The following is a 227885-nucleotide window of genomic DNA, read 5'->3' as shown; positions in this document are numbered from 1 at the left end:
AGCCGCATCGCGGCCAAGGTCGCCTCGGCCAGCGTCGCGGCGTTGCTGCTCATGAACGCCAGCGCGTCGCCCGCGACCACCGGTACCCGCGGGACGTGCCCGGTGAGCCAGTCGCGTTCGCCGGTGAGCGCCAGCGCCGTCTCGGCCAGCGGCGCCAGGTCGCCGGTGCCGATCGCACCGAGCCGGTGCACCAGCGGTAGCGCGCCGGTGCGGACGGCCTCGGCCAGCGCGCCGATCAGCTCGGGGCTGATCCCGGACCGCCCCGCGAGGAGCTGGTTGAGCCGGATCAGCATCATCCCGCGGACCTGGCCGGGCGGCATCGGGTCGCCGCTGCCGCCCGCGTGGCTGCGCAGCAGGCGCAGCCCGTGTTCCTTCGAGCTCGCGACCGTGTCGTCCTTGTTGGCCCCGACGCCGGTGGTCCGGCCGTAGACCACCCGCCGCGTGCTGAGCTCCTCGGCGAGCTTCCAGGCGTGCTCGGCGCCGCGCAGCGCGGCGATCGAGACGTCGATACCCAGCGGTCCCTCGGTGCGCGCCGCCGTCACGACGTCCGCGCACCGCAGGGTCCGACCGTCCACCCGGATCAAGGGCAGCCTCCTTTCGACTGACTGCCCTTCACTATGCGGCTAGGACGCCGGTGGCTGCCAGGGCGGCATCGGCCAGTCCCAGTGCGGGACGGGCTCGTGCAGGTTCGGCTCGGCGCCGGGCGCGGAGAAGATCACGGCCAGCCGGCTGCCCCACTCGAGGTAGCCGGCGAACGCGGCGCGGAACTCCGGGTCGCCCGGCAGGCCGGCCTCGTCGGCGGCGTCGAGCAGCAGCGTGACCCAGCGGCGGCGCTGCGGCTCGGTGATGCCGCGCCCGAGGTGGCGGCCGATCATGTGCGCGTGCCCGCCGTGGCCGGCCGAGTAGGCGGCCGGGCCGCCGAAGACCTCGCCGAGCCAGACCGCGACGTGCTCGGCGTGGTGCGGGTCCATCTGCCGGAACACGGGCTCGAGCAGCGGGTCTTCGAGGACGTGGCCGTAGAAGATCGTGAGGAGCTTCACGAGGGCTTCGTGGCCGCCCGCCCACTCGTAGAGGGTGGGCGTGGCGGGCGGGTTTTCTGGCACGATCACCCGGCAAGGCAACCAGCGGCGGTCCGGTCGGGCAACCACGTACTTTCCGGTGCGCAGGGGGAACGGGATGAAGCGCTACCACTGCGCGACGGAGCTGGCGGTCGATCTGATCGGCGGCAAATGGAAGCCGGTGATCCTCGCGCACCTCAAGGAGGGCGCCCACCGCTACGGCGAGCTGCGCCGCCGGATGCCCGGGGTGAGCGAGAAGATGCTGACCCAGCAGCTGCGCGAGCTGGCGGCCGACGGCATCGTCCGCCGCGAGGAACACGCCGGTCGCGTCCCGCACGTCGAGTACCACCTGACGGCGGTGGGGGAGGAGCTGCGCCCGGCGCTCACGGCGCTCTACGAGTGGGGCGAGCGCCGCGCGGCGGCCGCGGGCATCACGTTCGAGCCGCCGCCGGTGGACTAGGGCGTCTCGTCGAGACGCCGTTCCAGCGCGTCGAGGCGGTCCGTCCAGAAGCGACGGTAGGGAGCGAGCCAGGCGTCCACCTCGGCGAGCGGTTCCGGGCGCAGCGCGTAGCACCGGCGCTGGGCCGCGATCCGGACCGTCACGAGCCCCGCTTCGCGCAGGACCCGCAGGTGCTTGGACACCGCGGGCTGGCTGAGGGCCAGCTCCTCGACGAGCTCGCCGACCGAGCGTTCGCCGTCCCGGAGCAGGTCGAGGATGGTGCGCCGGCGGGGTTCGGCGAGGACGTCGAAGGTCTGCATCACCCCGGAAATGTGCCCCGGCAGGCATATGCCTGTCAAGGAATGCGCACCTACTCTCGTCGGGCAGCTGGTCTGAACCATTGACCTAGTGGTCTAGTCCACTTACGGTAAGTGTGGTCTCCACCACGTTGTCCCCATTGGTTGTCAGTAATTCTCCGAGGGAGAAGGCATGTCCCGTTTCCGCAGGAAGAGCTTCTCTGCGCTGCTGACCCTGGCGGCCGCCGCGGGTCTCATCGCGGCCGGCTCGGCGGTCCCCGCCGTCACCGCCACCGCGACGGCCGCGACCGAAGCCTCCGTCGGCAAGGTGGTCGGCTACTTCACCGAATGGGGGGTCTACGACCGCAACTACCACGTCAAGAACATCGAGACGTCGGGCTCGGCCAGCAAGCTGACGCACATCAACTACGCGTTCGGCAACGTCACCAACGGCGGCTGCGCGATCGGCGACGCCTACGCCGACTACCAGAAGACCTACGACGCCGCGGGCAGCGTCGACGGCGTCGCGGACACCTGGGACCAGCCCCTCGCCGGCAGCTTCAACCAGCTCAAGAAGCTCAAGGCCAAGCACCCCGGTCTCAAGGTGATCTGGTCGTTCGGCGGCTGGACCTGGTCGGGCGGCTTCGCGCAGGCCGCGAAGAACCCCGCGGCGTTCGCGAACTCCTGCTACAACCTGGTCAACGACCCGCGCTGGGCCGGTGTCTTCGACGGCATCGACATCGACTGGGAGTACCCCAACGCCTGCGGCCTGACCTGCGACACCAGCGGGGCCGCCGCGTACAAGAACGTGATGGCCGCGCTGCGCGCCAAGTTCGGCTCCTCGAAGCTCGTCACCGCGGCGATCACGGCCGACGGCACCAGCGGCGGCAAGATCGACGCCGCCGACTACGCGGGCGCCGCGCAGTACGTCGACTGGTACAACGTGATGACCTATGACTACTTCGGCGCCTGGGCCGCGCAGGGCCCGACGGCCCCGCACTCGCCGCTGAACAGCTACTCGGGCATCCCGACCGCCGGCTTCTACTCCGACGCCGCGATCCAGAAGCTCAAGAGCAAGGGCGTCGCGGCGGGCAAGCTGCTGCTGGGCATCGGGTTCTACGGCCGCGGCTGGACCGGCGTCAGCCAGGCCGCCCCGGGTGGCACCGCGACCGGCCCGGCGCCCGGCAAGTACGAGCAGGGCATCGAGGACTACAAGGTGCTGAAGACGTCCTGCCCGGCGACCGGCACCGTCGCGGGCACCGCGTACGCCAAGTGCGGCAGCAACTGGTGGAGCTACGACACCCCCTCGACCATCGCGGGCAAGGTGAGCTACGCCAAGACCCAGGGCCTCGGCGGCGCGATGTTCTGGGAGCTTTCGGGTGACACCACCAACGGCGAGCTGATCACGGCCGTCGCGAAGTAAGGGCCTTCGACAGCGGGGGGACCGGCGGGAAACCGTCGGTCCCCCCGATTATCGTTCCCGCCGTGACGTTCAGCGGATTCGGCGAGTACGCCGTCGACTTCTTCGACGGCCTCGTCGAGGACAACTCCAAGCCCTACTGGGACGACCACGTCGACGTCTACAAGGCCGACGTCCGGGCGCCGATGGAGGCCCTGCTCGACGAGCTCAAGGGCGAGTTCGGCGACGGCCTCGGCGAGCCCAAGGTGTTCCGCCCCTACCGGGACGTCCGGTTCGCCAAGGACAAGACGCCCTACAAGACCCACTGCGGCGGCGTGCTCGAACAGGGCCGCGGCGGCGGCGCCTACTACGTCGAGGTCGGGCCGGACGGCCTGCGCGTCGGCGGCGGGTGCTTCCACCTCGCGTCCGACCAGCTCGCCCGGTTCCGCCAGGCCGTCGACACGGACCTGCACGGCGAGGCGCTCCAGAAGATCATCAAGAAGCTCGAGCGCGCCGGCTGGACGGTCGCCGGCGACCGGCTGAAGTCGAAGCCGCGCGGCTTCGACGCCGAGCACCCGCGCCTCGACCTGCTGCGCTACCGCTCGGTGTACGCCGTGCGCACCTGGGAGCCGGACGACGTCCTGCACGAGCGGGGTGCTCTCGACCGGGTGCGGAAGTCGTGGCGGCAGCTGCGCGAGTTCAACGAATGGGCCCGTGACCGGGTCGGACCCAGTGAGCAGCCGCGCCGCTGACCCCCAGGGTTTCTGAACCGTTTCTCTGAACTTTTCGGGATCGGTACAGACGAACGCGCCGACAGGGTCTACGCTATGCGAACGTGAGCCGACGCGCGAAGATCGTTTGTACCCTGGGCCCCGCCACCGCCACCCCGGAGAAGATGCGGGCACTCGTGGACGCGGGCATGGACGTGGCGAGGATGAACTTCTCCCACGGCAGCCACGGCGACCACAAGCAGGTCTACGACCTGATCCGGGACGCCGCCGCCGCGAGCGGCCGGGCGGTCGGCATCCTCGCCGACCTGCAGGGTCCGAAGATCCGCCTCGGCACCTTCGCCGGCGGGCCGGTCGAGTGGCACACCGGCGACATCGTCCGGATCACCGTCGAGGACGTCGCCGGCACCCACGACCGGGTCTCCACGACCTACAAGGGCCTCGCCAAGGACGCCAAGCCCGGTGACCGCCTGCTGGTCGACGACGGCAAGGTCGGCCTGGTGGTCAAGGAGGTCGACGGCCAGGACGTGGTCTGTGAGGTCACCGAAGGCGGCCCGGTCAGCAACAACAAGGGCGTCTCGCTGCCCGGCATGGACGTCTCCGTCCCGGCCATGTCCGAGAAGGACATCGAGGACCTCGAGTTCGCGCTCGAGCTGGGCGTCGACTTCATCGCGCTGTCCTTCGTCCGCTCGCCGGCCGACATCGACCTGGTCCACCAGGTGATGGACCGCGTCGGCAAGGGCCGGCTGCCGGTCGTCGCGAAGATCGAGAAGCCCGAGGCCGTCTACAACCTCGAGGCCATCGTGCTGGCCTTCGACGCGGTGATGGTCGCCCGCGGCGACCTCGGCGTCGAGCTGCCGCTGGAGCAGGTCCCGCTGGTCCAGAAGCGCGCCATCCAGATCTGCCGCGAGAACGCGAAGCCGGTCATCGTCGCGACGCAGATGCTCGAGTCGATGATCAACAACTCCCGGCCGACCCGCGCCGAGGCCTCCGACGTCGCGAACGCCGTCCTCGACGGCGCCGACGCGCTGATGCTGTCCGGCGAGACCAGTGTCGGCCGGTACGCGATCGAGGTCGTCCAGACGATGGGCCGGATCATCGAGGCGGTCGAGACCGACTCGCCGGTCGTCCCGCCGCTGACGCACGTCCCGCGCACCAAGCGCGGCGTGATCTCCTACGCCGCCCGCGACATCGGCGAGCGGCTCAACGCGAAGGCCCTGGTCGCCTTCACGCAGTCCGGCGACACCGTGCGCCGCCTGGCCCGGCTGCACACGCGGCTGCCGCTGCTGGCGTTCACGCCCGAGGACTGCGTCCGCAGCCAGCTCTCGATGACCTGGGGCACCACCACCCAGATCGTGCCGCGGGTGGAGTCCACGGACCAGATGATCCAGCAGGTCGACCACTCGATGCTGGAGATGGGCAAGTACCAGAAGGGCGACCTGGTCGTCATCGTGGCCGGCTCCCCGCCGGGCACCGTCGGGTCGACCAACCTGATCCACGTCCACCGCCTTGGTGAAGACGACCACGCGTAAGGGACGTCGGGGACGTCGACCACATAGGGTCTGGCCATGACTGAAATGGCCAGAGCGGCCGCCACCGAGCTGGAGATCCCGGGTGGCGGCCAGCCGGTGCTGGACCGCTTGGTGGCGTTGCTCGACCTCGAGAAGCTCGAGGAGAACTTCTTCCGCGGCGTCTCGCCCGCCCACTCGCCGGTCCGCGTGTTCGGCGGGCAGGTGGCCGGGCAGGCGCTGGTCGCGGCCGGGCGCACGGTGCCCGACGAACGCCGGGTCCACTCGCTGCACGCGTACTTCATCCGCGGCGGCGACCCGAGCGTGCCGATCGTCTACGAGGTCGACCGGATCCGGGACGGCCGCTCGTTCACCACCCGCCGGGTCGTGGCGATCCAGCACGGCAAGGCGATCTTCTCGCTCTCGGCGTCCTTCCAGAAGGACGAATCGGGCATCGACCACGCCGAGGCGATGCCGGAGGGCGTGCCCGCGCCGGAGTCGCTGCCGACGCTGATGGAACGCGCCGAGGGCTACGCGATCGGCGCGCACAGCCGGCCGCGGCCGATCGACCTGCGCTACGTCAACGACCCGCCGTGGGTCACCCGCCAGACCGGCGAGCCGCCCGCCCGCAACCAGGTGTGGATGCGCGCCGACGGCAAGCTGGGCGACGACCAGCTGCTGCACGTGTGCGTGCTGACCTACGCCTCCGACATGACGCTGCTGGACTCGGTCCTCGCGCGCCACGGCGTCTACTGGGACACCGACAAGGTGCTCGGCGCGAGCCTCGACCACGCGCTCTGGTTCCACCGGCCCTTCCGCGCCGACGAGTGGTTCCTCTACGACAGCGCGTCACCGACCGCCTCCGGAGCGCGCGGTCTGGCCACCGGCCGGTTCTTCGGTGCGGACGGCACCCTCATCGCCACGGTCGTCCAAGAAGGACTCCTGCGCGTCCTCTGAACGCGGACGGGAAATCACCCTTACGGGCGACAAATAGTCGGCGTATTCATCGTCGGAATGGGGCAATCGGGGCGGGGAAGGGGGCCGGGACCGATCGGGGGACGGCCCCGGACCCCTTCTCCGAATGACCACGCGGCGGACCGCGAAGTCATCGTCTACGCTGCTCAACAGGCCGGACCGGGCCTGAGGGCCGAACGACCCGGGCCCGTGCCGCGTCCTGTCGCAGTGCAGAGTGCGAGGATACAAGAGCATTCTGCAAATTGCAGGTTCGACGCGCGCGACGGGTCGGGAATCGGTGCGGTGTTAATGCTCCACTGTCCTGGTTAGATACTGGGAGCAAGCGAACGGCTACGACGCCGTCGACATCCGGAGGTGCCGAATGGCCAGGGGACAGAGCCCCACGGTTCGCCGCCGGAGGCTCGCCGGCGAGCTGCGCCGGCTCCGCGAGGCCGCGGACCTCACCATCGACGAGGTCGGTGAGAAGCTCGAGTGCTCGGCGTCGAAGATCAGCCGGATCGAGACCGGCCACGTCGGGGTCACCCCGCGTGACGCGCGGGACATGCTGGCGCTCTACGGGATCATCGGCGACGAGCAGGAGGCGCTCGTCCAGCTGGCCCGCGAAGCCCGCAAGCGCGGCTGGTGGCACGCCTACAACGAGGTCTTCACCGGCACGTTCGTCGGGCTCGAAGCCGACGCGAGCTCGCTGCGCGCGTTCCAGGCCCTGCTCGTGCCGGGCCTGCTGCAGACCGAGCGGTACGCCCGCGCCGTGATCCGGGCCCTGCGCCCGGACGCCGAGGAAGCCGAGATCCGCCGCCGCATCGCCGCGCGGATGGCGCGGCAGGAGCTGCTGTCGGACACGCCGCCGCCGGAGTACTGGGCCGTCATCGACGAGGCCGTGCTGCACCGGGTCGTCGACACCCCCGAGGTGATGGCCGAGCAGCTCTACCGGATGGTCGCCGTCGCCGAGAAGCCGAACGTGACCATCCAGGTGGTGCCGTTCCACGCCGGCGCGCACCCCGGGATGGAAGGCCCGTTCCTGATCATGGGGTTCCCGGAGCAGGCCGACCCGGACGTCGTCTACGTCGACGACAGCACGTCCAGCGGCCTCTACCTGGAGGAACCCACAGACGTCCGGCGCTACGGGCTGATGTTCGACCATCTGCGCGCGGCCGCACTGAAACCGGACGACTCGGTGGAGCTGATCGCCGAGGCAGCCGGACGGTTCGCCGAACGGGCGGCCGTTCCGGCGGCAGTGCACCATCTGGATCCGAGGACACAGTGAGGGAGTTGGGGACCATGGAATCCGAGCTTTCCGGAGAGCTTTCCGGTGCGCGGTGGCGCAAGAGCAGCCACAGCGGCGGCGGCAACGACTGCGTCGAGGTCGCGTTCGTCGCCGGGGGTGCCGCGGTGCGCGACTCGAAAGACCCCGAAGGTGGTGCTTTCCGCCTGCCCGCGTCGGGTTGGCGGGGGCTGCTGGCCGCGGTGCGGCCGGACGGCCCCGTGCGCGACTGAGGCGGTTTCGAAGACTGAGGCGGTTTCGAAGACCCCTTACCCCCGCCGAGCTGGGCTCGGCCGGGAGTAAGGGGTCTTTGCGCGTCAGGGGTACGTGATCACCCGATGCCTGAGGGATCCCCTCAGGACGACTCTGAGTGCTACCAACCGGTGACCTCAGGAACAAGGTGAACACGATGCACAGCGATCTGCTTCTGGACGCGGTCCGGGCCGAAGCGGCCTACCGGGCCGAGGAACTCCACAAGGCCGGGCGCAGCGCCTGGGCCGCCCGCGCCCGCCGCGCCGTCCGCCACGTGCGGGCCGGGCGCAGCGTCGTCGACGTGCCGGCGCAGGAGCGCCGGGAGGTGTCGCGGGAGACCGCGGCCGTCGGCGAGACCGCCCGGTAAGGGGCGGGTGATGGTGTCCAAGGCGATAAGCGTGCGGAACTTGTCGGTGGGGTGAGCAACAATGCTGCTTGTGCCCCGACTCGGCTCCGGAATCCCGCTCGTCGCCCGTACCCACGAGATGCGGCGGCTCCGCGCCGCCTTCGCCCGGGCCGACCGGGGCGAAGCCGGCGCGGCGCTGCTCTCGGGGGACGCCGGGGTCGGCAAGACCCGGCTGCTGACCGCGCTCGCCGAGCACGTCGCCGCGTGCGGTGCGCTGGTGCTCACCGGCCGCTGCATCGACGTCCGCGAAGGCGGTCTTCCTTATCTTCCCTTCGCCGAAGCGCTCGCCCCGCTCGGCACCGCGACGGAACCGGCGATCGCCGCCGCCGTGCGGGCCCGGCCCGCGCTCGGCCGGTTGCTGCCGCAGGGCCAGGGCCTCGAGGAGCCCCGGGCGGCCGAGCACGCCCCGATGACCTCGAACGACCGCGAGACGATGGTGCGTCCCCGGCCGGAGCAGGATCTCGGTCAGCTGCAGTTGTTCGACGCGGTACTGGGGGTGCTGACCGAGATCGCCGAGTCCCGGCCGGTGGTGATCCTGCTGGAGGACCTCCACTGGGCCGACGCCTCGACCCGCAACCTGCTCTCGTTCCTGCTCAGCCGGCTGCGCGCGCAACGGCTCCTGGTCGTGGGCAGCTACCGCGAGGAGGACGTCCACCGGCGCCACCCGCTGCGCGGCCTCCTCTCTGAGCTGTTCCGGCTCGCCACCGTCGAGCGCGTGGACCTGCAGCCGTTCGGCACCGCCGACGCGCGCACGTTCGTCGAGGCGCTGGCCGACGAGCCGCTGCCGGCGGATGTCGTCGCCGACATCGTCAGCCGCTCCGAGGGCAACCCGTTCTTCGCCGAGGAGCTGCTCGCCACCAAGACCGAGTGCAACGACCTGCCCGCGGGCCTGGCCGAGGTGCTGCTCTCCCGGTTGGAGCGGCTCTCGCCGGACGCCCGTCGCGTCGTGCGCGTCGTATCGGTGGCGAACGAGCCGGTGATGCACGCGGCCCTCGCCGAGATCTCCGCGCTCGGCGAGCTGGAGCTGGACGAAGCGCTGCGCGAGGCCGTCCAGCACCACGTGCTGGTGGTGATGCCGGACGGCGCCTACTGGTTCCGGCACGCGTTGCTGCAGGAAGCGGTGTACGGCGACCTGCTGCCGGGGGAGCGCTCGCGCACGCACGCGGCCTACGCGACGCGGATCCGGTCGCGGCCGCAGGGTCGCGGGCACGACGCGAAGCTGGCCTACCACTCGATGCAGAGCAGCGACCTGGTCACCGCGCTGCCGGCGTTGCTGCGCGCGATGGACGAGGCCGAGAAGCTGGGCGCGCCCGGGTCGGCGCTGCGGCACGTCGAGCAGGCACTGTCCATCTGGGACGCCGTCCCGGCCGCCGACCGGCCCGAGGGGTTCGACGAGCTGCGGCTGCTGCACGAGGCGTCGTACTTCGCGGGCACGTCCGGCGAACCCGAGCGGGCCGCCGCGTTCGCCCGCTCGGCCACCCAGGCCCTGACCGCCGACAGCCCGGCCGACAGCGCGGCGAAGACGTGGCGGCGGCTGGCGGAAGCGCTGCTGGCGCTGGAAGGCACGCTCGACGAGGCCGTCGTGGCGATCGACCGCGCGTGGGACCTGGTCAAGGACACCGAACCGAGCGGCACCCGCGCGTGGGTGCTGGCCAGCCGGGCCGGGTTCCTGCGGCTGCTCGACCAGCCGGACGCGGCCCTGGACAGCGCGCTCACCGCGGTCGCCGACGCGCAGGAGGTCGACGCGGCCGGGGCGGAGGCGTCGGCGCTGGTCACCCTGGGCACGCTGGCCGACTCGGCGGGCGACGCCGCGGAGGCCCGCGAACGGTTGCGCCAGGCCGAGCGCAAGGCGCGTGACTCCGGGGCGCTGAACACCGAGATCCGCGCGACCTACTTCCTCGCGCTGAGCCACGACGACCAGGCCGAGTTCGCCGAGGCGCTCGGACACGCCTCACGCGGCTTCGCCCGGGCCGAGGAGTCCGGGCTCAGCTGGAGCGTCTACGGCCTGGAGCTGCGGGCGCGGCAGATGACCCTGCGGTACCTGATGGGCGACTGGCCCGACGAGAGCGCCGGGCGGGCCGGGCGCGGGGTGTCCGGCGCGGTCGCCGCGCGGATCCTCGCCATCTGGTCGCTGTTCGTCGTCGCCCGCGGCCGGTTCGACGAGGCCGCGAAGCTCGTCGCCGGGCTGCGGCAGCACTGGACGGCCGACATGCAGATCCCGCTGTCCGCCGGGGACGCCGGCATCGAGCTGGCCTACTGGCGTGGTGACCACCAAGCCGCGGTGAAGCAGGCGGAAGACCTCATCGGCTGGCTCGAACGGATCGAACCCGGTCTGCTGCCCGGCATCCGGGTGGCCGCGCTCGGCACGACCGCCGCGGCCGCGCTGGCCGCCGGGGCCCGGATCCGCGGCGACGCGGCGGCCGTCGACGCCGCGCTGGCGGCGGGGGAGCGGATGCTGGCGCACGGCCGGATGTGCGCGATCGTCGGGCAGCCGCGCTCGGGGACACTCGGGCCGGAAGGCCGGGCCTGGCTGGCCCGGCTGGAAGCGGCGGCGTCCGGCCTGAGCGGTAAGGGCGACCCGGAGAAGTGGGCGGCCGCGGCGGCCGCGTTCGGCTACGGCGCTGTCTACGAGCAGGCGATCTGCCGCCGGCACGAGGCGGAAGCCCTGCTGCTGGCCGACGACGTCGACCAGGCCCGGACCGCCCTGGAAGCGGCCCACGCCGTGGCGACCCGGCTGGGCGCGATCCCGCTGCGGGACGCCGTCCGCGACCTCGCGCACCGCGCGCGGGTGGACCTGCCGGGCGTGGAACCGGCGGCCCCGGCCCGCGCGGTCGTCGACCCGCTGACCGACCGCGAGCGCGACGTCCTCGAGCGCGTGGCCCTGGGCCGCACGAACCGCCAGGTCGGCGAAGAGCTGTACATCAGCGAGAAGACGGTCAGCGTCCACCTGTCCCGGGTGATGGCGAAACTCGGCGCGAGCCGCCGCGCGGAAGCGGTCGCGATCGCCTACGACCGAGGCCTGCTCACAGCCCCCACCGCACACGCGTGACCAGAGGGCCGACACGCGTGATTGGAGGGTCGACACGCGTGATTGAAGGGTCGACACGGCCGAGCACGCCGTGTCGACCCTTCAATCACGAGTGCTGACTCTCCAATCACGAGTGCTGACCCTTCAAACACACCGATCGGGTCAGCGGGGGAGGCGGCGGAGGGCCTTCAGGCCCAGCGTCATGCCGCGGGACCACAGCGAACCCGAGATTCCGCGCGGTGGGCGCAGGGCCAGGCCACGCTGTAGCGCGATCGACTGGGACTCCGTGTACTTCAGCAGGCCTTCGGCGCCGTTGCGGCGGCCGACGCCCGAGTCCTTCATGCCGCCCATCGGGACGCCGACGCTGCCGAACGTCGCCGCGTAGCCCTCGTTGACGTTGACCGTGCCCGCCTTGAGCCGGGCCGCGACCTCCCAGCCGGCGTGGCCGTTGCGCGACCAGACGCTGGCGTTGAGCCCGAACGGCGTGTCGTTGGCGCGGTCGATGGCCTCGGTGACGTCGGTGTAGCCGTAGATCGAGACGACCGGCCCGAACGTCTCCGCCGCGAACGGCACCATCTCCGCGGTGACGCCGGACAGCACGGTCGGCTCGTAGAACAGCGGGCCGAGGTCGGGCCGGGCGCGGCCGCCGGTGAGCACCGACGCGCCCTTCGCGCGGGCGTCCTCGACGTGTGCGGATACCGTCTCGAGCTGGTCTTCGGACGTCAGGGAGCCCATCTGGGCCTGGTAGTCCAGCGCGCCGCCGAGCTTCAACGCGGCCGTGCGGGCCACGAACGCGCGGGTGAACTCCTCGCGGATCGACTCGTGGACGTAGATCCGCTCGACCGACACGCACAGCTGCCCGGCCGAGGAGAAGCACGCGGTCACCGCGCCCGTCGCGGCCTTCGCGACGTCGGCGTCGGGCAGCACGATCATCGGGTTCTTGCCGCCGAGCTCGAGCGAGTACGACGTCAGCCGCTTCGCCACCTGCCCGGCCAGCTCCTTGCCGGTCGGCGTGGACCCGGTGAAGCACAGGTAGTCCGACTCCTCGACCAGCGCGGTGCCGATCTTCGAGCCGCGGCCGAGCACGATCTGCCAGGTCCCGGCCGGCAGCCCGGCCTCCTCGGCGAGCTCGTGCAGCCACAGCGCGGAAAGCGCGGTCTGGTTGTCCGGCTTCTGCACGACGGCGTTGCCCGCCGCGAGCGCCGGGAAGACGTCCATCGCGGTCAGCGCGAGCGGGTAGTTCCACGGCGAGATGACGCCGACGACGCCCTTGGGGTGCCGCAGCTCACCGGCGCGGGTCAGGCCGGGGATGACGCCGGCGACGCGGCGCGGGGCGAGGATCTTCGCGGCGTGCTTGCCGTAGTAGGCCGCGACCAGCGCGGTCGCGCTCACCTCGTCGAACGCGTCGAGCCGGGCCTTGCCCGCCTCGACCTGGACCAGGTCGAGGACCTCGTCCTGCTTGGCCAGCACCAGGTCGTGCAGCTTGGTCAGCACCCGGGCGCGCTCGGCGGGGGAGTGCTCCGCCCACGCCCGCTGTGCCGTCCGCGCGGCGGCGAACACGGCGCGCGCGTCGGCGTCGGTGGCCTGGGGCAGGGTCGTGATCGGCTGCCCGGTGAAGGGCGCGGTCATCCGGATCGGGGCCGAGTCCGCGCCGCCGGCCACCCGGGCGACGAGCTGGGCCGCCCGGGCCGCGGCCGGCGCACCGGCGACCCCGCCGACGGTCGGCGGGAGCGCGGTGTCGTGGACCGGGTTCGCGGGGGTCGTGCTGGTCATGACGTCTCCGTTCCGCGCGGCGACGCGCAGGGGTTACCGACGAGTACAGCATACCGTCGGTACGTCGGCTGTCCAGCTCGATGTGAATCTATTTCATGTTTTGGGCGGGTTCAGCGGCGGGAGCTGGTAGGTCGGCTCGGTCGTCGGCGCCGCCGGTGGCTCGTCCGGATGCGGCTGGGCCTGCGTCGCCTCGTAACCGTCGGCGGGCTGCTGCGACGACAAAGGCTGCGCCGGGAACGGCTGTGACGACGGGAACGGCTGTGCTGGAAACGGCTGGGACGGCGGGCCTTGTGTGGCGAACGGCTGGGACGGCGGCCCCTGCGCGGGGAACGGCTGTGACTGCGGGCTCTGACCGGGATACGCCTGCTGCTGCGGGCCGCCGTAGGGCTGCTGTCCCGGGTACGGCGACGAACCCGGGTAGCCGCCCGACTGCTGCGGCCCGACCGGGTACGGCCGCGACTGCTGCTGCGGGTAGCCCGGCCCGCCGTGCAGGTTCGCCGGTGGACCGGCGGGTGCTGTCGCGCGCCGGCCGGCCAGCAGGGCGAACGCCAGCACGACCACCGCGAGCGCCCCGCCGCCGAGCAGCAGCCAGAATCCGGTCCCGGTCGTGTAGTGCGACTTGATCGAGTCGTCGTCGGACTCGTAGCTCAGGGTCGCCGAGACGTCCATGCCGAGCATCCACACCGCCGCGGCCACGCCCGCGCCGCCGACGAGCAACGCCGTCCGCGCGCCCGTCCGCGTGCCGGGGCTCGCCGACCGGCGGACGCCGAGCAGCGCCAGCGCGGCGCCGGCCAGCAGCACCACCGCGCCGACGGAGAGCGGGATGCCGTAGTGCGCGACGTGGGTGCTCTCGTAGAACTTCTGCGCGTCGGGGCTGGGCTCGATGTCGAAGGACCGCGACCACGCGCTGATCGTCTGGCTGCTCTCGGTCTTGCCGCTGACGATCTGCTCGAACGTCGTCTGCGGCAGGAACGACCCGACCAGCACGAGTATCGCGGCGAGCGCGCCGAACAACCCGGCGATCAGCCGGAAGAGCGCGCCGGGATCGGCTGACGGCGACGCTGACGGCGGCCGCGGCGGCTGCATCTGTGGTGGGCCGTACGGGTACGGCTGCTGAGGGTGGGGCGGCGGCGCGCTGGGGGTCATCGATTCTCCCTCTTTCCGGCGATTGGACCACGAATCGGCCTGCGGGATAAGGGGTCAAGTGACACTGGTGCGCCGCGCTGGTCAGCTCGGCGCAGTGGTGGCGTCCTGGTAGAGCAGAACGGCGATCCGCTTCCACTCCTCCAGGAGCTGGCGGCGCCGTTTCGGGTCGCCGCCGAGCTCGGCGTCCAGCGCCAGCCCGCGGGTCAGGTTCACGGTGAGCCAGAACAGCATCTCCGCGCGTTCGGGCGGGAGCTCGCCGGCGACCTGGGTGACGTGCTCGAGCGTGGCGCGCCCGAGCGCGCGGTCGACCGGGCGGATGGCCGCACGCAGCTCGGGGTCGGTGCGGGCGGCGACCCACAGCTCGGTGACGGCGGTCGAGAGCGTGCCGGAGTAGCCGGTCCAGAGCAGGTCGATCGCGGCGGCGACGCCGGTGCCGCCGCTGGGCAGCCGGTCGAGCGACGCCGCGAGCTGGCTCCGCAGCCGGTTCGTGAGGTGTTCGACGGCGGCCGCCATCAGCTCGGCCTTCGCGGTGAAGTGGTGCTGCACCGCGCCCTTCGACACGCCCGCGCGGGCGCAGATCTCCTGGACCGACGTGCGCGCGTACCCGAGGTCCACCAGGCAGTCGATGGTGGCGTCGAGCAGCGCCGTGCGGGTCTGCTCCCGCCGCTGCGCCTGGGTGCGGTGACCCGTCTCGGTCACTCCGGCCTCCCCTGCTTTACCTACCGGCCTGAACGGATGTACATTCCGAAGAGAACTTACATGCTGACCGTCATGTTTTCCAGCACTCGTCCCGCAGGAGGGTCCCCGTGCCGCTGAAACTCCCGAAGAGCTCCTGGAGCACGACCGAGCTCGAAGACCTCCGCGAGCTCTCGCGGTCGTTCATGCAGAAGGAGCTCGTCCCGAACCAGGAGCGCTGGGCGGCGGAGAAGAAGGTCGACCGCGAGCTGTGGAACAAGGCGGGCGAGGTGGGCCTGCTCTGCCTGTCCATCCCCGAGGAGTACGGCGGTGGCGGCGGCACGTTCGCGCACGAGGCCGTGCTCTACGAGGAGCAGGCCCGCTCCGGCGACAGCGCGTGGGGCGTGACCGTCCACAACGGAATCGTCGCGCACTACCTGAGCGCGTACGGCTCCGAGGAGAAGAAGCGCGAGTGGCTGCCGAAGATGGCCAGTGGTGAGATGGTCGGCGCGATCGCGATGACCGAACCGGGCACCGGCTCGGACCTGCAGGGCATCAAGACCCGCGCGGTGCGCGACGGCGACCACTACGTCATCAACGGCGCGAAGACCTTCATCACCAACGGTTTCCACGCCGACCTCGTCGTCGTCGCGGTGAAGACCGACCCGGACGCGGGCGCCCAGGGCGTCTCGCTGATCGCCGTCGAGACCGACACCCCGGGCTTCCGGCGCGGCCGGGTGCTCGACAAGGTCGGGCTCAAGGGCCAGGACACCGCCGAGCTGTTCTTCGACGACGTCCGCGTGCCCGCGGCCAACCTGCTCGGCGACGCCGAGGGCCAGGGCTTCATCCAGCTGATGCTGCAGCTGCCGCAGGAACGGCTGATCATCGCCGTCACGGCGGTGGCCGGGCTGGAGGCGGCGGTCGACCTCACGCTCGAGTACACGAAGGAGCGCACGGCGTTCGGCCGGCCGATCTTCTCCTTCCAGAACACCAAGTTCAAGCTCGCCGAGGCCGCCACCGAGGCCGCTGTCGCGCGGGCGTTCCTCGACCAGTGCGTCGAACGCCACCTCAAGGGCGAGCTCGACGTCCAGGGCGCGGCGATGGCGAAGCTGTGGACCACCGAACGCGTCAACAAGGTGGTCGACGACTGCGTGCAGCTCTTCGGCGGCTACGGCTACATGTCCGAGTACCCGATCGCGCGCGCCTGGGCCGACGTCCGGATCTCCCGGATCTTCGGCGGCACCAGCGAGATCATGAAGGAAATCATCTCCCGCTCGCTCTGAGCCGCTCCGAAGGGAACCACGCCATGAAGGCAGGTCCGCTCAGCGGCCTGAAGGTGGTCGAACTGGCCGGGCTCGCGCCCGGGCCGTTCGCCACGATGATCCTCTCCGACCTCGGCGCCGACGTGGTCCGCGTCGATCGCGCGACGCCGGGGGAGGACGTGCTCGGCCTGCCGGTCGACCCGCTGGCCCGCGGCCGCCGGACGATCGGCGTCAACACCAAGACGCCCGAAGGCGTCGAGCTGGTGCTGAAGCTGTGCGACACCGCCGACGTCCTCATCGAGGGCTTCCGCCCGGGCGTCGCCGAGCGGATCGGGCTGGGCCCGGACGTCGTGCACGCCCGCAACCCGCGGCTGGTCTACGGCCGGATGACCGGCTGGGGCCAGGACGGCCCGCTGGCGACGGCGGCCGGCCACGACATCAACTACATCGGCATTTCCGGCGCGCTCGAACCGATCGGGCGCGCGGGGGAGCGGCCGGTGCCGCCGCTCAACCTCGTCGGCGACTTCGGCGGCGGCGGGCTGCTGCTCGCGATGGGCGTCCTCGCGGCGCTGTACGAGCGGAACACGTCCGGGAAGGGCCAGGTCGTCGACGCGTCCATGGTCGACGGCGCCGCCCTGCTCACCACCAGTCTCCACGGCATGGCCGCGGCCGGGCTCTGGGGCGGCGGCCGCGGCGACAACATGCTCGACGGCGGCGCCCCGTTCTACGACACCTACGAGACCGCGGACGGCAAGTACGTCGCCGTCGGCGCGATCGAGATGCGGTTCTGGGGCGACCTGGTGAAGGTCCTCGACCTCGACCCGGCCGAACTGCCGCTGCACGTGGACAAGACGCAGTGGCCGAAGCTGCGCGAGATCGTCGCCGAGGCGATCGGCAAGCACACGCGTGACGACCTCGTCGCCCGCGCGGACGGCACCGACGCCTGCCTGACGCCGGTGCTGTCGCCGCAGGAGGCGGCGAGCCACCCGCACAACGCGGCCCGCGGCACGTTCGTCGAGATCGGCGGCCTGGTCCAGCCGGCCCCGGCGCCGCGCTTCGGCCGGACCCCGCCGGAAACGCCGGAAGCCCCGCGCACCAAGGGATCCGACACCGAAGCGGTGCTGGCCGAGCTGGGCGTCACGGACCTCGGGGCGCTCCGGGAGGCCGGGGCGATCGCCTAGCGCCTAGTCCCGCGCGAGCTAGTCGCGTGCCAGATCGGAGCGGACGACCGAGTAGATGACGTTGTCGCGCCACCGGCCGTCTCGGAAGCCGTAGCCGCGAAGGACTCCTTCGCGCGTGAAGCCGGCCTTCTCGAGCGCCCGCTGTTCGGCGCGGTTGTCGACCTCGGTCGTCGCTTCGACGCGGTTGAGCTGCGTGTGCGCGAAGAGGTATTCGACGAGCAGGCGCTGGGCCTCCGTGCCGTGGCCGTGGCCGCGCGCCTCGGGGACCAGCACCAGCCCGATGCTCCAGCAGTACGACGTCGGCCCGCTGCGGCTGCGGTGCCAGGACACCAGGCCCAGCAGGCGTCCGCCGAGCGTGGGCACCAGCATGCCGGTCTCGACGCTCAGCATCCCGGTCTCGCGCCACCGGCGGCGCAGGTAACCCGGGTCGTGCCAGCCGAACCACTGGTGCGCGCCCGCCGCGACCGGGTCGTTGGTCAGCTGCTCGAGCCGGTCGAGGTCGGACTCCGCGACCGGCCGGAGCACGACTCTGCTGACGTCGTCGTCCATCCGCCGACCCTATCGGCCGATCGACCGGATTCGCCGTGACAGCCCGGGTTCCACCCGGTGGAGGCACGCCCGGTCACAGAGCGGGTAGCAGCTCAGCCGAAGCTGCCGTGGCGGCCCGCGCCGCCGCTGAACTTCGCCGCGCCGTCGACCGCCTCGGCCGCGAGGACGCCGGTGCCCATCGCGGCGCCGAACTCCGCGGCCACCGCGTCGTCTTCGGCCAGCCCCCACTGCCCGAGGGCCGCCGCGCGGTCGCCGCGCAGGCAGGCCTGCGGGAACCCGGCGAGCTGCCGGGCCAGCTCCTGCGCCGCCGGCACCGCCTCGCCCGCGGGGACCAGCCGGTTCGCCAGGCCGATGGCCAGCGCCTCGGTGGCGTCGACCGGCCGTCCGGTCAGGATCAGGTCCATCGCCCGGGACTGGCCGATCAGCCGCGGCAGCCGCACGGTGCCGCCGTCGATCAGCGGGACGCCCCAGCGGCGGCAGAAGACCCCGAACACCGCGGTGGCGTCCGCGACCCGCAGGTCGCACCACAGCGCCAGCTCCAGGCCGCCCGCGACGGCGTGCCCGTGGACGGCCGCGATCACCGGCTTGCCGAGCGTCATCCGGGTCGGGCCCATCGGGCCGTCCCCGTCCGGGTGGGTGCGGTTCATCCGATCGGTGCCGATGGCCTTGAGGTCGGCGCCGGCGCAGAACGCGCCGCCCGCGCCGGTCAGCACCGCGACGGCGGCCTCGGGATCGGCGTCGAACGCGCGGAAGGCGTCGGCCAGCCCGGCCGCGGTGGGGCCGTCGACGGCGTTGCGGGCGGCGGGCCGGTCGATGGTGATCGTCGTCACGGCGCCGTCCCGCTCGACCAGCACGTTCCGCGTCATCGGGGCTCCCTGGGGTTGATCGGGGTGTCTTCCGGGCAAGCCTCTCCTAGAGTAGGGACCCTGCCACTCCCGGACGGGTTGGCGAGCCGGGGAGGAAGCACATGTCGAGCGGCGTGAAGAAGATCCTCATCGTGGGTGTGGTCGCGCTCGTGCTGTTCTTCCTCATCACCCAGCCCACCCAGTCCGCCGACTTCGTCCACCGCGTGCTCGGGTGGCTGAAGGACGGCGCCGAAGCGATCGTCACCTTCTTCCGGACGCTTTTTTCCTGACCCTGGGCCAGTCCCGTGAAACGGCGCCGCAATCGGGTGCGCCGGTGGTCACCGCGCGTGTCTCCGGCCGGTAAATCACTCAGCGTCACGAATCCCAGATTTCGGGCTCTACGCTCGACCATCCGGGTGGATTGCGACTGAAAACGCGCAGGTCGGCGAATTCGTGCCTGCCGGGGTCTGGCGAAGGAGACCACCCCGGCCCTACGGTGCTCACATTGCGTGATCAGGTGGTTCTCCGAACCCCTCGGGAACCCCGGTACGCAGGCAGTTTCCACTCAGCAAGGTGCACTTGGTGCTTGCGGCGCAGCCGCGTGGGACAGGTGTCAGGACCTGTCCGTCGGGGACCTATGAGGAGGCAGGGATGACCGGAGATCCCGGAGTGGACGCGTTGATCCGGCAGTGGGCCGCCGAGCGCGAGCAGACCCCCGAGGAGCAGGAGGTCGACCGCATCGCTTCCGCGTGGCTGGCCGACGCCCCCGCGCAGGTCCCGGGCATCCCCGGCCAGCGTGCCCGGTCGGGTTCCGCCCGCTGGGCCCAGGTCGAAGCGGCCGACCCCGGTTACCTCGACGCGATGCGCCGCAGGTTGCCGGAAGTGCCCGAAGAGCTCCTCACCGCCGCCGCGGGCTGGTGGCAGATGGTCGGCGGCGTCGCCGAGGCCGAGGAGTGGTGGGACGCCGGCATCAGCCCGCTCGACCAGCGGGCCCTCGACTACCGCGCGGCGGGTCTCTCGCCGTCGGACCTCAGCCGTCGCCTCGGCCCGATGACCGTCCTGCAGCACCTGCGCCGCGGCAGTGCCCCGGCCTGGTGCGTGGCGCGGCTCGCGCGTCAGCAGAAGTCCGCCTGACCGTGATGTCCGCCTGACCGGGCGGACTTCACTCGGCCGGGTGAACCGGTGTGGTGAGACGATCTCGGCGACCCGCGTAACGCTAACCTGCGCGGGCTCGTTGACTGATCGTCGACAACCACACCGGAGGACCGGAGTTTCGTGCGCACGAGTACCGGAAAGACCGAGGACGACCCGATCGACTCCGTCGACGAGCCCGCCCCCGCTGCCCCGGCACCGCGCTCCGCGGGCGTCGCCGTCCTCACCCGGCTGATCGTGGTCTTCGTCGTGCTGGCCGTCGCCGGTGGCGGCGTCTGGCTCGTCACCCGCGCGTCGACGCCCGAGGCGAGCCCGACCACCACCGAGATCCCCGCCCTGCAGGTCAAGGCGGCCGACGTCCGCCCGGGGTCGGTCGTCCCGGCCGGCGGCGCCGTCGCGGGCGGGGCCGACCCGCAGACGCCGCCTCAGCAGCAGGCCCAGTCCCGCAGCGCCACCGGCCCGGCGACGCTCTCGCAGTGGGCGGGCCAGGTCGCCGCGGCCAGCGGCGTCCCGGCGCGGGCGCTGACCGCCTACGGCAACGCCGAGCTGGCGATGCGCGCGAACCAGCCGAACTGCAAGATCTCGTGGGCGACGCTCGCCGGCATCGGCCGGATCGAGTCGAACCACGGCCAGTACGCCGGCGCCGTGCTCGGCGCGGACGGCCGGCCGTCGAAGCCGATCATCGGCGTCCCGCTCGACGGCTCGTCCGGCGTCCAGGCGATCGGCGACACCGACGGCGGCCGCTACGACGGCGACGCGGGGGTCGACCGCGCGGTCGGGCCGATGCAGTTCATCCCCGGCACGTGGCGCAAGTGGGCGTCCGACGGCAACGGCGACGGCCTCGGCGACCCGCAGCAGATCGACGACGCCGCCCTCGCCGCGGCCCGCTACCTGTGCGCGGGCGGCCGTGACATGCAGAGCCCGTCGGGCTGGTGGGCGGGCATCCTGTCGTACAACAACTCGACCGAGTACGCGCAGAAGGTGTTCGGCCTGGCCGACGGCTACGCGAAGGCCGCCCAGTCGGTGCGCAAGCAAGGCTGAGCCCTAAACAACGCTGAGCCCCGGGCAACGCTGAGCCCACGGGCCGGTAAAGGGCCGCCGACCTGCGCTGAGAGCCCGGCCACCCCGGGCGCGGTCGATCGCCGCCCCTCAGCCGGCCAGTGCTAGCTTGGGCCTCGTGCCAGCATCCCCTCCGCCGGCGGGGTCCCCCTGGGGCCGCCGGCTCGCGATCGTCGCGACGTGCCTGGTGAGCCTGCTGATCTGCTGCGGACTCGCCTGGTGGCAGTGGGACCGGTTCACCTCGGCGAACGGCACCTTCCAGAACCTCGGTTACGTCCTGCAGTGGCCGCTGTTCGGGCTGTTCCCGGCCTTCATGTTCTGGCGGATCCGGCAGCTGCGGCAGAAGGCCGCGGCCGAACCGGCGCCGGAATCGGCCACAGCACCGGCCCCCGTCGCCGAAGTGCCCGCCCCTCGCTCTCGCCCCGATGTGCAGACGCCGGTGGACGACGAGGACGAGGAGCTGGCCGCGTACAACCGTTACCTGCGCGAGCTGAACGCCCGCGACCAGCAGGCCGCAGAGTGAGGCCGCAAAGTGAGGACGTCCCGATGACCACCCGCACCGACGGCGCCGCGCAGACCGCGGTCCCGCTCACCGGCCCCCTGGTCCGGTTCCGCACCGCCGCCTACGTCACCGGCGTCGGCCTGCTCGGCCTGTGCTTCGTGATGGTGCTGCGCTACGGCTTCGACAACCCGACGCCGTCCGCGGTGTACTCGCCGATCCACGGCGTGCTGTACATGATCTACCTGGTGCTGACCATCGACCTGGCCATCAAGGCCCGCTGGTCGATCAAGGGCACCGTGCTGGTGCTGCTGGCCGGCTGCGTCCCGTTCGTTTCGTTCCTCGTCGAGCGCAAGGTGACGCACAAGGTCAAGGCCGGCCGGAAGCTGTAACCGGCCGCGGACGGCCTGCGCGCGTGACGCAGGCCGCCCGGGACGTCGTCGAACAGCTCAGCGGCTCAGCTGCCGATGCCGGTCAGGGACCGGACTTCCATCTCGGCGTGCTTCTCCGCGTTCGCCTTCGGCTTGCCGACCAGCGTGCCGACGATGCCGCAGAGGAACGAGAACGGGATCGAGACCAGGCCCGGGTTCTTCAGCGGGAACCAGGCGAAGTCGACGCCCTTGAGGATCGAGTCGGGGGCGCCCGACACGACCGGGGAGAAGACCACCAGGAGCAGGCACGCGGTCAGGCCGCCGTAGATGCCCCACAGCGTGCCGGTGGTGTTGAACCGCTTCCAGAACAACGAGAACAGCAGCGTCGACAGGTTCGCCGACGCCGCGACGGCGAAGGCCAGGGCCACCAGGAACGCGATGTTCTGCCCGTTGGCCAGCACCCCGCCGACGATGGCCAGCGCGCCGACCACGATCGCGGTCAGCCGGGCCACCCGGACCTCGTCGGCCGGTTCGGCCTTGCCGCGCTTGAAGATGTTCGCGTAGACGTCGTGGGCGAACGAGGCCGACGCGGTGATCGTCAGCCCGGCGACCACGGCCAGGATCGTCGCGAACGCGACCGCGGCGATGATGCCGAGCAGCAGCGTCCCGCCGACGTGCAGGGCCAGCAGCGGCGCCGCCGAGTTCTCGCCGCCCGGGGCGCCCTTGATCTCGTCCGCGCCGACCAGCGCGGCCGCGCCGAAGCCGATCACCAGCGTGCACAGGTAGAACACGAACATGCACGCCGTCGCCCAGACGACCGAGCGGCGCGCCTCCCGCGAGTTCGGCACGGTGTAGAAGCGCATCAGCACGTGCGGCAGGGCCGCCGCGCCGAGCACCAGGGCCAGCGCCAGGGACACGAAGTCGAGCTTGGTGGTGCCGTTCTTGCCGTACGAGCCGCCCGGCTCGAGGAGCTTGTCGCCGAGCGGGCTGTTCTCGGCCGCCGAGGACAGCAGGTTCGAGAACCCGAAGCCGAACTTGCCGAACAGGAACACCGTCAGCAGCACGCCGCACATCAGCAGGATGGCCGCCTTGATGATCTGCACCCAGGTGGTGCCCTTCATCCCGCCGACCAGCACGTACAGCACCATGATCAGGCCGACGACGCCGATCACCAGCGCCTGGCCGAGCTTGGAGTGCACGTTGAGCAGCAGCGCCACCAGGCCGCCGGCGCCCGCCATCTGCGCCAGCATGTAGAAGAACGAGATGACCAGGGTCGACGTCGCCGCCGCGGCGCGGACCGGGCGCTGCTTCATCCGGAAGCTCAGCACGTCGCCCATCGTGAACCGGCCGGTGTTGCGCAGCAGCTCCGCGATGAGCAGCAGGTCCACCAGCCACGCGACGAGGAACCCGATCGAGTAGAGGAAGCCGTCGTAGCCGTGGATCGCGATGGCGCCGGCGATGCCGAGGAACGACGCTGCCGACAGGAAGTCGCCCGAGAGCGCGATGCCGTTCTGGCGGCCGGTGAACGCGCTGCCCGCGGCGTAGTAGTCCGACGTCGAGGAGTTCCGGGAGCTGGCCCGGTAGACGACGTACAGCGTGATCGCCACGAACAGGGCGAACACGGCGGTGTTGACGATCGGGTCGCTGGCGGGCACACCCGCGGCGAGCACGGTCACGGCCGTCGGCGCGGTCGGTGTCGTCATCGGGGCGTCCCTTCGGTCAGGCCCTCGCGGGCCCTCAGCTCGGCCACCCGCGGGTCGAGCTGGGTGCGGGCGTAGCGCAGGTAGAGCCAGGTGACGAGCGCGGTGCTGGCGAACTGGCCGATGCCGAGCAGGATGCCGACGTTGACCTGGCCGAACACCTTGGTGCTCATGAAGTCGTGCGCGTAGGCGGCCAGCAGCACGTAGGTCATGTACCAGGCGAAGAAGGCCAGGCTCATCGGGAAGACGAACCCGCGGAACCGCCGGCGCAGGGCGGTGAACTCGCGGCCGGCCTGGATCCCGGCGTAGTCGGGACCCGAGCGGGGACGGGGCTGGCGGTGCTGGCCGTGTCGGCCATCGGACGGGTGATCCCCGGTGAACAGGGCCGGCATCTGGCCGGTCTCTTCCAGGGCGTTGCCCGTCGCGGGGCGCGCGACGTCGTACATGGGTTGCCTCCGGCAGAAAGCCTTCCGTGGCGGCGGGGCTGCTGGCCCTGCGAGCAGGGCACCGGGCCGCCCTTGCGGACTGCGAAGCGCACATCGTAACTACGCCGTCCGGCTGCCCGAAAAGGCGCCGGGTCGTTTGCGGGTCACCGCGGCGCGGTATTCGTTTTCTTGTCGAAAATGTCGAAACCCGGACTTCGTCGAGTTCGCGGACGGGTTACCCACAATGAGGAAAGAATTGTGACGCCGCGCTGTCCTACTTAGCGGTAGCCGGGGCAAATGGGCTAACCGTGCTGGACAGTCGTCAAGACGTGTCACCTGGAGTAGTCGTGAGGGTCCGGGGTCGCCTCGGAGAGGGTCCCCCCGGTGCGGGCGTGGCGGAGGAGATCCACTGGTCAGCCGTGCTCCCGAATGGAATCACCAGGTCGAGCGACGATCGCCCGGAATGCCACAACATCGGGCACACATTGAGACTTGACCCACTCGATGGGGGTACGGAGTGTAGATCGTCCGAGGGAACTTGGTCGGCCAGGTGGGCTAATCGGGTGACGGCCGGACGCCCACGACGGCCGCGTCCGGTAACCGGAATTCCCTCTTCCGCCCCGGCCGTGCAGAATGAGTCCGCCCACTACCGGGCCGGAAAGTACTTTTCGCAGGTCAGGGCTCGAGTCGGGAACATAATTGACCGGCCGGGCCGCGGGGGTACGATTCTTTGGCCCAGCTGACCGCAGCGATCCGATTGGCACCGATTAAGTTGATCTCGACGACCGTGCAGACCGCAACTTGCGCCGTGCACGTGCAGAGTCCCGGGAACGGGACGCCGGGACGGTGCTCGCTGCGCGCGGCCGGAGGGGCAGCCGGGGACGTGCGAGGGGGCCCGGGGAGCGGCTGGGCGGTGGCGGCACGACCGCCCGCCGGAACGCCGCGAGCCGGGACGCCGTGCGGCCGACGCGGATCCATGACGCCGGACAGGGAGTCACTCACGTGACCGTTGCAGGAGAAGGTCAGGTGCCCGTCGGGGAACTGCTCGGCCGAGCACCCCGGCGGTCGAAGGGGAAGGCCGTCTTGCAGGCGCTCGTGCGCTGGCGCGACTGGAGCCTCCCCGTCAAGCTCTCGGCCGTCACCGTCGTGCCCATCGTCCTCGCGATGGTGCTCGGCATCACGACGATCGCCGGCCAGGTCGGCCGCTCGGACGACTACCAGCGGCTCGACCGGCTCGTCGCGCTCGGCGTCCAGGTGCGCGCGCTCACCAGCGCGCTGCAACAGGAACGCACGGTCACCGCGGCGATGCTGACCGACGGCACCGTCGGCGGCACGCCCGAGCTGGCGACGGCCCGCAAGGCGACCGACGCCGCGGTCGGCCCGTTCACCGACGCGCAGGCCCGCGGGTCCGCCATCGAGCCCGGCGTGGCCGGGGCGGCGGGCGCGGCCACCGCGCAGGTCAACAACCTCGACTTCCTCCGCCGTCAGGTCGACGGCGGCCAGCTCGACCCGGGCCAGGCCGTCACCGCGTACTCCGGGGTCACCGGCGCGCTGATCGGCCTCGACACCGCGGCCACCGCCGGCGCCGGCGACGGCACCCTCGGCGGCACGCCCGCCGGGCTGCACGAGCTGCTCGTCGCGGGCGAGCAGGTGTCGCTCAGCCAGGCGATGGTGTCCTACGGCATCAACCGCGGCGCGCTCTCGCCGAGCGAGCTGGCCACCCTCCGCGCCGCCGAGCTGCGGCTGGCCGACCGGCTCGTCGACTTCCGGGCCGCGGCGGGCGACGCGCTGCAGCGCGACTTCTCGGCGATCGCCGAGGGCACCGACGCGCAGAGCCGCGCCCGGATGGTCGAGTCCGTGCTCGGCGCGCAGCCCGACTCCGCGCGGGCCGCCTTCCGCGCCCTCTCCGCGACCGACTGGAACATCGCGTCCACGGCGATGCGGGCGCAGATCGCCCAGGTCGCCGACCGCCTCGGCACGCAGGCGTCGGACACGTCGTCGTCGATGGTCGAGGAGGCCAGCAGCGGCGCGGGCCTGCTCGCGGTGCTGCTGTTCGCCGCGCTGGTGCTCGCCGTCGCGGTCGTCTTCCTCATCACCCGCCAGCTGCTGCGCTCGCTGAAGGTGCTGCGCCGCAGCGCTCTCGACGTCGCCGAGACCGCGCTGCCCGAAGCCGTCCGCAACATCCAGGAGGGCCGCGCGCAGGGCACGGACGTCACGCCGGTGCCGATCCGCACCGACGACGAGGTCGGCGAAGTGGCGCGCGCCTTCGACAAGGTGCACCACCAGGCGCTGCGGCTGGCGACCGAGCAGGCCGCGATGCGCACCGGCTACGGCAGTGTGTTCGTCAACCTGTCCCGGCGCAGCCAGAGCCTGGTGCAGCGGCAGCTGCAGCTGATCGAGCAGCTCGAGCGCGACGAAGAGGACGCCGACCAGCTGGCGACGCTGTTCCAGCTCGACCACCTCGCCACCCGCATGCGGCGCAACAACGAGAACCTGATGGTCCTCTCCGGCGCCGAGCCGGGCCGCCGCTCCGGCAAGCCGGTCGGCACCACCGACATGCTCCGCGCCGCGGTGTCGGAGATCGAGCAGTACCAACGGGTCCAGGTGCAGCCGCCGCCCCCGGCGCGGATCGTCGGGTACGCCGCGAGCGACCTGATGCGCCTGGTCGCCGAGCTGCTGGACAACGCGACCGCGTTCTCCGCGCCGGAGACGTCGGTGACGGTGGCGTCGCGGCTGGGCGACGACGGCTCGCTCAACATCGACATCCTCGACAAGGGCATCGGCATGAACGAGGCCGAGGTCACCGAGGCGAACACCCGGCTGACCGAGGCCGGGTCGGTCGACCTGGCGACGTCCCGCCGGATGGGCCTGTTCGTGGTCGGCCGGCTGGCCAGCCGGCACCGGATCGGGGTGTCGCTGCACGGCGGCAAGGACATCGTCGGCGTCCGGGCCACCGTCGTCGTCCCGGCGGAGCTGGTGATGCCGGTGACCGACGGTCCGCTGACCGGCCAGATCGGCACGGTGCAGCAGTCGCCCCTGGGCTCGGCCGGCATGCTGCCGCGCCGTCAGGTCAACGGCAGCTCCCGCCCGCAGCCGGTCGTCCCGCAGCAGCCGCCGATGGGGGAGGAGCGGTGGCCGTCGGCCAGCGACCTCGCCGGGCTGGCCAACGGGCACGGCCCCGGCGCCGAGCGGCCGCCGACGGACCTGGAGATCTCGGGCACGGACCTGTTCGCCCCGATCCCGAAGGACGACCCGGCCCCGCCGCCGCGGCCGACCCTGCCGCCGGTGCCCGCGGTGCTGCCGGTGCCGCAGCCGCCGCGCCACGACGACCTGCCCTCGGGCAAGGACCTGTTCTCCGCCAACGAGACCACGCTCAGCGACTGGTGGCGGCACGCGACCGGGAAGCCGTCCCCGGCGGCCAAGCCCGCCCCGGCCCCGGCACCGGCGCTGGACCGCTCCGAGACGACGCCGATCTTCGACGAGATGCTGTCCGCGTGGTTCCGCGAGGACAAGCCCGCCGAGAAGCCGGCCACTGAGAAGCCGGCCGCCGAGAAGACCGCTACTGAGAAGACCGCCGGGAAGCCGGTGCCGGCCGCGGCGACACCGGTCGTCGACGAGGAGTCCGTCGCCGACGAGGAAGCGGCGCCCGAAGAGGAGCCGGCCGCGGAGCCGGAGGGCCGCAGCTGGGACTTCGCGAGCGACGAAGAGTTCCGCACGGTCCAGGCGGTCACGAAGGCCGAGCCGACGGCGTTCACCGACGCGGGCCTCCCGCGCCGCCGCCGCGGCGAGCAGCTCATGCCGGGCAGCGCGACCTCCAGCCCGGCGGCCTTCGCCTCACCGGCCCCGGCGGGTTCGGACCTCCCGGTCCGCGACCCGGCGGACGTCCGCGGCCGCTTGAGCAGCTTCCAGCAGGGCGTGACCCGAGGCCGCCAGGAAGCCCGCGAAGCCGCAGCGGCCCAGGGCGCGGAGACGGGCAGCGAGCAGCAGGACGCGCTGCAGCAGGCGGACGCCCAGCCCGACGCTCAGCCGGGCCGCCAGAACGGCTTGCCGCAGCCGGTCGAGAACGGGTTGTCGCAGGCGGGCGAGCAGAACGGGTTGTCGCAGGCGGAGCAGTGGTCGGGTCAGCCGGCCGGACTGCCGCAGGCCAGCGCGGACCAGCCGGACGGCCAGCTCGAGCCGGACGAGCAGCAGCCGGCCGAGTCGAACGGTCTGCCGCAGCAGGGGCAGCAGTGGTCGAGCCGGTCGAACGGGCAGCAGCAGTCCGGTCAGCAGAACGGCCTGCAGCAGCCGGGCCAGCAGCCGAACGGTCAGCAGCAGCCGAACGGCCTGCCGCAGTCTGGTCGGCAGAACGGTCTCTCGCAGCCAGGTCAGCAGCTGAACGGTCAGCAGCAGTCTGGTCAGCAGAACGGTCCGTCGCAGCCAGGCCAGCAGCCGAACGGCCTGCCGCAGCCGAACCACGTGAACGGCCTGCGACAGCCGGGTCAGCAACCGAGCCAGCAGCAGCCGGGCGGGCAGCAACCTGGCCAGCGGCAGCCGGGCGGGCAGCCCGATCCCCAGCAGCCGGGCCAGCCGTCCGCGGCGCGGCATTCCGGTGGGCCGCAGCCGATCCAGTCGTCGGGGTTCCACCAGTTCGGTGGGCAGCAGCCTGGTCAGCAGGCCGAGCAGCAGCAGTCCGACGAGTCGCAGTCCGACGAGTCGCAGTTCCCGCAGTCCGGTGGACCGCAGTTCCCGCAGCCCGGTGGGACCAAGTTCGCGCAGCCCGGTGGGACCAAGTTCGCGCAGTCTGATGGAACCCAGTTCCCGCCGTCCGACGGGTCGCAGTTCCCGCAGTCCGGTGGGCCGGAAGCGGGGCCCTACCCCGGTTCTCGGCCGTCGGCGCCGCAGCGGGCGGCCTTTCAGCCGCCCGATGGGCAGCCCGGTGACCCGTCCCGGCCGGGGGCTTACCAGCCCGGCGGGCAGCAGGCGTTCCGGCCGCCCTCGGCCTACCAGCAGCCCGGCGATCGGCAACCCCGGCCGTCGGGGCCGCACCAGCCTGGTGGGCCCCAGGCGTACCGGCAGCCCGGCTCCGGGCAGTTCTCCCTGCCTCGGCAGTTCGGCGGGCAGCCGCCGATGCCGCCACAGCCGGGGTCCGGCCGTCCGTTCCAGGAGCAGCCGCCGGGGGCCTACCGGCAGCCGTCGGCCTTCCCGCAGCCCGGACAACACCCGAGCCGGCCCGGACAGCAACAACCGGGCCAGCAGCAACCCAGTCAGCAACAACCGGGCCAGCAACCGGGGCAGCGGCCGGACCAGCAGGAGCTGCCCCAGCAGGGCGGACACCCCGCCTTCCAGGACCAGCCACCCCCGGCGCTGCCGACCCGGCGGCCCGGCTCGGCACCCGAGCCGGCCGAGCTGCCGGACGAGACTCCGACGCCCCGCCGGGAAGACGCCGCCCTGGAGGCGACGGCGGAGTGGAACTTCGGCTCGGACGAAGGCTGGCGGACCGTGCAAGCGGTGTCCCAGTCGGCGCCCGCCACGTTCACTTCGGCAGGATTGCCCCGGCGCCGCCGCGGGGAGCAGCTGCTCCCGGGCAGCGCCGCACCGCCCACCGGGGCCGCGGCCCCCCGACCACAACGCGACGCACACGACGTGCGCGGTCGCCTGCGCAGTTTCCAGCAGGGCATCGAGCGCGGACGCCACCGCAACGCTCGGGCGACCGAGACGAACCACGAGACACTGGAGGGTGAATGACCTCGCCGAGTAGCGCTCAGCCGACGCAGAATCAGTTCGGCTGGCTGGTCAACGACTTCGCCGAGCGAGTACCCGGCGTGGCGCACGCGGTGGTCGTCTCGGCGGACGGCCTGCTGCTGTCCGCGTCGAACCGGCTTCCGCTCGACCGGGCCGACCAGCTCGCCGCGGTCGCGTCGGGACTGGTCAGCCTGACTCAGGGCGCCGCACGGTGCTTCGAGGCCGGCGCGGTGAACGAGACGGTGGTGGAGATGGAGCTGGGGATCATGGTGCTGATGTCGATCAGCGACGGATCCTGCCTGGCCGTGCTCGCCGCCCCCAACTGCGACATCGGCCAGGTCGCGTACGAAATGACGATGCTCGTCGACCGGGTCGGCCAGATCCTGACCCCGGAGCTGCGCGCCCAGCTCCAGGGTTCGGGTGGGTCCCTGATCGGCGAACCGGTGGGATGATGGCGCGATGAGCACGGGGTCCGGATCTGCCGGCGAACCCCCGGAGGCGGAGGCCCCCGGTCATGGAGGCGACGGCACTTTTGCCGACGTCTTCAACGGGTTCTCCCTGGATTCCGGCCGTGCCCGCCGGAAGCGCAAGAAGGGCAAGGAGTCCCCGCCACCCCCGGCCGCTGGTGCGCACGCGGCCGCGGAACCGCCGGCGCCACCAGCGCCGTCGGCCGACCAAGGAGATCGAGTGACCTCTTTAGTCTCTCCACCCGGCAGTACCGACTCGGACGGCCCCCGACCAGGGGGTTTGTTCGATCCGGGCCCACCCAGCGGCGAGTTCGTGATGCCCGCGGTGTTCGAGCAGGCGCCCTCTCCCGAGGATCAGACGGCGATTGTCCGGCCCTACGCGTTGACCGGCGGACGCACTCGGGCAAACTACGCCCTGGAGCTGGAGACATTGGTCTCCGCGAGGGACTACGCTACCGGTGGCTTCCCCGAGGTTGCCGCGGAGCAGATCGAGTGCGTCTCGATCATGGAAGAGTGCCGGACCCCCCGTTCGGTCGCCGAGATCGTGTCGGTGATGCGGCTGCCTCTGGGCGTGGCCCGGGTGCTGATCAGCGACGCGGCGGACGCGGGGCTGGTCACGGTGCACAAGACGATAACGGGCAATGACGGCGCCGAGGCACATCTGGTGTTGATGGAAAGGGTTTTGAGTGGACTCCGTCGGCTTTAAGGCACCGCGGGAAACCGCGCCCCCGACCATGACATCCGCCAAGATCGTGGTGGCGGGCGGCTTCGGCGCGGGGAAGACGACGTTCGTCGGGTCGGTGTCGGAGATCGTTCCGCTCACCACCGAGGCGATGATGACCGACGCGAGCCGCGGCATCGACAACCTCGACCAGACGCCGAACAAGTCGACGACCACCGTCGCGATGGACTTCGGCCGGGTGTCGCTGGACGCGGACCTGATCCTCTACCTGTTCGGCACGCCCGGGCAGCAGCGGTTCTGGTTCATGTGGGACGACCTGGTCCGCGGCGCCATCGGCGCGGTGATCCTGGCCGACACCCGCAGGCTGGCGGACTCGTTCGCGCCGATCGACTTCTTCGAGGACCGCGGTCTGCCCTACATCGTCGGCGTGAACACGTTCGACGGCGTACTGGAGCACGACATCAACGACGTCCGCGAGGCGCTGTCGATCGACCCGAACATCCCGATCGTCCGCTGTGACGCCCGGGACCGGGAGTCGACGAAGCAGACGTTGATCACGCTGGTCGAGTACGCGATGCGGCAGTGGATCGCGCTGCGGGCGGCCAACGCGCGCTGACGCCGTCAGGGCCCGGGGGGAGTGCCCCGGGCCCGGCGTCGCGGCGCTGAAGCGCGCCCGCAACTCTCAGTATTCGTCGTGGCGGCGCCACCAGGAGCTGGGTGCGTCGTCGCCGTGGCTCTCCTCTTCCCAGGCCTCCTGCCGGCCGAGCGGGGTGACGTCGAGGTAGCGGTGCGACGCCAGGAACACCTCGCCGCCGCGGCCGGTCGTGAAGTACGTGCGGAAGACGTCGTCGCCCTCGCGCAGGAAGACGCTGACGCCGAAGCCCGCGCCGACCCCGCAGTCCTCGGTGAAGCTCGTGCCGTGTGCGGACACCCACGGCACGTCCCAGCCCATGCGCGTCCGGTACCGCTCGATCTCGGGCAGCGTCGCGGGCGCGACGACCTTGAACGTGACGTCGCGGGCGTGCAGGTGCGCCAGGTGCGGCAGGTTGTCGACCAGCAGCGAGCAGCCCGGGCAGCCCGCTTCGTCGCCCGGGTGCAGCATGAAGTGGTAGACGATCAGCTGGCGGCGGCCCTCGAAGAGGTCGAGCAGGCTGACCTTCCCCTCGGCGCCGTCGAAGGGGTAGGTCGCGTCGAAGCGGACCATCGGCAGGCGACGGCGTTCGGCGGCGAGCGCGTCGGCCGCCTTCATGTGCTCCTTCTCCTTGACCAGGAGCGCGTCGCGCGCGGCCTGCCATTCCTGCGGGGAGACGATCGCGGTCATCGGGTGTCCTCTCGTCGGGTGGGGAAGGAGCCGGCCAGGTCGGCGAAGCTGGAGGTCCAGCCGTCGTGGTGGCCGTCGCGTTCGCGGGTGTCGAGGGTGACGGCGCACCCGGTGAACCCGCTCGGGCCCAGCCGGCTCGCCAGGTGGTCCGGGTCGGTCCACGCCATGAACACGAGCTCGCGGGGCGCGTCGAACACGCGGGTGATGGTCAGCGCGGAGTCAGGCACCTTCGGCTCCTTTCCGCAGCTCCCGCAGGTGCTCGTCGAGGCGGTCGAAGCCGCCCTCCCAGAACCGGCGGTAGGCGGCCACCCAGTCGGCGACGTCCTCCAAGGGTTTCCCCTCCAGCCGGCAGGGCCGCCACTGGCGGGTGCGGCCGCGGGTGATCAGCCCGGCCTGTTCCAGCACCTTCAGGTGCCGGGACACCGCGGGCAGGCTCATCGGCAGCGGCCCGGCGAGCTCGTTGACCGTCGCCTCGCCGGCGGAAAGCCGGGCGAGGATGGCCCGCCGCGTCGGGTCGGCGAGCGCCGAGAACGTGCGGCTCAGGTGATCGGTGGCAGTCGTCATTTCAGCACCTTGTTAATTAACGGATCGGTTAAATATAGCTTCCAGCTGGCGGTTGTCAAGGTGCGCCCGAGCCGCCGTGAGACCCGCGTCACCAGCCGTCGGGTTTCCAATAGTAGGAAGTCAAAGTATTTTGGGGGGATGAGCAGTGAGCTGTACCGCCCCGCGCACCCCGTCCGGTTCGTCACGGCGTCGAGCCTGTTCGACGGCCACGACGCGTCGATCAACATCATGCGGCGGATCCTGCAGTCGCAGGGTGCGGAGGTCGTGCACCTCGGCCACAACCGGTCGGTCGACGAGGTGGCCACCGCGGCCATCGCCGAAGACGTCCAGGGGGTGGCCATCTCGGCCTACCAGGGCGGGCACGTCGAGTACTTCTCCTACCTGGTCGAGCTGCTGCGCGAGCGCGGCGCCGGCCACATCAAGGTCTTCGGCGGCGGGGGCGGGGTGATCGTGCGCGAGGAGATCGACCTGCTCCACTCGCGCGGCGTCGCCCGGATCTTCTCGCCCGAAGACGGCTACGAGATGGGCCTGCCGGGCATGATCAACATGATGATCAAGGCCTGCGACGTCGATCTGGCGGCCGACGGCCCGGCCCTCGACAAGGTGCTGTCCGGGGACGTCGCCGCGCTCTCCCGCGTCATCACGCAGCTGCAGGCCGAGCGCCTGTCCGGCGACGTGCTGAGCGGGATCGCCGAAGCCGCGGCCAAGCGGGAGGTGCCGGTCCTCGGCATCACCGGCACCGGCGGCTCGGGCAAGTCGTCGCTCACCGACGAGCTGATCCGGCGCTTCCGGCTGGACCAGGAGGACAAGCTGCGGATCGCGGTGCTCGCGGTCGACCCGTCGCGGCGCAAGGGCGGCGGCGCGCTGCTCGGCGACCGCATCCGGATGAACTGCCTCGACGGCTCCCCGGTGTACTTCCGCTCGCTGGCCACCCGGACGACGTCCGGCGAGATCCCGGCCGGCCTGAGCGAGTCCATCCTGGCGTGCAAGGCCGCCGGGTTCGACCTGGTGATCGTCGAGACGCCGGGCATCGGCCAGGGTGACGCCGGGATCGTCGACTTCGTGGACCAGTCGCTGTACGTGATGACGCCGGAGTTCGGCGCCGCGTCGCAGCTGGAGAAGATCGACATGCTCGACTTCGCCGACGTCGTCGCGATCAACAAGTTCGAGCGCCGCGGCGCCGAGGACGCCCGCCGCGACGTCGCCCGCCAGCTGGTGCGCAACCGCGAGGCGTTCGAGTCCGGCCCGGACGACATGCCGGTGTACGGCACGAGCGCGGCGAAGTTCAACGACGACGGCGTCACCGCGCTGTACCAGCAGCTGCGCGGCCTGCTCGCCGAGCGCGGCCTGACCGTCTCGGCCGGGACGTTGCCGCAGGTCGAGGGCAAGGTGTCGACGGACGCGAGCACGGTCATCCCGGGCACCAGGGCCCGCTACCTGGCCGACATCGCCGAGACCGTCCGCGGGTACCACGCGACGACGGAGAAGCAGGTCGCGGCGATCCGCAAGCACGAAGCGCTGACGACCGCCCGCGACGAACTGGCCAAGGTGGACGCCTCGACCGACGCCCTCGACGGGCTGCTCGCCACCGCGAAGTCCGATGTGGACGGCGAAGCGACCCAGCTGCTCGAACGCTTCCGCGCGCTGGCCGAGGACTACCGCCAGGACGAGCTGGTCGTGAAGATCCGCGACAAGGAGCTGCGCACCCAGCTGTGGCGCGACACGCTGTCCGGCAACCGCATCCCGCGTGTCGCCCTGCCGCGGTACGCCGAGTCGGGCGAGCTGCTGTCGTTCCTGCGCCGCGAGAACCTTCCTGGTTACTTCCCTTACACCGCCGGTGTTTTCCCGTTCAAGCGTGACGGCGAGGACCCGGCCCGGATGTTCGCCGGCGAGGGTGACGCGTTCCGCACCAACCGCCGGTTCAAGATGCTCTCGGCCGACTCCGAGGCCAAGCGCCTCTCGACCGCGTTCGACTCGGTGACGCTCTACGGCCACGACCCGCACACCCGCCCCGACATCTACGGCAAGGTCGGCACCTCGGGGGTGTCCATCGCGACGCTCGAGGACATGAAGGTCCTCTACGACGGCTTCGACCTGACCGCGCCGAACACGTCGGTGTCGATGACGATCAACGGCCCGGCGCCGACGATCCTGGCCTACTTCCTCAACACCGCGATCGACCAGCGCGTCGAGGCGTTCAAGGCCGAGCACGGGCGCGACCCGTCCGAGGACGAGGCCGCCGAGCTGCGCGAGTGGGCGTTGAAGAACGTGCGCGGCACAGTGCAGGCCGACATCCTCAAGGAGGACCAGGGCCAGAACACCTGCATCTTCTCCACCGAGTTCAGCCTCCGGATGATGGCCGACATCCAGGAGTGGTTCATCGGACACGGCGTCCGCAACTTCTACTCGGTGTCGATCTCCGGCTACCACATCGCCGAAGCCGGGGCGAACCCGATCTCGCAGCTGGCGTTCACGCTGTCCAACGGCTTCACCTACGTCGAGTCGTACCTGGCGCGCGGCATGGACATCAACGACTTCGCGCCGAACCTGTCGTTCTTCTTCTCCAACGGCATGGACGCGGAGTACACGGTGCTCGGCCGGGTGGCGCGGCGGATCTGGGCCGTGGCCATGAAGGAGCGTTACGGCGCGAACGAGCGGTCGCAGAAGCTCAAGTACCACGTGCAGACGTCCGGGCGGTCGCTGCACGCGCAGGAGATGAGCTTCAACGACATCCGCACCACACTGCAGGCGCTGTGCGCGCTCTACGACAACGCGAACTCCCTGCACACCAACGCGTTCGACGAGGCGGTCACCACGCCGTCGGAGTCGTCGGTGCGCCGCGCGATGGCCATCCAGATGATCATCAACAAGGAGTGGGGCCTGTCGAAGAACGAGAACCCGCTGCAGGGTTCGTTCGTCGTCGACGAGCTGACCGACCTGGTCGAGGAAGCGGTGCTGGTCGAGTTCGACCGCATCTCCGAGCGCGGCGGCGTGCTCGGCGCGATGGAGACCGGCTACCAGCGCGGCAAGATCCAGGACGAGTCGATCCTGTACGAGCGCAAGAAGCACGACGGCTCGCTGCCGATCATCGGCGTCAACACCTTCCGCAACCCGCGCGCGGGCGAGGACGACATCGAGGTCGAGCTGGCCCGCGCGACCGAGGACGAGAAGAAGTCCCAGCTGGACCGCCTGTCGGACTTCCAGCACCGCCACAAGGAAGACGCCCAGCAGGCCCTCAAGGCCCTGCGCGAGGCGGCCACCCGCGGCGGCAACCTGTTCGGCGTCCTGATGGACGCGGCCCGGGTCTGTTCACTGGGCCAGATCACCGAAGCGTTCTTCGAGGTCGGCGGCCAGTACCGCCGCAACGTCTAGCGCGCCACGCCCGGCCGCCGGAGAACCGGCGGCCGGGCATGGCGTCGGTCACCCGGCCGAACGCACCGCCGTCAGCTGCCAGACCGGTACCAGCACGCGCCCGTTCGCGTCGGTGTCCAGGGCGGCCAGTGCGGACGTGTCGGCCGAGGGGTCGAGGAACGCCTGGACGCTGGCCTGCAGCTCCTGCGCGTCGAACGCGGTCGTGTAGACGGCGGGTTCGAGCCGCTCGATCGTCCAGTCCTTGCCGACGGTCTCGCGCAGGTTGGCCTCGCTGATCAGGTACGGCGCCGGGAACGCGTTCGGCACCTCCTGCGAGAAGCAGAAGAGGTGCAGCCGTGCGCCCGGCCGGGTCGCGCGGGTCAGCGCGGCCAGGTACTCGCGCCGCGCGTCCTCGTTCAGGCAGTGGTAGAGCGCGCTGTCGAGCACCGTGTCGAAGCGGCCTTCGTAACCTTCGAGCTTCGTCGCGTCGGCCACGGCGAAGGTGACTCCCGGGGCGCGGGTGCGGGCCTGCTCGACGGCCGACGGTGCGCCATCCAATCCGGTGACGCTCAGCCCGCGCGAGGCGAGGAACCCGGAGTTGTCGCCGAGCCCGCAGCCGATGTCGAGCACCTCGCCGGTGAACCCGCCGGCGTCGGCCAGCGTGACCACCAGCGGCTGCGGCGCGCCGAGGTCCCACGGCATCTTCCGGCCGATCGGGGTCGCGCCGCGGTAGGCCTGCTCGAAGTCGAGGTCTTCGGCGCTCGTGCCCGGATTCGTCATCCTTGCCCCCTTATTCAACGTATGATGAGATAACTCCATCGTGCGACGGTCGGTGGCCGGCTGTCAACCCGGGGAATACGGCGGCGGAGCGAGGGGTAGTCGTTGGTATGAAATTCGGGATCTCGACGTTCGTGACCGACGAGGGCATCCGGCCGGACGTGCTGGGCGCCGCGCTGGAGGAACGCGGGTTCGACTCGCTGTTCCTGGCCGAGCACTCGCACATCCCCGTGAGCCGCGACAGCGCGTACCCGGGCGGTGGCGACCTGCCGGAGAAGTACAAGCGCACGCTCGACCCGTTCGTGGCGCTCACCGCGGCCGCGACCACGACGTCGGAGCTGCTGCTCGGCACCGGCATCGCGCTGCTGATCCAGCGTGACGTGATCCACACCGCCAAGGAGGTCGCCTCGCTCGACCTGATCTCCGACGGCCGCGCGCTGTTCGGCGTCGGCGTCGGCTGGAACCGCGAGGAGATGGCCAACCACGGCACCGACCCGACGACCCGCGGCGCGCTGATCGACGAGCAGCTGGCCGCGCTCAAGGAGATCTGGACGAAGGACGAGGCCGAGTTCCACGGCGAGCACGTCGGCTTCGACCCGATCTACGCCTGGCCGAAGCCGGTTCACAAGCCGCACCCCCCGATCTACATCGGCGGCGAGAGCGAGGCCGCGATCAAGCGGCTGATCAAGTACGGCGACGGCTGGCTGCTGCGCGGGAACCTGCACTTCGACGAGGCCAAGAAGGTTCGCGACCGGCTCGACGCCGAAGGCCGTGAAGACGTCCAGTTCGCCGTCTTCGGCGGCGACACGAAGGCCAAGGTGATCGACGGCTTCCGCGACGCGGGCGTCGAGCGCTACACGTTCATGCTGGAGACCCTGCCGGAGGCCGAGACGCTCAAGGCGCTCGACGAGCTCGCCGAGGTGGCGGCGGCGCACCGGTGATCGTGGTTCGATGGCGGGAGAGGATCAAGATGAAGGAGCAGGACGCGTGAGTGAAGTGCAAATCGGTCTCGCCGCGGCGCTGGAGCAGTTCTCGCCGCGGGAGTCGATCCGGCTGGCGAAGCTGGCCGAGGAGCAGGGGTTCTCCGGCCAGATGGCCGCCGACCACTTCCAGCCGTGGGTGCCCCAGCAGGGTGAGGCCTCGTTCGTGTGGAGCGTGCTGGCGTCGCTGGCCGAGAACACGACCGGTGACCTCGGCCCGGGCGTGACGTGCCCGTCGTTCCGGCTGCACCCGGCGATGGTCGCGCAGGCCGCGGCCACCCTCGAGGCGACCTACCCGGGCCGGACCTGGCTGGGCATCGGTTCCGGCGAGGCCCTCAACGAGCACATCGTCGGCGGCTACTGGCCGGAGGCCCCGGAGCGGGTCCGGCGGATGTTCGAGGCCCTCGAGATCATCCGGAAGCTGTTCACCGGCAAGGACGTCAAGCACTCGGGCGAGTTCTTCAAGCTGCACAACACGCGCTTGTGGACGCTGCCCGACGGCCCGCCGCCGCCCGTCTACATCGCCTCCGCGGGCCCGTACACCTCCCGCAAGACCGGTGAGCTGGCCGACGGCCTGATCACGCCCGGCGCGTCCATCGACAAGCTGGCCGGCATCGTGGACAACTTCAACCAGGGTGCGAAGAAGGCCGGCAAGGACCCGGACTCGATGCCGAAGCTGCTGCAGGTGCACCTGTCGTGGGCCGAGGACGACGAGACGGCCTGGGCCAACGCCCTGGACCAGTGGCCCAACGGCGGCATGAAGTTCCCGAAGGCCGACGTCCGCTCGCCGTTCGACTTCGCGCAGATGGCGAAGCTGGTGCGGCGTGAGGACTTCGAGGGCCGCATGGTCGTCTCGAGCGACCCGGACGTGCACCGCGCGGCGCTGCAGAAGTACGTCGACGCCGGCTTCAACCGGATCTACATCCACAACGTGGGCCGCAACCAAGACGAGTTCCTGAGCACCTTCGGCAAGGAAGTCCTGCCGAAGCTCAGCGCTTAGCGGCTCAGCGGGCGTCCCCGCTCCGGGGGCGCCCGCCCGGCCACGGGCCCAGCTCCGGCAGGTCGCCGGTGAGGCCGTCACCGGTGTCCCTTCCGGACAGCCACGCGGCGAGCGCGCGCGGCGGCCCGGTGACGATCGCGTCGTGCGGCAGGCGCTCCTTGAGGAAGTCCACGGCGTGTTCGCAGAAGTCGCCCGGCCAGTCGGCCGAGGTCGCGGCTCCGACGTCGACGGCGTGGATCCAGACCTCGCGCCAGCGCGCGAACACCGTGCTGGACAGCTTCCCGTCGCGGTAGTTCACCGGCTGGTCCCAGTCGGCGACCCGGCTCCACGCGACTTCCAGCCGCTCGGAGTGCTCGCGCAGGGCGCTCCGGTGTTCGTCGGCGGTCCGGTCCGCGGTGGCCTCGATGATGCCGTCGCGGTCGTGCGTCGCCGGGTCGTAGAGAGGGATCAGCACCCCGCGCCCGGCGTGCTCCACCAGGTCCGCGAGCGCGCGCCCGGCATCCGTGACGTGGGCCAGGACGTGCCCGCGCGTCCACCCGGGCAACGTCGTGGGGGCGCCGACGTCGGCGTCGGTCAGGCCGCCAAGGGCGCGGAGGAGGTGGCGGTGCGCGTCGGCGACCCCCGCCGTCGGGATCACTTGTCGAGCAGCAGGTGGACCGACAGTTCGAGGCGGTTCGCGACGTCGGCGGCCGACGCGCGGCGAGTCACCCACGCCACCAGGTTCGCCATCCAGACGTCCGCGACGACGTGGAAGATGTCGCGGTCGGCCTCGGTCGGGTCGGTGATGCCCATCGCCTGGGCGAACATGTTCTCCATCAGCAGGCCGACCTGCTCCACCTCGGCCGCGGCGGACGTGTCGGCGAACATGAACGCGCGCACCATCGCCTCGGTGAGGTGCGGGTCGCGCTGCATCAGCCGCGTGTTGCGGCCCAGCACGAACATCAGCCGCTCGGCCGGCGTCTCACCCGGGATCGCTTGGCGCTCCAGCTTTTCCTGCGCCCGCTCGAACTCGCGCGCCAGCCCGGAGACCAGCAGGTGGATCTTCGACGGGAAGTACCGGTAGAGCGTGCCGAGGGCGACGTCCGCCTTCTCCGCGACGGCTCGCATCTGGACGGCGTCGTAGCCGCCCTTCGAGGCCAGGGCGAGGGTCGCGTCGATGATCCGGCGACGGCGGTCGCGCTGGGCGGCCGAACCGAGCTCGTCGGCGCCGATCGCGCTCAGCCCGTTACCACGCGCCTTGGTCGGTGCCTTGGCTTTGCCGGGCATCGGCTTCCCCCGTCCTTCGGAACTTGTTCCAGTTCACGACGTAGAGTACCTGTCCTGGCGAAACGTTCAACAAATGACCCACTGGGCGAAAAACTGTAACACGTTCTACACTCGCGAGTAGTGTCCCGTAACCGCGAGGAGACCCGATGCCGGTCGCGCTCACCGACGAACAGGCCGCGCTGGCCGCGGCGATCCACGCCTGGTCCGCCGCCCATCGGCCGCGCGACGCGGTCCGGGCGGCGGAAACCGGGCCCCCGGCGGGGATTCCCGCCGGGTTCGCCGACCTCGGCCTGTTCGGCGTCGCGCTGCCGGCCGCCGCGGGCGGGGCCGACGGCAGCGTCGCCGATCTCGCCGCCGGGCTGGCCGCAGCGGCCGAGGAACTGGTGCCGGGCCCCGTCCTGAGCACGGCCCTGGGTGGGCTCTTGCTCGCTTCGGTGGCCGAGGCCAAGGAGCTGCTGACGGCGTTGGCCGAAGGAACGGCCACGATCGCGGTGCTGCTGGACGAGCCCGCCGACGACGTCCTCGTGCCCGGCGCGCACCCCGACGCCTGGCTGCTGGTGCCCTCCGGCGACGGCCACGTGCTGCTCGCGCCCGGCACCCCCGGCGTCACGATCGAGCCCGTGGCGCCGTTCGACTTCTCCCGGCCGCTGGGGCGCGTGCGGGTCGCCGACGTCTCCGGTGACGTTCTCACGCTGCCGCCGGTAACCGAGCTGGCCGCGACCCTGGCCGCCGCCGAGGCCGCCGGGGTGGCGCGGCGGACGCTGACCATCGCCGTCGAGTACGCCAAGGTCCGCGAGCAGTTCGGTCAGCCGATCGGGGGATTCCAGGCGATCAAGCACCTGTGCGCCGAGATGCTCTGCCGCGCCGAAGCGGCCGAAGCGCTGGCCTGGGACGCGGCCGCCGGGCAGCACCCGCTCTCGGTGGCGAGCGCGGCCGTCGTCGCCCTCGACGCGGCCGTCGCCAACGCCGAGGACTGCGTCCAGGTGCTCGGCGGGATCGGCTTCACCTGGGAGCACGACGCCCACCTCTACCTGCGCCGGGCCGTCGCGCTGCGGCAGTGGCTCGGCGGCTCCGGACCGTGGCGGCGGCGGGCGGCGGCCCTCGCGCTCGCCGGGACCGAGCGCACCCTCGGCGTCGACGTCGGTGACGATCCTTCGCTGCGTGACGAGGTCGCGCGGATCGCCGCGCTGCCCGAAGGCGAGCAGCGGGTCGCGCTGGCCGACGCGGGGTTGCTGACGCCGCACTGGCCGGTGCCGTTCGGGCGCGGTGCCGATGCCGCTGCCCAGCTGCGGATCGACGGTGCGCTGGCCGCCGCCGGCGTTCGGCGTCCCGACCTGGTCATCGGCGCGTGGGCGGTACCGACGATCCTCGAGCACGGCAGCGACGAGCAGCGCGAGCGGTTCGCCCGGCCCACCCTGCGGGGCGAGCTGACGTGGTGCCAGCTGTTCAGCGAGCCCGGCGCCGGCTCCGACCTGGCCGCGCTGCGGACGGCGGCCCGGCGCGTCGACGGCGGCTGGCGGCTGAGCGGGCAGAAGGTGTGGACGTCGCTGGCCCGCGAAGCCGGCTGGGGGATCTGCCTGGCCCGCACCGACCCGGCCGCGCCCAAGCACAAGGGCATCACGTACTTCCTGGTCGACATGCGCGCCGAAGGCATCACCACGCGGCCGCTGCGCGAGATCACCGGCGAGGCCGTGTTCAACGAGGTGTTCCTCGACGACGTCTTCGTGCCCGACGCCGACGTCGTCGGCGAGCCGAACGGCGGCTGGCGGCTGGCGCGCACGACCCTGGCGAACGAGCGCGTGGCCATCGGCGGCGGTTCGGCGGTCGGCGAGAGCGTGCAGCAGCTGGTGTCCACAGTGGACGCCGCGGCGCTGGACGACGTCGCCCGCGACCGCCTCGGCGAGCTGGTCGCCCAGGGTGTCGCGGGCTCGGTGCTGGACCTGCGGGCGGCCCTGCGCCGGCTAGGCGGCCAGGACCCGGGCGCGGAGTCGAGCGTCCGCAAGCTGCTCGGGGTGCAGCACCGCCAGGACGTCGCGGAGTTCGCCCTGACCCTGGCCGGCACGGCCACCCTGGCCGCGACCGGCCCCGCGGCGGCCGCGCAACACGAGTTCCTGATGACCCGCTGCCTCTCGATCGCCGGCGGCACCACCCAAGTCCTCCGGTCCCTGACGGCAGAACGCCTGCTGGGCCTACCCCGCTAGCCGAGTCCCGCCCCCAATCACGCGAGTCACGCCCCCAGTCACGCGAGTCCCGGCCCGGATCACGCGAGTCGTCCCTCCAATCACGTGAGTTGACCCTCCAATCACGGGAGTTGACCGTCCAGGCACGCGAACCGACTCTCCAGGCACGCGAACCGACTCTCCAGGTACGCGGGCCGACCGTCCGGGTACGACGTTTCGGCGTGTGAGTTGCATGGCGAGACGGTGCGAACGGCCCGTTCGTGCCGCCGGACCCGAAACTGTCGGACCGGTCATCTAGCGTTGCGGGCGTGGAGTTCAGCGCACAGACCCAGGCCACCTACCTTCCCTCGGATCCGCCGAGGGAAGGCGTGCTGGCGCTGTGGGGCGGCGACGTGGCCGGCGGGACCACGATCGAGCTGGTGCTGCCCCGGGGCGGGAAGTTCGCGCGGACGAAGGTGGACGCCGAGCTCGTCCCGCTCGAACGCGCGCTGCCGCGGCTGCTGACCGTGGGGGAGGAGGCGAGCCCGGCCGTCGCGGCGTGGTCGGCGGCCGTCAACGCGGGGGTGAACCTTGTCGCGCGGGGGCGGCTGCGCCCGGCCGTCACGCCGAGCGGGGTCGGCTCCTGGCGGATCGGGCCGCTGGACGCCGCGGACGAGGAGCTGTTGCGCGGGCTCGCCGGGGCGTTGCCGCCGGAGGCGTACGCGCTGCCGTTGACCGGGCTGAAACGCATCCGGCTGCACTCGCCGGACTCGCTGGTGCGCGCGTTGTGGGACGCGACGGCCGACCTGCTGGTGCGCAGCCCGGCGGCGCCGGTCGGGGCGGGCGACCCGGCGTTCGCGGCGCGGGAACCGGCGCTGCTCGGCCCGGACGGCGCGGCCTGGCTGGCCGAGCTGGCGGAGCGCGAGCCGCGGGGCGCCCAGCTGATCCTGCGGGTCGAGGCGCGCGGCGAGGACGCGTTCGCCGGGGTGCTCGCGGTGCGCAGCACGGCCGAGGCGAGCCTGGTGGTGGAGGCGGCGACACTCTGGGACGCGCCGGAGGCGGTGCTGAGCCGCCTCGGCGACCAGGTGGAGACGCAGGTGCTGCTCGGCCTGCGGCGTGGCGCGCGGGCGTGGCCGCCGTTGGGCCGGGTGCTGGCCGAGTCCGCGCCCGCCGAGCTGCCGCTGTCGGACGACGAGGTCGTCGACCTGCTCACCGACGGCAGCCGTGACCTGGGCGGCGCCGGGATCGAGGTGCTCTGGTCGAAGGGCATGTTCGCGGGCGAGGTCAAGGCGAAGGCGAGCGCGACGCAGGCGCCGGCGAGCGTCACCGGCCCGGACTTCGCGCTGCGCAGCATGCTGGAGTTCCGCTGGCAGCTCAGCCTGGGCGGCGAGCAGCTGACCGAGGCCGAGGTCACGGCGCTGGCCGAGGCGAAGCGGCCGCTGGTCCGGCTGCGGGGGCAGTGGGTCCGCGTCGACCCGCAGCTGCTGGCCAAGGTCCGCGGCCGCAGCCGCAAGCTCGGCGCGGGCGAGGCGCTGGCGGCGGCGCTCACTGGCGAGCTGGAACTGGACGGCGAACGGGTCGAGTTCGCGGCCCCCTCGGTCCTCGGCGGCTTGGTGGAACGCCTCCGCGACCGCCCGGGCGACCTGGCGGCCCCGCCACCGGGCCTGCAGGCGACGCTGAGGCCGTACCAGCAGGCGGGGCTGGCCTGGCTGGCGACGATGACCGGCCTGGGCCTAGGCGCGTGCCTGGCCGACGACATGGGCCTGGGCAAGACGATCCAGCTGATCGCCCTGCACCTGCACCGCCGCGCGCTCACGGACCCGACGGCGCTCACTGACTCGGCGGCGCTCACTGGCTCGGCGGCGCTCACGGACCCGACGGAGCCCATGGGCTCGGCAGCGCCCGCTGACTCGATGGCGCTCACGGGCTCGCCGGCACCCACGGACTCGGCGGTGCCCGCTGACTCGATGGCGCTCACGGGCTCGCCGGCACCCACGGACTCGGCGGTGCCCGCTGACTCGATGGCGCTCACGGGCTCGCCGGCACCCACGGACTCGGCGGTGCCCGCTGACTCGGCGGCACCCGCTGGCGCCGTTCCCCCGGAGACCGCCGACGGCATCCCACCGGGCGACCAGCCGAAGCCCGGCGGGCCGACCCTCGTGCTCTGCCCGACCTCCCTGCTCGGCAACTGGGAACGCGAGTTCGCCCGCTTCGCGCCCCACATCCCCGTCCGCCGGTTCCACGGTGGCAGCCGGCACCTCGACGACCTCGCGCCCGACGAAGTCGTCCTGGCCACCTACGGTGTGCTGCGCCGCGACCGCGCGACACTGTCCGAAGTGGACTGGGGGCTGGTCGCCGCGGACGAGGCGCAGCACGTGAAGAACCCGCTGTCGGCCACGGCCAAGGAGCTGCGCAAGGTCCCCGCGCGGGCCAGGGTGGCGCTCACCGGCACCCCGGTGGAGAACCGGCTCACCGAACTGTGGTCCATTGTGGACTGGACGACGCCCGGGCTGCTCGGCCCGCTCGACCGCTTCCGCCGCACCGTGGCGCGGCCCATCGAGCGCGACCGGGACAAAGCCGTGACCGAGCGGCTCGCCACTACCGTGCGGCCGTTCCTGCTGCGGCGCCGCAAGAGCGACCCCGACATCGCCCCGGAGCTGCCGCCCAAGACCGAGACCGACCGGTTCGTCCCGCTGACCGCCGAGCAGACCACGCTGTACGAGGCCGTGGTGCGGGAGAACCTCGCCGAGATCAAGGCGACGCAGGGCATCCAGCGGCGCGGGCAGGTGCTGCAGCTGCTCACCGAGCTCAAGCAGATCTGCAACCACCCGGCGCAGTTCCTCAAGGAACCGCACGGCGCGCTCACCGGCCGCTCGGGCAAGCTCGCCGCGTTCGAGGAACTGCTGGACGTGATCCTCGACGAGGGCGAGAGCGTGCTCGTGTTCAGCCAGTACGTCCAGCTGTGCAAGCTGCTCCGGCGCCGGCTGGAGGAACGCGGGCTGCCCACCGAGCTGCTCTCCGGCGAGAGCTCGCCGGGGCAGCGCCAGGACATGGTCGACCGGTTCCAGGCCGGGGAGATCCCCGTGTTCCTGCTCTCGCTCAAGGCCGGCGGCGTCGGGCTCAACCTGACCAAGGCCACCCACGTGATCCACTACGACCGCTGGTGGAACCCGGCGGTCGAGGACCAGGCCACCGACCGCGCCTACCGGATCGGCCAGGACCGGCCGGTGCAGGTGCACCGGCTGATCGCCGAAGGCACCCTGGAGGAGCGGATCGCTGTCGTGCTCGAGAAGAAGCGCGGGCTCGCCGAGTCGATCGTCGGCGCGGGGGAAGACTGGATCACCGAACTGTCCGACGACGAGCTGGCCGACCTGGTGCGGCTCGGGAGCGGGTGATGCCGCCGCGGCGGAACTTCGGCACGACGTGGTGGGGCCGGGCCTGGGTCGACGCGCTGGAGCAGCGCGCGAAGCTCGACCCGAACCGGCTGCCGCGCGGGCGGACCTACGCGCGGAAGGACACGGTCAGCGAGCTGAGCGTCGGTGCCGGGGCGGTGAGCGCCCGGGTGCGCGGCAGCCGGCCGCAGCCCTACCGGGTGACGATCACGATGCGCACCTTCACCGACGGCGAGTGGGACACCCTGCTGGGTGTGGTCGGCACCCAGCTCGGGCACGCGGCGGCGCTGCTCGACGGCGAACTGCCGGGCGCGCTCGCCGAGCAGGCCCGCGAGGCGGGCGCCGACCTGCTGCCGGGGCCGGGTGATCTGCGGCCGCGGTGCTCGTGCCCGGACTCGGCGAACCCGTGCAAGCACGTCGCCGCGGTGTACTACCTGGTCGCCGACGAGGTGGACCGCGACCCGTTCGTGCTGTTCCTGTTGCGCGGCCGGCCGCGGGCGGACGTCCTGGCCGAGCTGCGGGCCCGCCGGGCGCCGGCGCGCGGCGAGCGGCCGAAGCTGCCCAAGCCCGAGGACCACGGGCTCTCGCCGAAGGCCGCCTACGCCCGGCGGCCGGGCGCGATCCCGGCGCTGCCGCCCCCGCCGCGCACCGCGGGACGACCGGCCGTGCTGGACCTGGACCCGCCGGCCGGCACCGGCTGGACGGCGGCGGCGCTGTCCGCGCTGGCCGCGGACGCGGCGTCCCTGGCGCGGGACATCCTGATCGGCGGCGCGACGGCCGCGGAGCTGACGTTCGAAGAGGACCTCACCCGCCGCGCAGCCGGCCGGTCCGCCCCCGAAGTCGCCGCGCTGGCCGAGGCGGCCGAGGTGCCGCCACACGACCTGGCCCGCTGGGCGGCGGCCTGGCGTGAAGCCGGCCGCGGCGGCCTGACCGCGCTGCGCGAGACCTGGCAGCCCGGCCCCGGCCCGCTCGCCGAAGCCCAGGCGATCCTGGCCGACGCGGGCTTCCCGGGCACCCCGCGAATCTGGCGCAACCGGCTCACCCAGGGCGACCGGCAGCTCCGCTACGGCCGTGACGCCCGCTGGTACCGCTTCGTGCGGTCGGGCGCGGAGTGGCGCCTCGACGGTCCGCCCTCGGCGAGCCCGGTGGACTTGGCCTACTGAGCGGCCTTCCACTGCAGGTACGTGTGGTCCAGGAACCGGGCGACCCCGCGGACCACGTGCGCGCTGCGAACCGAGGTGAACACGTCGAACGCGTGCTGCGCGCCCGCCAGTTCCGCGTACGCCACCGGGTTCGGAGACTTCTCCCGCAGCCGCCGGACGAACTCGCGTGCTTCCCGGACCGGCACGAGTGAATCGTCACGGCCATGGATCACGAAGAACGGCGGTGCCTCCGAGGAAACCCGGTCGAACGGCGACGCCGCGATGTAGTCGTCCAGGTGTTTCACCGGGTCGCGGTCGGCCGCGAACACCCGCCGCGCCAGCAGGCCCTCCAGGCGGTACTTGCTCGCGGGGGAGCCGGACGTCGCCGCGAAGTCGTAGACGCCGTAGTGCGGCGCGCACGCCTGGACGCTCGTGTCGACGTCCTCGAAGCCCGGCTGCAACGCCGGATCGTTCTGCGTCAACGCCAGCAGCGACGACAGGTGCCCGCCCGCCGAACCGCCGGTCACCGCGACGAAGTCCGGGTCGCCGCCGTAAGCGGCGATCTCCGAGCGGATCCACGCCAGCGACCGCTTCGCCGCGACGATGTGCGCCGGCCAGCGGTGGGTGGGGGAGAGCGGGTAGTTGATCGCGACGCACACCCAGCCGCGACGCGCCAGGTAGCGCATCAGCGGCCGGCCCTGCTCCTCCTTGTTGCCGATCACCCACGCGCCGCCGTGGACCTGCAGCAGCACGGGCGCGCCGGTCACCGGTTCCAGCGGGCGGTAGACGTCGAGCAGGAACCGCTTGCCGCCCGGGGCGTAGGCGATGTTGCGGTCCACGTGGACGTCCGGCGCGCCCATCCGGAACGGCAGCGCCAGCTCGCCCCACGGCAGGCCCAGGTCGGAGCGGCCCAGCTCCTCCGCGTAGTCGTCGCCGAGGGCTTCCCGAAGCGCGCGCTCGATCTCGTCGCGGGCGCCGTGGCCCGTGCGGATCGACGCGCCGAGCCCGACGGCCGTGGCCGCGGCGAGCGCGAGGCCGACCCGAGTGGACCGGTCACGAGCACCGTGCCGCGCCAGGTGGACCGCCGTGTCGGCGGCCGTCAACGCCAGGAACTGGGGCGCCAGCTCGCTCGTCAGCCAGCCGGCGAAGAACGCCGGAATAGACGTCGAACGCGCTCGCAGCGGGCGGAGGGCGTTCGCGGCGAGGCCGAGCTGGACCGCGCGGCGGATCAGGAAGTTCGGCTGCACCCCAGTCATGGTACCGACGAGTAGGGTGACGCGCCGCTCACGGGAAGTGGCTTAGGCTGGCGCCATGCAGAGACTGAGCGGCCTCGACGCGAGCTTCCTGTACCTGGAGACGTCGTCGCAGGTGCTGCACGTCTGCGGGCTGCTCACCCTCGACGGCTCGACCGTCCCCGGCGGCTACACCTTCGCGAAGCTCAAGCAGCGCCTGGAAGAACGCGTCCGGGTGATCCCGGCATTCCGCCGCAAACTGCACAATCCACTCTGGAACCTCAGTCACCCCGTGTGGGTCGAGGACGAGGACTTCGACCTCGACCACCACGTGCACCGCATCGGCGTGCCCGCTCCCGGCGACCGCGTCGAGCTGGCCGAGCTCTGCGCGCACATCGCCGGGCAGCAGCTCGACCGCGCCTACCCGCTGTGGCAGCTCTACGTCATCGAAGGCCTGGCCGACGGCGAGATCGCCGTGCTGCTGAAGATGCACCACGCGAGCGTCGACGGCGTGAGCGGCGCCAGCCTGATCACCTACCTCGCCGGCCTCGAACCCGACGCGCCGGCGCCCGAGGTCACCGAGCGGGCCAACTCCGGCGTCCCGGCCGCGTTCGACATCCTGCGTTCCAGCGTCTTCAACGTCGTGAAGGGACCGCTGGAGGTCGCCCGGCTGCTGCCGGACCTGCTGGAGCTCGTCCCGCGGTGGCTCGGGAAAGCGTTGCGCGGCAAGGGGATGCCGATCCCGTTCACCGCGCCGAGGACGTCGCTCAACGGCACGATCACCGGCCACCGCAGCGTCGCGTTCGCCCAGCTCGAGCTCGACGACGTCAAGGCGGTCAAGAACGCCTTCGGCGTCACGGTCAACGACGTCGTGCTCGCGCTCGTCGCCGGGGCGCTGCGGGAGTTCCTCGACGCGCGCGGCGAGCTGCCGGAGGACCCGCTGGTCGCGACCGTCCCGGTGTCGGTGCACGACCGGACCGAACGCGACCACGGCAGCAACAAGGTCTCGGCGTTCTTCGCCTCCCTGCCGACGCACCTGGCCGACCCGGCCGCACGCGTGTTCTTCCTCGCCGAGGCCAACCGGCTGTCGAAGGACCACCACCACGACATCGACGCCGACATGCTGCAGGACTGGGCGCAGTTCTCCGCGGCGACGGCGTTCGGCATGGCCGTGCGCGCCTACTCGGCGTTGCGGCTGGCCGAAAAGCACCCGGTGGTGCACAACCTGGTCGTCTCGAACGTGCCCGGCCCGCCGATGCCGCTGTACCTGCTCGGCGCGCGGATCACCGGGCTCTACCCGCTCGGGCCGGTCTTCCACGGCGCCGGGCTGAACGTCACCGTGTTGTCCAACGCGGGCAAGGTGCACATCGGCCTGATCGGCGCGCGCGAGCTGGTCAAGGACCTGTGGCCGCTGGCCGACGCGCTCCCGGAGGCCCTCGCGGACCTGCTGAAGGCCGGGCCTACCGCGGGCTGAGCACCACGACCGGGATCTCCCGCTCGGTCCAGGCCTGGTACTTCGCGAAGTCGGCGTACAGCTCGACCAGCCGCGGCCAGAGGTCCGCGCGCTCCGCCGGCCCGGCGACCCGCGCCGTGACGGCGACGTCGCGACGGCCCTTGAGGTGGATGCGGGTTTCGGGGTGTGCGACCAGGTTGAAGTACCACTGCGGGTGCTTCGGCAGCCCGCCCTGGGAGCCGACGAGGACGACGTCGTCGCCGGAGCGCAGGTACAGCAACGGGGTGGTGAACAGCCGGCCGGACTTGCGCCCGCGGTGCTCCAGCAGCAGCGTCGGCACCGGTTTGCGGAAGCCGGCGCCGACCCGCCAGGTGCTGCCGACGCGCCCGCCGGTCAGCCGGAAGACCGCCACCTGGGCCTTCGCCCCGTACTTCATGACCTTGGCCGTCACCGGCGAGTCCAGGCCGCCGGGGGCCTCGTCGGGCAGGCTGAAGCGTCCCATGTGAACTCCTTAGCGAGCGTGCACGGACGTGACCGCCGCGAGCAGCGCGGGCACGAACTTGGCGGCGGCCAGCACGCAGGCCGCGTGCCCCGCCGGGACTTCGTAGGTCGCCGCGTCCGGGATCCGGCGCGCGAGCGACCGCTGGTGGTCCGGGGCGATGAACCGGTCCCGGGTGGTCACGACGACCGCGGTGGGCAGCCGCAGCGTGTGCAGCCACGGAGTCGAGTCGAACCGGCCGATCTCGTCGAGGGCGACCGCGATCTCCCACGGCGTGGTCGAGCGGAACTCCCGCAGCGCCCACCGGTGGTCTTCGAGCCGGGCCAGCTGCTCACGCCGCGGCTCGCCGGGGATCGTGCCGAGCCGGATGCGTTCGCGCAGCCGCGTCAGCGTCCGGCCGAAGACGTCGAGGGCGACGCGCTGACGTAGGCCGCGGCGGAAGTTGCCCGCCGTCGAGCACAGCACCAATCCGGTAACACGTTCTGGTTCCGCGTGGGCCACGAGCTGCCCGACCATCCCGCCCATCGAGTAGCCGCCGACGGCGAACCGGCCGATGCCCAGCGCGTCGGCGACGGCGGTGACGTCGGCGGCGCAGTCGGCGAGCCGGAACTCGGGCGAACGGCTGCCCTGGCCGTGCCACCGCTGGTCGAACACGACGACGCGGTAGTGCTGCGCCAGCCGGTCGAGGGCCGGGTACCAGGTGAGCAAGCCGGTGCAGGCCACCGAGTGCAGCAGCAGGAGCGCGGGCGCGTGCCGCGGGCCGACGTCGGTGACGACCGTCCTGCCGCGGCCGGGCAGGTCGAGGGGGACGGGGTCGGGCACCCCGGCGGTCGGCGGCACGGTGACCAGCCGCCGGGTCGCGCGCCAGCCCGCGCCGCCCGGTTCGATCACCGGCATTCCGCTCCTCCAAGGGGTTGCCGTCCAGGACGTTTACGGCTAAGACTAGAACAGGTTTCAGTATTGCGCCGATCCGGAGGACAGGCGTGGACTTCACTCTTGACGATACGCAGACGGAGATCGGCGCACTCGCCGCGAAGGTGCTGAGCGCCGACGACCCGTGGCGCTCGCTCGCCGACGCGGGCCTGCTCGCCCTCGCGTTGCCCCCCGACCTGGAGGGCGACGGCCTGGGCGTGGCCGAAGTCGCGCAGGTGCTCACCGAGGTCGGCCGCGCCGCTGTGCCCGTGCCCGCTTGCGCCGCGCTCGCCCTGGGGGTGCTGCCGGTGGCGGCGCTCGGCACGCCCGGGCAGCGCGCGGAGCTGTTGCCCCAGGTCGCGGCGGGGGAGACGCTGCTCACCGCGGCGCTGCACGAGCCGTCCGCGCCACTCGTGAAGCAGCCGGCGACGACCACCCGGGCGGCTGACGGCCACTGGCTGCTCAGCGGCCTGAAGACCGCCGTCCCGTACGCCGGCGAGGCCGTCCGGATCCTGACGCCCGTGACGACCCCGAGCGGCACCGCCGTCTTCCTGGTCGACCCGCGCGCCGACGGCGTCACGCTGGTCCCGACGCGCACCTCCGCCGGGCCGCCGGAATACACCGTGCGCCTGGACGACGTCGTCGTCGAGGAGTCCGACCTGCTCGCCGACCGGGGCGCGATCGCGACGCTGCACCGGTTCGCGCTGGCCGGCGCACTGTCCCTGGGTGACGGCCTGCTGGCCGGCGCGCTCGCGCTGACCGTGAAACACGTCAGCGAGCGGGTCCAGTTCGGCCGTCCACTCGCGACGTTCCAGGCGGTGGCCGGCCAGATCGCGGACGTCTACGTCGCCGCGCGGACCGTGCACCTGGCCGTGACGTCGGCGGTGTGGCGGCTGGCCTCGGGTCTCGACTCCGGCGCCGAACTGGACGTCGCCGCCTACTGGCTCGCCGAACAGGCGCCGGTCGCGCTGGCGACCTGCCACCACCTGCACGGCGGCGTCGGCGTCGACGAAACCTATCCGCTGCACCGGTATTCGTCGCAGGTGAAGGACCTCGGCCGGGCGCTCGGCGGCGCCGCGCACCGGCTCGGCAGGCTCAGCGAACGAGTGGCGGGGTGAGTGGGATGCACGTCGAACTGACCGCGGCGCAACGGGAACTGCGCACCGAGCTGCGCGAGTACTTCGCCGGGCTGATCAGCCCGGCGGAACGTCAGGCGATGCGCCGCGAACGGCACGGGCCGGTGTTCCGCGAGATCGTCCGCCGGATGGGCCGCGACGGCCGGCTCGGCGTCGGCTGGCCGGTGGAGTACGGCGGGCAGGGTTTCGGCGGGATCGAGCAGCACCTGTTCGTCGACGAGGCCTCGCGCGCCGACGTCCAGCTGCCGTCGGTGACGCTGCAGACGGTCGGGCCGACGCTGCAGCAGTACGGCACGGACGAGCAGAAGTCCTTCTTCCTGCCCAAGATCCTGGCCGGGGAGATCCACTTCGCCATCGGCTACACCGAACCCGAGGCCGGCACCGACCTCGCCGCGCTGCGGACGACGGCGGTGCGCGACGGCGACGAGTACGTCGTCAACGGCCAGAAGATCTTCACCACCGGCGGCCACGACGCCGACTACCTCTGGCTCGCCGTGCGGACCGCGCCGGACGCGCCGCGGCACAAGGGCATCTCGATCCTCATCATGGACACGAGCGACCCCGGTTACTCGTGGACGCCGATCATCACCTGCGACGGCGCCCACCACGTCAACGCGACGTACTACTCGGACGTCCGCGTGCCGGTGAACCGCTTGGTGGGCAAGGAGAACGAGGGCTGGCGGCTGATCACGACGCAGCTCAACCACGAGCGTGTCATGCTCGGCCCGGCCGGGCGGATCGGCGGCCTGTACGACCGGGTGCGGACCTGGGCCGCCGCGCACGCGCTGCTGGACCTGCCGGACGTCCGGGCCGTGCTGGCCGACGCCTTCGCCGTGACGCGGGTCAACGAGCTGCTGAACTGGCAGGTCGCCGCGTCCGCCGCGAGCGCTCCGGTCGTCGTCGCCGACGCGTCCGCGACCAAGGTGTTCAGCTCCGAGGTCATCCAGCGCATCGGCCGGTCGATGGAGGAGCTGATCGGGCGGCACGGCGACCTGGCCGACCCGGACACCGCGGAGCTGGCGGAATGGCTGGACCTGCAGGCCAAACGCAACATCGTGCTGACGTTCGGCGGTGGGGTGAGCGAGATCCAACGGGAGCTGATCTCCTCGATCGGCCTGGGACTGCCGAGGGTGCCACGATGACCGACATCAAGGAAGCCGCAGCCGAGATCGCCGCTCGTGGCGAGTGCGCGCCGCGCCTCGCGCGCGACCCCGTCAACCAGGCGATGGTCAACAACTGGACCGAGGCCATCGGTGACGACAACCCGGTGTACGTCGACCCGGAGTTCGCCGCGAAGAGCGTCCACAAGGGACTCGTCGCCCCGCCGGCGATGGCCCAGGTGTGGACGATGGGCCGCCTGAACTCGCTGCGCGGCAGCGACGACCCGCTCGGCCTGATGATGGAGCTGCTCGACGAGGCCGGGTTCACCTCCGTCGTCGCGACCAACTCCGAGCAGACCTACCACCGCTACCTGCGTCACGGCGAACAGGTCGAAGCGCGGACGGCGCTGGAAAGCGTGGTCGGCCCCAAGAAGACCGCGCTCGGCGAAGGCTGGTTCGTCACCACGCGCGTGACCTGGTACGTCGAGGGCGAAGCTGTGGCGGAGATGATGTTCCGGGTGCTCAAGTTCCGGCCGCCCGCGCCGAAACCACCGCCGGCTCCGGTGCTGCGGCCGGTGATCAGCAAGGACACCGAGTTCTTCTGGGACGGCCTCAAGGCGGGGGAGCTGCGGATCCAGCGCTGGGGCGAGACGCTGCGCCACCCGCCGGGCCCGATGCCGCCGGACGGCGATCTCGACGCCAAGCCGGACTACGTCGTGGCCAGCGGCCGTGGCACGGTGTTCAGCTACGTCGTGCACCACCACCCGCCGGTGCCGGGCAAGGACCTCCCGTTCGTCGTGGCCCTCGTGGAGCTGGAGGAGGGTGTGCGCGTGATGGCCGAACTGCTGGACGCGGCGCCGGACGACGTCCACATCGGACTCCCCGTCGAAGCCGCCTTCGTCACCGTGGACGACGACCTGACCCTGCCCGCCTGGAAGGTGGCCCGATGACCGTCACCGAGGGAACCGAACTGCCGCCGCTGACGATCGAGGCGACCCCGACGTTCGTGGTCAGCACGGCGCTCGCCACCCGCGACTTCCAGGACGTCCACCACGACCGCGACGCCGCCGTGCGGCGCGGCTCGAAGGACATCTTCCTCAACATCCTCACCGACACCGGTCTGGTGCAGCGGTTCGTGTCGGAGTGGGCCGGGCCGGAGGCGCTGATCCGGTCGATCAAGATCCGGCTCGGCGTGCCGTGTTACGCCTACGAAACGCTGACGTTCACCGGCCGCGTGGTCTCGTGCGAAGGCCGGGACGCCGTGGTCGCGGTGTCCGGTGTGGACAGTCTCGGCGAGCACGTCGCCGGGACCGTGGAGGTGACGCTGCCGTGACGCTCTCGGGCAAGGCGGCCATCGCCGGCATCGGCGCGACGGAGTTCTCGAAGGACTCGGGACGCACCGAGCTGCGGCTGGCCGCGGAATGCGTGTCGCACGCACTGGCCGACGCCGGGATCGCGCCGTCCGAAGTGGACGGGCTCGTGTCCTTCACCATGGACGGCAACGCGGAGATCGCGCTGGCGCGTGAGCTGGGCATCCCCGAACTCGAGTTCTTCAGCCGCATCCACTACGGGGGTGGCGCGGCGGCGGCGACCGTGCAGCAGGCCGCGATGGCGGTGGCGACCGGCGTCGCCGACGTCGTTGTCGCCTACCGCGCGTTCAACGAACGCTCGGGGATGCGCTTCGGCCAGGTGTCCTCGGCCGCGGCCGGCCAGGTCAACTCGTCCGGGGTGGACAACGCCTTCCACTACCCGATGGGCATCGCGACCCCGGCGGCCACGGTCGCCATGGTCGCGCAGCGGTACCTGCACGACTACGGCGCGACGAGCGCGGACTTCGGCCGGATCGCGGTGCTCGACCGCAAGCACGCGGCGACCAACCCGAACGCCTGGTTCCACGGCCGGCCGATCACCCTGGCCGAGCACCAGGGGTCGCGCTGGGTCGCCGAGCCGCTGCACCTGCTCGACTGCTGCCAGGAGAGCGACGGCGGGGTCGCGCTGGTCGTCACCAGCGTCGAGCGCGCCCGCGACCTGGCCCGGCCGCCGGCGGTCGTCGCCGCGGCCGCGCAGGGGAGCGGGCCGGACCAGTACGTGATGACCAGCTATTACCGCGACGACCTGGCCGCGCTGCCGGAGATGGGCGTCGTGGGCCGGCAGCTGTGGGCTCAGTCCGGCCTCCGACCGTCCGATGTGGATGTCGCCGTGCTGTACGACCACTTCACGCCGTACGTCCTGATGCAGCTGGAGGAGCTGGGGTTCTGCGGCCGCGGTGAAGCGAAGGACTTCATCGCCGACGGCGCGCTGGAGCTCGACGGCGCGCTGCCGCTGAACCCGCACGGCGGCCAGCTCGGCGAGGCCTACATCCACGGCATGAACGGCATCGCCGAGGGCGTCCGGCAGATCCGCGGGGACGCCGTCAACCAGGTGCCCGGCGCGTCCCGGGTGCTGGTCACGGCGGGCACCGGCGTGCCGACGAGCGGGCTCGTCCTCACGAGTGACTGACGGTCCCCCTTGTGGGTCAACGGGTGTCACCTCTTTGACGGCTGGTGCGGGTCCGCGCCGGATGTCACGGTGGAGGGACTGTCCGCGACGCAGAGTGAGGCCGTCATGCGCGAACCCGCCGAGCCGCCGGCCGTCCCGTAGTGGCCGGCGTGGACTGGGCGCTCACCGCGGTCTTCGCCGCGATGGTGCTGCCCTGCGTGCTGCGGCTCGTCCGGCTCGACTACGTCCGCCTCGGCCACGGCGTCCGCAACGGCGACCTGGCCGAGCTGCTGCTGGTCGTGGCGATGGTGGCGATGCTCTCGCCGGTCGGCGGCCCGATCCCGGCGGCCGGCTGGCAGGCGGTGCTGGTGCTGACGGCGGGCTGGTTCGCCGTCAGCTGGTGGCGCGGCCGCCGGTCCGGCTGCGCGCACCACGCGCTGTCCGCGGCGGCGATGCTCTACATGGTCACGGCGATGCCCCACGACGGGATGGCGCACGGGCCGTGGCTGACGATGTCCACAATGTCCACAATGGACGCCCGGCTGGCGGTGCCGCTGGTCGCGGTGGCCGCCGCGGCCTACTTCGTCGTCGACGCGGCGCGCACGGGCGTGCTGATGGTGCGCGGTCCCGCGGTGTCGGTGTCCGGGCACGCCTCGCGCGCGGCCTGCCGGGTGGTGATGGGCGCCGGGATGGGCTACATGCTCCTCGCGGCGGCCCTGTGACCTATTCGGGGATGTGCCGGACCTCGCCGAGCGGGCTGTCGCCGGGTTCGGGCAGCGCGGCGGCGGGGTGGCCGGCGGTCCACTGCGTCGCGACGGCGATGTCGTTCTTGAGCGCGGTGACGAGGTCCTCGGCGGAGGCGTAGGCCTGCTGGTCCCGCAGGTGGGCGCCGAGCCAGACGACGAGGGTCTCGTCGTAGAGGTCGCCGGTGAAGTCCAGCAGGTGCGCTTCGAGCAGCCGGTAGCCGTCGGCCCCGTAGTAGGTCGGCCGCCGGCCGACGGACACGGCCGCGGCGATGCGCGTGCCGTCCCCGCGCTGCACCCAGCCCGCCCACACACCGTCGCCGACGGACCCGTCCTGGTCACGGAGAGCGACGTTGGCGGTGGGGAAGCCCAGCTCCCGGCCGCGCTCGTCGCCGTGCTCGACGGTGCCCCGCACCACGAAGTATTCCGGCATCGTGTTCCGTCCTCCCGAGGTCGCTCCCGTCCACGTTAGCGCGCGCACGACGGGTCGATCACCACTTGGACGCGAGTGACGCGAACCACGCCCCGGCCGTCGTGAGTGGTTAGGGCGGTTAGAACCGCCCTAACCACTCACGACAAGCCGCGGCAGACCCGCTAGGCGAACGTCAGGACCGTGTCCGCCAGTACCGGGGCGTCGTCGCGCTCGACGGCCGATGTCGTCACCAGCAGGCGGTCGTCCTCGCGCCAGACCCGGGTCCGGAGGGTCTCGCCCGGGAACACCACGCCGGCGAACTTCGTCGCGAACGACGCCACCCGCGAGGGGTCGCCGTCGAGGAACTCGTCGATCAGGACCCGGGCGACCACGCCATAAGTGCACAAACCGTGCAGGATCGGACGCGGGAAGCCGGCCGCCTCCGCGAACGCCGGGTCCGCGTGCAGCGGGTTGCGGTCGCCGCACAGGCGGTACAGCAGCGCCTGCTGCGGCAGCGTCGGGGTTTCGAGCACCGCGTCCGGCTCGCGCGTGGGCCACTCGATGCGGTCCGACGGCCCGCGTGACCCGCCGAAACCGCCTTCGCCGCGGGCGAAGATGCTCGACCGGGCCGTCCACAGAGGACTGCCGTCCGACGACGTGACGTCGACCTCCTGGATGATCACGGCCGCCTTGCCCTTGTCGTAGACGTCCGCGACCCGCGAGCGGGCCACCGCCTTGCCTTCGACCGGGATCGGCCCGTGCAGGGTGATCTCCTGCTTGCCGTGCAGCACCTTCGCCAGGTCGATCTCGACCCCCGGGAACGACACCGCCGGCGGCTCGAACACGCGCAGGTTGGCCGCGACCGTGGCGAACGTCGGGACGACCACCAGGTCACGCTCGTAGGTGTAGCGCAGCTCGTCCGGGCCCGCGCCCAGCGCCAGGTGGTAGAGCAGCACGTCCGACGACGTCCAGGCGAAGCTCACTTCCCCGATTTCGGCGCCGATCGCGACGGCGGGATCGATGGGCACGCGGTGCTCCTATTCGTAGCTGATCGAGACGTCGTCGGTGACCGGCAGCGACTGGCAGGCGAGCACGATGCCGTCCGCCATGTCCTCGGCGTCGAGGACCTCGTTGTGCAGCATCTTCACCTCGCCCGATTCGATCCGGCACGCGCACGCACTGCATTGTCCCTCGCGGCACGAATACGGCGCGTCGAGGCCCGCCTCCAGCAAGTGGTCCAGGAGCTTGCGGCGGCGCGGCCACGCCATCGACCGCGTCTCGCCGTCGAGCGTCACGGTCAGCGACGCGGGTGCCTCGTCCGACTCCGGCTCCGGCTCGACGACCGGCTCCTCGACGGAGTCGAACGGGTTCCCGGACAATGACGAGAACTTCTCGACGTGCAACCGGTTCCGCGGCACGCCGAGCTGCCCGAGCGCCTCCCGCACGGCCGCCATGAACGGCGCCGGACCACAGAGGAACGCCTCGTGCGCCGGGTACGCGGAAGCCAGGCCGCGCAGCTGCGGCACGTCCGGCAGCCCCTGGACGCTCTCCAGCCAGTGGACGACGACCAGCCGGTCGCCGTAGCGTTTCGCCAGCGACGTCAGCTCGCCGGCGAAGATCACCGACGCCTCGTCGCGGTTCGCGTAGACCAGCACGACCCGGCCGGAGCCCTGCTCCAGCGCCGTCTTCAGGATCGCCATCACCGGCGTGATCCCGCTGCCCGCGGCGAAGAGCAGGAAGTCTTCGTCCACTGAGGACGGTGTGAACACGCCGGCCGGCGCCAGCACGTCCAGGGTCATCCCGGCCCGCAGCTCGTCGCAGATCCAGCTCGACCCGTACCCGCCGTCGGTGCGCTTGACCGTCACCTGGACGCGGTTCTCGTGCGGTGCGCTGGACAGCGAGTAGCACCGCGCCACCGAACCGGTGCGCTCGCTGGGGATCCGCAGCGTCAGGAACTGCCCGGCCGCATACTGGAACGCCGACGCGTGCTCGCCGGGGATCTCGAACACCACCGAACGCGCGTCCGGCGTCTCGACGACGACGTCGGCGACCGTCAGGGTGTAGACCCGCTCAGCCATCCGCGACCGCCAGTGTGCCTTCGCGCACCGCGTCGTCGATGCTGTCCGACAGCTTCGGGCAGGTGTCGAGCAACGCGGTCGGGCGGTCGGCGTCGGCGAAGACCGGGCAGCTCTCGGCCGCGTTCGTGGTCCACTGGATGCTGGTGTGGCTGATGCTGTTCTTCTTCACCAGCACGCAGGTCCCGCAGGCGCGGCACTCGTGCGGCCGCAGCCCGCCGGTCAGGAACTCGACGGTCTCCGACGTGGTCACACCTCGGCCTCCGCCTTCTGCCTGGCCAGGTTCTCCGCCACCTCGGCCGACCACGCCTCGTTCGCCTTCGACGTGTCCACTTCGAACTCGAAGCGCCGGGTCATGTCCTCGGTGACGTCGGCGGCGTCGACGTAGAACTGCTGGTACCAGCGGCGAAGCTGGTAGACCGGACCGTCCTCTTCGCACAGCAGCGGGTTCTCGATCTGCGTCTTGTGCTTCCAGATCTCGACGTCCTGCAGGAAGCCGGCGCCGATGCCCTTCGCCAGCTTCGAAGCGATCTTGTCGGCGTGCTCGTCCGAAAGCCCGTCCTGCTTCTTGACCTTCATGCCGTACTGCAGCACGAACGATGTCGGCGACACGGGGTAGTGGCAGTTGATCAGCACGCTCTGGATCTCGTACCCCTGGAAGGAGTTCACCAGGTCGTTGATCATGTACGACGGCCCGAAGTACGACGCCTCCGACCGCAGCAGGTTGTCCTCGCCGCCGTAGTTGGACGCCATGCCCATGTCCGGGCGGCCCTTGGTGTTGAGGTACTGCGTCGCGATGTGGCCTTCGAAGATGTTCTTGAAGTACGTCGGGTAGGCGTAGTGGATGTAGAAGAAGTGCGCCATGTCCACGACGTTGTCGATGATCTCACGGCAGTTGGACCCGTCGATGAAGATCGAGTCCCACGTCCAGTTGCTCCACTCGGAGCTGTAGGCCGCCTCGATCCGCGGGATCGCCAGCTCGGCCGGCGGCGGATTGCCTTCCGGGTCGTGCCACACGAACAGCTGGCCGTTCTGCTCCAGCGTCTGCCACGAGCGCGTTCGCGCGCGCAGCGGAACCCGCTTGCCGTAGGGGATCGCGACGCACTTGCCGCTGCCGTTCCAGCGCCAGTCGTGGAACGGGCAGGCGATCTCGTCGCCCTTGACCGTGCCCTGGGTGAGGTCGCCGCCCATGTGCCGGCAGTAGCCGTCGAGTACGTGCAGGTCGCTCTTCGAGTCCGCGAACACCACCAGCTTGGTGCCGAACGCCGTGATGGCGTGCGGTTTCCCGTCGCGGAGGCGCTCGGCCAGCCCCAGGCAGTGCCAGCCCCGGGCGAACCGCGTCGGTGGCTCACCGGCGTAGATGGTGCGTACCGATTCCTGCGTCATCGCTGCCCTCCCGTGGTCCTCTGATCTTCGTTCGCCAGCCGCGTCGCCGCAAGGTAGCCGAACACCATGGCGGGGCCGATGGTCGCGCCGGGCCCGGCGTACGTGCGGCCCATCACGGCCGCGCTGACGTTGCCCGCGGCGAACAGGCCCGGCACGACCGAGCCGTCCTCGCGCAGGACCTGTGCGTGTTCGTCGGTCCGCAGCCCGCCCTTGGTGCCGAGGTCGCCGGGCACGATCTTCACCGCGTAGTACGGCGCCTTGTCGAGCGGGCCGAGGCTGGGGTTGGGTTTGTTGCGCGGGTCGCCGTAGTAGTGGTCGTACGTGCTGAGCCCGCGCTGGAAGTCCTCGTCGACGCCGGTGCGCGCGAAGCCGTTGAAGCGCTCGATCGTGGCTTCCAGCGCATCCGCCGGGACGTCGATCTTCCCGGCCAGCCCGGCCAGCGACGACGACTTGACCGCGATCCCGGCCTTGAACCAGCGGCCGGGCAGCGGCTGGCGCGGCCCGACGCCGGTGAACATGTAGCGGTCCTTGTAACGCTGGTCGAACACCAGCCAGGTCGGGATGTGCTCGCCCGGGCCGTCGCCCTCGCCGTACATCGCGTGCACAGCCTCGACGTAGGGCGCTGACTCGTTGACGAACCGCTGCCCGCGCGCGTCGACCATGACGCAACGCGGGCGCGAGCGCTCGGCCAGCGCGAACCACGGCCCGCCGGTGAGCGGCAGGGTCGGGCCCCACCAGGCGTCGTCCATCAGGTCGAGGGCCGCGCCGAGCTTGAGCCCGGCGGTGATGCCGTCGCCGGTGTTCGCCTCCGCGCCGACGGTCCAGTCGGTGCCGATCGGGGAGCGCTGGTACTTCTCGCGCATCTCGAGGTTCTGTTCGAAGCCGCCGCTGGCGAGGATCACGCCGCGGCGGGCCGCGATGACTCCTTGCGCGGTGACCACCCCGGTGACCCGGTCGCCTTCGACCTGCAGGTCCACCAGTGCCGTGTTGAGCCGGACCTCGACGTTCGCCCTGGTCAGGCCGATCCGCAGGCCGGCCGCAAGCGCTTGCCCCATGGCCAGCAGGTGCTGCCGCCGGATCCGGCCGGCCAGCCACTGCGTGCCGAGCGACAGCAGCCGGACAACGCCGCGGGGGTGCCGCAGGAGCAGGCTCAGCCAGCGGTAGTCGGCCTGGGTGATCGGCACGCCGAGCGGGGGAGCGCTGTAGGGCGGTTCGAGGTGGGCCAGCTCGTCGCCGAGCAGGTGGCCGTCGAGGGCGACGGGCTCGACGGACCGGCCGCCGGTCCGCCCGCCGGGCGCTTCGGGGTGGTAGTCGCTGTAGTCGCGGACCCAGCGGAACTTCAGCGGCGTGTGGTCGCAGACGAACCGCAGCACCTCGGGCCCGTGGGCGAGGAACGTGTCGCGCCGGACGGCCGGGACGACGTCCCCGACGATCGAGGCGAGGTACTCGCGTGCCCGCTCGGGCGGGTCGTCGATCCCGGCGGCGCGCAACGCGTGGTTGCCCGGCAGCCAGACCCCGCCGCCGGAGCGCGCGGTCGAGCCGCCGAAACAGGCCGCTTTCTCCAGGAGTACGACGCTCAGGCCGCCGTTAGCCGCGGCCAGCGCGGCGGTCATCCCGGCAGCGCCGCTGCCGACCACGACGACGTCGAACTGCTCCGTCATGCCACCTCACCTATAACGTGTTCCACAAGACAAGTATCCAGTTGAGGGTCGCTTTCGGCCACCATAGACGAGAACGTGTTTCAGTTCTAGGGTAGCGAACCATGGACGAACTCGTCGCGGACGTGGTCATCGTGGGGTTCGGTGCGGCCGGCGCGTGCGCCGCCCTCGAAGCCGCCGACGCCGGTGCGGACGTCGTCATCGTCGAGCGCTTCGCCGGCGGTGGCGCCAGTGCGGTCAGCGGTGGCGTGGTCTACGCGGGCGGCGGCACCCGCCAGCAGCAGGACGCGGGGGTCGACGACACGGTCGACGCGATGTACGAATACCTGCGCCTCGAAGCCGGGGACGTCGTCTCCGGCAAGACGCTCCGGCGGTTCTGCGAGGACAGCCGCGAGATGGTCACCTGGCTGGAGGGCAACGGCGTCCCGTTCGAAGGCAGCCTCTGCCCGTACAAGACGTCGTACCCGAGTGACGAGTTTTACCTGTACTACTCCGGCAGCGAGGCCGCCGGCGGGTTCCGCGACGCGGCGAAACCGGCCCCGCGCGGCCATCGCGTCAAAGGCCCCGGCACGTCCGGGAAGATGCTGATGACGCGCTTGGCCGAAGCCGTGCGACGCCGGGAGATCCGGGTGCTGCCGCAGACGCGGGTGCGCTCGCTGATCCACGACGACCAGGGTGGCATCACCGGGGTCGTCGCGGACAGCCTGCGGGACGCGCCGGCGTCGGTGAAGGCCCGGCACCGGCGGCTCGCGTCGTACTCCGCCAAGCCCGGCATCTACGTCCCGGCGCTGCGGAAACCCCTGCACCGCCGGGTCGAACGGCTCGAACGCGCGCACGCCCGCGAGCTGCGGATCACCGCGCGGCGCGGGGTGGTCCTCGCCGCCGGCGGGTTCATCGCCAACCGCGCGATGGTGCGCGAGCACGCGCCCGCCTACCGCGGCGGCCTGCCGCTGGGCACCGCCGCCGACGACGGCTCGGGCATCCGGCTGGGTGTCGGGGCCGGGGGCGCGACCGCGGAACTGGGCCGGATCTCGGCGTGGCGGTTCGTGACGCCGCCGAGCGCGTTCCTCGGCGGGATCATCGTCGACGCCGGTGGCCGCCGGATCATCGACGAGTCGCGTTACGGCGCCGCCGTCGGCGAGCGGCTGATCGAGCGGCACGACAGCAAGGGCTGGCTGCTGGTCGACGCGCCGATCGTCGCCGAGGCCCGGCGTGACGGCACCAAGCAGAGCCAGTGGTTTCAGGGCCTCCAGCTGCGGTACCTCCTGCGGCGCGGGCGGGTCGTCGGCTCGACGGTCGAAGAAGCAGCACGCAAGGCCGGCGTCGACCCCCAGGGCCTGCGCGCGAGCGTCGAGGCCTACCACGGTGCCGAAGACCCGATGGGCAAGCCCGCCGAGTTCGCCCGGCGCCTGGACAACCCGCCGTTCTCGCTCATCGACGTCTCCGTGCGGCCCAACCTCGGCTACCCGACGCCGATGCTGACGCTCGGCGGCCTGGTCGTGGACGAGGACACCGGCGCGGTCCGGGACGCCGGAGGTGTGCCGATCAAGGGGCTGTACGCGGCCGGGCGCACCGCGGTGGGAATCTGTTCCAGGTCCTACGTCAGCGGTCTCTCGCTGGCCGACTGCGTGTTTTCCGGCCGCAGGGCGGGGATCAACTCCGCCTTGGCGCAGGGTGTTCTCGACAAAAACGAGAACGTGTTCTAGTCTTGCGGGAGTGAACGCGAGAGAGGAACGCGCATGAGCGAGCAGGTGATCGCCGGGGTCCGGGACCTCCTGCCGGTCCTGCGGGAACGGGCCCAGGACACCGAGGACGCGCGACGCGTCCCCGAAGAGTCCGTCAAGGCCCTGCAGGAGACCGGGTTCTTCAAGATGCTGCAACCGAAGCCGTACGGCGGTTTCGAGTCGGACCCGGTGAGCTTCTACACCGCGGTGAAGCTGATCGCGAGCGCGTGCGGGTCCACCGGCTGGGTCGCCTCCATCCTCGGCGTCCACCCGTGGCACGTGGCGTTGTTCGACGCTCAGGCGCAGGAAGAGGTGTGGGGCGGCGACGAGGACGTCCGGATCTCCTCGTCGTACGCCCCCATGGGCAAGGCCGAGGTCGTCGAAGGCGGCTACCGGCTCTCCGGCCGGTGGAGCTTCTCGTCCGGCTGCGACCACTGCACGTGGGTGCTGCTCGGCGGGCCTGCCTTCAAGGACGGCAAGCCGGTCGACTTCTGCACCTATCTGCTGCCGATCGCGGACTACTCCATTGTGGACGTCTGGGACACGGTCGGGCTGCGGGGCACCGGGTCGAACGACATCGTCGTCGAAGACGTCTTCATCCCGCAGCACCGGGCGCTGAGCTTCATCGCGACGTCGAAGTGCAAGGTGCCGGGCCAGGCCGTCAACCCCGGGCCGCTGTACCGGCTGCCGTACGGGTCGGTGCACCCGTCCACGATCACCGCGCCGATCATCGGCATGGCCCAGGGCGCCTACGACGCGCACGTCGAGCACCAGGGCAAGCGGGTGCGCGCCGCGTACGCCGGTGAACAGTCCAAAGAGGACCCGTTCGCCAAGGTCCGGATCGCCGAGGCGGCCAGCGAGATCGACGCCGCGTGGCTGCAGCTGACCCGCAACATCGACGAGCTGTACCAGCTGGCCAAGCGCGAAGAGCGGCTGCCCGTGGACCTGCGGCTGCGCGTCCGGCGCGACCAGGTGCGCGGCACCGAACGCGCGATCGGCGCGATCGACCGGCTCTTCGAGAACTCCGGCGGCCGGGCCATCCAGCGCGGCACGCCGATCCAGCGCTTCTGGCGCGACGCGCACGCCGGCCGGGTGCACGCGGCCAACGACGCCGAGCGCGCCTACGTCATGTACGGCACCGGCGCCTTCGGGCTCCCCGTCGAGAACGCGATGTACTGATGGCCGCGCCGGAAGGGAAGTACGCCGAGGTCGCAGGGGGTCTGAAGCTGCACTACCACGAGGCCGGCGCCGAGCACGCCGAGACGGTGATCCTGCTGCACGGCGGCGGGCCCGGCGCGTCGGCGTGGAGCAACTTCGGGCGCAACCTGCCGGAGTTCGCCAAGCACTACCGGACGATCGCCGTCGACCAGCCCGGTTTCGGCCGGTCGGACAAGCCGACCGCGCACCCGCAGTACTTCCGCCACAGCGCGGACGCCGTCGCGGGCCTGATGGACGCGCTCGGCGTCGAAACCGCGCACTTCATCGGCAACTCGCTCGGTGGTGGCGCGGCTGTGCGGCTGGCGCTGAACCACGGCAAGCGCGCCGGGCGGCTCGTGCTGATGGGGCCGGGCGGGCTGAGCGTCAACCTGTTCGCGCCCGACCCGACCGAAGGCGTCAAGAACCTCGGGAAGTTCGGGGCGAAACCCAGCCGCGAGCGCATGGAAGCCTTCCTGCGCATCATGGTCCACGATCAGGCGCTCATCACCGACGAGCTGATCGACGACCGGTTCGCCGCGGCGAACACCCCGGAGTCGCTCGCCGCGATGCGGGCCATGGGGATGTCGTTCGCCCAGCCCGAAACCTACGAAGAGGGCATGCTCTGGCGTGAGGCCCACCGGCTGCGCCAGCGGGTGCTGCTGATCTGGGGCCGCGAAGACCGCGTCAACCCGCTCGACGGCGCGTTGGTCGCGCTGAAGACCATCCCGCGCGCGCAGCTGCACGTGTTCGGCGGCTGCGGACACTGGGCCCAGCTGGAGAAGTTCGACGAATTCAACCGGCTGGCCCTCGACTTCCTCGGGAGTTCCTGATGGGCATCCGGTCACTGGGCTACCTCCGCGTCGAAGCCACCGACATGGCCGCGTGGCGCGAATACGGGCTCAAGGTGCTCGGCATGGTCGAGGGCAAGGGGGAGAACCCCGACGCGCTCTACCTGCGCATGGACGACTTCCCGGCGCGTCTCGTGATCTCGCCCGGCGACGCGGACCGGCTGACGACCGCCGGCTGGGAGGCCGCGAACGCCGGCGAGCTGGCCGAGATCCGGTCCCGGTTGGACAGTGCTTCGGTGCCCTACAAGGAGGGCACGCCCGAGGAGCTGGCCGACCGCCGCGTCGACGAGCTGATCAGCTTCGACGACCCGTCCGGCAACACCCAGGAGGTGTTCCACGGCGTCGCGCTGCAGCACCGGCGCGTGGTCAGCCCGTACGGGCACCGGTTCGTCACCGGCGAGCAGGGCCTCGGCCACGTCGTCCTGTCCACAAAGGACGACGAGGCGTCGCTGCGGTTCTACCGTGACGTCCTCGGGTTCCGGCTGCGCGACTCGATGCGCCTGCCGCCGCAGATGGTCGGCCGGCCCGCCGACGGCGCGCCCGCGTGGCTGCGGTTCTTCGGCTGCAACCCGCGCCACCACAGCCTGGCGTTCCTGCCGATGCCGACCCCGAGCGGGATCGTGCACCTGATGGTCGAGGTCGAGCAGACCGACGACGTCGGGTTGTGCCTCGACCGCGCGATCCGGCGGAAGGTGCCGATGTCGGCGACGCTCGGCCGGCACGTCAACGACCTGATGCTGTCGTTCTACATGAAGACCCCCGGCGGGTTCGACATCGAGTTCGGCTGTGAAGGCCGGCAGGTCGACGACGAGAACTGGATCGCCCGCGAGAGCACCGCGGTTTCCCTGTGGGGCCACGACTTCTCGGTCGGCGCCCGGCCGCCCGGCGCGCCGTGACGGCGATGGCGGTCGAGGAGACCGCGTTCCGCAGCGTCCTCGGGCACTTCTGCACGGGCGTCACCGTCGTCACCGGCCGCGACGGCGACACGCTGGCCGGGTTCGCCTGCCAGTCGTTCGCCGCGCTGTCGCTCGACCCGCCGCTCGTGCTGTTCTGCCCGGCGAAGACGTCCCGCACCTGGCAGGTCCTGGCCGCGGCCGGCCGGTTCGCGATCAACGTCCTGGCCGAGAACCAGCAGGAAGTCAGCGCGGTGTTCGGCGCCCGCGGTGAGGACAAGTTCGCCCGCTTCGGCTGGACGCCCGCGCCGTCCGGGGCGCCGCTGCTCGAAGGCGCGCTGACGTGGATCGACTGCGAGCTGGAAGCGGTGCACGAAGCCGGCGACCACTACGTCGTGATCGGGCGCGTCACGGCGCTGGGCGCGCCGTCGGACGCGCGGCCGTTGCTGTTCCACCGGGGGCAGTACTCGGTCACCGAGCCGGCGCGGGACGCGCTCGCCGCGCTGATGCCGTGGCCCCGCCCGGACGACTGGCTCTGACCCCGCGTCACCGCGGGCGGAGGCCGTCGACGATCACCGCCACGATCTTGGGCACCCGCGTGTCCCACTCGGCTTCGGGCACCCGCGACAGCGCGCCCAGGAGCAGGATGACGTCCGCCGCGTCGACCTCTTCGCGTACCTGACCGACGGCTTTTCCCCGCTGGAGCAGCGTTTCGAGTGCTTCGTCGAGCCGGTGGTGCTGGCCCGCGTAGAGGTCCTGCCACGCCGAGGCCTCGATCGCCGCCATCACCCCGCGCTTGACCCGCGCGTACTCGACCAACCGATCGAGCCAGGCGGTCAGGGCCTCGAGCGGCGGGTGCCCGGCCAGCAGCGGCGCCACGGCGTCGACGAGCTGCGTCAGCTCGTACCGGTACACCTCCGCGAGCAGGTGCTCGCGGGTCGGGAAGTGCCGGTAGAGGGTGCCCTGCCCGACGTCGGCAGCCTTGGCGACCCGGTGCAGCTTCAGGTCGGCGGCCGCGCCGTTGGACTCGCTCAGCTCGGCCCGCGCGGCCTCGACGATCCGGTCGCGGTTGGCGACCGCGTCCGACCGGCGCTCACGACCCGGCACGACGGCACCGCCCTTTCCCGCGAAGTAACCGGACAGTTGTCAGCTTAACCCGGGGGAGCGGTGCCGGGCAGTCCGCCCGGCGCGGCCGAGCGGTAACAACGGCCGTCGAGAAGGCGACTTCACAGGGTCGTCGCCGCCCGAGGAGGAGTTCGTGCAGCTGTCCGGTTTCCCGGCCGCGGAGGTCGGGTTCGACCGCGCTGGTGGGCTCGCCGGCGACCGGGGCGCGGCCGTGCGGGAGCTGGCCGCCGACCGCGCGACCACCGACCTCGTCGTGCTGAGCCACGGCTGGGACGACGACCCCGTCACGGCTAGGCACCTGTACGCCGATCTCGCGTCCTCGCTGCGCTCGGTCTGCGACGGACCCCTCGCCTTCGCCTGCGTGCTGTGGCCGTCGCGCAAGTTCGCCGAGTCCGCCGGTCTGGAGGAGCGGCTCGACCTGCTGCGGGAGCTCGTGCCCGAGCACCGGCGCACCATCGACGCGGCGGCCGAGCTCGTCCCGGCGCTCGCGGCCCGCTCGACCGCGCGGACCGCGTTCGCCGCCGCGCTGCTGTCGGTCGCCGCCCCCGCCGCGCAGGACCGCGAAGACGCGTCGACGGAGCTGCTGACCCTGCCCGGCGGCACCGTGATGGACCGGCTCGCGAAACCGGCGTCCGGGTTCGTCGAGGCCGCGCGGCAGCTGCTCGACTACCTGACCTACTACGAGATGAAGGCGCGCGCGGGCGAGGTGGGGGAGCACGGCCTGGCGCCGCTGCTCGGCGCGGTCGCCCGGCCCGGCCTGCGCGTTCACCTGGTCGGGCACGGCTTCGGCGGCCGCCTGGTGACCGCGGCCGCGCTGGCCCGGCCGGCCGGGACGCTGGGCACGCTCACCCTGCTGCAGGCGACGTTGTCGCACCACGCCTTCGCCGAGTCGGGGGTGTTCCGCGGCGTGCTCGACGCGCACGTCGTGACCGGACCGATCCTCGTCACGCACACCGCGTACGACCTGGTCGCCGGGGTCGCGTTCGAGATCGCGTCGCGCGTCACCGGGCTGGGTTACGGCAGCATCGGGCGGGACGGCGCTCAGGGGACCGCCGAAGCCGTGCCGGGCGAGCTGCTGCCGGTCGGCGGGCGCTACGCGTGGCGCCCGGGCGTGCCGCACAACCTGCGGGCCGACGGGTTCGTGCGCGGGCACACCGACGTCCACGGGCCGGAAATCGCTCACGCGCTGTGGTCGGCGATCGCGGCCGGTTAGCTCGGGCGGGTGGTTGTGCAGGGGTTCACAGGTGGGCCGCGTCCCATTCACGAGAGAAAGCCGACACTGCGCGCGCACACTGAGGGTGCAGAGTCTGTTCCCGGGGAGGAGTGTGCCGCGCATGCAGGGTCGGATCGCCCGGTTCCGGCGCCGGTTGTTCCCCGGCGGCAACCCGCTCGCCCGGTTCGGTGACCGCGTCGAAGCCGCGTTGCTGCTCCTGCTGGTGGCCGGCGCGCTGCTGACGCTGCCGTTCGCCGCCGCGGTCGGCTCCGACACCTACGCCGCGCAGACCGCCCGCGCCGAGCAGGAGCGCACCACGCGTCATCCCGCGACGGCGACCTCGCTGGCCGCGGCCGCCACGCAGACCTACAGCACCGACGGCGCCGGCGCGCCCGCCGACCAGACGACCGTCCCGGCGGTCTGGTTCGACGCCCGCGGCGCCCGGCACACCGGCGACCTCCTCGCCGACTCCGGCAGCCCGAAGGGCACGCACGTATCTGTGTGGCTGGACCAGCGCGGCGAGCTGACGACCGAGCCGCTCTCGCCGGCCACTTCGGCGGCCGACGGCGTGTTCGCGGCGATCCTGCTCTGGGTCGCCGTCACCGGCGCACTGGCCGCGCTCTACGGCCTCGCCCGGTTCGTCCTGGGCCGCCTCCGCGCCGCGGCGTGGGACCGGGCCTGGGCGCAAGCCCGCCACGACAGCCGGTTCTGAGCGTCACTTCTGGGCGTCACTTCCAGCGGAAGTGCACGAAGACCCGGCCGAAGTTGTCCTTGTCCTTCTCGATCCGGTGGTAGAGCGCCTTGATGTCCTTGCGCTCCAGGAACCGCAGGACGTGCTTCTTCAGCTGCCCGGAGCCCTTGCCGGGGATGATCTCGACGAGCGGCGCCTTCTTGGCGACGGCCTCGTCGATGATCCCCTGCAGGGCCTTGTCGATCTCGCCGCCGCGGTTGTAGATGTCGTGGAGGTCCAACTTCAGCTTCACAGGGCCTGCCACCAGCCGTCGACCGCCGGCGGCTCGCCGACGTCCACGCGCTCACCCGGACGGGGGATCGCCAGCGGGATGTCCGCCGCCTTCGCCTCGGTCCAGACGCGGTCCGCCGGCTCACCCCACGGGTGCATCGCCAGCGAGAACGTCGCCCAGTGGACCGGGACCAGCAGCTTCGCCCGGACGTCGAGGCCCGCCGCTACACCTTCCTCCGGCGTCATGTGGATGTCCGGCCACTGCGGGGCGTACGCGCCGATCTGGACCAGGGCGACGTCGAAGGGGCCGTGCTCCGCGCCGATGCTCGCGAAGCCGTCGAAGTAGCCCGTGTCGCCGGTGTAGAAGACCCGGTGCTCCGGGCCGAGCAGGGCCCAGGACGTCCACAGCGTGTCGTCGTTCGTGATGCCGCGACCGGAGAAGTGCTGGGCCGGCGTCGAGATGAACCGGACGCCGGCCACCGTCGCCTCTTCGTGCCAGTCCAGCTCGATGATGCGCTCGGCCGGAACGTGCCAGCGCTCCAGGTGCGCGCCGACGCCCAGCGGCACCAGGAACGGCGCCGCGGTCGACGTCACCAGCGAGCGGATCGTCGCCAGGTCGAGGTGGTCGTAGTGGTCGTGCGAGATGACGACGGCGTCCACCCGGCCGACCCCGGACAGCGGCACCGGCGGCTCGTGCAGCCGCCGCGGGCCGGCGAACGTCGCGGGCGAGACGCGGTCGCTCCACACCGGGTCGAGCAGCACGCGGGCGCCGTCCAGCTCCACCAGCGTCGAGGCGTGGCCGTACCAGGTCAGGTGCAGGCCCTCGGCCGTCTCGACCGGCGCGGCCTTCACCAAGGGGATCGCACTGGCGGGTTTGCGCAGCTCACGGTCGGTGCCGAAGAACATCTCGCGGAAGATGGTGCTCATCGACGCCGCGGTCATCGGGTGCCGCGGCGCCACGTTGCGGAACACCTTGCCGTCGAACTGCGGCGAGCGGCGGACCCGCTCGGCACGGGCGCCGGCGGCCTTCGCGCCGAACGCCGCCGGCAGGTCACGCAGTGCAGCGATCGTCTTCCTCATGCCCTGAGTCTACGAACGGTTCCTGAGAGGCGCCCCAGCTTCATGCAGGTGGGTGAGCGCCTGCCGGTAGGACTCGACCAGGCTCGTCTGCAGGTACGGGATGCCCAGCTCGGCGCAGTACCCCTGGACGATCGGCTGCGCCTGCCGCAGGTGCCGCGACGGCATGCTCGGGAACAGGTGGTGCTCGATCTGGTAGTTGAGGCCGCCGAGGGCGACGTCGACGACCGCGCCGCCGCGGACGTTGCGGGAGGTCAGCACCTGCTTGCGCAGGAAGTCCAGCTCCGGGCGCCCGGTCAGCGTGGGCATGCCCTTGTGGTTGGGCGCGAAGATCGATCCCATGTAGACACCCCACAGTCCTTGGTGGACGGCGAAGAACAGCAACGCTATGCCCGGCGACAGCACCGTGATCAGCGCGCTGAAGTAGACGGCGAAGTGCAGGGCGAGCAACGCGGCCTCGACGCCTCGGCGGCGCAGACCCGGCTTGCGCACCGCGCGGATGCCGGACCAGTGCAGGTTCAGGCCTTCGAGGGTGAGCAGCGGGAAGAACAGGAACGCCTGGTAGCGCCCGATGAACCGCGGGACACCGCGGCTGGCGCGGGCCTGGTCCTTCGACCACACCAGGATGTCCGGGTCGACGTCGGGGTCCAGCTCCTCGTGGTTCGGGTTGGCGTGGTGGCGGGTGTGCTTGTCCATCCACCAGCCGTAGCTCATGCCGACGCCGAGGTTGCCCGCGATCATCCCGGCGACCTCGGTCGGCCGCCGGCGCCGGAACACCTGCTTGTGCGCGAGGTCGTGGGAGAGCAGCGCGATCTGGCCGAACAGCACGGCTTGGAACGCGGCCACGGCCAGCTGCCACCACGAGTTCCCGAGGAAGGCGAAGGCGACCCAGCCGGCGGCGAACAACGTGGTCACGACGGCGATCCGGGCGGTGTAGTAACCGGGCCGGCGCCTCATCAGGCCGGCGGCGGAGATGCGGTGGCTCAGCCGGGCGAAGTCGCTGCCGGTGTGCACGAGGTTGTCTGTGGTCACGTCCCCGAGTCTTCGCGCGGACGCCACCGGCCGGAATCCTGCGCGCCGGTGCGCACTTCGGGGGGCCAGCCCTACCGGAGTGCCTGGTATGCGCCCGGCCCGTCGTGAGTGGTAATGAGGGTCCTAACCCGCATTACCACTCACGACCGGACGCGCGGCAGGTGGTGGTGCGGCGCGCCGAACAGCAGGGACGACGAGTGCGCGCGCTTGAAGTAGCGGTGCGCCGGGTGTTCCCAGGTGATCGCGATGCCGCCGTGCAGCTGGATCATCTCCGCCGCGACCTCGGACAGCACCTCGGAGCAGTGCACCTTGGCGACCGCCGGCAGGTCCGCGTAGGCGGCCGAGCGGGCCGTCTCGACCAGGACGTGCAGGTCCGCCATGCGGTGCTTGAGCGCCTGGAAGCTCCCGATCGGGCGGCCGAACTGATGGCGTTGCTGGGTGTACTCGACGGTCAGCTCGAGGGCCCGGGCCGCCGCGCCGGTCTGCTCGGCGGCGAGGACCAGGCACGCGAAGTCCCGAAGCGGGCCGGGATCCAGGGGACCGAGGCGGCGCGCGGGCGCGTGGTCGAACGTCACGGTGGCGAAGTGCCGGGTCTCGTCGAGCGACGGGACGTGCTCGCGGACGGCGTCGGCTGGGCCCACTTCGTACAGTCCGTCTCCGGTGACGGCCAGCAGGATCGACGCCGTGTCGCCGTCCAGGACGTAGTGCGCGCGTCCGTCCACAGTCGACAAATCGCCCCGGCAGGCCGCGGCGTCCCAGCGGCCGTCCTCGCCGGTCCAGGCCAGCGCGGCGACGGCGCCCTCGGCGAGCCGGGGGAGCAGCCGCTCGTCTCCCGTCGCGAGCACGGCCTGCGTGGCGACGGCCGAGCCGAGGAACGGGACGTCGGCCAGGACGCGGCCGAGCTCTTCGGCGACGATCCGGAGTTCGGTGAGCCCGGCGCCGAGCCCGCCGTGCTCCTCGGGGATGGCGAGCGCGGGGACGCCGATGTCGACGAGGGCCGGCCACGGCGTGGTCTCGCGCTCCAGGAGTTTCCGGACGGTGGCGCGGAGTTCGTCCTGTTCCGGCGTCATCCGACGGCCGCCAGGATGCGCCGCCGGTGCACCGCGCCGGTGCCCCACGCCGTCGTCAGGGCGCGGACCCGCAGCAGCCGCCTACCCAGTGGGTGCTCGGCGGTGTAGCCGATCGCGCCGTGCACCTGCAGTCCGGTGCGGGCCGCGAGCAACGCCGCGTCGCCGCACGCCACCTTCGCCGCCGAGACGTCGGCGGGGGCGAGGGTCACGGCCGCGCCGTACAGCAGCGGCCGGGCCAGCTCCAGCGCCGTGACGACGTCGGCGAGCAGGTGCTTGACCGCCTGGTACTTGCCGATCTCGCGGCCGTACTGGCGGCGTTGCCCGGCGTAGCCGACCGACGTCGAGAGCAGCCAGTTCCCGGCGCCGAGCAGCTGGGCCGCCGTCGCGAGGACGCCGAGGTCGAACGCGCGCGCCGGGTCCAGGGCCGGGCCGAGGTCGTCACCGGGGACGGCCTCGAACAGCCGCCGGGACGGGTCCACCGAAGCCAGCTCGCGGCCGGGGGTGAAGGTCTTCAGGCGCGTGCCGTCCACCAGGACGCGCAGGTCCGCGGTGTCGGCGTCGAGCGCGTAGGGCACGTGCGGTGCGAAGACCACCGACGCCCGCGTCTCGCCGGAGGCCACCGACGCGAGCACCGGGTCGTCGAGCAACGCGGGCAGCACGGCCACCGTGTCGGTCCACGACCCCGCGACGCCGTGGTGGCCCAGCGCTTCGAACGCGACGACGAGGTCGACCGGGGAGGCGTCGAGGCCGTCGTGCTTCTCGGGGATGCCGAGCGCCGTGACGCCCAGCTCGGCGAGCTTCGGCCAGTCGTCCGTGGTCGAAAGCAGGTCGTGCAGAGACGCGGCGAACGCCGTCTGCTCGGCGGTCAACCCGAACCTCATCGGTCCTCCCGGGGCAGGCCGAGCAGGCGTTCGGCGACGATCGTGCGCTGGATCTGGTCGGTGCCGCCGTAGATCGGGCCGGCCAGCGAGAACAGCCAGCCGTCGCTCCAGGGGCCGCGCAGCTCGGCGTCCGGGCCCAGCAGGTCGAGCGCCGTCTCGTGCAGCTCGACGTCCAGGTGCGACCAGAAGAGCTTGTTGACGCTCGACTCCGGCCCGAGCTGGCCGCCCTCGGCGAGCTTGGTGACCGTGCCGAACGTGTAGAGCTGGTAGGCGCGGGCGCCGATCCAGGCGTCGGCGACCCGGTCCGCGGTGGCTTCGGGACGGCCCGCGCCGGACCACAGCGCCGTCAGCCGATCGGCCGCCGCGAGGAACCGGCCGGGGCTGCGCAGCGACAGGCCGCGTTCGTTGTTGGCCGTGGTCATCGCGACCTTCCAGCCCGCGCCGGGCTCGCCGATGACGTCGGCGTCCGGCACGAAGACGTCGTCGAAGAAGATCTCGGCGAAACCCGGCTCGCCGTCCAGCTGCGGGATCGGGCGCACCGTGACGCCGTCGGCGCGCAGGTCCGCCATCAGGTAGGTCAGGCCGCGGTGGCGTTCGGCTTCGGGGTCGCTGCGGAACAGGCCGAACGCGCGATCGGCGTAGGCTGCCCGGGAGCTCCACGTCTTCTGTCCGTTGAGGACCCAGCCACCGTCCACACGCGACGCTGTGCTGCGCAGCGCGGCGATGTCGCTGCCCGCCTCCGGCTCGGACCAGGCCTGCGCCCAGACCTCTTCGGAGCGCGCCATCTTCGGCAGGATCCGGGCCAGCTGCTCGTCGGTGCCGTGCGAGAAGAGCGTCGGCGCCAGCATGAAGATGCCGTTTTGGTTGACGCGCAGGGGCGCGCCGGCCGCGTAGTACTCCTCCTCGAACAGCACCCACTCCAGGAGGCTCGCGTCGCGGCCGCCGTACTCCGCCGGCCAGGAGACGACCGACCAGCGCGCGTCGGCCAGCCCGGCCTCCCACTCGCGGTGGGCGGCGAAGCCCTCCGGCGTGTCGAACGAGGGGAGCGGCTCGACGGGGACGTGCGTGGCCAGCCATTCGCGGGCTTCGTCGCGGAACGCTTCGACGCCGGGGGAAAGGTCGAGGTCCATCAGCGATCCCGCATGGACCGGGCGTCCAGCCCGGCCAGGGAGTCGCCGGCGGTCTCGGCGTTGTGCGCGTGCGCGAAGTGGTGCAACCCGAACACACTGTCCATTCCGGACCGCAAGCCCATCTGGTCCTCGGCCTGATTCACGGCCTTCTTGGCCAGTGCGAGGCCGAACCGCGGCATCTCGGCGATCTTCGTGGCCAGCGCCATCGTCTCGGTTTCGAGGTCGGCGCGCGGGACGACCCGGTTGAGCATGCCCCAGTCGAGGGCCTGCTGGGCCGTGAAGCGCTCGCCGGTGAACAGGACCTCCTTGGCCCGGCGCGGCCCGAGCACCCACGGGTGCGCGAAGTACTCGACGCCGGGAATCCCCATGCGCACCACGGGATCGGCGAAGAACGCGTCGTCGGAGGCGACGATCAGGTCGCACACCCAGGCCAGCATCAACGCCCCGGCGATGCACGCGCCCTGGACGGACGCGATCGTCGGCTTCGGGATCTCCCGCCAGCGGCGGCACATCCCCAAGTACACTTCGGACTCCCGCGCGAACCGCTGGTCACCACCCGCGGCGTCGACGTGGTCCCACCACATCACGGCCTTGCGCTCGAACGAGACGTCCGCGTCGCGGCCCGGCGAGCCGATGTCGTGCCCGGCGGAGAAGTGCTTGCCCGCCCCCGCCAGGACGATCACCTTCACCTCGGCGTCGTCGACGGCCCGGGTGAACGCGGCGTCCAGCGCGTAGGTCATCGCCGAGTTCTGCGCGTTGCGGTACTCGGGCCGGTTCAGGGTGACGACCGCGACCGGTCCGCGCACCTCGTACGTGACCTCCTCGCCGATGTCGCTCATGCTTCCTCCCGCAGAACTCGTTTGAGCACCTTGCCCGACGGCGTGCGCGGCAGCTCGTCCCGGAACTCGACGTGCCGGGGCCGCTTGTAGTTCGCCAGGTTGGCCTTGCAGTGGTCGATGACGTCCTCTGTGGACAGTGTGACGCCCGGCCGGAGCCGGACGTAGGCCTTGCCGACCTCGCCGTAGACCGGGTCCGGCACGCCGACGACGACGGCCTCGGCCACGCCGTCGAGCCAGCCCAGCGCCTGCTCGACCTCGGCCGGGTAGACGTTGAAGCCGCCGCAGATGTACATGTCCTTGATCCGGTCGACGATCCGCAGGTGCCCGGACCCGGTGAGCACGCCGACGTCGCCGGTGTGCAGCCAGCCGCCGTCGTCGATCGCCTCGGCGGTGGCGGCCGGGTCGTCGAGGTACCCGAGCATCACGTTCGGCCCGCGCAGCAGCACCTCGTCACGCTCGCCGAGGCGGACCTCGAACCCGGCGGCAGGCCGGCCGACGGTCCGCGCGATCAGGTCGGGTGGGTCGGTGCGCAGTGACATCGTGGCCACGACGGCCTCGGTCAGGCCGTACGCGGTGAGGACCAGGTCGAAGCCGAGTTCCGCCTGCATGCGTTCGACGAGCGCCACCGGGACGGTCGCGGCGCCGGTGACCGCCAGCCGGAGCGTCGACAGGTCGTACGACGGCCGGTCGGGCGCGTCGAGGAGGACCTGGAAGATCGTCGGCGCGCCCGGCAGCACGGAGATCCGCTCGTCCTGGATCAGCCGGAGGGTCTCGGCGACGGCGAAGGTGCGCTGCGGCACGAGCGTCGTGCCGTGCAGCGTCGCGGCGAGGATCCCGGCCTTGTAACCGAAGCTGTGGAAGAACGGGTTGATCACGAGGTAGCGGTCGTGCTCGCTCAGCTCGCCGCACTCGGCCCACGCGGCGGCGACGCCGAGGGCCTGCCGGTGCGACGACATCGCGCCCTTGCTGCGGCCGGTCGTCCCCGACGTGAAGAGGATGTCGCTGACGTCGTCCGGCCGCGCGGGGCTGGTGAAGGTGTCGTCGAAGCTGTCGAGCGCGGCCCACTCGGTGACGCCGTCGACCGGGTCTTCCGGGCCCTCGACCGGGATCCGCAGCACCGTGGGTGGACGTTCGGTCAGGTCCGCGAGCCGGTCGGCGCCGAGGAACGTCCCGGTGATGGCGAGCGCGGACACGCGTCCGCGGGTCAGGATGTCCGTGGTTTCCCGCGCGGTGAACCGGGTGCTGATCGGCACCAGCGTCGCGCCGGCGTAGTGCGCGCCGAGGGCCGCGACCGGCCAGTGCCACGTGTTGGGCGCGCAGACCGCGACGCGGTCACCCGGCCCGATCCCCGCGGCGGCGTAGAAGTTCGCGCACTGCCGCACCCGGGAAGCCAGCTCCGGCCAGGTCAGCCGGACGTCGCCGTCCACCAGTGCTTCACGCGCGGGGAACCGCTCCGCCGCGGCGTCGAGCGCCGCCGGGACGGTCTCCGGCATCACGGCCTCCCTAGCAAGTGCTTGGTAGGGTAGCCTACGCAGGAGCCCCGGTTTTGGCCAGAGGAGGTGACGGTGCCCGACCAAGACTTCCGTGACGAAGTAAGGACCTGGCTGGCCGAACACCTGCGCGGCGACTTCGCGAAGCTGCGCGGCCGCGGCGGTCCCGGCCGTGAGCACGAGGCGTTCGAAGAGCGCCTGGCGTGGGAGCGGGAACTGGCCACCGGCGGCTGGAACTGCGTCGGCTGGCCCGTCGAGCACGGCGGCCGCGGCGCCACCCTCGAGCAGCAGGTCGTCTTCCACGAGGAGTACGCCCTCTCCGACGCCCCGGCCAAGGTCGGGCACTTCGGCCAGGAACTCCTGGGCCCGACGCTCATCGCGTTCGGCACCCCGGAACAGCAGCGCCGGTTCCTGCCGCCGATCGTCGCCGCCGAAGAACTGTGGTGCCAGGGTTACTCCGAACCCGGCGCGGGCTCCGACCTCGCCGCCGTCTCGACGTCGGCCCGGCTCGACGGCGACGAGTGGGTGGTCACCGGGCAGAAGGTCTGGACGTCGCTGGCGCAGCACGCCGACTGGTGCTTTGTCGTCGCGCGCACCGAACCCGGCTCGAAACGCCACAAGGGACTGTCCTACCTGCTCGTCCCGATGCGACAGTCCGGAGTGGACGTTCGCCCGATCGTCCAGCTGACCGGCACGGCGGAGTTCAACGAGGTCTTCTTCGACGGCGCCCGCACCGCGCGTGACCTGGCGGTGGGGGAGCCGGGTGACGGCTGGCGCGTCGCGATGGGCACCCTGGCCTTCGAACGCGGCGTCGCCACCCTCGGCCAGCAGGTCGGGTTCCGGCGCGAGCTGACGGCGGTGACCGACCTGGCCCGGAGCACCGGCGCGCTCGATGACCCGGTGCTCGCCGAGCGCGTCGACCGGGCCTGGCTCGGCCTGGAAGTCATGCGTGCGCACGCGATCCGCACGCTCGGCGACACCGGCCCCGGCACGGCGTCGGTCGCGAAGCTCGTCTGGGCGAACTGGCACCGGACGCTCGGGGAGCTGGCCATGGCGATCCGCGGCGCGGCCGGGCTGCTCGCCCCCGGCGGGCTCGACGACTGGCAGCGGCTCTACCTGTTCACCCGCGCCGACACGATCTACGGCGGCTCCAACGAGATCCAGCGGAACATCATCGCCGAGCGCGTGCTCGGCCTGCCCCGGGAGGCGCGCCCGTGATCACCGTCCCGAAGTACCCCGAGGGCGCGAACCTGCTGCGGGACAAGGTGGTCGTGGTGACGGCCGCGGCCGGCACCGGGATCGGCTCGGCCACGGCGAAACGCGCGCTCGAAGAGGGCGCGAAGGTCGTCGTCAGCGACTGGCACGAACGCCGTCTCGGCGAGAAGGCCGCGGAGCTGGCGGACCTCGGCGACGTCCACGCGATCCCGTGCGACGTCACCAACGAAGAACAGGTACAGGCGCTGATCGACGGCAGTGTCGAGCGGTTCGGCCGGATCGACGTCGTCGTCAACAACGCCGGGCTCGGCGGCACCAAGTCCCTGGTGGACATGACCGACGAGGAGTGGACGCGGGTCCTCGACGTCACCCTCAACGGCACCTTCCGCGCCACCCGCGCGGCCCTGCGCCGGTTCGCCGCGCAGGGGGACGGCGGCGCGATCGTCAACAACGCGTCCGTGCTCGGCTGGCGCGCCCAGGGCGGGCAGGCGCACTACGCGGCGGCCAAGGCGGGCGTGATGGCCCTGACGCGGTGTGCCGCCGTCGACGCCGCGCCGCTGGGCGTCCGGATCAACGCCGTCGCCCCCAGCCTGGCGATGCACCCCTTCCTGGCCAAGGTGACCAGCGACGAGCTGCTCGAAGAACTCACCGCCCGCGAGGTTTCGGGGAGGGCGGCGGAACCGTGGGAAGTGGCGAATGTGATCGTGTTCCTGGCCAGTGAGTACTCCTCCTACCTCACCGGCGAGGTCGTGTCCGTGAGTTCGCAACGTGCGTGAGGTGCCCCGATGAGTCCCGTGAAGAACAGTCGCCGTGCGGAGCTGCTGGACCTGGCCGCGCGGCTGTTCGCCGAGCGTGGGTACGTGTCCACCACCGTGCGCGACATCGCCGACGCCGCGGGCATCCTCTCGGGCAGCCTCTACCACCACTTCGACTCCAAGGAGTCGATGGCCGACGAGATCCTCACCGGCTTCCTCGACGAGCTGTTCGGCTCCTACGCCGAGATCGTCGCCCAGGGGCTCGGCCCGCGCGAGACGCTCGAAGCGGTCGTCGTGGCGTCGTTCGACTCGATCCACCGGCGCCCGGCGCAGGTCGCGATCTACCAGAACGAGGCCAAGCACCTCATGCAGCTGCCGCGGTTCGCCTACCTCAACGACCGCAACGCCGAGTTCCGCAAGCTGTGGAACGGCATCCTCACCGACGGCGTGGCGGACGGCGTCTTCCGCGCGGACCTCGACGTCGAGCTGACCTACCGCTTCATCCGCGACACGGTGTGGGTGGCCGTGCGCTGGTACAACCCCGACGGCGCGCTCACCGCGCAGGACGTCGCGGAGCAGTACCTCGGGATCCTGCTCGACGGCATCGGAACGAACAAGCGGAGGCGGCGTGGCTGAAGCGTATGTCCTGGACGCGGTGCGGACGCCGGTCGGCAAGCGCGGCGGAGCGCTGAGCGCGGTCCACCCGGCCGACCTCGGCGCGCACGTGATCCGCGCGGTCGTCGAGCGCACCGGCGTCGACCCGGAACTGGTGGAAGACGTCATCTTCGGCTGCGTCGACACCCTGGGCCCGCAGGCCGGCAACGTCGCGCGGACGTCGTGGCTGGCGGCCGGGTACCCGCAGCACGTGCCGGGGGTGACCGTCGACCGGCAGTGCGGCTCGAGCCAGCAGGCGGTGCACTTCGCGGCGCAGGCGGTGCTGAGCGGCACGGCGGACCTGGTGCTGGCCGGCGGCGTGCAGAACATGAGTGCGATCCCGATCGGCGCGGCGATGCTCGCCGGGCGCGAATACGGGTTCGACGATCCGTTTTCCGGCTCGAAAGGCTGGCAGGAACGCTTCGGCGCGAATGAGGTGTCGCAGTTCCGCAGCGCGGACATGATCGCCGGGCACTGGGACATTTCCCGCGTCGCGATGGAGGAATTCGCCCTGCGGAGTCACCAGCTCGCGGCGGCGGCGTCCGACGGCGGATTGTTCGACGACGAAATAGCGCCCTACGGAGAATTCGGCAAGGACGAAGGACCGCGCCGCGACACTTCCCTGGAACGGATGGCGGGCTTGAAACCGCTGTCCCCGGAATCGCGTATCACGGCGGCGGTGGCGAGCCAGATCTCGGACGGCGCGAGCGCGACGCTCATCGCGTCCGAGTCATTCGTGCGCGACCACGGGTGTGCGCCGATGGCCCGCATCCACCACCTGTCGGTCCGCGCGGCGGACCCGGTCTGGATGCTCACCGGCCCGATCCCGGCGACCGCGCACGCGTTGCGTCGCACCGGGTTGACGATCGGTGACATCGATCTTTTCGAAGTGAACGAGGCGTTCGCGAGCGTGGTCCTCGCATGGCTCGACGAGACGGGCGCCGACCCGTCCCGGGTGAACGTCAACGGCGGCGCGATCGCGCTCGGGCACCCGATCGGCGCGTCGGGCACGAAGCTGTTCGCGACGCTGGTCCACGAGCTGAAGCGCCGCGGCGGCCGCTACGGGCTGCAGACGATGTGCGAAGGAGGCGGCACGGCCAACGTGACCATCGTCGAAAACCTGACCTGACGGGGCACAGCGAAGGCCGGTTCGAAGGTTCCCGTTCCCTCGAACCGGCCCTGGCCGGTGCAACCCCGATTGTGCACTCAGTCCCCGTGAAGACCTTCCCGCCGGCATACCCTTCCGGCGGGAAGGCCTTCACGAGGCACACGCCCCGGCGGCGGACCGCCGTGGCGCACGACCCCGGACCCCCGTCCGGCGAGCCGGAAGAAGGCCATCTCGAGGGGTGTCGGGTTCCCTCGGGATGGCCCTCTCCTGGCCCGCCGGACGCTCGGCCCGAGTCCGGGCGCGAGGCGGGCAGGGGGACGCTGTTGTGGGGGCCGGTCACCACGCCACCCAGCCGCGGAGGGTGTGTGGTGACCGGCCGAGGGACGAGGGCCGCCGCGCGCAGCCTCGCCCCCGTCTTCTACCTCCCCATCGGGATGGCCATCGTCGGCAGCGCTTCCGCCGGCAGCGACTGCGCGGCGAACGCCGTCGTGGGGGGTGCGGGCAGGGACTGCGCGGCGAACGCGGTGGTCGGGATGTTGTTCGCGAACTCGCTCTCGAACTCGCGCTCGAAGGCCTGGGCGTCGAAGCCGCTCTCGAACTCCGGCGGCACCTCGGCCGCCAAAGCCGCGATCGACGGTTCGACCGCCGGGACCTCGGCCGCCGCGGGAGCGGGCTCCGGCTCCGGGACGAAGTCCGGGGCGGGCAGGCGGCGGTCCAGCTCGGCCATCCAGTCGAGCATGGCCCGCGGCTTGTCCCACGAGGAGACGCCGACGAGCCGGCCGTCGCGGATGAAGCCGGTGATGCCATCGGCCAGCGTCACGGTGTCTTCGGCCAGCGAAGGCATGCCGCACATCTGCAGCCGCGTGTCGTACAGCGTCGACCACGCCCGGGGGAGCGGGGTGAACGGCTTGGCGCTCGACTGGCCCAGCAGCAGGTTGTCCGCCGCGTGCCGGGCCGACTCGACGGCGTTGATCCAGTGCTCGACCCGCCGCGGGGTCTCGTCGAAGCGCAGGTTCGGCCAGCGCGCGATGTCACCGGCGATGACGACGTCGGACGCGCCCTCGGCGAACAGCTTCGAGTCGCACAGCACGCCGTCGCTGATGTCGAGGCCGGAGCCGCGCATCCAGTCGACCGACGGGACACTGCCGATGGCGAGCACGACGACGCTGGCGACCAGCAGCTGGTTGTTCGTCAGGTGCAGCCCGACGGTGTCCTTCGTGCTGATCCAGTGCCGCACTTCGCTCTTCATCGACAGTTTCGCGCGGTGCTCGTGGTGCGCCTCGACGACGCCGCTCGAGACGCGGTCGCCGAAGCGGTGCAGCGGCGCCTTCGCGTGGCCGATCAGCGTGACGTCCCGGCCGATGTGCCGCATGCTCGCGGCGAACTCGTTGCCGATCAGGCCGGCGCCGATCACGACGGCCGGCTTCTTGCTGGCGTTGAGGCAGCGCCGCACCGCCATCGAGTCCTCGACCGTGCGCAGGATCCGCACGCGCGGGTCGTGCCGCGGCGACCCGGGCAGGTGCCGCGGGTAGACGCCGGTCGCGGCGATCAGGCCGTCGTACCAGAGGGATTCGCCGCCGGGCAGGTGCACGACCCGCTCGGTGGTGTCGAGGTGCGTGACGCGCGCGCCGAGGCGCCAGTGCACGTCCAGGTCCGGCAGGTAGTGCGAAAGGCCCACGTCGCTGGGCCGTTCGGTGCCCATCACCAAGGCCTTGGAGACCATCGGCCGGTGGTAGGGGCGCCGGGCCTCGTCGCCGATGAGCACGATCTCACCGTCGAAGTTCTGTTCCCGCAGTCGTTCCGCGGCGCGCAACCCCGCGACACCCGCACCGACGATGACGATCCGGTCGCCGTCAGCCATCGAGGTCCCCTCTCATCACGACCGCCTGCATCGGGCAGCAGCGAGCGGCCATCTTCGCCTGTTCCATGGTGGTTTCGTCCAGCAGCCGCGTGCGGAAGCGCAGCCGGCCGTCCTGGCCGAGGTCGAACACGTCCGGCGCCTCCATGGCGCAGATGCCGTAGAGCTCGCAGCGATCGTTGTCGACGCTGATCCGGGGCCCGCCACCGGGCAAACGGAGCGGCATGTCAAGCCACCTGCTCTTCCACGAGTCCGATGCGTTCGAGGGTGCGGGCCGGCATGAACCGCAGCAGTGACAGCGTCGCGGCCGGGATGAGCAGCGTGATGCCGCCCAGCCAGACGACCGCGAGGTGGCCGTTGGCGATCGAGCCGAACCAGGCGTGCAACGCGGTCAGCGCGACGGCCGGGTACGCGCAGCGGTGCAGCCACAGCCAGCGGCGGTAGGAGGTGAACCGCTGCAGGCCGGCGGTGAGCGCGATGGCCACCATGACCTCGAAACCGACGATGCCGATGCTGTGCCGGACCTCCTGGCCGGACAGGAACGGGAGGAACAGGTACTGCAGGCTGTAGGGCTGGATGGTCAGGTAGAAGAAGCCCAGCGCGTGGATGCCGCCGAAGATCAGCGTGCCGGTCGCGAGGACCATGTGCGAGCTGCGCAGCGCCTTGCGGCCGGTGACCGAACGCACCCAGCCCGTGGCGGTGAGCACGCCCCAGGTGAGGGTCAGCATCATCGCCGCGTAGGACGCCCGGGCCGCGAAGGCCGCGAGGCCGCGCGCCGCCGGGTCGGTCTTCGGCTGGAACTGCTGGGTGATCAGGATCGTCGCGTCGTGCCAGGTCTCAACCATGACTGCCCCCGGTTCTCACTCCGGCGGGCCGGGACGAGGTCCGGGTGCGGCCGCGGTTGCGGTTGCCCTTGATCTGGCGCAGCACGTAGAACAGGCCGCCACCGACCAGCAGGAACAGGGCCGCCACCACGGCGATCTGGGACGTGTCGAGGCCGAGGGGAGCCCCGGCGGGTGCCGCGGTGGTGGACACCGCGGGCTCGGGCAGGGCGGTGTAGTCGACCATCCCGGTGCTCTCGAGCATCGTCATGTGCCGCATCACGGCCTGGTTGCCGACGGTCGCGAACGCCCGCACGTCGTCGTTGCGGGTGCCGGCCCGCAGCTGCGCGAGGATGGCGAACACCTGGCCGTGCGCCGCGCGCAGCCGGTTGGCGAAGACGCGGTCGAACGCCGGGCCGGGGGCCGCGTTCATCTCTTCGAGCAGCCAGCCGCGCTGTTCGTCGGAGGGCTGGTCGGGCACCGGCGAGTTCAGCTTCGCCGACAGCGCGCGGGTCGCGACGTCGAGCCGGCCGTGATCCATCATGATCGCGAAGCCGACTTCCTTGACCAGCGGGCTGCCCTTCTGCATGGCCATCATGCCGGAGGGCATCTCCCACAGACCGGCTTGGCGGACCTTGGTCAGCAGCACCGAGTCGGTGGGGGAGACGGCCGTGGTCTGGGCCGTCGAGGCCGAGCCCGGCGCGAGCAGCGCCAGCACCGCGACCACCACGAACAGGATCCGGACCAGCGGCCGGGAGCGTTCGAGGTGCGACGGCGGGTCGAGCTCCAGCGCGGCGAACTCAGAGGCCGAACGCATTTTGCCTCCACTCGTCCTGGGTGAGCGTGATCTTCTTGCCGTCCGGCGCGATGGGGTACCACGCCTGCTCGGCGCCCTGGCCGGAGGTGTCGGCGGGTTCGCTGTCGCCGGTGAAGTGGTAGAGCGGCCAGCCGGCGAGCGTGAGCTGCTGGCTGCCGTCGTCGCGGGTGAGCTGCCCGATCAGGGACGGGTCGACGTCGATCGGCGCGGGGCCGCCGACGTTGACCGGGATCCACTTGGTCGCGCAGGCGCCGGTGCAGTTCGACCGGGACGGGTCGGACGAGTCCCGGTCGTAGCGGTAGATCGTGTAGCCGGTTCCGTCGACGAGCATGAGCCCGAGGTCGAAGGTCTTGGCGGCGCGGATCTGGCTCTTCGCGGGGTCGTTCGGGTTGGCCGTGATCGGCTGCGGCATGGCGAGGGTCATCGGGGCCTGCTGGCCGGGCATCTGCATGCCGGCGCCCCCACCTGCGGCGTAGCCGCCGGAAGTGGTCGCGGCGCCGGCGGTGCAGGCGGTGAGCAGAGCGAGTGCGGTGAGGCACACGGCGGCGGGGACCACCGGTCGGGGAATGCGGATCACTGCTCCTCCGTGGGGCATGACTACGCGCTGTTGCCGGGGGTGCAACGAAAAAGCGCGCGGAAGATCCACTGTGGACGACTGGTCCGGGGTGGATGCGGAGCGTTGCGGGGGACAACGCTTGTCGGGGGTCTTCGGTAGGGGATACGGACACGGTCCGGAAACGGTTCAAAAAACTTTCGGGCTCATTTGGTACTGGACGCCGGGCCTCCGGCACACCAGGATGTCCCGCGTGGGACGGCACACTCGAGCGCTGAGACCCGTCGAAGATCAAGAAGGCGTCGTTGTCGAGCCGAACGACGCCTCCGATGATCTGGCGAAGGCGCTCTACCAGGAGTTCGGTGGGTCCCTCATGGCGTTCGCGCTCCGGCTGACCGGCCACGACCGGCAGTGGGCCGAAGACGTCGTGCAGGAGACCCTGATCAAGGCGTGGCGGAACGCGGACAAGCTGGACCGCCGGCCGGAGATGCTGCGCGCGTGGTTGTTCACGGTGGCCCGGCGGACCGTCATCGACGGCTGGCGCAGCCGCAGCGTCCGTCCCCAGGAGCTCGAAGAGATCGAATCGGACGCGATCACGGTGTCCGACGAGTCGGACCGCACGCTCGCCGCGATGATCGTCTACGAGGCGCTGCAGGGGCTTTCGCCCGAGCAGCGGGAGGCCATCCAGCAGACCTACCTGCGCGATCGGACCGTGAACGAGGTGGCGGCGACCCTCGGCGTGCCCCCCGGCACCATCAAGTCCCGCATCCACCACGCCGTCCGCGCCCTGCGCCGAGCGTTGCGCGAGCGGGGGTGAGCTGAGGTGGCCGGGTCCGCACACACCGACGTCGCCGCGTACGTGCTCGGCGTCCTCAGCGAGGCCGAGAACAACCAGTTCGAAGCCCACCTGATGAACTGCCCCAACTGCCAGCTCGACCTGATCGAGCTCTACCAGCTGCCGGACGTGCTCGACCTCGTCAAGCGCAGCTGGCCCGAGCCCCCGATGCCCGCCCCAGGCCCGCGCACCCTCGCCCCCGGGCCCCGCGTGCTGCGCGGCCTGATGGAAGAGGCGTCCGTGAAGCGCCGGCGCCGGCGCCGGGCCGGCATCATCGCCGGCACCGCGGCCGCCGCGCTCGTCATCGCCGGCCCGCTCGTGACGCTCGCCGTCCGGCCCGCCGACGCCGTCCCGCCCGCCTCCCTGTCGGCGCCGAGCGGCAAGCCGGCGTCCGCGGTGACGAGCGTCCCCGCGACGTCCACACCACCGCCGTCCGCCGCGTCGACGAGCCGGCCGCCCGGCGGCGGCCAGACCTACGGCCGCGGCAGCGGCGGGTCGGCCGTCAACGCCCTCGTCACCGTGCTGCCCGTCGAGTGGGGCAGCCGGGTCGAGCTCGAGCTGCGCGGGATCGTCGGGCCGCTCAACTGCCAGCTGGTCGCGATCTCCGCCGCGGGCGAGGAGCGCGTCGTCACCGGCTGGTCGGTGCCGCCCAAGGGCTTCGGCATTCCCGGCTCACCCGAACCGCTGCGGCTGCAGGGGTCCACGTCGATGACGATGGACCAGATCGGCCGGTTCGAGGTCCGTGGCGAGGACGGCACCGTCCTCGTCATGGTGCAGCGTTAAATCATTTTTCCCGCCGATCCCCGGTGACCTGGGTGAATGCTGTCCGGTTGCGCGGCGTTAGATAACGAAAAGATAACGGGCCGGTCGCTTTTGAACCTCACGCCACCAGCGTCCGTATCCCCCAATGCATCCCCCGATGCACCCGATAGCCCCCGAGCCGGAACCGAGTGGCACCGGGCAGCGACGCCGGAACGCACGGCGGCAGGCCCCGGTCAGCACTTCCCCCGGGTTCCGCACCAATCACGACCTCAATTATCGGTAGTTCTTGCCCGGGCTGCCGCGCTGTTCGGCGCGCCCGGAATAACGAACGAGGTGAACTAGTCCATGCCCCGGAATTCTCGGTCCCCCGTGACGGGCAAGCATCGTGTTGCCCGTCGAACCAAGATCGCGATGGGCGCGCTCGGCCTGGCGATCGCCGTCGGCGCACTCGCCGTCGCGGTCTCGACGGGCCGCACGGGCGAGGCCAGCGCGGACCCCGCAGACCCGTCGTTCTTCATCGACATCAACAAGGTTCCCGCCGGCAACAACGTCAACGCGGCCTTGAAGAAGAAGGGTGCGCAGGGCTCCTTCACCGTCGACTGTGGAACGAACGCCGACGGCGCCCACCACAACCCGGACAACTTCATCGCCCAGCCCGGGATCAAGAACGGTGCGCAGCACCTGCACGACTACGTCGGCAACGTGACCACCGACGCCGACTCGAGCCTCAAGAGCCTGCTCGCCGGTGACACCACCTGCAAGAACGGCGACCAGTCCGCCTACTTCTGGCCGGTCATCCGGATCGACCGCGAGGACAACGCGGCGAACGAGAGCGAGAACCAGAAGGCCGATCAGGAGCAGCAGGGCAAGACCGGCGACGTCCAGCAGGACCAGAGCGCGGCGGACGCCCAGGCGGCCGACGCTGCCGGACAGGGCCAGGACGCGCAGGACCAGGCGGCGGCGGACCCGAACGCGGACCCCAACGCCGCCGACCCGAACGCGGACCCCAACGCTCAGGACCAGAACGCTCAGGACCAGAACGGTCAGCAGAAGAAAAAGAACACCGGTGGCGGCGCGACGCGCGGTGACCAGAACGCCCAGCAGCAGGACGGTCAGAACCAGCAGCAGGGCCAGGACCGCCGGCGCGGCGGCCAGAACGGCGGCCAGAACAACGGCGGCCAGAACAACAATGGCGGCGGCAAGAACCAGGGCGGCCAGAACGGTGGCCAGAACAACGGCGGCCAGAACGGCAACCAGAGCAGCACCGTCGCGGCACCGCCGGCCGACGGCGAGCTCGGTGGCCCCGAGGGTGCGAACGAAGAGGTCGGCGACAACGACGGCGAGATCGTCGAACCGGAGTCCGCGACCCTGAAGTTCATCGGCGGTGGCGCGAGGAACGTCGTCGCGATGCCGCTCGGCCTGAAGATCCTCTACGGTGACGCCAAGCAGAGCACCAACGGCCCGGCCAACGCCCGGCCCAGCTGGACCTGCACCGGGTTCGAGGACCGGCTGACCGACCTCTACCCGATCTGCCCGGCGGGCAGCAAGGTGGAGCGGATCCACGCCTTCCCGAACTGCTGGGACGGCAAGAACACCGACAGCGCGAACCACCGCACCCACGTGGTGTTCGCCGACCAGCAGGGCAAGTGCCCGCAGGGGTTCAAGAACATCCCGCAGCTGCAGGTGACGCTGGTCTACGACGTCCCGCAGGACGTCCAGCAGAACGGCCAGTACAAAGTGGACGCGTTCGCGCAAGAGAAGCACAACCCGCGCTCCGACCACGACGACTTCGGCAACGTGATGAGCAAGAAGATCATGAACCGCCTCGTCAACTGCGTCAACTCGGGCAAGGCCTGCGCGGAATAACGCTCCACTGTCTCCACTGGTCATCGCTCCAGGAAGGGTGAACGTCATGAACCGTGCTCGCCCGGTCGCTGCCGCTCTGCTCGCCGTCGCCGGCCTCGCGCTGGTCACGGCCTGCGGGACCAATCCGTACGCCACGTCCGGCACCAACGTGCAGCCGGCGGCACTCGGTCTCCAGCAGCAGCAACCGGCGAGCACGGTTCCGGCCGGTGCCGGCCAGGTCCAGCTCGTCGCGTCCACAGTGGAGGGTCTCGGCACGGTCCTGGCCGACGCCGAAGGTCACACGCTCTACCGGTACGCGAAGGACAGCGCCAAGCCCCCGAAGACCGTCTGCGACGGCGCTTGCGCGGAAACGTGGCCCCCGCTGGTCTCCGACGCCCCGGCGCTCGCCGCCGGCGTGGACGCGCAGCTCGTCGGCGAGGTCACCAGACCCGGCGGGCAGCGGCAGGTGACCGTCGGCGGCTGGCCGGTCTACCGGTACGCCAAGGACACCGGCCGGGGCATCGCGCTCGGCCAGAACGTCAGCGCGGACTGGGCGGCGATCACCCCGACCGGCGGGAAGGCGGCCGGCCAGAGCGGCGCCCCGGCCACCGAACCCGCCAAGCCGACGACGATCGGCACCACCGACGTCGGCGGCCTCGGCCCGGTGCTCACCGACCAGGCCGGCGACACGCTCTACCTGTTCACCAAGGACGGCAAGGACTCCGGCGAGTCCACTTGCGACGGTGCCTGCGCGAAGACGTGGCCGCCGGTGCGGGTGGACGGCCGGATCACCGTCGCCGAGAGCGTCGACACCGGCCTCATCGGCCAGATCCGGCGCCCGGACGGCACCATGCAGGTGACCGTCGGCGGCTGGCCGGTCTACACCTACAGCAAGGACGGCGCGCCCGGCGAAGCCAGCGGGCACGGCGTCGGGAACACCTGGTACGCCGTGGAACCCAGCGGCTGCAAGGTCGACCCGGCCCGCAGACCCGACGCCCAGCAGGTTGCGGCAGCGTCATCTGGCGGGTACTGACCCGCCCCACGATCCCCGGCCCGGCGAACACTTCCCTCCACCTCACCCCCCCCCCGTTCGCCGGGCCGGTAGCAGTACCCGGGACCACGGTCCCGGTCGTGAGTTCCGGCCCGGTGGGTGTTTCCCCTCCACCTCACCCCCTTGCCCACCAGGCCGGTGCGGTAACGCGAGACCCGGTCCGGCGGACGCTTCCTCCACCTCACCCCCCAAAGTCCGCCGGGCCGGGTCCGCACCACCCCCGAAATACGCGGGACCCCGGTCCCGCCCCCCGAGCCCCGGCCGGGTGGACGTCTTCCCTCCACCTCACCCCCCCACGTCCGCCGGTCCGGGATTCCTTCCCCCACAACGATCCCCACGGATCAGACAAAGGAGGAAACGGCGGGTGCAGACCCCGCCCCTCAGGTCCCGGCCCGGCAGGCGACTTCCCTCCACCTCACCCCCCAACCTGCCGGCCCGGACCCCCCCAACCCGACCCCCCAATCACGCGAGTCGACCCCCCAATCACGCGTGATGCCTCTTCAATCACGCGAGATGCCCTTCCAGACACACGAGATCCCCCTCTGGACACGCGACTTACGTCTTCCATCACGCGAGTCACGTCCCCAGACACGCGAGATCCGCTTCCGGTCACGCGCATCCGGCGTCGGAACTTCCACGCTCCGCCCGGATCCGGCTCCGGCGACCGCCCCCTCGGTCGCCGGCCCCGAAATCCCCGGTCCGGTGGATGCTTCCCTCCACCTCACCCCCCATCCTCCGGACCGGCTCAGCTGCGGTCCCCGTGCTCCGGCACGGGGACCGCGGCCCAGAAGTCCAGCGGGACGCGGCCGATGCCCCGGCCGGTGGAGTCGAGCAGCCGGCCCATCAGCTTGACGCTCCGGAGCGTGACGGCCCGCCCGGCGATCTCCAGCCACGGCAGCTTCGCGGCCATCAGGCTCTCCAGCGCCACCGTGTCGTGCTGCGTCGGCAGCCACACCACCAGCATCAGGTTCGCCTCGCCGGACACCGCCGCGCACATCCGGACCTCCGGCAGCATCGCCAGCGACCGGGCCGTCGTCTCCAGCTTGTCCGGCGGGACCCGCAGCCACAGCGTCACGGTCACGGGCGCAGGCGACGCCGACCGCGCGATCTCGCACCGGACGCGGATCGCGCCCCGGGCCAGCAGCGCGTCCAGCCGGCGCCGCACGGTCGTCGCCCCGACGCCGAGCTCGGCCGCCAGCGCCGCCGCCGACACCCGCGCGTCGACGCCGAGCGCCAGGATCAGCGCCCGGTCGGCGTCGTCGAAGCGCAGCGGGGCGCGGTGGCGCACCGGCTTCGGCGTCAGCGCTTCCCGTTGCCCGGGCGAGATCGCCCGCACCCGCCACCGGCTGCCCTCGGTGAACATCCGCGGCGACAGCACCGTCCGCACGCGCGTCACGCCCGGCACCGCCGTCACCCGGTCCAGCACGTGCGCGCCCAGCTCCCGCAACGTCGGCGCGACGACGTGGGCGAGCAGGTCGAACGGCCCCGCGAGGTACTCGACGGTGACGACGTGCACGTCGGCGGCCAGCGCGTCGGCGACGCGCAGGGCCGCGCCGGGCGCGCAGTCGATCTCGACGAACGCCAGCGCGAGCTGCGCGGTGAGCTCCCCGCCCGCGTACGCGGTGAGCCACGCGTCCCCGCGTTCGACGAGGCCGTCCCAGCGCCGGGCGGCGGTCACCGCGCCCAGCCCGAGCGCGTTCCCGAGCGTCGACCAGGACGCCCGCGGCGCCGCCTGCAGCGCGTCGACCAGTTTGAGGTCCTGCTCGTCCAACATGGCGGATTCTTCGCTCATCAGCCCTCGAAACGGTGGTTTTGAGGATTTTCTCCCGCCATTGTGCTCGACTCTCGCATGATCGGCGGATGACCCTGCGCTCCGACGCCGCCGTCCTGCTCGACGATCTGGTCGCTCTGCGCCGTGACCTGCACCGCATCCCCGAGATCGGCCTGCACCTGCCGCGCACGCAGGAGCGCGTCCTCGCCGCCCTCGACGGCCTCGACCTCGAACTGAGCGTCGGCAAGAACCTCTCGTCGATCACCGGAGTCCTGCGCGGCGGCAAGCCCGGCGGGACCGTCCTGCTGCGCGGGGACATGGACGCGCTCCCGGTGACCGAGGCGACCGGCGAGGAGTTCAGCTCGACGCTCGACGGCGCCATGCACGCCTGCGGCCACGACCTCCACACCGCGGGCCTGGTCGGCGCGGCCCGGCTGCTCTGCGCCCGCAAAGCCGACCTGCCCGGCGACGTCGTGTTCATGTTCCAGCCCGGCGAAGAGGGCTGGGACGGCGCCGGCCACATGATCGAGGAAGGCGTCCTGACGGCGTCCGGCAAGCACGTCGACGCCGCGTACGGCCTGCACGTCTCGGCCGCGAGCTACGCGAAGGGCCAGTTCACCGCCCGCCCTGGCACGCTCATGGCGGCTTCCGGCGCGCTCGCCGTCCGGGTGCGGGGCGAGGGCGGCCACGGCTCGTCCCCGCACGACGCGCGCGACCCGATCCCGGCCGCCTGCGAGATGGTGACCGCGCTGCAGACGATGGTGACGCGGGCCTTCGACGTCTTCGACCCCGTCGTCGTCACCGTCGGGACGTTCCACGCCGGCACCCGGCGCAACATCATCCCGGACGACGCGGTGTTCGAGGCGACGCTGCGGTCGTTCTCGCCGGAGACGGCGGCGCGCGTCGGCGACCGCGCCGTCCAGGTCTGCCGCGGCATCGCCGCCGCGCACGGCCTCGACATCGACGTCACGTTCGAGCCCGAGTACCCGGCCACGGTCAACGACGCGGGCGCGTACGACTTCGTCGCGGCCACCATCCGCGACGTCTTCGGCGCGGAGCGGTTCACCGAGATGGCCGAACCGATCACCGGGTCGGAGGACTTCTCCCGCGTCCTCGAGCGCGTGCCCGGCGCGTACCTGTTCCTCGGCGCGTGCCCGACGGACCCGGCGACCGCGCCGGACAACCACTCGCCGCGCGCGCGGTTCGACGACAGCGTGCTCGGCGACGGCGCCGCGCTGCTGGCCGAGCTCGCGATCCGCCGGCTCGCGCTCCTGGCCGGGTGACGCCGTGCGCCGCTACCACTGGCCGCCGTTGCTCCCGGTGCTCGCGCTGGTCCTGATGCCGTTCCTGCCGTTCGTCAACACGACCGGGCTGTGGCTCGGGCTGCCGCGGATGGTCGTGTGGGGCGCGTTCTGGTGCCTGATGTTCACCCCGGCGCTGCTGCTGTCGGAACGGCTGCTGCGCGCGGCGGGGGAGGAGGACGACGCGTGATCCTCACCTTCACCCTGGTGGGCATCGTCCTGATCGGCGTGCTCGGCTTCGTCGGCCGCCGCAAGCCCGTCGCCGACCTGGCGGAGTGGACCGTCGGCGGCCGCCGCTTCGGCGCCATTACCATGTGGTTCCTGCAGGCGGGGGAGGTGTTCACCACCTTCACCTTCCTCGGCATGGCCGGGCTCGCGTTCTCCGGCGGCGTCGCCGCGATGTACGCGCTGCCGTACGTGCCGATCGCCTACGTCGTGCTGTTCTTCCTGGCCAAACGGCTGTGGACGATGGGGAAGGACCGCGGCTACCTCACCCAGGGCGACTTCCTCGAGGACCGCTACTCCAGCCGGGCGCTCGGCACGCTGTCGGCGGTGCTCGGCGTCGTGTTCGTGCTGCCTTACCTGCAGCTGCAGATCACCGGGCTCGGCCTGATCGTCCGGCTGGTCACCGGCGACAACGCGTCCGGCACGCTCAGCATGGTGACCGGCAGCGTGCTGATCGTCGCGTTCGTGCTGTGGGCCGGGCTGCGCGGCGTCGCGGCGACGTCCTACTTCAAGGACGGCATCATGCTGGTCGCGCTGGTGGTGCTCATCATCGCCGTGCCGACGCACTTCGCGGGCGGAATCCCGGCGGTGTTCCACAAGATCGAGCAGCTGCACCCCGAGAAGCTGATCGTCCACAGTGGAGCGAACGACCACGTCTGGTTCATCACGAGCATGCTGGTCAGCGCCATCGGCGTCGGCCTGATGACGCTGCCGCACTCGTGGCCGGCGTTGATGTCGGCGCGCGACCCGAAGGTGCTGCGGCGCAACTACGCCTGGATGCCGGTGTACGAGCTGTGCCTGCTGCTGCCGATGGTCATCGGGTTCGCCGCGATCCTCGTGGTGCCCAAAGGGAGTGACCCGAACGGCGTACTGCTGACGCTGTCGAAGGACGCGCTGCCGGGCTGGGTGACGGGCATCGTCGTGGTCGCCGCGACGGCCACCGCGATGGTCCCGGCGGCCGGGATCCTGATCGGCATCTCGTCGCTGGTGGCGCGCAACATAGTCCGTGTCCGCAGTGGCCGCAAGCAGTTCTGGATCAACCACGGCACGGTTGTGGTCGCGAGTACTCTTGCCCTCGTGCTCGGCATCTTCCGGCCGGATCTGCTGGCCAACCTGCTGCTGCTCACTTATTCGGGGTCGGTCCAGCTGGCCCCGGCCAACCTGCTGGGCTTCTTCCGGCGCGTGCCGGTCGGCAAGGGCCCGGTGCTCGCCGGGCTGATCGCCGGCGAGCTCGTCGTCAGCTGGCTGACCTTTGTGGACACTCACCTGGTCGGCACCGTCAACGTGGGCTTGGTCGGGCTCGGCGCGAACGTCGTCGTCCTCGCCCTGGCCGCTCTGGTCCAACGACAGGCTTCTCCCCAGGAGGCGGCGTGACTCGCACGGTGTTCACCGGCGGTTCGGTGTTCGACGGCACCGGCTCGGACCCGGCGGCGGCCGACGTCGCCGTCGAGCACGGCCGGATCGTCGAAGTCGGGACGGACCTGGACGGCGACGAGGGCGTCGACTGCGCCGGCGCGGTGCTGCTGCCGGGGCTGTTCGACTGCCACGTGCACGTCACGGTGTCGGACATCGGGCTGCTGGCGCGGGTGCAGAAACCGTTTTCCTACCAGTTCTACGAGGCCGCGCGGAACCTGTGGGCGACGCTCGGGCTGGGCATCACGACGGTCCGCGACGCCTCCGGCGCGGACCTCGGCATCAAGCAGGCGGTGGACGACGGCCTGATCCCAGGGCCGCGGCTGCAGATCTCGATCGGGCTGATCAGCCAGACCGGCGGCCACGGCGACGCGTGGAGCCCGTCCGGGATGTGCGTCCCGCTGCTGGTGCCGCACCCGGGCCGCCCGGACGCGACGGCCGACGGCCCCGACGAGATGCGCCGCGTCGCCCGCACCCTGCTGCGCGCGGGCGCGGACGTGCTGAAGGTGTGCACGACCGGCGGGGTGCTCTCACCGCGTGACGACCCGCGGCACTCGCAGTTCACGCCGGAGGAGCTGGAGATCCTGGTCGCCGAGGCGGCGATGCAGGGCCGGCCGGTGATGGCGCACGCCCAGGGTTCGGCGGGCATCAAGAACGCGGTCCGCGCGGGCGTCCGCTCGATCGAGCACGGCATCTACCTGGACGACGAGGCGATCGAGCTGATGCTCGGCCACGGCACGTGGCTGGTCCCGACGCTGATCGCCCCGGTGAACGTGGTCCGCGCGGCCGACGCGGGCGTCGACCTGCCCGCGTCGGTCGTCGCGAAGGCCCGCGAGGTGGTGGAGGCCCACCGCGATTCGGTGCGCCGCGCGTACGCGGCGGGCGTCCGCATCGCGATGGGCACCGACAGCGGCGTCGGCCCGCACGGCACGAACCTGGAGGAACTGGCCCTGATGGCGGCGTGCGGCATGACCCCGGGCGACGTCCTGGAGGCAACGACGTCCTCGGCGGCGCGGCTCATGGGCCTGGACGGCGAGCTCGGCCGCATCGAGACAGGGCTGCGGGCGGACCTGGTGGTGGTATCGGGGGACCCGTACGACTTCCCGGGGCTGGCTTCGAACATCCGCGAGGTCTGGAAGGACGGCACCCGGGTGGTCTGACGCCGTGTCGTCCCCCTGATCACGCGTGTCGTCCGTCTGGTCACGTGTGTCGTCTGTACAAGCACGCGTGTCGTCCGTCTGGTCACGTGTGTCGTCTGTACAAGCACGCGTGTCGTCCGTCTGGTCACGTGTGTCGTCTGTACAAGCACGCGTGTCGTCCGTCTGGTCACGCGTGTCGTCTGTACAAGCACGCGTGTGGTCCGTCTGGGCACGGCCGATGCTCGGTCGCCGTGCGGCGTCGTCCACAGGCCGGGGCAGATGTGGACAACTCCGGCCGTGGAGGCCACGCGCGGCCGGATTGTCGTGCTCCGCCGATAGACTGGACCTGGGGACGCCCCCCAAGGGAAGGGCGGGGGGCTGCCGAGGTCAGGCTTCGGGAAAAGCAGATCCCGCCATGCGGCCGCGAACGTGCCTGGATGGTCGGCTCGCGTGCCCGGACGGTCGGCTCGCGTACCCGGAGGGTCGGCTGGCGTGCCCGGATGGTCGGCTCATGTGATCAGGGCGCCGGCTCGCGTGATCGGGGCGCCGGCTCGCGTGATTGACGCGACGACACGGCGCGAGAGTCAGGCCGCGTCCGGGGTCAGCAGGTCCCGCAACGCCGCCGCGAACTTCGCCGGGTTTCGCTGTGGTGCCAGGTGTGCTCCCGGCGTCTCCGTGAACGGCAAGCCCAGTTCCAGCGCCAGGATCTTCGCCGGCTGGTAGTGGTACCGGCCGCGACTGCCTTCGCCCGCCACCGGGAGGATCTCCGTGCTCGCCCGGCGCAGGGCGCGCAGGTCCGGCAGGTAGTCGAAGAACGGCGTCAGCTCGCGGTCGAACAGCCGGATCCAGTCGGCCTCGTGGGGCAGGCGGATGTTGGGCAGGTTCGGCAGCGCCGCCCCGGCGATCGCGTCCGCGAACCGGGTCACCGCGCCGATCAGGTCACCCGAACGGGCCAACCGGACCTGCTCGGCCGCCGCGTCGAGCCAGCCGCTCGCGTCCGGCATCAGGTGGACCGCCGGGGGCTCGTGCGCGACCAGCGTCGTGACGCTGTCCGGGTGGCGAGCCACCAGGTCGAGGCCGATCAGCGCGCCCGCGCTCGAGCCGAACACCTGGGCCGGCGCGCCCGTCACGTGATTCAGCACCGCCAGCGCGTCGTCGGCCTGCAGCGACACCGGGACCGGGCCCGTCGTGGTGTCCGTGCTGGCGAAGTGGCCGCGCCGGTCGTACGTGACGACCGTGAAGTGCTCGTACAGGTGCTTCGCCAGCGCCCGGTAGGCGTCACCCGATCCGGTACCGCCCGCGATCAGCAGCAGCACCGGCCCCTCGCCGCCGCGGCGGACCTGGAGCTCACCGTCCTCCACCGGGCAACGGCTTTCCGAGATCATGCCGGAAAGTCAAGCACACAGCCCGCGCAGGATTCCTTCGGCGTCGGCCACGATCCGTTCGATCAGGTCACCCACCCGGGGGAGATCCGCGAGCAGCCCGACGACCTGCCCGGACGCCAGCACGCCGGCCCCGAGGTCGCCGTCGACGAGCCCCGCGCGCAGCAGCATCGGCGTGTTCGCGGCCATCAGCACCTGCGCCCACGTCCGCTGCCCGCTTCGCGTCATCCGGACGCCCTCGCGCAGCAGCGACGTCCACGAGAGCCCGCTCAGCCGCCGGAACCGGACGGCGTTCGCCGCGGCCCGGCCGAGCCCGCCGAGCGTCCCGGACGCCTCCAGCCCGTCGACCAGCCCCGTTCGCAACACACGGTGAGGGAGGCCGTCGACCTTCCGGGTGACGACGGTGCCGTTCAGGTCCCGCGTCAGGTAGGCCTGCTTGACGGCGTCCGGCACGGTGCTCTCCCGCGTCAGCAGGAACCGCGTGCCCATGCCGATCCCGGCCGCGCCGTACGCCAGCGCCGCGGCCAGCCCGCGGCCGTCGAAGAACCCGCCCGCCGCGACCACCGGGATGTCGACGGCGTCCAGCACCGACGGCAGCAGCAGCGTCGTGGCCACCCCGCCGGTGTGCCCGCCGCCCTCGCCGCCCTGGACGACGACGGCGTCCGCGCCCCAAGACGCCACCTTCTCGGCGTGCCGCGCCGCGCCCACCGAAGGCACGACGACGACGCCGTGGTCCTTCAGCTTCGCGATCATGTCCTTCTTGGGCGCCAAGGCGAACGACGCGACCCGGACGTTCTCGCGGATCAGCAGGTCGACGCGGCGGCCGGCGTCGTCGGCGTCCGCACGCAGGTTGACCCCGAACGGCGCGGACGTCCGGCTCTTCACCTCCTTGACGGCGGCTTCGAGCTCGTCGAACGTCATCGTCGCGGAGCCGAGGATGCCGAGCCCGCCGCCCTCCGCGGTCGCCGACACCAGCCGCGGCCCGGCCACCCAGCCCATCCCCGTCTGGACGACCGGGTGCCGGACGCCGGTCAGCTCGGTCAGCCGCGTCTTCATTCGGGGACTTCCTTCTCCCGCAACGACTTCGGGTCCAGCTGGGCGATCAGCTCCAGCTCCTCGCCGGTCGGCTCCCTCGACACCGCGATGCCCTCGGTGACCAGCGGGAACCCGGTCGCCGCGATGACCTCCTCGACCGTGACGCCGGGGTGCGTCGACACCAGCCGCGCCGCGTGGTCCGGCCCGCCGAAGTCGAGGACGCCGAGGTTCGTCACCACCCGGTGGACGTCGTGGTAGCGCAACCCCGCCGCACGCGCCCGCACGTAACCGACACCGGACACGACATCGACGTCTTCGACGAACACCCGGGTGCTGTGCCGCGGCACCCAGTAGCTGGTGCGGTGGTTGGCCGTGTTGCCGGGCCCGCCGCGCACGCCGAGCAGCTGCTTCTTCGGCTTCTCGTGGTCGCCGATGGCGGAGATGTTCTGGTTGCCGTGCCGGTCGACCTGGTTGGCGCCCATCACGACGTGCCGCTTCCCGTGCGGCACCACGGTGTCCAGGACCTTCCGGAACGGCTGCCAGCCCTCGATCACCGGCTCGCCGACGGGGCTTTCGAGCAGGTAGGCCTCGCCGTCCGAGAGCAGCAGATCCGGCTCGAACGTCAGCCGCGCGAGCCGCGCGCCGAGCGCCGGGACGTAGCCCATCGGGCTGATCAGGATCTCGCCGTCGCCGCGGAACAGCTCCGCGCACGCGACGACCGCGACGTCCGCGCGCGTCATGCCGCCTCCTCCGCGAACCGCGTGACGGCCCGCTGGTAGTCCGTCTCGTCGCCGGCCAGGAACCGGTCCGCGAACGCCGGCCAGGCGCCCGGATCCTTCGCCGCGGCCGCGTAGTGCCGCTGGAACCGTTCGTCGCGGCCGTAATCCGGTGCGGCGGACGTGAAGTGCGCGCCGCGCGGGGTTTCGACGACACCGTGCACGCTCGCGCGGTTGAGCAGCAGGCTCTGCACGGGTGCCGTCGCCGTCAACTCGTGGGTGGGGACGACTTTTTCCGTTGACACGTAACACTTGTCGGCGGCGAGCGCGAACAGCTCGTCGAAGTACGGGTCCGGGCCGAGGTACTGCGCGTTGCCGCGGGCGTCCGCGCGGTTGAGGTGCACGAGCGCCGCGTCGAGGCGCAGCGCGGGCACGGCCAGCAGCTCCTCGCCGTCCTCGTACGGTGAGCGGACGGTCTTCAGCGACGGCGAGAACGTCATGACGTCGGAGCCGGGCCCGGCGCGCGTCGGCAGGAACGGAAGCCGTTGCGCAGCCGCGGAAAGCCCGGTGCCGAGGATGCCTTCGTCGTACTCGGTGACCTCGATCGACCCGGCTTCGCGGACCCGGTTGAACCACGGGTCGAACGGCACGGAATCGAGCGTCACGAACCCGAAGACCAGCCTGCGCAGCTTGCCCGCCGAAGCCAGGAGGCCGACGTCCGGGCCGCCGTACGAGACGACCGTCAGGTCCTTCAGCGGCGACCGCAGGATGGCCCGGATCAGCGCCATCGGCTTGCGCCGCGACCCCCAGCCGCCGATGCCGAGCGTCATGCCGTCGCGCAGTTCGCCGACGACGTCGTCGACGCTCATCCGCTTGTCGCTCAAGGCTTTCCCTTCTCCAAGAACTCCTGACGCGCCCCGTCCGAGACACCGGCGAGGTTGAGCTGGAACGTGAATCCCTGCTCGAACCGGTAGCTGCGGTGCACGGGCTGGACGTCGATGCCGTTGATGGCCTGCTTCGCCGCGCGGATCACGCGCGTGTCCTTCGCGGCGATCTGCCGGGCGACGCCGAGCGCGGTTGCGTCGAGTTCTTCGCGCGGCACCACCGCGTACACCGAACCGTGGTGGTGCAGCTGCTGCGCGCTGATCTTCGACGCCGTGTAGTACAGGGCGCGCATGAGGTGCTGCGGCACGAGCCGCGCCAGGTGCGTCGCCGCGCCGAGCGCGCCGCGGTCCACTTCGGGCAGTCCGAACTCGGCGTCTTCGCTGGCCACGACGATGTCCGCGTTGCCGACCAGCCCGACACCGCCGCCGAGGCAGAACCCTTGCACCGCGACGATCACCGGCACGAGGCAGTCGTACACCGCCGAGAACGCCGCCGCGCAGCCCTCGTTCGCGCCGATCAGCGCGTCGTACCCCGGGTCGCGCTGGATCTCCTTGATGTCGACGCCGGCGTTGAACCCGCGGCCCTCCGCGCGCAGCACGACGACGTGCACGGCCGGGTCGCGGCCCGCCTTTTCGATGGCCTCGGCGAGGTCGAACCAGCCGCGCACGGTCAGCGCGTTCACCGGGGGAGCGGCCACGGTGACCACGGCGATCCCGGGCTCCGGGGTGTGCGTCGAAACCGTCATCGGCACCTCTCGCGGTTAACAACCTAGCACTTGCTTGGTACGTTAGCATCGGGACGACAAAAGCGGGAGGTCGCCGGTGACACTCGAACTCGGCCTGGACGGCGCGGTCGTCCTGGTGACCGGGGGCGTCCGCGGGGTCGGCCTCGGCATCTCATACGCCTTCGAACAGGCGGGCGCGCGGGTCGTGACCTGCGCCCGCCGCACGCCGGAGTCGTCGCCGGGGGAGGTGTTCTTCCCTTGTGACATCCGGGATCCGGACGCCGTCGACGCCCTGGTCGCGGAGATCGTGGCGCGCTTCGGGCGGCTGGACGTCCTGGTGAACAACGCGGGCGGCGCGCCCTTCGCGGACACGTCGACGGCGTCGCCGCGCTTCCACGAGAAGGTCGTCGGGCTGAACCTCCTGGCGCCGCTGATCGTCTCGCGGGCCGCGAACGCCGTGATGCAGGGCCAGGACCGGGGCGGCTCGATCGTCAACATCAGCAGCGTGAGCGCGCTGCGGCCATCGCCGGGGACCGCGTCCTACGGCGCGGCGAAGGCGGGGCTCGACAACCTGACCAGCACCCTCGCCGTCGAATGGGCGCCGAAGGTGCGGGTCAACGCGCTCGACGTCGGCATGGTGCGCACGGACGGCGGGTACGGCGACCCCGCGGCGCTCGGCGCGACCGTGCCGCTCGGCCGGCTCGCCGAACCGGCGGAAGTCGGCGCGTGCGCGGTGTTCCTGGCTTCACCGCTGGCGTCCTACGTCAGCGGCGCGCGGCTCGTGGTGCACGGCGGCGGCGAGCGTCCGGCATTTCTCGGTGCGATGGAGGAGAAGGAATGAAGCTGGTCGAAGGACGCGTAGTGGTCGTCACCGGCGCCGGGCGCGGGATCGGCCGGGCGCACGCGCTCGCGTTCGCCGCCGAGGGCGCGCGGGTGGTCGTCAACGATCTGGGCGCGGCGCTGGACGGCCGCGGCGGCGAAGCGGGCCCGGCGCAGCAGGTGGTCGACGAGATCCGCGCGGCGGGCGGGGAAGCGGTGGCGAACACCGACGACGTCGCTTCCTGGGACGGCGCGGCTTCGCTGATTCGGGAGGCTTTGGACGCCTTCGGGGGCCTCGACGTCCTGGTCAACAACGCGGGCTTCCTGCGTGACCGGATGCTGGTCAACCTCGCCGAGGAGGAGTGGGACGCGGTCGTCCGCGTGCACCTCAAAGGCCATTTCGCGCCCCTGCGGCACGCGGCGGAGTACTGGCGAGCCGAGGCGAAGGCGGGCCGCACGCGGGCCGCGCGGGTGATCAACACGAGTTCCGGCGCGGGCCTGCTCGGCAGCGTCGGCCAGGGCAACTACTCGGCGGCGAAGGCGGGCATCCTCGGGCTGACCACGGTCGCGGCCGCGGAGTTCGGCCGCTACGGCGTCACGGTCAACGCGATCGCTCCGGCCGCCCGGACCCGGATGACCGAGACGACGTTCGACATGGCCGCGCCCGACGACGGCTTCGACGCGATGGCCCCGGAGAACGTCTCCCCGCTGGTGGTCTGGCTGGGCAGCACGGAATCTTCGTCGGTGACGGGCCGGGTTTTCGAGGTGGACGGCGGCCGCGTCGGCCTCGCGGACGGCTGGCGCCCCGGCCCGCAACGCGACAAAGGCGCGCGCTGGGCCCCCGTGGAGCTGGGCCCGGTGGTGGCCGAACTGCTGGCGGAGTCGACGGACCCGGAACCGGTCTACGGCGCCGGATAATTCGGTTGGCGCGGGCCGCTAACGTGCGCGTATGGCGCGTCAAACCATTCTCAGCGGCTCCACCTTCGAGGAGCAGATCGGCTACGCCCGCGCGGTCGTCGACGGCGGCCGCGTGTACGTCTCCGGCACCACCGGCTTCGACTACTCGACCATGACGATCTCCGACGACGTCGTCGAGCAGGCCGCCCAGTGCCTTCGCAACATCGAAGCGGCCTTGACCGAGGCCGGCTGCACCTTCGCCGACGTCGTCCGGGTGCGGTACGTGCTGCCGTCGCGGGCGGACTTCGAGCCGTGCTGGCCGGTGCTGCGCAAGGCGTTCGCCGAGGTCCGCCCGGCCGCGACGATGCTGGAGGCCGGTCTGGCCGACCCGCGCATGAAGATCGAGATCGAGGTCGACGCGCACCTGCCCGGTTAGCGCGTCAGCCAGAGGTCCAGGTTGAGCGCGAAGTCGATGCCCGCGCGTGTCGCCCGGTCGGTCTCCGGGCGTGCCAGGCGCTCGCTCAGCCGCGCCGGGTCGAGGTAGGTCCACGCGGGCGCGTTCGGCGTGGCCAGCAGATCCGCGGCCTGCGCGCGGATCGCGACGTCGTAGCCGGGATCGTGCGTCGCCGGGTAGGGCGCCTTGACCCGCTCGGTGACGCTGCGCGGGAGCAGATCGGCCACCGCCGCCCGCAGCAGCGACTTCTCCCGGCCGTCGAAAGTGTGGTGCGACCACGGCGTGTTGAAGGCGTACTCGACGAGCCGGTGGTCGCAGAACGGCACCCGGACCTCCAGGCCGACGGCCATGCTGAGCCGATCCTTGCGGTCGAGCAGGTCCGGCAGCCAGCGCGTCAGGTGCAGGTGGACGACCTCACGCATCCGGCGCTGCTCGGCCGTTTCCCCCGGCAGCACCGGAACTTCGGCGAGCGCCTGCCGGTAGTGCGCCTCGCGATGGGCGCCGACGGCGAGTTCCGCGGCGACGTCGTCGCGCAGCAGCGCGAGGTACGTCCCGCTGCGGCCGGTGAAGTAACGCCACGGATAGCCGTGGGCGAGCGGCTGGTGGAACCACGGGTAGCCGCCGAAGACCTCGTCGGCGCTCTCCCCGGACAGCGCCACCGTCGAATGCTCGCGGACCGCCTTGAACAGCAGGAACAGCGACGTGTCCATGTCGCCGGTCGCGGGCGCGTCCCGCGCGTGGACGACGGCCCGGCGCACCGCCGGATCGGCCAGCGCCGCCGACCCGAGCACCAGGTCGCGGTGGTCGAGCCCGCAGTGCGCGACGACGTCCCGCACGTAGGGCGCGTCCGGCGTGGCGCGGAGGGCGTCGGGCACGAACTCGCCGGCGAAGCCGACGGAGAATGTGCGCAGCGGCGCGGTCGTGAACCGCCGGCCCAGCGCGGCGAGCGCGCTCGAATCGAGGCCGCCCGACAGCAGCGCGCCGAGCGGGACGTCGGCCCGGACGTGCCGTTCGGTGATGTCTTCGAGGAGTTCGCGGATCCGCTCGACGGTCGTGGCGAGGTCGTCTTCGTGCGGCTGCGCGTCCAGTGACCAGTAGCGGCGCTCGCGGACGCCGTCGGCGTCGACCAGCAGCATCGTGCCCGGCCGGACCTCGTGAACGCCCTGGTGGAGCGTCATCCCCGGGGTGCGGACCGAGGCCAGGAAGTCGCGCAGGCCGCCGTCGTCGACGGCCGGCGCGACCAGGCCGGACGCGAACAGCGCCTTGGGCTCGGAGGCGAACAGGACGCCATCGCCGTGCCGCGCGTAGCAGAGCGGCTTGACGCCGAGCCGGTCGCGGACCAGCAGCAACCGGCGGCGCGAGGCGTCCCAGACGGCGAAGGCGAACATGCCGTCGAGCCGCCGCGGGGCGTCGGTGCCCCACTCCAGGAAGGCGTGCAGCACGACTTCCGTGTCGGTGCGCGTACGGAACTTGTGCCCCAGCAGCTCCAGCTCGACGCGCAGCTCGCGGTGGTTGAACACCTCGCCGCTGTAGGACAGGACGGTCGTGGCCTCGTCCTGGTCGTCGTAGGCGACCATCGGCTGCCGGCCGTTCGCGGGGTCGAGCACGGCGAGCCGGCGGTGCCCGAACGCGACGTGCGCGGCCGCCCAGACGCCGGAGTCGTCCGGCCCGCGGGCGGCGAGGGTCTCGGTCATCCGGTGCACGGTCATGCCGCCGTCCGGGAGCGGGCAGCTGGGGTCGGCCCAGCCCGCGATGCCACACATAACGGGGATTCCTCCGGGGAAGGGGAGATCGCCGAGGCGATCACCCGGGCGGCCTGAATGATCACATAGGGTGTGCGCGGCCGCGGGAACCCGCGCTGCCACGGACGGGTGAATCCGCCGTCCACAGTGGACATATTTGGGAGAACGATGAACGAGCCGATCGCGATCGTCGGCATGAGCTGCCGGTTCCCCGGCGCGGCCGGCCCGGACGCGCTCTGGGAGCTGCTCGACACGCGCGTCGACGCGGTCGTCGGCGCCGCACCGGGCGGCCGGTTCGACGCGGCGGAGCTGTACGACCCGGTGCCCCGCCGTCGCGGCCGGCTCGTCAGCCTGGCGGGCGGTTTCGTCGGCTCCGAAGAGTTCGACCCGGGGTTCTTCGGCGTGAGCGAACGGGAAGCGGCGGTGCTCGACCCGCAGCACCGCGTCCTCCTGACGACCACGCGCGACGCACTGGCCGACGCCGGGCTCGACGGCGTCGAGGGCCGCGAGATCGGCGTCTTCATGGGGCAGAGCACGGGCGAGCACTGGGACGGTCTTCAAGGGACGGCCGACATGTACGCGATCGCGGGCGCGGCGGCGCGGAGCATGGCGTCCGGGCGGATCAGCTACGCGTGGGACCTGCGCGGCCCGTGCGCCACGGTCGACGCGGCGTGTTCGTCGGGCACGCTGGCCGTGCACCTCGCGTGCCAGAGCCTGCGCACGGGGGAGTGCGACACGGCGGTGGCGGGCGGTGTCAGCCTGGTCCTAGGCACCGACCACACGCTCGGCTACTCGGCGGCGGGGATGCTGTCGCCGACCGGACGTTGCCGTTTCGGCGACGAGGACGCGGACGGTTTCGTCCGCAGCGACGGTGCGGGCGTCGTCGTCCTCAAGCGCCTGGGCCAGGCCCTGGCCGACGGCGACCGCGTCCACGCGCTGATCCTGGGCAGCGCCCAGGCGAGCAAGGGCCGCACGGCCAAGGCGATCATCGCGCCGTCTGTGGAGGGCTACCTGCAGGTGATCGCCCGGGCGTGCGCGCAGGCCGGGGTCGCGCCCGCGGAGCTCGGTTACGTGGAGGCGCACGGCAACGCGGCCCCGGCGGGCGACGTCATCGAGCTGCGGGCGATCAGCGAGGCGATCGGCGCCGGGCGGCCGCCGGGACAGCCGTGCCTGGTGGGTTCGGTGAAGTCGAACATCGGCCACCCGGAGGCGGCGGGTGGCCTGGCGGGCTTGATCAAGACGGCGATGGTGGTCCGCGAACGGCGGATTCCGGCCACCCTGCACTGCCCACGTCCGACATCGGCGGTCGACTGGGCGGGTCTGGAACTCGCGTCGTCACCAGCCGAATGGCCCCACCCGGGGCGGGCGCTGGCCGGGGTGAGCACCTACGGGCTGTCCGGGACGTTCGTTCACCTGGTCGTGGGTGGGCTCTGAAACTGTCGGTGGTGGGTGGGACGCTGCTGGGCATGACGAGTTGGCAGGAGTTCTCGGCGCAGTCACCTTCGCTGGCGACGCGGGTGCACGCGCGCTTCACGGCGGAGAAGTCGCACGTACTGGCCACATTGCGCCGCGACGGCGCACCACGGGTGAGCGGCTCCGAGGTGGACTTCCGCGGCGCGGAGGCCTACATCGGATCGATGCTGGACGCAATGAAGGCCCGCGATCTGCGGCGGGACAACAGGTTCGCGATCCACGCGTACCCGGGCATGGAAGAGGGCGGCGACGCGAAGCTGGCGGGCGTGGTGGCGGAGCTGACGGACAAGGCGGAGATCGCGGCACTGCAAGGAAACGACGAGCCGTGCCACCTGTTCCGGCTGGACCTCAGGGAGGTCGTGCTGACGTGGGTGGCCGAGGACACGCTCTTCGTGGAGAGCTGGAGGGAGGGGCGGGGAACGGTGAAGTTCGCCAGGCCGGGCAACGGTCCCGCGGAGGTGGTGGAGTAACGGAGGACGGGTGCCGGGGGAAGGGGATGCGTTTGACGACAAGGCAAAGCTGAACTGATGACGACGTGCGGTCACCTCGGCCGCACGGGCATCGCCGACTCGACTACCGGAACGGCCAGCTTGGCGACTGGAGCTGCCACCCCGCCAGCGGTAGCGGCCAACTCGGTGCCTGGCCGCCGCAGCGGGTCAGAGGCGTTCGATGATCGTCGCCGTCGCCAACGCGCCCCCGGCGCACATCGTCACCAGCGCCGTCGACGCGTCCCGGCGCTCCAGCTCGTGCAGCGCCGTCGTCAGCAGGCGCGCTCCCGTGCTGCCCACCGGGTGGCCCAGGGCGATCGCGCCGCCGTTGACGTTGACTCGGGACTCGTCCGGCGAGAGCGTTCGCTGCCACGACAGCGGCACCGAAGCGAACGCTTCGTTGACCTCGAACAGGTCCGGGTCGGCGATCGTCATGCCCGCGCGCGTCAGCACCCGCTCCGTCGCGCGGATCGGGCCGTCCAGGTGGTAGTACGGCTCCGCGCCGACCAGTGCCTGCGCGATGATCCGGGCTCGCGGGCGCAGGCCCAGGGCCGCGGCGCGCGTGGAGTCCATCAGCAGCAGGGCCGCCGCGCCGTCGGAGATCTGGGATGACGTGCCCGCCGTGTGGATGCCGTCCTCGACCACCGGCTTGAGGCGGGCCAGGCCCTCGGCCGTCGTCTCGCGCAGGCCCTGGTCCCGGGTGATCAGCCGGGTTTCGCCGGTCGGTTCGCCCGACGCGTCGAGGACCGGGGCCTTCACCGGCGCCACCTCGCGGTCGAAGTGGCCGGCCTCCCACGCGGCCGCCGCTTTCTGCTGGGACGCCGCGCCGAACGCGTCGACGTCGGCGCGCGTCAAGCCCCGGCGCACCGCGATGCGCTCCGCCGCGCCGTACTGGTTCGGGAGGTCGATCGACCACGACGCCGGCCGGGGGGAGCCGCCCGCTCGGTTCGTCCCCAGGGGGACGCGGCTCATCGCCTCGACCCCGCAGGCGACGCCGACGTCGATGGCGTCCGCCGCGATCAGGCCGGCGATCAGGTGCGTGGCCTGCTGCGCCGAGCCGCACTGGGCGTCGATCGTCGTCGCGCCCGCCGTCTCCGGCAGGCCCGCGTGCAGCCACGCGGTGCGCGTGACGTTGCTCGACTGCTCGCCGGCCTGCGTGACGCAGCCGCCGATCAGCTGCTCGACCAGCGCCGGGTCGATCCCGGCGCGGTCCAGCAGGGCCAGCTGCGCGGCCCCCAGCAGCTCGGCCGCGTGCAGGCCGGCCAGCAGGCCGCCCCGCTTGCCGATCGGGGTCCGCACGGCTTCGACGATGACCGGCACGCCCATCTGGTCCCCTTCGTCGGGAAGTTCATCGGGAAGACTGTTCAGTAGCCCAAAAACTAGAACAAGTTATCGTTCGATGCAAGGCGCCGCAGCGCGGGCGTGATCTCGATCTTGGCCGAGTGAGCGCTCGTTCACCTGGCCTCATCGGTCAAGTTAACAGGTTTCACTGAACGCCCTTCCGCTTGTTAACACCGTATGCTTAAATCCGCTTAGAACGTGTTTCACAAGGCGAACCGTGGGAGGCAACGTGGCCGCTCCGCTCATCCCCGCCGGTTTCGACTTCACGGACCCGGACCTCTACGCCCATCGGCTGCCCCTGGCCGAGTTCGCCGAGCTCCGGCGGACCGCCCCCGTGTGGTGGAACCCCCAGAAGAACAACACCGCGGGCTTCGGTGACGACGGCTATTGGGTCGTCTCGCGGCACGCGGACGTCAAGGAGGTCTCCCGCGACAGCACGCTCTACTCGTCGAGCGAGAAGACCGCGATCATCCGCTTCGACGAGAGCATGACCGAGGACCGCCTCAACGCGAACCGCCTGGTCCTGCTCAACATGGACGCGCCCCAGCACACCAAGCTGCGGCGGATCGTGTCGAAGGGCTTCACCCCGCGCTCGATCGCCAAGCTCGAGGACACGCTGCGGGACCGCGCCGCGAAGATCGTGTTCGAGGCGAAGAAGAAGGGCACGGGCGACTTCGTCACCGACGTCGCCTGCGAGCTGCCGCTGCAGGCGATCGCCGAACTGATCGGCGTCCCGCAGGAGGACCGGCTCAAGATCTTCGACTGGTCCAACCAGATGGTCGCCTACGACGATCCCGAGTACCAGCTCGAGCCGCTCGAGGCGTCGACCCAGCTCATCGGCTACGCCTGGAACATGGCCGAGGACCGTCGCAAGTGCCCGATGGACGACATCGTCACCAAGCTGATCGAGGCCGACGTCGACGGCGAGGCGCTGGGCTCCGACGAGTTCGGCTTCTTCGTCATCCTGCTCGCGGTGGCCGGCAACGAGACCACGCGCAACGCGATCACGCACGGCATGAAGGCGTTCCTGGACCACCCGGCCCAGTGGGAGCTGTTCAAGGAGCAGCGCCCGAAGACCGCGCCCGACGAGATCGTCCGCTGGGCCACCCCGGTGGTCGCCTTCCAGCGCACCGCCACCCGCGACACCGAGCTGGGCGGTGCGCAGATCAAGCGGGGCGACCGCGTCGGGATGTTCTACAGCTCCGCCAACTTCGACCCCGACGTGTTCGAAGACGCGGAGAAGTTCGACATCATGCGGGAGGACAACCCGCACGTCGGCTTCGGCGGCACCGGTTCGCACTACTGCATCGGCGCCAACCTCGCCCGGCTGGAGATCGACCTGATCTTCAACGCCATCGCCGACGTGATGCCGGACATCACCGAAGCGGAACCCCCGGTGCGCCTGCGCTCCAGCTGGCTCAACGGCATCAAGCACTACCCGGTCCGCTACGCCTGAGGCAGCGTCCGGAGGAAGCCGAGCACCCGCTGCCAGGTGAGAGCGGACGCGGCTTCGTCGTGGTCGGGACCCTCGGCGTCGGTGTAGAAGTGGCCGGCGCCGGGGTAGGTGAACACCTCGGCCGTGGGGTTGACCGCTCGCCAGGCGGCGACCTCGGCTGGCGGTGCGATCGGGTCCGGATCGGCGACGTGCACCTGCACCGGCAGGCCGGTGCGCGCCGACGCCGGAATGGCCCCCAACGCGTGCAGCAGCAGGACTCCCGCCGCGGCGGGACGGTCCGGGAGGACGCCCTGGACGACGCCGCAGCCCATCGACACCCCCAGCAGCACGGTGGCGGGCGGCAGGTCGCGCACCGCGTCGGACGCGCGACCGCTGATCGTCGTCCAGCCGACGTGGTCCATCAGGGCGAAGCCCTCCTCGAGCGTGGGCGCGGTCGAGCCGGCGTAGAGGTCGGGCGTGACGACGTCGTGCCCGGCCGCCCGCAGCCGTTCGGCCGCGCCGAGCTCGACCGGCCGGAGCCCCAGCACCGAATGGAAGACCACGATGTTCACCACGGGGTGATGGTCGCACGCGGCCCGGCTGTCATCATGGCGCGATGGCCCCGCGAGCGAGTGTCGACGTCGAGTTCACCATCCGTGTCACCGAACCCGGCCGGGCGGCGATCTCGATCGCGGCGGCGAACGCCGACACCGAGGACCTGACCGTCTCCTGGGACGGCGGGAGCGAAGCCGTCCTGTTCGAGCACGGTACCCGCGCCGACGTCTTCGACCTGCCGCTCGGGGAGCACCGCGTCACCTACCACGCCGAGCGCGACCTGGCCGCGGCCGAACCCGAGCCCGTCACCCTCGCCGACATCGCCGTGTTCACCCGGCCGAGCCGGTACTGCCCGTCCGACCGGATCGGCGGCCTGGCGACGCCGGAGATGTACGGCCGCCCCGACGCGCGGTCCACTGTGGACGCGATCGTCCGGAACGTCAACGACCGGCTCCTCTACACCGTCGGCGCCACCCGGCCGACCGACGACGCCATCGACACCCTCCTGGCCGGCGAAGGCGTCTGCCGCGACTTCGCGCACGTGTGCGTCACCTTCTGCCGGTTCTTCGACATCCCAGCCCGCTACGTCGGCGTCTACGCGCCCGGGCTGTCGCCGATGGACTTCCACGCCGTGTTCGAGGCCGCGATCGACGGCCACTGGTACGTCTTCGACGCCACGCACCTCGCGCCGCGCCAGACGATGCTCCGCATCTCCACCGGCCGCGACGCCGCGGACACGTCGTTCCTGGCCACCCTCGGCTGCAGCCTGGACTTCCTGGGCAGCTCGGTGTTCGCGACGACGGACGCCGAGCTGCCCCAGGACGACTGGTCCGAGCTGGTCGCGCTCAGCTGACGCCCCTGGCCGAGGTCACTCCGAGGCCCCCGCACGTCCGGCGAGCGGGTGATGGGGTGTCAAGAGTGCGTGTTGTGTGCGCGAGGAGGGTCCCGGCTGGGTAAACAGTGTCCGTGAAGAGTTCCCCCAAGGCCCCGAGCCCCTGGGCGCGGGCCCGTGCCCGGTACCGGTGGCTGGACCACATCGCCCGCGCGACCAACCGCTACGTCGACACCGGCGGCTACCACTACGTCGCGTCGATCACCTACTTCAGCCTGCTGTCGCTGGTGCCGCTGCTGATGGTGGCGTCGTCGGTGGCCGGGTTCGTGCTGGCCAGCCAGCCGCACCTGCTCGACACGATGGTGCGCGCGATCGTCAGCACGCTGCCGGGCGGGCTGGGGGACAAGGCCACCGACCTGCTCACCGGCTTCGTCGACCAGCGGACGAGCGTCGGCGCGTTCGGCCTGGTGATCGGCCTCTACTCGGGCTGGAACTGGATGAACGCGCTGCGGGACTCGCTCACCGCGCTGTGGGGGCAGAACCGGTCGGACCAGTCGCTGCCGCGGCTGATCGCCGTCGACCTGCTCGCGTTGCTCGGCCTGACGGCGGCGCTGCTGGTGTCGTTCACGATCACCATCTCCGGCACCGCGCTCGGCAGCTACCTGCTCCGGCTGGCCGGCCTCGACGACACGAGCTGGGGGCACCAGCTCGTCTCCGCGTCCTCGGTGCCGCTCTCGCTGGCCGCCGACTGGCTGGTGTTCCTCTGGGTGCTGACCCGGCTGCCGCGTCAGCCCGTGGGCGTGCGCAGCGCGGTGCGCGGCGCGATCGCCCTGGCCCTCGGGTTCGAGGCGCTCAAGCTGGCCGGTGGCTTCTACCTGCGGCTGATCGGCAGCTCGCCGACGGGGATCGCGTTCGGCTCGGTGATCGGCCTGATCTTCTTCATCTCGCTGATCGCGCGGATGCTCGTCTACGTCACGGCCTGGACGGCCACCGGTTCGGACGCGCCGCCGAAGCCGGTGCAGCCGCCGGCGCCGGTGGAGCTGAAGCCGGTGATCGTGGTGGACCCGCCGGTCGCGGTGCCGGCCGCGGTCGGCGTCGTGACCGGGGTGCTCGGGACGCTGCTGGCACTCAAGTGGCGACGTTCGAGAGACTGAAGAGCCGGCCGAGCTGGTGGTCGATCAGTGCGAACACGGCCTCGGGGGTGCGCTGGCCCAGGATAATGCTGGTCTGCAGGCCGTCGACGCTCGAGAGGAGCAGCTCGGCCTCCGGCATCAGCTCGAGGTCCGGCGGCACCTCACCGCGTTGCTGCCCCCAGGCCAGCAGGTCCGCGGTCAGCCGTTCCAGCTCCGGCGGCGCCGCGCTGAACGCCGTCGCGAGGTCGGGGTCGGTCAGCGAGCGGACGAAGTAGGCCAGGTGCACGAGGTAACGCGTGCGGCGCTCGTCGTCCAGCGGGAGCATCCCGACCAGCATCGTGCGCAGGACCTGGCGCGGCGTCGCGTCCGCCTCCGGCCCGACCTCGGCGCGGGTGTGTTCCTCGGCGACCTTGTTGAGGATCTCGAGCGCGCCCAGCAGCAGGTCGTTGCGTGTGCCGAAGTAGTACTGGACGAGCCGCAGCGAGACGCCGGCCTCGGCCGCGACCTTGCGCAGCGACACGTCTTCCAGCCCGCGCGCGCTGGCGATCCGCCAGACGGCTTCGGCGATCTGGCGACGGCGTTGTTCGTGGTCCGCGAGTCTCGGCATGGTGGGTCGAGCGTATCAACGCGGCTTGGCGGCGCCGACCACCCACATCGAGAAGTACTGCGACCCGCCGCCGTAGGCGTGCCCGAGGGCGACGCGCGCGCCGTCCACCTGGTAGTCCCCGGCGCGGCCCATGACCTGCTTCGCGGCTTCGGAGAAGCGAAGCATGCCGGACGCGCCGATCGGGTTGGACGAGAGCACCCCGCCGGACGGGTTGACCGGTAGCCGCCCGCCGATCGCCGTCTCACCGGCCTCGGTGACCTTCCAGCCCTCGCCTTCCGCGGCGAACCCGAGGTTCTCCAGCCACATCGGCTCGAACCACGAGAACGGCACGTAGATCTCGGCGACGTCCACTTCGGACATCGGGTCCTTGATGCCCGCCTCGGCCCACAACGCGGCCGCGGCGTCGCGCCCGGCCTGCGGGTTGACCTGGTCGCGGCCGGCGAACGTGGTGGGCTCGGTGCGCATCGCCGTCGCGTGGATCCAGGCGGCGCCGCCTTCGACGGCGTCCCCGGCGGCCTCGTCGCCGAGCACCATCGCGCACGCGCCGTCCGAAGACGGGCAGGTCTCGTCGTAACGGATCGGGTCCCACAGCATCTGCGACGCCTGCACCGACTCGACGGTGATGTCCGCCTGACGCAGGTGCGCGAACGGGTTCAACGCGCCGTTGCGGCGGTCCTTCGCCGCGACGATCGCGCCGATGTGCTCGGGCGCGCCGGAGCGGCGGATGTAGGACCGGACGTGCGGCGCGAAGTAGCCGCCCGCGCCGGCGCCGACCGGCATCTGGAACGGCGGCAGGATCGACAGGCCCCACATCGCGTTCGACTCGGACTGCTTCTCGAACGCCACCGTGAGCACCCGGCGGTGCACGCCGGACTGCACGAGCGACGCCGCGACCAGCGCCGTCGACCCGCCGACCGAGCCCGCGGTGTGCACGCGCAGCAACGGTTTCCCGTTCGCGCCCAGCGCGTCGGCGAGGAACAGCTCGGGCATCATGACGCCTTCGAACAGGTCCGGCGCCTTGCCGAGCACGACGGCGTCGATGTCGGCCCACCCGACCTGGGCGTCGATCATCGCGCGGTCGATCGCCTCGCGCAGCAGGCCCGGCATCGAGACGTCGGTGCGCTTGGCGCGGTGGTGCGTCTGGCCGGTGCCGAGCACGGCCGTGAGCTGCTTGGTCATCGTGCCTCCAGCACGGCCAGGAGGTTCTGCTGCAGGGCGGGGCCGCTCGTCGCGTGCGCCACGGCCTTGCGGGACTCTCCACTGTGGATCCGCCGCGCCGCCTCGCCGATGCGGGCGAGCCCGGCGGAGAACATCGGGTTCGCGGCCAGCGCGCCGCCCGAGGGGTTGATGGTCACGTTGTCCTTGAGGCCGAGGGCGGTGCGCAGGATGATCTCCTGGTGCGTGAACGGCGCGTGCAGCTCGGCGAGGTCGACGCCGTCGAGGTCGAGGGCCTTCGCCGCGATCTCGGTCGACGGCGACCGCGTCAGGTCGCGGGCGCCGAGCACGGGGGAGTCGACCCGGTGCTCGATCCCGGCGATCACCGCCGGGTGCTCGACGATGTCCTTCGCCCGTTCCACTGTGGACAGGACGATCACGGCGGCGCCGTCGGTGATCGGCGCGATGTCGTGCGCGCGCAACGGGTCCGCGACGTACGGCGTGTCCAGCAGCTCGGCGGCGTCGAGGTCGCGGTTGCGCGCGGCGACCTCGGCGAGGTCCTTTTCGGACCACAGGCCGGCGTCGAGACCCATCCGGGCTTGGATGCCGGCGATCGAGATCGAGTCCGGCCACAGTGGAGTGACGACGTACGGGTCCATTTGCAGGGCGAGCACCCGGCGCAGCTGCCCGGCGCTGGACTTGCCGAAGCCGTAGACGAGCGCCGTCTCGACCTCGCCCATCCGGATCTTCAGCCAGGCCTCGTAGAGCGCCCAGGCGGCGTCCATCTCGACGTGCGACTCGTGGATCGGCGGGAACGCGCCGATCGCGTCGACCGCGGCGATGAACGAGAACGCGCGCCCGGCCAGGTAGTCCGAGGAGCCGGAGCACCAGAACCCGATGTCCTGCTTGGACAGTCCGGTCTGCGCGAAGACCTCGGCGAAGATGGGGACGAGCATCTCCACGCCGTTGGTGGTGCCCGCGGTCTCGCGGACGTTCGGCGCGTGGGCGAAGCCCGCGATCGCGACGTCTGGCATCAGGACCTCACAGGTGGTGGGCGAAGGTTTCGTAAGCCGCGTCCGGCTCGCCGGTCGGCTCGAAGTGGTCGATGTTCTCCAGCGACGTCCACCACTCGTCGCGGGGTTTCCACGCGGCGCGCACGCGCAGGCCCATCCGGACGTCCTTGGCGTCGCAGCCGAGCACGAGGTGCAGGAACGCGATGTCGGCGCCGTCCAGGAGGATGTACGCGGCGACGTAGGGCGGCTTGATCCGCTGGCCCAGGAACGGGACGTTGACGATGCAGAACGTCGTCACGATGCCGGTGTCGGGGAGCTCGACCTCGTCGGTGGTCGGCACGCCGTCGGTCGGGCAGGAGCCGCGCGGCGGGATGTAGACCTTCTGGCACGCGGGGCAGCGCTGGCCGATCAGTTTGCCTTCGGCCAGGCCGCGCAGGTAACGGCTCTCCTCGGGCGACGCGGAGTGCTGGTAGCGCAGGTGCACCGGCGTGATGACGATGCTGACCGGCGCGCCCTCTTCGCGTTCGGCGACCGGGGGAGCGGGCTCGGTCGGTGTCGTGTCCGCGGCGTCGGCGGGGAGGAAGTAGGCGATGTCGCGGATGTGCCCGACGGTGTCGTCGGCCCAGCGGACGCGGACGCGCTGTCCACTGTGGATGTTCGCGGGCGAGCCGGCGTCGACGGCGTGCAGCATCGCGGTGTCGGCGCCGTCGAGCTTGACCAGCGCCCAGGCGAACGGACGGCTCAGCGGCTGGCCTTCCAGGGGGCGCGGGCACCACGACCAGGAGACGACGGTGCCTTCTTCGGCGACCGGGACGAACTCGCTGAGCGGGTCGGCCGTCACCGGGTCGTACTCCACCGGCGGGACGTGCACCCGGCCGTCGCTGCCGCGGATGCCCTCGATGCGGCGCTCACGCAGCGCGTTCACGAACCGGCCGAGCACCGGCCCGGTCGAGCGGGTGTAGTCGAAGCCGACGTTCAGAGGTGCCGCAAGCGGTGTCTCGGTCACGGCTTGAGTGAAACACGTTCTCGATTCGTCGGCAAGATTCACCGCCGGACGGTTGCCTGTAGGTGGAACGCGTTCTAGATTTGCGGTATGACGACGACTGCCGCGAAGACGCTGGGCCTGTGGAACATCGCCGCGGAAGAGCCCGAGAAGACGGCTCTGGTCGACCCGGACGGCCGCGGCGTGTCCTACGGCGAGCTGGCCGCGAAGGCCAACCGGTACTCCCGGGGGCTGCAGGAGCTGGGCCTCGACGTCGGCGACGTCGTCGTGCTGCTCCAGCCGAACGGCGACGAACTGGTGGCGGCCTACTTCGCCGCGATCCAGGCCGGGCTGTACGTCGTGGTCGTCAACTGGCACCTGATCGGCCCGGAGGTCGCGTACATCATCGGCGACAGCGGCGCGAAGGCGTTCCTCGCGCACGAGCGCTTCGCCGACGTCGCCATCGCCGCGGCCGACGAAGCCGGGTTGCCCGCTTCGGCGCGCTTCGCGGTCGGGAACGTTCCCGGCTTCCGCCGGATCGAGGAGCTGGGCGCCGGCGAAGGCGACGGACGTCCCGCACGGCGTACGGCGGGCTCGCCGATGCTGTACACGTCCGGCACGACGGGCCGTCCGAAAGGCGTCCGGCGGCCGCTGACGGGCACCGACCCGGACGAGGTACCGGCGGCGTCGACGTGGTTCTTCGGCGTCTTCGGCCTCGGCCCGCACGACGACCACGTGCACCTGTGCGGCTCGCCGCTGTACCACACGGCGGTGCTGAACTTCGTGGCGATTTCGCTGCAGCTGGGGCATTCCGCGGTGCTGATGGACCGCTGGGACGCCGAGGACATGCTGCGCCTGATCGAGCGGCACCGGGTCACGCACAGCCACATGGTGCCAACCCAGTTCCGCCGCCTGCTGGGTCTCCCTGACGCGGTGCGTTCCCAGTACGACCTTTCGTCGCTGCGGGTGATGATCCACGGCGCGGCGCCGTGCCCGCTGGAGGTCAAGCGTCAGATGCTGGCGTGGTGGGGCCCGGTGGTCACGGAGTACTACGCGGCCACGGAGGGCGGCGGCACGGTGATCTCGGGCGAGGACTGGCTGCGCAAGCCGGGCTCGGTGGGGTTGCCCTGGCCGGGCTCGACGATCAAGGTCCTCGACGACGCGGGGCTCGAGCTGCCGCCCGGGGAGACGGGCACGGTGTACATGCAGATGGGCTCATCGGAGTTCTCGTACCACAACGACCCGGACAAGACGGCCGCCGCACGCGTCGGCAAGCTGTTCACCCTGGGCGACATGGGTCACCTGGACTCCGACGGGTACTTGTTCCTCCACGACCGCAAGGCGGACCTGATCATCTCGGGCGGGGTGAACATCTACCCGGCGGAGATCGAGGGCGAGCTGGTGATGCACCCATCGGTCGCGGACGTCGCGGTCTTCGGTCTCCCGCACGAGGACTGGGGCGAGGAGATCAAGGCCGTAGTCCAGCCGGCTCCCGGAGTCACGCCGTCCGACGCTCTCACGGCCGAGTTGCTGGCTTATGCGGCGACGCGGCTGGCGAAGTTCAAGCTGCCGAAGTCGATCGACTACCTCGACGAGCTGCCGCGAGACCCGAACGGGAAGCTGTACAAGCGCCACCTGCGAGCCAAGTACGTGTCGTAATCGGGCTCCGGAGCCCGGGCGCGCCCCCACCACACCCTGGGGGGCGTGCCCTGGTCCAGTCTATCGGTGGCCTCCGACCGAACCGGCCGGAAAGCCGCCGGGCGACCGGCTTGTCCACATCACGGTGGTGCTGTGGACAAGCCGGCTCGTCCGATCCGATCACGGCGTCAGCGGCCGCGGAACTCCGGCTTCCGCTTCTCCGCGAAGGCCCGTGGCCCTTCCTTCGCGTCTTCCGAAGCGAAAACCTCGATCCCGTACTGCGAGTCCAGCTTGAAGGCCTCCTCCTCGTGGAGTCCTTCGGTGTCCCGGATTGTCCGGAGGATCGCCCGCACCGCGACCGGGCCGTTCGCGTTCACCAGGGCGGCCAGCTCGAGGGCGCGGGTCAAAGCCTCGCCGTCCGGCACCACGTGACCGATCAAGCCGATCGCCAGGGCTTCCGCGGCGGACAGGTGGCGGCCGGTCAGCAGGATGTCCGCCGCCACCGTGTACGGGATCTGGCGTGGCAGCCGGACCGCCGAGCCGCCCATCGGGAACAGGCCCCAGCGCGCCTCCGACACCCCGAAGCGGGCCGACGTGCCCGCCACCCGGATGTCCGTTCCCTGCAAGATCTCCGTGCCGCCGGCGATCGCCGGGCCTTCGACCGCCGCGATCAGCGGCTTCGTCAGGCGACGGCCCTTCAAGAGCCCCGGGATGTGGGCGGGGTCGAACTTGCCCGAGGCGAACGACTCGGACGGCGAGTTCCGCGACATCGACTTCAGGTCCGCGCCGGCGCAGAACGCGCCGCCGGCGCCGGTCAGGACGCAGCTGCGGATCGTGTCGTCCGCGTCGACCCGGTCCCAGGCGTCGACCATGATCGACATCATCTCGCCCGTGATCGCGTTGCGGGCCTCCGGGCGGTTCATCGTGACGATCAGCGTCGGCCCGTCCTGCGAAACCAGCGCGTGCGGTTCACCCACCGAAACCTCCTCGAACAACGCGGTGCCATTGCCCAGAACGATAACATGTTCTACTTTGAGGGCGTGGCACTCAACATCGCGGATCTTCTGGAGCACGCCGTCGACGCCGTGCCGGAGCGCGTCGCGGTCGTGTGCGGCGACCGGCGAGTCACCTTCGCCGAACTGGAGGCGCGGGCCAACCGGCTCGCCCACCACCTCGCCGCGCACGGCGTGGGACGCGGATCCCACATCGGGGTCTACTCCCGCAACTCGATCGAGGCCCTCGAGGCGATGATCGCCGCGTACAAGCTGCGCGCGATCGCCGTCAACGTCAACTACCGCTACGTGCACGGCGAGCTCGCGTACCTCTTCACGGACGCCGATCTCGTCGCGCTCGTGCACGAGAGAAGCTACTCCGACAAGGTCAGGGCCGTCCTGCCCGAGGCGCCGAAACTGAAACACGTTGTCGTCGTCGAAGACGGCAGCGACGGTGACTTCGGGAGTTACGGCGGCGTCGAGTACGAAGCAGCTCTGAAGGAACAGTCGCCCGAGCGCGACTTCGAAGAGCGCAGCAACGACGACCTCTACATCCTCTACACCGGCGGCACCACCGGCTACCCGAAGGGCGTCCTCTGGCGCCACGAGGACATCTGGCGCGCACTCGGCGGCGGCATCAACTTCGTCACCGGCGAGTACGTCCCCGACGAGTGGACGCTCGCAGAGCAGGGCAAGTCCGGCAGCCTGACGCGCCTGCCCGCCGCGCCGCTGATCCACGGCGCCGCGCAGTGGGCCGCGTTCGGCGCGTTGTTCACCGGCAGCCCGGTGGTGTTCGTGCCGCGCTTCGACGCGCACGAGGTGTGGAAAGCCGTGCAGGAGCACAAGGTCCAGGTGCTCACGATCGTCGGCGACGCCATGGCGCGCCCGCTCATCGAGGCCTTCCGCGAGGGTGACTACGACGCGTCGTCGCTCGTCGCCGTGTCCAGCCACGCCGCGCTGTTCTCGCAGTCGGTCAAGCAGGAGTTCGTCGCGCTCGTGCCGAACGCCGTGATCACCGACGCGATCGGCTCGTCCGAAAGCGGTTTCACCGGGATCGGCATGGTGGGCAAGGACTCCGACCACAGCGCCGGCCCGCGCGTCAGCTTCGGCAAGGACGCCATCCTGCTCGACGACGACGGCCACCTGGTCGAGCCGAAGGCGGGCGCGATCGGGCTGATCGGCCGCCGCGGGCACGTCCCGCTCGGCTACTACGGCGACCCCGAGAAGAGCAAGACGATCTTCGTCGACATCGGCGACGTCCGGTACGTCGTGCCCGGCGACTACGCGCGCTACGAAGAGGACGGCACGGTCACGCTGCTCGGCCGCGGCTCGCAGTGCGTCAACACCGGCGGCGAGAAGGTCTACCCCGAAGAGGTCGAAGGGGCGCTGAAGTCCCATCCCGACGTCTTCGACGCGCTCGTCATCGGCATCCCGGACGAGCGGACCGGCCAGCGCGTCGCTGCCGTCATCCAGCTCCGGGAAGGCGCCGAGCCGGACCTCGCCGGGATCGACGAGCACGTCCGCCACGAGGTCGCCGGCTACAAGGTGCCGCGCACCGTGTGGCTGACGGCCGAGATCGGCCGCTCGCCGAGCGGCAAACCGGACTACCCGTGGGCCCAGCGCTACGCGGCCGAGCACGACCCGGCCACGGCCCAGCCCGTCTGAGGAGGAACACGAGTGCGGACATCGCTGTGCGACCGGCTCGGCATCGACCTGCCGATCGTCGGGTTCACGCCCTCGGAGCACGTCGCCGCGGCGCTGAGCCGGGCCGGCGGGCTCGGGGTGCTCGGCTGCGTGCGGTTCAACGACGCGGCCGAGCTCGACCGGGTGCTCACCTGGATGGACGAGAACACCGGCGGCAAGCCCTACGGCGTCGACATCGTGATGCCGGCGAAGATCCCCGCCGAGGGCACGCAGGTCGACCTGTCGAAGATGATCCCGGACGGCCACCGCGAGTTCGTCGACCGCGTGCTGCGCGACCTCGCGGTGCCGCCGCTGCCGGACGACACCGACGAACGCGCGGGCGTGCTGGGCTGGCTGCACTCGGTCGCCCGGTCGCACGTCGAGGTCGCGCTCAACCACCCGATCAAGCTGATCGCGAACGCGCTGGGCTCGCCGCCGCCCGACGTCATCGCCCAGTGCCACGATCGCGGCATCCCGGTCGCCGCGCTCGCCGGGAAGGCCCAGCACGCGGTCCGGCACGTCGAGAACGGCGTCGACTTCGTGGTGGCGCAGGGTTACGAAGCCGGCGGGCACACCGGCGAGATCGCGTCGATGGTGCTGGTACCGGAGATCGTCGACGCCGTCGACGTGCCGGTGCTCGCCGCCGGCGGGATCGGGTCCGGCCGCCAGGTCGCCGCGGCGCTCGCGCTCGGCGCGTCCGGCGTCTGGATGGGCTCGTACTGGCTCGCCACCGAGGAGTACCTGCAGACGATGGGCGAGTCGGCGGCGATGCAGCAAGCGCTGGTCGCGGCGACGTCGTCGGACACGGTCCGCACGCGGATCTACACCGGCAAGCCGGCGCGGCTGCTGAAGACGCGCTGGACGGAGGCGTGGGCCGCGGCGGACGCGCCCGAGCCGTTGCCGATGCCGTTGCAGAACCTGCTGGTTTCCCACGCGCACAACCGGATCCACGCGGCGAGCGACCCGACGGTGGTCTCGATGCCGGTCGGCCAGATCGTCGGCCGGATGAACGGCGTCCGCCCGGTCGCCGACGTCGTCGCCGACCTGGTGACGGGCTACGAAGCCGCACTGTCCCGTTTGGACAAGACCCGCTGAAAGCCGTGAAGGCCTCCTTCCCGGCCATAAGAGCCGGTAAGGAGGCCTTCACGGCTTTGGGCTACAGCGAAGCGGCGGCCGCGGCGATCTTCGACGCGAACGTGCTCACCTCGGTGTAGACGCCGGGGGCGTGCGGCCGGGCGCAGCCGTCACCCCAGCTGACGATGCCGACCTGGATCCAGGCGTTGTTGTTGTCCCGGCGGAACATCGGGCCGCCGGAGTCGCCCTGGCAGGTGTCGACGCCGCCCGCGCTCAGGTTGCCCGCGCAGATCTCCGCGCTCGGGATCAGGTCGGGGTAGCTGCCGCCCTGGGCGGCGCAGGTGCTGTCGGCCACGAACGGGACGGTCGCCTTCAGCAGGTAACGCTGCTGCGCGCCACCCTCGGTCGCCGCGCCCCAGCCGGCCACGGTGAACGTGCCGGTGTTGTAGGTCGACGTCGACGCGATCGGCAGCGTCGAGAGGCCGGTGACCGGGCTGGCGAGCTTGATCAGCGCCCAGTCGCCGCCGGTCGAGCTGCCGTAGGTGGGGGACTGGTAGACGTAGGTCGACTTGATCTTCTTGGCGCTCGTGCTGTTGAGGTCGACCACGCCGACCGTCGCGGTGATCGACGTGTTCGAGCCGGTGCGGCTGACGCAGTGTGCGGCCGTCAGCACGATCTGGTTGGTGTAGAGCGCGCCGCCGCAGCCCATGGAAAGCCGCACCATGAACGGGAATTCGCCCTGGGCGGCCCGGGTCCCGCCGACGACGTCGGTGGACGGCGGCTGGGCGGCGGTGGCGATCGCCGGGGTGGCGAACGACGCGGCCGCGGCGACGGCCGCTACGGCGGTGGTGACGTTTCTGAGCAGGGTGAACCAGCGCTTGGGAGCCAAGGGGATCAGTCCTTCCAGTGTCCACAAAGGAAGCGGTTGCCGACGGCGGCCCCACGACTACACCAGGTGTCCGCACACCCGGACAACCGACTTTCTTCGGATGTTTCGGGCGGTTGGGTGATTTCTCACCGGCGCATCCGGCGAACGCCGTAGGCCGACGCGCCCAGCACCAGCACGCCACCGCCGATCAGCACCGATGTCCAGGGCAGGCTGAAGGCCAGCACCACGCATCCCACCAGACCGAGCACGGCGACCCAGCGTGACGACCGCAGCGTCAGCGCCGCCGCGTTCGCGACCGCGTAGTAACTCAGGACGGCGAAGGACGAGAAGCCGATCGCGGCGCGCAGGTCGAGCGTCGCCGCGAGCACGGCGACGACCAGCCCGACGGCCAGTTCGGCCCGGTGCGGCACGCCGTAGCGCGGGTGCACCGCGGCGAGGAACCGGGGGAGGTGGCCGTCGCGGCTCATCGCCAGGGTCGTGCGCGAGACGCCGAGGACGAGCGCGAGCAGCGAACCGAGCGCCGCCAGCGCCGCGCCGACGCGGACGACCGGCGCGAACCAGCCCGGGACGGCGGCCGCGATCGGGTCCGGGCTCGCGGCGAGCGCGGCCGGCCCGAGCCGGACGAGCAGCAGCACCGCGAGCGCGGCGTAGACGACCAGGGTGACGCCCAGGGCGATCGGGATGGCGCGCGGAATGGTGCGAGCCGGGTCGCGGACTTCCTCACCGAGCGTCGCGAGCCGCGCGTAGCCCGCGAAGGCGAAGAAGAGCAGTCCGGCCGCTTCGAGGATCCCGCCGGTGCCGGGCCAGGCGACGAGCGGCCCGGCCGCGTGCGGACCGAGGCTCATGGTGACCGCCGCGACGGTGAGCACGAGCAGTGTGCCCGTCACGATCACCCGCGTCGCCAGCGCCGAGCGGTGGACGCCGAAGTAGTTGACGCCGGTGAGCGCGGCGACCACCGCGACGGCGAGGAGGCTTCGCCACGGCGACCCGAGCCCGGGTGCGGCGTACGCGACGACGGTCAGCGCCATCGCCGCGCAACTCGCCGTCTTGCCGGTGACGAATCCCCAGCCAGCGAGGTAGCCCCAGAATTCACCGAGCCTTTCCCGGCCGTATACGTAGGTTCCGCCGGATTCCGGATGAATCGCCGCGAGCCGTGCCGAAGACGTCGCATTGCAGTACGCGACGACGGCCGCGACGACCAGCGCGGGCAGCAGCCCGGCCCCCGCGGCGTGCGCCGCCGGGGCGAACGCGGCGAACACGCCGGCGCCGATCATCGAGCCCAGGCCCAGGAAAACGGCGTCGGCGAGGCCGAGCCGGCGAGTCAGCGGTGCCGAGCGCATCCGGGTGATCCTCCGTGTGTCGGCCGTGTTACGCGCCACAGCCAACCACGGCGTCGGCGTAAGGCAATAGGGTCGATTCCGTGCCTGCCCCTTCGCGTTATTCCCGCCTGTCCGCCGACGGTCCCGTGCTCGACGGGATTCCCGAGCACGGCCGTGTCCCGCGTTACTACGCGGTCAAAGTCGAACTGCTGGCGGTGATCGCGGAACTCGGCGAAGGCTCGGTGCTGCCCACGGAACGGGAACTGTGTGAGCGGTTCGAGGTGTCGCGGGCGACGGTGCGGCAGGCGGTCAGCGAGCTGGTTCTCGAGGGCAAGCTCAGCCGACGGCAGGGGAGCGGCACGTACGTCGCCGGCCCGAAGCTCATCCAGCCGCTGGCCCTGGTCAGCTACACCGAGGGCCTGCGGCGCCAGGGCATCCGCCCCGGCCGCAACGTGGTGACGCTGGAGCGGCGCGTCGCCGGCAGCGCGCTGGCGGCCGACCTGCAGGTCACGTCGGACGCCGAGGTGATCCACATCGAGCGCGTCCTGCTGGCCGACGAGGAGCGCGTCGGCCTGGAGTCGACATATCTCCTCGCGTCCCGGTTTCCGACGCTGATGGACGTCTTCGACCCGGAGCAGTCCCTGTACGCGTGCTTGAGCCAGCGGCTCGGCGTGGTCTTCGACGGCGCCGAAGAGCGCGTCGAGACGGTGCTCGCGACCCCGCGCGAGGCGCTGCTGATCGGGACGAACCCGGCCCTGCCGATGCTGCTGATGCACCGCGTGTCATGGGGCCCGGACGGCGCCCCGTTCGAGCGCGTCCGCTCGCTGTACCGCGGCGACCGGCTGAGCTTCATGACCCGCCTGGGCCGCGTGGACTGACCTGCCGCGTGGAGTGACCTGCTGCGTCGCTCGGGCGGCTGTCCTGCGCGGAGGTCCACCGATCGACGTCGGCCGCACCCACGCGAGTTCGCAGCAGCCGTGCCCCCCTAGAACGTCCCCCACCCTCTCCGGGGGGCGTCCCCAGTCCATCGTATCGGGGGCCTCCGACGAGAAGCCGGAAATGTGCGCTGCGAAGCCTCGCTGTCCACATCACGGCATGCCTGTGGACAACCGGCTTGAGCGATGTTCTTTCCGGTGAGCCTGACGCGAGTGCTCGACATCTTCCGGCGCTCGCTGGGCTCGCCAGTGTTGAGATAACAGAACGGTAACTCATCCGGTCCAATATTCGGTGGCGCTTCACGCTGTGTTCGCCGTCGGGACAGGCGCCGTTGGCGCGTGGCCGCGAGCGTGTGCGGCGTGCGAATCCTCATCGTGGGCGGTGGCGTGCTCGGCACGCTGCACGCCTGGCAGGCCGTCGAACGCGGCCACGACGTCGTCCAGCTCGAACGTGAACCCGAGGCCCGGGGCGCGTCCGTGCGCAACTTCGGCCTGGTCTGGGTCGGGGGCCGGGCCACCGGCGCCGAACTGGGCACCGCGCTGCGGGCGCGGGCGCTGTGGGAGCGGATCGGCGAGCGCGTCCCGGGGCTCGGCTTCCGGGCGAACGGCTCGCTGACCGTCGTCCGGACCGCGGCCGAACTCGCCGTGGCGCAGGAGGTGGCCGCGGGTGCGGAAGCCGCCGATCGCGGGTACAAGCTCCTCGACGCCGCCGAAGCCCAAGACCTGAATCCGGCGCTGCGCGGGGACTTCCTCGGCGCGCTCTGGTGCGATCGAGACGCCGCCGTCGAACCCCGCGTCGCCCAGCCCGCCCTGCGTGCCGAACTCGCGCGCAGTGGCCGCTACACCTGGCGGCCCGGCCGGGAGGTCCGGCACCTGACCGCCACCGGCGTCGTCGACGACCGGGGGGAGCGGCACGACGGTGACGTCGTCGTCTTCTGCACCGGCGCGTGGACCGGCGGGCTCGTGCGCGAACTCGCCGGCGAGCCGCCGGTGCGCAAGGTGCGGCTGCAGATGGCGCAGACCGAGCCGCTCGGCGAGGAGCTGACCACCAGCGTCGCCGACGGTGACAGCTTCCGCTACTACCCCGCCTACCGCGGCCCGGCCCTCGACACGCTGGCGGGGACGCAGCCGCAGGGGGCCGTCGCGGCGGAACACCGCATGCAGCTGCTGCTCGTCCAGCGGCTCGACGGCTCCCTCACCATCGGCGACACCCACGAGTACGACGAGCCGTTCGCCTTCGACGTCGCCGAAGACCCGTACGAGCACCTCGCCGACGTCGCGTCGGCGCTGCTCGGGCGGCCGCTGCCGCGCGTCCGGCACCGCTGGGCCGGCGTCTACGCGCAGACCACCGACACCGGGCGGATCGCGCACCGGGAGCGCGTCGCGGGCAACGCCTGGCTCGTCACCGGCCCGGGCGGCCGCGGCATGACCTGCGCCCCCGCCATCGCCGAGGACACCGCCGAGGAGCTGAACCTGTGACCACCGAACTCGTCGTCCTGGACATGGCCGGCACGACCGTCGCGGACGACGGCCTCGTCGTGCGCGCCTTCACCGAAGCGATCCGCGCCATCGGCGTGCCCGACGAGCGCTACCCGGACATGCTCGAGTACGTCGTCGACACCATGGGCCAGTCGAAGATCACCGTCTTCCGCGCCCTGCTCGACGACGAAACCCTTGCACAGCAAGCCAATGCGGCGTTCGAAGGCGCGTACGGCGACCTCGTGCGCGGCGGCGCGTGCACCCCGATCGACGGCGCCGAAGACGTCGTCCGCGGCCTGCGCGAGGACGGCGTCAAGGTCGCCTTCACCACCGGCTTCGCCCCGGTGACCCAGCTGGCCATCCTCGACGCGCTCGGCTGGCGCGACCTCGCCGACCTCGCGCTCGCCCCCGGCGACGGCGTGCGCGGCCGCCCGTTCCCCGACCTCGTCCTCACCGCCGCGCTGCGGCTCGAAGTCACCGACGTACGCCACGTCGCCGTCGTCGGCGACACCGCGTCCGACGTCCTCTGCGGCCGCCGCGCGGGCGCGTCGGTCGTCGCCGGCGTCCTCACGGGCGCGGGCCGCCGCGAAGACCTCCTCGAAGCCACCCACGTCCTCGATTCCGTTCGCGAACTTCCCGCCGTGCTAGGAGAAAACCGATGAGAAAGACCATCGCCGTGCTCGCCGTGGCGCTGACCGGCCTGCTCGCCGCCTGCGGCGGCACCGGCGCCGCGTCCGCCGGCGGCAAGACCGTCACCGTGTACACAGTGGACGGACTGGAAGACTGGTACACCGCCCGGTTCGCCGAGTTCAAGCAGCAGACCGGCATCACCGTGGAGGCCGTGACGGCCGGCTCCGGCGAGGTCGCCTCGCGTGTCGAGAAGGAGAAGGCCAACACCAAGGCCGACGTCCTCGTCACGCTGCCGCCGTTCATCCAGCGCGTCGCCGGTCTCCTGCAGCCGTACACCCCGGCGGGCGGCGACAAGGTGGCGGACAAGGACCCGCAGGGCCGTTACTTCGCGATGATGAACAACTACCTCAGCTTCATCCGCAACCCGGGCGCCACCCCGAAGACCTGGGACGACCTGCTCGACCCGAAGCTCAAGGGCAAGGTCCAGTACTCGACGCCCGGTGAGGCCGGCGACGGCACCGCGGTCCTGCTGCAGCTCCAGCACGTGCTGGGGGCGCAGGGCGCGCTCGGCTACCTCGGCAAGCTGGAGGCGAACAACGCCGGGCCGTCGTCGTCCACCGGCAAGCTGCAGCCGAAGGTGGCGAAGGGCGAGCTGCTGGTGGCCAACGGCGACGTCCAGATGAACCTCGCCGAGATCGCCAAGAGCGGCGGCTTCGACGTCTTCTTCCCGGCCGACGCCCAGGGCAAGCGCTCGACGTTCGCGCTGCCCTACTACGCCGGGCTCGTCACGAACGCGCCGCACGCGGACGAGGCGAAGAAGCTGCTCGACTTCCTGCTCTCGCCCGCGGTCCAGGCCAAGACCGCCGACGCGTTCGGCATCCCCGCCCGCGCCGACGTCGCGGCGACCGGCGCCAACGCCGACAAGATCAAAGCTGCGCTGCAGGGCGTCGACATCTGGCAGCCGGACTGGACCACCGTGCTCGGCAAGCTCGACGCCGACATCGCCGCGTACAAGAAGGCCGTCGGCCGATGACCCCGGCGGTCGAGTTCCGCGACGTCTCCGTCCACTTCGGACGGACGACGGCGCTGGACTCGCTGAACCTCGCCGTGGCCCGCGGCGAGACGCTGGCCCTGCTCGGGCCGTCCGGCTCGGGCAAGTCGACGGCGCTCAAGGCGCTGGCCGGGTTCGTGCGGCCCAGTTCGGGCCGGGTGTTCCTGGCCGGACACGACGTCACCGACCTGCCGCCGCACCGGCGCGGCCTCGGCGTCGTCGTGCAGAGTTACGCACTGTTCCCCCACATGCGCGTCGCCGCGAACGTCGCTTTCGGACTCGACGCGCGCCGGGCCCCGCGCGCCGAGGTCGCCGCCCGCGTCGCCGAAGTCCTCGACCTCGTCGGCATGGGCGCCTACGCCCGGCGGTACCCGCGCGAGCTGTCGGGCGGGCAGCAGCAGCGGGTCGCGCTCGCCAGGGCCCTCGCCATCCGGCCGGACGTCCTGCTGCTCGACGAGCCACTGTCCGCGTTGGACGCCGCGCTGCGCGAGGACATGATCGCGGAGCTGCTGCGGCTGCGCGCCGAACTGCCGGACACGACGCTGGTCTACGTCACCCACGACCAGGGCGAGGCCCTCGCGCTGGCCGACCGGATCGCCGTCATGCGCGACTCCCGGCTGGTCGAGACCGGCCCGTGCGAACAGCTCTACCGGCGCCCGGCCGACGGGTTCACCGCGAGCTTCCTCGGCGCGGCCAACCTCATCCCGGTCGAGGTGATCCACGCCGGGACGCCGTCGACCGTCCGGCTCGGCGAGCGCGTGCTCACCGCCGAGCCGACCGGCGCGCTGAGCCCCGGGCAGCCGGTGGCGCTCGGGGTGCGCCCGCACCGCGTCGGCGTCGGCGAACCCGGCGCGGACACGCTCCCGGCGCTGGTCCGTGCGGTCCAGTGGCGCGGCACCGGCTACCGCTTGGACCTGGAACTGGCGGCGACGGGCGGCACGATCCGCGCGGAGGTCCCGGACGTCGCCGGGCTGGCGGTGGGCACCCCGGTGGGAGTGTCCATTCCGGACGGCTGCCCGCTGGTCGGAGTCGGCGCATGACCGGCGTCGCGCTGGCGGTCGTGAGTGGGAAACAGTGTTCTGACACTGTTTCCCGCTCACGACGGGGCCTGTGGCTGCTGCCGCCGCTGGTGGTCGTGGCCGTGTTCTTCGGGTACCCGCTGGTGCTCGTGGCCGGGCAGTCGCTCACCACTGACGACGGCGTTGGCCTGGCGAAGTGGGCCGAGGTGCTCGGCTCGGCGGAGTTCCGGGACGCGGCGTGGCAGACCGTGCTGCTGGCGCTGGGCGCGACCACCGGCTGCGTGCTGCTCGGCACGTTCTTCGCGCTGGTCGTCGCGTTCGTCCCGTTCCCCGGGGCGCGGACGCTGTCGCGGCTGGTCGACACCGTGCTGGCGTTCCCGTCGTTCCTCATCGCGCTGGCGTTCACGTTCCTCTACGGCAGCGCGGGCGTCTTCGGCGCCGGCGGGTTCCTGTACTCGCCGTGGGGGGTGCTGCTGGCCGAGATCACCTTCTACACGCCGTTCGTGATGCGGCCGGCGCTCGCGGCGTTCAGCCAGGTCCCGGGCGTGCAGCTGGACGTCGCGGCGGCGCTGGGCGCGCGTCCCGGCCGGGTGCTGTGGCGGGTGGTGCTGCCCGCGGCGCTGCCGTCGCTGGCCTCGGGCGCGTGCCTGACACTGCTGCTGGCGCTGAACGAGTTCGGGATCGTGCTGTTCCTCGGCGCGAAGGGCGTCACGACGTTGCCGATGCTGGTGTACGGCAAGGGGATCGTCACGTTCGACTTCCCGGCGGCGAGCGTCGTCGCGCTGGTCGACGTCGCGATCTCCCTGCTGCTGTACGGGAGTTACCGAGTGCTGGGAAGGAGTCGCGGTGCTGCTGTGGACGCGGCGTAGCAAAGCGCTGCTGTGGCTGGTGTTCGGCGTGCTGTTCGCGGTGGTCGTCGCGGCGCCGCTGGTGATGATCGTGCTCGCGTCGGTCGCGGGGCACTGGACCGGCGTGCTGCCGGGCGGGTTCACCCTCGGCCACTACACGGAGGCGTTGTCGGGGGAGACGTTCGCGAGCCTGGCGGTGAGCGTCCAGACGGGCGTGCTCGCGGGCGCGGCGGCGGTGCTGCTCGGCACGTGGGCCGCGCTGGCGGCGGAGACCGCGCCGCGACGGCTGCGGCGGCTCACCGACACGGTGTTCCACCTGCCGATCGCCGTGCCGTCGGTGGTGCTCGGCCTGGCGCTGCTGGTCGCGTTCAGCCGGCCGCCGCTGGCGTTCAACGGGACGCGGTGGATCGTGCTGCTCGGGCACCTGCTGATCCTGCTGCCGTTCGCCTACAGCACGGTCTCCGCGGCGCTCGCCCGCGTCGACCCGCAGCTCGCGCAGGCCGCGGCGTCGCTCGGCGCGTCGCCGGTGCGGGTGCTGCTGCGGGTGCGCGTCCCGGTGCTGCTACCGGCGATGACGGCGTCGGCGAGCCTCGCGCTGGCGATGTCGATGGGGGAGCTGGGCGCGACGATGATGCTGTACCCGCCGGACTGGCGCACGCTCCCGGCGAGCATCTTCGCGCTCACCGACCGCGGCCAGGTGTTCCTGGCTTCGGCGGCGACGGTGCTGCTGCTGGTGGTGACGCTGGCCGGGGTGAGCCTGCTCGGCCTGGTCCGGGGACGAGCCGCCCATCGGTGACGTTCCGGGCCGTTTGGGAGGCGCCGTGCAACCAGACAACCCCGCGTTCCGTCCTGGACGTATGCGCAACGCGGTGAAACTGCTGGGGACGGGCCTGCTGCTGGTCACGATGACGGCGTGCGGTGCTTCTTCGACCGGGGCCGGGGCTCCCTCGGCCTCTTCGGCCACTCCGCCGCCGGTCAGCAGTACCGGGCCGGAGACGCCGACGACGGCACCGACCGTGCCGGGCACTGTGACGCCGACGTTCGACCCGCCGCCCCCGGGCACGGTCGGCCGCCCGACGCAGGGCATCGCCCCGGGTGACGACGTCATCGCCGAGACGCAGGTCGACGCGCGGGGGCTGCCGGAGGGCTACCCCCGCACGCTGACCCGCAGCCTGGACGGCAAGACGGTGCTGCTGGGCGCCGAGGAGGGCGGCTGCCGCCGTGTCTCGGCCCGGGTCGGCGAGCAGAGCGCGGCGCAGGTGGTCGTGCTGATCACGGTGACGTCCGGGACGAAGGGCCAGATGTGCCCGGACTACATCAAGGAGATCAGCATCCCGCTGGCGCTGGCCGCGCCCCTCGGCACCCGCACGGTCGTCCTCCGCCAAGGCTGACGCCCCCGCGCACTCGGAATGGCCGTGAAGGCCTCCTTACCGGCCATAAGAGCCGGGAAGGAGGCCTTCACGGCTTTCAGCGAGCGGCCGCCGCGGCCATGATCGGGTGCCAGCGGGTGGCGTCGAAGATCAGCGTGATCGACTCGATCCGGCCGTCCTGGAGGCGGAAGTGCTCCGCCGTGCGTTGTGTGCCCACCGGCGTCGCGGTGTGGACGTCGTAGACGAGCGTGGCCTCCGATTCGCCGTACAGCTCGCTGATCATCTCCACGCCCGAGACCACCTGGAGGAAGCCGGCGAGCCCGGCCAGGTGACCGTCGGCGTCGGCGCTGAGCAGCGGGCTCTCGAAGGTGAACGCGTCGGCCAGGCGCGCGGCCGCGGCGGGCACGTCGCCGGCGAACCTCGCCCGGTGGTAGGCCTGAACAGTCTCGCGGGTCGTCATTTCCGTTCCTCCAGGTAGCGGGCCAAGTGGTGCTGGTTTTCCACGACACGCAGGCACAAGTGCCGCAGCAGCGCGGTTTCACCGGGGGTGAAGCCGCGGAAGACGGCCGCCATGGCCGCCTGGGACGGGCGCCGGAAATCCTCCAGCCACGTCCGCCCGGCCGGGGTGATCCGGGCGAGCACGGACCGCCGGTCCGCCGGGGCGGGGACGCGCTCGGCGAGCCCGCCCCGCTCGAGCGTGTCGACCAGGCCGGTCACGTTCCGCGAGCTCACCCCGGCGGCGCCGGCCAGGTCCTTGATGCTGATCCCGGCCTCGCTCCCGCCGATCCGGATCAGGACGTCGAGGGCGCCCGGGCTCAGCCCGCGGCTGTCGGTCCCGTGCGAGCGCAGCCAGTCCAGGCCGCGCGCGGCCGTCCGGACGGCCGCGGCCGCTTCCAGCGGGCCGAGGTCGTCGTCGACGGCGAAGTCGCCGAGCGCGGCCCGGACCCGAGGGTCGAACAGCCGGTCTTCAGGGTCACGAGCGAAATCTACGTCCTTCATGATGAAGCACTACATTAGTACGTACTTCTACATTTGTCATCGATCTTCGTGCAACCCCGTGCGGCACCCGTTCCGTCCTGGACGCATGAGGTACTCAGCGAAGGTGGTCGGGACAGGCGCACTCCTCTTCATGGTGACGGCCTGCGCCGGCCAGGACATGCCCATCAGCCAGCCCGCTTCCGGCGGCGACTCGGCAGCCCCCTCCGGCAGCGTTTCGACGTCGCCGAGCGAGTCGGTGCTGCCGACGGCGCCCTCGGCGAACCCGCCGGGCAAACCCCGGCTCACCGTGCCCGAAGGCAGTACCCCGGTGCCGCCGAACAAGGTCGACGCGGCGGCGCTGCCGGCCAGCTACCCGCACGAGGTGTGGACGGCGAACGGCGGCACGATCCTCAACATCCGCGCCCAGGAGGGCGGCTGCGGCCACGCCCTCGGCGAGGCGACCGAGCAGGCCGGCGACCGCGTCGTCGTCAACCTGAGCGAGACGAAGGCGCAGACCGGCCAGATGTGCACGATGGACATCCGGTTCCCGGTGATCTCCGTCGCGCTGGCCGCGCCGCTGGACCAGCGCACCGTCGTACTCAAGACGACCAAATGATCTAGGCTCGGGTGATGGGAAGCCGCCAGGTCTCACGCACCACGATCGTCGCCACGACCCCGGAGAAGATCTTCGGGCTCCTGGCCGATCCGGCCCAGCACCCGCTCATCGACGGATCGGGCACGGTCCGGGCGCCCCAGGCGGGGGGCCCGGACCGACTCGCGCTCGGCACGAAGTTCGGCATGGACATGAAGATGGGCGCGTCCTACAAGGTCCTCAACACCGTGGTCGAGTACGAAGAGGGCCGCCTGATCGCGTGGCGCCACTTCAACGGCCACCGCTGGCGCTGGCGCCTCGAGCCCCTCGACGGCGGCCGCACCGAGGTCACCGAGACGTTCGACTGGTCGACGGCGAAGTTCCCGCTCGCGATCAGCCTCAGCCCGTTCCCGCGCAAGAACGCCCAGGGCATCGAGAAGACGCTGGCCCGGCTCACGGAGCTGTTCCCGGCCTGACCGGGTGGTCCGCGTCACCCGGGCCGGCCGGTAATTAGTTGTACAGTGCTTAATATTGCCACTTGCAACTAGTTTGGGGGCGTAGTGCCTCAGCCGGTCCGGCGGCGGGTGGTCCTCGCCGTCTGCTGCATGAGCCTGTTCATCGTCGGGCTCGACAACACGATCGTGAACCTCGCGCTGCCGTCGATCCGGCGCGAACTGGGCGCGTCGGTGTCCAGTCTGCAGTGGACGATCGACGCCTACACGCTCGTGCTGGCCAGCCTGCTCATGCTCTCGGGCTCGACGGCGGACCGCATCGGCCGCCGCCGGACGTTCCAGACCGGCCTCGCCCTGTTCAGCCTCGGCTCGCTGCTGTGCGGGATCGCGCCGAACATCGGCTCGCTCGTCGCGTTCCGCGCGCTGCAGGCGATCGGCGGCTCGATGCTCAACCCGGTCGCGCTGTCCATCGTCACCAACATCTTCACCGAACCCCGCGAACGCGCCCGCGCGATCGGCGTCTGGGCCGGGGTCGTCGGGCTGAGCATGGCCGTCGGGCCGGTGCTGGGCGGCGCGCTCGTCGACTGGGCGGGCTGGCGCTCGATCTTCTGGATCAACGTCCCGGTCGGGGTGGCCGCGATCGTGCTCACGGCGGTGTTCGTCCCCGAGTCGCGGTCCCCGTACCCCCGCCGGCTCGACCCGGTGGGGCAGTTGCTGGTCATCGTCCTGCTGGCGTCGGTCACCTACGGGATCATCGAAGGGCGCGGCGCCGGCTGGGGCTCGCCGGAGATCATCGGCTGTTTCGTGCTCGCCGCGGTGGCGCTGGCCGTGCTGCTGCCCTACGAACGCCGTCGCCGGGATCCGTTGCTGGACCTGAAGTTCTTCCGCAGCGTGCCGTTCTCCGGCGCGACGCTGACCGCCGTCACGGGGCTCGCGGCGCTGTCGGGGTTCCTGTTCCTCAACTCGCTCTACCTGCAGGACGCCCGCGGGCTGTCCGCGCTGGACGCGGGCCTGCTGACGCTGCCGATGGCGGCGGTGACGGCCGTGTTCGCGCCGCTGTCCGGCCGGCTGGTCGGCGCGCGCGGGCCACGGCTGCCGCTGCTCGTCGCCGGCGCGGGGATCGCGGCGTCGGGGGTCGTGCTCTCCGGGATCAGCCCGACCACCCCGATTCCCGTGCTGATGCTGGGTTACGTGTGCTTCGGCGCCGGGTTCGGCATGCTCAACGCGCCGATCACGAACGCCGCGGTGTCCGGCATGCCGCGGGAGCGCGCCGGGCTCGCCGCGGCCGTCGCCTCGACCAGCCGCCAGATCGGGATCTCCCTCGGCGTGGCCGTGATCGGCGTGGTCGTCGCCTCGAGCGACGGGCTGCCGCCGGGGACGGGCCGCACCGGCTGGGTGATCATCGCCGGCTGCGGGGTGGTGGTGTTCGCGCTGGGGCTGATCACCACCGGCCGGTGGGCGCGGGCGACCGCCGCGCGCGTCAGTGGTCCGGACCACCTCGGCGAGCCCGTGACCTCGGCTTCGGGAAACTAGGGCGAAAAAGTCCCGCATCTCGGTGAACCACCTTCGTTACCGGGCCGTATTCCCGGATGAGGTGGTGATCAGAGAGGAACGGAACATGCCCCGGTTGAGTAGTGGTCGGCACCGCAAGCGAGCGACCATCGGACTGGCCGCGCTGCTGGGCGTTTCCGGCGTCACGGCGGCCGCGATCGCGCTGAGCAGCCCCGCGAGCAACGCGGCCGAGGCACCCAAGGAGAACTGCGGGGGACTCGACACCGCGCTGCAGAACAACCTGAACTTCATCGCCGGCCAGCAGGCGAACCCGGACGCGCAGTCGGCCGCGAGGATCGCCAACCGCCAGGCGGTGGTGGACCTCATCCAGCAACGGCGGGTGGTCGCGGAGTGCACCGCGAACGTCGTCGCGAACAACGGCCAGGCGGCCCCGGCGCAACAGGCTCCGGCCCAGCAGGCGCCCGTGCAACAGGCCCCGGCCCAGCAGGCGCCCGCACAGCAGGCTCCGGCGCAGCAGCAGAACCAGAACGGTGCCGCGACGGGCGACGTGGTGTGCGCCGGCTCGACCGTGACGCTCTCGGGCGAGGCCGGTGCGCCGGCGGCGTCGAGCAACCAGTTCCCCGCGGGGACCAAGCTGAAGGTGACGAACCTCGACAACTCGAAGTCCACCACCGTGACGGTGACGTCGGTGTCGGGCAGCTGCGCGCTGCTCAACAACGCGGCCTTCGAGCAGGTTCGGGAACCCGGAAAGTTCCTCATCCGGCGCGCGCGGATCGAGCGCGTCGGCTGAGGGAGCAGGGAAGGAGGGGAGCACTGGCGGCGGGCTGGTGCTCCCTTCCCCGCCCTGATCACGCGACGAAGCCCCTCCGGCCACTGTGGACGGCCGGAGGGGCTTCGCGTGCGTTGCGGGTGTTACCGGGTCAGCGGAAGCTGATCTGCAGCACCGGATCGCCGGTGCTGGCGAAGAAGTCGTTGCCCTTGTCGTCGATCACGATGAACGCGGGGAAGTCCTCGACCTCGATCTTCCAGACGGCTTCCATGCCGAGCTCGGCGTACTCGAGGACGTCGACCTTCTTGATGCAGTCCTGCGCCAGCCGCGCGGCCGGGCCGCCGATCGAACCGAGGTAGAAACCGCCGTGCTCTTCGCACGCCGACGTCACCTGCTTCGAGCGGTTTCCCTTGGCCAGCATGACGAGTGAGCCGCCCGCGGCCTGGAACTGCGCGACGTAGGAGTCCATCCGCCCGGCCGTCGTCGGCCCGAACGAGCCGGACGCGTAGCCCTCCGGCGTCTTCGCCGGGCCCGCGTAGTACACCGGGTGGTTCTTGAGGTACTCCGGCATCTCCTCGCCGGCGTCGAGGCGCTCGGCGATCTTCGCGTGCGCGATGTCGCGGGCGACGACCAGCGGCCCGGACAGCGACAGCCGCGTCTTCACCGGCAGCTGCGAGAGCTGCGCGCGGATCTCGGCCATCGGCCGGTTGAGGTCGACCGACACGACGTCGTCGGAGAGGTCCTCCTCGGTGACCTCGGGCAGGAAGCGCGCCGGGTCGCGTTCGAGCTGCTCGATGAACACGCCGTCGGCGGTGATCTTGGCCTTGGCCTGCCGGTCGGCCGAGCAGGAGACGGCGATGCCGACCGGGCACGAGGCGCCGTGGCGGGGGAGCCGGATGACGCGGACGTCGTGGCAGAAGTACTTCCCGCCGAACTGCGCGCCGATGCCGAACTGGCGCGTCATCTCCAGGACCTGCTGCTCGAGGCTCGGGTCGCGGAAGGCGTGGCCGAGCTCGGAGCCCTCCTGCGGGAGGGTGTCGAGGTAGCGCGCGGAGGCGAGCTTCGCGACCTTCAGGTTGAACTCGGCGGACATGCCGCCGACGACGATCGCGAGGTGGTACGGCGGGCAGGCCGCGGTGCCGAGGCTGCGCAGCTTCTCGTCGAGGAACCGGGCGAGCCGCTTCGGGTTCAGGACGGCTTTCGTTTCCTGGTAGAGGAACGTCTTGTTGGCGCTGCCGCCGCCCTTGGCCATGAAGAGGAACTCGTAGGCCGGGTCGTCCTGGCCGTCCTTGTGGTAGAGCTCGACCTGCGCCGGCAGGTTCGTGCCGGTGTTGCGCTCGTCCCAGAAGTTGACCGGCGCCATCTGCGAGTACCGCAGGTTGAGCTGCTGGTAGGCGTCGAAGATGCCCCGCGAGAGCGCGCGCTCGTCGTCACCGCCGGTGAGGACGCCTTCGCCGCGCTTGCCGATGACGATCGCGGTGCCGGTGTCCTGGCACATGGGCAGCACCCCACCGGCCGAGATGGCGGCGTTGCGGAGCAGGTCCATGGCGACGAAGCGGTCGTTGCCGCTCGCCTCGGGGTCGTCGACGATCGCGCGCAGCTGCGTCAGGTGTGACGTGCGCAACAGGTGCTGGATGTCGGTGATGGCCGTGCGCGCCAGGGTGGTCAGCACCGCGGGGTCGACCTTCAGGAACTTCCGCCCGGCGGCTTCGAAGGTCTCGACGCCCTCGGCGGTGACCAGCCGGTACTCGGTGGTGGTGTCCTTGCCCAGCGGGAGGACTTCGGTGTGCTGAAAAGTGGTGGTGGACGGCACTGCCAGGCTCCTTTGCCAGCTCCGGGATCGGTCCACCCTACGCAGGTGCGACGGCCACGCCCCAGAGGCATCCGGCCACTGTGGGCCACCCCACGGCCCGCAATCGCGCCCCCACCCTCCCTGGGGGGCGTGCCCTTGTCCAGTTTATCGGGGGCGCTCGGCGAAACCCGGGGAAAGCGGCAACCGGGGCCTGGTTGTCCACATCACGGCAGGGCTGTGGAAAGCCCGGTCCGGCGCGGAGGGAGCCGACCGGCCGAGCAGGCGAGCCGACTGCCTGGGTACGTGAGCCGACGGTCTGAGTGCGCGAGCCGACTGCCTGGGTACGCGAGGCGACCGTCTGGGAGCTGGGCGACGCCGGCGCCTGAGGTTTGGGTCGGGAGGCCGGGTCCACCCCGACGGACCCGACCTCCCGGGGAAAGCGCCCGGATGCGTGCACATCCAGTCGCGAGGCTTGTCGCCGTACCCCACCGGCCTTCACCCGACAGTGGCGTGACGTAGGTCATAAGTCAATCCGGCCGAACGGGTGTTGCGAAGGTTTGCTACCCACGTCATGTGGGGCCGAAACCTCAGTTTGGTGGCTTATTTTCCGATCGCGCCCGTGAACTGCGGGAACAATCGCGGGTTCGGGCACGAAAACGGGGCGGGCACGCACAGTGTGCGCGGCCCGCCCCGTCCGAGGTGGATCACCGTAAGTGGATCAACTGGCGTAGGCGCGGAGCCGGTCCGCGCGCTCGCCCTGGCGGAGCTTGGACATGACCTCGCGCTCGATCTGGCGGACGCGCTCGCGGGAGAGCCCGAAGTGCTTGCCGATCTGGTCGAGCGTGCGGGGCTGGCCGTCGTCCAGGCCGTAGCGCAGCCGGATGACGTGCTGCTCGCGGTCGTCCAGCGTCGCGAGCACGCGGCGCAGGTCGTCCTGCAGCAGGCCGGAGATCACGGCGCTCTCGGCGTCGGTCGCCTCGGAGTCCTCGATGAAGTCACCGAGCGGGGCGTCCTCTTCCGCGCCGACCGGCATGTCCAGGCTTACCGGGTCACGCGAGTGGTCGAGCAGGTCGGAGATCTTGTGGGCCGGGATGCCGGACTCCGCGGCCAGCTCTTCGTGCGTCGCGTCCCGCCCGAGCTGCTGGTGCAGGTCGCGCTTGATGCGGGCGAGCTTGTTGACCTGTTCCACCAGGTGGACCGGGAGGCGGATGGTGCGGCCCTGGTCGGCCATGCCCCGGGTGATGGCCTGCCGGATCCACCAGGTGGCGTAGGTCGAGAACTTGAACCCCTTGGAGTAGTCGAACTTCTCCACCGCGCGGATCAGGCCCAGGTTCCCCTCCTGGATCAGGTCCAGCAGCGGCATCCCCCGGCCGGTGTACCGCTTGGCCAGCGAGACGACCAGGCGCAGGTTGGCCTCGAGCAGGTGGTTCTTCGCCACGTGCCCGTCGCGCACCAAGGCGGACATCTCCGTGCGGCGCTTGGTCGTGAGGTTTTCCCCGGTGTCCAGCATGTGCTGGGCGAAAACGCCGGCTTCGATGCGCTTCGCGAGCTCCACCTCGTCGGCGGCCGACAGCAGCGCCGTCTTGCCGATACCGTTGAGGTAGACGCGGACCAGGTCGGCGGCCGGGCTCGGGGCGTCGAGGTCGCCGTCGGCGAGCGCCCCCGCGCTCGGCGGCTCCTCGGAGAACTGGCTCGGAATACGTTCGCGAATCCCGCGCGACTCGCGTTCGAGAGTCTGGACTGACATTCTGCCTCCCCGGTCACGGGCTGAACGTGCTGCGGTGGGTCACGCCGGGTGCGTACCCGCGGACCGAGGCCTGTGGAACCCGGTACGCCGGTCCGGCCGGCTTGGCTGGACATCTGGCACAACGCTCCGGGTTCCCAAAACGTTCCCGGCTCGCTGATAAGGAGACGGCTGCCGGAGCGCTCCGGTTGCTCCACCAATGCTGAGCTTTTCCTGAGAAGGATCAGGGTCCGGGAAACCTGAGAAGACCTTGAGAATTCGGTCAGGAAGTGAACCGCTCCGGAGTGGTCTAGACCTCTACGAGAACGGTGAACGGACCGTCGTTCACGCTCGAGACTGCCATCATCGCCCCGAAACGCCCCGTTTCGACGTGCGCGCCGCGCTCGCGCAGGTCAGCGACCACGGCGTCCACCAACGGCTCGGCGACCTCGGGCCGGGCGGCCTGCGTCCACGACGGCCGGCGCCCTTTCTTCGTGTCGCCGTAGAGCGTGAACTGGCTCACCACGAGCAACGGCGCATTCACCGTGGCGCATGATTCCTCGTCACGCAGGATGCGCAACTCGTGCAATTTGCGCGCCATCGTCGCGGCCTTCGCCGCGTCGTCGCCGACGTGGATTCCCAGCAGTACAAGCAAACCCGGTTCGGTGATGGCGCCGACCACCGCGCCATCGACCGTCACGTCCGCCCGGGTGACGCGGGCCGCGACCGCCCTCATCGCCCCGCCGGCACGAGCATCCCGTGCCGCACGAGCTCCCGGACGACGGGCAGCGCGGCGGCGGCCAGCTCGTCCGCTTCGAGGCCCTGGGCGGCCGCGAGCAGCTCGATGAGGTCCTCCAGCGGCAGCGCGCCGCGGCAGCCCGCGAGCAGCCGTGCGGCCAGGTCGTCGACCTCGTGCTGCCAGCCGGGGCCGTCGGTGCGGTGCAGCCGCCGGATCGACGTCGTCCAGCCCTCGTCGCCCGGTTCTTCGACGCTTTCCAGCAAAACGGTGTCGGGTACGACAAATCGGACATCAAGCAGGGAACCGGAATTGCGCAGCCATTCGACGCGGTCCAGCCAGCCCGCCGCTTCCGGGCCCAGCGGGTCGTCGTAAGCCTGCCGCAGGTCCTCGCACACCACGGTCGGTGTGCGCCCGGCCGCACGCCGCAGCGTCACGAAGCCGAAGCCGATGCCCCGGACGTCGTTGGCCGCGAACCAGTCGAGCCACGCCGCCGCCTTCACCCGGCCTTCGGGCGAGCGCGGGTCGATGCCCGCGTCCCGCAGCCACGTGCCGACGTAGAGCGCCGGGTCGGCGACGTCGCGCTGGACGAACCAGGCGTCGGTCTCGGCGGGCAGCCAGCGGCTCACCCGGTCGGCCCAGTCCTCGGTGCCGGTGTGCAGCCAGGACGCCAGCAGCTGGCCGACGCCGTCGTCGTTCAGGAACCCCGGCAGCTGCCGGATGACGAGCGCGCTCGCGTCGTCGCCCGCCAGCCCGGAGTCGCGGTAGGTGTAGTCGACGCGCGCCGGCCCGACCACGAACGGCGGGTTGCAGACGACCTGGTCGAACTTCCGCCGCGCGACCGGCGCGAACCACTCGCCGCGCACCAGCTCGACGTCCAGCTCGTTGAGCCGGAACGTCGCCGCGGCCAGCGCGAGGGCCCGCGCGGAGACGTCGGTGGCGGTGACGCGCCGGGCGTGCCGGGTCGCGTGCAGCGCCTGGACGCCGTTGCCGGTGCCCAGGTCGAGCAGGGTGCCGACCGGCCGGCGGGTGGTCGCGCGGATCAGCGACAGCGACGCGTGCCCGACGCCGAGCACGTGGTCCTCGGGCACGGTCGCGCCGAGGACGTCGGCGTCGAGGTCGGAGACGACCCACCAGGAGCCCTCCTCGTCGCCGTGCGGGCGGACGTCGAGGGCGGCGCGGTAGCCGCCGGCGACGGCGTCGAGCAGGCCGGCCGCGACGGCGTCTTCCGGAGTCAGCGGCGCGAACGCGGCCTTGACGGCGGTCTCCGGTTCCGTCCCGCCCAGCAGGAACAGCCGGATCAGCGTGCCGAGGTCACCCGCGTCCCGGCTCGCCCGGTCCGCCGGTTCCGGCTCGCCGCGGCCCAGCGCCGCGTGTGCGGCGCCGCCGAGGGCGGCCACCACGCCGTCGGCGTCGTAGGAGGTGCGCCGGAAGGCCTCGCGCAGCCGCGCGCAGACGTCGTCGGACAGGTCGGGCAGTACGCTTCGCGTGCTCACGGTGGGTAATGCTGCCACGATGGCTCCTGTGACCCTCGAAGACGTCCTCACCCCGCTCGACGCGGCGCTGCCCGAACTCGAAGCGCTGTACATCGACCTCCACCGCCACCCCGAGCTCTCCTTCGCCGAGACGCGCACGGCCGCGGAGCTGGCCCGGCGGCTGGAGCGCGACGGCTACGAGGTGCACACCGGCATCGCCGGCACCGGGGTGCTGGGTGTGCTGCGCAACGGCGAGGGCCCCACGGTGCAGTTGCGCGCCGACATCGACGCGCTGCCGGTCGAGGAGAAGACCGGGCTGTCGTACGCGAGCACCGAGCGCGGCACCGACGAGCACGGCACCGACGTCCCGGTCATGCACGCCTGCGGGCACGACATGCACGCCACCTGGCTGTCCGGGGCCGCGACGCTGCTCGCGCGCGGGCGCGACGCCTGGTCCGGCACGCTGCTCGTGGTGTTCCAGCCGGGGGAGGAGAGCGCGGGCGGCGCGTCGGCGATGGTCCGCGACGGCCTGTTCGACATCGCCGGGAAGCCCGACGTCGTGTTCGGCCAGCACCTCGTGCCCGGCCCGGCGGGCTGGGTGCTCACCCGCCCCGGCGTGATCATGGCGGCCACCGACACGCTGCGGATCACCCTGCACGGCCGCGGCGGCCACGGCTCGCGCCCCGAGACGACCGTCGACCCGGCCGTGCTGGCCGCGTCCGTCGTGCTCAAGCTGCAGACGATCGTCTCGCGCGAGATCGCCGCGACCGACTCGGCCGTGGTCACCGTCGGCTCGCTGCACGTGGGCACCGCGAGCAACGTGATCGCCGACGACGCCGTCCTGGAGGTCAACGTCCGGTCGTTCGACCAGGCGGTCCGCGAGCGCGTGCTGGCCGCGGTCGAACGGATCGTCAACGGCGAAGCCGCCACGGCCGGTGCGCCGAAGCCGCCCGAGATCGTCCGGTTCGGCTCCTACCCGATCACGGAGAACGACGAAGCGGCCAACAACGCGCTCGCCGAGGTCTTCCTCGCCCACTTCGGCCCCGAGGTGACCATGCCGGCGCCGCTGATCACCGGCAGTGAGGACTTCAGCGAGTTCGGCCGGGCGGCCGGCGCGCCGTCGGTGTTCTGGCTGGTCGGCGGGTTCGACCCGGAGACGGTGATCACGGCGATGACCGAAGGCCGCTTCGAACGCGACATCCCGTCCAACCACTCGCCGCGGTTCGCCCCGGTGCTGCACCCGACCCTGCGCACCGGCATCGAGACGCTCGTCTCGGCCGCGTTGAGCCGGTTGGCCCACCCCGGTGTCGCCTGAGCCGCACCGGTGAGACGATGGACGGCGGAGGTGGTGCAGTGACCATGCCCGCCAACGACTCGGACCCGGTGCTGATCACCGGGGCGGCCCCGTCGTACGAAGAGCAGTTCAGGGCTCGCAAGCGCAAGTACGTCATCATGATGGCGTGCCGCATCCCGTGTCTGATCCTCGCCGGGCTGACCTACCACGTGTGGTGGCTGGCGCTCGGGTTCCTCGCGATCTCGGTGCCGCTGCCGTGGATCGCGGTGCTGATCGCCAACGACAGCCCGCCGCGCAAGACCGAGAAGGTCAACCGCTTCCAGGCCGAGCCGACGGCGATCGAGCACACCACCCACCGCGTCATCGACGGCTGAGCCACGTCCCGGCTCGTGAGTGGTAATGAGGGTTCTAACCCGAATTACCACTCACGACGGCTGCGGGCCCACCTTCCCGACGGCCAGCGCGCCCAGCCGCACGCCGTGGCGCAGGATGTCCACAGTGGACTCCCCGGCCAGCCAGCCGGTGAGCACGCCCGCGTCGAACGCGTCGCCCGCGCCCGTCGAGTCGACGCAGTCGGCCTCGATCGCGGGCACGCTCGTGACGCCGCCGCCGTCGACCCAGCTCGCGCCGTTCAGGCCGGCGGTGACCACCACCGCGCCGACCGCGCCGAGCAGCTCCTTCGCCGACGCGGGGTCCGCTGAGCCGGTCAGCGCGACCAGCTCCTCGGTGTTCGGCATCAGCAGGTCGACGCCGCGGACGTCGTCGAGGAACGCCGCCGGGTCGGTGATGTGCGCCGCCGCCTGCGGGTCCACCGACGTCGTCAGGCCCAGCTCCCGGGCGAGCGCCAGCGACGCGAGACCCGCGGCCCGCGACGGCGGGTCGAGCAGCACGTAACCGGACAGGTGCAGGTGCCCCGCCCCGGCCAGCGCCTCCGGCGTGACGTCCTCGGGCGCGAAGCGCTGGTTGGCGCCGCGGTCGGCGAGCATGCTCCGCTGCCCGGTGGCGTCGACCATCACCACGACGCAGCACGTCGGCGCCTCGGCGTCGACGGCGAACGCGCAGCGCACGCCCGCGGCCTCCAGCTCGGCCTTGATCAGCCGGCCGCCAGGGTCGTCGCCGATGCGCGCGAGCAGCGTCGTGTCCGCGTCCAGCGAACGCAGCCACAGCGCCGTGTTGGCGCCCGAGCCGCCACCGGTGAACCGGATCTTCGCGCGGGCGTCGCCGCCGTGCGGCAACGGCTTGTCGTGCCGGGCGATCACGTCGAGGGCCGCGTCGCCGACCACCACGATGCCGGTCATGCGCACACCTCGCTGACGCTCGGTGCGGCCTGACCGGCCGGCGCAGTGTTGATTGATTCACTCGCAAGCTCGATCATGCCAGCGCCACCGCGACGTCGGTCGCCAGCTTCGCGTTGTTCAGCACCAGCGCCTCGTTCGCGTCGATGCTCACCCCGCCGCTCGCGGTGTGGAAGTGCTCCAGCAGCACCGGCGTGACCTCGGCGCCGTGCACGCCCCGCTCGGCCACCAGCGCCAGGCCCTCGGCGAGCAGCCGGTCGTGCAGCTCTTTGTCCATTTCGGACGCTTCCGGGATCGGGTTCGCCAGCAGAACACCGGAATCCGCGTACGCGCGGTGCGCGGCGACCACCGCGGCGGCCTGCTTCGCGTCGTCCACCCGCCAGCCCACGGCGTGCCCGGACGAGCGCAGGTAGAACGCCGGGAAGTCGTCGGTGCGGTACCCCAGCACCGGCACCGAGTTCGTCTCGAGGACTTCGAGGGTCGCCGGGATGTCGAGCACCGACTTCACGCCGGAGCAGACGACCACGGTCGGCACCTTCGCGAGCACGCCGAGGTCCGCCGAGACGTCCCAGGACTGCGCGGCGCCGACGTGCACCCCGCCCAGGCCGCCGGTGGCGAACATCCCGATGCCGGCCGCGGCGGCCAGCGCCGACGTGCTCGCGACGGTCGTCGCGCCCGAGCGGCCGAGGCCGACGGCCGGGCCGAGGTCGCGCAGCGACAGCTTGTCCAGCCCGGCGTCCGGCGCGCAGACGCGCTCCAGCTCGGCGGGGGAGAGGCCGACGACGACGCGGCCGTCGAGCACCGCGATGGTGGCCGGGACGGCGCCGCCGTCGCGCACCACGCGCTCGAGGCGCCGGGCGACGTCGAGGTTGCGGCCCGGCGGCAGGCCGTGGGACAGGATGGTGCTCTCCAGCGCGACGACGGGGTGCCCGTCACGCAGCGCGGAAGCGACCTCTTCGTGCAGGTTGAGTGGGGTGGTCACGAGGAACCATCATCGGTGATCGGGTCGGTCCCGGCGCCAGCGGGTCAGCTCGGCCGTCAGGTTCTTTTCCGCGGCGGTCGCCCAGCGTGCCCGCGCGGCTTCGCTGCGGTAGAGCGTCCGCGACAGCATGCCTTCGAGGACGGCGATGCGCCCTTCGCGCCAGACGTCGTCGGGGTACTTCGCGTACTCCTGGCGCACGGCTTCGGCGTACCCCGCGTACTGCGCTTCGGGCGCGCCCAGGATGGCGAGGTCGGCGTCGAGCAGCGCGGTGGCGAGGTGGTCGCCGGCCGGGGCGTCGTGCTTGATCGTGGCCAGGATCAGGCCTTCGACGCGCTCGACCTGCGCTTCGGCGACCCCGGTCAGCGCTTCCCGGGCCCAGGCCGCGCTCGCGCGCTCGTCTTCGCCGGGCTTCGCGTCGTAGACGACGTCGTGCGTCCACGCGGCGACGGCGACGACGGCCCGGTCGGTCTCCCCGAGACCGCCGGCCAGCCAGGCGGAGTCACGCGCGACGGCGGCCGCGTGGGTGAGCGTGTGGTAACGGCGATGGGGCTCTCCGTAACGGCTTTCGAGCCGGGGCCAGGCATCCGGCGTGCCGCCGAGCGCGGCGATCGCTTCGGCCCACTTCACGGGAACGTCCAGCGCGTCGGGGTGTTCGTGAAGTCCTTCTCCCGCAACCCGATCACCTTCTCCGGCCGCAGCCGCATCGACGCGTTGGCGGCCGGTTCGAGGAAGTCTTCCTCGTACGACGTCCGGTACTTGGCGTTCATCGCGTCCAGGAACTCCCGCAGCGCCGCCGGATCGGTGACGACCTCGGCGGTGCCCTCGACGACGACCGGCTCGTACGGGTCGTCCGTCGCGATCGACACCGCCGAGCCCGCGGCGACGTTGCGGGCCTTCACCGACCGCAGCGACGACGAAAACCACATCACCTCGCCGGTCCACACCGCCCACACCGGCATCAGGTGCGGGCGCCCCGCCGGGGTCACCGTGGCGAGCCAGAAGTCGTGGGACGCGCGCAGCCGCTCGTCGGCCCACGACCAGGGCAGCAGGCCCTGGCCGGCGGGCGCGATCCCGTACCCGGGCATGTACGGACGGTGCGTCTCCACGGCTAGTCGAAGATCCCGCGCGGCCGCGCCACCTGGTCGAACCAGTCGTCGAGCTGCTTCTCCCAGTTCACGTCCGGCTTCATCGTGAACAGGCCCAGGAACTCCTGGCCGCGGCCGCCGAAGCCGCCGGTCTTGCTCACCCGGACCCGCTTGGTGACCTCCAGGACGACGTCGGCGCGCTCCGACGACGTCAGGAACGTGACCGCGACCTGGGAAAAGACGCTCGCGAAGCGCGGTGAAGGCGCGAAGCGGATCTCTTGGAAGAAGGCGAGCTGCTGGTTCGCGCCGTTGATCCGGCCCTGCTCCAGGATCGCCTCGTGGTAGACGAAACCGATCCGGCCGAGTGCGTCGAGGACCCGCTTCTGTGCCGGGAGCGGCTCGATCGCGACGGCGTCGGCGTCGAACGGGTCGGACACGGCGGCCGCGAGGTCCAGCTCGGCGCGCACGCCGACCGCTGTCCCCACCAGGGGCTTGCCGAAGACGCTCGTGACCGGCGTCTCCCAGGGCAGCGGGATCTCGAACGGCACGCGCACCTGCTGGCCGGCGCGGATGGTCTCGCGGCCGACGAGCTGCTGCGCACCGAACGGGAGGTCTTCGGTCTTGTCCTCGCCGGGGACCTGGACGCGGGCCAGCAGCGTCACGCCCAGCGCGTTGATCTCCTGGTCGACCTCGCCGCCGAGCAGCAGGACCTCGCCGTGCAACGGGCGGCCGGGGGCGGCCGTGCGGTCGAGCAGGCGGGCGTCGATCTTCGCTCCGCCCGAGCCGAACGTCGCGAGCACCTTCTGGAACATGCCGCCGATCCTGCCAGGCCGAGGGGCTTTCGTACGAGCTTCGGGGGGACTGGGGCACAATGGCCGGGTGAGCACCGAGACGCTGACGAAGCCGGAAACCACGCCCGAGGGCACGGAGACCACCGACGACGACACACCGAAGATGTTCCACTACGTGAAGAAGGCCAAGATCGCCGAGAGCGCGGTCATGGGCAATCACGTGGTGGCGCTGTGCGGTGAGGTCTTCCCGGTGACGAAGTCGCCGAAGCCCGGTTCGCCGGTCTGCCCGGCCTGCAAGGAGATCTTCGACGGGCTGCGCAAGGGGGAGTGACCCCGTGCCCGGAACCCCGGCTGACGTCGTCCGCCGGGGTTCAATCCTGTCCGGAAAGGGACAGATCTCCGGGATAAACGTGAAAACCCTTCATTAGACGGGTGCGCGACGCCCGGGAGTGCTGGTAGATCCGGTGCGCCAGGTTTCCCACTCCCACCGGAGGCGTCATGCGCAGAACCGGGATCATCGTCGCCGTAGCCGCCCTGCTCACCGTGTTCGCGCCCGCGCTGGCGCAGGCCGTCACCGGCTGGACCGAGGTCGGCAAGGACCAGGCCCGCGCCCTCGACGAAAGCCAGGGGCTCGCGACGATCGTGCGGCCGTCGGGCACCACCATCCGCTACACCGGGCTCAGCACCATCCCGGCCGACCTGAACTCCCAGGGCTGGAACCACATCGGCGACCCCGGGTCGGCGCAGGGCTGGTACGTCGAGCCCTACCAGCGCGACGACCGGGGCGGGAAGCTCTACCGCGTCCAGGCGCCGGACGGCTCGTGGGCGAACTACAAGCACAGCCTCGAGTCGTGGGAGGCGAATAACAACTCGTTCGCCGCCGTCTCGCCCGACGCGCGCTGGCTGGTCGAGGGCGAGTACGGCACCATGGACCGGCTCCTGGTCCACCCGATGCCCGGCGCGGTGTTCACGACCCCCGCGCAGAACCTGCCGCTGGCGGGGACGATCCGGCTCGACCACCCGGTCCGCGACGTCCAGGGCTGCGACTTCCAGACCGCGACCCGGCTGCTCTGCTCGTCCGACGACCCGGACGGCAGCCTCTTCGGCACGACGAAGCCGCTGCTGCAGGTGGACCTCGCCGGCGGCCTCAACGGCTCGGACGTCGCCGGCCACGTCACCTCGCTCGGCCAGCTGCCACTGCGCAGCGGCTGCAGCGGGACCTTCGAGGTCGAAGGCCTCGACTTCGACGAGCGGGACAACACCCTGCGGGTCATCGTGATGTCGCCGAGCATCTGCATCCTCTTCGACAGCATGACCTACCGCTTCAAGCAGTAGCCGCCACTCGAGCCGTGCTGGAAGGGCCGACACGCGTGATTGAGAAGCCGACACGCGTGATTGAGAAGCCGACACGCGTGGTTGAAGGGGCGACACGCCGGGTGAACACCGAAGGCCCGGCACTTTCACGTGAAAGTGCCGGGCCTTCGTCAAACGGTCAGGCGGTGGGGGCGGGGTCCAAGGACTCCGACTCCGGGGCCTCGACCGGGTGCCGGCGGGCTTCGCGGCGCGCGTGGCGGCGTTCCTTGCGGGTCTCGACCATCGTGTAGAGGGTCGGGACCAGCACCAGCGTCAGCAGCGTCGAGCTGACCAGGCCACCGATCACCACGATCGCCAGTGGCTGGCCGATGAAGCCGCCCTGGCCGGTGATGCCCAGCGCCATCGGGACGAGCGCGAAGATCGTCGCCGCCGCGGTCATCAGGATCGGCCGCAGCCGGCGCCGGCCGCCTTCGGTGACGGCGTCGGCGACGCTCATCCCCTCGGCGCGGTACTGGTTGATCAGGTCGATCAGCACGATCGCGTTGGTCACGACGATGCCGACGAGCATCAGCATCCCGATCAGCGACGGCAGGCCGAGCGCGGTGCCGGTGGCCAGCAGCAGCCCGATCGCGCCGGTCGCCGCGAACGGGATCGACACCAGCAGGATCAGCGGCTGGATCAGGCTGCGGAACGTCGCCACCATGATCAGGAACACGATCGCGATGGCCGCGAGCAGCGCCAGGAAGAGGTTCGAGAACGCCTCCTGCTGATCCTGGCTGACACCGCCGAGCGAGTACGACGCGCCGCCGGCGAACGTGATGCCGTCCAGCTTGGACTGGATGTCCGCGGTCGTCTTGCTCAGGTTGTCACCGGTGTTCTTGGCCGTGACGGTGGTGCTGAGGTCGCCGCCGGTGCGGTGCACCGACGCCGGGCCGTCCACAGTGGACACCTTCGCGACCTCGTCCAGCCGGACGACGCCGGCCGGGCCGGGGATCGGCAGGCCCTTGACCTGGTCCACGGACACCGGCGCGGTGCCGGCGCGGAGCACGACGTCCGTGCGCTGCCCGTCGACCGGGAGCTGTGTCACCGTGCGCCCGGCGATCGCCTGGTTGGCGACCTGGCCGATGGTGCTCGCCGACAGCCCGCGCGCGGCGGCCGCGGCGTCGTCCACCTCGACCTGCACCCGCGGCGAGCCGACGGACAGGTCGCTGGTCACCTCGGTCAGCCCGGAAACCCCTTGCAGCGCCTGCTGCACCTGGTCGGACGCGGGCTTCAGCGCCGCTTCCGACGGCGCGGTCACGGTGACCGAGACCTGGTCGGAGTTGAACCCGGAGGCGTCGGCGCCGATCTTGATCTCGCCCAGCTCGGGCCGGGACGTCAGCTCGTCGCGCAGCCGGCTCGACAGCGCGTCGAGGTCGGTGTCCTTCGCGACGGTGACGGAGATGCTGGTCGACGTGCCGCCGCCGCCGAAGCCGCCGAAAGCGCCACCCCCGCCGACGCTGACCTGGTAGGTCTGCACGGACTTCTCGGCCGCCAGTGCCTGCTCGACCGCCGTGGCGGCCTTCTCCTTGGCCTCGACGCTGGTGCCCGCGGGCAGCTTCTGCGTCATGTTCAGCGTGGTGCCGCCGGACTGGTCGAGGAAGTTGGTGTTCAGCCGGGTCGCGAGGCCGACGGTGCCGGCGAAGATCAGCAGCGCCAGCAGGACGACGGTGAGCCGCCGCTTGGTGGCGAACCGGATCACCGGCAGGTAGGCGCGCTGCAGCAGGCCGCGGCGCTCCTTCTCGACGGCGGCTTCGCGCGCCCGCTCGGCCTCGATGGCGTCCGCGGGCACCTTCGGCTGCTTGAGGAACCAGTACGCGAGCACCGGGACCACGGTCAGCGACACGAGCAGCGACGCCAGCAGCGCCACCGTCACGGTGATCGCGAACGGCGAGAACAGCTCCCCGACGAACCCGCCGACGAACGCGATCGGCAGGAACACCGCGACGGTCGTCAGCGTGGACGAGGTGACCGCGCCGGCCACCTCGCGGACGCCGTCGAGCACCGCCCGCTGCTTCTCCTCGCCGTACGCGAGGTGGCGTTTGATGTTCTCCAGCACCACGATCGAGTCGTCGACCACCCGGCCGATCGCGATGGTGAGCGCGCCGAGGGTGAGCAGGTTGAGCGACAGGTCGCCGGTCCACAGCGCCAGCAGCGCGACGATCACCGACAGTGGGATCGAGACCGCGGTCACCAGCGTCGAGCGCACCGACAGCAGGAACAGCAGGATGACGATGACGGCGAACGCCAGGCCCAGCAGGCCTTCGGTGGTCAGGCCGCTGATCGCGTCCTTCACCGGCGTGCCCTGGTCGAACACGACGCTCATCTCGGAGCCGGTCTTCTTCGCCAGGTCGGGCAGCTTGTCGCGGACCGCGTCGGAGATCGCGACGGCGTTCCCGTTGTCCACCATGGTGATCGAGAGGCCGAGGCTCGGCTTGCCGTTGGTGCGCGTGATCGACGTCGGCGGGGCGAACCCGGTCTGGACGTCGGCGACGTCACCGAGCTTCACCGGCCCGCGCGCCGGAGCGCCCGCGCGGGAAGCCCCGGCCGCGGCGCTCGGCGTGAGGTAGAGGTTGCGGATCGTGTCCACAGTGGTCTGCGCGCCGCCGACCTGGACCGACAGCGTCTTGCCGCCTTCGGTGAGCGTCCCGGCCGGCACGGCCGCGCCCGCCGTCTGCAGCGCGGTGGCGATCGACGTCGGGTCGACGCCCGCGGCGGCCAGCTTCGCGTAGTCGAGGGTGATCGTGACCCGCGGCTGCTGCACGCCGGTGACGGTGACCGTGCGGACGCCGTCGATCTTGCGCAGCTCCGGCGCGACCTGGTCGGTCAGCGCGGGGGCGAGCTGCTGCGGGTCCCCGGCGGTGCCGGCGGCGACCAGCACGACCGGCAGGTCGTCGGTGCTGCCCGCGGACACGGCAGGCTCGGAGTTCTGCGGCAGCCGGGTCCGGACCTGGTTCACCGCCTGCTGGATCTGGGAGACGGCGGCGTCGATGTCGGTCCCGAACTCGAACTGCGCGACGACCCGCGACACCCCGTCGGAAGACGTCGAATTCAGCTCCTCGAGGCCCTTGAGCCCCTGGAGGCCGCCTTCGAGCGGCTCGGTGACCTGCTTGTCGACCGCGTCCGGGGACGCGCCCGCGTACGCGGTGACGATCTGCGCCTGCGGGAACTGCAGCGACGGGAACAGCTGCTGCTTGATCTGCGGCAGCGCGAAGGCACCGAAGCCGACGATGACGAGCGCGAGCAGGCCGATCAGGCTTCGGTTGCGCAGGCTCAATCTGGCCAGCACGGACATGACTTGGGAACCCCCTCGGGAACGACGCGGCGACCGACGCCTGCGTCAGTGACCCGCTGAGCGTGCCATGTCCGAACTGAGGAGCGACTCAGCCTGTGGGTGGATTCCGGGTGGTCCCTTCGGATGAGCCCCCACCCTGAGCAGCGCTGGGTGCCGGTTCCGGCGCGCTGGGTGACGACGATCCGTCCTCATCGGACGGTGTCTCGCCGCCGGGCGCCTCCGCGGCGCCGTTCACGTCCTCGGCGCGGGGGCGGCGCAGCGGCATCGTCGAGCGCTCCCACAGCTTGCGCCCGTCCTCGGTGCGCAGCCGCTCGGAGGCGCGTTCCATCTCCAGCCGGCGCCACTTGCGGCGCTGGCGCCGGGTCGCCTTCGCCGGCCACAGCTCCTGGAGCGCGCTGTTGAAGTACGCCCCGCCGACCACGGCCAGCCCGATGAAGAACATCAGCAGCAGGAACGCGATCGGCGCGGCCAGCGCGCCGTAGGTGTAGCCCGTCTTGGTGATCCAGTTCAGGTAGACGCGCAGGCCGACCGAGGAGAGCAGGAACACGACCATGGCGAGCACCGCCCCCGGCAGCCCGCGGTGCCACGGCAGCTTCCGCGGCAGCGCGAGCTTGTACAACGTCGTCAGCGCGAGGGTGATCATCGCGCCGAGCGCCGGGAAGTAGAGCGCGCTCACCCACGAGGACACGGTCGGGCGCCAGTCCGAGGGGAAGAACTCGGGCAGCAGGTCCGGGCCGATGGCCAGCAGCGGCAGGCCGACCACCAGGACCACCAGGCCGCACAGGTAGAGCAGCAGCGCGAAGATCCGCTGCCAGACGTCGTTGCGGACGCCGTACTGGTCGTGCGCGACGGTGATCGCGTCCACGAACGACGACATCGCCGACGAGCCGGCCCACAGCGAGATGAGGAAGCCGATCGAGACGATCTCGCCCTTGCCGACTGTGAGGATGCTGTTCACCGTCGGTTCGATGATGTCCTGGACGGCGTTGGCGCTGAAGACGGTGCGGCAGAAGCCGATGATCCGGTCGTGCACCTGCGCGACGACGTCCTGGCCGAACCACTCGCCGACGAAACCCAGGCTGCCGAGCAGGCCCAGCAGCAGCGGCGGCAGCGAGAGCGTCTGCCAGAAGGCCGCTTCCGCGGCCTCCGAGAAGATGTTGCCCTCCCAGGCCTTGCCGAGCGTGCGCGTGAGGAGGCGCCACGGCCCCTTGCGGGCCACCTTCGTCGCTGCGGACGGCTGCACCTCACCCATGACGGTGTCCAGCATGGTCCATCCGTGGAGATTTGGCTCGTCACCACCCCTGCACCCGGGCGTGTCGGGGGACATCACCCGTGCCGGTGCCCGGAACTGTCGGACCCGGCCGGTAGACTCGCTCCAGTGCCCTCACCGCTGCGACTGACGCCGAAGTCGGTACCACAGTGAGGGTTTTCGCACGTCAAAGCACTTGAGCGGCAGTTGAGCGAGGGGGGACCGGCATGACGGGGACGCAGCTCGGGGCGCCTCCCGCGGAGAAGGACTCGACCGCGCGCCCGCTGCGGGCGTGGCAGCGGCGGGCACTGACCAAGTACCTGACGAAGCGGCCCAAGGACTTCCTCGCGGTGGCGACGCCCGGCGCCGGCAAGACCGTGTTCGGCCTGCGGATCGCGGCCGAACTGCTGTCGGACCGCACGATCGAGGCCGTCACCATCGTCACCCCGACCGAGCACCTGAAGCACCAGTGGGCGTCGGCGGCGGCCGTGGCCGGCATCCAGATCGACTCGAACTTCCGCAACACCACCGGTGTCACCTCGTCGGACTACAACGGCGTCGCGCTGACGTACGCGCAGGTCGCCGCGCACCCGACGTTGCACCGGGTGCGCACGGAGAACCGCAAGACGCTGGTCATCCTCGACGAGATCCACCACGGCGGTGACGCGAAGTCCTGGGGCGACGCGATCCGCGAGGCCTTCACCCCGGCCGTGCGGCGGCTCTCGCTGACCGGGACGCCGTTCCGGTCCGACGACTCGGCCATCCCGTTCGTCACCTACGAGCCGGACGCCGGCGGCTTCCAGCGCAGCAAGGCAGACCACTCGTACGGCTACGCCGACGCGCTGGCCGACGGCGTGGTCCGGCCGGTCGTCTTCCTCGCCTATTCGGGTGAAGCCTCCTGGCGCACCAGCGCGGGGGAGGAGTTCACCGCCCGGCTCGGCGAGCCGCTGACCGCGGAGCAGAACGCCCGCGCGTGGCGCACAGCGCTCGACCCGGCGGGCGAGTGGATGCCGGCGGTGCTGCACGCCGCCGACACGCGGTTGTCGCAGGTGCGCCAGAGCGTGCCGGACGCGGGCGGCCTGGTCATCGCCACCGACCAGGAGTCGGCGCGCGCGTACGCGAAGATCCTGGAGCGGCTCTCGGGCCAGACGCCGACGCTGGTGCTCTCGGACGATCCGAAGGCCTCGGGCCGGATCAAGGAGTTCTCCGAGACGAACGAACGCTGGATCGTGGCCGTCCGGATGGTGTCGGAAGGCGTCGACGTCCCGCGGCTGGCCGTCGGCGTGTACGCCACGAGCGCGTCGACCCCGCTGTTCTTCGCCCAGGCGATCGGCCGGTACGTGCGAGCCCGGAAGAAGGGCGAGACGGCGAGCGTCTTCCTGCCGTCGGTGCCGGTGCTGCTGGAGCTGGCGAGCGAGCTGGAGGCGCAGCGCGACCACGTGCTGGGCAAGCCCCACCGCGAGCAGGAGGGCTGGGAGGACGAGTTGCTCGCCCAGGCCAACCGCACCGAGGACGAGCCGGGCGAGGAGGAGAAGGCGTTCACCTCGCTGGGCGCCTCGGCCGAGCTGGACCAGGTCATCTACGACGGCAACTCCTTCGGCACGGCGGTCTTCTCGGGCTCCGACGAGGAGCAGGAGTACCTCGGCCTGCCGGGGCTGCTGGAGCCGGACCAGGTCCGCGCACTGCTGCGCAAGCGGCAGGAAGAGCAGGTAGCGGACGAGAAGCGCCGCAAGCCGAAGGCCGAGGAGCAGGCCCCGGCGCCGGCCCGCTCGGCCTCGGTGAGCGAGCGGCTGGGCACGCTGCGCAAGGAGCTGAACGCCCTGGTGGGCATGTACCACCACCGCACGAAGAAGCCCCACGGCGCGATCCACAACGAGCTACGCCGAGTCTGCGGCGGCCCGCCGACCGCGATGGCGACGATGGAACAGCTGGAAGAACGGATAGTCACCCTCCGCTCCTGGTGACGCTGTGGTGTCTCGGTGCGGGGTGGTGCTGAGGTCTGGTCCCGGTGCCTTGGTGCGGTCGGCCAGGTCCTGGTGGCCGGGTCGGGCGTGCGGTCTGATCCCGGTGGCCGGTTCGAGCTGCGCACGGTCGCGGGGGCGGCCAGGCGCGGGTCCGGCTGCTCGCGCGGCCCGCGGCCCGGTCGGATGCCCTCGAGTGTCGCCGGTCGTGAGTGAGGAGAAGGGTTAGAACACTGTTATCCACTCACGACCCTGCCGATCAGCCCCGGCGGCTCCGCCGCCGGTCTGCCCCACCGCCCTCGCAGCTCCAGTCGGGGGTCCGCTGGCCGCTCTCGTCGCCTCAGTCGCGGGTCCGCCAGCGGCCCCTCGTCGCCGCCGGTCTGCCTGCTGCCTTCGCCACCGCGGCGGCGCCCTCGCTCTAGCCAGACGAGTCGCCGCGGGTCTGCTCACCCGCCCTCGTCGCCCCGGTCGCGGGTCCGCTGGCCGCCCCTCACCGCCCCGGTCGCAGGTCCGCCTACTGCCCTCGCCGCCTCCGAGTCGCTGCCCTCCGCCGCCCGGGTCGTGGGTCCGCCGACCGCCCTCGTCACCCTTGTCGCAGGTCAGCCGATCGGCCCCGGCCGCAGCCGGCTTCGGACCACCCCCGTCACTCCATCGTGAGCTGCCGGAGCCTCTCCCGTGTCGCCCGAGAGGCTGAAGTTCGTCGTCACCGTCCGTTCTCGGGGTGCTCGGTCGGTCGCTGTGACGCTGTGTGCCCGGCTGTCACCACCACCCTGCCCGTCCGTTCCCACGCGGACGACACTTCGGGCAGTCCGGGCGAAAGGTTTCGCAAGTCGGCGACCAGGAACGGGAGTGGTCGGTGGGATCACCACGGCTTCGCCGGCGCCCACGCTCGGTGTCCGGGACTCCGGCGGCGGGGCTACCTTCACGCCGTCAAGAAACCTGGATGTAACACACGGTGAGTAGTGGCGATCACATCGTCAGCGGATCTACTCTTTCCGGGCGACGGTCAGCCTGTGTTGCCGAACCGTGTCCAATTGGTGTCATTTAATCGATCCAGCTATCTTCCCCGCAGCCGCTCAGCGGCATATGTTGTCGCCCACAACATATGCGCGTCGGTGCGCCGGGGGCTCCTCCGGATCACCGCCCCGCAAGGCCCGGGACAGCAGTCGTGGGCCGAATCGACACAATGCTTGGATCCGGAAGGAACGAGGATGCGCAGCAGAACCCTTACCCTCCTCGCCGCCACGGTGAGCACCGGCTTGGTGCTCTCCGCGTGTGGTGCAAACAGTTCGGACAGCGGGGGCGCGGGGAGCAGCTCCGCCTCGTCGTCCGCTCCGGCCGCCGCGGGCGGCGCCAGCGGCAAGGTCGGTGTCATCCTGCCGGAGACCGCCAGCTCGGCCCGCTGGGAAGCTTTCGACAAGCCGATGCTGCAGGCCGCTCTCACGGCGCAGGGCTTCGAAGCCGACATCCAGAACGCCCAGGGTGACGCCCAGAAGTTCACCACCCTGGCCGACGGCTTCATCAGCTCCGGCGTCAAGGCCCTGATCATCGCCCCGTCCGACCCGGCCGTCGGTGCCGCTGTCGAGGCGAAGGCGAAGGGCGCCGGCATCCCGGTCATCGACTACGACCGGCCGAGCCTCGGCGGTTCCGCCGACTACTACGTCTCGTTCGACAACGAGAAGGTCGGCCAGCTGCAGGGCCAGGGCCTCGCGGACAAGCTGAAGGACAAGCCGGGCGCGCAGGTCATCCAGATCGAGGGTGCCCCGACCGACAACAACGCGACGCTGTTCACCAAGGGCCAGGACTCCGTCCTCGCGCCCCTGTTCGCCAGCAACGCGCTGAAGCTGGTCCAGAAGCAGCCGATCAACGACTGGGACAACCAGCTCGGCGGCACGACCTTCGAGCAGATCCTGCAGGGCAACGGCGGCAAGGTCGACGGCGTCGTGGCTGCGAACGACGGCCTGGCCGGCGCGGTCATCACGATCCTCAAGAAGAACGGCCTCAACGGCAAGGTCCCGGTCACGGGCCAGGACGCCACCGCGGACGGCCTCATGGCCATCATGCGCGGCGACCAGTACCTGACCATCTTCAAGCCGATCAAGGAAGAGGCCGAGGCCACGGCCAAGCTGGCCGCTGCCCTGGTCAAGGGTGACACCGCCGGTGCGGACGCGATCGCGACGGGCAAGCTCCACGACCCGAAGAACAACCGCGACATCAAGTCCGTGCTGCTCACGCCGACCCTGATCCTGGAGAAGGACATCAAGACCGTCGTGACCCAGGGCTACGTGAAGGCGACCGAGATCTGCGGTGGCGACCTCGCCGCCAAGTGCACCTCGCTCGGCATCTCCTGAGCCGTAGGCAGTAGTACCCATGAACAGCCGGGCCGGGACGCGCACCCCGACGGCGCGCCCCGGCCCGGTCCCCACTCCTCGCTTGCCGATCGGCGGAGCGGCGGCACAGGGCATAAGAAATTCGGAGAAATGCCATCCATGAGTGAGCCCATCCTCGAGATCAAGGGCCTGAACAAGAGCTTCGGCCCCGTCCACGTCCTCCACGACGTGGACTTCGACGTGCGTGCGGGCGAAGTGACCGCCCTGGTCGGCGACAACGGCGCCGGCAAGTCGACCCTCGTCAAGTGCATCGCCGGCATCCACCCGTACGACTCGGGGGCCGTGCGGTTCAACGGCGAGGACGCCCACATCCGCGGCCCGCGCGACGCGGCGGACCTCGGCATCGAGATCGTCTACCAGGACCTCGCCCTCGCCGACAACCTCGACATCGTCCAGAACATGTTCCTCGGCCGTGAGCGCGGGAACAGCTGGAAGCTGGACGAGGCCAGCATGGAGAAGGCCGCTCGCGAGACGCTGGCCTCCCTGTCGGTGCGGACCGTGAAGTCGGTCCGGACGCCGGTCTCCTCGCTTTCCGGTGGTCAGCGCCAGACCGTGGCCATCGCCAAGTCGGTGCTGTGGAACAGCAAGGTCGTCGTGCTGGACGAGCCGACCGCCGCCCTCGGCGTCGCGCAGACCCGGCAGGTGCTGGACCTGGTCCGCCGGCTGGCCGAGCAGGGTCTCGGCGTCGTGCTGATCAGCCACAACATGGCCGACGTGTTCGAGGTCGCCGACCGCATCTCGGTGCTGTACCTCGGCCGCCTCGTCGCCGAGGTGCACACGAAGGACGTCAGCCACGGCCAGATCGTGGAACTGATCACCGCGGGTCGCTCCGGTGACCTCGGCCTGGCCCGGCCCGAAGCCGTGGTCCTGTGAGCGGGAAGAAAGAACCGGACATGACTGAAACCCCTGCCAAGCCCGAAGTCGGCTCACCCGCCGACGCGCTCGCGCAGACCCAGAACCCCACCGCGGCGATCACCGACTTCGGCATCGACACGACATCGATGTCAACCGGTGAAGCGCTTCGCGACTACTTCGCCCGCATCCGGGCCGGCGAGCTCGGCTCGCTGCCGTCGCTGTTCGGCCTGCTCGTGCTGGTCATCCTGTTCAGCGCGCTGTCGGACAACTTCTTCACGCTGGCCAACATCGCCAACGTGTTCCCGCAGGGCGCGGGCGTGATCATCATCGCGATGGGCATCGTCTTCGTGCTGCTGCTCGGCGAGATCGACCTCGCCGCCGGTGTGGCCTCCGGCACCGCCGCGTCGGTGATGGCCCTGCACTACGTGCACGCCGGAAACCTGCTGGGCACCTTGGGCTCCGGCGTGTTCATCACGTTCATCGCGGTCCTCGCCGTGGCCATGCTGCTGTCGGCCTACCAGCGGATCTGGGCCGGTGCCGCGCTTTCGCTGATCGGCCTGCTGCTCGTCGCGGTCGGCGTCCCGGCCAACGCCTGGCTCGAGATCCTGCTGGCCATCTGCGTCGGCACCGCGATCGGCTGCATCACCGGCTTCCTCGTCTCGAAGATCGGCATGCCGTCCTTCGTCGTGACGCTGGCGCTGTTCATCGTGTGGCAGGGCGTCCTGCTGCAGTTCATCGGTGAAGGCGGCACGATCGGCATCACCAACTCGGACACCCTGTACAAGATCGCCAACGGCAACCTGAACATCCTCGGCAGCTGGATCTTCTTCCTCGTCGCCGCGGGCGGGTTCGCCGTGATCACGCTGATCAGCCACTTCAAGCGGCTCCAGCGCGGCCTGGTCGTGCAGCCGACGGCGCTGGTGCTGGTCAAGGTCGGCGCGCTCGTCGTGCTGTCGGCGGTGGGCACCTGGCTGCTGACGATCAACCGCTCGCCGAACAAGGCCGTCGTCACGATCGAGGGCGTCCCGTACGTCATCCCGATCATGCTGGTGCTGCTGGTGGCCGGGACCTACGTGCTCAACCGCACCAAGTACGGCCGGTACGTCTACGCGGTCGGCGGCAACAAGGAAGCCGCCCGTCGCGCCGGTATCGACGTGCCGAAGATCCGGGCGAGCGTGTTCATCATCGGCTCGGCGGTCGCGGCCATCGGCGGCATCGTCGCCGCGTCGAAGGTCGGTTCGGTCAGCCCGCAGTCCGGTGGCCTCAACACGCTGCTGTACTCGGTCGGCGCGGCCGTCATCGGCGGCACGTCGCTGTTCGGCGGCAAGGGCCGGGTGGCCGACGCCGTCGTCGGTGGCCTGGTCATCGCGGTGGTCATCAACGGCCTGGGCCTGCTCAAGCAGCCGGCCGCGGTGGTCAACATCATCACCGGCCTGGTCCTCCTGCTCGCCGCCACGGTCGACGCGCTGTCGCGGCGCCGCGCGGCTGCGTCGACGCGCTGAACCAGCATGGGATGATCAAGCCCGTGTCCAGCTCACCCGTCGCGCGACCGGACGAGGTGCGCCGGCACAACCGCACGACCCTGCTCCGCCTGCTGCACGTCGGCGGGCCGAGCACCCGGGCGACCCTGGCCGCCGAGCTGGGGCTCAACCGGAGCACGATCAAGACCCTCGTCGACGGGCTGGCGGAAGCCGGTGTCGTCGAGGAGAAGGTGCCGAGGCCGGGACGAGGGGCGGGCCGCCCCTCGCTCCTGGTCCTGCCCCAGCCGCACGCGGCGGTCGTGCTCGCGGTCGACCTGCAGGTCGAGCACGTCGCGATCGCGCTCGTGGGGCTGGGCGGCCAGATCCTGGGCCGCAACAGCTGGAACCTGCGGGGCCGGATGAACCGGCCCGAAGAGGTCATCACCCACGTCATCGAGTCGGCGACCGTCCTGGCCGGCGACCTCGACGTGAGCCCGGTGGCGGTCGGGGTGTCGGTACCGGGCGTCGTCCGGCGCGCGGACGGGTACGTGCACGAAGCACCCAACCTGCGCTGGACCGACGTCGCGCTCGGCGAGCGGCTGGGCGGTGTCCTGCAGATCCCGATCCTGGTCGGGAACGACGCCGAGCTCGGCGCGGTCGCCGAGCACCTGCGCGGAGCGGCCCGCGGGTCCTCCGACATGGTGTACATCTCGGCGGACGTCGGGGTCGGCGGCGGGGTCATCGCCGAAGGCGCGGCCCTGCGGGGCGGCGCCGGGTACGTCGGCGAGATCGGGCACATGGTGATCCGGCCCGGCGGGCGCCCCTGCTACTGCGGCAGCAGCGGCTGCTGGGAGACCGAGGTCGGCGAGGCCGCGTTGTGCCGGGCGCTCGGGCTGGCCGAGGACACCCCGCGCGGCGCGATCCTGTTCGAGCTGCGCGAGCTCGGCCGGGACTCCGAAGCGGCGATGACGCGGCTCGCGGAGTTCGGCGAGTGGCTGACCCTCGGGCTGATCAACGTCGTCAACCTGCTCGGGCCGCAGCTGGTGATCCTCGGCGACCTGCTGACGGTGCTGCCGGAGGCGGTCCTGCGGCACGTCGGCGCGGAGGTCCGCCGGCGCAGCCTGGTGAGCCGGGCGGTCGGCGGCACGCGGATCATCAGCTCGGCACTGGGCGCCGACGTGAAGCTGCTGGGCGCCGCCGAAGTCGCGTTCGAAGTCGTGCTGGATTCTGTCTGACTTCTTGTCCGGTTTCGTGTCCGGAATCACGGCATTCCGAGGCCTGTCCGTGATTTCCGGCGCGGCAATCGGCAACTTGCAGTTGTGCCGGTCGACTGTGCCGGCCAGAGAAATACGAAGGCGGCCAGTGCCTGTGCGCACTGACCGCCTTCGCTTGTGTCTAGGTCGTTACCGCTGGATGTCGGCGGACAGTTCCTTGAGCTTGGCCTCGTGCTCGCGGGCGTGGTGCCCGCAGAAGAGAAGCTCGCCGCCCTTGAGGACGGCGCGTACCTGAGCTGCGGCCCCGCACCGGTCACAGCGGTCGAGGGCGGTCAGTTCGGGGCGGGTGAGCGTCGGCGTTGTCATGGGGGTCTCCCTCCGTCCCGGCACCGGTTGCCCGGTGCCATCGATCCAGCTACGCCCACTTCGGACTGATGTCGGCTACGGCGATCGTCTCCGGCTCCGCGGTGTTCGTGCTTCCACTCTTCCAGACGTTTCGCGGCCCGCAAGTGTTCCCGCGCCGGTGGGACCCGAGTCACGTCGATTTACCCCGGATGTCGTAGCGGGATCCCGCAATGCAGGAGTGGATTACCCGGAGAGTCACATTTTCCGTGGTCAGGCACCATGGAGTCGTGAGTTCCTTGACGCCGGTCCGGAAGGTTTCCGCGGTACCCGCCCCGCTGTTGTTCGTTCTCAGCGGAATTTCCATGTACGCCGGAGCGGCCATCGCGGTCGATCTTTTCGGCCACGCGACGCCGGCCGGGGTGGCCTGGCTGCGGTGCCTGGGCGCGGCGGTGGTGCTGCTGGCCTGGCGGCGGCCGCCGCGCGCGGCCTGGCGGGGCCGGCGGCTGCTGCTGGCGTGCGTCTTCGGGATCGTGACCGCGGGCATGAACGTGCTGTTCTACGAGGCGATCGCCCGGCTCCCGCTGGGCACGGTCGTCGCGCTGGAGTTCGCCGGGCCCGTGGTGGTGGCCGCCGCGGGCTCCCGCACCCGCCGCGACGTGCTGGCCTTGCTGCTGGTGGTCGCCGGGGTGGTGGCGATCGCCGACGTCCGGCTCTCCGGCAGCGCCCTGGGCGTGCTGTTCGCCCTGGCCGCGGCGGCGGCGTGGGCGGGCTACATCCTGATCGGCAAGCGGGTGGCGACCGACGGCGACGGCATCGACAGCCTCGCGATCGGCTTCGCCGCGGCGACGGTCGTGCTCTCGCCCCTGGCGTTCGGCACGGGAGAAGTGTGGTCTTCGCCACGCATGCTCCTGCTGGGCGTCGGCGTGGGCGTGCTGTCGACGGTGGTGCCGTACGCGCTCGACCAGGTGGTCCTGCGCCGCCTGGGCCAGGCCCGCTTCGCGGTGCTGCTGGCCCTGCTCCCGGTGACGGCGGGCGTGACGGGCTTCCTGCTGCTGCACCAGGTGCCGACCCTGCCGGAGGCACTGGGGACCCTGGCGGTGGTGGCCGGCGTGGCCCTGCGGCGACGTGAGGCCCCTTCCCGGCCATCCCCGGAGCCGCCGGGCTAGGCGCTGCCGGGGCTAGTCACGCTCGGCGGGCGAACCTCGCGGCCGAGAGTCGGTTTCAAACGGGCGCGTCCTCGGCGGCGAGGTCGACGAGGACGGCGACTGGCACAGGGTGCTGGTGCAGGTAGGCAGCTCGGCCGATGGGCGCCGGATCGTGATGGCCGTCGTCGGCGCAGACCGGGGATACTCGTGTCCGGCGGCAGGAGGCTACTGAGGGGATCGATGTCTTCGGGGATCGACGGCGGGCAGCTCGACCTGTCCGGGGTGCGGTGGCTGCCGGGCGGGGCCCGGCTGGCCGCGGTCGCCCAGGCGGAGCTGCCGCAGAAGGACGGGCTGGCGGCGGCGTTCTGCGGTCTCGCGGCGCTGCGGGCGGCCGGGGTCGACGTGCTCGACCAGGACGCCGTCGCGGCGGCCGCTGGCACCGTTCGCGGGCCGGCGGTGCGTCCTCCGGGCGAGCCGGGGCGGACCGGCTTCCGGTTGCCGCCGAGGGTCGTCGGTGATCCGCTCGCTGCGGGCACGCGCGTGTCCGCGCTGGCGACGGCCGTGGCGGCGTTGTCCGGCGGCGCGCTGACCGCGGTGCCCGCGGCGGGGGAGTGGACCACCGAGTCGCTGTTCGCTCTGCTGGCCGGGCTGTGGGACCTGCCGCGCGTGGCGGTGATCGCCCGGATCGACGGTGCTGAGCTCGGCGCCGACGACACCCCCGAACGCGCGCTGCTCGACTACCTCGACACCGGCGTCCCGCCACTGTGGACATCGCGCTGGCGGCCGCCGGGTGGTCACTTCGTGCTCCTGGCGGGCGTCCGGATCGGCGCCGAGGGGACGCTGGTGTCCGTTGTGGACACCTACGCTTCCTTGGGACACCACGGGATCCACGACCAGCCGCTCGAATGGCTCACGGCGGCGCTGGCCGGGCTGGGGGTACTGGTGGTCGTCGACGCGGACCGCGCCGCGGTGGCCCGTGAGGCGGTCCGCGCCGCTGACCTCACTCCGTCTTCGTGGGACTGACGTTGTCGGCGTTCCCGGGCGCGAAGCGGGAGTGGCGGCGGCCGTAGGTGAAGTAGATGACCAGCCCGAGCGCCAGCCAGACCGCGAACCGGATCCACGTCAGCACGTTCAGGTTCAGCATCAGGTAGAAGCACGCCGCCGCCGCGACGATCGGGATCACCGGCGAGAACGGCACGGTGAACGGCCGGTCCAGGTCGGGCCGGCGGCGGCGCAGCACCGGGACGGCCACCGCGACGATGATCATCGCCGACAGCGCGCCGATGCTCACCATGTCGGCCAGTTCGGAGATCGGGATGAACGCGGCCAGCACGGCGATCAGCACCGCCCCGCCGATGGTCATCCGGTGCGGGGTGCCCCACTTCGGGTGCGCGGTGCCGAGCTTCTTGGGCAGCAGGCCGTCGCGGCCCATCGCGAAGCCGATCCGGCCGATCGTGACCAGCTCCACCATCATCACCGACGTCAGGCCGGTCACCGCGCCGAGCGAGATCAGCGCGCCGACCCAGTGCTGGCCGACCTTGTCGAACGCGTCGGCCAGCGGCGCGCCGGTGTCGATGTCGGTGAAGGGGATCATCCCGGTGAGGACGATCGAGACGCCGATGTAGAGCACCGCGCAGACGGCCAGCGCGCCGAGGATGCCGACCCGCAGGTCCTTCTTCGGGTTCAGCGTCTCCTCACCGAGGTTCGCGAGCGCTTCGAAGCCGGTGTAGGCGAAGAAGACCACGGCGGCGGCGGTGATCATGCCGGCGATGCCGTAGACGGACTGCTCCAGGCCGAGCGCCGCCTGCACGATCGGCTGCTCCAGCACGCTCGACCCGCCCTCGGGCGGCTTCGCCGTCGGGATGAACGGCGTCAGGTTCGAGCCCTTGACGAAGAACAGGCCCACGGCGAGGACCAGGACGCAGACGGCGACCTTCACGCACACCAGGAGGTTCGTCAGCCAGGCCGACTCCTTGATCCCCAGCACGGCGACCACGGTCAGCACCGCGATGATGGCGACGGCGCCGACGTTGACCTTCGCGTCCTCGCCGAACCAGTCCGGCGACAGCCCGAGCAGGTTCGCCAGGTAGCCGGACCAGCCGCGGGCGACCACGGCGGCGCCGAGCGCGAACTCGAGCAGCAGGTCCCAGCCGATGATCCAGGCGAAGATCTCGCCGAGCGTGGCGAAGGCGTACGTGTAGGCGCTTCCCGCCGTCGGGACACTCGACGCGAGCTCGGCGTAGCAGAGCGCCGCCAGCCCGGCGACGGCGGCGCCGAGCACGAACGAGAGCGTCACCGCCGGCCCGGCGTGCGTCTTCGCCTCGACGCCCGCGAGGGTGAAGATGCCGGTCCCGATGATGATCCCGATGCCGAACCCGATCAGGTCGCGGCCGCGCAGCCGCCGTTTGAGCTCACCCGAGTCCTGGCGCTTCAGGACCTCGTCCACGTTCAACGTTCTCCGCACACCCATGAAGAGAAGTTAGAAGGTCACGAGCCTTTTCGCAGATCGGCAGGAAGCAACCGCCGCCGGTGCCGAGTGATGTCGGCGGGTGCGGATGGCGCGAACGGCCGGGCACCGGAATGCTGTGCCAGTGCCCCCCGAGATGCCCCCCGCGACGCCCCCCGAAGACCGCCCCGCCCGCAGCCCCCTGCACGAGCTCGCCGACGCCCACGGCATCGCCACCCGGTACGAGAACTCGGACCAGGTGTGGGTCGAGGTGGACGACGACGTCGTCGTCGCCGTGCTGCGGCAGTTCGGGGTCGACGCGACCGGCGAGGACGCGATCGGCGCCGCGCTGGCCGCCGTACGCGAAGCCCGGCCGGCGGGCGCGCTGCCGCCGACCATCGTCGTCCAGGAGGGCGTCACCCGGGCGCTCGGCACGGACGCCGAGGTCGTGCTCGAAGACGGCACCCGCCGTCGGGTACAGGGCGAGCTGCCGGCGGACCTGCCGCTCGGCTGGCACCGGGTGGTCACCGCCGAGCAGGACGTCGTGCTCGCCGTCGTCCCGGCGAAGCTGCCCGCCGTCCACCCCGCCTGGGGCTGGATGCTGCAGCTCTACGCCCTGCACTCGGCCGGCTCCTGGGGCATCGGCGACTACGCCGACCTCGCGACGTTCGCGGCCCGCTCCGCCACCGAGCTCGACGCCGGCGTGCTGCTGGTCAACCCGGTCCAGGCCTTCAGCCCCGCCCACCCCGTCGAGCGCTCGCCCTACTCGCCGGCGAGCCGCCGCTTCGCCAACCCCGTCTACCTGCGCGTCACCGCCACCGAGACCTTCGAGCGGGCCGACGACGCGACGCAGGAGGCCGTCCGCTCCCTGGCCCCGGACCGCGACGGCGAATTGATCGACTACGACGCCGTCTGGACGGCCAAGCGCGCCGCGCTCGAGCTGCTCTGGCCGCACCGCGTCGAAGACCTGCCCGAGGACGACGACCTCCGCGGCTTCGCCGTCTTCTGCGCTCTCGCCGAGCAGCACGGCGCCGACTGGCGGGACTGGCCCGAGCCGTTGCGCGACCCGGCCGGCCCCGAAGTCGCCGAAGCACGCGAAGAGCTGAAGGACCGCGTCGGCTTCTACGTCTGGCTCCAGCACCTCTGCCGCGAGCAGCTGGCCGAGGCCCGGCGCGCCGCGCGTGACGCCGGGATGACCGTCGGGATCGTGCACGACCTGCCGGTCGGCGTGCACCCCGGCGGGGCCGACACCTGGGCCGGGCGCGACGTCTTCGCCGCCGATGTGCGGGTCGGCGCGCCGCCGGACGCCTTCAACCAGCAGGGCCAGGACTGGAACCTGCCGCCGTGGCGGCCGGACAAGCTGGCCGAGGCCGGGTACGCGCCGCTGCGGGACGTCATCCGGGGCGTGCTGCGCTACGCCGACGGCATCCGCGTCGACCACATCGCCGGGCTCTGGCGGCTGTGGTGGATCCCGCCGGGCGAGCCCGCGCACCGCGGCACCTACGTGCACTACGACGCCGAGGCGATGGTCGGCGTGCTGGCGCTCGAAGCGCACCGCGCCGGCGCGGTGGTCGTGGGGGAGGACCTCGGCACGGTCGAGGACGTCGTCACCGAGACGCTGCACGAGCGCGGCATGCTCAGCTCGGCCGTGCTGTGGTTCCAGCGCGACTGGGACGAGCCGGGCAAGCCGTTCACCCCGCCCGCGAAGTGGGACCCGGACGCGATGGCCAGCATCTCCACGCACGACCTGCCGACCGTGGCCGGCTGGCTGGCCGCCGAGCACGTCCGGGTCCGCGCCGAGCTGGGGCTGCTGGACCGCGGCGTCGAGGCCGAACGCGCGGCCGCCGCGGAAGAACGTCAAGCCCTGTGGGAACTCCTTGCCCGGGAAGGGATCCCGGACGACGACCCGGTCGTCGCGCTGCACACGCTGCTGGCCTCGGCCGCGTCCCGCCTGGTGCTGACCTCGCCGGCCGACGTCGCGGGCCAGGTGCGGCAGCCGAATCTGCCCGGCACGGTCGACCAGTACCCTAACTGGCGGATTCCCCTTCCCGTCAGCGTCGACGGCTTCTTCACCGCGAGGGGAGTGCGCGCCGCGGTGGCGCCGCTGGCTGCGGCGCGTCCGTTGCCCGGATAACGGGTATACGGCAGCGCACGACCCCCTGTGATGCGCGTCCGCGAGTGCGGACGCCCCGGTACCACCCGAAGCTCGAGGAGACACCAGTGCGGCCCTGGCCCGGAACGCCCTATCCGCTCGGCGCCACCTACGACGGAGTCGGGACGAACTTCGCCCTGTTCTCCGAAGTGGCCGAGCAGGTCGAGCTGTGCCTGTTCGACGGCGAAGGCAACGAGTCGCGGCACGCGCTCGAAGAGGTCGACGGCTTCGTCCACCACGGTTACCTGCTCAACGTCGGCCCCGGCCAGCGCTACGGCTTCCGCGTGCACGGACCGTACGACCCGAGCCGCGGCCTGCGCTGCAACCCGAACAAGCTCCTGATCGACCCCTACGCGAAGGCCGTCTCGCACGGCGTGAAGTGGGACGAATCACTGTTCGGCTACCAGTTCGACAACCCGGAGGAGCGCAACGACGCCGACTCGGCGGGGCGCGTGCCGTACTCGCTGGTGGCGAACCCGTTCTTCGACTGGGGCAACGACCGCCAGCCGCGGCGGCCCTACAACGAGACGGTCATCTACGAGGCGCACGTCAAGGGCATGACGGTGAATCACCCGTTCGTGCCGGAAGCACTGCGCGGCACGTACGCCGGGATGGCCCACCCCGCCGTGGTCGAGCACCTGCAGAAGATCGGCGTCACCGCCGTGGAGCTGCTGCCGGTGCACCAGTTCGTCTCCGACCACGGCCTGGAGGAGAAGGGCCTCACGAACTACTGGGGCTACAACACGATCGGGTTCTTCGCGCCGCACGACGCGTACGCGGCGATGCCCGGCGAGGGCGGCCAGGTCCAGGAGTTCAAGGGCATGGTCAAGGCCTTCCACGAGGCCGGCATCGAAGTGATCCTCGACGTGGTTTACAACCACACCGCGGAGGGCAACCACCTCGGGCCGACCCTGTCGATGCGCGGCATCGACAACGAGGCCTACTACCGGCTGGTGGAGGGGGAGCCCGAGTACTACATGGACTACACGGGCACCGGCAACTCGATGAACGTGCGCAACCCGCACACGCTGCAGCTGATCATGGACTCGCTGCGGTACTGGGTGACCGAGATGCACGTCGACGGCTTCCGCTTCGACCTCGCTTCGGCGCTGGCGCGGGAGTTCTACGACGTCGACCGGCTGTCCACGTTCTTCGACCTCGTGCAGCAGGACCCGATCGTGAGCCAGGTCAAGCTCATCGCCGAGCCGTGGGACGTCGGCCCCGGTGGCTACCAGGTCGGCAACTTCCCTCCCCTGTGGACGGAGTGGAACGGGCAGTACCGCGACACCGTCCGCGACTTCTGGCGCGGCGAGCCGTCGACGCTGGGGGAGTTCGCGTCGCGGATCACCGGCTCGTCGGACCTCTACCAGGACGACGGCCGCCGCCCGTTCGCGTCGATCAACTTCGTCACCGCCCACGACGGCTTCACGCTGCGGGACCTGGTGTCCTACAACGAAAAGCACAACGAGGCCAACGGCGAGGACGGCCGCGACGGCGCCGACGACAACCGCTCGTGGAACTGCGGTGTCGAGGGCGAGACCGACGACGCGCAAGTGAACGAGCTGCGCATCCGCCAGCAGCGCAACATGCTCGCCACGATCCTCCTGTCGCAGGGCGTGCCGATGATCCTGCACGGCGACGAGATCGGCCGCACCCAGCAGGGCAACAACAACGTCTACTGCCAGGACTCCGAGCTCGCCTGGATGGACTGGGAGCTGGCCAAGCAGAACGCCGGCCTGGTCCGGTTCACCGGCGGGTTGACGGCGTTCCGGCACCGGCACCCGGTGTTCCGCCGCCGCCGCTTCTTCCAGGGCGGCCCGGTCGGCAAGGGCGACAAGCTCGGCGACATCGCCTGGTTCACCCCGACCGGCGAGGAGATGACCGAGCAGAACTGGGACGACGGCTTCGGCAAGGCCGTCGTGGTCTTCCTCAACGGCAAGGCCATCCCCGACCTCGACCCGCGCGGCATGGCGGTGGAGGACGACTCGTTCCTGCTCGCCTTCAACGCGCACTACGAGGACATCGACGCCACGCTGCCGGGCAACGGCTACGGCGAGGCGTGGACGGTCGTCGTCGACTCCGCGACCGGCGAGGTCGAGCCCACGGACGCGGAGCCCATCGAGGGCGGTGGCAAGCTGACGCTGCCCGCCCGGTCCCTGATCGTGCTGCAGCGGACGGAGACGGAATGACGGTTCCGGAGTCGACCTACCGGGTGCAGCTGCGCCCGGAGTTCACCTTCGCCGACGCCGCCGAGCTGACCGGTTACCTGCGCGACCTGGGCATCGGCGCGCTCTACGCGTCGCCGGTGCTCGACGCGACGCCGGGCTCGACCCACGGGTACGACGTCGTCGACCCGACCAGGGCGCGGCCCGAGCTGGGTGGCGAGGAAGCCCGCCAGGAGCTGTCCAAGCGGCTCCGGGAGGCCGGGCTCGGCCTGGTCGTCGACATCGTGCCGAACCACATGTCGGTGGAGACGCCGAAGGTGAACCGCTGGTGGTGGGACGTGCTCACGCACGGCCGCGACTCGGCGCACGCCGCCTTCTACGACGTCGACTGGGACCGCGGCCCGATCCTGCTGCCGGTGCTGGGCGACGACGACGCCGTCGGCGAGCTGACCGTCGAAGGCGACGAGCTCGTCTACTACGACCACCGGTTCCCGATCGCGCCCGGCACCGGCGACGGCACGCCGCAGGAGGTGCACGAGCGCCAGCACTACCGGCTCGTGGGCTGGCGGCGTGGCAACGCGGAGCTGACCTACCGCCGGTTCTTCGACATCACGAACCTGGCCGCGGTCCGCGTCGAGGATCCGGTGGTGTTCGCCGAGACCCACGGCGAGGTGCTGCGCTGGGTCGCCGACGGCGACGTCACCGGCCTGCGCGTCGACCACCCGGACGGCCTCGCCGACCCGGGTGGCTACTTCCGGCGGCTGCGGGAGAACGCGCCCGGCGCGTGGATCGTCGCGGAGAAGATCCTGCACCCGGGCGAGCCGCTGCCGCAGACCTGGCCGGTCGACGGCACCACCGGCTACGACGCCCTGCGCGAGATCGCCGGGGTCTTCGTCGACGCGGCCGCCGAGCCCGCCTACACCGCCTTGGCGGACGAACTCGGCGTCCGGACCGGCTACCACGACGTCGAGGCCGAGGCCCGGCGCCTGGTCACCGACCGGATCCTGGTCGCCGAGGTCCGGCGGATCGCGGCGCTGCTGCGGTTCGACAGCGAGCAAGCCCGGGAAGCCGTCGCCGAGACCATGGTGGCGTTCCCGGTCTACCGCTCCTACCTGCCCGAAGGCGAGCAGCACTGGGCGACGGCGATCGCCGCGGCCCGGGAAGCCCGGCCTGACCTGGGTGAAGCGCTGGACGCCCTCGACACGCAGGTGCGGGCCGAGCCGGACGGCGAGCTGGCCACACGGATCCAGCAGACGTCCGGCATGGTCGTCGCGAAGGGCACCGAGGACACCACCTTCTACCGCTACACCCGGTTCGCCGCGCTCAACGAGGTCGGCGGCAACCCGGACCGGTTCGGCCTGGACGTCGAGGAGTTCCACCGCCTCGCCGCCGCGCGCGACGCCGGCTACCCGGCCGCGATGACCACGCTGACCACCCACGACACCAAGCGGTCCGAGGACACCCGGGCCCGCGCGACGGTGCTGGCGGAGCTGCCCGGCGAGTTCGCCGGCGCCGTCCGCCGCTGGACCGCGCGCCGGGGGATCGCCGAGCCGTCGCTCAACCTGCTGGCCTGGCAGACGCTGGTGTCGACCTGGCCGATCGAGCCGCCCCGGCTGCGGGACTACCTCGACAAGGCGGCCAAGGAGGCCAAGCTCCGGACCAGCTGGACCGACCACGACGAGGAGTTCGAGAAGGCCGTCGCGGCCTGGCCGGACGACGTCATGGGCGACGCCGAGCTGGCCGCGGACATCGCGGCGTTCGTCGGCCGGATCGAGGGCCCGGGCTGGAGCAACTCGCTCGGCCAGAAGCTGGTGCAGCTGACCGCCCCGGGCGTCCCGGACGTCTACCAGGGCACCGAGCTGTGGGACTTCTCGCTGGTCGACCCGGACAACCGCCGTCCGGTCGACTACGCGGCCCGCCGCGAGATCCTGGCCCGGATCGTCGACGGCGAGCAGCCGGAGATCGACGCCTCGGGCGCGGCGAAGCTGCTGGTGACGCACAAGGCGCTGAAGCTGCGCCAGGAGCACCCCGCGCTGTTCCACGGCTACCGCCCGCTGCGCGCCGAGGGCGTCGCCGCGGACCACGTGCTGGCCTACACCCGCAGCCCCGGCCTGGTCGTCGCGGTGACGCGGCTGCCGATCGGCCTCGCGGCCGCGGGCGGCTGGCGCGACACCGTCCTGCCGCTGCCCGACGGCGTCTGGACCGACGTCCTGACCGGCCGGGACGCCACCCCGGACGTGGCCACGCTGTTCGGCCGCTACCCGGTGGCCCTGCTCGTGCGAGGAGACGCATGACGTTCACCGTGTGGGCCCCGTCGGCCGAGCGCGTCCGCGTCCAGGTCGACGCCGATGTGCACGAGATGACCCGGGGCGAGGGCGGCTGGTGGTCCGCCGAAGCCGAGGGCATCAACTACGCCTTCCTGATCGGCGACTCCGACGAGCCGCTGCCGGACCCGCGGTCGCGGTGGCAGCCGCACGGCGTGCACAAAGAATCACGCGTCTACGACCACGCCGAGTTCGACTGGACGGACGACGCCTGGCACGGGCGGCAGCTGGCCGGCGGCGTCGTCTACGAGCTGCACATCGGCACCTTCACCCCCGGTGGCACCTTCGACGCCGCGATCGACCGGCTCGACCACCTGGTGGAGCTGGGCATCACGCACGTCGAGCTGCTGCCGGTGAACTCCTTCGACGGCACCGCGGGCTGGGGTTACGACGGCGTCCTCTGGGGCGCGGTCCACGAGCCCTACGGCGGGCCGGACGGGCTGAAGCGGTTCGTCGACGCGGCGCACGCGCGCGGCCTCGCCGTGGCGCTCGACGTCGTCTACAACCACCTCGGGCCCTCGGGCGCCTACCTCGACCGGTTCGGGCCGTACTTCGCCGGCCAGAACGACTGGGGACCCGGGCTCAACCTCGACGGGCCGGGCTCGGACGAGGTCCGCCGGTACGTCGTCGACAACGCGCTCGCGTGGTTCCGCGACTTCCACCTGGACGCGCTGCGCCTGGACGCCGTCCACGCGCTGCTCGACCGGCGGGCCGTCCACCTGCTCGAACAGCTCGCCGTCGAGGTCGAGACGCTGTCGACGGCGCTGAACCGGCCGCTGACGCTGATCGCCGAGTCCGACCTCAACGACCCGAAGCTCGTCACGCCCCGCGAGCGTGGCGGCTACGGCCTGCAGGCCCAGTGGTCGGACGACTTCCACCACGCGATGCACGTCCGGCTGACCGGGGAGGACGAGGGCTACTACGCGGACTTCGCCGCGCCGGACGCGCTCCAGCGCGTGCTCCACGACGTCTTCTTCCACGCCGGCACCTGGTCGTCGTTCCGCGAGCGGACCCACGGCCGGCCGGTGGACACCCGGAGCGTGCCCGGCCACCGCTTCCTCGCCTACCTGCAGGACCACGACCAGATCGGCAACCGCGCGGCCGGCGACCGGCTCTCGGCCACCGTGCCGGCGGGCCGGCTGGCCTGCGGCGCGGCCATCCTGTTCTGCTCGCCGTTCACGCCGATGGTGTTCATGGGGGAGGAGTGGGCGGCGAGCACGCCGTGGCAGTTCTTCGCCTCCTTCCCGGACCCGGAGCTGGCCGAGGCGGTCCGCACCGGACGTCGTCGCGAGTTCGCCCGGCACGGCTGGGGCGAGACCGACGTCCCCGACCCGATGGACCCGGCCACGGTCGAGCGCTCGCGGCTCGACTGGGCCGAGGTGGACCAGCCGGAGCACCGGGAGGTCCTCGACCTCTACCGCGCGCTGATCCGGCTGCGCCGCGAGCGGCCCGAGCTGGCCGACCCGTGGACGCCCGACCTGCGGATCGACGCCGCGCCGGACGGGTCGTGGCTGGTGCTGCGGCGCGGCGGGCTGCGACTGGCGTGCAACTTCGGCCCGGGCGACGTCACGCTGCCGCTCGGGGCGACGAAGGAACTGCTGGCCTGGGCTCCGGCCACCTTGGACGGTGGGGCCGCGCACCTGCCGCCCGAGACCTTCGTCCTGGCCGAAACGACACCCTGACGGCGGTTGCCCGGCGGCCACTCGACCGCCGGGCGCGCGCACCCCGGCCGGGATCTGGGACGATTCAGGAATGGCTACCCGACCCTCCGCCGACCACGTCCTCGCCGGACGCCCGTTCCCGCTCGGCGCCCACCCCGAGGCGGGCGGGGTCCGGTTCGCCATCACCTCCGCCGTCGCGGACGCCGTCGACCTCTGCCTGATCGACGCCGACGGCTCGCAGCGGCGGATCGCGCTCACCGAACGCACGTTCGGCGTCTGGCACGGCCTGGTGCCCGGCGTGACGCCCGGGCAGCGCTACGGCTACCGCGTCCACGGGCCCTACGACCCCGCCCGCGGCCTGCGCTGCAACCCGCACAAGCTGCTGCTGGACCCGTACGCCCGGCAGATCACCGGGCAGCTCACCGACCTGACCGCCGCCCAGGGCTTCACCGGCGACCCGGACCGCGGTCCGATGTCCACAGTGGACTCACTGGGCAGCGTGCCGCTGTCGGTCGTCACCTCGCCCGGCGGCCCGGACACCGGGGCGCACCCGGAGGTGCCGTTCGAGGAGGCGGTGATCTACGAGGTGCACGTCAAGGGCTTCACCCAGCAGCACCCGTTCATCCCCGAGGCGCTGCGCGGCACCTACCTGGGCCTGGCCCACCCGGTGGCCATCGAGTACCTGACCCGGCTCGGTGTCACCTCGGTGGAGCTGCTGCCGGTGCACACGTTCCTCGACGAGCCGTCCCTGGTCCGCGGCGGCCGGCACAACTACTGGGGGTACTCGCCGCTCGGCTTCTTCGCGCCGCACGCGGCCTACGCCAGCGAGCCCGGCCACGAGGTCGAGGAGTTCCGGCTGATGGTGGCGGCGCTGCACGCGGCCGGCATCGAGGTGATCGTCGACGTCGTGTTCAACCACACCTGCGAGGGCGGGCCGGACGGGCCGACGCTGAGCTTCCGCGGGCTCAACGCGCCGGTGTACTACCTGCACACCGACCGCGGCCACATGGCCGACATCACCGGCTGCGGCAACACCCTGGAGGCCGGCTCGCCGACCGTGGTCCGGCTGGTGACCGACTCACTGCGCTACTGGACGCAGGAGCTGGGCGTCGACGGCTTCCGGTTCGACCTGGCCAGCACGCTGGGCCGGCCGCGCGGCGGCGCGTTCGACGCCGCCTCGACGCTGCTCACCGCGATCACCACCGACCCGGTGCTCTCGCGCTGCAAGCTGATCGCCGAGCCGTGGGACGCGACCGGCGAGGGCTACCGCGTCGGCGGCTTCGGCGCCCAGTGGGCGGAGTGGAACGGCCGCTACCGCGACACGATCCGCGACTTCTGGCGCGGCGCGACCGGCGTCCGCGACCTGGCCTACCGGCTGTCCGGTTCGTCGGATCTGTACGACCACAACCTGCGCCGGCCGTGGCAGTCGATCAACTTCATCACCGCCCACGACGGCTTCACGCTGCGGGACCTGGTGTCCTACAACGAAAAGCACAACGAGGCCAACGGCGAGGACAACCGCGACGGCACCAACGACAACCGCTCGTGGAACCACGGCGCGGAGGGGGAGACGGGCGACGCGGAGATCCGCGAGCTGCGCACCCGGCAGGCGCGGAACCTGTTCGCGACGCTGCTGCTGTCCACCGGCACCCCGATGCTCACCGCGGGCGACGAGTTCTGGCGCACCCAGCACGGCAACAACAACGCCTACTGCCTCGACGACGAGACGTCCTGGTTCGACTGGACGCCGGGGGACACCGAGGCCGAGACGATGCTCGCGTTCGCCCGCCGCGTCGTCCGGCTGCGCGCCAACAGCCCGGCGCTGCGGCAGCCGGAGTTCTTCGAAGGCCGGACCACGCCGACCGGCAAGCCGGACCTGGTCTGGTTCCGCCCGGACGGCGAGGAGTTCGGCGAGAGCGACTGGTTCGCCGACCGCCGCACGCTCGGCATGTGGATCGACGGCTCCAACAGCCAGGCCCGCAACCGCGAGGGCGCGCTGGTGCCGGACCACTCGTGGCTGCTGTGGCTGCACGCGGGCGACGAAACCACGGAGGTCGTCCTGCCGGGCCGCGAGTACGGCGAGACGTTCAAGCCGACGCTGGACACCAGCACCGGCGACGGCAGCCCGGGCAACCCGGGTCCGCTGGAGCCCAAGAGCCGGGTGACGCTCCAGTCCCGTTCCCTGCTCCTGCTCCGCGCCCCGCGCCTCGCGGCCGAACCCCCGGCCGAACCCTACTGACGCGTACCCGAAGGGTCGGCTCGCGTACCGGGAAGGTCGGCTCGCGTACCGGGAAGGTCGGCTCGCGTACCCGGAGGGTCGGACAGCGAGCCGACCGCCTGGGTACGCGAGCCGACCGCCTGGGTACGCGAGCCGACTGTCCGGGTACGTGAGCCGACTGTCCGGGTACACCGCCGTCCGGCCGTAACCCGCCGGACATCCGCCGGGAACCTTTGTGCGGAAAGCGTTTCACTCGAACGAGTCTGGGTACAGAACAAGAGAGCCCTGCCTCGATCGTGCGTGATCGAGTCGGGCAGACTGACGACGCCTGCGTCCACACCCATAGATCGAGGGGCGTTGCCCATGACCGGCCGGCTCGGTATCGACGACGTCTCCCCCAGCGTGAGCTGCGGCCGGTATCCGGCCAAAGCCGTTGTGGGGGAACACATTCCCGTCACCGCGACGGTCTGGAGAGAAGGCCATGACGCCGTCGCGGCCACCGTCGCGTGGCGCGGTCCCGGCGACCGCCTGACGCGCCAGGCGCGGATGGTGCCGCGCGGACCCGACCACCCGGACGAGTTCGCCGCGGTGATCGTCCCCGACGTCACCGGGCTCTGGACCTACCGGATCGACGCCTGGAGCGATCCCTGGGCGACGTGGGAACACGCCGTCGAGGTGAAGGTCGCCGCCGGGCAGGGCCCCGAGGACCTGGCCAACGACATCGAGAACGGCGCCCGGCTGCTGGAGCGCGTCTCCCGGCGGCCGGACCGCCGGGCCGAGAAAGCGCTCCTCACCGGCGCGGTCGTCGCGCTGCGCAACGACGAGCTGAGCCTCGCCGAGCGCGTCGGGCCCGCGCTGTCGCCGGAGGTCCGCCAGCTCATGCACGAGTTCCCGGTGCGCGAGCTGATCACCAAGGGCAAGCCGCTCAAGCTGTGGGTCGACCGCAAGCGCGCCGCCTACGGCTCCTGGTACGAGCTGTTCCCGCGCTCCACCGGCGGCCTCGACGCCGAGGGCAAGGCCGTGCACGGCACGTTCACCACCGCCGCGGCCGCGCTCGACCGGGTCGCCAAGATGGGCTTCGACGTCGTCTACCTGCCGCCGATCCACCCGATCGGCCGGGTGAACCGCAAGGGCCCCAACAACACCCTCGACGCCACCCCGGACGACGTCGGCTCGCCGTGGGCCATCGGCGCCGACGAGGGCGGGCACGACGCCATCCACCCGGACCTCGGCACCTTTGACGACTTCGACGCCTTCGTCGCCCGCTCGGCGGAGCTCGGCATGGAGGTGGCGCTCGACTTCGCGCTGCAGGCCGCGCCCGACCACCCGTGGGTCCTCAAGCACCCCGAGTTCTTCACCACCCGGCCGGACGGTTCGATCGCCTACGCGGAGAACCCGCCGAAGAAGTACCAGGACATCTACCCGATCAACTTCGACAACGACCCCAAGGCCGTCTACGAGGAGATGCTGCGCGTCGTCCTGGTCTGGGTCGAGCACGGGGTCAAGGTCTTCCGGGTCGACAACCCGCACACCAAGCCGCCGGACTTCTGGGCCTGGCTGATCCAGTCGGTGAAGGACGCCCACCCGGACGTCCTGTTCCTGGCCGAGGCGTTCACCCGCCCGGCGCGGCTGTGGGGCCTGGCGCGGCTCGGCTTCACCCAGAGCTACACCTACTTCACCTGGCGGACCGGCAAGCAGGAGCTGATCGACTTCGCCGTGGACCTGCGGGACCACTGGAACGAGGGCCGGCCGAACCTGTTCGTCAACACCCCGGACATCCTCCACGAGTCGCTGCAGCGCGGCGGCCCGGGCATGTTCGCGCTGCGGGCCGCGCTCGCCGCGACGATCGCGCCGACGTGGGGCGTCTACTCGGGCTACGAGCTGTTCGAGCACGCCCCGGTCCGCGACGGCAGCGAGGAGTACCTGGACTCCGAGAAGTACCAGCTGCGTCCGCGCGACTTCGACCGCGCGCTCGCCGAAGGCCGGTCGCTGGAGCCGTGGATCGCGAAGCTCAACGCCGTCCGCCGCGCGCACCCCGCGCTGCAGCAGATGCGCACCCTGCACTTCCACCACATCGACAACGACGCGCTGCTGGCCTACTCCAAACAGGACCCGGCCACCGGCGACACCGTCGTCACGGTCGTGACGCTCGACCCGTACGGGCCGCAGGAGGGCACGTTGTGGCTCGACACCGGCGCGCTCGGGTTCGAGGCGCACGAGCGGCTGATCGCCCACGACGAGGTCACCGGGGACACCTGGGACTGGGGGCAGGCCAACTTCGTCCGGCTCGAACCGTGGCGGGCCGTGGCCCACGTGGTGTCGGTGCGGCGCCGGCTGGCCGGGTAGACGGGAAACGCGGGAAAGTGCGGGAAGTGCGGGACTTGAGGGACGAGGTGGAACACATGGCGGAGGAGACTCGCCCCGACGCGGCGCTCGGGCTCGAGGGCGTGCCGCACACCGGTGAGGCCATGACGGCCGACGGGATGCTGGTCGAACCCCAGGCCGAGGATTTCCGCTCGGCGCAGCAGGCGCCGAGCAACCCGGCGTGGTTCAAGGGCGCGGTGTTCTACGAGGTGCTGGTGCGCGCCTTCGCCGACTCGAACGGCGACGGCACCGGCGACCTGCGCGGCCTGGCCGGCCGGCTGGACTACCTGGCGTGGCTGGGCATCGACTGCCTGTGGCTGCCGCCGTTCTACGCGTCGCCGCTGCGCGACGGCGGGTACGACATCAGCGACTTCCGGGCCGTGCTGCCGGAGTTCGGCAGCGTCGAGGACTTCGTCTTCCTGCTGAACGAGGCGCACCGGCGCGGCATCCGCGTGATCACCGACCTGGTGCTCAACCACACGTCGGACGCGCACCCGTGGTTCCAGCAGTCGCGCAGCGACCCGGACGGCCCGTACGGCGACTACTACGTGTGGAGCGACGACGACTCCCGCTACGCCGACGCGCGGATCATCTTCGTCGACACCGAGTCGTCCAACTGGACGTACGACCCGGTGCGCGGCCAGTTCTACTGGCACCGGTTCTTCTCCCACCAGCCCGACCTGAACTTCGAGAACCCCGACGTCCAGAACGCCATGATCGACACCCTGCGGTTCTGGCTGGACCTGGGGATCGACGGCTTCCGCCTCGACGCCGTGCCGTACCTGTTCGAGCAGGAGGGCACCAACTGCGAGAACCTGCCGCGCACGCACGAGTTCCTCAAGCGCTGCCGCAAGGTCGTCGACGACGAGTACCCCGGCCGGATCCTGCTGGCCGAGGCGAACCAGTGGCCCTCCGACGTCGTCGAGTACTTCGGCGACCCGGCGGTCGGCGGCGACGAGTGCCACATGGCGTTCCACTTCCCGCTGATGCCGCGGATCTTCATGGCCGTGCGCCGCGAGTCCCGGTTCCCGATCTCGGAGATCCTCACCCAGACCCCGCAGATCCCCGACGGCACCCAGTGGGGCATCTTCCTGCGCAACCACGACGAGCTGACCCTCGAGATGGTCACCGACGAAGAGCGCGACTACATGTACACGGAGTACGCCAAGGACCCGCGGATGAAGGCCAACATCGGCATCCGCCGCCGGCTGGCCCCGCTGCTCGACAACGACCGGAACCAGCAGGAGCTGTTCACGGCGATGCTGTTGTCCCTCCCGGGCTCGCCCGTTCTGTACTACGGTGACGAGATCGGCATGGGAGACAACATCTGGCTCGGCGATCGCGACGCGGTGCGCACACCCATGCAGTGGACCCCGGACCGCAACGCCGGGTTCTCCTCCTGCGACCCGGGCCGGATCTACCTCCCGGTGATCATGGACCCGGTCTACGGGTACCAGGGCCTGAACGTCGAAGCCCAGTCCAACAACGATTCCTCCCTGCTCAACTGGACCCGGCGGATGATCGAGGTGCGCAAGCAGCACCACGCCTTCGCCGAAGGGGAGTTCGTCGACCTCGGCGGCTCCAACCCGAGCGTGCTGGCCTACAAGCGCCAGTGGCGGCGCCCGGACGGCGGTGAGGACACGGTGCTCTGCGTGAACAACCTCTCCCGCTTCCCGCAGCCGGTGGAGCTGGACCTGTCCGCGCACCGCGGGTGCGTGCCGGTCGAGCTGACCGGCGGCGTGCGCTTCCCGGGCATCGGGGAGCTGTCCTACCTGCTGACGCTGCCGGGGCACGGCTTCTACTGGTTCCAGCTGACGACCCCGGGAGACGAAGGCGAAGCGAGGTGAGTTCCGTGTCCGAGACCAGTGAGCTGGTCGACGCACTGACCGGCGATCTGGCCCGGTGGCTGCCGGCCCAGCGCTGGTTCGCCGGCAAGGACCGGCCGGTGACCGGTGTCCGGCCGCTCGGCGTGACCGAGCTGGTCGAAGGCGACCCGCAGCTGCTGCACCTGGTCATCGAGGTGATCCAGGGCGACCGCCGCGAGCCCTACCAGCTGCTCGTCGGCCGGCGGACGCACCCACCGGAGATCGCGTCGGGCAGCTGGATCGTCGCTGGTGGCGACCTGAACGCCTACGAGGCGTCCGCGGACGCGGACCTGACCGGCGTGCTGCTGGACCTGATGGCGAGCGAGGGGCGCGTCGGCGCGCTCGGCTTCGGGCACGAGCCCGGCGTGGAGCTGGAGACCGGGCTGCGCGCCCGGCCGATCTCGTCGGAGCAGAGCAACACCTCGCTGGTCTACGGCGGCCAGTACATCCTCAAGCTGTTCCGCAAGCTGACCCCGGGCCAGAACAAGGACCTGCTGCTGCACCGCGCGCTGCAGAAGGTCGGCAGCAAGCACATCGCGCAGCCGCTCGGCTCGATCACCGGCGACCTGGACGGCGAGCCGACCACGGTCGGCATGCTCCAGCAGTTCATCCCGGACGCGGTCGACGGCTGGGCGATGGCCACCACCAGCGTCCGCGACCTGATGGCCGGCCCGGAGCGGCACGCCGAGGAGGTCGGCGGCGACTTCGCCGGCGAGGCCGAGCGGCTGGGCCGCGCGGTCGCCGAGGTGCACGCGGACCTGGCCGCGGCGCTCGACACCGAAGGCGTCGACGCCGACGAGCTGGACCGCACGATGAAGGCCATGATCGCGCGGCTGGAGACCGTCGCCGGGCAGGTCCCGGAGCTGGCCGCGTACGCGCCGGCGCTGCGGGCGTCGTTCGAGACGCTCCGGACGCTGCCCGCCGACTCGGTCTCGATGCAGTTCATCCACGGCGACCTGCACCTGGGCCAGGTGCTGCGGACGGTCACCGGCTGGCTGCTCATCGACTTCGAGGGCGAGCCCGCGGCCCCGGTCGAGGAGCGGCACGCGCTCAGGTCGCCGTTGCGCGACGTGGCGGGCATGCTGAGGTCGTTCGACTACGCCGCCCAGCAGATGCTGGTCGGGCAGCCGGACGACCCGGAGCTGGCCGAGCGGGCGCAGGAGTGGTCGGCCCGCAACCGCACGGCGTTCTGCGAGGGTTACGCCGCGATCGCGGCGGACCCCCGGGACCAGGGTGAGCTGCTGCGCGCGTTCGAACTGGACAAGGCGATCTACGAAGTGAGCTACGAGTACGCGAACCGGCCCGACTGGCTGGGCGTCCCGCTCGCCTCGATCGCCCGGATCATGCGGGGAGATGGGTGAAGAACGTGAACGCGGTACCGGAAGAACTGCCGGACGCGGCCCCGCCGGCCGCCGACATCGACCGGCTGCTGGCCGGCTCGCACCACGACCCGCACTCGGTGCTGGGTGTGCACGCGGTGGGCAAGGGGTTCGCGGCGCGGGCGCTGCTGCCCGGCGCCAAGGCCGTCGCGCTGAGCGTCGGCGAGCACCGGTACCCGATGGAGCCGGTGATCGACGCGCTGTTCGCCGTCGCCGTGCCGGAGCACCCCGGTGACTACCGCCTGGAAGTCGAGTACGACGGCCACAGCGTCACCGCCGACGACCCGTACCGCTGGCTGCCCACGGTCGGCGAGCTGGACCTGCACCTGATCGGCGAAGGCCGGCACGAGCGGCTCTGGGAGGCGCTCGGCGCGCACGTGCGCTCGTACGACACGCCCGGTGGAGCCGTCGAGGGCACGTCGTTCGCCGTCTGGGCGCCCAACGCCCGCGGCATCCGCGTGATCGGCGACTTCAACGGCTGGGACGGGCGCGGGCACGCGATGCGCTCGCTGGGCTCGTCCGGGATCTGGGAGCTGTTCGTGCCCGGCGTCGGGACCGGCGCCTGCTACAAGTTCCGGATCCTCGGCGCCGACGGGAACTGGCAGGAGAAGGCCGACCCGATGGCGTTCGGCACCGAGCTGCCGCCCGCGACGGCGTCGGTCGTCACGCGCACGGCGTACAGCTGGGAAGACGACGAGTGGGTCGCGCAGCGCGAAGCGACCCAGTGGGCCGCGGCGCCGATGAGCGTCTACGAGGTCCACCTCGGCTCGTGGCGCCCCGGCCTGGACTACCGCGAACTGGCCGACCAGCTGGGCGACTACGTCGTCGAGACGGGCTTCACGCACGTCGAGCTGCTGCCGGTGTCGGAGCACCCGTTCGGTGGCTCGTGGGGCTACCAGGTGACGTCGTACTACGCGCCGACGTCCCGCTTCGGCTCGCCCGACGACTTCCGCTACTTCGTCGACCGCCTGCACCAGCGGGGGATCGGCGTGCTCGTCGACTGGGTGCCCGCGCACTTCCCGAAGGACATCTGGGCGCTGGCGAAGTTCGACGGCACCGCGCTGTACGAGCACGCGGACCCGCGCCGCGGCGAGCAGCCCGACTGGGGCACGCTCGTGTTCGACTTCGGCCGCAACGAGGTCCGCAACTTCCTCGTCGCCAACGCGCTGTTCTGGATCGAGGAGTTCCACCTCGACGGGCTGCGCGTCGACGCGGTGGCGTCGATGCTCTACCTCGACTACTCCCGCAAGGAAGGGGAGTGGCTGCCGAACCAGTACGGCGGCCGCGAAAACCTGGACGCGGTGCGGTTCCTGCAGGAGCTGAACGCGACCGTCTACAAGCGACACCCGGGCGTGGTGATGGTGGCCGAGGAGTCGACCGCCTGGCCGGGCGTCACCCGCCCGACCCACCTGGGCGGCCTCGGCTTCGGCTTCAAGTGGAACATGGGGTGGATGCACGACACGCTCCGCTACCTGTCCCACGAGCCGATCCACCGCGCCTACCACCACAACGAGATGACGTTCTCGCTCGTGTACGCGTGGAGCGAGAACTTCGTCCTCCCGCTGTCGCACGACGAAGTGGTGCACGGCAAGGGATCCCTGTGGGGCCGGATGCCGGGCGACGACTGGAACAAGGCGGCCGGGCTGCGCTCGCTGCTGGCGTTCATGTGGGCCCACCCGGGCAAGCAGCTGCTGTTCATGGGCGGCGAGTTCGGCCAGCCGCAGGAGTGGTCCGAGCAGCGGTCGCTCGACTGGCACCTGCTCGACGAGCCGCTGCACCGCGGCGTGCAGGACCTGCTGCGGGCGCTGAACTCGGTGTACAAGACGACGCCGGCGCTGTTCAGCCAGGACACCTCGCCGGAGGGCTTCGCCTGGATCGACGCCAACGACTCCGGCGGCAACGTCCTGAGCTTCCTGCGCATCGGCGCCGACGGCTCGCGGCTGGCGTGCGTCGCCAACTTCGCCGGCGTCCCGCACCACGACTACCGGGTCGGCCTCCCGTCCGCGGGCCGCTGGCGCGAGGTGGTCAACACCGACGCCGAAGCCTACGGCGGCTCGGGCGTCGGCAACCTGGGCGCGGTGGAGGCGGTCACCTCACCGTGGCACGGCCAGCCGGCCTCGGCGATCCTCCAGCTCCCGCCCGCCGGAGTCCTCTGGCTCGCCGAAGAGACACCCCCGGCGGTCCCCGAACTCCCGTAGCAGCCCTTCACGCGTGCGCAAAGGGTCGACACGCGTGATCCGGAAGCCGACACGCGTGATGGGAGGGTCGACACGGCCTCAACGGCCGTGTCGACCTCCCAATCACGTGAGTTGACCTCCTAATCACGTGAGTTGGCGTTCTGATCACGTGGGTTGACGCGAAAATGGGTCCGGCGGGCCCGCGTCGCGGGCTTACGATGAGGGCATGGCCGGCGCCGGAGGCGTCCTCGGGAACTTGATCCTGTTCGCCGTGGTCTGCATCATCCCCACGGTGCTCTTCTGGTGCGCACTGCGCGCCCCGGACCTGCTGCGGCGGGCGCGGGAGAAGTTCGCGAAGCCGCAGCCGCAGGGGCCGCCGATCGAGCGGGTCGCCGCGGACCTGCGCCGGGTGCACCGGCTGCTCGTCGACTACCCGTCCGGCACCTCGGCCGCGCGGCGGTACGGCACCCGGCAGGCCTACGACGAGCTGCTCGCCCAGGCCTGCCGCCAGATCGGCGTCCCGCACCGGCTCGCCGAGCTGCCGGAGGGCATGGACCGCGAGATCGAACGCCTGCGCGTCGAGCAGTCACTGCGGGAGCGTGGCCTGGCCGTCCCCTGAGTTGTACGGGACGTGTACGCCCGGCGGCACCCTGGTCCGGCTGTCCTTTGTGGACGCCCCTGGCCTCGGCCGCCGGCCGCCTGCGACGACTACGTCCCGGCGGTGTTACAGCACGATCTCGGCGAGCCGTTCGACGTCGTCGATCTCGTCGGTGGCCGGGTTGAAGATCAGCTCGTCCGCGCCGAGGTCGGCGAACTCCTTCACCGCGGCCCGCACGGCTTCCGGCGTCGTGCGGACGTTGTCCACGACGACCTTGGCCAGCTCGCCCAGGTTGCTGTAGTAGTCGCCGACCTTCGCGCGGCCGGTGTCCGGCTCGCCGAGCGCGTAGTAGACGATGGCGACGAGCCGCGGGTCGCCATCGCGGCCGCCGTCACGCCAGGCCGCACGGGCCTTGTCGAAGGCGTCGGCGACCATCCCGGGCGGCATCGAACCGCCGACGTAACCCTGGCCGTGCTTCGCCATCCGGGCCAGGGCGTTGGGCGCGAACCCGCCGAACAGCAGCGGCACCTCGCGCGTGCCGGCCGGGACCGCCGGATTGTCCCCGCCGCCGACGGGCCGGCCGTTCCACACGTCCCGGTAGACCTCGAGGTCGGCGTCGATCCGCTTGCCGAGCCCCTTCGGGCCGAGCCCGCCGGTGACGAAGTCGTCCGGCCGGCCGCCGATCCCGATGCCGAGGGTGAGCCGGCCGCCGGAGACGCCGTCGATGCCCGCGATCTCCTTCGCCAGCAGCACGGGCGGCCACACGGTGCCGAGCAGGACGTTGCTGACCAGGCCGATCCGCGACGTCGCGCCGGCCGCGGCGGCCAGCGCGACGGTGTCCATCACGCCGGGGTAGGCGATCCGGCCGACCGTGCCGAGCGTCGAGAATCCGGCGGCCTCGGCGCGCGCGGCCCAGCCGGGAAGGAGGGCCGGGCGCATGTCCCGGACCTGGTTCGGCAATCCGATGCCGATCTGCAATGGAGGCTCCTCAGGAAGGAAAATGATCTCCATCCCACCATCCCGGAAAACGAAGAACCCCGCCACGATCGTGGCGGGGTTCTTCGTTGGTACCGAAGGAAAATCAGTCCAGGTAGTCGCGCAGCACCTGGGACCGCGACGGGTGACGCAGCTTCGACATCGTCTTCGACTCGATCTGCCGGATGCGCTCACGGGTCACCCCGTACACCTGGCCGATCTCGTCGAGCGTGCGCGGCTGGCCGTCCGTCAGGCCGAAGCGCAGCCGGACGACGCCCGCCTCGCGCTCGGACAGCGTCTGCAGCACCGACTGGAGCTGGTCCTGCAGCAGCGTGAACGACACGGCGTCGACCGCGACGACGGCTTCGGAGTCTTCGATGAAGTCACCGAGCTGGGAGTCGCCCTCGTCGCCGATGGTCTGGTCGAGCGAGATCGGCTCACGCGCGTACTGCTGGATCTCCAGGACCTTCTCCGGGGAGATGTCCATTTCCTTGGCCAGCTCTTCCGGGGTCGGCTCGCGGCCGAGGTCCTGGAGCAGCTCACGCTGTATGCGGCCGAGCTTGTTGATGACCTCGACCATGTGCACCGGGATGCGGATGGTGCGGGCCTGGTCGGCCATCGCGCGGGTGATCGCCTGGCGGATCCACCACGTGGCGTACGTCGAGAACTTGTAGCCCTTGGTGTAGTCGAACTTCTCCACCGCGCGGATCAGGCCGAGGTTGCCCTCCTGGATGAGGTCCAGGAACGCCATGCCGCGGCCGGTGTAGCGCTTGGCCAGCGACACCACGAGCCGGAGGTTCGCCTCCAGGAGGTGGTTCTTGGCCCGCTCGCCGTCACGCACGATCCACTTGAGATCGCGGCGCATCTGCGTGACGAGCTTTTCGCCCTCTTCTTCGGCCGTGCGCACCCGCTCGGCGGCGTAGAGCCCGGCCTCGATCCGCTTGGCGAGCTCCACCTCCTCCTCCGCGTTCAGCAGCGCGACCTTGCCGATCTGCTTGAGGTAGGCACGCACGGAGTCGGCCGACGCGGTGAGCTCGGCGTCCTTGCGCGCCTGGCGCAGGGCCTCCGACTCCTCCTCGTCCCAGACGAAGTCCGGGTTGTCGGAGCTCTTGGCCGCGGCCGCCTTGTCGGCGGCCGCGCCGCGACGACGCTGCGCCGGGGTCTCCTCGTCGGATTCCTCGTCGTCGTCATCGTCGTCGGCATCCGGCGTGTCGGCGACCGTCTCCTCGACGACGTCGACCTCGACCTCGACTTCTTCCAGGTCCGACAAGTCGGGCGAGTCGAGCTCGCCCTCGATGCCCTCGGGACCGTCGGGCTCGCCGTCCTCGCCCTTGGTCCCGGGCTTCTTCGCCGGTGCCTTCTTGGCCGGAGCCTTCTTGGCAGTGGTGGTCTTGCGCGCCGCTGGCTTCGCCGTCCCGGTGGCTGCCTCTTCGGCCGGCTCGCCGGCTGCGGTCGCTGTCTTCGTCCCGCCTCGGGTTGCGGTTCTTGCGGCTGCCACTTACGCCCTTTCGCAGCGGTCGATCATGACGAGCAGCGGACTAGGAGCCACTGCTGCCTCACATTCGGGGAACAGCCTCGGCCTGCGGTTTTGGCCTCCGCAGCCGTGGGCCGTGTTCCATTGTAACGACGGTACGCGCCTGCGTCGCGAAGCGATCACCCTCCGGCCGGCCGGAGGTGTCGAATCGGCGTCGAAACCGACGCCGGCTCCGGCGCCGGTCTAGTGCTGGATGCCCTCGGCCGCGGCGGCCGCGGCCCCGACGATCCCGGCGTTGTTCAGCAGCTTCGCGACCAGCACCGGGGTCCGGATGTCCAGCAGCGGCACCCATTTCTCGGCCTTCTTGCTGACGCCGCCGCCGACGATGAACAGATCCGGCCAGATCAGGTTTTCCAGCACGGTCAGATAACGGTGCACCCGCTTGGACCATTCGGGGTAGGTCAGGCCCTCGTTGTCCTTCACCGACGCGGCCGCGCGCTTCTCCGCGTCGTGGCCGTCGATCTCCAGGTGGCCGAACTCGGTGTTCGGGACGAGCTTGCCGTCCTGGAACACCGCGCTGCCGATGCCGGTGCCGAAGGTCAGCAGCGCCGTGACGCCGGTGCGCGCGACGGGGTCGCCGAAGCGGATCTCGGCCATGCCGGCCGCGTCGGCGTCGTTGAGCATCGCGACCTGGTCGACGCCGACGCCGAGCCGCTTGGCGAACAGCGCGTCGGCGTCGGTGCCGATCCACTGCTTGTCGATGTTGGCCGCGGTGTGCGCGACGCCCTTCTTCACGACCGCCGGCAGGGTCACGCCGACCGGCCCGCCCCAGCCCGCCTGCGCCACGATCTCGGCGACGACGTCCGCCACCGCCGAGGGGGTGGACGGCTTGGGCGTCTCGATCCGGATCCGGTCGCCGATGAGCTGCCCCCGGTCCAGGTCGACCAACGCGCCCTTGATCCCGCTGCCGCCGATGTCGATGCCGAAACCTCGGCGGGTCGCCTCCACCACGGACGTGGTCCCTTCTCGCACGATTCAGAAGCCTGCCTCGGAGACTTTAACCGGATGTGGTGACATGGCGGACGTGGGAGTTGACGAGTCGTTGCTGAAAAGCGTCGCGGTGCAGGTCGCGACGGACGCCGCCGAGCTGGTCCGCGAGGCCTGGGCCGGGATGGCGGCGGGCCGGTCGGTCGCCGTGGACACCAAGTCCGCGGACACCGACGTGGTCACCGCCGTCGACCACGAGTCGGAGCGGCTCGTCCGCGCCCGGCTCGCCGAACTGCGGCCCGGTGAGCCGGTGCTGGGCGAGGAGGGCGGCGGGACCGCGGGTGACGACGGCGTCACGTGGGTCGTCGACCCGATCGACGGCACGGTCAACTTCCTCTACGGCCTGCCGTGGTTCGGCGTGTCCGTCGCCGCGCAGATCGGCGGGGTGTCGGTGGCCGGCGCCGTCGTCGAGCCGGCGAGCGGGCGGGTGTGGTCGGCCGCGCGCGGTCAGGGCGCGTGGCTCGACGGCCGCCGGCTGGGCGTCTCGGCGCCGTCGCGGCTGGAGCTGACGCTCGTCGGGACCGGGTTCGCGTACTCGGCGGAGCGGCGGACGCGGCAGGCGCGGTTCGCGGCGGGGCTGCTCGGGCGGGTGCGCGACATCCGCCGCAACGGCGCGGCGTCGCTCGACCTGTGCGCGGTCGCGGCGGGCTGGCTGGACGCGTACGTCGAGCACGGCCTGCACCGCTGGGACTGGGCCGCGGGCGCGCTGATCGCGGCGGAGGCGGGCGCGACGGTCGTGCTGCCGGGTTCGGCGCCGGACCTCGGCGCGGACGCGACGTACGCGGCGGCGCCGTCGATCGCGGAGCCGCTGCGGAAGGCGCTGGGGGAGTGCGGGGCCGCGGACGTCTGAGAGGGCCGTTGCGGAGGCTCTGAGGGCCGGACACGCGTGATCGGGAGGGCATCGCGCGTGTCTGGGCGGACGACACGCGTGATTGGGCGGACGACACGCGTGATTGAGGGGACGACTCGCGTGATTGTGCGGTCGGCTCACGTACCCAGGGGGTCGGCTCACGTACCCAGGGGGTCGGGTCGCGTACGCAGGGGGTCGGGTCAGCGGGTCAGCACTGGACGTCGCGGGCCGAGGCCAGCAGGGTCTGGTCGATGACCGGGGCCTGGGCGCCCGCGGACTGCTCGTTGCCGCCGCCCTGGTGGGCCTTGGACCACTCGGCGAGCTGGGTGAGGACCTGGCGGGCCTCGGCGCGCGGGCGGATGTCGCCGAAGTTGGTGCCGGTGACGAGGTCGACGCTGGCGTCCTTGCGGTTGTCCTGGACCAGCTCGGCGCAGGGCACCACCAGGCCGAGCGTGCGGGCCGCGGTGATGCCGTTCTCGCCGAAGCGGATCTGGCCGCGGCACTTCGCTTCGCGGTTCTCGTAGGCGGGGTCGTTGGCCGGCTCGCCGGTGTTGGTGAACCCGAGCTCGTGCAGCGCCGTCGTCGTGATGCTGCCCTGGCCGCGCGTGCTCGACGCGTTGAGGACCTTCACCGCGACCTTGTCCGGCGGCACCGGCGCGCGGTCGTCGAGGGCGTTGTGGGGGAGTGTGCTGAACGTGACACCCGGCGGCGGGCTGGCCTGCGGGTCGCACCGGACGGCCTCGTCGACGTCGCCCTTGCCGACCGCGGCGTTGATCCAGACGATGATCGCGCCGAGCGCCAGCACGCCGATGACGATCAGCGCCGGCAGCGGCTTGTGCCTGCGGTACGGCCGCGCCGCACGGTCCCCGATGCCGTTCCCCGACGCCACCTGCCCGTCCCTTCCCGAACCCAGAACCCGACGGCAGCTCGTCGGCACCGTCGTGGCCGATCAGCCTAGGCGCTGCGACCCGCGTGCGCGGGTCCGGGTCACCCCGCCGGTTTCCCGGGCGCCGCCGTGGTCCCGGGCGCCGCCCGGAGGCCTGTCCCCGTGCGGCGATCGCACCACGCGGGGGTCGGCCGGGGCAAGCGGACACGGGCCCCCCGTGAGGTTCTCCACCCGGGGGCAACCCGAATGGACGACAACGCGTCTTACCTGCGGGTTCCCCCTGTCGGGTGACGAATCCCCGGCAATGTCTGACTCGTTGCAGAAGCCGCGAAGGCGTGAGCTACCCTTCCCGGGCTCCGGCCGCAGGACGAGGCCCAAAACGAGAGAGACCTCGGTCACTCCGGCCGTCGGGCACAAACAGCGGCCCTGGAACGTTGACCAGCGGCACGGCGGACTCGCGGGCGCACCCGAGGGTCCGGGAAAACGACTACACAAGCTGATCGCAGGGGTGAGGGACACATGGCTACCGACTACGACGCTCCGCGCCGCAGCGAAGCCGACGAGCTGGCCGAAGACTCGTTGGAGGAGCTCAAGGCCCGGCGGAACGAGAACCAGTCCGGCGTCGTCGACGTCGACGAGGACGCGACCGCCGAGAACTTCGAGCTTCCGGGTGCCGACCTCTCCGGGCTTTCCGGTGAGGACATGACCGTGAAGGTGGTGCCGAAGCAGGCGGACGAGTTCACCTGCTCCGTGTGCTTCCTGGTGCACCACCGCAGCAGGCTGGCCGAGGAGAGCGGTGGACGCCTGATCTGCCGCGACTGCGCCTGAGGGCGCGGGAGCTCGGACCAGGGTTCGGGACGAACAGACGCGACGGAGAGCCCTGAGGGATCAAGGGAGGGCTCGAAGCGCGCTGGGGACAAGGGGGCCGGCCGGCAGGCCGGCCCCCTTCCACGTCTCCGGGCGGTCAGGCGCCCTCGAGCAGCTCGGCGACGCGCTCCGGGTGCCGGGTGCTGAACAGCCAGTACGGCGTCGGGTCCGCGGGGTCGGTGAGCCGGATCCGCACGGCCGGGCCGACCCAGCCGCGGTGCAGCACGTACGCCGCGGGGTCGCCGTCGCGGCCGAGCGCCTTGCGCTTGGCGTCCTTGTCGAAGATCTCCACCTCGCCGACGTAGCGCAGTGGCAGGTGCGCGTCGCCCACCCACAGCTCGGGCTCGTCACCGCCGGTGACGCGGATCCGGGACTTGCCGAGCGACAGCAGCAGCGCCACCACCACCGGCAACGCGATCACGTACGGCAGCCAGGCCCGGATCCCCGGGTACCCGAGGTCGATCTCGGCCGCCAGGAGGATCGCGCCCAGGACCGGCAGCGGCCAGCCCCACCACGGGACGTAGAGCCGCTCGGAGTGCCGGACCGCGGCGCTCGAGGCCGTCTTCGCTGATTCACCCACGGGTAGAGAGTAATCTCGCCGCCCGTGTCCAGCGTTCAGGTACTCCTCTCCCGGCTCGACCCGGATGTCCCGCTGCCCGCCTACGCCCGACCGGGCGACGCGGGCGCCGATCTCGTCACGACCTCGGATATCGTGCTCGAACCCGGGGAACGCGGGGTGGTCGGCACCGGTGTCGCGATCGCGCTCCCCCCGGGTTTCGCGGGGTTCGTCCACCCCCGCTCGGGCCTGGCCGCCCGGGTCGGTCTCTCGGTGGTCAACACCCCGGGCACGATCGACGCGGGCTACCGCGGTGAGATCAAGGTCTGCCTGATCAACCACGACCCGGTGCACCCGGTGAAGCTCACCCGCGGGGACCGCATCGCCCAGCTGGTCGTGCAGCGGGTCGAACACGCCGAGTTCGTCGAGGTCGCCGAGCTCGACGCGACCGAACGGGGCGCCGGCGGCTACGGCTCCACGGGCGGACACGCCACACTGGGAGCAGACGCGCTCGCGGCGAGCGCCGTGGCTGGGGAAGGAACGGAGAAGTAGTGGGGATTTTCGGACGCAAGCGGCGGACCGAGGGCGGGTCCGCGGGACGGCACGCCGCGCCCGATGCCGACGACACGATCGAGGACGACGAGTTCAGCGAGGACTCCGAGCTGTCGGACGTCTCCGACGGCCCGTTCGACGTCGCGGACTTCGAGGACGACGGCGTCCCGCGGATCGACCTCGGCTCGGTGAAGGTGCCGGTGCCCGACGGGTCGCAGGTCCAGGTCGAGATGGACCCGGAGACCAGCGGCGTGCGGGCCGTGCACGTCGTCACCGAGCAGGGCCAGATCACGGTCAGCGCGTACGCCGCGCCGCGCACCGGCGGGCTGTGGCGGGAGGTCAGCACCGAGCTGGCCGACCAGCTGCGGGCCGACGGCGCCAAGGTCAACATCGGCCGCGGCGCGTGGGGCCTGGAGATCTCGGCCATCGTCGGCGACGTCTCGCTGCGCTTCGTCGGCATCGACCGGCCGCGCTGGATGCTGCGCGGCGTCATCGCCGGACCGCAGTCGGAGGCCGCGGCGGCGGTGGAGGTGCTGCGGGACATCGTCCGCCGCACGATCGTCGACCGCGGTGACGCGCCGATGCCGGTCCGGACGCCGCTGACCATCACGCTCCCCGAGGCGGTCGCGGAGCACATCGCCGCCCAGCAACAGGGCTGACGCTCGACAAAAGCCGTGAAGGCCCCCTTACCGGCCATAAGAGCCGGGAAGGGGGCCTTCACGGCTTTTCGAGGGCCCGCAGGAAGGCGAGCACCGTCGCGCGGCCCAGTGACTCGCGGTCGGCGCCCAGCGCGGCCAGGGTCGTCTCGCCCAGCGACGCTCGAGGCAGGGTCGCGGCCCACTCGGATGCGACTTTCGTCGGGTGTATCGGGTCGTCGGTGCACGTGCCGACGCCCGCGGGCACCGTCAGCGCCGCCAGCTCGGCCAGCGACGGCGCCGGGCGGGCCGCCGCGACGCGCAGGCTCGCCGCCAGGCCGTCGCCGTGGCGGCGCCAGGCGCGGTCCAGTTCCGCCCGCAGCCAGTCCGGGCTGCCGACGGTCTGCGCCAGCGCGCCGTCGACCCCGGAACGGGCCACCAGATCCGCCGACAGCGACGCGGCGAGCGACGCGGGTGCTGGGCCCGGAGCCCCGTTCCAGGCCGGGAGCGCGGCCAGCAGGCCCCCGCAACGGCCGGGATTGCGCACGGCCCACTCCGCGGCCAGGTGGGCGCCGAACGAAATGCCGCCTACGAGCAGTTCGCCGTGTTCGTCCGCCAGCGCGTCGAGGATCGCCAGGTAGCCGTCGGCCAGCGTCGCCCCCGGTGGCGGCGCCGGCGTGAGGAGCGGGACGCCGAGGGCGCGCAGCGGGCCGGCGAAGACGGCGCGGACGAACACCTCGTCGGAGCCGGTGCCGGGCAGCAGCACGGCGGCGGGAGCGGGGATTGCGGACGTCACGTTGCGATCTTTGCGCAAAGGCGTTTCCCTGACGGGGACCGCAGTACGCTGGAAACGTTCGGGCCGCAAAGACCAAGTCGGGGGCCCCGGAGCACAGGAGCACCTATGTCCGCCAAAGACGGCGGCTACTTCAGCCGGTTGGTTCGCAAGCTGACCAGCGACGTCGAGGATCTCGACGCCGACGAGATGTCGATGAGGTCGGACGCCGAAGGCGCGCAGCGCGCCTGCGACTGCCGCTCCGGCGAAGAGGTCACCGTGCTGGGGAGACTCCGCAGTGTCGAGCTCTGCCCGACCAACGAAGCCGCCACGCTCGAGGCGGAGCTGTTCGACGGGACACAGGGCGTGACGCTAATCTGGCTCGGCCGCCGCCGGATCGCGGGCATCGAACCGGGCCGGACGATCAAGGTGCGCGGCCGGATGGCCACCCGTGACGGCCAGAAGGTGCTGTACAACCCCTATTACGAACTCCAGAGCCCAGTGAGTTGATCACCTATCGTGACTGATCCCGCCCCGAGCGAGAAGAAGACCGAAGACGCGGATGAACCGCAGCCGACCCTGCTCGAGCAGATGGGCGGCGTGTCCGGCCTGATCTACTCGTCGCTGCCGGTGATCGTGTTCGTCCTGGCGAACTCCTTCTTCGGCCTGACCGCGGCCATCTGGACCTCGATCGGCAGCGCGGTGGCCATCACCGTGCTGCGGCTGGTGCGCAAGGAGCCGCTGCAGCCGGCGATCTCCGGGTTCTTCGGCGTCGCCATCGCGGCGTTCATCGCCTACCGCACCGGGTCCGCGAAGGGGTTCTTCCTCTTCGGGATCTACGCGAGCCTCGTCTACTGCGGCATCTTCGTGCTGTCGGTGGTGGTGCGCTACCCGATCGCGGGCGTCGTCTGGAACATGCTCAACGGCACCGGCCAGGCGTGGCGCAAGGACAAGCCGTCCCGCTACGGCTACGACGTCGCCACGCTGGCCATGGCGGCGATCTTCGCCGCCCGGTTCGTCGTGCAGCGGTGGCTCTACCAGGAGGACTACACCGGCTGGCTGGCCTTCGCGAAGATCGCCATGGGCTACCCGCTCTACGCGCTGGGCCTGCTGGTGGTCGTCTGGGCGGTGCGCCGGTCCGACAAGCGGCTCAAGGCGATGGCCGAGGACGAGCCGGCCCCGGAGACCGACGCCGAGGTCGAAGCCCGGCTCCGCGAAAAGTACGCGGCCCCCGAGGCCTGAAGTTCCCCAAAGCCGTGAAGGCCTCCTTACCGGCCATAAGAGCCGGTAAGGAGGCCTTCACGGCTTTTGTCAGTAGCCCAGGGCCGTGCGGATCTCCGGCTCGACGTCGGACGTCGCCACGAACAGCAGCTCGTCGCCCGGCTCGAGCGGGTCCTCCGGCTGCGGCACGATCACGCGGTCGCCGCGCAGGATCGTCACCAGCGCCGCGTCGCGGGGCAGGTCCAGCTCGCTCACCGGCTTCCCGGCCAGCGGCGTCTCCTCCGGGAGGGTGAGCTCGACGAGGTTCGCGTTGCTCTGCCGGAACGTCATCAGCCGCACGAGGTCGCCGACGCTGACCGCCTCTTCGACCATCGCCGCGAGCATCCGCGGGGTCGACACCGCGACGTCGACGCCCCAGGCGTCGGTGAAGAGCCACTCGTTGGCCGGGTTGTTCACCCGGGCCACGACGCGCTTCACCGCGAACTCGGTCTTCGCCAGCAGCGACACCACGAGGTTGGCCTTGTCGTCGCCGGTCGCCGCGATCACGACGTCGCACTGCTCGATCCCGGACTCCTCCAGGATCGAGACCTCGCAGGCGTCGCCGAGCACCCAGTCGGCCTGCTCGACGGTGTGCGGCTCGAACTGGTCGGCCTCCCGCTCGATGAGCATCACCTGGTGCCTGCCGTCGATCAGCTCGGCGGCGATGGACCGGCCCACGGCGCCCGCACCGGCAATCGCGACCCTCATGCCTCGTCCTCCGGTTCGCGGTTGGCCACGCTGCCCACGTCGCTGACGGTGCCGGAGCGCGCGGCCACCCACACGTCGTCGTCGGCCTGCAGCACGGTCTTGGGTTCCGGCAGCACGGCGGTGCCGAAGCGCATGATGAACGCGACCCGCGCGCCGCTCGCCTCCTGCAGGGACTTCACGGAGTGCCCGACCCAGCCCTCGTGCAGCGGCAGCTGCAGGATCGCGACGTTGCCCGACGGGTCCCGCCACGCCGACGCGACGCCGTCCGGCAGCAGGGTGCGCAGGAACCGGTCGGTCGTCCACGGCACGGTCGCCACCGTCGGGATGCCCAGCCGCTCGTAGACGGCGGCGCGCTTGTGGTCGTAGATCCGCGCCACGACGTGCTCGATGCCGAAGTTCTCGCGCGCGACCCGCGCCGAGATGATGTTCGAGTTGTCGCCGCTGGACACCGCGGCGAACGCGCCGGCCCGCTCGATCCCGGCCGAGATCAGCACCTTGCGGTCGAACCCGACCCCGACGACCTGCTGGCCGTGGAAGTCGCTGCCCAGCCTGCGGAACGCCTGCTGGTTCTTGTCGATGACGGCCACCTCGTGGCCGAGCCGCTCCAGCGCAGCGGCCAGGGACGCGCCGACCCGGCCGCATCCCATGATCACCACGTGCACGCCCTGCCTCCTCATTCGGCGGTTTCCCGTCCGTACCTACCCCGACATGCCAGCGCCGAACCTACCCTGCGCCCCGCCGGTCAGCTCCACCGTCCTCCCCGCCACCGCCCTCGACGGAGAAGCGCCGCTCCGCTGTACTGTCCGGTGGTGTCGAAGTTCCCGACCGTGCTGAAACGCCTGGTCCTCGGACGTCCGTTCCGCAGTGACAGGCTCGCTCACACGCTCCTGCCGAAGCGCATCGCGCTGCCTATCTTCGCGTCCGACGCGCTCTCGAGCGTGGCGTACGCGCCCGAAGAGATCTTCCTGACGCTGAGCGTCGCGGGGCTGTCCGCGTACGCGCTGGCGCCGTGGATCGGCATCATGGTCGCGCTGGTGATGCTCGTCGTCGTCGCGTCCTACCGGCAGAACGTGCACGCCTACCCGAGCGGCGGCGGTGACTACGAGGTCGCCAACACGAACCTGGGCGGCAAGTTCGGGCTGACCGTCGCGAGCGCGCTGCTCGTCGACTACGTCCTCACGGTCGCGGTGTCCACTTCGTCCGGTGTGGCCAACATCGGGTCCGCCGTCCCGTGGGTCGCCGAGCACAAGGTGCTGGCGTCCATCGTGATCGTCTCGGTGCTCACGGCGTTGAACCTGCGGGGCATCCGCGAGTCGGGCAAGGCCTTCGCGATCCCGACGTACGGGTTCATCATCGGCATCATGATCATGGTCGTCTGGGGTCTGTTCCAGGCGGCGACCGGCACCCAGATGAAGGCCGAGAGCGCCGGGTTCACGCTGAGCGCCGAAGGATCCTTCGCGGGTGTCGCGTACGCGTTCCTGGTGCTGCGGGCGTTCTCCTCCGGCGCCGCGGCGCTGACCGGGGTCGAGGCGATCAGCAACGGCGTCCCGGCGTTCCAGAAACCCAAGTCGAAGAACGCGGCCACCACGCTGCTGATGATGGGCCTGCTCGCCGTCACCATGCTGGTCGGCATCATCACGCTCGCCACGATCACCGACGTCAAGTTCGCCGAGGACCCGGCGGAGCAGCTCGCCGGCGCGCCCGCGGGCTACCAGCAGAAGACGATCGTCGCGCAGATCGCGCACGCGGTGTTCGCGGACTTCCCGCCGGCGTTCTACTACATCTCCTTCTCCACCGGCATCATCCTGCTGCTGGCCGCGAACACCGCGTTCAACGGCTTCCCGGTGCTGGGCTCGATCCTGGCGCAGGACCGCTACCTGCCGCGGCAGCTGCACACCCGCGGCGACCGGCTCGCGTTCTCCAACGGGATCCTGTTCCTGGCGGCGTTCGCGCTGGTGCTGATCATCGCCTTCGACGCCGAGGTGACCCGGCTGATCCAGCTGTACATCGTGGGCGTGTTCGTGTCGTTCACGGTGAGCCAGGCGGGCATGATCCGGCACTGGAACCGGTTGCTGGCCAAGGAAACCGACCCCGCCAAGCGGCGGCGGATGCGGCGCTCGCAGACGGTCAACGCGGTCGGCCTCACCTGCACCGGCGTTGTGCTGGTGATCGTGCTGATCACGAAGTTCCTGCTGGGCGCGTGGATCGCGATCGCCGCGATGATCGCGATCTTCGTGCTGATGACCGCGATCCGGAAGCACTACGACCGCGTCGCCGACGAGCTCAAGGACCTCGGCGACACCCCGACCGTGCTGCCGTCGCGCAACCACGCGATCGTCCTGGTGTCCAAACTGCACCGCCCGACCCTGCGCGCGCTGGCCTACGCCAAGGCGATGCGCCCGGACGTCCTCGAAGCCGTCACGGTCAACGTGGACGACGCGGACACCCGCCGGCTCACCGCCGAATGGGACGCGCACAACTTCAAGGTGCCGCTGAAGGTCGTCGAATCGCCCTACCGCGAGATCACGAAACCGGTGCTGGACTACGTGAAGCGCGTGCGCGGCGACAACCCGCGCAACGTCGTCACCGTGTTCATCCCGGAGTACGTGGTCGGTCACTGGTGGGAGCAGGTGCTGCACAACCAGAGCGCGCTGCGGCTCAAGGGCCGTCTGCTGTTCCAGTCCGGCGTGATCGTGGCGAGCGTGCCGTGGCAGCTGGAGTCCTCGGCCAAGGCGGCCGCGCGCGTCCGGAACGAACGGCCCGCCGCGGGCGACGTCCGGCGCGGGTTCTCACCCGGCGGCGTCCCGCCCGTCACCCCCGTCTCGAAACCCGTTTCCAAGCCCGTCGCGAAACCCAAGGAGCCCGCTGAATGACGTCCTGGCAAGGCCGAGTCCTCGAGGTGGAGGTCGGTGCGGTCGCGCACGGCGGCCACTGCGTGGCCCGCGCCGACGGACGGGTGGTGTTCGTCCGGCACGCGCTGCCCGGCGAGCACGTGCGCGTCGAGGTCACCGAGGACAACGGCGGCTCGTTCTGCCGTGGCGACGCGGTCGAGGTGCTCAAGCCGTCACCGGACCGCGTCACACCGCCGTGCCCGCTCGCCGCGCCCGGCGCGTGCGGCGGCTGCGACTGGCAGCACGCGTCGCCGTCGTACCAGCGTGAGCTGAAGGCCGCGGTGGTCGCGGAGCAGCTGCAGCGGCTGGCCGGGATCGAACGCGAGGTCGTCGTCGAGGCCCTCGACGGCGGGGTGCTGGACTGGCGCAGCCGCGTCCGGCTGGTCGCCGGGCGGGACGGGCGCGCGGGCCTGCGCGCCCACCACAGCCACCGCGTGGTGGCCCTGGAGGACTGCCCGATCGCGGTCCCGGGCGAGCTCGAAGACGTCCTCGCGCGGCGCTGGCGCCCGGGCAGCGAGCTGGAGGTGACCAGCGACGGCGACGGCCGCACCCACGTCCGCGAGCTGTCGACGGTGCGCGGCAAGGTCCGCGCCCGGCAGCTGTCGGGCGGCGTGGCCGTGCAGCACGCCGCGGGCCGCGACTGGCGCCTCGACGCGCACGGCTTCTGGCAGGTCCACCCGGCGGCGGCGTCCACCCTGGCCGCGGTCGTGGCGGAGTGGGCGGAAGCGCCGGCGGGCGGATCGGCCTGGGACCTCTACGCGGGCGTCGGGCTGTTCGCGTCGGTGCTGGCCTCGCAGGTCGGCGAATCCGGGCGGGTGCTGGCGATCGAGTCGGGCCGCCGCGCGGTCACCGACGGCCAGCACAACCTCGCCGACCTGCCGCAGGTGTCGTGGCAGGCCGGGCGGGTGGAGGACGTGCTGTCCGCCGCGGACAAGCCCGTCGACGTCGTCGTCCTGGACCCGCCCCGCAAGGGCGCGGGCAAGGCGGTGGTGGAGTCGATCGTGGCCGGCCAGCCGGACCGCGTCGTGTACGTCGCCTGCGACCCGGCGGCCCTGGCCCGCGACCTCGCGACGTTCACCTCGCACGGCTACGCGCTGACGGCGCTGCGCGCGTTCGACGCGTTCCCGATGACGCACCACGTGGAGTGCGTGGCGCTGCTGTCCTGAGTTTTGCCGGTGGTGGTCGTCACACTGTCCTGGTGACTGTTCTCGACGCTTTCGACCGGGCCGCGTCGAGGGTGACCGGCCTGGTCACCGCGCGAAGGTGGCCGTTGGGTGAGGTGCTGGGGGAGTTCCTGGTCCACATGCGCGTGAACGAGTACCTGGCCCACGGCTGGCTTTCCGGTCACCGTTCCGCGGCTGGGCCGTTCGGTGGATCCCGATCGGGCGACAGCTCAGCCCGCGAACCAGCGCTGCGGCGCCGGGCGCAGGTTCTGGTAGATGTGCTTCGTCTCGGTGTACTCGCCCAAGCCCGACGGGCCCAGCTCGCGGCCGAAGCCGGACTGCTTGTAGCCGCCCCACTCCGCCTGCGGCAGGTACGGGTGGAAGTCGTTGATCCACACCGTGCCGTGGCGCAGCCGGCCCGCGACGCGCTGCGCCCGCCCGGCGTCCTGCGTGAACACCGCGCCGGCCAGGCCGTAGTGGGTGTCGTTGGCGATGCGGACGGCGTCGTCCTCGTCGGTGAACGTCTCGACCGTCAGCACCGGCCCGAACGACTCGTCGACGACCGCCGACGAGCCCTGTTCCACCTGGTCCAGGATGGTCGGGAGGTAGTAGAAGCCGCCGGCCAGCGCCGGATCCGCAGGCCGGCGGCCGCCCGTGCGCAGCACCGCGCCCTCGGCCAGCGCCGCCGCCACGTACTTCTCGATCTTGTCGCGGTGGGCCGCCGAGATCAGCGGGCCGGTTTCCGCCTGCGCGTCGAACGGCCCGCCGAGGCGGATCCGCTCCGCCCGGCGCACCAGCTCGGCGACGAACTCGTCGTGCCACTCGCGCTGCACGATCAGCCGCGCGCCCGCCGAGCAGACCTGGCCGGAGTGCAGGAACACCGCGGTCAGCGCGTAGTCGACCGCCGTCTCGAAGTCGGCGTCGGCGAAGACCACGTTCGGGTTCTTGCCGCCCAGCTCCAGGGCCACTTTCTTGACCGTGGCGGCCGCCGCCGCGGCGATGGTCCGGCCGGTCGCCAGGCCACCGGTGAACGACACCAGGTCGACGTCCGGGTGCTCGGCCAGCGGCGCGCCGACCTCCGCACCGGCGCCGAGCACCAGGTTCGCGACGCCGTCCGGCAGGCCCGCCTCGGTGAGCAGCTTCAGGAACAGGATCGCCGTGTGCGGCGTCAGCTCGCTGGGCTTGAGCACGAACGTGTTGCCCGCGGCCAGCGCGGGTGCGATCTTCCACACGGTCTGCAACAGCGGGTAGTTCCACGGCGTGATCAGCCCGCAGACACCGACCGGTTCGTGCACGATCCGGCTGAAGGCGTCCGGGTTGCCGGTGTCGACGACGCGGCCCGCGTCCTGGGCCGCGAGCTTGCCGAAGTACCGCAGGCAGGCGGCGATGTCGGCCATGTCGTAGCGGCTCTCGACCAGGCGCTTGCCGGTGTCGAGCGACTCGGCCCTGGCGAACGCCTCGGCGTCGCGGTCCAGCAGGTCGGCGGTGCGCAACAGCAGGTCACCGCGCAGGTGTGCGGGCGTGCCGGGCCACGGCCCGGTGTCGAACGCGCGCCGCGCCGCCGCGATGGCGGCCTCGGTGTCCGCGGCGGTGCCCTCGGCGACCGTCGCGACCGGGGTGCCGTCGGCCGGGCAGCGGATTTCGCGCCGCCCGCCGGCCACCGCGTCCACCCAGTCGCCGCCGATGAAGAAGTCCGCCATGCCGCTCATTCTCGTGGCCACGCGGCGTAACCGCCACAGCAGCGCGGGGAGACGAGGTTCACCCCGCGTGATGACGGGTGGTCGCGCTCCGCCTGTGACGCCGGACGCGGCGGGCGGAACCTCGGTGGCGGGTCTCCGTAGACTGGCCGGAACGTGGTCGTGGATGAGCGAGGTGGAGACGAGTGACGATGCTGGAGTCCGTCAGCGGACCGGCGGACCTGAAGCGCATGAGTGTCGAGGACCTCGGCGAACTGGCGGCCGAGATCCGGGACTTCCTCGTCGACAAGGTCCGCAGGGCCGGCGGGCACCTGGGGCCGAACCTCGGCGTCGTCGAGATGACACTGGCCCTGCACCGCGTGTTCGACTCGCCGCGCGACGCGATCGTCTGGGACGTCGGGCACCAGGCCTACGTCCACAAGATCGTCACCGGCCGCGCCGAGGGTTTCGACAAGCTGCGCCAGACCGGCGGCGTCACCGGCTACCCGTCGCGCGCCGAGAGCGAGCACGACTGGGTGGAGAGCAGCCACGCCTCTTCGGCACTGTCCTATGTGGACGGCCTCGCGAAGGCGTTCGCGCTGGGTGACGACGAACGGCACGCGGTCGCCGTCGTCGGCGACGGCGCGCTCACCGGCGGCATGTGCTGGGAAGCGCTCAACAACATCGCCGCGCACCGGGACCGCCCGGTCGTGATCGTCATCAACGACAACGGCCGGTCCTACTCGCCGACCATCGGCGGGCTCGCCGACCACCTCGCCGCGCTGCGCCTGCAACCCGGGTACGAGCGCCTGCTCGACGGCGGCCGCGAGCTCCTCAAGCACACCCCCGTCGTCGGCAAGCCGATCTACGCCGCCCTGCACGCCGCGAAGGCCGGCCTGAAGGACGCGCTGAGCCCGCAGGCGATGTTCTCCGACCTCGGCCTGAAGTACCTCGGCCCGGTCGACGGCCACGACTTCGCCGCGCTGGAGAAGGCGTTCCAGAGCGCGAAGGCGTTCGGCGGCGCGGTGATCGTGCACGTGGTAACCGAGAAGGGCCACGGCTACGCGCCCGCGGTCAACAACGAGCACGACCAGATGCACCAGACCGACCCGATCGACCCGGAGACCGGCCTGCCGCCGGTGAAGGGCCCCAGCTGGACCGGCGTGTTCGGCGACGAGCTGGCGAAGATCGGCGCCGACCGCGACGACGTCGTCGCGATCACCGCGGCGATGCTGCGCTCGACCGGGCTGGACAAGTTCGCCGAGGCGTTCCCGGACCGCTGGTACGACGTCGGCATCGCCGAGCAGCACGCCGTCACCTCGGCCGCCGGTCTCGCCATGGGCGGGCTGCACCCGGTCGTCGCGATCTACTCGACGTTCCTCAACCGCGCGTTCGACCAGGTCCTGATGGACGTCGCGCTGCACCGCCTGCCGGTGACGCTGGTGCTGGACCGCGCCGGGATCACCGGGCCGGACGGGCCGAGCCACCACGGCATGTGGGACCTGTCGCTGCTGGGCATGGTGCCCGGCATGCGCGTCGCCGCGCCGCGCGACCCGGCCACGCTGCGCGAGGAGCTGCGCGAAGCGGTGGCGGTGGCCGACGGCCCGACCGCGCTGCGGTTCTCCAAGGGCAAGGTCGGCACGGACGTCACCGCCGTCGAGCGGCTGGGTACGGTCGACGTGCTGCGCCGCCCGAAGGAGGGCGCCGACGTCCTGCTGGTCACGGTGGGCGCGTTCGCCACGCTCGGCTTGGCCGCCGCGGCCCGGCTGGCCGACCAGGGCATCGGCGTCACGGTCGTCGACCCGCGCTGGGTGCTGCCGGTGCCCGCGGAGCTGGTCGCGCTGGCCGAGCAGCACAAGCTGGTGGTGACGGTCGAGGACAGCGGCCGCCACGGCGGCTTCGGCTCGGCCCTGGCAGCGGTCTTCCGCGACGCCGAGTGCGACGTCCCGCTGCGCGACCTGGCCGTCCCGCAGACGTTCCACGACCTCGGCAGCCGCGACGAGGTCCTGACCCGCATCGGCCTCACCGCCCAGGACGTCGCCCGCCGGGTGACGGAGTGGGCGTCGGGCCGCATCGGCGCACCCGCGGAACGGTCCGAGAAGAGCGCCGACCGCAGCTGAGTGTGAGGGCCGTGAAGGCCTCCTTACCGGCTCTTATGGCCGGTAAGGAGGCCTTCACGGCTTTACCGCCGACCTCGCGGGTCAGGCTTCGGCGGCTACCGCGTCGCGCATCGGCGCGGTTGCCCGGCCGAAGACCTCCGCCGGTTCCGGGAAGAGCTTCACCAGCAGCGGGTACGCGATTGCCGCGGTGCCCAGGGTTACCAGCAGGCTGATGTCGACGCCGCCTGCGATGTTGCGTAGCGGGCCGGCGATCATCGGGGTGTTCGCGCACAACAGGCCCAGCGCCGTTGCCGGGATCCAGGCCGCCATTGCGCGCCAGTTCACCCCGCGGGTGAACCAGTAACGTCCACCGCGGCGGCCCTCGTTGAAGACCTGCAGGTCGGCGACGTCGTAGAAGCCGCGTCGCTGGACGAAGCCGATCATCATGATCACCATCCACGGCGAGGTGCACAGCACGATCAGCGTGGCGAACGCGTTGATGCTGGACACCATGTCGAGCGCGAAGTTGCCGACGAAGATGAACACCACGCTGAGCGTGCCGATCAGCAGTGTCGCCTGCACCCGTGACAGCCGCGGGAAGATCGAGCTGAAGTCCAGGCCGGTGCCGTAGAGCGACGTCGTGCCCGTCGACAGGCCGCCGATCAGCGCCACCACGATCAGCGGGATCGCGTACCAGAGCGGGGAAATCGCCGTCAGGCCGGTGATGTAGTCGGCCGGGTCGGCGACCAGCGTGGCCGTCGCGATGCCGAAGCCGAACGGCAGCAGCGTCGCCACCTGCGCGAGGAACGGTGCCGCCAGCAGGGAGCGTTTGCTGTGGTGGGAAGGGATGTAGCGGGACCAGTCGCCGAGGAACGCGCCGAACGAGATCGGGTTGGCCAGGGCCGTGACCACCGCGAGGATGAACGTCGGCCCGAACGTGCCCAGCGCGTACGTGCCCGTGCCGCTGAAGCCCGGGTCGAACGTGCCACCGTAGGCGAGGACGCCCAGCAGCATGATCACCGTGCCGAGGACCACCGCGACCCGGTTGACCAGCAGCATGAACCGGTAGCCGTAGATGCAGACGACCAGCGTCGCGATCGCGATGACGCCGTACGCGACCGCCCGCAGCGCGGCGCCGCCGTCGAAGCCGAAGAGCCGTTGCGCGGCGCCGGCGACGGCGTCGCCGCTGACCCAGACCGAGATCGCGAAGAACGTGATCGCCGTCAGCAGCGACAGGAACGAGCCGACGCACCGGCCGACGACGCCGAAGTGCGCGCCGGACGACACCGCGTTGTTCGTGCGGGTGCGCGGGCCGAACAACGCCATCGGGGCGAGGACGAGCCCGCCGAGCACCACGCCGATCGCCGTCGCCGCCAGCGCGGCCCGGAAGCTCAGGCCGTACGCGATCGGCAGGGTGCCGAGGATGATCGTGGCGAACGTGTTCGCGCCGCCGAACGCCATCCGGAACAGGTCACGCGGGCGCGAAGTCTGTTCCTCCGGCGGGATCGGCGCGATCCCGTGCTGCTCGACCTCGGTGATCCCGCCGCTCACGCGAACCGCGTCATCACGTGCTTGACGCGGGTGTACTCGGCGAAGGCGTACGCCGACAGGTCCTTGCCGTGCCCCGAGTGGCCGAAGCCGCCGTGCGGCATCTCGGCGACCAGCGGGCCGTGCGTGTTGACCCACACGCAGCCGAAGTCCAGCTCGGCCGAGACGCGCGCGGCGGTCGCGAGGTCCCGCGTCCAGACCGACGACGCCAGCCCGTACGGCACGCCGTTGGCCAGCGCGACCCCCTCGTCTTCGTCCGAAAAGGACTGAACGGTGACGACCGGCCCGAAGATCTCCTCCTGGACGATCTCGTCGTCCTGACGCAGCCCGGAAACCACCGTGGGGGCGAAGTAGAACCCGCGGTCGCCGTGCTGAACCCCGCCGGTTTCGACGCGGGCGTGCGACGGCAGCCGCTCGAGCAGGCCCTGGACGCGGTCGAACTGCGCGCGGCTGTTGAGCGGGCCGAAGTCGACGCCCGGCGTCTGCGCGGCGGCGGCCTTGGTCAGCTCCGCGACGAAGTCGTCGTGGATCGAGGCGTGCACCAGCACCCGGCTGCCCGCGGTGCAGTCCTGCCCGGCGTTGTAGAACGCGGCGCCCACGATGCCTTCCGCCGTCGAGGCGAGGTCGACGTCGGGGAAGACCAGCAGCGGCGCGTTGCCGCCCAGCTCCAGGTGGGTGCGCTTGAGGTCGGCGGCCGCCACGGTGGCGACGTCGATGCCCGCCCGCGTCGACCCGGTGATCGAGACCAGAGCCGTGATCGGGTGCTTGACCAGGGCGCGGCCGGTGTCGCGGTCGCCGGTCAGGACGGTGAACGCGCCCGACGGCAGGAACTCGGCGGCGACCTCGGCCAGCAGCACGGCCGTCGACGGGGTCGTCTCGGCGGGCTTGAGCACCACCGTGTTGCCCGCGGCCAACGCCGGGGCGATCTTCCAGATCGCCATCATCAGCGGGTAGTTCCACGGCGCGATCTGCGCGCAGACCCCGACCGGCTCGCGGCGGATCACCGACGTGTGGCCGGCCGTGTACTCCCCGGCCGCGGTGCCTTCCAGCTGCCGCGCGGCGCCCGCGAAGAACCGCAGGGCGCTCACGCACTCCGGGATCTCCTCGTCCAGCACAACGGACCGGATCTTGCCCGTCTCGCGCACTTCCAGGTCGGCGAACTCCGCCGCACGCGCTTCCAGCGCGTCCGCGATCTTCAGCAGCGCGAGCTGCCGCTGCGCCGGGGTGCTGCGCCGCCACACCTTGAACGCCCGCGCGGCCGATTCGAGAGCGTTGTCCACATCGGACTGGGTGGCGATCGGGCTGGTGCCGAACACTTCGCCGGTCGCCGGGTCGGTCAGGTCGAGCGTCATGACTGCTCCAGGTGGGTCGGCTCGAACATCTTCAGCAGGGCGGGCAGGACCACGACGGACGGCCCCGGCGTGCGCAACGCCTCGGCGAGATCGGCGCCGAGGGTGTCCAAAGTGGACAACTGAGCGGAGACCCCGAAAGACTGCGCCAGCGCCACGAAGTCGGGCCGGGCCAGCTCGGTGGCCGTCGACTGCCCGAAGGCGCCGGTGAGGTATTCGCGGAGGATGCCGTACCCGCCGTCGTCGACGATCAGCCACGTGACGTCCAGGCCGTGCTGGACGGCGGTGGCCAGCTCGGCGACGCTGTACATCGCGCCGCCGTCGCCGGACACGGCCAGCGTGGGCCCGCCGGTCGCGGCCGCGCCGCCGAGCGCACCCGGCAGGCCGTAGCCGAGGCCGCCCGCGCCCTGCGCCGTGTGGATCGGCGCGCCCTCGGGGTTCCACACCGACCAGGCCCAGTACGCGGCGATCGTCATGTCCCAGTAGGTCTGCGTGCCGTCGGGGATGGCCGCGCGGACGTCGTCGACGAGCTTGCGTTCGACAGCCAGGTCCTGACCGTCCAAACGCGACTTCACCCGTGACAGCAAGGAAGCGACCGCCGCTTCCGCCCGGCCGTCCGAACGCCGCATCGGCACCCACTCCAGCAGGGCCTGCAGCGTGAGCCGGACGTCGGCGTGGATGCCCAGGCCCGGGTAGTTCGACTCCAGCTTGCCCAGGTCGGCCTCGACCTGGATCACGCGCCCACGCGGCGCGAACTCGCGGTAGTTGCTGGACAGCTCGCCGAGCCCGGAGCCCAGCACGAGCAGCACGTCGGCGTCGGCGAGGAACTCCGTGCTGTGCCAGTCCTCCAGCCACGACTGCCCGGACAGCTCGTGGTCCCAGCCGAAGACGCCCTTGCCGCCGAAAGTGGACAGCACGGGCGCGCGCAGGGCTTCGGCGAGCGCCTCCAGCTCGGCGTGGGCGCCGGACCGCAGCGCGCCGCCACCGGCGAGGATCACCGGATTCGACGCCGCGGCCAGCAGATCCGCCGCCGCGGTGACCAGCTCGGGCAGCGGCGCCAGGGGAGCGGGCGCGGCGGCTACCGACGTGATCGGCGGGACACCGGCCGGGCCGAGCAGCACGTCCTGGGGGATCTCGACCCACACCGGCCCGTACGGCGCGGTCGAGGCCGACGTCCAGGCTTCGCGCAAGGCCGAAGGGATCTGGCTCGCGCGGCGCACGACGTGCACCGACTTCACGACACCCGCGAAGCTCGCCTGCTGGTCCGGCAGCTCGTGCAGGTAACCGTGCCGGCCGCCGCCGAGGCCGGCCACCGGGATCTGGCTGGAGATCCCGAGCACCGGCACCGACGCCGCGCGGGACTCCTGCAGGGAAGCCAACGTCAGCAGCGCGCCCGGGCCGGTGGAGACGACGAGCGGCGTCACCGGGACCGGGCCGTCCGGGTTCGCCGCGAGCCGCGCGCGGGCGTGCCCGTCGGCCGCGAAGGCGAGGTTGTTCTCGACGCGACCGCTGATCACGCGCAGGTCGTCGGCGCGCCGCAGGGCCTCGAACAGGCCCAGTGCGTGCTGGCCCGGCAGGCCGAAGACCGTGTCGGCGCCCAGGGCGCGCAGCGTCTCGACGACGACGTCGCCGCCGATGCGTTCGGTGTCCGTCATGCGCTCTTCCCCAAGGTCAGCAGGCTCACCAGGTCGTAGGCGACGTGGGAGGCCGCGATGGCGGTGATCTCGGCGTGATCGTAAGCGGGGGCCAATTCGACGACGTCGGCTCCGATCAGGTTGAGGTCGCGCAGCCCGCGCAGGATCTCCAGCAGCTCGCGGCTGGTCATCCCACCGGCTTCGGGGGTGCCCGTGCCGGGGGCGTGGGCCGGGTCGAGGACGTCGATGTCGACGGAGACGTACAGCGGCCGGTCGCCGATCCGCTGCCGCAGCGCGTCCACGGTCTCGTCGACACCCCGGCGCATGACGTCGCCGGAGGTGACGATGCCGAAGCCGAGGCGGCGGTCCTCTTCGAGGTCCCGCTTGCCGTACAACGGCCCGCGCGTGCCGACGTGCGACAGCGCGCTCGTGTCGAGGATGCCTTCCTCCGACGCCCGCCGGAACGGGGTGCCGTGGGTGTAGGGCTCGCCGAAGTAGGTGTCCCAGGTGTCGAGGTGCGCGTCGAAGTGCAGCAGCGCCACCGGTCCGTGGCGCTTGGCCGCCGCGCGCAGCAGCGGCAGCGCGATCGTGTGGTCGCCGCCGACGGTCACCAGCCGCGTCCCGTTCGCCTGCAGCGCCTCGGCTTCCTGCTGCAGGACCTCGATCGCCTCGCCGATGTTGAACGGGTTGACGGCGATGTCACCCGCGTCCACCACCTGCATCTCGGCGAACGGCGAGACGTCCAGCTCCGGGTGGTAGGGCCGCAGCAGCCGGCTCGCCTCGCGGACGGCGGCCGGGCCGAACCGCGCGCCGGGCCGGTAGGACACCCCGGAGTCGAAGGGCACCCCGACGACGGCGACGTCGGCGTGGGGGACCTGGTCGATCCGCGGCAGCCGCGCGAAGGTGGCGAACCCGGCGAACCGGGGGATCCGCGACGAGTCGAGCGGTCCGACGTTAGGCACTGGCAGGCTCCTGTTCGCGGGTCGGGACGGACGTGTCTTCGCCGTTGAGACGGCGGGTCCAGGTGGTCAGGATCGAGTCGGCCGTGCGGGGCGTGGCGAAGCTGACGGCCAGGTAGACCAGCAGGCTCGCGCCCAGTCCCCAGTAGATCGGGGTGTTGGCCTCGACGCCGTCGATGATCATGAACGTCACCACGGACACCGTGCCCGCGATCATCGAGGCGTACGCGCCCTGGCGGGTGCCGCGCTTCCAGAACAACGCGCCGACGATCGCCACCAGCAGGCCGCCGACGAGGATGTCGTAGGCGATGGTGAGCGCGTTGACGACGTCGTCGACGATCATCGCGATGCCGATCGCGACCAGGCCGAGCACGAGCGTGGTGATCCGGTTGCGACGGACCTCGCCGGTCTCGCTGTTCTTCAGGCCCAGCTTGGTCAGCAGGTCCGACGTCGTGGTGGTGGCGCAGGCGATGAGCGCGCCGCTGGCGGTCGACATCATCGCCGAGAGCGCGGCGGCCAGCACCAGCCCGCGGACGCCGGTGGGCAGCAGGCGTTCGACGATCGTCGCGAAGGCGTCCTGCGCGCTGCCGAGGTCCGGGTAGAGCGCGTGGGCGGCCATCCCGATCAGCGCGCCGGCGACGCCGTAGACCAGGCAGTAGACGCCGGAGGTGATGCCGCCGGACGTCGCGATCGCCGGTGTGCGGGCGGTGAACACGCGCTGCCAGATGTCCTGGCCGATGAGCAGGCCGAAGGTGTAGATCACGAAGTACGTGACGATCGTGTCCGTGCCGATCGAGGTGAAGCTGAAGAAGCTCGCGTCGAGCTTCTCGCTCATCCCGCTGAAGCCGCCGGCGGAGCTGATCGCGACCGGCAGCAGGATCGCCAGGATGCCGATGGTCTTGATGACGAACTGGGCGATGTCGGTGAGCGTGATCGACCACATGCCGCCGAGCACCGAGTAGAGCACCACGATCGCGCCGCCGACGGCGATGCCCGCCCAGTTCGGCAGGTCGAACAGGACCTTGAAGATGGTGGCGAAGGCCAGCGTCGAGGTCACCGTGAGCATCAGGGTGTAGCCCCACATCACAACGCCGGACACCGCGCTGGTGTTGCCGCCGTAACGCAGGTCGAGCATCTCGCCGACGGTGTAGACCTTGAGCCGCACCAGCCGGCGCGCGAACACCGCGTGCAGCACCAGGATGCCGACGCCGATGGAGAGCACCAGCCAGGCGCCCGAGATGCCGTAGGTGTAACCGAGCTTCACGCCGCCGACGGTGGACGCGCCGCCGAGCACGACGGCCGACATCGTGCCGGAGTACATGAACCAGCCCAGCCGCCGCCCGGCGACGAGGTAGTCGGACTTCGTCTTCGCGAGCCGGAGGCCGTACCAGCCGACCCCGAGCATCCCCGCGATGTAGAGCGCGATGACCACATAGTCCCCGGTCACGGCGGTCCTCCTTACCTCTTCGGGTGGTGTTCGGGTCACCGTAGGTTCGCGGGCCACCCCGCCGGCATGGGACGATCCATCCTCTGTTCGCTCGATATGAGGACGTAATGACCCAGAACGCGGATCCGTGGTCCACCGAAGTGAATGTCCCGTTACGGGACGTCGTCGGCAACCGGGAGCTCGCGCTCGACGTCGTCCCCGAGACGCTGCGGCCGGGCGCGCTCGACGCCCCGGTGCGCTGGGCGCACGTCAGCGAGCTGCGGGACCCCGCGCCGTACCTGATCGGCGAGGAGCTGATCCTCACCGCCGGGGTGAACCTGCCCGACGACGTCGACCGGTACGTGCGCGGGCTGCGCGAGGCCGGCGTGACGGCGCTCGGCTTCGGGCTCACCCCGACCGTCTCCGAGACGCTGCCCGAACCGCTGCGCCGGGCCTGCGCGCGGCACGGGCTGCCGCTGCTGGTGGTGCCGCCGCGGACGCCGTTCCTGGCGATCAACCGGGCCGTTTCGGTCGCGCTGACCGAGGCGGGCCAGCGGGAGCAACGGCGGATCACCGCGGCCCGGGAAGCCTTGACGCGCGCGGCGGGCGGCGGGCTCGGCGAGCTGACGGAAGCGCTTGCGGACCGGCTGCGGTCCTGGGTCGCGCTGGTCGGCGCCGGGGACGTGCTGGCCTCGGCCCACGACGCGCCGACGCCGTTGCCGCCGGAGGTGCGTGAGCTGGTCGCCACCGTGCGGGCGGGCAGCGGGATCCGCAGCGCGACGACCGAGCTGACGGGCGGCGTTTTCGTCGTGGTCCAGCCGGTGTACCCGCAGGCGACGGCGTCGCACCTGGTGGTGACCGGCCGCGCCCGCCGGTTCGACAGCGCCGACCGGGCGATCCTCGCCGTCGGCGCGGCCCTGCTCGGCCTGGTCGGGCGCGCCGGTTCGGACGCGGCCGAGCTGGGCGCGGCGGCGACCGGGCTGCTGCTCGGGCGGGCGTCGGCCGACGGCGTCGCGCGGGCCGTCCTGGGGACGGACGTCTGCCGGCTGGTCGCGGGTGCGCCGTACCGCCGCGGGCCCGGCGAGGTGGCGTTGCGCCCGGACTGGCTGCGCGCGCGGCTGGACACGCCGCTGGTCGAGGTCCGGCCGGGGCCGCGGTTCGTGGCGATCACCGGCCCTTCGCCGGGGGACTTGGAGGACCTGCGCGCACACGGCTGGCTCGCGGCGGCCGGCTCCCCGGTCCCGGCCGAGCGGCTGGCCGACGCCGTGGCCGAGGTGGATCTGCTGCTGGAGCGGGCGGTGGCCCTCGGCCGCCCGGTGCTCGCCGGCAGCGGCCCGCTCGACTTCGACGCGCTGCTGGCGCCGGACGCGTCCAGGGAGTTCGCGGCCCGGGCTTTGGAACCGCTGCTGGCCCTCGACCGGGCGGGGGACCGGGAACTGGTGCCGACGGTGCGCACGTGGCTGGCCCACCACGGCGGCTGGGAGGCGACCGCGACGGCGCTGGGCGTGCACCGCAACAGCGTCCGGCACCGGATAGCCCAGGTGGAGCGCGCGCTGGCCGTGGACCTGGCGGACCCGGAGACCCGGATGCGGCTGTGGTTCGCCTTGCGCTGGGCGGCCACACCCGACGCACACGGTCCTTAAAGGGCACTCTCAGGAAAATATGGGATTGTGGTCCGGTGCGAGTTTTGGTAGTCGAGGACGAAGAACCCCTGGCCGACGCGATCGCCCGTGGCTTGCGCCGCGAAGGCATGGCGGTGGACGTCGCGCTCACGGGTGATGACGGTCATGAGAAGGCCGCCGTCACGCGGTACGACGTCGTGTTGCTGGACCGGGATCTGCCCGGGATGTCCGGTGACGAGCTGTGCCGCGAGATCGTCGCGTCCGGCGAGCTGACGCGGGTGCTGATGCTGACCGCGAGCAGTTCGGTGTCGGACCGGGTCGAGGGGCTGTCGCTCGGTGCCGACGACTACCTCGCGAAACCGTTCGCCTTCCCCGAGCTGGTCGCGCGGGTGCGGGCGCTGGGCCGCCGCGCCACGCCGGCCGCGCCGCCGTTGCTGACCGCGGGTGACGTCGAGCTGGACCCGGCGAAGCGCACCGTGCGCCGCGCCAGCGGGCCGGTCGAGCTGACCCGCAAGGAGTTCGGCGTCCTCGAGGTGCTGCTCTCGGCCGCCGGTTCGGTGGTCAGCAGCGAAGAGCTGCTCGAACGGGTCTGGGACGAGAACGCCGACCCGTTCACCACGACCGTCCGGGTCACCGTCATGACGCTGCGCAAGAAGCTCGGCGAGCCGGGGATCATCGAGACGGTCGTCGGCTCCGGGTACCGGGTGCCGGAGCCCGGCACGCCGCGCGCGTGAACCTGCCGGGCACCCGCAGCCTCCGCGCCCGGATCACCCTGCTGGCGACCGTGCTGGTCGCCGCCGTCAGCCTGCTGCTGCTCTGGCTGGCCTGGACGCTGGTGCGGGACTCGCTCGACGCGGTCCCGCAGATGCCGCCGGGCAGCACCGTGGTCGTCGACGGCGTCCAGGTGGACGCCTCGACGCTCGCGGAGCACCTGCGCGTGCACGCCCGCAACCGGATGCTGCTGTTCGGGTCCCTGGCGTTCCTGCTGGTGGTGGCGGCCGCGGCGATCCTCGCTTGGACGTTCACCTCGCGCGTGCTGCTGCCGCTGCGCGAGATCACCGGCACGGCGCGGCGGCTGTCGGTCGAGTCGCTGGGCGCGCGGATCGGCGAGGTCCGCTCGCGTGACGAGCTGGCCGAGCTGGCCGGCACGTTCGACGACATGCTCGACCGGCTGCAGGCCGCGTTCGACGCGCAACGCCACTTCGTCGCGAACGCGAGCCACGAGCTGCGGACGCCGTTGTCGGTGATCCGCACGGAACTGGACGTCACGCTCGCCGACGAGGAAGCCGACGTGGCCGAGCTGCGCCGGATGGGCGGCGTGGTCCGCGACGCGACCGAACGCGCCGGCCAGCTCGTCAACTCGCTGCTGCTGCTGGCCCGCACGGACGGCGCGGGCCTCGGCGTCCGCGAGCCGGTGGACCTGGTGGTGGTCGTCGACCGCGCCTGGCGCTCGGCCCGCGTCGAGGCCGAGCAGCGCGGGATCCGGGCGTCGTTCACGATGGCGCCGGCGCCCACGTTCGGCGATCCCGCGCTGCTGGAACGGATCGCGGGCAACCTGCTGGAGAACGCCGTGCGCCACAACGTCGAGCACGGCTGGCTGGACGTCACGACCCAGCCGGGCCCGCAGTGGTCGGTGCTGCGGGTCCGCTCGTCGGGCGGCCTCGTGGACCCGGCCGCGGTGCCGGAGCTGTTCGAGCCGTTCCGCCGCGCGGGCGTGGCCCGCACGGCCCGGTTCGGCGCGGGACTGGGGTTGTCGATCGTCCGCGCGGCGGTCGCGGCGCACGGCGGGAGCGTGGCGGCGGAGCCGATCGTCGGCGGTGGGCTGGCCGTGACGGTGCACCTGCCCGTCGGCTGAGCGTCAGCGGGCGGTGTACGCGCCGCCGTTGACGTGCACGACCTGCCCGGTGAGGTGGCCGGATCCCTTGCCCGCCAAGAAGAAGATCGTGTCGGCGGTCTCGGCGGGCGTGCCGGGCCGCTTGTCGAACGCCACCGAGACGCGAGCCCGGACCCAGTCTTCGGTCACGGTGCCCTGGAAGAACTCGGTGTCGAGCGTGACACCGGGGGCGACGACGTTCGCGCTGATCCCGCGTCCGGCCAGTTTCCGGGCGAGGTCGACGTTCCAGGCTTCGATGGCGGCCTTGGCCGCGCCGTAGGAGCCGGAGCCCTGCTTCGCCGCGATCGAGCCCACGGTGACGATCCGGGCGCCGTCGGCCAGCCGCGGCGTCAGGGCTTCCGTGACGAGCACGGCGGTGAGGACGTTGGCGTCGAAGTTGGCCCGCCACGCGGCCGCGACGCCGTCGAGGTCACCGGGCTCGACGGCCGGGCGTTGCCGGTCGGTGTTACCGCCCGCGTTGTTGACGAGCACGTCGACGGTCGCGGGCAGCTGGTCGAGGGCGGCCCGGACCGAACCGGGGTCGGCCGCGTCGAAAGCCAGGTAGCGCACGCCGAGTTTCGCGGCGGTGCGGGCCAGGACGTCCTCGCGGCGACCGGTGATGGTGACGGTGTCGCCCGCCGCGGCGAAGAGGGCGGCGGTGGTGGCGCCGATGCCGGTGCCACCACCGGTGATGACGACGGTGCGGGAAGAGGTCATGACCCAGTTCTAGATTCAGATTCTCGATAAGTCAAGAGATGTTCGAACATCTGAGATGAACTCGAAGATGTGTAGGGTGAGGCCATGGCGACGCCCGCTGCCGCGAAGACCCGCACCGACGACGTGTACGAGTGGCTGCGCGCCGACATCCTCGGCGGCGTCCTGGTGCCCGGTGAGCGGCTGAAGTTCCGGCCGCTGTGCGCGCGGTACTCCGCGAGCGTGAGCCTCGTCCGCGAAGTGCTGAGCCGCCTGGCCGAGCAGGGACTGGTGCGCGCGAGCCCGCAGGTCGGGTTCCAGGTGACGCCGATCTCCGAGGCGGACCTGCGGGACCTGACCGTGACCCGGGTCGACATCGAAGGCCTGGCGCTGCGGCGGTCCGTCGAGCGCAACGACCTGGCCTGGCGCTCGAAAGTCGTCGCGGCGCACTACACCCTGGCGAACACGCGCCGCCGTGACCCGGCCGATCCCGGGCGCGTGACGCCGGACTGGGAAGCCGCGCACGCGGAGTTCCACGACGTCCTGCTCGCCGGGTGCGGCAGCGAACGCCTCTACGGCATCGCGCGCGCCCTGCGCGACAGCGCGAAGCTCTACCGGCGGTGGTCCGAAGCCCTCGACGAGCAGGACCGCGAGCGTGACCCGGCGGCCGAGCACGCCGCCATCACCGATCACGCGCTGGCCGGTGACGCGGACGGTGCGGTGGCCGCCCTGGCCGGCCACATCCGGCTGACCACCGACCTCATCCTCGAGACCCGGCCCGAGCAGGAGGGGCGCGCCGAACCGCGGAGTGTGCTGTGATTCCTGGCGTGGACGCGAAACCGAGGTCGCTGGTCCGGATCGTGGTCCCGGTCGTCGTCGCGGCCCTGGCCGCCGGGGTCGGGCTGGCGTTCTTCGTCGCGGCGCTGCTGCGGCCGCCCGATCTGCCGGTGGACACGAACCCCGGGCCGCTGGCCGGGCACAACCTCTGCGCGTCGGTCGCGGTGTACTTCCGGACCGACGAGGAGATGCGGGACGCCGCGGGAAAGTTCCGCGACGACCCGAAGGCGCGGCGGGTGTTCGTCCAGACCAAAGCGGAGGCGTTCGCCCGGTTCAAGGACGTCTTCAAGGACCAGCCCGAACTGCTGCAGCTGACCACGCCGGACGCGTTGCCCGCGTCGGTGTCGCTGCTCGCGGTGCCCGGCACGGACCTGGACGCCTGGGCCCGGGAGCTGCACGCCCGCTTCCCGAACGCCGACCAGGTGCAGGTCAACGACCTGAACGAGGCGGCGACGCGGCTGAACTTCACCGCACCGCCGCCGAAGTGCCCGCGCGAGGGCGAGTACTGAAAGCCGTGAAGGCCTCCTTCCCGGCCATAAGAGCCGGTAAGGAGGCCTTCACGGCTTTACCTCAGGAAGCCGGGACCGACGCGACGCCCGGGGCGAGGAACGGCTTGCCGTTCACCCGCTCGGACACACCCGAACGGTCCAGGTACGGCGTGATGCCGCCGTTCCAGAACGGCCAGCCGGCGCCGAGGATCAGGCACAGGTCGATGTCCTGCGCCTCGGCGACGACGCCCTCGTCGAGCATGATCCGGATCTCCTCGGCGATGGCGGAAAGGGCGCGCTCACGCACCTGCTCCGCCGTCGACGGCTTGTCGCCCTGCGTCCACAGCTCGACGACCTCGGGGTCGGGCGACTGGTTCCCCTGGGCATCCCAGACCCAGACGCCCTTCTTGCCCGCCTTGACGAACTTCGCGAGGTTGTCGCTGACCGTGAACCGGTCCGGGTACGCCTCGTGCAGCGTCTCGCCGACGTGCAGCGCGATGGCCGGGCCGACGAGCTGCATCAGCGTCAGCGGCGACATCGGCAGGCCGAGCGGCTCGAGCGCGCCGTCGGCGACCTCGAACGGCGTGCCCTCGTCGACCGCCACCAGCACCTCGCCGAGGAAGCGCAGCAGGAGCCGGTTGACCACGAAAGCCGAAGCGTCCTTCACCAGCACGCTGGACTTCTTCAGCTGCTTGCCGACCGAGAACGCCGTCGCGAGCGACGCGTCGTCGGTCTGCTCGCCGCGGACGATCTCCAGCAGCGGCAGCACGGCCACCGGGTTGAAGAAGTGGAAGCCGACCACGCGCTCGGGGTGCTGCAGCTTCGACGCCATCGCGGTGATCGACAGCGACGACGTGTTGGTCGCCAGGATCGCCTCGGGGGAGACGTGCTGCTCCAGCTCGGCGAACACCTGCTGCTTGACGCCCAGCTCCTCGAACACGGCCTCGATGACGAAGTCGGCGTCGGCGAACGCGGCCTTGTCGAGCGAACCGGAGACCAGCGCCTTGAGCCGGTTGGCGCCGTCCGGGGAGACGCGCTTCTTGGCCAGGAGCTTGTCGATCTCGTCGTGGACGTACCCGACGCCCTTGTCGACACGCGCCTGGTCGACGTCGGTCAGCACGACCGGCACCTTGAGGCGCCGCACGAACAGCAGCGCGAGCTGGCTGGCCATCAGGCCGGCGCCGACGATGCCGACCTTGTTCACCTTGCGCGCCAGGTTCTTGTCCGGCGCGCCGGCCGGGCGCTTGGCCCGCTTGTTGACCAGGTTGAACGAGTACAGCCCGGCGCGCAGGACGTCGGACATGAGCAGCTCGGCGAGGCCGTCGGTCTCCGCCGCGTAACCGCGGTCGAGGTCGTTCTCGCGGGCCAGCTCCAGCAGCTCGACGGCCTTGGTCGCGCCCGGCGACGCGCCGTGCGTGCGTCCGTCCACAATGGACTTGGCCCGCGCGATGGCGTTGTCCCACTCCGCGCCGCGGTCGATCTCGCGCCGCGCCGGGGTGATCTCGCCGTTGACCACGCGAGCCAGCCACAGCAGCGACTGCTCGAGGTAGTCGGCCGAGCCGAAGACGGCGTCGACGATGCCCAGCTCGGCCGTCTTCTTGACGGTGAGCATCTTGTTCTGCGCCAAGGCGTTCTCGATGATCACCGTGACGGCGGCGTCCGGCCCGATGAGGTTCGGCAGCAGCTGCGTGCCGCCCCAGCCCGGGAACAGGCCGAGGAAGACCTCGGGGAACGCGATCGCGGCGGTGTTCTCCGAGAGCGTCCGGTAGTGGCACGACAGCGCCAGCTCGAGGCCGCCGCCCATGACCGCGCCGTTGACGAACCCGAACGTCGGGATCTTCGTCTCGGTGAGGCGGCGGAAGACGTCGTGCCCGGTCTGGGCGATCTCGCGCGCCAGCTTCGGGTCCGCGACGGACTCGACACCCGAGAGGTCCGCGCCGACGGCGAAGATGAACGGCTTGCCGGTGACGGCGATCGCGGCCGGCTCGGCCTCGAACGCCTTGTCCAGCGCGGTGTCGAGCGACACGAGCCCCTGCGGGCCGAAGGTGTTCGGCCGGGTGTGGTCGTGGCCGTTGTCGAGGGTGATCAGGGCGACCGGCTTGGTGAGCCCAGGCACCTTGACGAGACGGGTCGTCGCGACCGTGACGACCTCGTCGGGGAACGCGGCCTTCGCTTCTTCAGCGGTGAAAGTCATTACTTCGCCCCCTCGAACGCCGGGTTCTCCCAGATCACGGTGCCGCCCATGCCGATGCCGATGCACATCGTGGTGATGCCGTACTGCACGTCGGGCCGCTCGGCGAACTGGCGCGCGAGCTGCGTCATCAGCCGGACGCCGGAGGAGGCCAGCGGGTGCCCGCAGGCGATCGCGCCGCCCCACTGGTTGACGCGCGGGTCGTCGTCGGCGATGCCGAAGTGGTCGAGGAAGGCCAGCACCTGCACGGCGAAGGCCTCGTTGATCTCGAACAGGCCGATGTCATCAATGGAGAGGCCCGTGCGCTTGAACAGCTTCTCGGTGGCCGGCACCGGCCCGATGCCCATGACCTCGGGCTCGACGCCGGCGAAGGAGTAGCCGACCAGCCGCATCGCGACCGGCAGACCCAGCTCGCGGGCGGTGTCCTCGTCGGCCAGCAGTGACGCGGTCGCGCCGTCGTTGAGGCCCGCGGCGTTGCCGGCGGTGATCCGGCCGTGCGGGCGGAACGGCGTCTTCAGCCCGGCGAGCGTCTCGAGCGTGGTGCCGGGTCGCGGCGGCTCGTCCTCGGTGGCCAGGCCCCAGCCCAGTTCCTTCGAACGGGTGGCGACGGGCACCAGTTCGGGGCCGATCTTGCCGGTCTTGACGGCTTCGGCGTAGCGCTCCTGGCTGCGCGCGGCGAACGCGTCGGTGCGCAGCTTGGTGATGTCCGGGAACCGGTCGTGCAGGTTCTCGGCGGTCTGGCCCATGACGAGCGCGGTCGGGTCGACCAGCTTGTCGGCGATGATCCGCGGGTTCGGGTCGACGCCTTCGCCCATCGGGTGGCGGCCCATGTGCTCGACGCCGCCGGCGATCGCGATGTCGTAGGCGCCGAAGCCGATGCCGGACGCGGTGGTCGTGACGGCCGTCATGGCGCCGGCGCACATCCGGTCGAGGGCGAAGCCGGGCACCGACTTGGGCAGCCCGGCGAGCAGCGCGGCGGTGCGGCCGATGGTCAGGCCCTGGTCGCCGATCTGCGTGGTGGCGGCGATGGCCACCTCGTCGACGCGCTCGGGCGGCAGCTCCGGGTGCCGCCGCAGCAGCTCCCGGATGGCGTTGACGACCAGGTCGTCGGCGCGGGTCCCGGCGTAGATGCCCTTGTCGCCGGCCTTGCCGAAGGGGGTCCGTACCCCCTCGACGAAGGCGACGTTGCGTACCCCTCGCGCGTTCGGCGCAAGCGGCGTTGCTGGTGCGGCCACGAATGCTCCAGAAAGTTAGACGGTGGTGAGCGCACGATAGCCCTTGTTACCCGTGGGTAACCAGTGGTGTGGCCCGGTCGAGTGGGGTAAGGCACACTCACGGGGTCATCGTCTGTCCCTTGACGAGCCAGGCGAGCCCGAACGCCCACACCGCGACGCTCTCCAGCCACAGTGCCGGGTGCAGCGCCGGGACGAGGCCGAGGGCGCTGGTGAGCACGATGAGCACCAGGCAGGCCAGGATCACGACGCCGCAGGCGCGGTAGAAGGTGCCTCGCTGTGCGGAGTGCTCGCCGTCGCGCGGGAACAGCCGCAGGCAAAAGTAGGCCAGGCTCAGGAAGAACACCGTGGCGAACGTGAGGTGCAGGACGCCGGCGGTCCGGTCCCAGCCCGAGACGTCGCCGCCCGGCGTGGTGGGGAACAGCCCGACCCCGATCGCGCCGAGGCCCGCGACGGTGCTCACGACGTTGTCGACGAGGTCGTGACCGTAGTAAGCGAGCAGGAACACCCCGACCGCGCACATCGCGCCGACGAAGACGTTCCCCACGTCGGTGTAGTAGTAGCCGCTGAGCGAGCCGAGGAGACCGCCGCCGTCCGCGAGCTGCTTGCCGAGGATCAGGACGGGCGGCAGCGCGAGCCCGATCAGGCCGATGGCGCGCCGCAGGTAGAGGTAGGAGTGGACGAGCGTGGTCTGCGGGGATGTGGTCGCCGTCGTCATGGCCGCCTCCGGGAGTCGTCCGTGATTCATCGGCACACCGGCGGCGGAGTCTGAGGGTCGTTACCGAGCGGACGACCAGATCCGCAGCCGATCGTTACCCAGCTCGGCGAAGGTGCCGTCGCGGTGCGCGGTGGGCCGGAAGCCCGCGGCGAACCCGATCCGGGCGCCGGCGGCGGGATCCCAGACCTCGAACCCGGCCTCGGCGGTGACGTACAGCAGGCCGCGGTGACCCCACATCTGGCCGGCGGGCCCGGCGAACATCCCGATCCGGCGGTCGGCCCCGGCGTCGCGGAGCTCGACGCCGTCGAGCATCGGCTCGTCCTCACCGATGCCTTGCAGCGCCACGGTGTTCTCGTCGATCCAGGCCATCGGCCGGTTCCAGCAGTAGCCGCGGTCGGCGAGCATGCGACCGTGTTCGGGCGCGTGCCGCTCACCCGCGAGCCACGCCTCGCAGTCGAGCGCCAGCGGCACCCCCACCGGGTGCCAGGCCCAGCCGTCGACGAGCAGGACGCGCCCGGACGGGCTCGGCCGCAGCGCGCCGAAGAAGTAGTCGAAGTAGTGCTCGGGGTTCTCTTCATGGCTCGTGACGCGGTCGGTGAGCAGTCGGCCGGTGGCGGCGTCGAAGACGTCGAGCCGGTTCCAGCCGGTGGCCGCGACGACCAGCGGGCCGGCGCCGGCGTCGAGGAACGCGACGGGGAACCGGGTCGTGTCGGCGTGGTAGTCCTGCCGGTCCAGTGCCAGGGTCACCGCGCCGGAGGCGAGGTCGACGACCGCGCCGTATCGGCCGTAGTCGGTGACCACGGCGGCGAACCGGCCGTCGCCGCTCGTGTACAGGGCCGGTCCACGGACGTGACCCGCCCATTCTCCGGGTGGCTCCGGCGGCACGTCGACCGGTCCGATGGGCCGGGGTTCGCCGCCGATCTCGACCAGGCCCTCCGCGGTGAGCGCGAGCCAGCCGTCCGGCAGGGGCGCGAGGCAGTGGTCGTTCAGCGGGGTGACCGGGCAGGCCGTCGTCGTCCAGGCACCGCCGAGGTCCCGGTCGTGCCGGAGGATTCCGGGGGTGCCGCGCCAGCCGAGGTCCGCGTCGGCCTCGGCCCGGTCGAAGCAGCCGGCGCACGCGTCGAGCAGTTCGGGGGCGTCGAGGTCGGCGCACGCCTCGCACAGCAGGTCGTACCGGGTCGCGACGCCCGTGAGCACGCGGAAGCAGTCAGGTCCGTTGTCGGTGGTCAGATGGGCGCAGACACGCGCCCCGGCGGCCGGTGCGAGATGGCCGCACGATAGAGCTTTCACCACTCCAGTGTGGCCGGGCGCGCACCTGATTTATCGCGACGCCAGGTACGCGAGCCAGCCGCCGGTGGCGGAGATGTCCTTCGCGCCTTCGGTAGCCGACGGTTCGCACAGGAAGCCCGGCACCTCGCGGCCGTCCGCCAGTTCGACCTTGCCGATGGCCAGCGGCGACGGGATCCGCGAGACGAACTCGCCGAAGCCCCGCACGGGAAGCGACCAGACCTCCGCCGCCACCGAGACGCCGTCCGCGGGGACGCGCACCAGCCCGGGCTTGGGTGGCGATGTGTCCAACGCGTACAGACGGTACGAAGCCGCCGTGTCCACTTCGGACACGAACCGGCCGCCGCGGGACGTCAGCTCGTGGTTCAGCGGCTGCCCGCGAAGGTGGGCGCCGACCACGACGATCGGTACGCGCGCACCCGGAAGCGAGGCCAGCGCCGTCAGCTTCAGGTCGTCGTGCGGAGCGCCGACCAGCATGACGCCGAACGGGCGCCCGGCCACCGTCCCCGCCGGGACCGCCAAGGCCGACAGCCCGAACAGGTTGGTGGAGTTGGTGAACCGGCCGAGGCGAGCGTTGACGGCGACCGGGTCCGCGGCGACCTCGGCGAGCGTGGGGTGCTCGGTGGTCGTCGGCAGGAGGAGCGCGTCGACGCCGGCCAGCGTGGCCAGGGCTTCGGTGCGCAGCCCGGCCAGGGTGTCCTGGTCGGCGAACAGCCGGTGCGCGCGGATGTCCCGGGCGCCGGTGATGATGCCGTGCACCACCGGGTCGCAGTCGTCCGGGTGCGACTCCAGGAACTCGCCGACCGCGGTGTAGCGCTCGGCGACGAACGCGCCGCCGTACAAGAGCTGCGCCGCGTCCAGGAACGCCGAGATGTCCACAGTGGTCACTTCGGCGCCCGCGGCCGCGTAGTCCTCCACCGTCGCGGCGAACGCCTCCGCCCAGCCGGGTGCGAGCGGGCCGAGTTCCGCGGGCACGCCGATGCGGAACCGTCCCGTGTGGACCTGCGCGGGCTCGGCCAGGCAGGTCAGCGCGAACGCCGCTTCCTCGACCGTCCGCGCGAAGAGCGAGACGCAGTCGATGCTGCGGCACGCCGGGACGACGCCCTCGGTCGGCAGCAGGCCGGGCGTCGGCTTGAGGCCGACGATCCCGTTGAACGCCGCCGGTACCCGTCCGGAACCCGCGGTGTCGGTGCCCAAAGCGAGGTCGACGATCCCCAGCGCGACCGCCACCGCCGACCCCGAGCTGGACCCGCCCGAGACGTACGCCGGGTCGACGGCGTTGCGGACCGCGCCGTACGGGCTGCGCGTGCCGACCAGCCCGGTCGCGAACTGGTCGAGGTTTGTCGTGCCGAGCACCAGCGCGCCGGCCGCCCGCAGCCGGGCCACGACCGGTGCGTCCGCGGCCGGCCGGTACGCGTAGGCCGGGCATCCCGCCGTCGTCGGCAGCCCGGCGACGTCGATGTTGCCCTTCACCGCGACGAGTGTCCCGTAGAGCGGCAGCCCACGCTCTTCCAGCGCGGCCGCTTCGGCCAGCACGTCGGCTTCCGGCCGCAGGTCGATCCAGATTTCGGGCCGGTCGACCTGCTCGATCCGCCGGTAAGCCGCGCGCACGCGTTCCAGCAGGCTCATGCCAGCACCACCAACGGCGTGCCGGGCGCCACCTGGTCACCGGGGGACACGAGCACGTCGACCACCTTCCCGCCGGCCGGCGCCGGGATCCGCGCCTCCGTCTTCATCGCTTCCAGCGTCACCAGCGACTGCGCGTCCTCGACGCGCTGGCCCACCGAGACGTCCACCCGCCACACGGTCGCCGCGAACGGCGCCTCGACGACGTGGCCGCCCGGCGGAGCCTCGACGCGCGCCGGGGGCCGCGTCACCGGTTCCGGCTTCGGGTCGAACTCGCCCGCCGCCGCCCACGCCCGCCGCTCGGCCTCGAACGCCGCCGTCTGCCTCGCCCGGAAGTCCGCGATGCTCGACGCGTTACCGGCCAGGAACTCCTGGTAGCCGGCGAGGGCGAACGTGCCGTCGGTGACGTCCAGCTCCAGCTGACCGGCCGACGAACGCGCCCTCAGGTCCAGCAGCTCGTCGGCGGACACGGGGTACCAGGAGATCCGGTCGAAGAACCGCAGCAGCCACGGCGCTTTCGCACCACGCCAGCTGTTCCAGACCTGCACGGTCCGCCCGACGAACTGGTAGCCGCCCGGCCCTTCCATCCCGTAGATGCAGAGGTAGGCGCCGCCGATACCGACGGAGTTCTCCGCCGTCCACGTCCGCGCCGGGTTGTACTTCGTCGTGACCAGCCGGTGCCGCGGATCCAAGGGCGTCGCGACCGGTGCGCCCAGGTAGACGTCGCCGAGGCCGAGCACCAGGTACTCGGCGTCGAAGACCGTCCGGTAGACGTCGTCCACACTGGACAGTCCGTTGACGCGCCGGATGAACTCGATGTTCCACGGGCACCACGGCGCGTCGTCACGCACGCCGGTCATGTACCGCTCGATCGCCTCGCGCGTCGCCGGGTCGTCCCACGACAGCGGGAGCCGCACGCTGCGGCTGGGCACCACGAGGTCGTGCGTCGGCGGCAGGTCGCGTTCCAGCTCCCGCACCAAGCCGAGCGCCTTGCCGACCGGCAGCGCGTCCGGGTCGACGTGCACCTGCAACGACCGGATGCCCGGCGTCAGGTCGACGATCCCGGGCACGCCCTCGGCCGAGAGCCGCTCAGCGAGCGCGTGCACCCGCATCCGCAACGCCAGGTCGAGTTTCATCTCGCCGTACTCGACGAGCAGGTTGTCGTCGCCGCTGCGCCGGTAGGTGACGGCCGGCTCGTCGTCCGAAGCGGACAGTCGCGTGAGGACACCGCCGTCGTGGCGCGCGGTCCGGCTCGGCTCGATCACCGACGCGGGGCGTGTGCGCAGGGCCGCCGCGTGGTCGGCGTCGATCGGCACGAACCGCACGGTGTCGCCCGGCCGCAGCTGCCCGAGCTTCCACCGCTCGCCGGTGGCGACCGTCGCCGGGCAGACGAACCCGCCGAGGCTGGGGCCGTCCGGGCCGAGCAGGATCGGCAGGTCGCCGGTGTAGTCGACGGCGCCGATCGCGTACGGCGTGTCGTGGATGTTCGACGGGTGCAGCCCCGCCTCGCCGCCGTCCGCGCGGGCCCACTTCGGCCGCGGGCCGACGAGCCGGACGCCGGTGCGCGCCGAGTTGAAGTGGACCTGCCAGTCCGTGGCGTAGAACGTGTCGACGTCGTCAGGGGTGAAGAACTCCGGGGCCGCGTGCGGTCCTTCGAGCGCGCCGATCGTCCAGTGCGGCGCGAAGTCCGGGTGATCGCCCACCGGCCCGACGACTGGATCCGCGGGCACCGGGCCGAGCTGCAGGACGTCGCCCGCGGCCAGCGCGCGGCCGCCGTGCCCGCCGAAGCGGCCCAGGGTGAACGTCGAGGTGCTGCCGAGGAACTCCGGCACGTCGACGCCGCCGCGCAGCAGCACGTAACTGCGCAGCCCGGCCGTGCACGCCCGGACGTCGAGGGTCGCCCCCGCGGGCACCTCGACGGGGGTCCACAAGGGAACCTCGGCGCCGTCCACGAGGACGGTCGTCGGCGCGCCGGTGACGCACACCTGCGTGGCGTGCGAGAACCGCAGCGTGACACCGTCCACGGTGCACTCCAGGCCGGGCGCTCCCTCGGGGTTGCCCAGCGCGAGGTTGCCCAGCCGCAGCGAACGGTCGTCCATCGGCCCGCTCGGCGGCACGCCGACGTGCCAGTAGCCGGTGCGGCCCGGCCAGTCCTGCACGGTCGTCATGGTCCCGCCGCGCACGACGTCGATCCGCGGTTCGGTGTCCCCGACGCCGTCCAAAGTGGACGTGTCGTGCGTCGCGGCGCCGAACGCCGGGTCGGCGGCCGCGGCTCGCAGCTGCCCGAGGTTGGTCGCGACGCCGTCGACGCGCGTCTCTTCGAGGGCCGTCCGCAGGTTCGCCAGGGCGTCCGCGCGGTCGGCGCCGGTGCAGATCACCTTGGCCAGCAACGGGTCGTAGTGCGTGGTGACGGTCGTGCCCGGCTCGACCCAGGTGTCCACCCGGGCGCCGGCGGGCCGCGTGAACCGCGTGACGAGGCCCGCGCTCGGCCGGTGGCCGGCGCTCGGGTCCTCGGCGTACACGCGTGCCTCGACGGCGTGCCCGCGCGCCACCGGCACGGCCCGGAACATCGCGCGGTCGCCTTGGGCGAGCCGCAGCATCCAGGCGACCAGGTCGACGCCGTACACCGCCTCGGTGACCGGGTGCTCGACCTGCAACCGGGTGTTGACCTCGAGGAACGCGGCCTCGCTGTGCTCGGGGTCGTAGACGTACTCGACCGTGCCCGCCGAGCGGTACCGCACGGACGAACACAGCGCGACGGCCGAGTCGACCAGGCGACGGCGGACGGCGTCGGGCAGGTCCGGCGCCGGGCACTCCTCGACGACCTTCTGGTTGCGCCGCTGCAGGGAACAGTCCCGCGTGCCGAGGGCGAGGACCTCGCCGAAGCCGTCGCCGAACACCTGGACCTCGACGTGCCGGGCGCGGCGCACCAGCCGTTCCAGGAACACCCCCGAGCTGGCGAAGCTCTTGGCCGCGACGCTTTGCACGTCGTCCCACGCGAGCCGCAGCTCTCCAGGCGTGGCGCAGGCGCGCATCCCGATCCCGCCGCCCCCGCCGGTGGCCTTGAGCATCACCGGGTAGCCGATCTCCGCCGCGCGGGCCACCGCCTCGTCCACATCGGACAGCAGGCCGGTGCCGGGCAGCAGCGGGACGCCCGCCGCGATCGCCGCCTCGCGCGCGGTGTGCTTGCTGCCGAACACCTCCAGGTGCTCGGGCGACGGCCCGGCGAAGACGAGCCCGGCGTCCTCGCAGGCCCGCGCGAACGCCGCGTCCTCGGAGAGGAACCCGTACCCCGGGTGGACGGCGTCGCAGCTGGTCTCGAGCGCGGCCGCGATGATCGCGTCGGAGCGCAGATAGCTCTCCGCCGCGGGCGCCGGGCCGAGCCGGACGGCCCGATCGGCGAGCCTCACGTGCGGGGTCAGCCGGTCGGCGTCCGAGTACACCGCGACGGTTTCGAGGCCCAGTTCCTTCGCGCTGCGCAGGATCCGGACCGCGATCTCGCCGCGGTTGGCGACGAGCAGTCTCACACCCCGCCTCCGGAAGCCGTCACGACCAGCCGGACCGGCGTCGGGTCGAACCCGTTGCAGGGGTTGTTGATCTGCGGGCAGTTCGACACCAGGACCAGGACGTCGGTCTCGGCGCGCAGCCGGACCTCCAGGCCGGGCGCGGAGATCCCGTCGACGATGCCGAGGGTGCCGTCCGCCTCGACCGGCACGTTCATGTACCAGTTGACGTTGCTGACGAGGTCGCGCTTGCCGAGCCCCCACTTCGCGCCCTCGCTGAGGAAGTTCTCGACGCAGGCGTGCTGGAACCGGGTGTGCTGGCCGTAGCGCAGGCTGTTGGACTCCTTGCTGCACGCGCCGCCGAGCGTGTCGTGGCGCCCGCAGGTGTCGGCGACGACGGTCAGCAGCGGCGCGCCCTCCTGGGTGCGCAGCACGCTGCCGGTGGTCAGGAAGATGTTGCGCTGCGCGGCGATCGTCGCCGCGGCGCTGTAGCGCTTCGCCGTGTCGTTCGCGTCGTAGCAGAGGAAGTCGACGGCCTGGTTGCCGCCGAGGTCGACGATCGACAGTTCCTGCCCCTGCTTCAGCACGAGGGAGAACGGCGCCCGCGCCGGGACGTCGAAGGTGAGCGTCAGCTGGGACTGGTAAGCGGCGCTCACGCGATCCCCCTCGCGGCCAGGTAGTCGGCGGTGTTCTCGAAAGCGCGCTGGGCTTCGGGGCTATGCGTCCATTCAGGACTGTCCGGAGTGGACGGCCGATCGCGCCAGGCGAGCACTTCGAGCTTGGTCGCCGTGTAATCCGGCCGCGGGTCGACCGGGTGTGGCACGTTCACGAGCAGCACGATCGACGGGATCTCGATCCGCAGGTCGACGGACTTCCCGGCGCCCGCGGAGCCGGTGAACTCCAGCTCGCCCGCGGCACCCACGCGCACGCCCTGGAAGAACGACAGGCTCGGCGGCAGGTCGCGCGGGCCGAGCCCGTTCTTCGCCGCGGCCAACGTGAACAGCGGGAGCCCGGCGGGGGAGGGGCCCTGCGGGGCGCCGTCGCCGTAGTGCTCGGTGTTGCCGTCCACAGTGGACGTCCCGCACAGCGCGTCGTGCCGGCCGCTGGAGTCCGCGACGATCGTCGCGAGCACCCGGGCCTGGTCCGACAGCAGCGCCACGGACCCGCCGAGGTAGGCGTTCCACTGGACTTTCACCGTGTCGGCGACGTTGAGCCGCTCCCAGGGCTGATCGGCGTTGAACAGCAGCAGGTGCGCGCACGCGTCGCCCTCGACGTCGGTGAGCCGCAGCCGGGTGCCCCGGGCCAGCACCTTGTGCGTGTACCCGCCACCGGCGACCGTCTCGGCCCAGGTCAGCGCCTCGGGTGCGACCCCCGGTGGCGGTGACGGCCACGTGCTCGCCGGGATCGACGGCATCGTGTCGACGACGGTGCCCGCCTGGGCGCGGGCGTGGTCACGCGCGCCGTAGGTGGTCGCGGTCGTGCTCATCGGACGTCCTCTCGGGTAGCGGTTCGAGGGCGGGAGCGGGGCGTGGCCGCAGCCGGCGGACCGCGCCGATCACGGGCGCGCCGCCGACGAACTCTAGCGGGAACAAGGGCGTCCGAGGACGCCCGAACCGGACAGATCGGAGATCTCCGCACGTCGCCGGCCGATGTTCACGACCATCGTCGGGCCGCGGGCGACGGCCGCCGCGGGAAGGTGATGCCGGTCGGCTCGTCGATCATGGACGCTCCCCGTGTCATGGTTTCGATCGTACGACAGAAATTAAGGCGACGGCAGGGCGTGCTGATCTCCGCGGTGTTGCCACTCGGTTAACCGATCCGCAGACCGGCCGTCAACGATGACACCCCGGCGTAACGCCACCTCGGTGATCAGGTGCGGGACGGGGACCTGGCAGGATCAACGCCGTGGTCAAAGGGGCGGGGGTCGGCAGACCCAGGGCGAGTGGCGCGGCGGCGAACCGCCCGGACGCGCGGCAGGCCGTGCTCGACGCGGCGGGGGAGCTGTTCACCGGAGCCGGTTACGCGGCGACGACGACCCGCGCGATCGCCGAGCGCGCCGGGCTGCGCCAGGCGTCGCTCTACTACCACTTCCCGGCGAAGGAGGACATCCTCGCCGCGCTGCTGGCCGGGACGGTCCGCCCGTCGCTGGTCCTGGCCGCGCAGCTGGTCGCCGGGGACGCGCCGGTGGCCGTCCGGCTGTGGGCCCTGGCCTACGCGGACATCGGCCTGCTCGGCGGCGCCCGGCACAACCTGGGCGCGCTGTACCTGCTGCCCGAGGTCGGCTCGCCCAACCTGGCCCGCTTCCGCGCCGAGCGCGCGGAGCTGAAGGCGGCCTACGGCGACCTGCTCGCCGCAGCGGGCGTCGTCCCGGCGGCCGTCCGCACGGACCTCGTTTTCGGCCTGGTGGAGAGCATCGCGGTGATCCGCCGCGACGACCCGGAGCTGGACGTCGAGGCCCACACCCGCGAAGGCGCCGACGGCGTCGTCCGGCTGGCCGGGCTGCCGGAGCCGACCGACGAGCTGCGAACGCGGGGCCACGCCCTCCTGGCGACGCCGACCGAATAGTGGACGTCCAGCGGCTTCGCGGCGAGATCACGTGGCTGCACGCGAAACTGGAGCGGCAGCGCAAGCGTGACAGCATCGAGGCGCTGGAACTGCGGCGGCAGATCGCGGAACGGCTGCTCGAACTCCACGACAGAGCACGCTGATGTCCTGGTCCGGCATCGCCCGCCGCTGTGCGGAGACCGGTCGTGTCGACGAAGCGCTGGCGCTGTTGTCCTGGCTGGAGGCGACCTTCGCCTACGTGATGGGGCGGGAGCACCCGGTGGTCCGCGAGTGTCGCGTCGCAGTCGCGAGCACGTTGCACCGCGCCGGCCGGTACGCGGCGGCGATCGACGCCTACCGGGCCCTGCTCGACCGGAACCCGGAGTTGCTGGTGTGGCTCGCTCGTGCGCAGGCCGAGCTGGGCCGGTTCGACGACGCGGAACAGACGCTGTGCACGGCCGGGCCCGCGCTGCTCACGTAGGAGTCCCGCCTGCTGCTGAGCCGGGTGCTGGCCGAGACCGACCGGCTCGCCGACGCGGACCACTACGCGCGGGCCGTCCTGGCCGCAGGCCCGTTCCCGCCTGGCCACCCGGTGCTGCTGTGGGCCCAGGGCGTGGTGGCGCGAGTGCACTTCCGGCGCGAGGAGTGGGCCGACGCCGTCGTCGCGTACGAGTACACGGTCGAAGGCTTCGAGCTGGTGCTGGGACCCGGCCACCCGAAGACACTGAGGATGGCCGATGCCCTGGCCGCGGCCCGCAAAGCGGCGAACTAGCGTCAGGAAGCCGCGGCGGCGTGCAGGGCCTTGCTCAGCGCCGACGCCGTCAGCTCGACCTGCCACGGGCGGGCTCCGCCCGCGCGCAGGACGTCGGCCACGGTGTCCTCGTCCAGCTGGGCCGGGGGCCGCCAGCAGGTGCGGCGGACCAGGTCCGGCAGCAGCAGGTTCTCCACCGGCAGCCGGCGGTCCTCCGCGATCGCCGACAGGGCCGCGCGGGCCGCCGACAGCCGGGCCGCGGCGTCCGGGTCCTTGTCCGCCCAGCGGTTCACCGGCGGCGGGCCGTCGGTGGACTGCGACGGCGACGGCAGCTCGCTCGCCGGCAGCGCCTTGGCCGCCTGCAGGTGCCGCAGCCAGCTCGCGGTGTACTTGCGCTGGACGCGGCCGCTGAACACCGGCAGCGCCTGCAGCTCTTCGACCGTCTTCGGGTCGGCCGTGACGGCGTTGATGATCGCGCTGTCCGGCAGGATCCGGCTCGGCGCGCGGTCGCGCTTGCGGGCCAGCTCGTCACGCGCCTGCCACAGCTCGCGCACCACGGCGAGACCGCGCGGGTTGCGGATCTTGTGCACCCCGGACGTCCGGCGCCACGGCTCGGCCCGCGGTGCGGGCGGCGGCGCGGTGCGGACGGCGTCGAACTCCTGCTGCGCCCACTCCAGCTTGCCCTGGGCGCCCAGCTCCGCTTCCAGCTTTTCGCGCAGCTGGATGAGCAGCTCGACGTCGAGGGCGGCGTAGTTCAGCCAGTCGACCGGCAGGGGCCGCTTCGACCAGTCGGCCGCGCTGTGCCCCTTTTCGAGGGTGTAACCGAGCAGCAGCTCGACGAGCGTCCCGAGCGCGACACGCTCGTAGCCCGCGAGGCGGCCGGCGAGCTCGGTGTCGAACAGCGCCGCCGGGTGCAGGTCCAGCTCGGCGAGACAGGGGAGGTCCTGGGAGGCGGCGTGCAGCACCCACTCCAGGGAGTTGAGGACGTTCTTCAGCGGGGTGAGGTC

The 227885-nt window shown here is 71.7% G+C and carries 208 protein-coding genes (2 of these 208 only partly in view); 114 read left to right on the top strand and 94 right to left on the bottom strand.

The window, feature by feature from the left end; translation table 11 throughout:
• Positions 1 to 584: the 5' end (the start) of an aromatic amino acid ammonia-lyase gene (locus OHS58_RS24025; protein WP_328644069.1), read on the bottom strand. It extends 853 nt beyond the left edge of the window; the window shows 584 of its 1437 coding nt (coding positions 1-584); it begins with the start codon at positions 582 to 584; its stop codon lies off the left edge, out of view.
• A 39-nt stretch (positions 585 to 623) separates the two neighbouring features.
• Positions 624 to 1109 (bottom strand): group II truncated hemoglobin, encoded by a 486-nt coding sequence (locus tag OHS58_RS24020; RefSeq protein ID WP_328644068.1) that lies wholly within the window; start codon positions 1107 to 1109, stop codon positions 624 to 626.
• A 67-nt stretch (positions 1110 to 1176) separates the two neighbouring features.
• Here OHS58_RS24020 and OHS58_RS24015 point away from each other — a divergent pair, with 67 nt between their 5' ends.
• Positions 1177 to 1518, top strand: coding sequence for a winged helix-turn-helix transcriptional regulator (locus OHS58_RS24015; RefSeq protein WP_328644067.1), 342 nt, complete (start codon positions 1177 to 1179; stop codon positions 1516 to 1518).
• Here the strand turns inward: OHS58_RS24015 and OHS58_RS24010 are convergent.
• On the bottom strand, positions 1515 to 1817 hold the full coding sequence (locus tag OHS58_RS24010) for an ArsR/SmtB family transcription factor (RefSeq protein ID WP_326951465.1): 303 nt from the start codon (positions 1815 to 1817) through the stop codon (positions 1515 to 1517). The two genes, OHS58_RS24015 and OHS58_RS24010, sit on opposite strands and share 4 nt — an antisense overlap.
• A 169-nt stretch (positions 1818 to 1986) precedes the next feature.
• On the opposite strand from OHS58_RS24010, the gene OHS58_RS24005 reads away from it, so the two are divergent.
• From OHS58_RS24005 to OHS58_RS23970, 8 genes are all read left to right on the top strand, one after another.
• On the top strand, positions 1987 to 3216 hold the full coding sequence (locus tag OHS58_RS24005; RefSeq protein ID WP_328644066.1) for a glycoside hydrolase family 18 protein: 1230 nt from the start codon (positions 1987 to 1989) through the stop codon (positions 3214 to 3216).
• Between the two features lie 62 nt (positions 3217 to 3278).
• Positions 3279 to 3944 carry a DUF2461 domain-containing protein gene (locus OHS58_RS24000; protein WP_247063254.1) on the top strand — a complete coding sequence of 222 codons (666 nt, stop codon included), beginning with the start codon at positions 3279 to 3281 and terminating at the stop codon, positions 3942 to 3944.
• Positions 3945 to 4027: 83 nt separating this feature from the next.
• Positions 4028 to 5452: a pyruvate kinase gene (pyk, locus tag OHS58_RS23995; RefSeq protein ID WP_326947565.1), complete on the top strand. Its 1425-nt coding sequence runs from the start codon at positions 4028 to 4030 to the stop codon at positions 5450 to 5452.
• 36 nt (positions 5453 to 5488) lie between these two features.
• Positions 5489 to 6385 carry an acyl-CoA thioesterase gene (locus OHS58_RS23990; RefSeq protein ID WP_247063257.1) on the top strand — a complete coding sequence of 299 codons (897 nt, stop codon included), beginning with the start codon at positions 5489 to 5491 and terminating at the stop codon, positions 6383 to 6385.
• Positions 6386 to 6764: 379 nt separating this feature from the next.
• Positions 6765 to 7667: a helix-turn-helix domain-containing protein gene (locus tag OHS58_RS23985; RefSeq protein WP_247063259.1), complete on the top strand. Its 903-nt coding sequence runs from the start codon at positions 6765 to 6767 to the stop codon at positions 7665 to 7667.
• A 14-nt stretch (positions 7668 to 7681) separates the two neighbouring features.
• Positions 7682 to 7897, top strand: coding sequence for a DUF397 domain-containing protein (locus OHS58_RS23980; RefSeq protein WP_328644065.1), 216 nt, complete (start codon positions 7682 to 7684; stop codon positions 7895 to 7897).
• Positions 7898 to 8073: 176 nt separating this feature from the next.
• Positions 8074 to 8283: a hypothetical protein gene (locus tag OHS58_RS23975; RefSeq protein WP_247063269.1), complete on the top strand. Its 210-nt coding sequence runs from the start codon at positions 8074 to 8076 to the stop codon at positions 8281 to 8283.
• Between the two features lie 61 nt (positions 8284 to 8344).
• On the top strand, positions 8345 to 11371 hold the full coding sequence (locus OHS58_RS23970; RefSeq protein WP_328644064.1) for a helix-turn-helix transcriptional regulator: 3027 nt from the start codon (positions 8345 to 8347) through the stop codon (positions 11369 to 11371).
• 141 nt (positions 11372 to 11512) lie between these two features.
• On the opposite strand, the gene OHS58_RS23965 is transcribed toward OHS58_RS23970, so the two are convergent.
• The 3 genes from OHS58_RS23965 to OHS58_RS23955 form a co-directional block, all read right to left on the bottom strand.
• The gene (locus OHS58_RS23965; RefSeq protein ID WP_328644063.1) at positions 11513 to 13123 is read right to left on the bottom strand and encodes a succinic semialdehyde dehydrogenase; all 1611 of its coding nucleotides are present in this window, start codon (positions 13121 to 13123) and stop codon (positions 11513 to 11515) included.
• Positions 13124 to 13216: 93 nt separating this feature from the next.
• Positions 13217 to 14269, bottom strand: coding sequence for a hypothetical protein (locus OHS58_RS23960; protein WP_328644062.1), 1053 nt, complete (start codon positions 14267 to 14269; stop codon positions 13217 to 13219).
• Between the two features lie 81 nt (positions 14270 to 14350).
• Positions 14351 to 14968, bottom strand: coding sequence for a TetR/AcrR family transcriptional regulator (locus OHS58_RS23955; RefSeq protein WP_247063276.1), 618 nt, complete (start codon positions 14966 to 14968; stop codon positions 14351 to 14353).
• Between the two features lie 107 nt (positions 14969 to 15075).
• Between OHS58_RS23955 and OHS58_RS23950 the strand changes: the two genes are divergently transcribed.
• Positions 15076 to 16227 carry an acyl-CoA dehydrogenase family protein gene (locus OHS58_RS23950; RefSeq protein ID WP_326947569.1) on the top strand — a complete coding sequence of 384 codons (1152 nt, stop codon included), beginning with the start codon at positions 15076 to 15078 and terminating at the stop codon, positions 16225 to 16227.
• A gap of 23 nt (positions 16228 to 16250) precedes the next feature.
• On the top strand, positions 16251 to 17387 hold the full coding sequence (locus OHS58_RS23945) for a CaiB/BaiF CoA transferase family protein (RefSeq protein ID WP_328644061.1): 1137 nt from the start codon (positions 16251 to 16253) through the stop codon (positions 17385 to 17387).
• 18 nt (positions 17388 to 17405) lie between these two features.
• Here OHS58_RS23945 and OHS58_RS23940 read toward each other — a convergent pair whose 3' ends face one another.
• Both OHS58_RS23940 and OHS58_RS23935 read right to left on the bottom strand, forming a co-directional pair.
• Entirely contained in the window at positions 17406 to 17936 is a 531-nt protein-coding gene (locus OHS58_RS23940; RefSeq protein WP_247063279.1) for a GNAT family N-acetyltransferase, read from the bottom strand.
• A 92-nt stretch (positions 17937 to 18028) separates the two neighbouring features.
• Entirely contained in the window at positions 18029 to 18802 is a 774-nt protein-coding gene (locus OHS58_RS23935; RefSeq protein ID WP_328644060.1) for a crotonase/enoyl-CoA hydratase family protein, read from the bottom strand.
• Between the two features lie 101 nt (positions 18803 to 18903).
• Here OHS58_RS23935 and OHS58_RS23930 point away from each other — a divergent pair, with 101 nt between their 5' ends.
• The 5 genes from OHS58_RS23930 to OHS58_RS23910 all read left to right on the top strand — a co-directional run bounded on the left by OHS58_RS23930 (position 18904) and on the right by OHS58_RS23910 (position 21883).
• Complete coding sequence (locus OHS58_RS23930; RefSeq protein WP_323333010.1) at positions 18904 to 19071, top strand: hypothetical protein; 168 nt, start codon at positions 18904 to 18906, stop codon at positions 19069 to 19071.
• A gap of 361 nt (positions 19072 to 19432) precedes the next feature.
• The gene (locus OHS58_RS23925) at positions 19433 to 19915 is read left to right on the top strand and encodes a helix-turn-helix transcriptional regulator (RefSeq protein ID WP_328644059.1); all 483 of its coding nucleotides are present in this window, start codon (positions 19433 to 19435) and stop codon (positions 19913 to 19915) included.
• A gap of 141 nt (positions 19916 to 20056) precedes the next feature.
• Positions 20057 to 20974: a lytic transglycosylase domain-containing protein gene (locus OHS58_RS23920; protein ID WP_328644058.1), complete on the top strand. Its 918-nt coding sequence runs from the start codon at positions 20057 to 20059 to the stop codon at positions 20972 to 20974.
• A gap of 136 nt (positions 20975 to 21110) precedes the next feature.
• Positions 21111 to 21515: a hypothetical protein gene (locus OHS58_RS23915; protein WP_442875465.1), complete on the top strand. Its 405-nt coding sequence runs from the start codon at positions 21111 to 21113 to the stop codon at positions 21513 to 21515.
• Positions 21516 to 21538: 23 nt separating this feature from the next.
• Positions 21539 to 21883: a DUF3817 domain-containing protein gene (locus OHS58_RS23910; protein ID WP_326947572.1), complete on the top strand. Its 345-nt coding sequence runs from the start codon at positions 21539 to 21541 to the stop codon at positions 21881 to 21883.
• A 65-nt stretch (positions 21884 to 21948) separates the two neighbouring features.
• Here OHS58_RS23910 and OHS58_RS23905 read toward each other — a convergent pair whose 3' ends face one another.
• Together OHS58_RS23905 and OHS58_RS23900 are read right to left on the bottom strand one after the other, a co-directional pair.
• A complete protein-coding gene (locus OHS58_RS23905) occupies positions 21949 to 23565 on the bottom strand; it encodes a solute symporter family protein (protein WP_328644057.1) in 1617 nt (538 codons plus the stop codon).
• Positions 23562 to 24008 (bottom strand): DUF485 domain-containing protein, encoded by a 447-nt coding sequence (locus tag OHS58_RS23900; protein WP_326947574.1) that lies wholly within the window; start codon positions 24006 to 24008, stop codon positions 23562 to 23564. The genes OHS58_RS23905 and OHS58_RS23900 overlap by 4 nt, the downstream gene beginning before the upstream one ends.
• A 1005-nt stretch (positions 24009 to 25013) precedes the next feature.
• Between OHS58_RS23900 and OHS58_RS23895 the strand changes: the two genes are divergently transcribed.
• Genes OHS58_RS23895 through OHS58_RS23880 form a run of 4 tightly spaced genes read left to right on the top strand, consistent with a single transcriptional unit; the run spans position 25014 to position 31476 of the window.
• On the top strand, positions 25014 to 29714 hold the full coding sequence (locus tag OHS58_RS23895) for a nitrate- and nitrite sensing domain-containing protein (protein ID WP_328649852.1): 4701 nt from the start codon (positions 25014 to 25016) through the stop codon (positions 29712 to 29714).
• Positions 29711 to 30163 (top strand): roadblock/LC7 domain-containing protein, encoded by a 453-nt coding sequence (locus OHS58_RS23890; protein WP_247063292.1) that lies wholly within the window; start codon positions 29711 to 29713, stop codon positions 30161 to 30163. Before OHS58_RS23895 ends, OHS58_RS23890 begins: the two co-directional genes overlap by 4 nt.
• Before the next feature lie 7 nt (positions 30164 to 30170).
• Positions 30171 to 30884, top strand: a complete 714-nt coding sequence (locus tag OHS58_RS23885; protein ID WP_247063293.1) for a DUF742 domain-containing protein — start codon at positions 30171 to 30173, stop codon at positions 30882 to 30884.
• A gap of 28 nt (positions 30885 to 30912) precedes the next feature.
• Entirely contained in the window at positions 30913 to 31476 is a 564-nt protein-coding gene (locus OHS58_RS23880) for a GTP-binding protein (RefSeq protein WP_247063294.1), read from the top strand.
• 66 nt (positions 31477 to 31542) lie between these two features.
• Here the strand turns inward: OHS58_RS23880 and OHS58_RS23875 are convergent, their stop codons facing one another.
• From OHS58_RS23875 to OHS58_RS23865, 3 genes are read right to left on the bottom strand one after another with little or no spacing between them, the layout of a single operon-like run.
• The gene (locus OHS58_RS23875; RefSeq protein WP_326954898.1) at positions 31543 to 32181 is read right to left on the bottom strand and encodes a DUF899 domain-containing protein; all 639 of its coding nucleotides are present in this window, start codon (positions 32179 to 32181) and stop codon (positions 31543 to 31545) included.
• Positions 32178 to 32408, bottom strand: coding sequence for a hypothetical protein (locus OHS58_RS23870; RefSeq protein WP_328644056.1), 231 nt, complete (start codon positions 32406 to 32408; stop codon positions 32178 to 32180). The genes OHS58_RS23875 and OHS58_RS23870 overlap by 4 nt, the downstream gene beginning before the upstream one ends.
• Positions 32401 to 32745, bottom strand: coding sequence for an ArsR/SmtB family transcription factor (locus OHS58_RS23865; protein ID WP_326954897.1), 345 nt, complete (start codon positions 32743 to 32745; stop codon positions 32401 to 32403). Before OHS58_RS23865 ends, OHS58_RS23870 begins: the two co-directional genes overlap by 8 nt.
• A gap of 138 nt (positions 32746 to 32883) precedes the next feature.
• Between OHS58_RS23865 and icmF the strand changes: the two genes are divergently transcribed.
• Complete coding sequence (icmF, locus tag OHS58_RS23860; RefSeq protein WP_328644055.1) at positions 32884 to 36117, top strand: fused isobutyryl-CoA mutase/GTPase IcmF; 3234 nt, start codon at positions 32884 to 32886, stop codon at positions 36115 to 36117.
• Positions 36118 to 36165: 48 nt separating this feature from the next.
• Here icmF and OHS58_RS23855 read toward each other — a convergent pair whose 3' ends face one another.
• Positions 36166 to 36876 carry a class I SAM-dependent methyltransferase gene (locus tag OHS58_RS23855; RefSeq protein WP_328644054.1) on the bottom strand — a complete coding sequence of 237 codons (711 nt, stop codon included), beginning with the start codon at positions 36874 to 36876 and terminating at the stop codon, positions 36166 to 36168.
• A 107-nt stretch (positions 36877 to 36983) separates the two neighbouring features.
• Here OHS58_RS23855 and OHS58_RS23850 point away from each other — a divergent pair, with 107 nt between their 5' ends.
• On the top strand, positions 36984 to 37814 hold the full coding sequence (locus tag OHS58_RS23850) for an LLM class F420-dependent oxidoreductase (protein WP_328644053.1): 831 nt from the start codon (positions 36984 to 36986) through the stop codon (positions 37812 to 37814).
• 46 nt (positions 37815 to 37860) lie between these two features.
• A complete protein-coding gene (locus OHS58_RS23845; protein ID WP_326947582.1) occupies positions 37861 to 38853 on the top strand; it encodes a TIGR03557 family F420-dependent LLM class oxidoreductase in 993 nt (330 codons plus the stop codon).
• Positions 38854 to 38857: 4 nt separating this feature from the next.
• On the opposite strand, the gene OHS58_RS23840 is transcribed toward OHS58_RS23845, so the two are convergent.
• Positions 38858 to 39490 (bottom strand): maleylpyruvate isomerase family mycothiol-dependent enzyme, encoded by a 633-nt coding sequence (locus tag OHS58_RS23840; RefSeq protein WP_328644052.1) that lies wholly within the window; start codon positions 39488 to 39490, stop codon positions 38858 to 38860.
• On the bottom strand, positions 39487 to 40119 hold the full coding sequence (gene kstR / locus OHS58_RS23835) for a cholesterol catabolism transcriptional regulator KstR (protein ID WP_247063307.1): 633 nt from the start codon (positions 40117 to 40119) through the stop codon (positions 39487 to 39489). The genes OHS58_RS23840 and kstR overlap by 4 nt, the downstream gene beginning before the upstream one ends.
• A gap of 146 nt (positions 40120 to 40265) precedes the next feature.
• On the opposite strand from kstR, the gene OHS58_RS23830 reads away from it, so the two are divergent.
• The 3 genes from OHS58_RS23830 to OHS58_RS23820 all read left to right on the top strand — a co-directional run bounded on the left by OHS58_RS23830 (position 40266) and on the right by OHS58_RS23820 (position 46833).
• On the top strand, positions 40266 to 42320 hold the full coding sequence (locus OHS58_RS23830; RefSeq protein ID WP_328644051.1) for an acyl-CoA dehydrogenase: 2055 nt from the start codon (positions 40266 to 40268) through the stop codon (positions 42318 to 42320).
• A 287-nt stretch (positions 42321 to 42607) separates the two neighbouring features.
• Positions 42608 to 45673 carry an SNF2-related protein gene (locus OHS58_RS23825; RefSeq protein WP_328644050.1) on the top strand — a complete coding sequence of 1022 codons (3066 nt, stop codon included), beginning with the start codon at positions 42608 to 42610 and terminating at the stop codon, positions 45671 to 45673.
• Positions 45673 to 46833, top strand: a complete 1161-nt coding sequence (locus OHS58_RS23820; RefSeq protein ID WP_328644049.1) for an SWIM zinc finger family protein — start codon at positions 45673 to 45675, stop codon at positions 46831 to 46833. The genes OHS58_RS23825 and OHS58_RS23820 overlap by 1 nt, the downstream gene beginning before the upstream one ends.
• On the opposite strand, the gene OHS58_RS23815 is transcribed toward OHS58_RS23820, so the two are convergent.
• Positions 46827 to 48059: an alpha/beta hydrolase gene (locus tag OHS58_RS23815; RefSeq protein WP_328644048.1), complete on the bottom strand. Its 1233-nt coding sequence runs from the start codon at positions 48057 to 48059 to the stop codon at positions 46827 to 46829. The two genes, OHS58_RS23820 and OHS58_RS23815, sit on opposite strands and share 7 nt — an antisense overlap.
• Before the next feature lie 64 nt (positions 48060 to 48123).
• Between OHS58_RS23815 and OHS58_RS23810 the strand changes: the two genes are divergently transcribed.
• Positions 48124 to 49518 carry a WS/DGAT/MGAT family O-acyltransferase gene (locus tag OHS58_RS23810; RefSeq protein ID WP_328644047.1) on the top strand — a complete coding sequence of 465 codons (1395 nt, stop codon included), beginning with the start codon at positions 48124 to 48126 and terminating at the stop codon, positions 49516 to 49518.
• Here the strand turns inward: OHS58_RS23810 and OHS58_RS23805 are convergent.
• Together OHS58_RS23805 and OHS58_RS23800 are read right to left on the bottom strand one after the other, a co-directional pair.
• Positions 49505 to 49999 carry a nitroreductase family deazaflavin-dependent oxidoreductase gene (locus tag OHS58_RS23805; protein WP_326947589.1) on the bottom strand — a complete coding sequence of 165 codons (495 nt, stop codon included), beginning with the start codon at positions 49997 to 49999 and terminating at the stop codon, positions 49505 to 49507. The genes OHS58_RS23810 and OHS58_RS23805 overlap by 14 nt on opposite strands.
• 9 nt (positions 50000 to 50008) lie before the next feature.
• Complete coding sequence (locus OHS58_RS23800) at positions 50009 to 50893, bottom strand: alpha/beta fold hydrolase (RefSeq protein WP_328644046.1); 885 nt, start codon at positions 50891 to 50893, stop codon at positions 50009 to 50011.
• An 86-nt stretch (positions 50894 to 50979) separates the two neighbouring features.
• Between OHS58_RS23800 and OHS58_RS23795 the strand changes: the two genes are divergently transcribed.
• The 6 genes from OHS58_RS23795 to OHS58_RS23770 all read left to right on the top strand — a co-directional run bounded on the left by OHS58_RS23795 (position 50980) and on the right by OHS58_RS23770 (position 56344).
• On the top strand, positions 50980 to 52026 hold the full coding sequence (locus OHS58_RS23795) for an acyl-CoA dehydrogenase family protein (protein ID WP_328644045.1): 1047 nt from the start codon (positions 50980 to 50982) through the stop codon (positions 52024 to 52026).
• 5 nt (positions 52027 to 52031) lie between these two features.
• Entirely contained in the window at positions 52032 to 53186 is a 1155-nt protein-coding gene (locus OHS58_RS23790) for an acyl-CoA dehydrogenase family protein (protein WP_328644044.1), read from the top strand.
• A complete protein-coding gene (locus tag OHS58_RS23785) occupies positions 53183 to 54094 on the top strand; it encodes a bifunctional MaoC family dehydratase N-terminal/OB-fold nucleic acid binding domain-containing protein (RefSeq protein ID WP_326947594.1) in 912 nt (303 codons plus the stop codon). Before OHS58_RS23790 ends, OHS58_RS23785 begins: the two co-directional genes overlap by 4 nt.
• Complete coding sequence (locus tag OHS58_RS23780; RefSeq protein WP_326954881.1) at positions 54091 to 54477, top strand: MaoC family dehydratase; 387 nt, start codon at positions 54091 to 54093, stop codon at positions 54475 to 54477. Before OHS58_RS23785 ends, OHS58_RS23780 begins: the two co-directional genes overlap by 4 nt.
• Positions 54474 to 55643 (top strand): lipid-transfer protein, encoded by a 1170-nt coding sequence (locus tag OHS58_RS23775; RefSeq protein WP_328644043.1) that lies wholly within the window; start codon positions 54474 to 54476, stop codon positions 55641 to 55643. The genes OHS58_RS23780 and OHS58_RS23775 overlap by 4 nt, the downstream gene beginning before the upstream one ends.
• 182 nt (positions 55644 to 55825) lie before the next feature.
• Complete coding sequence (locus OHS58_RS23770; RefSeq protein ID WP_328649851.1) at positions 55826 to 56344, top strand: DUF5134 domain-containing protein; 519 nt, start codon at positions 55826 to 55828, stop codon at positions 56342 to 56344.
• 1 nt (position 56345) lies between these two features.
• Here the strand turns inward: OHS58_RS23770 and OHS58_RS23765 are convergent, their stop codons facing one another.
• The 6 genes from OHS58_RS23765 to kstD all read right to left on the bottom strand — a co-directional run bounded on the left by OHS58_RS23765 (position 56346) and on the right by kstD (position 61899).
• Positions 56346 to 56798 carry a riboflavin kinase gene (locus OHS58_RS23765; protein WP_247063332.1) on the bottom strand — a complete coding sequence of 151 codons (453 nt, stop codon included), beginning with the start codon at positions 56796 to 56798 and terminating at the stop codon, positions 56346 to 56348.
• Between the two features lie 161 nt (positions 56799 to 56959).
• Positions 56960 to 57805, bottom strand: a complete 846-nt coding sequence (locus OHS58_RS23760) for a MaoC/PaaZ C-terminal domain-containing protein (protein ID WP_328644042.1) — start codon at positions 57803 to 57805, stop codon at positions 56960 to 56962.
• A 9-nt stretch (positions 57806 to 57814) separates the two neighbouring features.
• Positions 57815 to 58855 carry a ferredoxin--NADP reductase gene (locus OHS58_RS23755; protein WP_328644041.1) on the bottom strand — a complete coding sequence of 347 codons (1041 nt, stop codon included), beginning with the start codon at positions 58853 to 58855 and terminating at the stop codon, positions 57815 to 57817.
• Positions 58848 to 59105: a hypothetical protein gene (locus OHS58_RS23750; protein WP_247063338.1), complete on the bottom strand. Its 258-nt coding sequence runs from the start codon at positions 59103 to 59105 to the stop codon at positions 58848 to 58850. The genes OHS58_RS23755 and OHS58_RS23750 overlap by 8 nt, the downstream gene beginning before the upstream one ends.
• Complete coding sequence (locus OHS58_RS23745; RefSeq protein ID WP_247063339.1) at positions 59102 to 60238, bottom strand: Rieske 2Fe-2S domain-containing protein; 1137 nt, start codon at positions 60236 to 60238, stop codon at positions 59102 to 59104. The genes OHS58_RS23750 and OHS58_RS23745 overlap by 4 nt, the downstream gene beginning before the upstream one ends.
• The gene (gene kstD / locus OHS58_RS23740) at positions 60235 to 61899 is read right to left on the bottom strand and encodes a 3-oxosteroid 1-dehydrogenase (RefSeq protein WP_328644040.1); all 1665 of its coding nucleotides are present in this window, start codon (positions 61897 to 61899) and stop codon (positions 60235 to 60237) included. The genes OHS58_RS23745 and kstD overlap by 4 nt, the downstream gene beginning before the upstream one ends.
• A 101-nt stretch (positions 61900 to 62000) precedes the next feature.
• Here kstD and OHS58_RS23735 point away from each other — a divergent pair, with 101 nt between their 5' ends.
• From OHS58_RS23735 to hsaB, 5 genes are read left to right on the top strand one after another with little or no spacing between them, the layout of a single operon-like run.
• Positions 62001 to 63602 carry an FAD-binding protein gene (locus OHS58_RS23735; protein WP_328644039.1) on the top strand — a complete coding sequence of 534 codons (1602 nt, stop codon included), beginning with the start codon at positions 62001 to 62003 and terminating at the stop codon, positions 63600 to 63602.
• A gap of 33 nt (positions 63603 to 63635) precedes the next feature.
• On the top strand, positions 63636 to 64799 hold the full coding sequence (gene hsaA / locus OHS58_RS23730; protein ID WP_326954873.1) for a 3-hydroxy-9,10-secoandrosta-1,3,5(10)-triene-9,17-dione monooxygenase oxygenase subunit: 1164 nt from the start codon (positions 63636 to 63638) through the stop codon (positions 64797 to 64799).
• A complete protein-coding gene (hsaD, locus tag OHS58_RS23725; RefSeq protein ID WP_326947602.1) occupies positions 64799 to 65647 on the top strand; it encodes a 4,5:9,10-diseco-3-hydroxy-5,9,17-trioxoandrosta-1(10),2-diene-4-oate hydrolase in 849 nt (282 codons plus the stop codon). Before hsaA ends, hsaD begins: the two co-directional genes overlap by 1 nt.
• The gene (hsaC, locus tag OHS58_RS23720; protein WP_328644038.1) at positions 65647 to 66561 is read left to right on the top strand and encodes an iron-dependent extradiol dioxygenase HsaC; all 915 of its coding nucleotides are present in this window, start codon (positions 65647 to 65649) and stop codon (positions 66559 to 66561) included. The genes hsaD and hsaC overlap by 1 nt, the downstream gene beginning before the upstream one ends.
• A 5-nt stretch (positions 66562 to 66566) precedes the next feature.
• On the top strand, positions 66567 to 67097 hold the full coding sequence (gene hsaB, locus OHS58_RS23715) for a 3-hydroxy-9,10-secoandrosta-1,3,5(10)-triene-9,17-dione monooxygenase reductase subunit (RefSeq protein ID WP_328644037.1): 531 nt from the start codon (positions 66567 to 66569) through the stop codon (positions 67095 to 67097).
• A gap of 7 nt (positions 67098 to 67104) precedes the next feature.
• On the opposite strand, the gene OHS58_RS23710 is transcribed toward hsaB, so the two are convergent.
• Complete coding sequence (locus OHS58_RS23710) at positions 67105 to 67665, bottom strand: TetR/AcrR family transcriptional regulator (RefSeq protein ID WP_328644036.1); 561 nt, start codon at positions 67663 to 67665, stop codon at positions 67105 to 67107.
• A gap of 151 nt (positions 67666 to 67816) precedes the next feature.
• Here OHS58_RS23710 and OHS58_RS23705 point away from each other — a divergent pair, with 151 nt between their 5' ends.
• Complete coding sequence (locus tag OHS58_RS23705) at positions 67817 to 68896, top strand: hypothetical protein (protein WP_326947606.1); 1080 nt, start codon at positions 67817 to 67819, stop codon at positions 68894 to 68896.
• Positions 68897 to 69017: 121 nt separating this feature from the next.
• Positions 69018 to 69608, top strand: a complete 591-nt coding sequence (locus OHS58_RS23700) for an Rv1733c family protein (protein ID WP_328644035.1) — start codon at positions 69018 to 69020, stop codon at positions 69606 to 69608.
• Positions 69609 to 69624: 16 nt separating this feature from the next.
• Here OHS58_RS23700 and OHS58_RS23695 read toward each other — a convergent pair whose 3' ends face one another.
• The 8 genes from OHS58_RS23695 to OHS58_RS23660 form a co-directional block, all read right to left on the bottom strand.
• Positions 69625 to 69879, bottom strand: a complete 255-nt coding sequence (locus OHS58_RS23695) for a Smr/MutS family protein (protein WP_247063355.1) — start codon at positions 69877 to 69879, stop codon at positions 69625 to 69627.
• Positions 69876 to 70937 (bottom strand): MBL fold metallo-hydrolase, encoded by a 1062-nt coding sequence (locus tag OHS58_RS23690; RefSeq protein ID WP_326947608.1) that lies wholly within the window; start codon positions 70935 to 70937, stop codon positions 69876 to 69878. Before OHS58_RS23690 ends, OHS58_RS23695 begins: the two co-directional genes overlap by 4 nt.
• Positions 70938 to 70946: 9 nt before the next feature.
• Entirely contained in the window at positions 70947 to 71966 is a 1020-nt protein-coding gene (locus OHS58_RS23685; RefSeq protein ID WP_328644034.1) for a fatty acid desaturase family protein, read from the bottom strand.
• A gap of 140 nt (positions 71967 to 72106) precedes the next feature.
• On the bottom strand, positions 72107 to 73036 hold the full coding sequence (locus OHS58_RS23680) for an acyl-CoA dehydrogenase family protein (protein ID WP_328644033.1): 930 nt from the start codon (positions 73034 to 73036) through the stop codon (positions 72107 to 72109).
• A complete protein-coding gene (locus tag OHS58_RS23675; protein ID WP_328644032.1) occupies positions 73033 to 73917 on the bottom strand; it encodes an acyl-CoA dehydrogenase family protein in 885 nt (294 codons plus the stop codon). Before OHS58_RS23675 ends, OHS58_RS23680 begins: the two co-directional genes overlap by 4 nt.
• Positions 73914 to 75047 carry an acyl-CoA dehydrogenase family protein gene (locus tag OHS58_RS23670; protein ID WP_328644031.1) on the bottom strand — a complete coding sequence of 378 codons (1134 nt, stop codon included), beginning with the start codon at positions 75045 to 75047 and terminating at the stop codon, positions 73914 to 73916. Before OHS58_RS23670 ends, OHS58_RS23675 begins: the two co-directional genes overlap by 4 nt.
• Entirely contained in the window at positions 75047 to 75886 is an 840-nt protein-coding gene (locus OHS58_RS23665) for an enoyl-CoA hydratase (RefSeq protein ID WP_326947613.1), read from the bottom strand. Before OHS58_RS23665 ends, OHS58_RS23670 begins: the two co-directional genes overlap by 1 nt.
• A complete protein-coding gene (locus tag OHS58_RS23660) occupies positions 75883 to 77379 on the bottom strand; it encodes a FadD3 family acyl-CoA ligase (RefSeq protein ID WP_328644030.1) in 1497 nt (498 codons plus the stop codon). Before OHS58_RS23660 ends, OHS58_RS23665 begins: the two co-directional genes overlap by 4 nt.
• Positions 77380 to 77451: 72 nt before the next feature.
• On the opposite strand from OHS58_RS23660, the gene OHS58_RS23655 reads away from it, so the two are divergent.
• The 4 genes from OHS58_RS23655 to OHS58_RS23640 are packed head-to-tail and all read left to right on the top strand — an operon-like array spanning position 77452 to position 81129.
• Positions 77452 to 78594, top strand: a complete 1143-nt coding sequence (locus OHS58_RS23655; RefSeq protein WP_328644029.1) for an acyl-CoA dehydrogenase family protein — start codon at positions 77452 to 77454, stop codon at positions 78592 to 78594.
• On the top strand, positions 78591 to 79367 hold the full coding sequence (locus OHS58_RS23650) for an SDR family oxidoreductase (RefSeq protein ID WP_326954860.1): 777 nt from the start codon (positions 78591 to 78593) through the stop codon (positions 79365 to 79367). The genes OHS58_RS23655 and OHS58_RS23650 overlap by 4 nt, the downstream gene beginning before the upstream one ends.
• 9 nt (positions 79368 to 79376) lie before the next feature.
• Complete coding sequence (locus tag OHS58_RS23645) at positions 79377 to 79982, top strand: TetR/AcrR family transcriptional regulator (protein WP_328644028.1); 606 nt, start codon at positions 79377 to 79379, stop codon at positions 79980 to 79982.
• Positions 79975 to 81129: an acetyl-CoA C-acetyltransferase gene (locus OHS58_RS23640; RefSeq protein ID WP_328644027.1), complete on the top strand. Its 1155-nt coding sequence runs from the start codon at positions 79975 to 79977 to the stop codon at positions 81127 to 81129. The genes OHS58_RS23645 and OHS58_RS23640 overlap by 8 nt, the downstream gene beginning before the upstream one ends.
• A 397-nt stretch (positions 81130 to 81526) precedes the next feature.
• On the opposite strand, the gene OHS58_RS23635 is transcribed toward OHS58_RS23640, so the two are convergent.
• The 5 genes from OHS58_RS23635 to OHS58_RS23615 are packed head-to-tail and all read right to left on the bottom strand — an operon-like array spanning position 81527 to position 85181.
• Positions 81527 to 82969, bottom strand: a complete 1443-nt coding sequence (locus OHS58_RS23635; RefSeq protein ID WP_328644026.1) for an NAD(P)/FAD-dependent oxidoreductase — start codon at positions 82967 to 82969, stop codon at positions 81527 to 81529.
• The gene (locus OHS58_RS23630; protein WP_247063377.1) at positions 82962 to 83192 is read right to left on the bottom strand and encodes a ferredoxin; all 231 of its coding nucleotides are present in this window, start codon (positions 83190 to 83192) and stop codon (positions 82962 to 82964) included. Before OHS58_RS23630 ends, OHS58_RS23635 begins: the two co-directional genes overlap by 8 nt.
• Before the next feature lies 1 nt (position 83193).
• Positions 83194 to 83811 (bottom strand): ferric reductase-like transmembrane domain-containing protein, encoded by a 618-nt coding sequence (locus tag OHS58_RS23625; protein ID WP_247063378.1) that lies wholly within the window; start codon positions 83809 to 83811, stop codon positions 83194 to 83196.
• Positions 83804 to 84604 (bottom strand): DUF4142 domain-containing protein, encoded by an 801-nt coding sequence (locus OHS58_RS23620; RefSeq protein WP_328644025.1) that lies wholly within the window; start codon positions 84602 to 84604, stop codon positions 83804 to 83806. The genes OHS58_RS23625 and OHS58_RS23620 overlap by 8 nt, the downstream gene beginning before the upstream one ends.
• A complete protein-coding gene (locus tag OHS58_RS23615; protein ID WP_247063380.1) occupies positions 84588 to 85181 on the bottom strand; it encodes a hypothetical protein in 594 nt (197 codons plus the stop codon). The genes OHS58_RS23620 and OHS58_RS23615 overlap by 17 nt, the downstream gene beginning before the upstream one ends.
• A gap of 229 nt (positions 85182 to 85410) precedes the next feature.
• Between OHS58_RS23615 and OHS58_RS23610 the strand changes: the two genes are divergently transcribed.
• The 4 genes from OHS58_RS23610 (at position 85411) to OHS58_RS23595 (ending at position 89632) form a co-directional block, all read left to right on the top strand.
• Positions 85411 to 85974: a sigma-70 family RNA polymerase sigma factor gene (locus OHS58_RS23610; RefSeq protein WP_247063381.1), complete on the top strand. Its 564-nt coding sequence runs from the start codon at positions 85411 to 85413 to the stop codon at positions 85972 to 85974.
• A 6-nt stretch (positions 85975 to 85980) separates the two neighbouring features.
• Positions 85981 to 86775, top strand: coding sequence for a zf-HC2 domain-containing protein (locus OHS58_RS23605; protein ID WP_326947625.1), 795 nt, complete (start codon positions 85981 to 85983; stop codon positions 86773 to 86775).
• 324 nt (positions 86776 to 87099) lie between these two features.
• Positions 87100 to 88620 (top strand): DUF1996 domain-containing protein, encoded by a 1521-nt coding sequence (locus tag OHS58_RS23600; RefSeq protein ID WP_328644024.1) that lies wholly within the window; start codon positions 87100 to 87102, stop codon positions 88618 to 88620.
• 46 nt (positions 88621 to 88666) lie between these two features.
• Positions 88667 to 89632: an SCO0930 family lipoprotein gene (locus tag OHS58_RS23595; RefSeq protein WP_328644023.1), complete on the top strand. Its 966-nt coding sequence runs from the start codon at positions 88667 to 88669 to the stop codon at positions 89630 to 89632.
• A 763-nt stretch (positions 89633 to 90395) separates the two neighbouring features.
• On the opposite strand, the gene OHS58_RS23590 is transcribed toward OHS58_RS23595, so the two are convergent.
• Positions 90396 to 91424, bottom strand: a complete 1029-nt coding sequence (locus OHS58_RS23590; protein ID WP_328644022.1) for an Lrp/AsnC family transcriptional regulator — start codon at positions 91422 to 91424, stop codon at positions 90396 to 90398.
• An 86-nt stretch (positions 91425 to 91510) separates the two neighbouring features.
• On the opposite strand from OHS58_RS23590, the gene OHS58_RS23585 reads away from it, so the two are divergent.
• From OHS58_RS23585 to OHS58_RS23570, 4 genes are read left to right on the top strand one after another with little or no spacing between them, the layout of a single operon-like run.
• Complete coding sequence (locus OHS58_RS23585; RefSeq protein WP_247063388.1) at positions 91511 to 92704, top strand: M20 metallopeptidase family protein; 1194 nt, start codon at positions 91511 to 91513, stop codon at positions 92702 to 92704.
• Between the two features lie 4 nt (positions 92705 to 92708).
• On the top strand, positions 92709 to 92912 hold the full coding sequence (locus OHS58_RS23580) for a hypothetical protein (protein ID WP_247063390.1): 204 nt from the start codon (positions 92709 to 92711) through the stop codon (positions 92910 to 92912).
• Positions 92909 to 94321: a sodium:solute symporter family protein gene (locus tag OHS58_RS23575; RefSeq protein ID WP_328644021.1), complete on the top strand. Its 1413-nt coding sequence runs from the start codon at positions 92909 to 92911 to the stop codon at positions 94319 to 94321. Before OHS58_RS23580 ends, OHS58_RS23575 begins: the two co-directional genes overlap by 4 nt.
• Positions 94318 to 95520 (top strand): metal-dependent hydrolase family protein, encoded by a 1203-nt coding sequence (locus OHS58_RS23570; protein ID WP_328644020.1) that lies wholly within the window; start codon positions 94318 to 94320, stop codon positions 95518 to 95520. The genes OHS58_RS23575 and OHS58_RS23570 overlap by 4 nt, the downstream gene beginning before the upstream one ends.
• Before the next feature lie 563 nt (positions 95521 to 96083).
• Here the strand turns inward: OHS58_RS23570 and OHS58_RS23565 are convergent.
• Genes OHS58_RS23565 through OHS58_RS23545 form a run of 5 tightly spaced genes read right to left on the bottom strand, consistent with a single transcriptional unit; the run spans position 96084 to position 100262 of the window.
• Complete coding sequence (locus OHS58_RS23565) at positions 96084 to 96884, bottom strand: alpha/beta fold hydrolase (protein ID WP_328644019.1); 801 nt, start codon at positions 96882 to 96884, stop codon at positions 96084 to 96086.
• A 9-nt stretch (positions 96885 to 96893) separates the two neighbouring features.
• The gene (locus tag OHS58_RS23560; protein ID WP_328644018.1) at positions 96894 to 97937 is read right to left on the bottom strand and encodes an NAD(P)H-dependent flavin oxidoreductase; all 1044 of its coding nucleotides are present in this window, start codon (positions 97935 to 97937) and stop codon (positions 96894 to 96896) included.
• The gene (locus tag OHS58_RS23555; protein WP_328644017.1) at positions 97934 to 98656 is read right to left on the bottom strand and encodes a CoA-transferase subunit beta; all 723 of its coding nucleotides are present in this window, start codon (positions 98654 to 98656) and stop codon (positions 97934 to 97936) included. Before OHS58_RS23555 ends, OHS58_RS23560 begins: the two co-directional genes overlap by 4 nt.
• Complete coding sequence (locus tag OHS58_RS23550) at positions 98653 to 99516, bottom strand: CoA transferase subunit A (protein WP_328644016.1); 864 nt, start codon at positions 99514 to 99516, stop codon at positions 98653 to 98655. The genes OHS58_RS23555 and OHS58_RS23550 overlap by 4 nt, the downstream gene beginning before the upstream one ends.
• Entirely contained in the window at positions 99513 to 100262 is a 750-nt protein-coding gene (locus OHS58_RS23545) for an enoyl-CoA hydratase family protein (protein ID WP_328644015.1), read from the bottom strand. Before OHS58_RS23545 ends, OHS58_RS23550 begins: the two co-directional genes overlap by 4 nt.
• A gap of 76 nt (positions 100263 to 100338) precedes the next feature.
• On the opposite strand from OHS58_RS23545, the gene OHS58_RS23540 reads away from it, so the two are divergent.
• Genes OHS58_RS23540 through OHS58_RS23530 form a run of 3 tightly spaced genes read left to right on the top strand, consistent with a single transcriptional unit; the run spans position 100339 to position 102393 of the window.
• Positions 100339 to 101082: an SDR family oxidoreductase gene (locus tag OHS58_RS23540; RefSeq protein ID WP_328644014.1), complete on the top strand. Its 744-nt coding sequence runs from the start codon at positions 100339 to 100341 to the stop codon at positions 101080 to 101082.
• Positions 101079 to 101978: an SDR family oxidoreductase gene (locus OHS58_RS23535; protein WP_328644013.1), complete on the top strand. Its 900-nt coding sequence runs from the start codon at positions 101079 to 101081 to the stop codon at positions 101976 to 101978. Before OHS58_RS23540 ends, OHS58_RS23535 begins: the two co-directional genes overlap by 4 nt.
• A 31-nt stretch (positions 101979 to 102009) precedes the next feature.
• On the top strand, positions 102010 to 102393 hold the full coding sequence (locus tag OHS58_RS23530; protein ID WP_328644012.1) for a RidA family protein: 384 nt from the start codon (positions 102010 to 102012) through the stop codon (positions 102391 to 102393).
• Here OHS58_RS23530 and asnB read toward each other — a convergent pair.
• A complete protein-coding gene (asnB, locus tag OHS58_RS23525) occupies positions 102390 to 104174 on the bottom strand; it encodes an asparagine synthase (glutamine-hydrolyzing) (RefSeq protein ID WP_328644011.1) in 1785 nt (594 codons plus the stop codon). The genes OHS58_RS23530 and asnB overlap by 4 nt on opposite strands.
• A gap of 147 nt (positions 104175 to 104321) precedes the next feature.
• Here asnB and OHS58_RS23520 point away from each other — a divergent pair, with 147 nt between their 5' ends.
• Positions 104322 to 105587, top strand: a complete 1266-nt coding sequence (locus OHS58_RS23520; protein ID WP_328644010.1) for a beta-ketoacyl [acyl carrier protein] synthase domain-containing protein — start codon at positions 104322 to 104324, stop codon at positions 105585 to 105587.
• A gap of 11 nt (positions 105588 to 105598) precedes the next feature.
• Positions 105599 to 106096, top strand: coding sequence for a pyridoxamine 5'-phosphate oxidase family protein (locus OHS58_RS23515; protein WP_328644009.1), 498 nt, complete (start codon positions 105599 to 105601; stop codon positions 106094 to 106096).
• Between the two features lie 186 nt (positions 106097 to 106282).
• On the opposite strand, the gene OHS58_RS23510 is transcribed toward OHS58_RS23515, so the two are convergent.
• A complete protein-coding gene (locus OHS58_RS23510; RefSeq protein WP_328644008.1) occupies positions 106283 to 107440 on the bottom strand; it encodes a steroid 3-ketoacyl-CoA thiolase in 1158 nt (385 codons plus the stop codon).
• A gap of 244 nt (positions 107441 to 107684) precedes the next feature.
• Here OHS58_RS23510 and OHS58_RS23505 point away from each other — a divergent pair, with 244 nt between their 5' ends.
• Positions 107685 to 108911 (top strand): cytochrome P450, encoded by a 1227-nt coding sequence (locus OHS58_RS23505; RefSeq protein ID WP_326954841.1) that lies wholly within the window; start codon positions 107685 to 107687, stop codon positions 108909 to 108911.
• On the opposite strand, the gene OHS58_RS23500 is transcribed toward OHS58_RS23505, so the two are convergent.
• On the bottom strand, positions 108902 to 109465 hold the full coding sequence (locus tag OHS58_RS23500; protein WP_328644007.1) for a dienelactone hydrolase family protein: 564 nt from the start codon (positions 109463 to 109465) through the stop codon (positions 108902 to 108904). The two genes, OHS58_RS23505 and OHS58_RS23500, sit on opposite strands and share 10 nt — an antisense overlap.
• 41 nt (positions 109466 to 109506) lie before the next feature.
• On the opposite strand from OHS58_RS23500, the gene OHS58_RS23495 reads away from it, so the two are divergent.
• Complete coding sequence (locus OHS58_RS23495) at positions 109507 to 110298, top strand: transglutaminase-like domain-containing protein (RefSeq protein ID WP_326947646.1); 792 nt, start codon at positions 109507 to 109509, stop codon at positions 110296 to 110298.
• Positions 110299 to 110411: 113 nt separating this feature from the next.
• Entirely contained in the window at positions 110412 to 111431 is a 1020-nt protein-coding gene (locus OHS58_RS23490; protein WP_247063424.1) for a YhjD/YihY/BrkB family envelope integrity protein, read from the top strand.
• Here OHS58_RS23490 and OHS58_RS23485 read toward each other — a convergent pair.
• Genes OHS58_RS23485 through OHS58_RS23470 form a run of 4 tightly spaced genes read right to left on the bottom strand, consistent with a single transcriptional unit; the run spans position 111406 to position 115191 of the window.
• Positions 111406 to 112017 (bottom strand): TetR/AcrR family transcriptional regulator, encoded by a 612-nt coding sequence (locus OHS58_RS23485; protein WP_326947647.1) that lies wholly within the window; start codon positions 112015 to 112017, stop codon positions 111406 to 111408. The genes OHS58_RS23490 and OHS58_RS23485 overlap by 26 nt on opposite strands.
• Positions 112018 to 112032: 15 nt before the next feature.
• Complete coding sequence (locus tag OHS58_RS23480) at positions 112033 to 113196, bottom strand: thiolase domain-containing protein (RefSeq protein WP_326947648.1); 1164 nt, start codon at positions 113194 to 113196, stop codon at positions 112033 to 112035.
• A complete protein-coding gene (locus OHS58_RS23475) occupies positions 113193 to 114206 on the bottom strand; it encodes a thiolase domain-containing protein (protein ID WP_326954839.1) in 1014 nt (337 codons plus the stop codon). The genes OHS58_RS23480 and OHS58_RS23475 overlap by 4 nt, the downstream gene beginning before the upstream one ends.
• Positions 114207 to 114213: 7 nt before the next feature.
• Positions 114214 to 115191 carry a Zn-ribbon domain-containing OB-fold protein gene (locus OHS58_RS23470; RefSeq protein WP_326947650.1) on the bottom strand — a complete coding sequence of 326 codons (978 nt, stop codon included), beginning with the start codon at positions 115189 to 115191 and terminating at the stop codon, positions 114214 to 114216.
• 87 nt (positions 115192 to 115278) lie between these two features.
• Between OHS58_RS23470 and OHS58_RS23465 the strand changes: the two genes are divergently transcribed.
• A complete protein-coding gene (locus OHS58_RS23465) occupies positions 115279 to 116826 on the top strand; it encodes an acyl-CoA synthetase (RefSeq protein WP_328644006.1) in 1548 nt (515 codons plus the stop codon).
• Positions 116827 to 116993: 167 nt separating this feature from the next.
• Here the strand turns inward: OHS58_RS23465 and OHS58_RS23460 are convergent, their stop codons facing one another.
• Positions 116994 to 117782: a crotonase/enoyl-CoA hydratase family protein gene (locus tag OHS58_RS23460; protein ID WP_328649850.1), complete on the bottom strand. Its 789-nt coding sequence runs from the start codon at positions 117780 to 117782 to the stop codon at positions 116994 to 116996.
• Between the two features lie 63 nt (positions 117783 to 117845).
• On the opposite strand from OHS58_RS23460, the gene OHS58_RS23455 reads away from it, so the two are divergent.
• Together OHS58_RS23455 and OHS58_RS23450 are read left to right on the top strand one after the other, a co-directional pair.
• Complete coding sequence (locus OHS58_RS23455; RefSeq protein WP_328644005.1) at positions 117846 to 119462, top strand: acyl-CoA synthetase; 1617 nt, start codon at positions 117846 to 117848, stop codon at positions 119460 to 119462.
• 12 nt (positions 119463 to 119474) lie between these two features.
• The gene (locus tag OHS58_RS23450) at positions 119475 to 120575 is read left to right on the top strand and encodes an NAD(P)H-dependent flavin oxidoreductase (RefSeq protein ID WP_328644004.1); all 1101 of its coding nucleotides are present in this window, start codon (positions 119475 to 119477) and stop codon (positions 120573 to 120575) included.
• A gap of 61 nt (positions 120576 to 120636) precedes the next feature.
• Here the strand turns inward: OHS58_RS23450 and OHS58_RS23445 are convergent, their stop codons facing one another.
• Both OHS58_RS23445 and OHS58_RS23440 read right to left on the bottom strand, forming a co-directional pair.
• Positions 120637 to 121443 carry a S1 family peptidase gene (locus tag OHS58_RS23445; protein ID WP_326947655.1) on the bottom strand — a complete coding sequence of 269 codons (807 nt, stop codon included), beginning with the start codon at positions 121441 to 121443 and terminating at the stop codon, positions 120637 to 120639.
• A 125-nt stretch (positions 121444 to 121568) separates the two neighbouring features.
• Positions 121569 to 122783, bottom strand: a complete 1215-nt coding sequence (locus tag OHS58_RS23440; protein WP_328644003.1) for an APC family permease — start codon at positions 122781 to 122783, stop codon at positions 121569 to 121571.
• Positions 122784 to 122863: 80 nt separating this feature from the next.
• Here OHS58_RS23440 and OHS58_RS23435 point away from each other — a divergent pair, with 80 nt between their 5' ends.
• From OHS58_RS23435 to OHS58_RS23400, 8 genes are all read left to right on the top strand, one after another.
• Positions 122864 to 123640, top strand: coding sequence for a GntR family transcriptional regulator (locus tag OHS58_RS23435; RefSeq protein ID WP_247063452.1), 777 nt, complete (start codon positions 122864 to 122866; stop codon positions 123638 to 123640).
• Positions 123641 to 124057: 417 nt separating this feature from the next.
• On the top strand, positions 124058 to 125176 hold the full coding sequence (locus OHS58_RS23430) for a TIGR03364 family FAD-dependent oxidoreductase (RefSeq protein WP_328644002.1): 1119 nt from the start codon (positions 124058 to 124060) through the stop codon (positions 125174 to 125176).
• A complete protein-coding gene (locus OHS58_RS23425) occupies positions 125173 to 125838 on the top strand; it encodes an HAD family hydrolase (RefSeq protein WP_326947658.1) in 666 nt (221 codons plus the stop codon). Before OHS58_RS23430 ends, OHS58_RS23425 begins: the two co-directional genes overlap by 4 nt.
• Positions 125835 to 126839, top strand: coding sequence for a 2-aminoethylphosphonate ABC transporter substrate-binding protein (locus OHS58_RS23420; protein WP_328644001.1), 1005 nt, complete (start codon positions 125835 to 125837; stop codon positions 126837 to 126839). The genes OHS58_RS23425 and OHS58_RS23420 overlap by 4 nt, the downstream gene beginning before the upstream one ends.
• Positions 126836 to 127897: an ABC transporter ATP-binding protein gene (locus OHS58_RS23415; protein WP_328644000.1), complete on the top strand. Its 1062-nt coding sequence runs from the start codon at positions 126836 to 126838 to the stop codon at positions 127895 to 127897. The genes OHS58_RS23420 and OHS58_RS23415 overlap by 4 nt, the downstream gene beginning before the upstream one ends.
• Positions 127894 to 128745 carry a 2-aminoethylphosphonate ABC transporter permease subunit gene (locus tag OHS58_RS23410; RefSeq protein ID WP_328643999.1) on the top strand — a complete coding sequence of 284 codons (852 nt, stop codon included), beginning with the start codon at positions 127894 to 127896 and terminating at the stop codon, positions 128743 to 128745. Before OHS58_RS23415 ends, OHS58_RS23410 begins: the two co-directional genes overlap by 4 nt.
• Positions 128723 to 129520 (top strand): ABC transporter permease, encoded by a 798-nt coding sequence (locus OHS58_RS23405; protein ID WP_328643998.1) that lies wholly within the window; start codon positions 128723 to 128725, stop codon positions 129518 to 129520. Before OHS58_RS23410 ends, OHS58_RS23405 begins: the two co-directional genes overlap by 23 nt.
• Before the next feature lie 61 nt (positions 129521 to 129581).
• On the top strand, positions 129582 to 130115 hold the full coding sequence (locus OHS58_RS23400; protein WP_326954826.1) for a hypothetical protein: 534 nt from the start codon (positions 129582 to 129584) through the stop codon (positions 130113 to 130115).
• 76 nt (positions 130116 to 130191) lie between these two features.
• On the opposite strand, the gene OHS58_RS23395 is transcribed toward OHS58_RS23400, so the two are convergent.
• Together OHS58_RS23395 and OHS58_RS23390 are read right to left on the bottom strand one after the other, a co-directional pair.
• A complete protein-coding gene (locus OHS58_RS23395; RefSeq protein ID WP_328643997.1) occupies positions 130192 to 130554 on the bottom strand; it encodes a hypothetical protein in 363 nt (120 codons plus the stop codon).
• Entirely contained in the window at positions 130551 to 131093 is a 543-nt protein-coding gene (locus OHS58_RS23390) for a MarR family winged helix-turn-helix transcriptional regulator (protein ID WP_326947664.1), read from the bottom strand. Before OHS58_RS23390 ends, OHS58_RS23395 begins: the two co-directional genes overlap by 4 nt.
• An 85-nt stretch (positions 131094 to 131178) precedes the next feature.
• Between OHS58_RS23390 and OHS58_RS23385 the strand changes: the two genes are divergently transcribed.
• From OHS58_RS23385 to OHS58_RS23370, 4 genes are all read left to right on the top strand, one after another.
• Positions 131179 to 131688, top strand: a complete 510-nt coding sequence (locus OHS58_RS23385; protein ID WP_326947665.1) for a hypothetical protein — start codon at positions 131179 to 131181, stop codon at positions 131686 to 131688.
• 14 nt (positions 131689 to 131702) lie between these two features.
• Positions 131703 to 132140 (top strand): SRPBCC family protein, encoded by a 438-nt coding sequence (locus tag OHS58_RS23380; protein WP_328643996.1) that lies wholly within the window; start codon positions 131703 to 131705, stop codon positions 132138 to 132140.
• A gap of 84 nt (positions 132141 to 132224) precedes the next feature.
• Positions 132225 to 133649, top strand: a complete 1425-nt coding sequence (locus OHS58_RS23375) for an MFS transporter (protein ID WP_328643995.1) — start codon at positions 132225 to 132227, stop codon at positions 133647 to 133649.
• Between the two features lie 85 nt (positions 133650 to 133734).
• The gene (locus OHS58_RS23370; RefSeq protein ID WP_247063484.1) at positions 133735 to 134418 is read left to right on the top strand and encodes a hypothetical protein; all 684 of its coding nucleotides are present in this window, start codon (positions 133735 to 133737) and stop codon (positions 134416 to 134418) included.
• Positions 134419 to 134548: 130 nt separating this feature from the next.
• Here the strand turns inward: OHS58_RS23370 and OHS58_RS23365 are convergent, their stop codons facing one another.
• From OHS58_RS23365 to OHS58_RS23350, 4 genes are all read right to left on the bottom strand, one after another.
• A complete protein-coding gene (locus OHS58_RS23365; protein ID WP_326947667.1) occupies positions 134549 to 136210 on the bottom strand; it encodes a fumarate hydratase in 1662 nt (553 codons plus the stop codon).
• Positions 136211 to 136907: 697 nt separating this feature from the next.
• Positions 136908 to 137936 (bottom strand): sigma-70 family RNA polymerase sigma factor, encoded by a 1029-nt coding sequence (locus OHS58_RS23360; RefSeq protein ID WP_326947668.1) that lies wholly within the window; start codon positions 137934 to 137936, stop codon positions 136908 to 136910.
• A gap of 286 nt (positions 137937 to 138222) precedes the next feature.
• Positions 138223 to 138648 carry a D-aminoacyl-tRNA deacylase gene (gene dtd / locus OHS58_RS23355; RefSeq protein WP_328643994.1) on the bottom strand — a complete coding sequence of 142 codons (426 nt, stop codon included), beginning with the start codon at positions 138646 to 138648 and terminating at the stop codon, positions 138223 to 138225.
• Positions 138645 to 140144 (bottom strand): DUF7782 domain-containing protein, encoded by a 1500-nt coding sequence (locus tag OHS58_RS23350; protein WP_326947670.1) that lies wholly within the window; start codon positions 140142 to 140144, stop codon positions 138645 to 138647. Before OHS58_RS23350 ends, dtd begins: the two co-directional genes overlap by 4 nt.
• Positions 140145 to 140172: 28 nt before the next feature.
• Here OHS58_RS23350 and OHS58_RS23345 point away from each other — a divergent pair, with 28 nt between their 5' ends.
• Positions 140173 to 141438 (top strand): amidohydrolase, encoded by a 1266-nt coding sequence (locus tag OHS58_RS23345; RefSeq protein WP_326951471.1) that lies wholly within the window; start codon positions 140173 to 140175, stop codon positions 141436 to 141438.
• A gap of 17 nt (positions 141439 to 141455) precedes the next feature.
• The gene (locus OHS58_RS23340; protein WP_247063491.1) at positions 141456 to 141791 is read left to right on the top strand and encodes a DUF3099 domain-containing protein; all 336 of its coding nucleotides are present in this window, start codon (positions 141456 to 141458) and stop codon (positions 141789 to 141791) included.
• A 51-nt stretch (positions 141792 to 141842) separates the two neighbouring features.
• Here OHS58_RS23340 and OHS58_RS23335 read toward each other — a convergent pair whose 3' ends face one another.
• The 5 genes from OHS58_RS23335 to OHS58_RS23315 form a co-directional block, all read right to left on the bottom strand.
• Positions 141843 to 142715: a carbohydrate kinase family protein gene (locus OHS58_RS23335; RefSeq protein WP_328643993.1), complete on the bottom strand. Its 873-nt coding sequence runs from the start codon at positions 142713 to 142715 to the stop codon at positions 141843 to 141845.
• Positions 142716 to 142788: 73 nt separating this feature from the next.
• Positions 142789 to 143694: a pseudouridine-5'-phosphate glycosidase gene (locus OHS58_RS23330; protein WP_328643992.1), complete on the bottom strand. Its 906-nt coding sequence runs from the start codon at positions 143692 to 143694 to the stop codon at positions 142789 to 142791.
• Positions 143695 to 143703: 9 nt separating this feature from the next.
• Complete coding sequence (locus OHS58_RS23325; protein WP_328643991.1) at positions 143704 to 144321, bottom strand: HD domain-containing protein; 618 nt, start codon at positions 144319 to 144321, stop codon at positions 143704 to 143706.
• Entirely contained in the window at positions 144318 to 144779 is a 462-nt protein-coding gene (locus tag OHS58_RS23320) for a TIGR03618 family F420-dependent PPOX class oxidoreductase (RefSeq protein WP_328614874.1), read from the bottom strand. The genes OHS58_RS23325 and OHS58_RS23320 overlap by 4 nt, the downstream gene beginning before the upstream one ends.
• Positions 144780 to 144802: 23 nt before the next feature.
• Entirely contained in the window at positions 144803 to 145591 is a 789-nt protein-coding gene (locus tag OHS58_RS23315) for a sporulation protein (protein ID WP_328643990.1), read from the bottom strand.
• Positions 145592 to 145658: 67 nt separating this feature from the next.
• Between OHS58_RS23315 and OHS58_RS23310 the strand changes: the two genes are divergently transcribed.
• Positions 145659 to 145901, top strand: coding sequence for a DUF3039 domain-containing protein (locus OHS58_RS23310; protein WP_247063499.1), 243 nt, complete (start codon positions 145659 to 145661; stop codon positions 145899 to 145901).
• 167 nt (positions 145902 to 146068) lie between these two features.
• Positions 146069 to 146905, top strand: coding sequence for a hypothetical protein (locus tag OHS58_RS23305; protein ID WP_326947676.1), 837 nt, complete (start codon positions 146069 to 146071; stop codon positions 146903 to 146905).
• 157 nt (positions 146906 to 147062) lie between these two features.
• Here the strand turns inward: OHS58_RS23305 and OHS58_RS23300 are convergent, their stop codons facing one another.
• On the bottom strand, positions 147063 to 150218 hold the full coding sequence (locus tag OHS58_RS23300) for an efflux RND transporter permease subunit (RefSeq protein ID WP_328643989.1): 3156 nt from the start codon (positions 150216 to 150218) through the stop codon (positions 147063 to 147065).
• Between the two features lie 88 nt (positions 150219 to 150306).
• Positions 150307 to 151485, bottom strand: coding sequence for a YihY/virulence factor BrkB family protein (locus tag OHS58_RS23295; protein WP_442792277.1), 1179 nt, complete (start codon positions 151483 to 151485; stop codon positions 150307 to 150309).
• 209 nt (positions 151486 to 151694) lie between these two features.
• Between OHS58_RS23295 and OHS58_RS23290 the strand changes: the two genes are divergently transcribed.
• The 5 genes from OHS58_RS23290 (at position 151695) to OHS58_RS23270 (ending at position 159368) form a co-directional block, all read left to right on the top strand.
• Positions 151695 to 153431: a DEAD/DEAH box helicase gene (locus OHS58_RS23290; RefSeq protein ID WP_326947678.1), complete on the top strand. Its 1737-nt coding sequence runs from the start codon at positions 151695 to 151697 to the stop codon at positions 153429 to 153431.
• Between the two features lie 1208 nt (positions 153432 to 154639).
• Positions 154640 to 155779, top strand: a complete 1140-nt coding sequence (locus OHS58_RS23285; RefSeq protein WP_326947679.1) for a sugar ABC transporter substrate-binding protein — start codon at positions 154640 to 154642, stop codon at positions 155777 to 155779.
• A 138-nt stretch (positions 155780 to 155917) separates the two neighbouring features.
• On the top strand, positions 155918 to 156691 hold the full coding sequence (locus OHS58_RS23280; protein ID WP_326947680.1) for an ATP-binding cassette domain-containing protein: 774 nt from the start codon (positions 155918 to 155920) through the stop codon (positions 156689 to 156691).
• A gap of 20 nt (positions 156692 to 156711) precedes the next feature.
• On the top strand, positions 156712 to 158175 hold the full coding sequence (locus OHS58_RS23275) for a sugar ABC transporter permease (protein WP_326947681.1): 1464 nt from the start codon (positions 156712 to 156714) through the stop codon (positions 158173 to 158175).
• An 11-nt stretch (positions 158176 to 158186) separates the two neighbouring features.
• Positions 158187 to 159368 (top strand): ROK family transcriptional regulator, encoded by a 1182-nt coding sequence (locus OHS58_RS23270; protein ID WP_326947682.1) that lies wholly within the window; start codon positions 158187 to 158189, stop codon positions 159366 to 159368.
• A 168-nt stretch (positions 159369 to 159536) separates the two neighbouring features.
• Here the strand turns inward: OHS58_RS23270 and OHS58_RS23265 are convergent, their stop codons facing one another.
• Positions 159537 to 159713 carry a DUF7455 domain-containing protein gene (locus tag OHS58_RS23265; RefSeq protein ID WP_247063514.1) on the bottom strand — a complete coding sequence of 59 codons (177 nt, stop codon included), beginning with the start codon at positions 159711 to 159713 and terminating at the stop codon, positions 159537 to 159539.
• A 341-nt stretch (positions 159714 to 160054) separates the two neighbouring features.
• On the opposite strand from OHS58_RS23265, the gene OHS58_RS23260 reads away from it, so the two are divergent.
• Together OHS58_RS23260 and OHS58_RS23255 are read left to right on the top strand one after the other, a co-directional pair.
• Positions 160055 to 160858 (top strand): EamA family transporter, encoded by an 804-nt coding sequence (locus OHS58_RS23260; RefSeq protein WP_326947683.1) that lies wholly within the window; start codon positions 160055 to 160057, stop codon positions 160856 to 160858.
• A gap of 219 nt (positions 160859 to 161077) precedes the next feature.
• Positions 161078 to 161860 (top strand): DUF6885 family protein, encoded by a 783-nt coding sequence (locus tag OHS58_RS23255; RefSeq protein WP_328643988.1) that lies wholly within the window; start codon positions 161078 to 161080, stop codon positions 161858 to 161860.
• On the opposite strand, the gene OHS58_RS23250 is transcribed toward OHS58_RS23255, so the two are convergent.
• Entirely contained in the window at positions 161838 to 163283 is a 1446-nt protein-coding gene (locus tag OHS58_RS23250) for an amino acid permease (protein ID WP_326951473.1), read from the bottom strand. The genes OHS58_RS23255 and OHS58_RS23250 overlap by 23 nt on opposite strands.
• 157 nt (positions 163284 to 163440) lie before the next feature.
• On the opposite strand from OHS58_RS23250, the gene malQ reads away from it, so the two are divergent.
• The 10 genes from malQ to OHS58_RS23200 all read left to right on the top strand — a co-directional run bounded on the left by malQ (position 163441) and on the right by OHS58_RS23200 (position 182207).
• Positions 163441 to 165417 carry a 4-alpha-glucanotransferase gene (gene malQ / locus OHS58_RS23245; RefSeq protein WP_328649849.1) on the top strand — a complete coding sequence of 659 codons (1977 nt, stop codon included), beginning with the start codon at positions 163441 to 163443 and terminating at the stop codon, positions 165415 to 165417.
• A gap of 86 nt (positions 165418 to 165503) precedes the next feature.
• On the top strand, positions 165504 to 167624 hold the full coding sequence (glgX, locus tag OHS58_RS23240; protein WP_326947685.1) for a glycogen debranching protein GlgX: 2121 nt from the start codon (positions 165504 to 165506) through the stop codon (positions 167622 to 167624).
• Positions 167621 to 169894 (top strand): malto-oligosyltrehalose synthase, encoded by a 2274-nt coding sequence (gene treY, locus OHS58_RS23235; RefSeq protein WP_328643987.1) that lies wholly within the window; start codon positions 167621 to 167623, stop codon positions 169892 to 169894. The genes glgX (OHS58_RS23240) and treY overlap by 4 nt, the downstream gene beginning before the upstream one ends.
• The gene (gene treZ / locus OHS58_RS23230) at positions 169891 to 171606 is read left to right on the top strand and encodes a malto-oligosyltrehalose trehalohydrolase (protein WP_328643986.1); all 1716 of its coding nucleotides are present in this window, start codon (positions 169891 to 169893) and stop codon (positions 171604 to 171606) included. Before treY ends, treZ begins: the two co-directional genes overlap by 4 nt.
• 70 nt (positions 171607 to 171676) lie before the next feature.
• Positions 171677 to 173824, top strand: a complete 2148-nt coding sequence (gene glgX / locus OHS58_RS23225; protein WP_326947689.1) for a glycogen debranching protein GlgX — start codon at positions 171677 to 171679, stop codon at positions 173822 to 173824.
• A gap of 342 nt (positions 173825 to 174166) precedes the next feature.
• Complete coding sequence (locus OHS58_RS23220) at positions 174167 to 176149, top strand: alpha-1,4-glucan--maltose-1-phosphate maltosyltransferase (protein ID WP_326947690.1); 1983 nt, start codon at positions 174167 to 174169, stop codon at positions 176147 to 176149.
• A 56-nt stretch (positions 176150 to 176205) separates the two neighbouring features.
• Positions 176206 to 178014 (top strand): maltose alpha-D-glucosyltransferase, encoded by a 1809-nt coding sequence (gene treS / locus OHS58_RS23215; RefSeq protein WP_247063535.1) that lies wholly within the window; start codon positions 176206 to 176208, stop codon positions 178012 to 178014.
• A gap of 5 nt (positions 178015 to 178019) precedes the next feature.
• A complete protein-coding gene (locus tag OHS58_RS23210; RefSeq protein WP_247063536.1) occupies positions 178020 to 179393 on the top strand; it encodes a maltokinase N-terminal cap-like domain-containing protein in 1374 nt (457 codons plus the stop codon).
• Positions 179394 to 179398: 5 nt separating this feature from the next.
• Positions 179399 to 181609 (top strand): 1,4-alpha-glucan branching protein GlgB, encoded by a 2211-nt coding sequence (gene glgB, locus OHS58_RS23205; RefSeq protein ID WP_326951475.1) that lies wholly within the window; start codon positions 179399 to 179401, stop codon positions 181607 to 181609.
• Between the two features lie 205 nt (positions 181610 to 181814).
• The gene (locus OHS58_RS23200) at positions 181815 to 182207 is read left to right on the top strand and encodes a hypothetical protein (protein WP_326947692.1); all 393 of its coding nucleotides are present in this window, start codon (positions 181815 to 181817) and stop codon (positions 182205 to 182207) included.
• 105 nt (positions 182208 to 182312) lie between these two features.
• On the opposite strand, the gene OHS58_RS23195 is transcribed toward OHS58_RS23200, so the two are convergent.
• From OHS58_RS23195 to ppgK, 3 genes are all read right to left on the bottom strand, one after another.
• Positions 182313 to 183164, bottom strand: coding sequence for an LLM class flavin-dependent oxidoreductase (locus OHS58_RS23195; protein ID WP_328643985.1), 852 nt, complete (start codon positions 183162 to 183164; stop codon positions 182313 to 182315).
• A gap of 103 nt (positions 183165 to 183267) precedes the next feature.
• Positions 183268 to 184659 carry an RNA polymerase sigma factor gene (locus OHS58_RS23190; protein WP_326947694.1) on the bottom strand — a complete coding sequence of 464 codons (1392 nt, stop codon included), beginning with the start codon at positions 184657 to 184659 and terminating at the stop codon, positions 183268 to 183270.
• A 219-nt stretch (positions 184660 to 184878) separates the two neighbouring features.
• Positions 184879 to 185646: a polyphosphate--glucose phosphotransferase gene (gene ppgK / locus OHS58_RS23185; RefSeq protein WP_371827686.1), complete on the bottom strand. Its 768-nt coding sequence runs from the start codon at positions 185644 to 185646 to the stop codon at positions 184879 to 184881.
• Between the two features lie 64 nt (positions 185647 to 185710).
• On the opposite strand from ppgK, the gene OHS58_RS23180 reads away from it, so the two are divergent.
• Entirely contained in the window at positions 185711 to 186532 is an 822-nt protein-coding gene (locus tag OHS58_RS23180; RefSeq protein ID WP_328643984.1) for an inositol monophosphatase family protein, read from the top strand.
• Between the two features lie 208 nt (positions 186533 to 186740).
• Here OHS58_RS23180 and cei read toward each other — a convergent pair whose 3' ends face one another.
• Positions 186741 to 187421, bottom strand: a complete 681-nt coding sequence (cei, locus tag OHS58_RS23175; protein ID WP_328643983.1) for an envelope integrity protein Cei — start codon at positions 187419 to 187421, stop codon at positions 186741 to 186743.
• 516 nt (positions 187422 to 187937) lie between these two features.
• Between cei and OHS58_RS23170 the strand changes: the two genes are divergently transcribed.
• Positions 187938 to 188246: a DUF4193 domain-containing protein gene (locus tag OHS58_RS23170; RefSeq protein WP_086676737.1), complete on the top strand. Its 309-nt coding sequence runs from the start codon at positions 187938 to 187940 to the stop codon at positions 188244 to 188246.
• Between the two features lie 136 nt (positions 188247 to 188382).
• On the opposite strand, the gene OHS58_RS23165 is transcribed toward OHS58_RS23170, so the two are convergent.
• Positions 188383 to 188865: a DUF3093 domain-containing protein gene (locus OHS58_RS23165; protein ID WP_328643982.1), complete on the bottom strand. Its 483-nt coding sequence runs from the start codon at positions 188863 to 188865 to the stop codon at positions 188383 to 188385.
• 24 nt (positions 188866 to 188889) lie between these two features.
• On the opposite strand from OHS58_RS23165, the gene dut reads away from it, so the two are divergent.
• Positions 188890 to 189393 carry a dUTP diphosphatase gene (dut, locus tag OHS58_RS23160; protein WP_326947697.1) on the top strand — a complete coding sequence of 168 codons (504 nt, stop codon included), beginning with the start codon at positions 188890 to 188892 and terminating at the stop codon, positions 189391 to 189393.
• Entirely contained in the window at positions 189393 to 190052 is a 660-nt protein-coding gene (locus tag OHS58_RS23155; protein WP_326947698.1) for a DUF3710 domain-containing protein, read from the top strand. Before dut ends, OHS58_RS23155 begins: the two co-directional genes overlap by 1 nt.
• A 58-nt stretch (positions 190053 to 190110) precedes the next feature.
• Here OHS58_RS23155 and OHS58_RS23150 read toward each other — a convergent pair whose 3' ends face one another.
• Positions 190111 to 190794 (bottom strand): alpha/beta fold hydrolase, encoded by a 684-nt coding sequence (locus tag OHS58_RS23150; RefSeq protein WP_328649848.1) that lies wholly within the window; start codon positions 190792 to 190794, stop codon positions 190111 to 190113.
• A gap of 135 nt (positions 190795 to 190929) precedes the next feature.
• Between OHS58_RS23150 and OHS58_RS23145 the strand changes: the two genes are divergently transcribed.
• Together OHS58_RS23145 and OHS58_RS23140 are read left to right on the top strand one after the other, a co-directional pair.
• On the top strand, positions 190930 to 191310 hold the full coding sequence (locus OHS58_RS23145; protein ID WP_247049018.1) for an OB-fold nucleic acid binding domain-containing protein: 381 nt from the start codon (positions 190930 to 190932) through the stop codon (positions 191308 to 191310).
• A gap of 9 nt (positions 191311 to 191319) precedes the next feature.
• Entirely contained in the window at positions 191320 to 192042 is a 723-nt protein-coding gene (locus tag OHS58_RS23140) for a DUF3159 domain-containing protein (RefSeq protein WP_247049019.1), read from the top strand.
• Positions 192043 to 192111: 69 nt separating this feature from the next.
• On the opposite strand, the gene OHS58_RS23135 is transcribed toward OHS58_RS23140, so the two are convergent.
• Positions 192112 to 192768, bottom strand: a complete 657-nt coding sequence (locus OHS58_RS23135) for a potassium channel family protein (RefSeq protein WP_247049020.1) — start codon at positions 192766 to 192768, stop codon at positions 192112 to 192114.
• On the bottom strand, positions 192765 to 193430 hold the full coding sequence (locus OHS58_RS23130) for a potassium channel family protein (RefSeq protein WP_247049021.1): 666 nt from the start codon (positions 193428 to 193430) through the stop codon (positions 192765 to 192767). The genes OHS58_RS23135 and OHS58_RS23130 overlap by 4 nt, the downstream gene beginning before the upstream one ends.
• Before the next feature lie 147 nt (positions 193431 to 193577).
• Here OHS58_RS23130 and OHS58_RS23125 point away from each other — a divergent pair, with 147 nt between their 5' ends.
• Positions 193578 to 195641: an APC family permease gene (locus tag OHS58_RS23125; protein WP_326947701.1), complete on the top strand. Its 2064-nt coding sequence runs from the start codon at positions 193578 to 193580 to the stop codon at positions 195639 to 195641.
• Entirely contained in the window at positions 195638 to 196825 is a 1188-nt protein-coding gene (locus tag OHS58_RS23120; RefSeq protein ID WP_326947702.1) for a class I SAM-dependent RNA methyltransferase, read from the top strand. The genes OHS58_RS23125 and OHS58_RS23120 overlap by 4 nt, the downstream gene beginning before the upstream one ends.
• Before the next feature lie 227 nt (positions 196826 to 197052).
• On the opposite strand, the gene OHS58_RS23115 is transcribed toward OHS58_RS23120, so the two are convergent.
• Positions 197053 to 198522 (bottom strand): aldehyde dehydrogenase family protein, encoded by a 1470-nt coding sequence (locus OHS58_RS23115; RefSeq protein WP_328643981.1) that lies wholly within the window; start codon positions 198520 to 198522, stop codon positions 197053 to 197055.
• A gap of 182 nt (positions 198523 to 198704) precedes the next feature.
• Between OHS58_RS23115 and dxs the strand changes: the two genes are divergently transcribed.
• The gene (dxs, locus tag OHS58_RS23110) at positions 198705 to 200618 is read left to right on the top strand and encodes a 1-deoxy-D-xylulose-5-phosphate synthase (RefSeq protein WP_326947706.1); all 1914 of its coding nucleotides are present in this window, start codon (positions 198705 to 198707) and stop codon (positions 200616 to 200618) included.
• An 81-nt stretch (positions 200619 to 200699) separates the two neighbouring features.
• On the opposite strand, the gene OHS58_RS23105 is transcribed toward dxs, so the two are convergent.
• From OHS58_RS23105 to OHS58_RS23085, 5 genes are read right to left on the bottom strand one after another with little or no spacing between them, the layout of a single operon-like run.
• Positions 200700 to 202148, bottom strand: coding sequence for a purine-cytosine permease family protein (locus OHS58_RS23105; protein ID WP_328643980.1), 1449 nt, complete (start codon positions 202146 to 202148; stop codon positions 200700 to 200702).
• A complete protein-coding gene (locus OHS58_RS23100) occupies positions 202145 to 203497 on the bottom strand; it encodes an aminobutyraldehyde dehydrogenase (protein WP_328643979.1) in 1353 nt (450 codons plus the stop codon). Before OHS58_RS23100 ends, OHS58_RS23105 begins: the two co-directional genes overlap by 4 nt.
• Positions 203494 to 205149 carry a thiamine pyrophosphate-binding protein gene (locus OHS58_RS23095; RefSeq protein WP_328643978.1) on the bottom strand — a complete coding sequence of 552 codons (1656 nt, stop codon included), beginning with the start codon at positions 205147 to 205149 and terminating at the stop codon, positions 203494 to 203496. Before OHS58_RS23095 ends, OHS58_RS23100 begins: the two co-directional genes overlap by 4 nt.
• Complete coding sequence (gene speB, locus OHS58_RS23090; protein ID WP_326947710.1) at positions 205146 to 206090, bottom strand: agmatinase; 945 nt, start codon at positions 206088 to 206090, stop codon at positions 205146 to 205148. The genes OHS58_RS23095 and speB overlap by 4 nt, the downstream gene beginning before the upstream one ends.
• Positions 206083 to 207534, bottom strand: a complete 1452-nt coding sequence (locus OHS58_RS23085) for a sodium:solute symporter (protein WP_326947711.1) — start codon at positions 207532 to 207534, stop codon at positions 206083 to 206085. Before OHS58_RS23085 ends, speB begins: the two co-directional genes overlap by 8 nt.
• Positions 207535 to 207641: 107 nt before the next feature.
• Here OHS58_RS23085 and OHS58_RS23080 point away from each other — a divergent pair, with 107 nt between their 5' ends.
• The 3 genes from OHS58_RS23080 to OHS58_RS23070 are packed head-to-tail and all read left to right on the top strand — an operon-like array spanning position 207642 to position 210990.
• Complete coding sequence (locus OHS58_RS23080) at positions 207642 to 209156, top strand: PucR family transcriptional regulator (protein ID WP_328643977.1); 1515 nt, start codon at positions 207642 to 207644, stop codon at positions 209154 to 209156.
• Positions 209157 to 209191: 35 nt separating this feature from the next.
• Entirely contained in the window at positions 209192 to 209869 is a 678-nt protein-coding gene (locus tag OHS58_RS23075; RefSeq protein ID WP_247049032.1) for a response regulator transcription factor, read from the top strand.
• Entirely contained in the window at positions 209866 to 210990 is a 1125-nt protein-coding gene (locus tag OHS58_RS23070; RefSeq protein WP_328643976.1) for a sensor histidine kinase, read from the top strand. Before OHS58_RS23075 ends, OHS58_RS23070 begins: the two co-directional genes overlap by 4 nt.
• A 3-nt stretch (positions 210991 to 210993) precedes the next feature.
• Here the strand turns inward: OHS58_RS23070 and OHS58_RS23065 are convergent, their stop codons facing one another.
• On the bottom strand, positions 210994 to 211725 hold the full coding sequence (locus tag OHS58_RS23065) for an SDR family oxidoreductase (RefSeq protein WP_328643975.1): 732 nt from the start codon (positions 211723 to 211725) through the stop codon (positions 210994 to 210996).
• 84 nt (positions 211726 to 211809) lie between these two features.
• Here OHS58_RS23065 and OHS58_RS23060 point away from each other — a divergent pair, with 84 nt between their 5' ends.
• A complete protein-coding gene (locus tag OHS58_RS23060; protein WP_328643974.1) occupies positions 211810 to 212520 on the top strand; it encodes a GntR family transcriptional regulator in 711 nt (236 codons plus the stop codon).
• Positions 212521 to 212528: 8 nt separating this feature from the next.
• On the top strand, positions 212529 to 213047 hold the full coding sequence (locus OHS58_RS23055; protein ID WP_328643973.1) for a permease-like cell division protein FtsX: 519 nt from the start codon (positions 212529 to 212531) through the stop codon (positions 213045 to 213047).
• Positions 213048 to 213108: 61 nt separating this feature from the next.
• On the opposite strand, the gene OHS58_RS23050 is transcribed toward OHS58_RS23055, so the two are convergent.
• The 8 genes from OHS58_RS23050 to OHS58_RS23015 form a co-directional block, all read right to left on the bottom strand.
• Complete coding sequence (locus OHS58_RS23050) at positions 213109 to 215220, bottom strand: 3-hydroxyacyl-CoA dehydrogenase NAD-binding domain-containing protein (RefSeq protein ID WP_328643972.1); 2112 nt, start codon at positions 215218 to 215220, stop codon at positions 213109 to 213111.
• Entirely contained in the window at positions 215220 to 216452 is a 1233-nt protein-coding gene (locus OHS58_RS23045) for a thiolase family protein (RefSeq protein ID WP_328643971.1), read from the bottom strand. Before OHS58_RS23045 ends, OHS58_RS23050 begins: the two co-directional genes overlap by 1 nt.
• A gap of 97 nt (positions 216453 to 216549) precedes the next feature.
• The gene (locus OHS58_RS23040) at positions 216550 to 217167 is read right to left on the bottom strand and encodes a DUF998 domain-containing protein (RefSeq protein WP_328643970.1); all 618 of its coding nucleotides are present in this window, start codon (positions 217165 to 217167) and stop codon (positions 216550 to 216552) included.
• A 60-nt stretch (positions 217168 to 217227) separates the two neighbouring features.
• Entirely contained in the window at positions 217228 to 218364 is a 1137-nt protein-coding gene (locus OHS58_RS23035) for a hypothetical protein (protein ID WP_328643969.1), read from the bottom strand.
• 123 nt (positions 218365 to 218487) lie between these two features.
• A complete protein-coding gene (locus OHS58_RS23030; RefSeq protein ID WP_328643968.1) occupies positions 218488 to 220083 on the bottom strand; it encodes an allophanate hydrolase in 1596 nt (531 codons plus the stop codon).
• Positions 220080 to 223607 (bottom strand): urea carboxylase, encoded by a 3528-nt coding sequence (uca, locus tag OHS58_RS23025; protein ID WP_328643967.1) that lies wholly within the window; start codon positions 223605 to 223607, stop codon positions 220080 to 220082. Before uca ends, OHS58_RS23030 begins: the two co-directional genes overlap by 4 nt.
• Positions 223604 to 224239 carry an urea amidolyase associated protein UAAP2 gene (locus OHS58_RS23020; protein ID WP_326947724.1) on the bottom strand — a complete coding sequence of 212 codons (636 nt, stop codon included), beginning with the start codon at positions 224237 to 224239 and terminating at the stop codon, positions 223604 to 223606. The genes uca and OHS58_RS23020 overlap by 4 nt, the downstream gene beginning before the upstream one ends.
• Complete coding sequence (locus tag OHS58_RS23015) at positions 224236 to 225069, bottom strand: urea amidolyase associated protein UAAP1 (RefSeq protein WP_328643966.1); 834 nt, start codon at positions 225067 to 225069, stop codon at positions 224236 to 224238. The genes OHS58_RS23020 and OHS58_RS23015 overlap by 4 nt, the downstream gene beginning before the upstream one ends.
• A 419-nt stretch (positions 225070 to 225488) precedes the next feature.
• On the opposite strand from OHS58_RS23015, the gene OHS58_RS23010 reads away from it, so the two are divergent.
• The 4 genes from OHS58_RS23010 to OHS58_RS22995 are packed head-to-tail and all read left to right on the top strand — an operon-like array spanning position 225489 to position 226899.
• Positions 225489 to 226148 carry a TetR/AcrR family transcriptional regulator gene (locus OHS58_RS23010; protein ID WP_326947726.1) on the top strand — a complete coding sequence of 220 codons (660 nt, stop codon included), beginning with the start codon at positions 225489 to 225491 and terminating at the stop codon, positions 226146 to 226148.
• The gene (locus OHS58_RS23005) at positions 226148 to 226291 is read left to right on the top strand and encodes a hypothetical protein (RefSeq protein ID WP_328643965.1); all 144 of its coding nucleotides are present in this window, start codon (positions 226148 to 226150) and stop codon (positions 226289 to 226291) included. The genes OHS58_RS23010 and OHS58_RS23005 overlap by 1 nt, the downstream gene beginning before the upstream one ends.
• Positions 226291 to 226608, top strand: coding sequence for a tetratricopeptide repeat protein (locus tag OHS58_RS23000; RefSeq protein WP_328643964.1), 318 nt, complete (start codon positions 226291 to 226293; stop codon positions 226606 to 226608). Before OHS58_RS23005 ends, OHS58_RS23000 begins: the two co-directional genes overlap by 1 nt.
• Before the next feature lie 24 nt (positions 226609 to 226632).
• Positions 226633 to 226899, top strand: a complete 267-nt coding sequence (locus OHS58_RS22995; RefSeq protein WP_328643963.1) for a hypothetical protein — start codon at positions 226633 to 226635, stop codon at positions 226897 to 226899.
• A 2-nt stretch (positions 226900 to 226901) separates the two neighbouring features.
• Here OHS58_RS22995 and OHS58_RS22990 read toward each other — a convergent pair whose 3' ends face one another.
• Positions 226902 to 227885, bottom strand: the 3' portion of a protein-coding gene (locus tag OHS58_RS22990; protein WP_442788357.1) for an HRDC domain-containing protein. 240 nt of this gene lie beyond the right edge of the window; only the last 984 of its 1224 coding nucleotides appear in the window; its start codon lies beyond the right edge, outside the window — the gene reads right to left on this strand; it ends in the stop codon at positions 226902 to 226904.

The organism is Amycolatopsis sp. NBC_00348, from assembly GCF_036114655.1.
Classification (GTDB): Bacteria; Actinomycetota; Actinomycetes; order Mycobacteriales; family Pseudonocardiaceae; genus Amycolatopsis.
This window is presented reverse-complemented; position numbering and strand designations above follow the sequence as displayed.

Bases quoted from the DNA above. Each gene is read 5' to 3' on its own strand.
- OHS58_RS24015 (WP_328644067.1), top strand. From the start codon at position 1,177: ATGAAGCGCTACCACTGCGCGACGGAGCTGGCGGTCGATCTGATCGGC.
- OHS58_RS24010 (WP_326951465.1), bottom strand. From the start codon at position 1,817: ATGCAGACCTTCGACGTCCTCGCCGAACCCCGCCGGCGCACCATCCTC.
- OHS58_RS24005 (WP_328644066.1), top strand. From the start codon at position 1,987: ATGTCCCGTTTCCGCAGGAAGAGCTTCTCTGCGCTGCTGACCCTGGCG.
- OHS58_RS23990 (WP_247063257.1), top strand. From the start codon at position 5,489: ATGACTGAAATGGCCAGAGCGGCCGCCACCGAGCTGGAGATCCCGGGT.
- OHS58_RS23985 (WP_247063259.1), top strand. From the start codon at position 6,765: ATGGCCAGGGGACAGAGCCCCACGGTTCGCCGCCGGAGGCTCGCCGGC.
- OHS58_RS23980 (WP_328644065.1), top strand. From the start codon at position 7,682: ATGGAATCCGAGCTTTCCGGAGAGCTTTCCGGTGCGCGGTGGCGCAAG.
- OHS58_RS23975 (WP_247063269.1), top strand. From the start codon at position 8,074: ATGCACAGCGATCTGCTTCTGGACGCGGTCCGGGCCGAAGCGGCCTAC.
- OHS58_RS23970 (WP_328644064.1), top strand. From the start codon at position 8,345: ATGCTGCTTGTGCCCCGACTCGGCTCCGGAATCCCGCTCGTCGCCCGT.
- OHS58_RS23965 (WP_328644063.1), bottom strand. From the start codon at position 13,123: ATGACCAGCACGACCCCCGCGAACCCGGTCCACGACACCGCGCTCCCG.
- OHS58_RS23960 (WP_328644062.1), bottom strand. From the start codon at position 14,269: ATGACCCCCAGCGCGCCGCCGCCCCACCCTCAGCAGCCGTACCCGTAC.
- OHS58_RS23945 (WP_328644061.1), top strand. From the start codon at position 16,251: ATGAAGGCAGGTCCGCTCAGCGGCCTGAAGGTGGTCGAACTGGCCGGG.
- OHS58_RS23940 (WP_247063279.1), bottom strand. From the start codon at position 17,936: ATGGACGACGACGTCAGCAGAGTCGTGCTCCGGCCGGTCGCGGAGTCC.
- OHS58_RS23935 (WP_328644060.1), bottom strand. From the start codon at position 18,802: ATGACGCGGAACGTGCTGGTCGAGCGGGACGGCGCCGTGACGACGATC.
- OHS58_RS23930 (WP_323333010.1), top strand. From the start codon at position 18,904: ATGTCGAGCGGCGTGAAGAAGATCCTCATCGTGGGTGTGGTCGCGCTC.
- OHS58_RS23925 (WP_328644059.1), top strand. From the start codon at position 19,433: ATGACCGGAGATCCCGGAGTGGACGCGTTGATCCGGCAGTGGGCCGCC.
- OHS58_RS23910 (WP_326947572.1), top strand. From the start codon at position 21,539: ATGACCACCCGCACCGACGGCGCCGCGCAGACCGCGGTCCCGCTCACC.
- OHS58_RS23905 (WP_328644057.1), bottom strand. From the start codon at position 23,565: ATGACGACACCGACCGCGCCGACGGCCGTGACCGTGCTCGCCGCGGGT.
- OHS58_RS23900 (WP_326947574.1), bottom strand. From the start codon at position 24,008: ATGTACGACGTCGCGCGCCCCGCGACGGGCAACGCCCTGGAAGAGACC.
- OHS58_RS23890 (WP_247063292.1), top strand. From the start codon at position 29,711: ATGACCTCGCCGAGTAGCGCTCAGCCGACGCAGAATCAGTTCGGCTGG.
- OHS58_RS23885 (WP_247063293.1), top strand. From the start codon at position 30,171: ATGAGCACGGGGTCCGGATCTGCCGGCGAACCCCCGGAGGCGGAGGCC.
- OHS58_RS23880 (WP_247063294.1), top strand. From the start codon at position 30,913: ATGACATCCGCCAAGATCGTGGTGGCGGGCGGCTTCGGCGCGGGGAAG.
- OHS58_RS23875 (WP_326954898.1), bottom strand. From the start codon at position 32,181: ATGACCGCGATCGTCTCCCCGCAGGAATGGCAGGCCGCGCGCGACGCG.
- OHS58_RS23865 (WP_326954897.1), bottom strand. From the start codon at position 32,745: ATGACGACTGCCACCGATCACCTGAGCCGCACGTTCTCGGCGCTCGCC.
- icmF (WP_328644055.1), top strand. From the start codon at position 32,884: ATGAGCAGTGAGCTGTACCGCCCCGCGCACCCCGTCCGGTTCGTCACG.
- OHS58_RS23855 (WP_328644054.1), bottom strand. From the start codon at position 36,876: ATGACGAATCCGGGCACGAGCGCCGAAGACCTCGACTTCGAGCAGGCC.
- OHS58_RS23850 (WP_328644053.1), top strand. From the start codon at position 36,984: ATGAAATTCGGGATCTCGACGTTCGTGACCGACGAGGGCATCCGGCCG.
- kstR (WP_247063307.1), bottom strand. From the start codon at position 40,119: ATGCCCGGCAAAGCCAAGGCACCGACCAAGGCGCGTGGTAACGGGCTG.
- OHS58_RS23830 (WP_328644051.1), top strand. From the start codon at position 40,266: ATGCCGGTCGCGCTCACCGACGAACAGGCCGCGCTGGCCGCGGCGATC.
- OHS58_RS23820 (WP_328644049.1), top strand. From the start codon at position 45,673: ATGCCGCCGCGGCGGAACTTCGGCACGACGTGGTGGGGCCGGGCCTGG.
- OHS58_RS23810 (WP_328644047.1), top strand. From the start codon at position 48,124: ATGCAGAGACTGAGCGGCCTCGACGCGAGCTTCCTGTACCTGGAGACG.
- OHS58_RS23805 (WP_326947589.1), bottom strand. From the start codon at position 49,999: ATGGGACGCTTCAGCCTGCCCGACGAGGCCCCCGGCGGCCTGGACTCG.
- OHS58_RS23800 (WP_328644046.1), bottom strand. From the start codon at position 50,893: ATGCCGGTGATCGAACCGGGCGGCGCGGGCTGGCGCGCGACCCGGCGG.
- OHS58_RS23790 (WP_328644044.1), top strand. From the start codon at position 52,032: ATGCACGTCGAACTGACCGCGGCGCAACGGGAACTGCGCACCGAGCTG.
- OHS58_RS23785 (WP_326947594.1), top strand. From the start codon at position 53,183: ATGACCGACATCAAGGAAGCCGCAGCCGAGATCGCCGCTCGTGGCGAG.
- OHS58_RS23780 (WP_326954881.1), top strand. From the start codon at position 54,091: ATGACCGTCACCGAGGGAACCGAACTGCCGCCGCTGACGATCGAGGCG.
- OHS58_RS23770 (WP_328649851.1), top strand. From the start codon at position 55,826: ATGGTGCTGCCCTGCGTGCTGCGGCTCGTCCGGCTCGACTACGTCCGC.
- OHS58_RS23765 (WP_247063332.1), bottom strand. From the start codon at position 56,798: ATGCCGGAATACTTCGTGGTGCGGGGCACCGTCGAGCACGGCGACGAG.
- OHS58_RS23755 (WP_328644041.1), bottom strand. From the start codon at position 58,855: ATGGCTGAGCGGGTCTACACCCTGACGGTCGCCGACGTCGTCGTCGAG.
- OHS58_RS23745 (WP_247063339.1), bottom strand. From the start codon at position 60,238: ATGACGCAGGAATCGGTACGCACCATCTACGCCGGTGAGCCACCGACG.
- kstD (WP_328644040.1), bottom strand. From the start codon at position 61,899: ATGACGGAGCAGTTCGACGTCGTCGTGGTCGGCAGCGGCGCTGCCGGG.
- OHS58_RS23735 (WP_328644039.1), top strand. From the start codon at position 62,001: ATGGACGAACTCGTCGCGGACGTGGTCATCGTGGGGTTCGGTGCGGCC.
- hsaA (WP_326954873.1), top strand. From the start codon at position 63,636: ATGAGCGAGCAGGTGATCGCCGGGGTCCGGGACCTCCTGCCGGTCCTG.
- hsaD (WP_326947602.1), top strand. From the start codon at position 64,799: ATGGCCGCGCCGGAAGGGAAGTACGCCGAGGTCGCAGGGGGTCTGAAG.
- hsaC (WP_328644038.1), top strand. From the start codon at position 65,647: ATGGGCATCCGGTCACTGGGCTACCTCCGCGTCGAAGCCACCGACATG.
- hsaB (WP_328644037.1), top strand. From the start codon at position 66,567: ATGGCGGTCGAGGAGACCGCGTTCCGCAGCGTCCTCGGGCACTTCTGC.
- OHS58_RS23700 (WP_328644035.1), top strand. From the start codon at position 69,018: ATGCAGGGTCGGATCGCCCGGTTCCGGCGCCGGTTGTTCCCCGGCGGC.
- OHS58_RS23690 (WP_326947608.1), bottom strand. From the start codon at position 70,937: ATGAGGAAGACGATCGCTGCACTGCGTGACCTGCCGGCGGCGTTCGGC.
- OHS58_RS23680 (WP_328644033.1), bottom strand. From the start codon at position 73,036: ATGACGCCGGAACAGGACGAACTCCGCGCCACCGTCCGGAAACTCCTG.
- OHS58_RS23675 (WP_328644032.1), bottom strand. From the start codon at position 73,917: ATGAGGTTCGGGTTGACCGCCGAGCAGACGGCGTTCGCCGCGTCTCTG.
- OHS58_RS23670 (WP_328644031.1), bottom strand. From the start codon at position 75,047: ATGGACCTCGACCTTTCCCCCGGCGTCGAAGCGTTCCGCGACGAAGCC.
- OHS58_RS23665 (WP_326947613.1), bottom strand. From the start codon at position 75,886: ATGAGCGACATCGGCGAGGAGGTCACGTACGAGGTGCGCGGACCGGTC.
- OHS58_RS23660 (WP_328644030.1), bottom strand. From the start codon at position 77,379: ATGCCGGAGACCGTCCCGGCGGCGCTCGACGCCGCGGCGGAGCGGTTC.
- OHS58_RS23645 (WP_328644028.1), top strand. From the start codon at position 79,377: ATGAGTCCCGTGAAGAACAGTCGCCGTGCGGAGCTGCTGGACCTGGCC.
- OHS58_RS23635 (WP_328644026.1), bottom strand. From the start codon at position 82,969: ATGGCTGACGGCGACCGGATCGTCATCGTCGGTGCGGGTGTCGCGGGG.
- OHS58_RS23630 (WP_247063377.1), bottom strand. From the start codon at position 83,192: ATGCCGCTCCGTTTGCCCGGTGGCGGGCCCCGGATCAGCGTCGACAAC.
- OHS58_RS23625 (WP_247063378.1), bottom strand. From the start codon at position 83,811: ATGGTTGAGACCTGGCACGACGCGACGATCCTGATCACCCAGCAGTTC.
- OHS58_RS23620 (WP_328644025.1), bottom strand. From the start codon at position 84,604: ATGCGTTCGGCCTCTGAGTTCGCCGCGCTGGAGCTCGACCCGCCGTCG.
- OHS58_RS23600 (WP_328644024.1), top strand. From the start codon at position 87,100: ATGCCCCGGAATTCTCGGTCCCCCGTGACGGGCAAGCATCGTGTTGCC.
- OHS58_RS23595 (WP_328644023.1), top strand. From the start codon at position 88,667: ATGAACCGTGCTCGCCCGGTCGCTGCCGCTCTGCTCGCCGTCGCCGGC.
- OHS58_RS23590 (WP_328644022.1), bottom strand. From the start codon at position 91,424: ATGTTGGACGAGCAGGACCTCAAACTGGTCGACGCGCTGCAGGCGGCG.
- OHS58_RS23585 (WP_247063388.1), top strand. From the start codon at position 91,511: ATGACCCTGCGCTCCGACGCCGCCGTCCTGCTCGACGATCTGGTCGCT.
- OHS58_RS23565 (WP_328644019.1), bottom strand. From the start codon at position 96,884: ATGATCTCGGAAAGCCGTTGCCCGGTGGAGGACGGTGAGCTCCAGGTC.
- OHS58_RS23560 (WP_328644018.1), bottom strand. From the start codon at position 97,937: ATGAAGACGCGGCTGACCGAGCTGACCGGCGTCCGGCACCCGGTCGTC.
- OHS58_RS23555 (WP_328644017.1), bottom strand. From the start codon at position 98,656: ATGACGCGCGCGGACGTCGCGGTCGTCGCGTGCGCGGAGCTGTTCCGC.
- OHS58_RS23545 (WP_328644015.1), bottom strand. From the start codon at position 100,262: ATGACGGTTTCGACGCACACCCCGGAGCCCGGGATCGCCGTGGTCACC.
- OHS58_RS23535 (WP_328644013.1), top strand. From the start codon at position 101,079: ATGAAGCTGGTCGAAGGACGCGTAGTGGTCGTCACCGGCGCCGGGCGC.
- OHS58_RS23530 (WP_328644012.1), top strand. From the start codon at position 102,010: ATGGCGCGTCAAACCATTCTCAGCGGCTCCACCTTCGAGGAGCAGATC.
- asnB (WP_328644011.1), bottom strand. From the start codon at position 104,174: ATGTGTGGCATCGCGGGCTGGGCCGACCCCAGCTGCCCGCTCCCGGAC.
- OHS58_RS23520 (WP_328644010.1), top strand. From the start codon at position 104,322: ATGAACGAGCCGATCGCGATCGTCGGCATGAGCTGCCGGTTCCCCGGC.
- OHS58_RS23510 (WP_328644008.1), bottom strand. From the start codon at position 107,440: ATGGGCGTGCCGGTCATCGTCGAAGCCGTGCGGACCCCGATCGGCAAG.
- OHS58_RS23495 (WP_326947646.1), top strand. From the start codon at position 109,507: ATGGCCCCGCGAGCGAGTGTCGACGTCGAGTTCACCATCCGTGTCACC.
- OHS58_RS23485 (WP_326947647.1), bottom strand. From the start codon at position 112,017: ATGCCGAGACTCGCGGACCACGAACAACGCCGTCGCCAGATCGCCGAA.
- OHS58_RS23480 (WP_326947648.1), bottom strand. From the start codon at position 113,196: ATGACCAAGCAGCTCACGGCCGTGCTCGGCACCGGCCAGACGCACCAC.
- OHS58_RS23475 (WP_326954839.1), bottom strand. From the start codon at position 114,206: ATGCCAGACGTCGCGATCGCGGGCTTCGCCCACGCGCCGAACGTCCGC.
- OHS58_RS23465 (WP_328644006.1), top strand. From the start codon at position 115,279: ATGACGACGACTGCCGCGAAGACGCTGGGCCTGTGGAACATCGCCGCG.
- OHS58_RS23440 (WP_328644003.1), bottom strand. From the start codon at position 122,783: ATGCGCTCGGCACCGCTGACTCGCCGGCTCGGCCTCGCCGACGCCGTT.
- OHS58_RS23420 (WP_328644001.1), top strand. From the start codon at position 125,835: ATGAGAAAGACCATCGCCGTGCTCGCCGTGGCGCTGACCGGCCTGCTC.
- OHS58_RS23415 (WP_328644000.1), top strand. From the start codon at position 126,836: ATGACCCCGGCGGTCGAGTTCCGCGACGTCTCCGTCCACTTCGGACGG.
- OHS58_RS23410 (WP_328643999.1), top strand. From the start codon at position 127,894: ATGACCGGCGTCGCGCTGGCGGTCGTGAGTGGGAAACAGTGTTCTGAC.
- OHS58_RS23400 (WP_326954826.1), top strand. From the start codon at position 129,582: ATGCGCAACGCGGTGAAACTGCTGGGGACGGGCCTGCTGCTGGTCACG.
- OHS58_RS23395 (WP_328643997.1), bottom strand. From the start codon at position 130,554: ATGACGACCCGCGAGACTGTTCAGGCCTACCACCGGGCGAGGTTCGCC.
- OHS58_RS23390 (WP_326947664.1), bottom strand. From the start codon at position 131,093: ATGAAGGACGTAGATTTCGCTCGTGACCCTGAAGACCGGCTGTTCGAC.
- OHS58_RS23385 (WP_326947665.1), top strand. From the start codon at position 131,179: ATGAGGTACTCAGCGAAGGTGGTCGGGACAGGCGCACTCCTCTTCATG.
- OHS58_RS23380 (WP_328643996.1), top strand. From the start codon at position 131,703: ATGGGAAGCCGCCAGGTCTCACGCACCACGATCGTCGCCACGACCCCG.
- OHS58_RS23370 (WP_247063484.1), top strand. From the start codon at position 133,735: ATGCCCCGGTTGAGTAGTGGTCGGCACCGCAAGCGAGCGACCATCGGA.
- OHS58_RS23360 (WP_326947668.1), bottom strand. From the start codon at position 137,936: ATGTCAGTCCAGACTCTCGAACGCGAGTCGCGCGGGATTCGCGAACGT.
- dtd (WP_328643994.1), bottom strand. From the start codon at position 138,648: ATGAGGGCGGTCGCGGCCCGCGTCACCCGGGCGGACGTGACGGTCGAT.
- OHS58_RS23340 (WP_247063491.1), top strand. From the start codon at position 141,456: ATGGACGGCGGAGGTGGTGCAGTGACCATGCCCGCCAACGACTCGGAC.
- OHS58_RS23335 (WP_328643993.1), bottom strand. From the start codon at position 142,715: ATGACCGGCATCGTGGTGGTCGGCGACGCGGCCCTCGACGTGATCGCC.
- OHS58_RS23320 (WP_328614874.1), bottom strand. From the start codon at position 144,779: ATGCCCGGGTACGGGATCGCGCCCGCCGGCCAGGGCCTGCTGCCCTGG.
- OHS58_RS23315 (WP_328643990.1), bottom strand. From the start codon at position 145,591: ATGTTCCAGAAGGTGCTCGCGACGTTCGGCTCGGGCGGAGCGAAGATC.
- OHS58_RS23305 (WP_326947676.1), top strand. From the start codon at position 146,069: ATGCGCAGAACCGGGATCATCGTCGCCGTAGCCGCCCTGCTCACCGTG.
- OHS58_RS23300 (WP_328643989.1), bottom strand. From the start codon at position 150,218: ATGTCCGTGCTGGCCAGATTGAGCCTGCGCAACCGAAGCCTGATCGGC.
- OHS58_RS23295 (WP_442792277.1), bottom strand. From the start codon at position 151,485: ATGCTGGACACCGTCATGGGTGAGGTGCAGCCGTCCGCAGCGACGAAG.
- OHS58_RS23290 (WP_326947678.1), top strand. From the start codon at position 151,695: ATGACGGGGACGCAGCTCGGGGCGCCTCCCGCGGAGAAGGACTCGACC.
- OHS58_RS23285 (WP_326947679.1), top strand. From the start codon at position 154,640: ATGCGCAGCAGAACCCTTACCCTCCTCGCCGCCACGGTGAGCACCGGC.
- OHS58_RS23280 (WP_326947680.1), top strand. From the start codon at position 155,918: ATGAGTGAGCCCATCCTCGAGATCAAGGGCCTGAACAAGAGCTTCGGC.
- OHS58_RS23275 (WP_326947681.1), top strand. From the start codon at position 156,712: ATGACTGAAACCCCTGCCAAGCCCGAAGTCGGCTCACCCGCCGACGCG.
- OHS58_RS23270 (WP_326947682.1), top strand. From the start codon at position 158,187: ATGATCAAGCCCGTGTCCAGCTCACCCGTCGCGCGACCGGACGAGGTG.
- OHS58_RS23265 (WP_247063514.1), bottom strand. From the start codon at position 159,713: ATGACAACGCCGACGCTCACCCGCCCCGAACTGACCGCCCTCGACCGC.
- OHS58_RS23260 (WP_326947683.1), top strand. From the start codon at position 160,055: ATGTACGCCGGAGCGGCCATCGCGGTCGATCTTTTCGGCCACGCGACG.
- OHS58_RS23255 (WP_328643988.1), top strand. From the start codon at position 161,078: ATGTCTTCGGGGATCGACGGCGGGCAGCTCGACCTGTCCGGGGTGCGG.
- malQ (WP_328649849.1), top strand. From the start codon at position 163,441: ATGCCCCCCGCGACGCCCCCCGAAGACCGCCCCGCCCGCAGCCCCCTG.
- treY (WP_328643987.1), top strand. From the start codon at position 167,621: ATGACGGTTCCGGAGTCGACCTACCGGGTGCAGCTGCGCCCGGAGTTC.
- treZ (WP_328643986.1), top strand. From the start codon at position 169,891: ATGACGTTCACCGTGTGGGCCCCGTCGGCCGAGCGCGTCCGCGTCCAG.
- glgX (WP_326947689.1), top strand. From the start codon at position 171,677: ATGGCTACCCGACCCTCCGCCGACCACGTCCTCGCCGGACGCCCGTTC.
- OHS58_RS23220 (WP_326947690.1), top strand. From the start codon at position 174,167: ATGACCGGCCGGCTCGGTATCGACGACGTCTCCCCCAGCGTGAGCTGC.
- treS (WP_247063535.1), top strand. From the start codon at position 176,206: ATGGCGGAGGAGACTCGCCCCGACGCGGCGCTCGGGCTCGAGGGCGTG.
- OHS58_RS23200 (WP_326947692.1), top strand. From the start codon at position 181,815: ATGGCCGGCGCCGGAGGCGTCCTCGGGAACTTGATCCTGTTCGCCGTG.
- OHS58_RS23180 (WP_328643984.1), top strand. From the start codon at position 185,711: ATGGCGGACGTGGGAGTTGACGAGTCGTTGCTGAAAAGCGTCGCGGTG.
- OHS58_RS23170 (WP_086676737.1), top strand. From the start codon at position 187,938: ATGGCTACCGACTACGACGCTCCGCGCCGCAGCGAAGCCGACGAGCTG.
- OHS58_RS23145 (WP_247049018.1), top strand. From the start codon at position 190,930: ATGTCCGCCAAAGACGGCGGCTACTTCAGCCGGTTGGTTCGCAAGCTG.
- OHS58_RS23135 (WP_247049020.1), bottom strand. From the start codon at position 192,768: ATGAGGGTCGCGATTGCCGGTGCGGGCGCCGTGGGCCGGTCCATCGCC.
- OHS58_RS23120 (WP_326947702.1), top strand. From the start codon at position 195,638: ATGACGTCCTGGCAAGGCCGAGTCCTCGAGGTGGAGGTCGGTGCGGTC.
- OHS58_RS23115 (WP_328643981.1), bottom strand. From the start codon at position 198,522: ATGGCGGACTTCTTCATCGGCGGCGACTGGGTGGACGCGGTGGCCGGC.
- OHS58_RS23100 (WP_328643979.1), bottom strand. From the start codon at position 203,497: ATGACGCTCGACCTGACCGACCCGGCGACCGGCGAAGTGTTCGGCACC.
- OHS58_RS23095 (WP_328643978.1), bottom strand. From the start codon at position 205,149: ATGACGGACACCGAACGCATCGGCGGCGACGTCGTCGTCGAGACGCTG.
- OHS58_RS23080 (WP_328643977.1), top strand. From the start codon at position 207,642: ATGACCCAGAACGCGGATCCGTGGTCCACCGAAGTGAATGTCCCGTTA.
- OHS58_RS23065 (WP_328643975.1), bottom strand. From the start codon at position 211,725: ATGACCTCTTCCCGCACCGTCGTCATCACCGGTGGTGGCACCGGCATC.
- OHS58_RS23060 (WP_328643974.1), top strand. From the start codon at position 211,810: ATGGCGACGCCCGCTGCCGCGAAGACCCGCACCGACGACGTGTACGAG.
- OHS58_RS23050 (WP_328643972.1), bottom strand. From the start codon at position 215,220: ATGACTTTCACCGCTGAAGAAGCGAAGGCCGCGTTCCCCGACGAGGTC.
- OHS58_RS23040 (WP_328643970.1), bottom strand. From the start codon at position 217,167: ATGACGACGGCGACCACATCCCCGCAGACCACGCTCGTCCACTCCTAC.
- OHS58_RS23030 (WP_328643968.1), bottom strand. From the start codon at position 220,083: ATGAGCCTGCTGGAACGCGTGCGCGCGGCTTACCGGCGGATCGAGCAG.
- OHS58_RS23015 (WP_328643966.1), bottom strand. From the start codon at position 225,069: ATGAGCACGACCGCGACCACCTACGGCGCGCGTGACCACGCCCGCGCC.
- OHS58_RS23000 (WP_328643964.1), top strand. From the start codon at position 226,291: ATGTCCTGGTCCGGCATCGCCCGCCGCTGTGCGGAGACCGGTCGTGTC.